We start from the raw sequence: 190336 nt of genomic DNA on the forward strand, positions 1-190336 counted from the left end.
GCTGGATCGATGACGGACGAGGTCGCGGCGTGGCTTGAGGAGCGGGGCGTGAGCCTTGACGCGCTCGGCGCGGTGGACACGGTGCAGGACCTCTTCAAGGCGCTCGTGGAGACGGAGGCGTTCCAGGCGCTCGTCACCGATCAGGCAGAGGCGGCGCGGCAGCAGATCGCCGACGCGCTGACCGACGAGGCGAGGTCGCCTGCGCCGCTCGTGATCGTCGTGGATGCCGACAGCCTCGTCGCGGAGCGCCTGGAGGGGGTCGCGGTCCTCGGCACGGTGTCGGATGCGGTCGACATCGCGCCTGTCGAGGTCGTAGTGATGGACGCCGACACCTTCGAGCAGGCCCGCGACGCGTATGGGCTGATGGAGCTGGCGGCGCAGTACGGGCTGTGGGCAGGCATCGGCCTGGTCGTCGTCGGGTTGCTCGTCTCGCCTCGGCGGGCCTGGTTCCTGCCCAAGCTGCTGCTCGCGGTGGGGGTGCTGGCGCTCCTTGCGTGGGGAGTCGTGCAGATGCTGGGCGTCGACGGTGTGCTCCTGGTCCTCCCGGGTGGTCCCGACGGTGCGCTCGGATCCGTGGTGGGCGGACTGCTGTCGGAGGAGTCGGGCGAGGCGCTCATGCAACGGACCCTGTGGGTCGGGCTGGGAGCGCTTGCCGGAGCCGCGGTCCTCGCCCTGATCGTGAGCGGGTTCAAGGCGCGACGCTGACGTGCGCGCACGCCCACGTCATGAATCGATGGCTGGCGCTCCAGTCCATATCGGAAGGTTCGGTGCGAGCCCCTCGCTCGACACGGCTGTGACCGCCTGAGCCGCGCCCGCATCCATGCACCGCTCGAGCTCCTCCGCCGTGAAGGGCCGGCCCGCGCATCCTTCGCGAAGCGCCTGCATGAGCATTCCCGCGGCGAAGGCGTCGCCGGCGCCGTTGGGATCCACGACCGTGGTCCGTGCGGCCGGGACGCGCACGGGCGTGCCGTCGCCGCTGATCCCGACCGCACCGTCGGCGCCGAGGGTGCAGACTGCGGCGTGCCGCCCTTCAAGGACCGACGCGCTGAGGAAGCCTTCGATGTCGCCGATCCTGTCGCCGTTCATCAGGATGACGTCCGCTGCTTCGAGGAACGGTTCGTGGAACGGATCCGCACCGTCGTAGTCGTGGATGTCGACCCAGACGGGCACCCCGCTCGCGGCGATCGCCGGAGCAAGCGAGAGCGACAGCGGCGCAAGGTCGAGGAACACGGCGTCGATGCCCGGAAGGGCGGTGCGCAGGTCATGGAGTCGCGCGGCGGTCAGCGTGGGGTCCGGATCGCCGGCGGGCTGCAGGTAGACCGACACCCTGGCGCCGTGGCGAGACATCAGGTTGAGGTGCCGCTCCACGGGTGCGCCCGTGGGGATCGCATGCACGGCGACGCCCCGCGACTCCACGACGCGGAGCGCTTCGGCGCCTGACTCGTCGTCGCCCTCCGTGGTGAAGAGGAGGGTCTCGGCGCCGAGGTCGCTCAGATGCAGCGCCTTGCCTGCCGACGTGCCGCCGATCTGGGTGCTCCAGCGGTCGGCCATGACGGTGTGCGGCACCGGCGCGGGGAGATGCTCCAGCGTGACGATCGTGTCGACCGAGACCGGTCCGATGACGGCGACCGTCGGTGCCGCGCCGGAGGTGCTGCCGGTCATGCCGTTCGCGGTGCCGCGGTCGAGCGGCGCGTGATCAGCTCGAACGGGAGCCTCGTCGCGGCCGGGGGGTGCTGCTCGTCAGGCTCGAGCTCGACGAGCAGCGCGCGGGCGCCGATCGCTCCTTGCTCTGCAGGGTGCTGATCGATCGTGGTGAGCCCGAGCAGGTCGCCCATGGGATGCCCGTCGACGCCGATCACCGAGAGGTCCTCGGGGACCCTCAGGTCGAGCTCGCGTGCGGCCATGAGGACGCCGTATGCCATCTCGTCGGAGGCGGCGAAGATCGCGGTGGGGCGGTGGTGGGGGTCTGCCAGCAGCTTCATCGCGGCGGAGTAGCCGCCCTGGCTGGTGAAGTCGCCCTCGGCCACACGGGTGGAGCGCACGGGCAGCCCAGCTTCGGCGAGCGCGGTGTCGTAGCCGGCGCGTCGCAGGACTGGCACCTGGAAGTCCAGGTCGTAGGGGAGCACACCGCCCGCGTAGGCGATGTCCCGATGCCCGAGCTCGAGCAGGTGCGTGACGGCGGTCTTCGCGACCGCGAGATTGTCCACGGCGAACGTCGGGATGTCAGGCTGGGGGCGGTCGATCGCGACCACGGGCTTGCCCAGCGCGTGCAGGCGGTCCCTCTCGGTCGTGGTGAGCGACAGCGTGACCAGCAGCAGCGCGTCGACCCTGTGCCGCAGGAGCGACTCCTGGAAGAGACGCTCGCGCCTGGGGTTGTGCACGCCCTGGGTGTCGTCGAGCCGGTTCGGCTCGCAGTGGTAGATCGTGAGGTCGTATCCGGCGTCGTTGAGCACGCGGTGGGCGCCTGACATGACGCTCGTGAAGAACCAGCGGTTGAGGAACGGCATCATGACGCCGACGGAGCGGGTGCGGCCGCTCGCGAGGCCCGAGGCGGTCGCGGAGACCACGTATCCGAGCTCCTTGGCCGCTTCCTCGACGCGGGCCCGTGTCGAGGCGGAGACGCTCGGCTTGCCTGCGAGCGCTCGGGAGACCGTGGCGGTGGAGACGCCGGCGAGCTCGGCGACCTTGCGGATCCCGACGTTGTTCATGCGCGCCTCCTGGGGCGGTCCCGGACCGTGTCAGGCATCACGTCGGAGCCACACGGTGGCGTCGGCGGGAAGCGCTCCATCCAGATCGGTGGAGGCGAGGATCACGTCGCTACCGAGGCTGTCGAGCGGGATCGGGCCGGCGTCGATGTTGGTGACGATCCGGATGTCCCCGTTGTCGAAGGCGAGCGTGCCCTCGCGGGCGTCGGCCCACGCGAAGGTGCCGGTGCCGAGCGCGTGCGTCGCGCGCAGCGTCAAGGCCGAGCGGTACAGCTCAAGCGTGGAACCCTCCATCCCTCGCTGCGCGTCGCGTGCGAAGGGCGCCCAGTCGGCCGGCTGCGGCAGCCAGCTCTCGCCGGTGGTGTTGAACCCGAAGGCGGGCGCGTCGGCCTCCCACGGGATCGGGACGCGGCATCCGTCGCGGCCGAACCGCTCACCCTGGGTGCGGAACCAGGTGGGGTCCTGGCGGAGGTCGTCGGCGATGTCGAGCACCTCGGGCAGGCCCAGCTCCTCTCCCTGGTAGAGGTAGGCGCCGCCGGGGAGCGCGAGCATGAGCAGCGTCGCGGCGCGCGCGCGGCGGATGCCGTGCTCGACGTCGGGCAGGCCAGGGGAGTGGGGGCCGAGCCCGTGACCCTGGGGGTTGAACACGGTGAGCGCAAGCCGGGTGGCGTGGCGCACCACGTCGTGGTTGGACAGCACCCACGTGCTGGGCGCTCCGACGGCGCCGAAGGAAGAGAGCGAGTCGTCGATGATCTCGCGCAGCTCGGCGACGTCCCATCCGGTCATGAGATACGCGAAGTTGAAGGCCTGATGCATCTCGTCGGGTCGGACCCACAGTGCCATGCGGGGCAGGGGCTGCACCCAGGCCTCGGCGACGAGGATCTTGTCGGGCCCGTGCGCGGTGACCACGTCGTGCCAGCGGCGCCAGATCTCGTGGACGCCGTCCTGCGCGAAGTAGGGGCTGGGCGTGGCCGGGTCCCCGAGCGCGGCGCCCTTCTTCTCCTCGGCGGTGTAGTCCGGGAGGCCGTCAGCCTTGACGAGGCCGTGGGCGACGTCGACGCGGAAGCCGTCGACCCCTCGGTCGAGCCAGAACCGGAGGATGTCGTCGAAGCTGGCACGCACGTCCTCCTGGGTCCAGTCCAGGTCCGGCTGCGTGACGTCGAACAGGTGGAGGTACCACTGGCCCGGCGTGCCGTCGGCTTCGGTGACCCGCGTCCAGGCGGGCCCGCCGAAGACCGACTGCCAGTCGTTCGGCGGCTCGGCGCCGTCGGGTCCCTTGCCCTCTCGGAAGATGTAGCGGGCGCGTTCGGGTGAGCCGGGCGCGGCGGCGAGCGCTGCCGAGAACCACTCGTGATCGGAGCTCGTGTGGTTGGGCACCACGTCCACGACCACGCGCATGCCGAGCTCGTGCGCGCGCGCGGCGAGCGCGTCGAAGTCCTCGAGGGTGCCGAAGAGCGGATCGACGTCGCAGAAGTCCGACACGTCGTACCCGGCGTCGTGCTGCGGCGATCGGTAGAAGGGGGAGAGCCAGATCGCGTCGACTCCGAGCTCTGCGAGAGCGTCGAGCCGTGAGGTGATTCCAGGGAGGTCGCCCACGCCATCGCCGTCGGCGTCGGCGAACGAGCGGGGGTAGACCTGGTAGATGACGGCCGACCGCCACCAGTCTGCCGGGCTGTCCTGGATCGTGCGGTACACCAAGGGTCGAGTCCTCTCGCGGGTCGCTGCTGCCGTGGGCGCAGACGCAGGACCCGTGGGGCCTGGGGCGTCGTTGCCTCCGCTACCTTTGTAAACGCTTGCAGTCTAGCCCGCAAATCGGGCACGCTCCGTCGCCTGAACCGGGAATGCCGGGCCGCGCGCGCACGTTGTGCTCCACACCTGCGCCACCGTGCGCCGTCTGAGGAGGACTGTCATGACAGTGTCGCTTCGCTGCCCCAGCTCGGGTGCCGAGCACCGCGTGGAGACGCGGGTGCGTCACGATGAGCCGTCGCCCGCGCCTGAGGCCGAGATCCGCGCCCAGGTGACGGTGCCGATGACGTTCGCTGACGGCTACTCGACGACGGCCTCGGTCATGACCTTCCATGGGCTTGCCGACGGCGCCGAGCATCTCCTTCTGGGCCTCGGCGACTGGCAGGGCGCCCTCGCCCGCGCGGCCGACGGCGGTGAGGCTCCGCTCGTGCGCCCCCACAGCGAGTGCCTGACGGGAGACGTGCTCGGTTCCGAGCGCTGCGACTGCGGCCCCCAGCTGCGCGAGGCTGCCGAGCGCATCACGGAGGCCGGAGGCTTCCTGCTGTACCTCCGTCAGGAGGGCCGCGGGATCGGCCTGTACGCCAAGCTCGACGCATACGCGCTTCAGGACTCGGGCCTCGACACCTACGAGGCGAATCTCGCGCTGGGACGCGGCGAGGACGAGCGTGACTACACGGCCGTGGCGCAGATGCTGTCCGCGGTCGGCGCGGACCGGATCCGTCTGCTGAGCAACAACCCTGACAAGGCGGCACAGCTCGAGGATCTGGGGATCGACGTCGAGGTCCAGGTGCCGACCGGCGTTCACCTGACCGAGGCGAACGCGCGGTACCTCGAGACCAAGGTGCAGCACACGGGCCACCTCCTCGCGCTTCCCGGCGTCGCCTGAGCTGATCTGAGCCCCGGGCTCACCGCATCTCCGGCGCGCACGCGGCAGCGCCCCCTGGCGGTGCCGTGGCTCCGGTTCCGAGGGGGCGCTGCTGTCCAGGTCTCGTCCCACGGAGCGAATCGGCGAAGGAGAGTCCTGGTCGGGTGCTGCTCACGGCCCTGGCCTGTGGCCGTCGGGTCCGTTGCCCTCCCCATCGATCCCGTTCACTCGGTGGCGAGCGCATGTGACGAAGACTGCACGCGGCTCGCGATCAGGGTGGTGAACCGACCGCAGCCCGTGTGCGCTGTGGGAGAGGCGCGTCTGTGATCGCCTCGAGCATCTCCCGCTCGTGATCCGACAGCGGTCTGGGCCGCTGAGTGTCGGGATCCAGATAGACCAGGACCGAGACCACGCGTGCGTAGACGGTGTCCTGTCCTCCGTGCTCCGTTCGCATGACGTGGCAGATGTCGATGCTGGAGCCTCCGATGCGTGACACCCAGAGGTCCACGAGCACGGGGTGCGGCGACCAGGGCATCTGCTGGACGTAGTCGATCTCGTGACGCGCGACCACCACGGGCGGGCGACCTGCGCTGCGAAGCGCTCCCCTCTCGTCCGCGAGGGTGCCGAGGATGGGGTGAAGCCCACGGATCCGCACGTCCTCGAGGATCGTGAGGTAGGCGACGTTGTTGACGTGACCGTTCGGGTCGAGGTCCGCCCAGCGGAGATGGACCGGGAAGGTCAGGCGCGGCATGCGGCGCCCCCTCTCCAGGTCCGCATGCCGCGCCGCCCCCTCCCGGTGGTCGTCATGAGGCGATCGGGTAGGCGACCTTGTCCGAGGTGCGCAGCGCCACCTTGTCCACCTTGCCGGCCGCGTTGCGCGGCAGCGCCTCGGCGAACGCGATGTCCTTGGGCTGCTTGTAGTGGGCGAGCCGGGTCTCCAGCCACGTGCGCAGGCCCGCGAGGTCCACGGACTCTCCGGGACGCGTCACGAGCGTGGCGACGGGCACCTCGCCCCATCGCGGGTCCGGGCGTCCGTAGACGGCTGCGTCGAGGATCGCGGGGTGATCCATGAGCGCGTTCTCCACCTCGGCGCAGTACACGTTCTCGCCTCCGCTGATGATCATGTCCTTGAGGCGGTCCACGACCCACACGAAGCCGTCCTCGTCACGCCTCACCAGGTCGCCGGAGTGGAACCAGTCTCCCTCGAAGGCCGACGCGGTCTCCTCCTCCTTGCGCCAGTAGCCCTTCATCATGCTGGGGCCTCGGTAGACGATCTCGCCCACCTCGCCGGTGCTGACGTCTCGCATGTCGGCGTCGACGATCCTGCACTGGACGGTGGGCACCGGCATGCCGACGGAGCCGAGCTTCGCGAGGGCGTCCTCGCCGCGCAGCACGCACGTGATGGGCGACATCTCCGTCTGGCCGAACACCGTGACCATGAGGGCGGAGGGGAAGGTCTCGTGCATGGTGCGCAGCAGGCTGTCGGATGCGGGCGCCGCGCCCCAGCTGATCACCCGGAGCGGCAGGTCGCGGTCCTTCACTCCGGGAACCGCGCAGATGGCCTGCCACTGCTGGGGCACGTTGAAGACGATGGTCGCGCCCTCCGCCTCCCAGGCATCGAGGATCTCGACAGGGTCGAATGCGCCGAGCGGGTGCAGGACCGTGGGGATCCCGAGGATGAAGTTCGCGCCGATCGAGCCGAGTCCTGCGATGTGGAACAGCGGCGCGGTGAGGAAGGAGACGTCGGACTCGTCGACGATGTTGTTGACGCGGATGACCGTCATCGCCTGTGCGGCCATGTTCCCGTGATCGAGCATGGCGCCCTTCGGGCGGCCCGTGGTGCCCGACGTGTACATGATCAGGCACGTCGTGTCCTCCGGCACGTCAGGAGCCTCGAAGTCGCCCATGGGTTCGGCGAGGAGGTCGGAGAGCGACTCCTGGCCCTCCCCGGCCTCGCCGATCACGATCGTCCGCGTGAGACGCGAGGTGACCTGGCCTGCCGCCGCCACGAGAGGCGCGAGGGGCTGGTCGACGATGATGACGTCAGCGTCGGCGTCGTCGATGATGTAGGCCGCTTCGGCGGGGGAGAGCCTGATGTTGATGGGCACCGCGATAGCGCCGAGCCTGTTGATCGCGAAGACCGTCTCCACGACCTGCGTGTGGTTGAGCGTCAGCATCAGCACGCGGTCGCCGAAGCTGACGCCACGGCGCTGCAGGGCGGCCGCAAGGATGTCCATGTGCTCGGCGACCTCGCTCCAGGTGGTCACGACGCCGCGGTGCTTGAACGCTGTCGCGTCGGGCCTGACCTGCGCGTGGCCGAGCACCTGGTTCATCCAGTGGTTCCGGCGGAGGGAAGCGGGGATCACGTTCGGGGACTTGCTCATCGCGTGCACCTCTTCGTACATCGAGCCGTGACGACGCGGGGCGCCTTTGCCTCGCTCTGCCACCGGGTGACAGTCGTCAGTGGGGACCGGCTACTCGCATGTTACTCACGGTTCACATGTTTTCGCCACTGGTTGGCCAGGCACGGCGTGCCGCGTTACTGTGAGCCTGTGAGCGAGACGACGGCATCGGCGCCGGTACGAAGGCGCCCGCGCGATCGGCGGCAGGCGATCGAGGCGGCCGCCGCGGCCGCATTCGCGGAGCACGGTTACCACCGGGTCTCCATGCAGGACGTCGCCGACGTGGTCGGGATCTCCGCGGCGGCGCTCTACCGGCACTTCGAGAACAAGTACGACCTGTTCCGCGAGGTCGCGCTCGGACTCGCCGCGAGCCTCGCCTCCGCCGTCGAGGGCATCGACGAGGGGCCATGTGCGACCGCTGACGAGGCGAGCGCACGCCTCGACGAGCTGCTCGACGCCATCGCGGGCGCCACCATCGCATTGCGCGGCTCCGGGGGCATCTACCGCTGGGAGAGCCGCTACCTCGAGCCGGAGGATCGCCACGCGCTCGCGTCCGAGTTCTCCGCGCTGAGGCGCCGTATCGCGGTACCGCTCGCGACGCTGCGCCCCGAGCTCGACGACCAGGCGCGCCGCCGCGCAGCGATCGCGGCGCTGAGCGCGATCGCGAGCGTCACCACGCACCGCACCGCGATGCCCGCGTCCGCGCAGCGCGCGCTGCTGCACGAGGCGGCCATGCGCGTGCTGTCCAGCCCGATCCCGCCTGCGGAGCTCGAGGCGGTCGAGGACCAGGAGCCCACGGTGAAGCCCCGTCGGCGCCGCGAGCAGCTTGCGCAGGCCGGCATCATGCTGTTCTCCGAGAGGGGCTACCACGAGGTGACGATCGAGGACATCGCGCATGCGGTGGGGCTCACCCCGTCAGGCGTGTACCGCCACTTCAGCGGCAAGTCCGAGATCCTGCGCACCGCATGCGTGCGCGCGGCTGAGACACTCGACGAGGCTGCGGACGTCGCCCTCGCGCACGAGGATGCGAGCGAGGCGCTCAGGATCCTCTCGGCGGCGTACATCGACTTCGCGGTCGACGACCGAGACCTCATGGGCGTCTACGTCGCCGACGTCGGCGCGCTCGACCTTGAGGATCAGAAGGGGCTGCGGCGCCTGCAACGTGCGCACGTGGAGGACTGGGTCGAGCTCCTGGGGCGCGTGCGTCCCGAGCTCGATCAGAAGCAGCGCCGTTTCCTCGTGCAGGCGGGCTTCAACGTGGTCGCGGATCTGAGCGTCGATCTGCGGCACGGGCCGGCTTCCGAGGCGAAGGCGCTGATCGCGCCGCTGCTCGAGGCGGTGCTCGGAGTCTGAGGCGCGCCGCCTCTCGATGAGGGGCAGCGGCCGTGTCGCCCCGCACGCGGCGGGGCGACACCGCGGCGCTAGTGCTTCGCTCCCTTGGCTCGCCCGTGGAGCATCGGGATCATCTTCGAGACGGTGTGCATGTCCTTGTCGGTGCGGTCCAACGTCAGCAGGTTCAGTGCTGCCTTGCGCGTCTGGATGGCGATCGACTTGGCGGCGCTGAACTCGCGCAGGCCGTCCGCGCCGTGGATCCTTCCGAAGCCGGACTCCTTGACTCCGCCGAAGGGCAGTGCGGCGACGCCGGCGAAGCCGAGGACCGAGTTGATCGTGACGACACCGGTCTCGAGTCGAGCGGCGGCCGCCTTCCCGGCGCGCCGGTTGCTCGTGAAGACGGCGGCGCCGAGCCCGTAGGGCGTGCCGTTCGCGCGGTCGACCGCCTCGTCGAGGTTCGCGACAGGGTTGATGACGACGAGCGGGCCGAATGTCTCTGCCTGCACCGCCTCTGAGCTCTCGTCCACGTCGGTGATGACGATCGGGTCGATGCGCCTGCCTTTGATGCTGTCGGGCCCGCCGAGCGCTGCGCTGCCCGTGCGCAGCGCGTCGTTCACGTGCTGCGCGACCACGTCGGTCTGGGAGGGAAGCGTCATCGGGCCGTAGTGGGCGTCCTGCCCGTCGGTGCGCAGACGCTCGGCGCGTGCGACGACCTTCGCCACGAGCGAGTCCTTGACCGACTCCGCGACGTAGACGCGCTCCACGCCCACGCAGGTCTGGCCCGAGTTGCCCATGCCGCCGAAGACGATGAAGTCAGCCGCGGCCTCAAGGTCGGCGTCGGCGGCCACGAGGACGGCGTCCTTGCCTCCGCACTCGGCGACGATCGGGGTGAGCCGCTGCGCGGCGGAGGCCATGACCTTCTTGGCGGTGGCCGTGGAGCCGGTGAAGGCGATCTTGTCCACGGCGGAGGTGGCGAGTGCCGTACCGGTGCCTCCGTCGCCGGTGAGGGCGAGCAGCACGTCGTGGCCGACCGCCTCCGCCCACCGCTCGGCGATCCATACCGCGGGACCCGGTGTGAGCTCGCTCGGCTTGAACACGACGGCGTTGCCTGCGGCGAGCGCGTAGGAGATGGACCCCATCGGTGTGTAGAGCGGGTAGTTCCACGGGCCGATCACGCCGACGACGCCGTACGGCTCGTAGCCGACCGTCGCGTGCTGGTTGTAGTTGATGAGGCCGGCCTTGACCTTGCGGCGCTTGAGCACGCGCTCGGCGTTCTTCGCCGCCCAGTCGAGGTGGCCGAGCGTGAGCATGATCTCCAGGAGGGCGTCGCCGTGAGGCTTGCCCGTCTCGGCAGAGATCAGGTCGGCGAGCTCCTCGGCGCCGTTCGCGATCGCTGACTTCCAGCGCAGGAGGTGGGCGCGTCGGTCGCGATAGCCCTGGTCCCGCCACCAGGCGGCTCCTGCTCGGGCGCGGTCCACGTGCGCGGCCACGGCGGCATGGTCGGCGATGGGGTAGGTGGCGACGACGGTGCCGTCCACGGGGTTGCGGGTGGTCACCTGGGCGGTCGCGGGTGTGTCTTCCATGAGGGTCATTGCTGGATCTCCTACTCCCCATTGAGCGGATAAGTTAATGACGCGTCACATCGTATGCCGAGGTGCGATGTCCCGCAACATCAAATCTAATCTAGGTTAGAATGGCAGGGATGAACACGACAGCGACCGAGTCGACGAGCCCGACGCCCAAGTCGGCCCACACCAGGCAGCGCATCCTCGACGCTGCCGCCGAGGTCCTGTCCCGCAAGGGTTACGCGGGCACACGTCTCGCGGACGTCGCCGCCGTCGCCCGCGTCCAGGCGCCCGCGATCTACTACTACTTCTCCTCGCGCGACGAGCTGGTCGAGGAGGTCATGTGGGTCGGCGCCAATCGCGTGAGGCTCCACCTCGAGGAGGTGCTCGCCGCGCTGCCGGCGCACACCTCGCAGATGGACCGGCTCATGGTGGCGGTCGACGCCCACCTGCGCTTCGAGCTGCAGCTGTCCCACTACGCGACCGCCTCGATCCGCAACGCCGGCCACGTGCCGGAGCAGATCCGCATCAGGCCCGCGGCCGAGGAGGCGCTCTACAGCCGACTGTGGCGTGACCTGTTCGTCGCCGCCCAGCAGGCGGGGGAGGTGCGCCCCGACCTCGACATCAACGTGTTCAGGCTGCTGCTGCTCGGCGCGCTCAACTGGGTGGTCGAATGGTGGAACCCGCGCACACGCTCGCTCGACGAGCTCGTCGCGACCGCGCAGTCGATGGTGCGCAACGGCGCGGGGGTCCGGTAGGCGCCTGCGACGCGGCCAGGTCCAGGACTTCAACCGCGTCGGCCGGGAAGCCGATCCACGACCTTGCCGAGCGCGCCGCGGGCGAGTCCCACGAGCCCGAACGGCAGGAAGAACGCGAACACGATGAGCACCACGCCGTAGGCGGCGCCCGTCGCAGCGGGGCTCACGCTCGAGGTGAACGTCGGCACGTACTGCACGAACAGCGCGCCCAGCACCGCCCCAGGCACGGTTGCGAGCCCGCCGACGACGATGAGGGTCACGAACGAGATGGACAGCGCCAGGTTGAAGTTCTCCGGTCCCACGAACTCGAGCAGCATCGCGTACAGTCCGCCGGCGACGCCCGCGTAGGCCGCCGACGTCGCGAACAGCCTGGTCTTCGTCTGCCAGACGTTCACGCCGAGGGTCTCTGCCACGAGCTCGGCGTCCCTCACCGCTACGAAGGAGCGGCCCAGCCGGCCGCGCGCCAGACGCCGAGTCGCGAGATAGGCGACCACCGCCGCCGCGAGCGCGAGGTAGTAGATCCACTGGTCATGCGCGAGGGGCACCCATGAGGGCGGGTCTGCGTCGATCGCGATCCCCCTGCTGCCGTGGGTGAGCGGTTCGAAGGCGCGTATCGCGGCCGGAGTCGCCATCGCGAGCGCGAGCGTGACCAGGCCGAGCTGCAGCCCATGGAGCCGCAGCGCAGGCAGCCCGATCACGTAGCCGACGGCGAACGGCAGCATGCCGGCGACGAGCAGCGTCGCGGGGTGCGGGATGCCCAGCTCTCCTCCGACAGCGACGGCGTACGCACCGATCGCGAAGAACGCCGAGTGGCCGAGCGACACCTGGCCGCCGAAGCCGACGAGCAGGTTCAGGCCCAGCCCCACCACCGTCCAGATCATCACGAGCGTGACGGTGAGGTTGATGTAGCTGGGATTCACGAGCGGGATGCCCAGCAGGGCGATGCCCCCGAGCGCGGTCGCGAGGATCGCGAGCCAGCGGGGCGGCGCCAACGGCGGGCGGGGCCGGCGCAGCCACTCGGCGACCGACGCGCGAGCACCGTCGGCGGCTCGGTCGGCTCTCCGTGCAGCCTGGGGCGGGGTGACGACGCTCATACGCGCACCACCTCGCGTCGGCCCAGCATCCCTTGTGGTCGCACGAGCAGGACGATCACGATGATGAGCAGCGCCACCACCTGCTTGAAGTCCGATCCATGCGGCAGGTAGCTGCCGGCAAGGTTCTCGACGACGCCGACTGCGACACCGCCGAGCAGTGCGCCGACGGGGGAGTCGAGGCCCCCGAGCGTCGCTGCGGCGAAGGCGTAGATCAGCACCGGCGCCATCATCCCCGGGTGCAGGAACAGCTCGGGCGCGATCAGCGTGCCCGCGAGCGCGCCGACGGCGCCCGCGATCGCCCATCCGATCGTCATGGTGCGGCCCGTCGAGATGCCTGACAGCTCGGCCGACTCGGGCGCCGACACCGCCGCGCGCATCCTGAGCCCCATCCGGGTGAACTCGAACAGGACTCCGAGCCCGAGCGCGACCGCGAGGACCGTGACCGCGATGCCGATGTCCTGGCGGGACACGGCGATCTCGCCCAGGTCCAGCGCGCCGCCTCCGAACAGCGCCGGTACCTCCTTGGTCTGATAGGTCCACGCCCAGCCGATCACAGCGTTGAGCGCGATCATCATGCCGAGCGTCACGATGATCAGCGGCAACGCCTGATGGCGCTTCACGAGCGGCCTCACGAGCGTGCGCTCCATCGCGGCCGAGAGCGCCGCGAGGATCGCCATGGAGAGCACGAGCGCCGCCCACAGCGGCAGGCCCCACACCGTGAGCTGCCACGACACGTACGCGCCGAGCAGTGCGAGCTCGCCCTGCGCGAAGTTGAGGGTCCGCGATGCGCGGTAGACGAGCACGATCGCGAGCGCGAGCGCGCCGTAGATCGCGCCGGTCGCGATCCCGTCGGCCACTTGTTGGAGGAGCATCGGTGGTCCCTTCTAGACGCCCAGGTAGGCCCTGCGCACGTCGTCGTTGTCCCTGAGATCTGCGGCCGGACCCCGCACGGTGATGCGGCCGCTCTCGATGACCAGGGCGTCCTCGGCGATGCCGAGCGCGACCTGCGCGTTCTGCTCGACGAGGAGCATCGCGGTGTCCGACTCGCGGCCGAGCTCGTCGAGCGTGGCGAAGAGGTCGGTGGTGATCTTCGGCGCGAGCCCAAGCGAGGGCTCGTCGAGCAGCAGCAGGCGAGGCGCGGCCATGAGGGCGCGCGCGATCGCGAGGAGCTGCTGTTCGCCGCCGCTGAGTCCTGAGGCGGGTCGTGAGCTCCGCTCGCCCAGGCGGGGGAAGCGCTCCATCCAGGCGTCCGCCTCGGCAAGCACGGTGCGCCACGGCCGACGGTTGCCGCCGATCAGCAGGTTCTCCTTCACCGTGAGGTCGCCGAAGGTGCCGCGACCTTGCGGCACGTGGGAGACGCCGGCGGCGGCGATCCTGTGCGGGGTCAGGCCCACGAGCTCGACACCGTCGAGCGTGATGGAGCCCTGTGCCTGAGTAAGGCCGGAGATCGTCCGGAGCACGGTGGTCTTGCCTGCTCCGTTCGCGCCGAGGGCGACGAGCCTTCCGCTCGTCTTCACCTCGAAGGCGATGTCGTGGAGCACGGTGACGGGCCCGTAGCCGGCGGAGGCGATGTCGACGTGGAGGAGACTCATGCGGCGCTCCCGAGGTAGGCGGCGACCACCTGCGGGTCGCGCGCGACCTCGTGGGGGTCGCCCTGCGCGATGAGGCGTCCGAAGTCGAGCACCGCAACGCGGTCGCAGACGGAGGTGACGAGCCCCATGTGATGCTCCACCAGGAGGATTGCGGCGCCACGTTCGGCGGCGAGCCTCCGCAGCGTGGTGCCAAGCTCGAGCACCTCCGAGTGGACGAGCCCGTTCGCAGGCTCGTCCACGAGCAGGAGGCGCGGCTCCCCCAGGAGTGCGCGGGCCAGCTCGATCCTCTTGAGGGTGCCGAAGGGGAGGGTGCCGACCATGCGGCCTGCCACGTCCGACAGCTCGAGCTCCGCGAGCAGCGCGATCGCCCGTGCACTGAGCTCGGTCTCCGACCGGCCGATGCGCCGCAGTCCGAGCGTGGTCGCCCACCAGCCGCCGGTCGTGGAGTGATAGCCGCCCGCGAGGACGTTCTCGAGCACCGTCCGGCTCGGCAGCAGGCCGATGTTCTGAAAGGTGCGTCCGACCCCGAGGCTCGCGATCCGGTGGCGGGGTAGGCCCGTGACCTCGCGGCCCGCGACCTTGATGCTCCCCGACTGCGGGCGGTACAGGCCACCGATGCAGTTGAAGAGGCTCGTCTTGCCTGCGCCGTTCGGTCCGATGAGGCCGACGACCTCGCCGTCGGCCACGTCGAGGCTGGGTCCGTCGAGCGCCTGGAGCCCGCCGAAGGACAGGCGGACGTCGCGCACCTCGAGCAGGGCGGTCATGTGCAGCTCCTCGTTCGTATGCTCATCGCCTGGGGAGGCGTGGGCCCGACGCGTGGTCGGGCCCACGCGGCCCTCAGTTGGCGGTGTAGGTGTCCTCGGCGACGTCCCAGTTGTCGCCGTTGAAGACCTGCACCTTCACCTCGCTGAACACGTACGGGTAGTCGGGCGAGGTGGAGATCGCGACCGGCGCGAGGTCGAGCTCGAGCCCATCGAACGACGTCGCGGCGTCGAGCAGGGCCTCGCGCGTGCAGCCCTCCATCTCCTGCAGCGCAGCCTCGAGCAGCTGGGCCGTCTGGTAGCCCGCGGCGGCCGGTGCCGAGAGCGCGTTGACCTCGTCGGGGTGCGCCGCCGCGAAGGTGGTCCACGCGTCGTAGCCCGCGTCGCCTGCGAGCGACGGGTCGGTGATGTCCTTCGTGTAGGCGATCGACACGACGCCGTCCGCCGCCCCTTCGCCTGCAGGCTTCAGGAAGAACGTCGCGTCTGCTGCCGGTGCGTTGATGACCGTGGTCGCGTCCCAGCCGAGCTCGAGCTTCTTCTTCAGCGACTGCGTGGCGAACGCTCCCACCGCCCAGTCGAGGAAGACGTCTGCGTCCGACGCCGCGAGAGCCGTGACCTGGCTGTCCACCGACGCGCTCGCGAGCTCGTAGGGCTCCGCGGCGATGATCTCGATGCCGGTGCCTTCGAACGCCGCCTCGAACCCTGCGTGGATGCTCTCGCCGAAGTCGTCGTTCTGATAGAGGATCGCCGCAGTCGAGTCGGGGTGGTTGTCGATCAGGTAGGCAGCCAGTGCCTGCACCTCGAAGCCGTACTGCGGCATGAAGCCCGTGGTCCATGGAGTCGTCTCGTGGAGCGCGAGGATCGCGTCGGAGCCGGTGCCGACGAACAGGTTGGGCACGCCGGCCTCCTCGACGTACGGTGCGACGCCGATCGCGGCGCCGGTGCCGAGCACGCCTGCGAGCGCGAACACCTCGTCCTGCTCCACGAGCTGCCGGACGTTCGCCGCCGTCTTCGCGGGGTCGTAGCCGTCGTCGATCACGGAGATCGTGACGTCGCGGGTGACACCGTCGGCGAACTCGAGCCCGCCCGCCGCGTTGAGGTCGTCGAAGTAGGCCTTGAGCGTCTGCCCGATCGCCCCGTACGCGGCCGCGGGGCCGGACAGGGGGATGCTGGTGCCGATCCTGACCTCGGTGTCGGTGAAGCCGGGGCTGCACTCCTCCGCGATGCCCATGGTGCTGCTGGTGGGGCTCGCCTCTCCGGCGTCGGCGGGGGTCTCGCGTCCCGCGCATCCGGTGAGCGCAAGCGCGGTGACTGCGACCCCTGCGGTGGCCGCGGGCAGGATGCGGGGGCGGTGGGTGGTGCGTGCGTGGGACATGTCTCCTCCTCAAGTTCCTGCGTGCGGGGCCCGCAGGGTGCGCAGAGGTGCGGGCCGGGGTCCCGGAGCGCACCAGAGTTCTCGTCCCGGCTCGGTCGCGCGGCGGCAGGGTGCGGCGTCGTTGCCGCGTTCCGCCGCGGGGCCGTGGTTGAGGCCGGGCGAGGGGCGGACGTCGCCGCGCCGAGGCGGTGGTCCGTCGTGGGTCATCGTCGTTCGCCTACTCTCCGTTGAGCAGATAAGTTAATGACGCATCACATGCTAGGCGGAATCACGGTCATGCGCAACCAGTCGGACCTTGGGGTGTCAGGTCGGCTGGGCAGCAGGGGTGCTCCTGCGTCAGGACAGCGAGTATCCAGGTAAAAAGGCATGCAGAAGGGGCGCTGCGCGGGCCGAGCTCGCGTGAAGCGGGAGAGGCCGCAGCGAAGCAGGCGCTCTTGCGTCAATTCGTATTCACGTCGATGAAGTTCACGTGAACGAGCGGTCGCTCGAACGTCGAGCTCCCGTGGGGCCGGCTATCCCACGGCCGCGGGATCCCCGAACAGGCTCAGGCGCGAGCGAAGGATCTCCTCCGCGTCAGCGACGATCCTCTGCACCACCTCGCCTGCAGGCGGGATGTCGCGGATCAAGCCCTGCACCATGCCCACGGTCCAGATCCCCGCGTCGAGGTCGCCCTCCTCGAAGACCTTCCGGCCGCGTGCGCCGGCGACGAGCGGGCGCACGTCCTCGAACTGGCCGCCGTCATTGAGGATCTGCACCACCTCGTCGCTCACCGCGTTCTTGGCGACCCGCGCCGTGTTGCGCAGCGTGCGGAAGATCAGGTTCGTGTCCAGCTCCGAGGCCTCGACGATCCTGCGCTTCACGGCCTCGGAGATCGGCGACTCCTGGGTGCACATGAACCGCGAGCCCATGTTGATCCCGTCCGCGCCCAGCGCGAGCGCGGCGGCGAGTCCGCGCCCGTCCGCGAAGCCTCCCGACGCGATGAAGGGGATCGTCAGCTGGTCGGCCGCGGCGGGGATGAGGATCAGCCCCGGCACGTCGTCCTCGCCAGGGTGTCCTGCGCACTCGAAGCCGTCGATCGACACCGCTGTCACGCCCACCGCCTGCGCCTTGAGTGCGTGACGCACGCTCGTGCACTTGTGGATCACACGCACGCCGTGCTCGCGGAACATGTCCATGTGAGGTTCCGGATTGGAGCCCGCGGTCTCCACGATCGTGACCCCGGAGTCCACGATCGCCCGTCGGTACTCGTCGTACGGCGGCGGGTTGATCGACGGCAGGATCGTGAGGTTCACGCCGAACGGCTTGTCCGTCAACGTGCGTGCCCGCTCGATCTCCTTGACCAGGTCTGCCGGCGTGGGCTGCGTGAGCGCGGTGATGATGCCCAGGCCTCCGGCCTCGGACACCGCTGCCGCGAGCTCGGCGCGGCCGACCCACATCATCCCGCCCTGGACGATCGGGTGCTCGATGCCCAGTGTCTCGGTGAAACGCGTCGTCAGCATGACGGTCGCCTCCTACTCGTAGATCTCGCCGGATGCGGCCCTGGCCACAAGCGATGCGGGCGGTCGGAACCGCTCGCCGTACTGCTCAGCGAGCTGCTCGGCGCGTGCGACGAACCCCGGCAGGCCGCCGTCGTACTGGTTGACGTACTGAAGCACGCCGCCTGTCCATGCGGGGAAGCCGATCCCGTAGATCGATCCGATGTTGGCGTCGGCCACGCTCGTGAGCACGTGGTTGTCCAGGCAGTCGATGGTGTCGAGCGCCTCGGCGAACAGCATCCGCTCCTGGAGGTCCACGAGCGGCACCTCGGTGTGGCCCGACCCGTAGCGGTCGCGGACGCCCTGCCAGATCCCGGTGCGGCGGCCGTTCTCGTCGTAGTCGTAGAAGCCCTTGCCCGCCTTGCGCCCCGGCCGGCCCTGCTCGTCGACCATCCAGTCGACGACCGCCTCAGCCGGGTGTGCGATCCACGGGGTGCCCTCCGCCTCCTGTGCTGCCCTCGTCTCGTCGCGGATCTTCTGGGTGAGCGACAGCGCGAGCTCGTCCAGCAGCTGGAGCGGCCCAGCGGGGTATCCGGCCTGCAGTGCCGCCTGCTCGACCGTGGCGGGCTCCACGCCCTCGCGCACCGCCGCGACCGCCTCGTCGATGAACTTGCCGATCACGCGCGAGGTGAAGAAGCCTCGCGCATCGTTGACCACGATCGGCGTCTTGCGGATCTGGAGCACGAAGTCGAAGACCTTGGCGAGCACGGCGTCGCTCGTCTGCCTGCCGCGGACGATCTCGACGAGCGGCATCTTGTCCACGGGGGAGAAGAAGTGGATGCCGATGAAGTCCTCGGACCTGTCCACGCCTTCGGCGAGCACGCTGATCGGCAGCGTCGACGTGTTGGAGCCGAGCACGGCGTCGGGCTCCACGACGTCCTGGATGCCACGGAAGGCCTCCTGCTTGACTGGGACGGACTCGAAGACGGCCTCGATCACGAAGTCGACGCCCGCGAAGTCCTCGGGGCTGTCGGTCGTCGTGATCCTGCCGAGCAGCGCCGCGCTCCGCTCGTCTGTGGTGAGGCCGCGCTTCAGCGCCTTGTCCTCGAGCGTTCTCGAGTAGTCCTTGCCCTTCTCCGCCGACTCCTTCGACACGTCCTTGAGGACCACGTCGATGCCTGCCTTCGCGGCGACGTAGGCGATCGCGGCGCCCATCATTCCCGCACCGATCACGCCCAGCTTGCGCGCCTGGTACGGCGGATAGCCGATGGGACGGTTGGCGCCCTGGTTGATCGTCTGGAGATCGAAGAAGAACGCCTTGATCATGTTCTTCGCCACCTGGGTGTGCGTGAGCTGCACCAGGTATCGCGTCTCGATGAGCGACGCGGTGTCGAAATCGACGTACGCGCCCTCGACCGCGGCGGCCATCGCCGCGCGCGGCGCGGGCAGGGGCGAGCCCTTGAGCTGCTTGCGCAGCATCGCGGGCATGGCGGCGAGCACGGGGGCGAGCGAGGGCGACTGCGGTGAGCCGCCGGGCAGGCGGAAGCCCTTCACGTCCCATGGCTTCACCGGCTCGGGATTCGCGGCGATCCACGCCTTCGCGCGGTCGACGATCTCGTCGCGCGGAGCGAGCTCGTCCACGAGCCCTGCGTCGAGCGCGCCCTCGGCCGTGAACTTCTTCGCCGGGAGGATCACGTCCGCGAGCGCCTTCTGGAGCCCGAGCATGCGTACCGTGCGCGTCACCCCGCCTCCGCCCGGCAGCAGCCCGAGCGACACCTCGGGGAGGCCGAACCTGAGGCTCGGCGCGTCCGATGCGGCGATCCGGTGGTGAGTGGCGAGCGCGACCTCCAGGCCGCCTCCCAGCGCGGTGCCGTCGAGCGTGGCGACCACGGGCCTGCCGAGCTGCTCGAGGCGCCTGAGGAGGGCCTTCACGTGGTCGATGTGCGCGGTCTCCTCGGCGGCCTTCGAGGGGTCTGCCGCCCGGAGCAGGTTGAGGTCGCCGCCGGCGAACCAGCTCTTCTTCGCCGAGGCGAGGATGACGCCTGCGATCTTCTCCTTCTCCGCCTCGAGCCTGTCCACGGTCGCTTCGAGAGAGGAGACGAAGTGGGAGTTCATGGTGTTCGCCCCGCTGTCGGGGTCGTCCATGGTGATGGTGACGACGCCGTCGTCGTCCTGGGTCCAGTCGTAGTGGTGCACCATGTCGGTCCTGTCCTCGGTGAGGCTCATGTCAGGCTCCTTCCTCGACACGCTCGATGACGGTGGCGACGCCCATGCCGGCGCCCACGCACAGGGTTGCGAGGCCTCGGGTGAGATCGCGGCGCTCGAGCTCGTCGAGCAGGGTTCCGAGGATCATCGCGCCGGTCGCTCCGAGCGGGTGGCCCATCGCGATGGCGCCGCCATTGACGTTGACCTTGTCGTGAGAGATGCCCATCTCCCGCTCCCAACGCATCACGACCGAGGCGAACGCCTCGTTGAGCTCGAACAGGTCGATGTCGTCCACGGACAGGCCGGCCTTCGCGAGCGCCTTGCGCGTGGCGGGGGCGGGGCCTGTGAGCATGATCGTCGGCTCCGACCCGGTGACGGCGGCGGAGACGATGCGTGCGCGCGGCGTGAGGCCCAGCCTCTCGCCGATCTCCTTGCTGCCGATGATCATCAGCGCGGCGCCGTCCACGATCCCGGAGGAGTTCGCGGCGGTGTGCACGTGGTCGATCCGTTCGAGCGAGTGGTACTTCTGCATCGCGACGGCGTCGTAGCCGGCCTCCGCGCCCAACGTGGCGAAGGCGGGCTTGAGCGCGCCGAGCGACTCCACGGTGGACCCAGGGCGTCGGTGCTCGTCGGTGTCGAGCACGGTGACCCCGTTGATGTCCTTGACCGGCACGATCGAGCGCGCGAAGCGGCCCTCGTTCCAGGCGTCGTCCGCGCGCTTCTGGGACTCGACCGCGAACGCATCGATCTCCTCGCGCGTGAAGCCCTCGATCGTGGCGATCAGGTCGGCGCTCACGCCCTGCGGCACGAAGTGAAGGTCGTAGTTGGTCGTCGGGTCCTGGACGTAGGCGCCGCCGTCGGAGCCGATCGGCACGCGCGACATGGACTCGACGCCGCCTGCGAGCACCAGGCTCTCGAAGCCGCTGCCCACCTTCTGGGCGGCGGTGTTGACCGCCTCGAGCCCGGAGGCGCAGAACCTGTTGAGCTGGACGCCCGCGACGCTCTCGGGCAGTCCCGCGACCAGCGCCGCGGTCCGGGCGATATCGCCGCCCTGCTCGCCGATGGGGGAGACGACGCCGAGCACGATGTCGTCGATGAGCTCGGGGTCCAGGCCCGGGTTGCGCTCCTGGAGCGCGTGGATCAGGCCGACCACCAGGTCGACGGGCTTGATGCCGTGCAGCGCCCCGCCGCGGTTCTTGCCGCGCGGGGTGCGGACGGCGTCGTAGATGTATGCCTCGGTCATGATGTCCTCCCAGTGCTGCGCTGTCTCACAGGCCCAGGCCTCGACCGACGATCTCCTTCATGATCTCGGTCGTGCCGCCGTAGATGGTGGTGATGCGGGCGTCCTCGTAGTCGCGGGCGATCCTGTACTCGCGCATGTAGCCGTAGCCGCCGTAGAGCTGGAGGCAACGGTTGACCACCTCCACGTACTGCTCGGTGGTGTGGAACTTCGCGGCGGCGGCGTCCTCGGGTGAGAGCCGTCGCTCGTTCTGCCGCTTCAGGCATGCGTCGATGTAGGCGCGGCTCGCCTGCACCGCGGTGACCATCTGGGCGAGCTCGAAGCGGGTGTTCTGGAAGCTGCCGATGGGCTTGCCGAACGCGTGGCGCTGCTTCACGTACTCGAGGGTGCGCTCGAGCACGCCCTCGCTCGAGGCGACGGCGGCCGCGGCGATCGAGATGCGCTCCTGAGGGAGGTTCCCCATGAGGCCTGCGAAGCCCGCGCCTTCGGGTCCCAGCAGGTTGGCGGCGGGCACGCGCACGCCCTGGAAGGCGAGCTCGCTCGTGTCCTGCGCGTGCAGGCCGATCTTCTCGAGCTTGCGGCCGCGCGAGAAGCCGGGGGTGTCGGCAGGGATCACGAGCAGGCTGAGGCCCCGGTGCGGGTCGTCGCCGGTGCGCACGGCCGTGACGATCAGGTCGGCGTTCTGCCCGTTGGAGATGAAGATCTTGGAGCCGTCGACGATGTAGTCGTCGCCGTCGCGCACGGCCGAGGTGCGGATGCCTGCGAGGTCGCTTCCGGTGCCGGGTTCCGACATGGCGACGGCGACGATCAGCTCGCCCGCGGCGATCCCAGGAAGCCACCGCTGCTTCTGCTCGTCGTTCGTGAGGTCGGTGAAGTAGGGGATCACGATGTCGTTGGACAGGGCGATGCCGGCCATGCCGGAGGAGACGGGGTGGTGCGCGAGCTCCTCGCCCATCACGGCGTTGAAGCGGAAGTCGTCGGATCCGCCGCCTCCGTACTGCTCGGGGATGCCGAAGCCCAGGATCCCGGCCTCTGCGGCCTTGGTGAAGAGGTCGCGGTCCACGCGACCTTCCCGGTCCCAGCGCTCGGCGTGGGGTCTGGCATGGAGCTCGACGAAGTCCCGCACCATCTCGCGGAACTGCTCATGTTCCTCGTCGTACAGATCGCGTGGTCCGACGACGCCGCTCATGCTCGGGGACTTCGAGCCTGTGCTCAACACAGCGGTCATGGGTGATCCTCCTTGATCTCCGCCTGAGAGTTTTTATAACACATTAGAAACGAGAGTGCGCGGGCAAGGCTCTTGGGCGTGGCGCTTGCGGAAATCCGCAGATGCTGTTTAATCGGCATTAAGCAATCGCGCAAAGGAGCGTGACATGCAGGAGCAGTTGTCCCCAGTGCTCGTGCCCGCCGGAAGGCACGCAGGCAAGGTCGCCGTCGTCACCGGCGCCAGCCGAGGAATCGGCTACGCCATCGCGCAGCGCCTCGTGGCTGAAGGCGCGTCCGTCGTCATGACGGCGCGCTCGCGCGACGGCCTGCAGGAGGCGGCCCTCGCGCTGCCGAGCGACCGCGTGCGGCTGGTCGACGGACGCGCTCAGGACCCCGAGCACCGCGCCGGCGCGATCAGGACCGCCGTCGAGGAGCTCGGCGGCCTCGACATCCTCGTGGCCAATGCCGGCATCAACCCCGTCTACGGGCCGCTGCTCGAGCTCGACCCCGACGCTGCACGGAAGGTGCTCGAGGTCAACGTGCTGGGCACGCTCGGCTGGGTGCAGGAGGCGTGCGCTGCCGGGCTCGGCAGCCGCCCAGGAGCCTCGATCCTCACGATGTCCTCCGTGACCGGCGCCGTGCCGTCGCCCGGCATCGGCTGGTACGGCGTGAGCAAGGCCGCCGTCTCCCACCTCACCGTCACGCTCGCTACCGAGCTCGCACCGCACATCCGCGTGAACGCCCTCGCGCCCGCGGTGGTCAAGACCGGTTTCGCTCGCGCCCTGTACGAAGGCAAGGAGGGCGAGGTCGCCTCCCGCTACCCGATGCACAGGCTCGGCACGCCGGATGACGTGGCGGCCGCCGCCGCATTCGTGTGCTCGGATGACGCCTCGTGGATCACCGGTCAGGTGCTGACGCTCGACGGAGGTCTGCTCGCCGGCGGGGGAGTCGCGTGACGGCCGCCGAGCTCGCCCAGGCGACGCGGCGCTTCGTGCGGGACGTCGTGCTGCCTGCCGAGCCCCCAGCGGGCACCGAGCTGCCGCCCGACGGCCGCGACGCACTCCAGCGCCGGGCCCGTGAGGCCGGAGTCTTCGCCCCCCAGGTGCCCGCACGCTTCGGCGGGTTGGGCCTTCCGCTGGACGACTGGTCCCCGGTGTTCCAGGAGGCCGGCTACTCGCTCCTGGGGCCCGCTGCCCTCAACTGCATGGCCCCGGACGAGGGCAACATGTACCTGCTGGAGAAGGTTGCGACCCCTGAGCAGCAGGAGCGCTACCTGCGGCCGCTCGCGGCAGGGCAGACGCGGTCGTGCTTCGCGATGACGGAGCCTCACCCCGGCGCCGGCTCGGACCCGGCAGCTCTCGCCACCACGGCGAGGCGGGTCGACGGCGGCTGGGAGATCGACGGCGAGAAGCGGTTCATCTCAGGCGCCGACGAGGCAGGTGTCGCGATCGTGATGGCCCGCACCCCGGAGCTCGGGGACGCGGCGGCCACGATGCTCCTCGTTCCCATGGACACCGACGGTGTCGAGGTCGGGCACCCCATCCGCACGATGGAGACAGCGATCACGGGAGGACACCCGCACGTCCACTTCCGGGGTGTGCGGGTGGACGACGACGCGGTGCTCGGCGAGGCGGGCGAGGGGTTCGCCTACGCTCAGGTGAGGTTGGGCCCCGCCCGGCTCACCCACTGCATGCGATGGCTTGGGCTCGCGCGCCGCGCCCAGGACACGGCGCTCGATCGCGTGCGATCCCGAGAGATGTTCGGCGCCCACCTGTCGGACCTGGGGATCGCCCAGGGCATGCTCGCCGACTCCGAGATCGACCTCGCGTCGAGCGAGGCCGTCATCGACCGCGCCGCACGCCTCCTCGTCGAGGATCCGCGTGCGGGAGCCACGGCGTCCTCGATCGCGAAGGTCCACGTGTCAGAGGCCGTGGGGCGCGTCATCGACCGCGCCGTCCAGCTGTGCGGAGGCGACGGCGTGACGCTCGAGCTGCCGCTGCTCGCGTTCCTCAACGAGGTGCGACCCTTCCGGGTCTACGACGGCTCGAGCGAGACGCACCGATGGGCGATCGCCAGGCGAGCCGTCTCACGTCGCCGACGCGAGGTCGAAGGCGGCGAAGGCGTGCTCGACACCGCGGAGGCCCTCCGATGAGCGCCCTCCTCACCCTTCCCGACGACGTGGACGTCGTGCGCACGCCACTCGTGGCTGCCGCGGCACACCGACCGCCGCTCCTCATCCTCGACACGCTCGGTGCCTACCTCGACACCGTCGGCGTCCCGGCAGGCGAGCTGTCATGGCGCCGCATCGGGGACGGCCAGGCCAACATCACCTACGAGCTCAGGCGCGGGGGAGCGCGGCTCGTCCTGCGCAGAGGGCCGCGTCCCCCGTACCCACCCTCGGCGCACGACATGCAGCGCGAGGCGCGCGTGATCTCCGCAGTGTCCGCGGCAGGCGTGCCGGCGCCCGCCGTGATCGCCGTGTGCGCGGACCAGAGCGTGATCGGCGCGCCCTTCTACCTCATGGAGATGCTGGACGGTGAGGTCGTCACCGACACCCTCCCGCAGGGCTTCGACAGCCCCGCAGCCGGCACCGCGATGGTGCACGCCGCGGTGGACGCGCTCGCGGACCTCCACGCCGTGCCGCTGACCGGAGCGGTCGCCGCGCTAGGAAGGCCCGAGGGCTACCTTGCGCGACAGGTGCGCCGCTTCGCCGAGCTCTGGCCGCTCAACACCCGCCGCGAGATCCCCGTCATCGACGGGCTCGCCGCACGGCTCGCCGCCTCAGTGCCTGAGAGCGCACGCGCGAGCGTCGTGCACGGGGACTACCGGCTCGGCAACCTCATGTATGCAGCCCCCGACCGGCTCATCGCGATCCTCGACTGGGAGATGGCGACGCTGGGCGACCCCCTCGCCGACCTCGGATACCTCGTCGCCACCTACAGCGAGCCTGGTCGCGAGCCGACGCCGATGGACCTCACCCCCGTCACCGCGAAGCCGGGCCTGCCTCGCAGACACGACCTCGCCGCGCGCTACGCCGAACGCACCGGAGCGGACGTCTCCGCGCTGGCCTGGTACGAGGCGCTCGCGCTGTGGAAGTCCGCGATCTTCTGCGAGGCGATCCATACCCGGTGGATCGACGGACAGAGGCCCGGAGACGACTTCGCACCGACCCTGACCGACGGCGTGCCACGCCTCGCCGACGCAGCCGACCGCGCGCTCACGCGCTTCGAGGAGGGAGGACGATGAAGATCCTCGTGCTCATGAAGGTGGTGCCCGACACCTACGGCGACAGGACCCTGTCGCTCGAGACGGGCCTCGCCCAGCGGGACTCCGACGACTCCGTGATCGACGAGATCGACGAGCGGGCGCTCGAAGCCGCGCTCGCGTACGCCGACACCGACCCCGAGGCGGAGGTCGTGCTCCTGTCGATGGCACCCGAGCCCGCCCAGGCGAGCCTGCGGAAGGCGCTCGCGATGGGCGCCTCTGAGGCCGTTCAGGTGGTCGACGCACGGCTCGCCGGCGCGGACATCGTCACCACCGCGGAGGTGCTCGCCGCGGCCGCCCGCCGCATCGGTTTCGACCTCATCGTCGCAGGCAACGCCTCCACGGACGGTTCGGGGGGTGCGGTGCCCGCGGCGATGGCTGAGATGCTCGAGATCGCGTGCGCGACCTCGCTGAGCCAGGTGGCGATCTCAGGTGACAAGGTGACCGGCACCCGCGCCACCGAGACCGCGCTCATCGCGCTTGAGACGACGCTTCCCGCGATCGTCTCGGTCACCGAGGCGCTTCCCGACGCGCGCCTCGCGAACTTCAAGGGCATCATGGCCGCCAAGAAGAAGACCATCGAGACGCTCAGCGTGGAGGACCTTCAGATCGATCCCGAGCACACCGAGGCGGCGCGGTCCATCATGATCGCCATCCGCGAGAGGCCACCCCGCGAGGCCGGCGTGAAGATCGTCGACTCGGGGGATGCGGGCATGCAGCTCGCCGACTTCCTCGTCGACAACCGGCTGGCGTGAGGGAGGGGACCATGGAGCTCCACACCATCCTCGTGCTCGCGGATCGTCTTCCCGACGGGGCCCTCGCGCCGTCTACCGCGGGACTGCTGGGCGCCGCCGCCGCTCTCGGCGATCCGGTCCTGCTGGTCGTCGGACCTGACGCGGGCGCACAGGCCGACGCCGCTGCATCGTTCGGCGCCGCGCGCGTGGTCCTCGCTCCCACGGACGAGGTTCCCGACTCACTGACGCTCGCCGACGCTCTCGCCGCCGGAGTCGAGTCCGTCCACCCCGAGGCGGTTCTCGCGTCGCACTCGGTCGACGCGCGGGAGGCGGCGGCACGCTACGCCGCTCGCACCCGAGCGGCGCTCGCCGTGGACGCCGTCGGTGTCTCCCGGGACGAGGAGGGGATCGTCGCGCATCACTCCGTCTACGGCGGCGCCTACCTCGTCGACTCCGCGGCGACGTTCGGTGTGCCGGTGGTGACGGTGCGCGCCGGTGCGGTCGACGACCGGGCCGACCCGGTAGAGGATCCGCAGACCGAGACCGTCACCGTGGAACCGAGCGGTCTGCCCGCACCGACCGTGACCGCCGTCGACCCGATCGAGGTGACCTCTGAACGTCCCGATCTGAGGGGGGCCGCGACGGTCGTCTCAGGCGGCCGTGGCCTGGGCTCGGTCGAGCAGTTCGCCCTCGTCGAGCAGCTGGCCGACGCGCTCGGTGGCGCCGTGGGCGCGTCCAGGGCAGCGGTGGACGCAGGCTATGTCCCCGCGTCCTGCCAGGTGGGTCAGACGGGCGTGTCGGTGTCGCCGCAGCTGTACATCGCGCTGGGAATCTCGGGAGCGATCCAGCATCGTGCCGGGATGCAGACCGCCAAGACGATCGTCGTGGTCAACAAGGACGCCGACGCGCCGCTCTTCTCGATCGCCGACTTCGGCGTCGTGGGCGACGTCTTCGACGTGGTCCCGCAGCTGCTGACCGCCCTCGACGAGAGGCGTAGCAGATGACTGCGACCATCCGCCAAGGCCTTCCCCGCACGCCAGGCGGCCCTGCGTGGCCGCCTGCCGAGGGCGCCACGTCGGGGTCGATGGAGTCGTCGCGCGCCCCCGCGCCTCCCGAGCCGACGGCGGGGGAGCCTGCTCGGCGCGCGGGGCTTCCCCGTCGGCAGGCGGGCCGGGACGATGCCGTGCGCTCACAGGTGCAGGCTCCGTCCTCCGCGTACACCGCGGTCGCGCTGCGCCGAGGGCTTCCCCGTGAGGCAGGGGGCGAGCCGTGGCCGCCCCCCGGTGAGGCGCTCGTACGCGCGTCGGTGTCGCCGAAGGCCCATGACGCGCGCGTGGACGCCCTCGGGGTTCCCTCCGCCTCCACGGAGCAGTCCGACCAGCGTCGTCCCGTGCCCGCGTCCCCGCAGGCATCGGTGTCCGACGTCGCTGAGCCCCAGCCACGGAGCCCCGAGGCCGTGGCCGCGAGCCGCCGTCGGCGACGCGTTGTGCTCGCGCTCCTCGGCACGCTCGCGGTCGGGGCGCTCGCCGTGGTCGGAGCACGTCAGCTCATGCAGACGCCAGGGATGCAGGACCTGGTGACCCGGTACCCGGGCTCCTACCTCCCGCCCGAAGGTACGCCCGTCGGCATCCCCGCATGGCTGTCGTGGCAGCACTTCTTCAACATGTTCCTCATCGCCCTGATCCTGCGCACGGGACTGCAGGTGCGGCGCCAGGAGCGGCCCGAGGCCTACTGGGCGCGCCGCGCCGAGCCGCGGACCCGCATCAGCCTCGTCGCCTGGACGCATCAGGCGCTCGACGCGCTGTGGGTGGTCAACGGGCTGGCGTACGTGGTGCTCCTGTTCGTGACAGGGCAGTGGATGCGGATCGTGCCGACCAGCTGGGACGTCGTCCCGAACGCGTTCACGACCGCCATCCAGTACCTGTCGCTCGACTGGCCGGTCGAGAACGGCTGGGCCTACTACAACAGCCTGCAGCAGCTCTCCTACTTCACCACGGTGTTCGTCGCCGCGCCCCTCGCGATCGCGAGCGGCATCCGCATGAGCGTCTACTGGCGCAGCGGGACCCGGCTGGACCGTCTCTACCCGATCGCCGTCGCGCGTCGGATCCACGTCCCTGTGATGCTGTACTTCGTGGCCTTCATCGCGTCGCACGTCGCGCTCGTCCTCGCCACCGGCGCGCGCCGCAACCTCAACCACATGTTCGCGGGCCAGGAGGACGCCGGCTGGCTCGGGTCCGTCCTCCTGCTGGTCGCGCTCGCCGTCATCGCGGTCGCGCTGATCGCGGTGCGGCCTCTGCTCGTCGCGCCGGTCGCACAGCGATTCGGGACGGTGAGCGGACGATGACCCTGACCCCACCACCGACCCTCCATCTCGCACCCCACACCCGAGCCGAAGGAGCCTCGCACGTGAAGACCCACACCGTCCGCGCCCACAGATCCGCAGAAGCGCTGCCGAAGCAGGAGCAGCTCGCCTGGCGGATCGCCCAGGTGGCGGCCGACCCCGTGCCCGTGACCGACGACGTGGCCGACATGGTGATCAACCGCGTCATCGACAACGCCGCGGTGGCCGCGGCGTCGTACTCGAGGGGCGCACCCTCCTCTGCACGGGCGCAGGCGCTGTCGCATCCTCCGTCGCAGCACGGCGCGGGCGCCACGGTCTTCGGCGAGCTGCTCACCACCCGCGTGAGCGCCGAATGGGCTGCCTGGGCCAACGGGGTCGCCGTGCGGGAGCTGGACTATCACGACACGTTCCTGGCGGCCGAGTACTCCCATCCGGGCGACAACATCCCGCCGATCGTCGCGGTCGCGCAGCACGCCGCTGAGCGAGGGCTCACCGGAGCAGACCTCTTGCGCGGGATCGTCGCCGGCTACGAGATCCAGATCGACCTGGTGAAGGCGATCAGCCTGCACGAGCACAAGATCGACCATGTCGCGCATCTGGGGCCGAGCGCGGCCGCAGGGATCGGCGCGCTCCTGTCGCTCGACACCGACACCATCTACCAGGCGGTCGGCCAAGCGCTGCACACCACCACCGCCACGCGGCAGTCGCGCAAGGGCGAGATCTCGTCATGGAAGGCGCATGCGCCGGCCCTCGCGGGAAAGCTCGCGGTCGAGGCGGTCGACCGTGCGATGCGCGGCCAGACGTCGCCCACACCTATCTACGAGGGGGAGGACGGCGTCATCGCGTGGCTCCTGGGCGGCTTCGATGCCCGCTACGAGGTGCCCCTGCCGGAGCCGGGTGAGGCGAAGAGGGCGATTCTCGACTCGTACACCAAGGAGCACTCCGCCGAGTATCAGTCGCAGGCCTGGATCGACCTGGCACGCAGGCTCCACCGTGAGCACCCTGAGATCGCCGACCCGAGCAAGGTCGAGCGCATCGTGCTCGCCACGTCTCACCACACGCACTTCGTGATCGGATCGGGCTCCGCCGACCCCGAGAAGTACGACCCTGCCGCGTCCCGTGAGACTCTCGACCACTCGCTGCCGTACATCTTCACGGTCGCCCTCCAGGACGGCGGCTTCGACCACGAACGCTCGTACCTGCCTGAGCGGGCCGCCCGCCCCGACACGGTCGCCCTCTGGCAGCGCATCACGACCACTGAGGACCCCGAGTGGACCCGGCGCTACCACTCGACCGATCCTGCCGAGAAGGCCTTCGGCGGCTCGATCGAGGTCACGTTCCGCGACGGCTCGGTGCACCGCGAGCAGATCGCCGTCGCGGACGCTCACCCGCTCGGAGCAAGGCCGTTCGCGCGCGCCGACTACGTGGTGAAGTTCCGCAGGCTCGCCCACGGCGTCGTGCCCGACGGTGAGATCGAGCGGTTCCTCGACGTCGCGCAGCGGCTCCCCGAGCTCGCGCCGCACGAGCTCGCCGAGCTGTCGTTCATCGTCGACCCCGCCATCCGCTCCGCCGCTCCCGCCCCCGCAGGCCTCCTCTAGGAAAGGACCACGATGCTGTACGCCGCCACGACGCCGGAGGGCAAGCGCCGCGCGTTCCGTGACCGACTCGCCTCGGGCGAGCTGCTCCGCATGCCCGGGGCCTTCAACCCGCTGTCAGCGCGCCTGATCGAGCGCAAGGGCTTCGACGGCGTCTACATCTCGGGCGCCGTGCTCTCCGCCGACCTCGGCCTGCCGGACATCGGGCTCACGACGCTCACGGAGGTTGCCGGAAGGGCGCGACAGATCGCGCGCACCACTGAGCTGCCCGCTCTCGTCGACGCCGACACGGGCTTCGGGGAGCCGATGAACGTCGCCCGCACCGTCCAGGAGATGGAGGACGCGGGAGTCGCGGGCCTGCACCTCGAGGACCAGGTCAACCCGAAGCGCTGCGGTCACCTCGACGGCAAGGAGGTCGTCGATGAGGGCACAGCGCTGCGTCGGATCCGCGCGGCCGTCGACGCCAGAAGGGACCCGAACCTGCTGATCATGGCCCGCACCGACATCCGCGGCGTGGAAGGCCTCGAGCCCGCGATCAGCCGCGCGAAGGCGCTCGCCGACGCGGGCGCCGACGCCCTCTTCCCTGAGGCGATGGCCACCCTCCGAGAGTTCGAGGCCGTCCGATCCGCCGTCGACGTGCCGATCCTCGCGAACATGACGGAGTTCGGGAAGTCCGAGCTCTTCAGCGTCGACCCGCTCCGAGACGTCGGCGTCAACATCGTCATCTGGCCCGTGTCGCTCCTGCGGCTCGCCATGGGAGCCGCCGAGCGCGGACTCGACACCCTCAACGCCGAGGGCAGCCTCACGTCCGAGCTCGGCTCCATGCAGCACAGGGCCGATCTGTACGACCTGCTCGACTACCGCGGCTACGACCGCTTCGACAGCGACGTCTTCAACTTCGAGGTCCGCAAGGACTGACCCACCCACCCACGCACCGACGAGTGCCGCAATCCCCGCCATCACAAAGGAGTGACCATGGGCGACACCATCGAGATCAAGAAGGGCCTGGCAGGAGTGACCGCGGACCGTACCGCGGTCTCCAAGGTCAACGTCGAGACGAACAGCCTGCTGTACCGCGGGTACCCCGTGCAGGAGCTCGCCTCCACCCAGCCGTTCGAATCCGTCGTGTACCTGCTGTGGCACGGCGACCTGCCGTCGAAGGTCCAGCTGAAGGACTTCATGCGACGGGAACGCGTCCAGCGCGCGCTCGACCCTGCCGTCGTCGCCGTCATCGACGGCCTGTCCGAGGCCGCACACCCCATGGACGTGGTGCGTACCGCGGTGAGCGTGCTCGGCGCCGACGACGCCGACGCGTGGAACAACGAGCCGGAGGCCGTGAGCGCCAAGGCGCTCGCCCTGTTCGCGAAGCTGCCCACCGTCGTCGCCCACATCCAGCGCAGGCATCGGGGGCTCGAGCCCATCGCGCCCCGGAACGACCTCGGCTACTCGGCCAACTTCCTGTGGATGACCTTCGGCGAGGAGCCCGACGAGGTGGCACGCAAGGCCTTCGACGTCTCCATGACCCTGTATGCAGAGCACTCCTTCAACGCGTCGACGTTCACGGCGCGGGTCGTGACCTCCACGCTCTCCGACTACTACAGCGCCGTGGTCGCGGCGATCGGCGCGCTCAAGGGTCCGTTGCATGGCGGGGCCAATGAGGCCGTCATGCGCACGTTCGACGAGATCGGCGCGCCCGCGAACGTCGTGCCCTGGCTCGAGGACGCGCTCGAGCACAAGCGGAAGATCATGGGCTTCGGCCATCGCGTCTACAAGCGCGGCGACTCGCGCGTGCCCACCATGAAGGCGGCGTTGGACACCTTGGTGGATCACTACGGCCGCGCCGACATCGCAGAGATGTACGCGGCGCTCGAATCCGAGTTCGTGTCCCGCAAGGGGATCTACCCGAACCTCGACTTCCCGTCAGGGCCCGCCTACCACCTCCTGGACTTCGACACCGACGTGTTCACGCCGATCTTCGTGGCGTCCCGTGTGGCCGGGTGGACGGCCCACATCCAGGAGCAGCTCGCCGACAACTCGCTCATCCGGCCGTTGAGCGCGTACGACGGGGTCGCAGAGCGCCACATCGACGGCTATGTGGCCGACAAGGCTGCGAGGGAGGCGATGACGCGTCGCGAGGAGCTGGCCGGCTAGGGCGATCAGTCGTCCTCGGGGTCGTCATCGTCGTCCGCGTCAGCCTCGTCCACGTCCTTGGCGCTGATGCCCAAGGCGTCGATGTCGACCCCCGCAGGCGGGGCGTCGTCGGCGAAGTAGGCGCCCGTCAGCGTCGTCGACGTGAGGTCAGCGCCCGTGAGATCCGTGCCCGTGAGGTCCGCGTCGGAGAGGTCCGCCTCGGCGAGGCTCGCACCGGCGAGCACGGCATGGGAGAGATCAGCGCCGGTGAGGTCGGCTTCGTCGAGCGTGGCGCCCGTGAGGTCTGTCCGCTTCAGCTCGGCTCCGACCAGGACCGCATCGGAGAAGTCAGCGCCAGCGAGGGCGAGGCCGCTCAGCTGCGCCGAGTCGAGATAGAGCGACGAGAACGGGAGGAGCTCGCGCTCGCTCATGACCGCCTGACGGACGAACAGCGAGTTGCTGAGCGACTCGTCGCGCGCCGCTCGTTGCACGTCGCGGTTGTAGTCGATCCACGAGATCGCGAGCGACACGAGCGCGGCGAGCAGGAGGCCACCGATCGCCTGCATGATCAGCTCGTCCCTGTTGCGGCTCCAGAAGCTCGGCGGACGGTCGGGGCTCGGGGACATGGGGGCTCCTTGAGGGCGAGTGGGGCATCTCCGTCTTCTCTGCCAGGGACGACGCTATCAAGTCTGGTGGTGATCGGGGAGCGTCGCGCCGTGGCGCAGCCCAGGGGGCATCCGGTGCCACGCGGGGAGGCCTCCGCGCGCCTATCATCGACCGCATCGGGGGTAGTGCATCGGGGGGTCGGCCGGCGGGGAGCGGCGGTGCACGAGGATCGGGCTCGGCGTGGGGCCCCGGGAGATGCTCGTCTGCGACAGAGGCGGACCACATGAGCGATTCAGAGGTACCTGCAGCGCGAGTGAGGCGTGCCCGCGTCAGCCTGGTCGTGCTCTTCTCGGGCGTGGGCATCCTCGCCGGATCGCTCGTCTCGCGCACGCCGAGCATCCGCGACGACCTCCAGGTCTCACCCGCCGAGTTCGGCACAGTGCTCCTCACCGGCGCGCTCGGCGGCATCGTCGCATTCGCGTTCACCGGGGGACTGGTCGCGCGCTTCGGCGCCCTGAGGGTGGTCCGCTCCTGCACCGTCGGATCCATCACCGGACTGCTCACGATGGCTCTCGCGACGGCGCTCTCGCAGCCGATCCTGTACGCCGCCGGACTCTTCGCCGCGCTCGGGATCTTCGAGATCTTCATGGCGATCCTCAGCGCCGAGGCTGCGACTCTCGAGCGTGTCGTCGATCGCCCGATCCTGTCACAGTTCCATGCGGCCTTCTCCCTGTCGATGCTCGCGGGGCTGGGCCTCGGCGCCGGCTACTCCTTCGCCGGAGTCCCGGTCGCCTGGCACTTCACGCTGAACGGGATCGTGGTCGGCACAGCCTTCCTCGCGGTGTCGCGCGGCGCCTTCCTCGACGGAATGCCCGACGCGTCTGCCCAGGGCGGTGAGCCGCGAGACTTCTTCGGCGGGATCAAGAACGCGGTGCGGGAGCGCCGCACGCTCGCTCTCGGCCTCATCCTCCTCTGCGCGTTCACGACGGAAGCCGCCGCAGGCAACTGGATCCCGCTCGCCATCGTCGACGACTACTCACGCACCGAAGCCGTCGCGGGACTGACGTACGCCGGCGTGATCCTGGCCCAGAGCATCACGCGCGTGATCGGGGTGCCCGGACTGGCGCGGCTCGGCAGGGTGACCACGCTGCGCGTGTCGGCGCTGCTGATCGCGCTCGGCGCGCTCGGCTTCGCATTCTCCCCGGCGTGGTGGCTCGTCATCGTCGCCCTGCTGGTGTGGGGCGTGGGCACCGCGTTCTCGTTCCCCGTCGCGCTCTCGGCCGCAGCCGACGAGCGCACGGACGCCACGTCCAGGGTCGCCGCCGTCAACGTGTTCGCCACGGCCGGAGGCCTGATCACGCCCCTCCTCATCGGTCTCCTGGCCGAGGCCATGCAGATCCGGCAGGCGCTCCTTCTGGTGGTCGTCGCGGCCCTGGTCATCTTCGTCCTCTCACCGGTCGCACGGGTGCCGGCTCAGCTCGCGGCCTCGGCCCCGAAGGCCTCCCCGGGGCAGTCCTGAGGAGCACCCGGTGATGCGTCCCCGTGCTGGCGGAGAGACGAGAATCACATTTGGATATCGACGACTTGCGTCCCTCGTCGCCGGGCCGATTGAGGAGTATGTTGTGCCCGGATCCTCTATGTTTCGCGAACAAGTGCGAGGAGGAGCCGCCTGGCCTTTGGGGGCTTCCGGGCCAGGTTCATCATCACGAGGGGACCAGGTGACTCGAGTGCACGCTCGCAGCGCATCACAGAAGAAGAGCTGGCGCGTAGCTGCGCGCCTCGGAGCGGCAGTGCTTGCCATGGTGGGCGTGATGTTCACCGGCACCGCAGCGACTGCGGTAGCGCCGTCCGGCGGGTTCAGCGACGTGCCCGCGAGCAACACCTTCTACCGCCACATCATGTGGCTCGCGAACAACGACATCGCCAGCGGCTACGCGAACGGCACCTTCGGGCCGAGCGACGCGATCACCCGCGGACAGATGGCGGTGTTCCTCTACAAGCTCGCAGGCTCGCCCTCCTACACGCCTCCGTCGAAGTCGCCGTTCACGGATGTCTCGACGAGCAACACGTTCTACAAGCACATCACGTGGCTCGCCTCCACCGGCATCACGTCGGGTGTGGGCGACGGCTCGCGGTTCGCGCCCGAGGCGAAGGTGACCCGTGGGCAGATGGCGGTCTTCCTCTACAAGTACATGTCGCCGTCGGGCTACGTGACGCCGTCGTCTGCGACCTTCGGAGACGTTCCCAAGTCTCACGCCTACTTCCGACACATCTCGTGGCTCGCTGACTCGGGCGTGACCTACGGCTACGCCAACGGCGACTACGGAGCCACCGACTCGGTCACCCGCGGCCAGATGTCCGCGTTCCTGTTCAAGCTGTACCACTCGTACGCGCCGTGGGCTGAGATCAAGATGCTCGCCCCCGACAGCGAGGGCTACTGCCCGGTCTATGTCACCTTCCACAACGTGGGCGACGAGGCGATGCGCGTCCGCATGGAGTGGAACGACCTGTACGAAGGCGAGCTCTACTACGCCGAGTGGATCGACGACACGAGGCCGTGGAACGGCACCGCGCTCGTCGAGGACCTCGCGCCCGCGTGGCCGGGAGACGAGATCACCCTGGCCCAGGCCAGCGTCGACTACGGCGACGAGGACTGGTGGTACATCGACACCCTGCTCGGCAGCAACGTCACCTGCCCGTAAGGATGAGCATGCTTCCTCAGGCCCTCTCACACCAGCCTGAAGGCGTGCGGACTGCTCGCTCGGTCCCGGTCTGGCGGCGCTCGATCGCCGCACTCGTGACCGCGCTCGTCGCGGCGGCGGGGGTCACCCTCGCCGCCGCGCCGGCATCCGCAGCCTTCTCCGACGTGCCGTCGAACCACCCATACCACACGCACATCACCTGGCTCCAGCAGAAGGGGATCGTCTCCGGTGTCGGAGATGGCTCCAGGTTCGCGCCGAACTCCACGGTGACGCGCGGTCAGATGGCTGTGATGCTCATGGGGCTCTCCCAGCTCGGATCCAACCGGCTCCTGATGCCGTCTGGTCCTGTGCTCGATCCCGGCGTCAACAGCAGCGCAGGACCCTTCCTCGATGTCCCGTGGAGCGCCTTCTACGGCTCTCACGTGGCGTGGCTCAGCAACGAGGGCGTGACTTCGGGCACCAAGGGGGGTCGCTACTTCTCGCCAGGGGAGTCGGTGTCACGCGGCCAGATGGCGGTGTTCCTCTACAAGCTCTACGGTTCGCCGAGTTACAGCCCGCCGGCGAAGTCGCCCTTCTCGGATGTCCCGACGAGCCACCCCTACTACAAGCACATCATGTGGCTCTCGCAGTCGGGCATCACCTCGGGGGTGGGCGACGGCTCTCGGTTCGCGCCCACTGCGAGCATCACGCGGGGCCAGATGGCTGTCTTCCTCTACAAGTACGCGACGGAGCTCGAAGCCTGGGCTCGCGTGCAGTTCGGGGAGCCTCAGGATGGCCAGTGCACCTTCGCGCTGAAGGTCTACCACTGGAACCCGGCGTGGAACAGCTTTGCGCTGACGACGGAGGTCCGATCAGACGCGCACGTGTTCCTCCAGGACTCAGATGGAGTCTGGTCTCCCTCGACCCTCGTCGTCGACGAGTGGCTCGGGTACGAGTGGGAAGAGTGGGACGGGGACCACGGAGACCTGCTTGACGCGAGTCTGCTGATCGGAACAGTCTCGGTGAAGCGCGAGATCGAGGTCGCTCTCGGCAGCAACCGCACGTGCAGCGCCTAGCGGCTCCATGGACGCCTGAAGGCCCGCCTCCCCAGGGAGGCGGGCCTTCACGCATCTCCGAGCGTCCTGACGGTCGGCGTCGACGCGTGCGGGGCAGGACCTGCCAGTGGCACGGCGAAGGGGCCGCCCTCGACCGGAGTGATCCGGCCGGGACGGCCCCTTCGCTAGGCGTCTACGCGACGATCACACGTCGTAGTAGAGCTCGAACTCGTGCGGGTGCGGACGGAAGCGCAGCTGGTCGATCTCAGCGGAACGCTTGTAGTCGATCCACTCGGCGATCAGGTCCGGGGTGAACACGCCGCCCTCGGTGAGGAACGCGTGGTCCGCCTCGAGGGTGTCGAGCACCTTGTCCAGCGAGTCCGGCACCTGCGGGATGAGAGCGTGCTCCTCCGGGGGCAGCTCGTACAGGTCCTTGTCGACCGGGGCCGGCGGCTCGATCTTGTTGCGGATGCCGTCGATGCCCGCCATGAGCAGCGCCGCGAACGCGAGGTACGGGTTACCCGACGAGTCGGGGGCGCGGAACTCGATGCGCTTGGCCTTCGGGTTCGAACCGGTGATCGGGATGCGGACCGCAGCCGAACGGTTACGGGCCGAGTACACCAGGTTGACCGGTGCCTCGTAGCCCGGCACGAGGCGGTGGTACGAGTTGACGGTCGGGTTGGTGAAGGCGAGCAGCGACGGAGCGTGCTTGAGGATTCCACCGATGTACCAGCGGGCGATGTCCGAGAGACCGCCGTAGCCGTTCTCGTCGTAGAACAGCGGCTCGCCGTCCTTCCACACCGACTGGTGCACGTGCATGCCGGAACCGTTGTCCCCGAAGAGAGGCTTGGGCATGAAGGTGACCGTCTTGCCGTGCTTCCAGGCGACGTTCTTGATGACGTACTTGAACTTCATCAGGTCGTCACCAGCGTGGAGCATGGTGTTGAAGCGGTAGTTGATCTCCTGCTGGCCGGCGGTGCCCACCTCGTGGTGCGCACGCTCGACGGACAGGCCGACCTCCTCGAGGACCTTGACCATCTCGTCGCGGAGGTCCGCCATCTGGTCGCCGGGGGAGACGGGGAAGTAGCCGCCCTTGTAGCGGGTCTTGTAGCCCAGGTTGGGCGAGCCGTCAGCGTTGGTCTCGGCGCCGGTGTTCCACCAGGCCTCGGAGGACTCGATGTGGTAGTAGCCCTCGTGCTGGTTGGTGTCGTAGCGCACCGAGTCGAAGATGAAGAACTCGGCCTCGGGGGCGAAGAACGCGGTGTCGCCGATGCCGGTCGACTTCAGGTACTCGATGGCCTTGGTCGCGACGTTGCGCGGGTCACGCGAGTAGGGCTCGTTCGTGAACGGGTCCACGATCGAGAAGTTGATGACGAGCGTCTTGGCGGCGCGGAAAGGGTCGACGAACGCGGTCGCGACATCCGGAAGCAGCTTCATGTCGGACTCGTTGATGGCCTGGAAGCCACGGATCGACGAACCGTCGAACATGGCGCCATCAGTGAAGACGTCCTCAGTGAACTGCGATGCAGGAATGTTGAAATGCTGCATCTGGCCGGGCAGGTCGCAGAAGCGGATGTCGACGAACTCGACGCCCTCCTCCTTGACGAACGCAATCGCCTCTTCGGCGGTACTGAACATCCGATTGCTCCTTAGGAGAGACAGGTTGCTAGGACTAGCACCTCACACCCTAGAGCCACGCTGTTGCCCCTGCGTTCAACTTTTGTTACATGCGTGTTACGTCGGTGTGAAATCGACGTATGCGGAGGGGACCTGGCGCCCCTCCGCATCGCCTAACCTTGTGCTCATGCCTACCGCAGAGCGCCCGTCCGAGGCAATGGAGTCCCCCTCGATCCTGCGGCGAGCGGGGGGCCTCGCGATCGACTGGACGCTCTCGCTTCTCGTGACCTCCGCCTTCCTGAGGGCGCCAGGCCTCGATGTGGACAGCCTCTCCGCGGTGGAGCGCGTGCTGTTCGCGGGAAACCAGTGGGGGACCGTGGCGGTGTGGGCCGGTCAGCACCTGATCCTCGTCGCTACTCTCGGCACCACGATCGGTCATCGGGTGCTCGGCATGAAGGTCGTGCGCGAGGACGGTGCTCCCACCGTCGGATTCGCGCGCGCTGCCGTCCGAACGGCGCTCACGGCTCTGGTGCTCCCCGCGATCCTCACGGATCCCACGGGGCGCGGGTATCACGACGCTGTGGCGCGGACTCAGCTCGTCTCGGTCCGCGGCTGACCTCGCGACGGTCAGCACGAGCCCATTCCGCGGCGAACAGCCGTCGAGAAGCGACGAAGCCCGCCACCCAGCAGGGTGACGGGCCTCATGCAGCGGGGAGCCGGCTCAACGGCCGCGCGACCCCTTGAAGTCCTTGCCGGCGCGCAGCGGGTCCACGCCCTTCGGCATGGGGAGCTGGGCACCGCCCATGGCGCGCAGCCGTGCGCGGACCGCCTGCTGCTCATCCTTGTTGAGGCCCTTGGTGAGTCCGCGGCCGTACGCCTCCGACTTCACCTTGCGAATCGCCTTCGGCAGCTGCTTCACGGGCACCTGTCCGTCCGCGGTGCCGACGTAGATGGGAGTGACCTTCACGCCGGACGCGACCTTGGCGAGGCGCGCCTTCACCTTGTCGACATGCTTGCGTACGCCCGAGCCCTCAGCGAGGAGCACGATGCCGCCGTTGCCGACGCCGTAGAAGACGATCGCGGTGCCTCGCTGGTCGACGGCGATCGGGTTCTCCTCGAACTGCCATCCGCGTCGGATCGACTGCGCGACGTACAGCGAGCCACCCATCTGGCCCTCCATGCGCTCGAAGGCGACCTTCTCGAACCTGCGCGTGAGCAGGAACATGTCGCCCAGGACCGCGAGCAGCACACCGAGGATGAGCGCATAGACGAGAGCGACCGTGCTGCCGAACAGCAGGCCTGCGACGGCCGACGCGCCGAGGATGATGACCGGGATCAGGATCAGCAGCGGCACGAGCGCGCTGTCGTGAGGCTTGGTGAACCTGTACGCCTGGGCGATCAGGTGGTACCAGCGCTGCTTCTTCTGGGGTGCTTCGTTCTTCGCCATGATGCGGCCAAGTCTAGTAGGTCGAGAGGCCCTCGCCTCCCGCAGCCCTCAGCGGGTCCGGGACAGCAGCGAGGCCGCCTCCTGGCGTGCCTCCATCGGCTCGCCGAGGTGGCTCAACGCGGCCGGGATCGGGCGGCCCTTGCGGGTCATCGCCTGGCCCCACAGACGTCCGGCCCTGTAGGACGAACGCACCAGCGGGCCCGACATGACTCCCAGGAACCCCATCTCCTCAGCGGCCTCAGAGAGGTCGACGAACTCCTCAGGGCGAACCCACCTCTCCACGGGGTGGTGCCGCGGGCTCGGGCGGAGGTACTGCGTGATGGTGATGAGGTCGCACCCGGCGTCGTGCAGATCCTGAAGCGCCTGCATGACCTCGTCCATGGTCTCGCCCATGCCCAGGATGAGGTTGGACTTGGTGACGAAGCCGTCCGCCTGCGCCCGCGTCAGCACCTCGAGCGAGCGCTCGTAGCGGAACGCGGGGCGGATCCGCTTGAAGATGCGGGGCACGGTCTCGACGTTGTGGGCGAGCACCTCGGGGCGCGACGAGAACACCTCGGCGAGCTGGTCCGGCTCGGCGTTGAAGTCGGGGATCAGCAGCTCGACGCCTGTGCCGGGATTGAGCGCGTGGATCTGGCGGACGGTCTCCGCGTACAGCCATGCGCCCCCGTCCTCCAGGTCGTCGCGGGCGACTCCCGTGACCGTGGAGTACTTGAGGCCCATCTCCTGCACCGACTTCGCGACCTTGAGCGGCTCCATGCGGTCGAGCGCGGACGGCTTGCCGGTGTCGATCTGGCAGAAGTCACAGCGTCGGGTGCACTGCGCGCCGCCGATGAGGAACGTCGCCTCGCGGTCCTCCCAGCATTCGAAGATGTTGGGGCAGCCGGCCTCCTCGCACACGGTGTGAAGTCCGCCGCCCTTCACGAGCGACTTCAGCTCGTTGTACTCCGGGCCCATGGTGGCCTTGGTGCGGATCCACTCCGGCTTGCGCTCGATAGGGGTCTCGGCGTTGCGGGCCTCGATGCGCAGCATCTTGCGGCCCTCAGGTGCGGGGGTCACACGGTCTCCTTGCGTCGGGGGACGGACTCGTCGTCGCCGGGGGCGGCTGACTCCGTGTCGGCAGGCGTCCATCGTACGTCGGCGAGAGCGGAGTCGAGGGCGCCGAGCACGTGCGGCACCGCCTCGGCGATGGGGACGTCTCTTCCCAGCTCGGCGCTCAGGGAGGTCACGTCGGCATCCGAGATGCCGCACGGCACGATCCTGTCGAACTCGGCGAGGTCGGGGTCGCAGTTGAGCGCGAAGCCGTGCATGGTGACGCCTTTGGCTACCCGCACGCCGATCGCGCAGATCTTGCGCTCGCGTCGGCCATCGGTGGCGGGCAGCCACACTCCCGAGCGCCCTTCGACGCGCATGGTGTGGATGCCGAAGGAGGCGCAGGCGTCGATGATGGCCTGCTCGAGGCATCTGACGTACTTGACCACGTCGACAGGCTCGGCGAGCCTCATGATCGGGTAGCCGACCAGCTGGCCGGGTCCGTGCCAGGTGATCTTGCCTCCGCGATCCACGTCGACGACGGGTGTGCCGTCCAGAGGTCGGTCCCACGTGGCCGTGCGCTTGCCTGCGGTGTACACGCTCTCGTGCTCGACGAGCACCAGCGTGTCGCCGCGTGTGCCGGCCACGATCTCGCCGTGGATCTCGCGTTGGCGATCCCAGATGCGGCGGTACTCGAGAGGGCCCTCGGGGAGCAGGTCCAGTGTGTCCACGGCTCAAGGCTAACCCGATCTGAGCCGCCACCCGGTGCCATGTCAAATAGCGGGAATGAGAACGTGAAACGCCACGTTCTCCTGCCATCAAGACCTAGTCAAGTGTTCACTCCAGAGCCTTAAGGAAGAGACCCGCTGTGAAGCACACCTGGATCAGACCTGTCCTCGTTCTGCTCGCCATCGTCGCATGGCTGGGCGTGGGAGGAGCGGGAGGACAGACCTTCGGCCAGCTGTCGGACGTGCAGGAGAACGACTCCGCAGCGTTCCTGCCCGCGACCGCTGAGTCGACCGAGGCCGCCGAGGCTCACGCCGAGTTCGTCCAGTCCGAGTCCGTACCCGCGCTGATGGTCGTCGAGGGTGGCTCCGCGGAGGACGTCGCCACGGTGCAGGGCTTCGTCGACGAGGTCCTCGCGGAGCCGCTCGAGGGCGACCCCGAGGGGCGCACGATCGGTGACGTCATCCTCACCGGCCCCGGCGGCATGGGCCCGCAGGCCGTCGCCTCGCAGGACGGCGAGGCGACCCTCGTCACCTTCGCCGTGGACGCCGACGTGTTCGCTGAGCAGGTGGGCGAGGAGTCCTTCGGCACCGTGCTGGTCAACACCCTGCGCGACGCGTGGGAGGCGGCAGACCTCGGCATGGAGGCCTACGTCACCGGCCCCGCCGGCCTTGTCGCAGACCTCACGGAGGCCTTCGCCGGCATCGACGGCATCCTGCTGCTCGTGGCGCTCGCCGTCGTGCTCGTCATCCTGCTGATCGTGTACCGCAGCCCGGTGCTGCCGTTCCTGGTCCTCGCGACCTCCATGATCGCCCTCACCGGCGCCATCATCCTCGTCTACGCCCTCGCCTCGAACGACGTGATCACGCTCAACGGACAGAGCCAGGGCATCATGTTCATCCTGGTGGTCGGTGCGACGACGGACTACTCGCTTCTCATGGTCGCCCGCTACCGCGAGGAGCTGCTCCGCACCCGATCGCCGTACTCCGCGCTCGCCACCGCGTGGAAGCGCTCGCTCGAGCCGATCGCCGCCTCGGCCGGCACCGTCGTCCTTGGACTGCTCGTGCTTCTGCTCAGCGACCTCAAGTCGAACTCGTCGCTCGGCCCCGCGGGCGCGATCGGCATCGTGGCGTCGTTCGCCGCGGCGCTCACCCTGCTGCCTGCGCTCCTGCTGATCGGCGGCAAGCACGCCCGAGGCGTGTTCTGGCCCGCGATGCCGCGCTACAGGGGTGACGACGCGCCCGCCGACCCGGTGCACGCCGATCTCAGCCCCGCGGAGCGCGAGAAGGTGACCACCGAGCTCGAGACCAAGGCAGGCGTGTGGGGCAAGGTGTCCCGCGCCGTGGACCGTCGTCCGCGCGTCATCTGGGCCTCGGCTGCGCTGGGGCTCGCCGTCCTCGCGGCTCTCCTGCCCACGTTCCAGTCGGGCGGCCTCGGCGAGCGTGACGTCTTCCTGGGCGAGGTGGAGTCCATCGAGGGCTTCGACCTGCTTGAGGAGCACTTCGACGCAGGGGCCACCTCCCCGATCCGCGTGATCGCCCCGGAGGAGAGCGCCGACGAGATGCTCGCGACCGTCTCCGCCGTCGAGGGCGTGGACCAGGCCTACCTGCTCACCCCGTCGGTCGCCGAGGGTGCGCCGGTCGGCGTCGTCCCGGGCGAGGAGCCGCTCGTGGTCGACGGCCGCGTCGAGGTGGTCGCCATCACCCAGGTCGCGGCGTCCTCCGTGGAGGCGACCGAGATCGTGCAGGACATGCGCGACCAGGTGCACGCCGTCGATGCCGACGCGCTGGTCGGAGGCCAGGCTGCCGAGACCCTCGACACGCGTCTCACCTCGGAGCGAGACCTGCGGGTGATCCTCCCGACCATCCTGCTCGTGATCCTTGTGGTGCTCATGCTGCTGCTGCGCGCCGTGCTCGCTCCCGTGCTGATCATGCTGGCGAACGTCCTCAGCTTCGCGGCGACGATGGGACTGTCGGCGGTGGTGTTCAACCACGTGTTCGGCTTCCCGGGCACCGATCCGGCGGTCCCGCTGCTCGGCTTCGTGTTCCTCGTGGCGCTGGGCGTCGACTACTCGATCTTCCTGATGTCGCGTGCCCGGGAGGAGACGCTCGTGCACGGCAACCGCGAGGGGATGCGCCGGGCGCTGGCCGTCACCGGCGGGGTCATCACCTCGGCGGGCATCGTGCTCGCAGCCACGTTCGCTGCGCTCGGCGTCATCCCGCTGATCTTCCTGGCGCAGATCGCGTTCATCGTGTCCGTCGGTGTGCTGATCGACACCTTCGTGGTGCGGTCGCTCCTGGTGCCGGGGCTGGTCGCCGACATCGGACGCCTGTCCTGGTGGCCTCTCCACAAGCGCATCGAGGACTGACCCGTACGACGCCGGCCTGTGGATTTCCTCCGCGGGTCGGCTTCGTGCTGCTTTTCTGAGGTCCATGGTTGCTGAAGGCGAGATCGCGCAGATCCGACGGGTCATCGGGGTGGGCGAGGCTGTCTACGTCGCCGCGGGCGCTCGTGCCGAGGTGGTGCGCGCGCTTGGGGCCGAGGAGTTGCGCGCCCCCGATCGGGTGATCATGCAGGGCGATGCCGTCATCGCCCTGATGCCCGTGAGCCACGGGGTCACGCTTGCCGAGGTGATCCGCGCGAGTGGGCCCCTCAGCGCCGGTGAGTGCGTGTGGGTCGGCACGCGGGTCGCGCGCGCTCTCGCACGGCTTCACCGCGCCGGGATGGCACACGGCGTCGTGGACGCCGAGAGCATCCTGATCGATTCGGGATCCGCCGTGCTGCTCGACACGGGCGCCGGAGTGGCGAGTGCGACTCAGCCCGACGACGTCGCGGCCTTGGGGCGCCTGTTGCGGGCATCAGCGCGGACCTCGGACGCGGATGTCATGACGGCGTGGACGGATCCGATGTCCGCCGACGATCCGTCCGGCCGCCCTACGGCGGCCATGGTCGCGCGCGCTCTGCCTGGAGCGGCCGAGGAGCGGCCGGTCGCGCTGCCTGGGCCTTCTGTCGCATCCCGGATGCGCGAGAGCCTCGCCTCGTCGGAGCCTGCTTCCGAGGGCGCGCGACGTGGGAAGGGGAAGCCCGCGTCCACCGGTCCCCGAAGACCACCGGTCGGGCGGCAGGAGCGGCCGTCCGACCGGTGGTCTGCGCTCGCCTCGCGCCTGTCCACGACTCCGCGCAGGCTCGCGATGCTGAGCGGGGGAGCGGCCGCGGCTCTGGTGGCGCTCACTGTCACGGCGGCGTTCCTCGCTTCGGCGGAGGCCTCTGCTGCCCCCACCGGCGACGCTGCGGCGCTCGCGCGTGGCCTCGCTCAGTCGGGTGCGGCGATCGGCCCAGGCGACCCTGCGCAGGCGGCCGCGCGCCTCACCGAGCGGCGCTTCGACGCGCTCGACGCGGGTGACGCGACCGCGCTGCTCGCGACCACGGCGGAGGGGACGCCTGCGAGGGCACGTGCGGAGCAGCAATCGGCCTCTGTGACGGCAGGAGCCCTCGTGTACGACGGGCTTGAGGTGAGCGTCGACGCCACTCAGGTGCAGGAGGAGGGTGGGGACAGCGCGGTGGTCGCGATCGAGTACACGATGTCCGGCTACGACGTCACCGTCTCGGGTGAGACGACGCATGCGGAGCCGGCCACGGAGTCAGTCGTGCTGGAGCTCGTGCTCGACCACGGACGATGGCGCGTCAGCGAGGTCAGCGCGAACTGACGACCCAGCGCGCGGCGTCCTCGATCTGAGGGTGCGTCCACGTGAAGCCCAGACGGGTCAGCACGCCGGGGATCGCCTGCTGCGAGGAGAGCAGGTCCTCGGCTGCGGGGCCTACGACCGTCCGCAGCACCCAGTCCGGCACGGCAAGGCCCGGAGTGCTGCCGGCGGCGTGGGACAGCGCGGCGATCAGGTCCCTGTCGCGCACTGCGAGAGGCGCGACGATGTTCGACGGGCCATGGTGATCCGACTCAAGGTGGAAGGTGAGCGCGCGCACCACGTCCTTGAGCGAGATCCACGAATGCCACGCGGATCCTGACCCCAGAGCCGACAGGAGGCCACGGCGGACGAGCGGGAGCAGCCTCTCGGCGAACCCGCCCTCGGGAGCGAGGACCAGGCCGGTACGCAGGTACACGACCCGCGCGCCCGCGTCCTCCGCGGGGGCGGCCGAGGCCTCCCACGTCTTGCAGATGTCGGCGAGGAACGTGTCTCCGGCTGCCGAGCGCTCGGACAGCGCCTCCTCGCCGCGGGAGCCGTAGTAGCCCATCGCGGATCCCTGGAGCAGGACTGCGTCCGGGTTCGCGTCGGCGATCGCCTTGGCGAGCGTGGTCGTGGAGTCGACCCGCGACTGCCTGACCACCTGCTGGTACGAGCTGGTGAGCCTGCGCGCGCCGATCGAGGCGCCTGCCAGGTTGACGACAGCGTCGGCGGACGCGATCACGTCGTGGTCGACGAGACCCGCGGCGGGGCTCCATGATGACTCGTGCTCACCGCTGGCCTGACGCCGCACGAGGGCGACCACAGAGTGGCCGCCCTCGCGCAGCGAAGCGGAAAGCGCGGTGCCGATGAGCCCGGAGGCTCCTGAGATGACGACGCGCATCAGGACCTAGAGGTCGAGCTCGTCCTCGAACGCGCCGCCTTCGATGCGGGCCTTCACGGTCTGCAGGAAGCGGGCGGCGTCGGCACCGTCGACGATGCGGTGGTCGTAGCTCAGCGGCAGGTAGGCCATGGGGCGGACCGAGATGACGTCCTCGCCATCCGGGCCCTTGACGACCACCGGCTTCTTGACGATCGCGCAGGTCGCGAGGATGCCGACCTGCGGGGACGGGACGATCGGCGTGTCGAACAGCGTGCCGCCGGAGCCCGTGTTGGTCACCGAGAACGTGCCGCCCGAGATCTCGTCTGCGGCCAGACCGCCATCGCGGGCCTTGGTGGCGAGGTCGACGATGCCCTTGGCGTGGTCGACGATCGTCTTGGAGTCGGCGTCACGGAGCGTCGGCAGCATGAGGCCCTTCGGCGTGTCCACCGCGAGCGAGAGGTTCACCGTCGGGTGGTAGACGATCGAGCCGTCATCGACCGACGCGTTGAGGAACGCGTGCTCGGTCAGCGCCTCAGCCACGGCGCGGGTGAAGAACGGCAGGAACGTGAGGTTAACGCCGTGCTTCTCCGCGAACGCGGTCTTCGACTTCGCGCGCAGCGCCCAGATCTTGGTGCAGTCGACCTCGACCACGGAGGTGAGCTGCGCCATGCCGTGCAGCGACTCCATCATCTTGTCGGCGGTGATCTTGCGGATGCGGGTCATCTTGACCGTCTGGCCGCGCAGCTCCGACACCTTCGCCTCAGGCGCTGCCGGTGCCGCGGGCGTTGCGGGAGCAGCCGTAGCCGCGGGAGCGGCCGGAGCCGGCGCGGGAGCCTCCGCGGCTGCGATGACGTCCTCCTTGCGGATGCGTCCGCCGACACCGGTGCCGGAGACGCCCGAGAGGTCCACGCCGCGCTCGGCGGCGAGCTTGCGGACGATCGGCGTGACATAGCCCGAGCCGCCGACCTGGCCCGCAGGAGCGGGTGCGGAGGCCTGCGCGGGTGCCGCAGCCGGAGCCGAGGCAGGTGCCGGGGCGGACTGAGGCGCAGGAGCCGAGGCGGGCGCCGGCGCAGGTGCCGGAGCGCTCTCGGCGGCAGGTGCGGGAGCCGAGGCAGGTGCCGGCGCAGGTGCGCTCTCAGCCGCGGGGGCGGGAGCAGGAGCCGCGGAGCCGTCGCCGATGCGTGCGAGCACCGCGCCGACCTCGACCGTGTCATCCTCGGCCACGAGGATCTCGGTCACGGTGCCGGCGAACGGCGACGGGACCTCGGTGTCGACCTTGTCCGTCGAGACCTCGAGCAGGGGCTCGTCCGCCTCGACGGTGTCGCCGACGTTCTTGAGCCAGCGGGTGACGGTGCCCTCGGTGACCGACTCGCCCAGTGCGGGGAGCGTCACGTCGCGACCGCCCGCAGCGGGTGCTGCGGCGGGAGCGGGTGCCGACTCGGGTGCCGGGGCAGGAGCAGAGGCAGGTGCCGGTGCCGGAGCGCTCTCGGCTGCAGGGGCAGGCGCAGGTGCGCTCTCGGCCGCGGGGGCCGGGGCCGCAGGGGCCGAGCCCGCCTCGGAGGCCTCGCCGATGCGTGCGAGCACGGCACCGACCTCGACCTCCTCATCCTCGGCGACGAGGATCTCGGTGACGGTGCCTGCGAAGGGCGAGGGGATCTCGGTGTCGACCTTGTCGGTCGAGACCTCGAGCAGGGGCTCATCGACCTCGACGGTGTCGCCGACGTTCTTGAGCCAGCGGGTGACGGTGCCCTCGGTGACGGATTCGCCGAGGGCCGGAAGAGTGACGTCGTTGCTCATGTGCTGGGAACTCCCTTGGTCGAATCAGTCGTGCGCGTGCAGCGGCTTGCCGGCAAGCGCAAGGTGAGCCTCACCGAGCGCCTCGTTCTGGGTCGGGTGGGCGTGGACCAGCGGTGCCACGTCCTCCGGGTGCGCGTCCCAGCTGACGATGAGCTGGGCCTCGCCGATCTGCTCGCCGACGCGGGCGCCGATCATGTGGACGCCGACGACGGGGCCGTCCACCACGCGGATGAGCTTGATGAAGCCCTGCGTGTTGAGGATCTGGCTCTTGCCGTTGCCGCCCAGGTTGTACTCGATGGCCTTGATGTTCTCGGCGCCGTACTGCTCCTTGGCCTTGGCCTCGGTGAGGCCGACCGAGGCGAGCTCGGGCTCGCAGTAGGTGACGCGCGGGATGTTCGACTCGATGATCGGCTGCGGGTTGAGGCCCGCGATCTGCTCGGCGACGAAGATGCCCTGCTGGAAGCCGCGGTGCGCGAGCTGGAGGCCGGGAACGATGTCGCCGACCGCGTAGATGCTGCCGACGCCGGTGTGAAGTCGCTCGTCGGTGAGGACGAAGCCACGGTCCATGTTGAGGCCCTGCTGCTCGTAGCCGAGCGACGCGGTGCGGGGTCCGCGGCCCACGGCGACCAGCAGGATGTCGGCCTGCTGTGTGGTGCCGTCCTCGAGCGTGACGGTGACGCCGTTCGCGTCCTGGGTCACCGACTGGAAGCGCTTGCCGAGCGTGAAGCCGATCTTGCGCTTGCGGAACGCGCGCTCGAGGGCCTTGCTGAGGGACTCGTCCTCGTTGGGGGCGAGGTGGGGGAGCGCCTCGATGATGTGCACCTCGGAGCCGAAGGACTTCCACACGGAGGCGAACTCGGCACCGATGACGCCGCCGCCGAGCACGATCGCGGAGCGGGGCACGTAGTCGAGCGTGAGCGCCTGGTCCGACGTCATGACGCGGCCGCCGATCTCAAGGCCGGGCAGCGAGCGGGCGTAGGAGCCGGTGGCGAGGACGATGTTCTTGCCGGTGTAGCGCTCGCCGCGCACCTCGATCGCGTCAGGGCCGACGAGCGTGCCGTGGCCCTCGATCATGGTGACCTTGCGCGACTTGATCAGGCCCTGGAGGCCCTTGTAGAGGCGGTCGATGACGCCCTGCTTGTAGGCGTTCACGCCGTTCATGTCGACGCCGTCGAACGTCGTGGAGACTCCGATGGAGGGGCCGTGCGCGGCGGTCTCGGCGACCTCGGCCGCGTGCAGCAGCGCCTTGGTGGGGATGCACCCGTTGTGAAGGCAGGTGCCTCCGACCTTGGCCTCTTCGACGAGACCGACGGTCAGGCCGAGCTGTGCAGAGCGCAGCGCCGCGGCGTAGCCGCCGGAGCCGCCTCCCAGGATGAGGACATCAAACGAGCGCGGGGTGGACTCGGACACTATTCGTTCTCCTTGTAAGGAAGTCGGTACCGCCCATCTTGCCACCTGGCGCGGTTGACGCGAACCGCAACGCCCGTGGCATAGCCTGGGCGTATGTCGTTCCTGTCGAAGCTGTTCGGCTCCAAGAAGCCCTCGAGCCCCGAGTCCGGCTCCACGTCTCGTAGCGCTCAGGCGCAGACCGTCGCGCATTTCAAGGAGTTCGCGGCGTCGCGTCCGGGGTGTGAGGCGTTCATCGAGCCGGCGACGCGCGTGACGCAGACGACCATGGTGCTCGTCGCGGGCACGGGGGAGTGGACGCGCCGCAAGGTGCCGGACGAGGTGGCGGCGCGCAAGCTCGCGACGCAGCTCGGGGTTCCGGCGTTCGACGTGAACCTCTCGGGCTATCCGTCGCGCATGCGCGAGTGGAACGAGACGCATCGCAAGCCGTTGTGACCGACGTCGAGTGGGAGGAGCGCACGCGCCTTGCCTCCTACGGTGTGGCGGCGAGCGGAGACGCCGTGCTGCTGGCGCGCTCGTCCGCGATCTCGGATTTCGCAGGACAGTGGAGCCTGCCCGGCGGAGGCGTGGACTTCGGCGAGCATCCTGCCGACGCGCTCGCGAGGGAGGTCGCGGAGGAGACCGGGCTGCTGGCCACCATCGTCGGCAAGCCGCTGATCCTCTCGGACGTGATGGAGATCCCCGCGCGCTCGCTGAGGCTCCATCATGTGCGGCTGTGCTATCCGGTTCACGTGAAGGGCGAGCTGCGGCACGAGCAGCACGGGACGACCGACGTCGCTGCGTGGGTGCCCAGGCGCGAGCTTCGGGACATGCAGGTCCTCGAGTTCACGCGCAAGGCGCTGATCAAGTTCATGGGTCCCGAGCCGGCCTGATCCGGCACGCGCCCGCAGCGTGGCTGGAACGGACGAGCATGCACGAAGGCCCGCGACCCCGGAGGGTCGCGGGCCTTCTGTGTGGCTGGGTTATGCCTGTGCGCGCTGCTCGAAGAGCTCGACCAGGGTGCGGACCGAGTGACCGGTGGCGCCCTTCACGGTCCAGCCCCAGGGCGCACCCTCGTTGAACGCGGGTCGGGCGATGTCCAGGTGACCCCACGGGGTGTCGCCGACGAACTCCTTGAGGAACAGGCCCGCCGAGAGCATTCCGCCCATCGGGTCGCCGATGTTCTTGAGATCGGCGACGGTCGACTCGAGGCCTTCGCGGAGGTGGCCGGGCAGCGGCATCGGCCAGAAGTCCTCGCCTGCACGCTCGGCGGCGTCGGCCACCTCGGTACGGATCGCGTCGTCGCCCATCACCGCGGAGGTGCGTGAGCCGAGCGCGACGCCCTGGGCGCCGGTGAGCGTGGCGACGTCGAGCACCACGTCGGGGTTGTCCTCGATGGCGCGGGCGAGGCCGTCGGCCATGACGAGGCGGCCCTCGGCGTCGGTGTTCATGACCTCGACGGTCTTGCCGCCATAGATCTTGATGACGTCGGAGGGGCGCTGCGCGGTGCCGGAGGGCATGTTCTCGGCGAGGCAGAGCCAGGCGGTGACCTTGACGGGCAGCTTGGCGCGCGCGGCGGCGAGGGTCGCGTGCAGTACGACGGCGGAGCCCGACATGTCGGACTTCATGGTCTCCATGCCCTTCGGCGGCTTGAGCGAGATGCCGCCGGTGTCGAACGTGATGCCCTTGCCGACGAGCGCGACGTGCGCCTTGGCGTCCTCGGGGGCCCACTCGACGCGGACCAGGCGGGGCAGCCGTGCGGAACCCATGCCGACTCCGAGGATGCCTCCGTAGCCCTCCTTGGCGAGCTGCTCGGGCTCCCAGATGGTGACCTCGGCACCGGTCTGCGCTCCGAGCTCCTGCGCGATCGCGGCGACGGCGCCGGGGAACATGTCGCGCGGGGGCGTGTTCACCAGGTCGCGCACGCCTGCGATGGCGGCGATGAGGATCGAGGCGCGCTCGATCGCGGCCTCGGACGCGCCGGCGACGCTCCACGCGGTTCCGGCCCACGGCTCCTCGCCCTCGGCGGGCTCCGCGTCGGTCTTGTAGTCGCGGAACGAGTAGGCGCCGAGCACGGCGCCCTCGGCGATCGCGGTGTAGCCGGCGTCGTCCGCGGCGGGGATGGCGACGACCACGGAGTCGGGGTCCTTCCCGCACGAGCGGGCCGCGGTGCCTGCGGCCTCGCGGAGCTCGCGTGCGCTGCCCTCGCCGATGCCGACGAGCACGACGCGACGCGCGCCGGTGCCGGTGCCCGGCAGGACGGTGACGGCGCAGCACTTGCCCTTGACGTCGAGCAGGGAGGCGGCCTCCTGGAGCGGGACGAGGGCCTCGGCGGGCACCTGCGGGTGCGCGAGGATCGTGCCTTCTGCGTCGACCCCGAGGATGAGGGCGTCGGCCGCGATGGACGTGACGATGTCGCTTGTGGCGTTCAGTGATGTCATGGCTCGAGCCTATCGCCGACTACCGTGGAGCCATGTACGACCTCGTGCTCAGGAACGTGATCTATCGGATGGATCCGGAGTTCGCTCACCGCTTCGCGGTGGCGGGCTTCAGGTACGGCGGGCGCGTGCTGCGCATGCTCGGTGGCAGGTGGGTCTTCCCTTCGCCGCCGGCGTCCGCGCGGGTGCACGCGCTGGGGCTCGACTTCGATGCTCCGCTCGGCCTTGCGGCGGGCATGGACAAGAACGCGGAGGCTGTCCCCGGGCTCGCTGCGGTCGGCTTCTCCCACATCGAGATCGGCACGGTCACGGCGCGGGCGCAGCCGGGGAACGAGAAGCCGCGGTCGTGGCGTGAGAAGGATGTGCGGGGCCTGCGCAACCGCATGGGCTTCAACAACGACGGGGCCGACGCGGTGGCACGCCGCCTTGCACGGTTGCGCAGCCACAGGGCGGGCAAGCGCGTCATCCTGGGCGTGAACATCGGCAAGACCAAGGTGACGCCGGCAGAGGAGGCGCCGACGGACTACGGCTACTCGGCTCGGCTGCTCTCGCCGTATGCGGATTACCTGGTGGTGAACGTCTCCTCGCCGAACACGCCGGGCCTGCGGGACCTGCAGTCGACCGAGGCGCTCCGTCCGATCCTGGAGCACGTGCGCGCCGCTGCGGACGACGCAGTGGGCGACAGGCATGTGCCGCTGCTGGTCAAGATCGCGCCCGACCTCGCGGACGAGGACGTGGACGCCGTTGCGGACCTCGCTGTCGAGCTCGGCCTGGACGGCATCGTCGCGACCAACACCACGATCGGGCACGACCGCGGCCCTGGCGGGCTGTCGGGGCCGCCGGTGCTGCCTCGCGCGCTCGAGGTGATGGCGCGCCTGCGCGCGCGTGTGGGTGAGCAGATGTGCCTGATCGGCGTCGGTGGGATCACCACGGTCGCGGACGCTCAGGCGATGCTCGACGCGGGAGCGACCCTTCTCCAGGGCTACACCGCTTTCGTATACGAGGGACCAGCCTGGCCCGCGCGGATCAACGCAGGGGTCACGCCGCGGCGGTGATGGGCTCCGGCTCCGCGCCCGCGTCGGCCGTCTCGGGGTCTGCCGTGAGGCGTCGTCCTCTCACGTAGTGGCGGTAGGTGCCGGTCGCAGCGATGAACCAGCCAGCCATCAGCAGAGCGTAGAGGCCGAGCGAGAGCCCGGTCATCGCCGCCGAACCCGTGTGTCGCGCGAGCTGGCTCGCGCCTGTCACACACGTGCCGACTGGGAAGGTGAAGGCCCACCACGCGAGAGTGAACGGCAATCCCGTGCGTCGCGTCCGCACCGTGATCGCCAGCGCGATGGCGAGCCACATGAGCGCGAAGCCCATCACCGGGATGCCGTACAGCATCGAGAACACGAGCAGCGATCGGCTGGAGATCCCGAGTGGGCTTGAGGCGTGGTCGGCGAGGATGCCGACGGCCGTGACCGACTGCCCGAGCGGGCCGAGGACGATCCACAGCGTCGGCACCGCGGCGGCCGCCCCGATCTGCCGGTGCGCGAGCCGGTTCCACAGCGAGGCGATGACCATGATCGCGGCGAGCGCGCTGAGCCCGAACATCGCGTAGCAGGCGACCGCGAGCGTGCGGGCGAGCTCGCCGTCCACGTAGGGCAGCAGCATCGCCCCCGTCGCCGCGGAGACCATCGGGGGGACCACGGGCATGAGCCAGGCGCCCGACGCGGCGTCGTCGGCGACCTGGTGGCGGGTGAACGCGATGACCGGCACCCCGATCGCGGTCGCGAGCCCGAGGAGCGTGCCCAGCACCCAGAGCACGGCATCGATCCCCACCGCCCACTGCTCGCCCAGGAGCGGTGACGCGACCACGAGCGTGGCGGCGCCGTAGGCGAGCAGACCCATGGCTTGCGCACCGAAGAAGTGCGCCATGCTCGGGTCGTCGAGGTAGCGGCGGACAGCCCCACGGTCGTCGAGGTAGTGGGCGGCCGTGGTGAGGACGGCAGCAGCGAACGCGAGCGTGGCGAGCGCCCACGCGACCCAGGCGAGAACGTCGAGGGCGGGGCCGGAGACAGGGAGCGTCGCGGCGGCGGTGCCAAGGATCGAGGTGCCCATGACGACGGCGAACCAGTTGGGGGTCACGGCGGGTCGGGCTGCGCGGAGGCTCATGCGTCAAGCGTTCCAAGGCGGCGGGCGTCCCGGTAGGGTGACTTCCGTGGGTATCCACAAGTGTGGGTTGTGTCTTGGCGCGACCGAAGGTGAGGATGAGCGGTGACGGGGACGACGCTCGACGAGCTGCGGATGATCGTCGCGATCGAGCAGCACGGCAGCCTCACGGGCGCCGCGGAGGCGCTCGGCGTCACCCAACAGGCGGTGTCGCAGCGGATGCGTGCGCTCGAGCGTCGCTGGGGCCTCGCCCTCTTCGCACGAAGCGCCCGCGGGACGCGGCTCACGGACCAGGGAACGCTCGTCGCCGAGTGGGCCGCGACGCTCGTGGGGCAGGCCGACGCCTTCGACTCGGCCGTCGGCTCGCTCCGCAGCGATCGGGCCGCGCACGTGCGTGTCGGCGCGAGCCTCACGATCGCCGAGCACCTCGTGCCCGGTTGGCTCGTCACCTACGCAGCCGACCCGTCGGCCGCGCACGTGGAGCTCACCGCCGTGAACTCGGTGACGGTCGCTGCACGGGTGCGCGCGGGGAAGGATGACCTGGGCTTCGTCGAGTCGCCCGACCTGCCCGAAGGGCTCGCCAGCTACGTGTTCATGAAGGACGAGGTCGTCCTCGTGGTCGCACCCGACCATCCATGGGCGAAGCGGACCTCGGTGAGCCCCGCCGAGGTGGCGAGGACGCCGCTGGTCAGCCGCGAGGAGGGCTCGGGCACGCGGCTCGCGATGGAACGTGCGCTCGAGATCGTCGTGGGGGCCGGCGCTGTCGTCGCGCCGGCCGCGGAGCTCTCCACGACCGCGGCCGTGCGAGGGACCATCCTCGCTGGAGGGGGCGTGGGTGCGCTGAGCGCCCGAGCCGTGCGAGACGACCTCGACGCGGGACGATTGCGCCGCGTGCAGATCGACGGTCCTGCCGCCGTCCGCCCGTTCGCGGCGGTCTGGAATCCGCAGCGACGTCTCGCGCCAGGCGCGGCCCGCATCCTTGAGATCGCCTCTGCGTCCGCCTAGACGCTCGGCCCGTCGCCCCGCAGCGCCTCGCGGAGAAGAGCGATGTGCGCCAGATCCTTGGGGCGACCCAGCACGAGCTTGAAGGCGAGCACCTCCTCCAACGACCCGACGAGGATCCCGTCCACGCGCGTCGCGGTCGAGAAGACCTCGTCCGCTGGGCGGCCGAACCATCCCGAGAAGACCTCAACGGACGAGTGAAGATGCACCACCTCGTCGCCGTGCTCTCCAGGCTCCGCAGTGCCCAACCGCGCGGCTCTTTCCCAGGCGACGCCTCGCGCGACCAGGTCGATGTCGTGGATCCCGTCGACCAGGCCGTGGGCGAGCATCGGCCCCGACCCCATCAGGACCGCGTCGTCCGCCCCCAGACCCAGCGCGCCGATACGGGTCCTGACCTCGTTCCACGTCAGCATGGATCACCTCTGAGCAAACTCTGCGGAACTCTGGGAACGCATTCCGGGTATGGGGCGTTGGACTCTATGTACGCACCTGCCAGGCGTACACAGTGCATTGTTTTCTCCTTTGAACATGCGAAAGCCCCCGGGTCTGGGACATACCCCGGGGGCTTTCGCATGTCTGGCCTCAGCGGCTAGCGCTCGATGCGCGTCGCCGGGCTCGCCTCAGCGGTGAGCGCCGGATCGCGCACGATCTTGTCGCCCAGCACCTCATCGATGCGGGCCATGAGCTCCGCAGGGATCTCCACACCGGAGGCCTTCGCGTTGTCCACGACCTGCTCGGGACGCGACGCACCGATGATGGCGGCGGCCACGTTCTTGTTCTGCAGCACCCACGCGATGGCGAGCTGAGCCATCGTGAGGTCGAGCTCGTCGGCGATCGGCTTGAGGCCCTGCACGCGCTCCAGCAGGTCCTGGTCGTCCAGGAAGCGGGAGATCATGCGCTTGCCGCCCTTCTCGTCGTCACCGCGCGAGCCCGCAGGCGCCGGTGCGCCGGGCAGATACTTGCCGGTGAGCACACCCTGGGCCACGGGAGACCACACGATCTGCGAGAGTCCGTTCTCCTCGGACGCGGGGACCACCTCGTCCTCGATGACGCGCCACAGCATCGAGTACTGCGGCTGATTCGAGATGAAGGGGATGCGCAGCTCCTTGGCGAGCTCCGCGCCCTGACGGATCTGGTCGGCGGTCCACTCCGAGACTCCGATGTAGAGGGCCTTGCCCTGACGGACGATGTCCGCGAACGCGAGCATCGTCTCCTCAAGCGGCGTCTCGTGGTCCCAGCGGTGAGCCTGGTAGAGGTCCACGTAGTCGGTCTGCAGGCGGCTGAGCGAGCCGTCGATGGACTCCATGATGTGCTTGCGGGACAGGCCGGTGTCGTTCGCACCGCCCGGGCCGGTGGGCCAGTAGACCTTCGTGAAGATCTCGAGGCTCTCGCGACGCTCACCCTTGAGCGCCTCGCCGAGCACGGTCTCCGCGGCGGTGTTCGCGTAGACATCGGCCGTGTCGAACGACGTGATGCCCACGTCGAGGGCGGCACGCACGCACGCGGCAGCCTGCTCGTTCTCCACCTGGGATCCGTGGGTGAGCCAGTTCCCGTAGGTGAGCTCAGTGATCTTCAGTCCTGAATTTCCGAGATAGCGATAGTTGATCATCCATTCATCCTAGGACGGTCGGCGCGGCGCCCGCGCGGCCACCAGGGACGACGAAGGGCCCCGCGGCGACTGCCGCAGGGCCCTCGATCGAAACGTTCGGATCAGGCGTCCGGGTACTCGCCTCGCTTGACCTGAGGCTTGGGCACACGCATGCGGCGCATGTTCATGGCGCGCGTGATCGTGTAGAGCCTCCACCCGCGGGGGAGCTTGCCCTCGCCGAAGCGTGCCTCGAAGCGCTTCTTGAGCGAGCGGGAGATCAGCCACACCTCGATGCCCATGCCGATCAGGACGATGTAGAACGCCATGATCATGAAGGTGCCGAGGACCGAGTTCCCGACGAACAGCGTCAGCACCACGAAGGCCAGCATCACGGGCATCGCCCACTCGGCCGCAGAGGAGCGGGCGTCGATGAAGTCGCGCATCCAACGGCGCTCGGGGCCACGGTGCTCGGGCGGCATGTTGCGCTCGTCGCCGCTCATCAGCGCGGCGTTCTCCTTGGCGCGCTTCTCACGCATGGCCCGCTTGCGCGCCTCCTTGTCCTCCTTGGTGGCCTGACCGCCCACGAGGGGACGGTGGTTCGCGGCCTCCTGCGCCTTGCGCTTGGGAGTGGGGCGGCCCTTGCCGACGGGGACGGTGCTGTCCTCGTCCGGAAGGTCGATCGTGCTGTCGTTCTTGCTCATCATTCTCCGTGGGTGTGCCGCAACGGTGCGGTCTGTCAGTCCTTCGCGGGCGCCGCGGCCGGAAGCGCGAGCATCCGGTCCAGCGCCACCTTGGCCTCTGCCTGGGTCTGCGGGTCCACGACGATGGTGTTGGGCACCTCGCCCGCCACGAGCGACTCGAGCGCCCACACCAGGTGCGGCACGTCGATCCGGTTCATGGTGGAGCAGAAGCAGACGGTGTCCTCGAGGAAGTGGATCTCCTTGTCCGGGTGTGCGTTGGCGAGCCGACGCACCAGGTTGAGCTCCGTGCCGATCGCCCACTTCGTGCCGGGCTCGGCAGCCTCGATGGCCTTGATGATGTACTCGGTCGAGCCGACCATGTCGGCCGCGGCCACGACCTCGTGCGCGCACTCGGGGTGCACGATCACGGTGAGGTCCGGCACCTCGGCGCGCAGCTTGTCGATGTTCTCCTTGCGGAAGCGGGCGTGCACCGAGCAGTGGCCCTTCCACAGGATCATCCGCGCGGCGGCGAGCGCCTCAGGGGTGTTGCCGCCCAGCGGCTTGCGAGGATCCCAGACGACGCAGTCGTCCAGGTCCATCGCGAGCTTCAGCACCGCGGTGTTGCGGCCCAGGTGCTGGTCGGGGAAGAAGAAGACCTTGCCGTCGCCCTCGACTCCGCCCACCTGGTCGAACGCCCAGCGCAGCGCGACCTCAGCGTTCGACGATGTGCAAACCGCACCGTTGTTGCGGCCACAGAACGCCTTCAGCGCGGCGGTCGAGTTCATGTAGGTGATCGGGATGGTGCGCTCGGTCACGCCCACCTCGGCGAGTTGCGCCCACGCGTCCTCGACCTGGTTGATGTCCGCCATGTCGGCCATCGAGCAGCCCGCAGCCATGTCCGGCAGCACGACCTGCTGGTCGTCCGAGGTGAGGATGTCCGCCGACTCGGCCATGAAGTGCACACCGCAGAACACGATGAACTCGGCCTCGGGCCGGTTCTGCGCGTCGCGGGCAAGCTTGAACGAGTCGCCCGTCACGTCTGCGAACTGGATGACCTCGTCACGTTGGTAGTGGTGGCCCAGGATGAACACCCGGTCGCCCAGGGCCTCCTTCGCCTTCAGCGCACGCTCCACCAGGTCGGGATCCGACGGGGAGGGCAGGGCTCCGGGGCAGTCGACGCCTCGCTCCGACAGCAGGTCACGACGCTGACCCAGCAGGAGGAGAGCGGGCGACTCGGCAGGTTCCGTGAAGGTCGCGCTCATTCGAGCATTGTCTCACGGGCCGCACGCACGGAATCCCGCCGTTCGGGTGTGCCGCCGGCACCGGGCACACTTGTCTCCATGCGAGTGGCGATGCTGGTGGAGGGATGGCCGGGTGTGTCCGGCGCGATCGACGCGGCCGACAGGGCGGCGCTGACGTGGAGCACCTCGACACCCGGCGTGCACGTCACCGCCATCGCCGTGGGTGATGGCGGTCCGCGCAGCGCCGACGCCGCGGACGGAACCGCCTATTCGGTGCCAGGCGTCGACGCCATCCGGACATCCGAGGGGCTGCTCCTCGCGCCCGCCGACGGCGCGCTTCGCTGGGATCCGATCGCGCTCGGCGCAGCCCTGCGCGCGATCGCCGCGGATGCCGATGCCGCGCGCACGGTGATCGTCCCGGTCGGCGACGTTCCGCCAGCTGGCGACGCAGCCGACGTGTGGGGCGCCTCGCTGCAGGACTCGCGGGAAACGCTCGCGGACCTCGACCTCGTGGCTCTCGTGAGCTCCGACCGACCCCTGCTGGGCTTCCACGGGATGAGCGCCGCCGTGCGCGAAGGGCGCGAGGCCGACGCAGCGTTGGCCGTCGCCGCGCAGGAGCAGGAGGAGCGGTGGCGCCAGCGCGCACAGGAGGCGGACGAGATCGCGTCGACGGGCACCGTGCTGCTCGGCCCGCGTCGTCTGTCCGACCAGCCGCGCACGGGTGCGGCCGGAGGAATGGCGTACAGCCTCGCGGCGCTCGGCGCTCGCCTTGAGGCAGGGTCGCACTCGCTCGCGCGGTGGTCCGGGCTTGGCAAGGCCGTTGAGCACGCCGACGTCGTGGTCGCTGTGGTCGACACGCTGTCGCACGCGGCTCTCGATCACGGCGCTGCCGCGCCAGCAGGAGGACTCGCGGCGGCCAGGGGAGTGCCGGCGGTCGTCGTCACCTCCGACTCCCACGTGGGCAAGCGCGACCTGATGGCCGCAGGAATCCACGGCTCGCACGTCGGCGCTCCTGGTCCAGATGGCCTGGCAGATGCCATCGCTCGTGCCGCACGCACCTGGACGCCCGTGCGCTGACACCGGATGTCAGAAAAATCACACGAAAACCGGGCACAACGGACATCTTCGAGGCGTTCATACGTCAGGGCCCGGCGGCAGGACCCCTCAGCTGCCGTCGGGTCCGCCCCCTTTCCGCGCCGTTCAGGCGGGGGTCTTCGGGAATGCCCGCACACGTCGTACTCTTGTAGAGGTATCAACGAAAGGAAGTGGCCATGACCGACACCGCCACCGAGACCCAGGCCCACGGAGTCGTCATCACCGACGCCGCCGCCGCCAAGGTCAAGAGCCTGCTCGAGCAGGAAGGCCGCGACGACCTGCGCCTGCGTCTGGCCGTGCAGCCGGGCGGATGCTCCGGCCTCATCTACCAGCTCTACTTCGACGAGCGCACGCTCGACGGCGACGCCATCCGTGACTTCGCCGGCGTCGGCGTCGTCGTGGACAAGATGTCCGTGCCGTACCTCGACGGTGCGACCATCGACTTCGCGGACACGATCGAGAAGCAGGGCTTCACGATCGACAACCCGAACGCCTCGAGCTCCTGCGCCTGCGGAGACTCGTTCAGCTGATCGGCGCCACGCGCCACAGAGAAGAAGGACGGTGAGGGCTTCGGCCCCACCGTCCTTCTTCGTTTCCGAGCAGGGTAATCACTGACCGGCGTCGTCCCTGCCCAGCAACGCAGCAGCCCAGTAACACTGCAGCCCAGCGGTCTGCGTGCGGGCAGACGCGAGAAGGTCAGGACTCGACGCGGCCCCAGACCGGCTGCTGGTCGGACGTCGGCATCCCTGCGTCGGACCTGACGTCCGCGATGGCGCGCGGCAGGAGTGCGAGGAAGCGGCCGATCGTCGGCTCGTCGATCCCCGGGTGCAGCCCCAGGCGGATGTTGCCGGTCGAGGGGGAGCCGATGGCGCCCAGCACGCGGCTGGGCTCGAAGCCGTCGTGCTCGCACGCCGAGCCCGACCCGACCGCGATGCCGTCCTTGTCCAGGCGCGAGAGGATCGCCTCGCCGTCGGCGCCCTCGCACACGAGAGTGACGAGGTGCGGCGCACGCTCCACGGGATCGCCGACGACGCGGACCCCCTCCATGCGCGCGGCCTCGCCGCGGATGCGGTCCACGAGCGAGCGCAGGTGCGCCTCATCCTTCTCACGGTTCTCCATGCGCTCCTGGAGCGCCACCGCCGCCGCAAGGATGAGCGGCACGGCAGCGCCGCCCGCCTCGAAACCGGAGCGCTCGGGCCACGCTGGCAGCCAACGGGTGCGCGAGCGCACCGCCACCACGCCGACGCCGGAGGGGCCGCCCCAGTCGGCGGGACTCGCCACGAGCGCATCCCACGCCACAGGCGACTCCATGTGTCCGATCGACGCCGTCGCGTCGACCACGAGGGGCACCTGGTGCGAGGCGGCCACCTCGTGGATGGCGTCGAGCCGTTGCGCGGTGCCGAGCTCGTGGTTGACGTGCTGCACGGCGGCGAGGGTCACGTCGGGGTAGTCGAGCGCCTGAGCGAAGGCCTCCAGGTCGAGGTGGCCCTCCGCATCGACCTGGACCGTCTCCACGCGGCCGCTCGAGTAGTAGTGAGCGGCGTGCAGCGTGGCATCACGCTCGATCGCTGACGCCACGACACGCTCACGCCCACGTCGGGCCGTATGCACGGCTCCCACGACACGCTCGAGGGCGATCAGCGGGCTGGGGGAGAAGGCCACCTCGTGCGCAGGGCATCCGAGCACCTCGGCGATCGCCTCCCGTGAGCCCTCGACGAGCGCCTGGGCGCGTCGGGACTCGGCGTGGAGGCGGCGAGAGTCGGCCCATCCGTCGGCAAAACCTGCGCGAACGGCCTCGAGAGCCCTCGGAGTCATCGGTGCGCTGCCGCCTGCGTCAAGAAACGTGCGGGTGAGGGCCATGACAGAACGGTACCGCGCGCTATGCTGTGGACGTGTCCCCGAATACCACTCCCCGTATGCTCAGGCGCACCCTGACTGCGGTCGCTCTCGCCGGCGCGGCAACGCTGCTCGCCGGCTGCTCGACCGGCATCGAGAATGGCGCGCTTCCATCCACCCCTGAGATCACGAACCACACCGGCACGATCATCGAGCTGTGGAACGGCTCCTGGATCGCCGCGCTGGCAGTCGGCGTCGTCACCTGGGGTCTGATCCTGTGGGCCGTCGCCGTCTACCGCAAGCGCAAGGACGACGACAAGCTGCCCAAGCAGACCCGTGCGAACGTGCCGCTCGAGCTCATGTACACGATCGTCCCGATCGTCATGATCGGCGTGCTGTTCACATGGACCGTCCGCGGTGTGTGGGAGATCAAGGACACGTCGGCCGAGCCCGACGTGGAGATCCAGGTCATCGGCAAGCAGTGGGCGTGGGACTTCAACTACCTGACCGACGACGTGCACAGCATCGGCGTCCAGGCGCAGCTCACCGGTGAGGAGGGCGTCGAGGAGACGCTCCCGACCCTGTACCTGCCGGTGGGTGAGGTGGTCGAGTTCCACCTCGACTCGCGCGACGTCATCCACTCCTTCTGGATCCCCGCGTTCCTCTACAAGGAGGACACGATCCCCGGAAAGACCAACGTCTTCCAGGTGATCCCCCAGCAGGAGGGCACCTACCAGGGCAAGTGCGCCGAGCTCTGCGGCGAGTACCACGCGTCCATGCTGTTCAACGTCGAGGTCGTCGACCGCGCCGAGTACGACGCCTACATCGAGTCCCTGCGCGCAGCGGGTCAGACCGGGGCGATCGGCCTCGAGTACTCGCGCGACCAGGCAGTCCGCATCGGCATCGAGGAGGGCGAGGAGTAATGGCCACCGTCCAGTACGAGGAGCCAGGCGCCCTCGAGACCGCCCCCGCGATCCCCGCGGCGCCGAGCCGCTCCGGCTCGCAGGTCATCAAGTGGATCACGTCCACCGACCACAAGACGATCGGGTACATGTACCTGGTCACGTCGTTCTTCTTCTTCGTGATCGGCGGCCTGCTGGCGCTGCTCATCCGTGCCGAGCTGTTCGCCCCTGGCATCCAGGTGGTGCAGACCGCGGAGCAGTACAACCAGCTGTTCACCATGCACGGCACGATCATGCTGCTGCTGTTCGCGACCCCGCTGTTCGCGGGCTTCGCGAACGTCATCACGCCGCTGCAGATCGGCGCCCCTGACGTCGCGTTCCCGCGACTGAACATGTTCGCCTACTGGCTGTACCTGTTCGGTGGCCTGATCGCCGTCGCCGGCTTCTTCACGCCGCAGGGCGCGGCGTCGTTCGGATGGTTCGCGTACGCGCCGCTGTCCAACGCCGTGTACTCGCCCGGCGTCGGCGGTGACCTGTGGGTCTTCGGCCTCGCGCTCGGTGGTTTCGGAACCATCCTCGGTGCCGTCAACTTCATCACGACCATCGTCACCATGCGTGCCCCCGGCATGACGATGTTCCGCATGCCGATCTTCACCTGGAACACCCTGGTGACGTCCATGCTGGTCATCATCGCGTTCCCGCCGCTCGCGTCCGCGCTGTTCGCGCTCGGCGCCGACCGCGTGCTCGGTGCCCAGGTGTTCAACCCCGACAACGGTGGAGCCATCCTGTGGCAGCACCTGTTCTGGTTCTTCGGGCACCCCGAGGTCTACATCATCGCGCTGCCGTTCTTCGGCATCGTCTCCGAGATCTTCCCGGTGTTCAGCCGGAAGCCGCTGTTCGGCTACCACGGGCTCGTGTACGCGACCATCGCGATCGCCGCGCTGTCGGTGTCCGTCTGGGCGCACCACATGTACGTGACCGGCGCGGTCCTGCTGCCGTTCTTCTCGTTCATGACGATGCTCATCGCGGTGCCGACAGGTGTGAAGTTCTACAACTGGATCGGCACGATGTGGCGAGGCAAGATCGTCATGGCCACACCCATGCTCTGGTCCGTCGGCTTCCTCGTCACGTTCCTCTTCGGTGGCCTGACCGGCATCATCCTGTCGTCGCCGACGCTCGACTTCCACGTGTCCGACTCCTACTTCGTGGTGGCGCACTTCCACTACGTGGTCTTCGGCACCGTCGTCTTCGCGATGTTCGCGGGCTTCTACTTCTGGTGGCCCAAGTTCACCGGCAAGATGCTCCACGAGGGCTGGGGCAAGGTCCACTTCTGGACGCTGTTCTTCGGCTTCCACATGACGTTCCTCGTCCAGCACTGGCTGGGCGCGGAGGGCATGGCCCGACGCTACGTCGACTACCTGCCTGAGGACGGCTTCACCTGGATGAACCAGCTGTCGACCGCGGGTGCATTCCTCACCGCGATCTCGACCCTGCCGTTCTTCTGGAACATCTACATCACGCACAAGCGTGCGCCCAAGGTGAAGGTCGACGACCCGTGGGGCTTCGGCCGCTCGCTCGAGTGGGCCACCTCGTGCCCGCCGCCTCGCCACAACTTCGTGTCGATCCCGCGCATCCGCTCCGAGAGCCCTGCGTTCGACCGCCACCACCCTGAGGCGGCCGCGATCGACCACGCCGACGCAGTCAACCAGCCGCACACCGACCACGCGCCGGTCCGGTAGGAGGTACCCATGAAGATCGAATCCAACATCTTCCTGCTCCCCGGAGCCTTCTTCCTGCTGGTCGCGTTCATCTACGGATGGCTCACCGACTTCTCGGAGATGGTCGGGTTTCCCGCGATCCTTCTGACCGCTGGCCTGGCGCTGATGGTCGGCATCTACTTCAAGATGCTCGAGCGTCGTCACGGCGCTCGCCCTGAGGACCGGCATGACGCCGAGATCGAGGAGCTGTCGGGCGACCAGGGCTTCTACGCGCCGTGGAGCTGGTGGCCTCTCGTGCTCGCGGCCGGCGCGGCGCTGTCATTCGTGTCGCTTGCCGTCGGCTGGTGGCTGATGGTTCCCGCCGCGATCGTCGGTCTCGTCGGTCTCGTCGGCTGGGTCATGGAGTTCTCCACGGGACGTTTCGCGCACTGATCTCCGGTAGTAGAAGGGCCCGGCTCCGTACGGAGCCGGGCCCTTCTTCATCTCTTCAGGTGCTGTGCGTTCGGGTCACTCACCGCCGCTTTCAGCGGCGTGTCGCTCCCACGGGGTCACTGACCGCCGCGGCGGCCCGTCGCGCCACTCACGAAGGTCTCAGACTCCCCGTGTGCTCGGCGTGGCGTCTGCGCATCGCGGGCAGTCTGTCGGGACCGGACGCTCCTCCATGACGCACAGCGATGTATCGACTGCGAGCCACTCTTCGCTGGTCATGCGGAGGGACACGATTGCCGGTCGTGGTTCCGAGAGCTCGAGCTCCTTGGGACGGTCGAGCAGCCGTTGGGCCATCTCCTCGTCGAGTCGGGCGACGATCTCCCGTGCCTCGGCAGCCTCGTACTCCTCGGAGGAATCGTGCCCGCACGACCGGTAGAGGACAGCGACCATCGGTGAGCCGAAAGAGAGGAGGAGGGTCGATGACTCCTGGAGCGTCTCCCGCCGATACAGCCGGCCCATGGCGGCCATCGATGGCTCCGTGCGGTCATGCCAGTCGGCCATGCTCTCCGGCTCGTGCAGGGGAGGGAAGTGGGTGGACATGGGTGTCTCCTTGTCTGACGCCGAGCCCGTGCGGCTCGGCCCAAATGGAGAGGGAGTCATGTCCCGTGTGATGAGCACACGCTACCGCGGCCCTGCCGACGGGTCCACGTCCCGACGCGGTGTCAGCCGTACACGAGCTCGTAGACGCAGAAGCGACGCTGAGCGACCCGAAGCCGAACGGGGTCGGCCAGAGACGGCGCTGAGTGACCCCGTTGCGCCTCATGGCGACGGAGAGCGGCGCTGAGTGACCCGCAACATGCCGAAAGCACCCAGAAGCGACGCTGAGTGACCCGCGAGCTTTGGGAGGTTGGCGAGGCTACTCGCGGCGCTGCCAGCGGGGCAGGAGCAGGCCTCAGACGCGAAAAGGGCGGGTCTCCCGAAGGAGACCCGCCCCGAGCCAGTGGCGGCGCCCCAGCGCGCTCATGAGGCGCAGGTGCCGCCCGGCTCTGCCACACCCGAGGGTGCAGTGACGGTCAGAAGACCAGCAGACCGTCCGTCGACGTGGCCTTGGTGAAGCGGGCCTGGACGTTCGCCCAGTCCACGACGTTCCACCACGCCTTGACGTAGTCCGCCTTCACGTTCTTGTACTGAAGGTAGAACGCGTGCTCCCACATGTCGAGCATGAGAAGCGGGATGAGGCCCACGGGGACATTGCCCTGCTGGTCGTAGAGCTGCACGATGACGAGCTTCTTGCCGATGGTGTCCCAGGCGAGGATCGACCAGCCCGAGCCCATGATCGTCATGGCGTTGTTCGTGAAGTGCGCCTGGAACTTCTCGAAGGAACCGAAGTTGTCATCGATCGCCGAGGCGAGCTCGCCGACCGGCTTGTCACCGCCGTCGGGCGACATGTTGGTCCAGAAGATCGAGTGGTTGGTGTGACCGCCCAGGTTGAAGGCGAGAGCCTTCTCGAGGCCGGCGATCGCGCCGAAGTTGTCCGTGTCGCGAGCCTCCGCCATCTTCTCGAGCGCGGTGTTGGCACCGGCGACGTAGGCGGCGTGGTGCTTGCTGTGGTGCAGCTCCATGATCTGGCCCGCGATGTGCGGGTCAAGGGCGCCGTAGTCGTAGGTGAGATCCGGCAGGCTGTACTCGGCCATTCTTCCTCCTTGTCAGGCCCCGAGGCTCGGGGCGATGGATCCTGCTAGGCCGACGCTAGTCCGCGTCGTCCCTTCCTGCTGTGCAACCGACGAAGACGCCGAGTTGTTCCTGGTTCGCGGCGCGAAACCTGGAACGGTGCGGAGTCCGTCGAAAAGTGCGAGAGCCCGGGGGAGCAGCGCTTTCGCGGTGCAGCCCCGGGCTCTCGTCAGATGGTTCGTGACCGTCAGTCCTTCTTCAGCTGAGCGAATCCCTCGTCGAGGGCCTTGTCAGCGTCGGCGTTCTCCTCAGCCTCGGCGAGGCCTTCGTCCGAGGCAGCGTATGAGGCGTGGTGGTGCTGCGCCTCCGCGTACTCGGCAGGAGTCACGGGCTCCACACGGTCCTCGAAGTAGAAGCGGGACAGGCGGGCCTTGAAGCGCTTCCAGCGCATGCCGCCACGACGCACGCCGTTCTCGTTGAACTCCTCCGGAGCCTCGAATGGCGTGATGTTGTCGTAGTTGACCCGCAGCCACAGCTCCTGCTCGTCGAGCGGCTCGTGGACCTCGATGTACTCGCCGTGCTCGTGACGCACGATGCGGCCGGTCTCGTGACCGTGCAGCACGAGCTCCCGGTCCTTGCGCTGGAGGCCGAGCGCGATGCGCTTGGTGATCCAGAACAGCAGCGGCGGCACCACGAAGATCGCGATGCGGAACGTCCACGTGAGGTCGTTCAGCGACAGGTGGAACAGGTTCGCGATGATGTCGTTCGAGCCCTCGAGGGCGAGGATCATGTAGAACGAGATCAGCGCGACGCCGATGCCGGTGCGGGTGGGAGCGTTGCGCGGACGGTCGAGCACGTGCTTCTCGCCGCGGTCGCCGGTGGCCCACGCCTCGATCCACGGGTACAGGGCCAGGATCCCGAAGAAGATGCCCGGCACGATGACCGCGGGAACGAGGATGTTCCAGGACAGCGTGTAGCCGGCGATCTCCCACTCGAGCGGGAAGCCTCCCAGCCAGCCTGGCATGAGGCGCAGCGCGCCGTCCACGAACAGGATGTACCAGTCGGGCTGCGTACCAGCGGAGACCGGCGACGGGTCGTAGGGGCCGTAGTTCCAGACCGGGTTGATCGTGAACAGCGCCGCGAGGATCGCGATGATTCCGAAGACCACGAAGAAGAAGCCGCCGGCCTTGGCCGTGTACACGGGGAACAGGGGCAGGCCCACGACATTCTTGTGGGTGCGGCCGCCGCCCGGGTACTGGGTGTGCTTGTGCAGGAACACCAGGAACAGGTGCAGTGCGACGAGCGCCAGGATCAGGCCTGGCACCAGCAGGATGTGCGCGGTGAACAGGCGTGGGATCAGGATCTCGCCGGGGAACTCGCCGCCGAACAGCCAGTACGAGATGTACGAGCCGAGGATCGGGATCGACTTCACCACGCCGTCGATGATGCGAAGGCCGTTGCCGGAGAGCACGTCGTCGGGGAGCGAGTAGCCGGTGAAGCCCGCCGCGAGCGACAGGATCATCAACGTGAAGCCCACGAGCCAGTTGATCTCACGCGGCTTGCGGAAGGCGCCGGTGAAGAAGACGCGGGCCATGTGGATCACGATCGCCGCCGTGAACATGAGCGCAGCCCAGTGGTGGATCTGCCTCATGAGCAGACCGCCGGGGACCTCGAACGACATGTGCAGCGTCGACTCGAACGCCTTGGACATCTCGACGCCCTGCATGGTCTCGAGCGGGCCGTCGTAGGTGACGAACGTCATCGAGGGCTCGAAGTAGGCCGTGATGAACACGCCCGAGAGCAGCAGCACGACGAACGAGTAGAGCGCCACCTCGCCGAGCATGAACGACCAGTGGTCGGGGAACAGCTTGCGGGAGAGGAACTTGACCAGCGCGCCGACGCCGGTGCGCTCGTCGACGTAGTTGGCGGTGCCTGCGGCGGCCTTGTTGATCTTGGCGCCCATCAGTGCTCGACCTCCTCGTCGGTGGCGCTGGAGTCATCGCCCTTGAGGCGGTCCCAGTAGCTCGGTCCCACAGGCTCGTGGAAGTCGCTCTGCGCCACGATGTAGCCCTCGTCGTCGACCTCGATCGGCAGCTGCGGGAGCGGCCGCTTCGCCGGGCCGAAGACGACCTTCGCGCCGTCGGAGACGTCGAACGTCGACTGGTGGCACGGGCACAGCAGGTGGTGCGTCTGCTGCTCGTACAGGGCCACAGGGCATCCGACGTGGGTGCAGATCTTCGAGTAGGCGACGATGCCGTCGAAGGACCAGTCCTCGCGGCCCTCCTGGATCTTCAGGTCCTCGGGGTTGAGACGGACCAGGAGGACGACGGCCTTGGCCTTCTCCTCGATCTTGTGGTGCTCGAGGTCCACGAGGCCCTCGGGGATCACGTGAAAGGCCGAGCCGATGGTGACGTCCGCCGCCTTGATCAGCGAGCCGTCGGGGTCACGCGCCAGGCGCACTCCCTTGTCCCACATGGTGTGACGGAAGCGCGAGACGTTCCAGTCGGCGCCCATGGAGCCGATCTGGGGCACCAGGAGCGACAGGGGAGCGATGGCCAGCGCCGTGATGAGCGAGCCCTTCAGCAGGCTGCGACGCTTGGGGCCCCCGAGGCCGGAGTCGACGACGCCGTCCTTGAGGTCCTGGATGGCGCCTTCGCGGGCCTCATCCGACGAGCGCAGCTCGTGGCGCTCCTCGACCATCTCGTGGTCGCGCATGAGCGTCTTCGCCCAGTGGATCGCGCCGATGCCGATGCCGAGCATCGCCAGGGCGATTCCGAGGCCGAGGACTGCGGTGAAGCTGCGGATCGAGCCGACGGTGTCGCCCATGTCCATGCCGAAGTAGCCGACGAGGGCGACGATCGTGCCCAGGATCGACAGACCGAACATGAAGGCCGTCTGGCGCTCGGCCTTGTCCGCCGCCTTCGGGTCGACGTCCGCCTTGCGTGGGCGGTGATGAGGAACGCCCGGGTCCTCGAACTTCTCGTCAGAGGTGGGCTCGGTGTGGTTCTCGAGGCTCATGAGGAGCGCGCTCCGATCCAGATGGTGCTGCCGATGAGGAGTCCGATGCCGACGATCCAGGCCCAGAAGCCCTCGGCGACGGGACCGATCGCGCCGAGCGAGAGGCCGCCGGGGGAGCCGTCACGCTGCGCGACCAGGTACGCGATGATGTCGCGCTTGCCTTCCTCGTCGATGTTGGCGTTGTTGAAGACCGGCATGGACTGCGGGCCGGTCAGCATCGCCTCGTAGATGTGGGTGGGCGTCGTCTCCATGAGCGAGGGCGCGAACTTGCCCTGCGTCAGGGCGCCGCCGCCTCCGATCGAGCCGTGGCACATGGCGCAGTTGGTGCGGAACAGCTCCATGCCCTCGGCTGCGTTGCCGAGCTCCGGGTCGACCTGCTCGGCCGTCGGGATGGCGGGACCTGCGCCGAGCGAGGCGACGTAGGCCGCGAGCTGTGAGATCTCCTCCTGCGTGAACTGGACCGGCTTCGCGGGGGCCTGCGGGCCCGATGCCTGCATCGGCATGCGGCCGGTGCCCACCTGGAAGTCGACCGATGCGGCGCCGACGCCGACGAGCGACGGAGCGACGCCGTCCTGGCCCTGGGCGTCGATGCCGTGGCAGGTGGCGCAGTTGGAGGCGAAGAGCTTCTGGCCGTCCTCGATGTCGGAGGCGGAGACCGTGGTGGCCTCCGCCGACTGCGAGGTGGCGACGGCGCCGAGGCCTGTGAGGAGCGCGAGGAGCGCCAGCACCAGGAGCAGCGGCGCGGCCTTGTGATAGCGCTTGTTGGCGAGTGCGTGCATTGTCGTGATGACCCTTACTGAACTACTGGACGAGGTAGACGACGGCGAACAGAGCGATCCAGACCACGTCCACGAAGTGCCAGTAGTAGGACACGACGATGGTCGTGGTGGCCTCGTGCGCGGTGAACTTCTTGGCGGCGAAGGATCGCGCCAGGACGAACAGCATCGCGATGAGACCGCCGATCACGTGGAGTCCGTGGAAGCCGGTGGCCAGGTAGAAGACCGAGCCGTACGGGCTGGACGAGATCGTCACGCCCTCCGACACCAGCGTCGCGTACTCGAAGACCTGGCCTGCGATGAAGACCGAGCCCATCAGGTACGTGAGGACGAACCACTCATGCATGCCCCAGCTCTTGACCTGCCAGATCGAGCCGGTGCGGCGGCGCTGGTAGCGCTCGGCCGCGAACACGCCTGCCTGTGCCGTGAAGGAGCTGAGCACCAGGATCACGGTGAAGACGAGAGCGACGGGGATCTTGAGGAGCTGGGTGTTCTCCTCCCATACGTCGGGCACCTGGGCCCGGAGCGTGAAGTACATCGCGAAGAGGCCGGCGAAGAACATCAGCTCGGAGCTCAGCCACACGATGGTTCCAACAGCCACCTGGTTCGGCCTGGTGGCGTGTATGGGCGACGGCACAGTCGAGGCGTGGGACATAGGTCCTATTAAAGCCTAAGGAGCGTTGACGCGACACCATCGGCTCGCGTACACGCCGATACCTCAGGGGGCGTGCCAGAATGGACCGCATGAGCGACCTGCAGACCAGGGACGAGAACGCCCTCGACACGGCCACCGCCCGGATCCTCCTCTACTCGGACGACCGCAACGTTCGCGAGAAGGTGCGCTTCGCGGTGGGCTCCACCATCGAGGGCCGCGAAGTCGAGTGGTTCGAGACCGCGACGCATGCCGCCACGATCGACGCGCTCGATGCGGGCTCGTTCGACCTGGTCATCCTCGATGGTGAGGCCGCGAAGGTCGGCGGTATGGGAATCGCGCGACAGATGAAGCACGAGCTCTTCACCGTGCCCCCGATCCTGCTGCTCGTCGGGCGTCCCGGCGATGCGTGGCTCGCCACGTGGTCGGAGGCGGACGGCGCGGTCGCGCACCCGCTCGACCCGTTCGCGGTCCGTGAGGCCGTCTCCGAGCTGCTCACTAAGTAGGGGCAGCGCATGGCGACGCTCCAGGACCTGCTTGCACGCCTCGTCGAGCACGAGGACCTCACCGCCTCCGAGACCGCGAGCGTGATGGACCAGATCCTCACCGACAACGCATCCCCGGTGACGATGGCCGCGTTCCTCGCGGCGCTCCGCGTCAAGCGCGAGACCGCCGAGGAGGTCGCGGGCCTCGCGGCTGCCATGCTCGAGCATGCCGTGCGGTTCACCGTCCCGACCCGCGCGGTGGACATCGTGGGCACCGGCGGCGATGGCGCCCACACCGTCAACATCTCGACGATGGCCTCGCTCGTCATCGCGGGCTCCGGGCTGACGGTCGTGAAGCACGGCAACCGTGCCGCGACGTCCAAGTCGGGCTCGGCCGACGTGCTTGCCGAGCTGCGTGTGCGGCTCGACCTGCCCGTCGAGCGGGTCAAGGAGCTGGCGACCGAGGTGGGCATCACCTTCTGCTTCGCCCAGGTGTTCCACCCGTCCATGCGCTTCGCGATGCCGATCCGCAAGGAGATCGGCGTGCCGACCACGTTCAACATCCTGGGACCGCTGACCAACCCTGCGCAGCCTGAGGCGACCGCGATCGGTTCGTCGTCGATGCGCGTCTCGCCGGTGCTCGCGGGCGTCATCGCATCGCAGGGTCGCGAGGCTCTCGTGTTCCATGGAGACGACGGGCTGGACGAGCTTGCAGGCACCGGCGGCGCGACGGTGTGGGAGGTGCGGGCTGGAGAGGTGTCCGAGCTGAGGCTGGACCCCGTGCGCGACCTCGGTCTGCCCCGCATCACGGTGGAGGATCTTCGCGGCGGCGAGCCTTCGGAGAACGCGGACATCGCTCGTGCGGTGCTCGCGGGCGACCAGGGTCCCGTGCGCGACACGGTGATCCTCAACGCCGCCGCGGGGATGGTGGCCGACGCCACGCTTCCGGGCACCTCCAGCGGCTCTCTCGTCGAGCGGTTCGCCGCGGGCATGGACCACGCGGCGGCGGCCATCGATGAGGGTCGCGCGAGCGATGTTCTCGATCGCTGGGTCGCGGCTTCGCAGGCCTGACTCCGCAGCCTCGCTGCGCCCGCTCCAGACCCGATCCTGCGCCACAGCGCTTCAGTAGCCGCTGGTAGCTCCACGAGTGTTGACCACGCTCGCATGGTCGTCCCGGCGTGCCTGCACCCATGAGGCGTGCCTGCCGGCGCCTGCGATCGGTTGCGACCAGTCGCCGTCGATGTGAAGGAGACGTGTGCCAGGCCTCTCGAGCCACCGGGCGAGCATCTCCTGCTCCTCGATGAGGGGCTCGGCGACGTCGAGCGTCGACCACCGGTTCCGTAGCCTGTCGGCGGCCTCCCAGACCCCTTCGGTGACGTGCTCCGAACCCGCGAGCAGTCCGTCCGTCACGGAGACGAGATCCCAGCCGTCCCCCTGGGCGCGAGCGGCGACAAGGCTGACCCGTCGGAGCGAGGCCAGCCTCTGGGAGCGCATGGAGGCTTCTATGAGCGCGCTGACGCCGTCACGCAGCTCGGCGGCACGCTCGAAGTCGAGGCGTTCGGCATGCGCGGCGATCTCGGCTGACAGGGCGTCGACGACGGGGGAGGGGTCGCCGTTCATCGCAGCCACCGCGGAGTCGACCGCCGACGAGTAGTCCGCCTCCTCGCCACGGACGCACGGTGCCGAGCACTGGCCGAGGTCCTTGAGGAGGCACGCCCGCGCGTGCGGGCGGGGAACGATCGGCAGCCTGGTGGTGCAGGTCCGGAGCGACAGCGCGGTCTGGAGGACCTCGATGGCCGCGCGCGCATCACCCGCGCCACGCATCGGACCGAGCGCCGCGTCCGCCCCCGCGATCGAACGCGATACTGCGAGCCTGGGATAGGGCTCCACGGTGAGCTTGACCCAAGGGGTGCGCTCTGGCCGTGCGGAGCGCCGGTTGTAGCGAGGCCGATGCTCCTCGATCAGGCGAACCTCTCGGACGTTCGCCTCGATCTCGGTGGCGCACACGAGGGTGTCGACATCCACGGCGAGCTCGAGCATCTCGCGGATCTGACGCCTCTGCTCGCCACGCGTGAAGTAGCTCTTCACCCGCGAGCGAAGATTCTTGGACGTGCCGACGTACAGTCGCTCGCCTCGGGGACCCCTGAACACGTAGACACCGGGCTTGGACGGCACCTTGTCCGCGAGCGTCGCCTTCTTCCGCAGGCTCTCGGGCATGGGGTTGCGTAGCGAGTCGAGGTCCTCGCGGTGGGTGATGCCGAAACGGGCCAGCCGCTCGAGCATGCCGTGCAGCACCTCTGAGGTGGCGCGTGCGTCCTCGAGCGCGCGGTGATTGGGCGTGACCTGGGTGCCGAAGACTCGAGCGAGAGTCCCGAGCTTCTTGTTCGGGGCCTCCTCCTTGGTCGTGGCGCGGCGCGCGAGCACGAGCGTGTCGACCGCCTCGTTGCCGGGCCACGCGTACTGGTGCGCGCGGCACGCCGCCTTGAGGAAGCCGACATCGAACCGGGCGTTGTGCGCCACGAGCACCGCGTCGCCGAGGAACTCGAGGAACGCGGGCAGCACCTGCTCGATCCGCGGAGCGGCCATGACCATCGCGTCGGTGATGCCCGTGAGCGCGATGATCATGGGCGGGATCGGGCCCCCAGGATCGACCAGCGTCTGGAACTCGCCGACGACCTCGCCGCCGCACGTCTTCACCGCACCGATCTCCGTGATCGCCGACGTCTCGGGTGAGCCGCCTGTCGTCTCGAGGTCGACCACGACGAACGTGGTGGCGGACAGCGGCTCACCGATCTCGTCCAGGCTGCGCTGGGTGCCAGCGAGCAACGGGGCGAGATCGGGCGTGGTCATGGGAGGACGGTACGTCACGGGGCTGACACGGGGCGTCCCGGCATCGTCCACGGTGCCGCTGCGGCACGCTCGTGATCCCCGGGAGCGACGCGATGCACGTCCGGATGTCAGACCCTGTCCGTAGCGTGGCAGTCATGTTGATCGATTGCGATACGTGCGAGGTGCGCGGCCGCGCATGCGGCGACTGCGTGGTCAGCTTTCTGACCATTCCCGTGAGGCCCGGTGCTGCACCGGTGCCCGACGTCCCCTCGGGGGCCCAGAACACGTCCGAACCGGTGGAGATGGACGCGGACCAGCTCAAGGCGGTGGCGAACCTCGCCGCAGGCGGGCTCGTCGCGCCGCTGCGCCTCGTCGAGCGGAGGCGAGCGGGCTGACCGCGCTCAGGCCTTGCGGGAGGTGTAGAGGTCCTCGATCCGCTGTGCGTAGTCGCTGAGAACCTGCGCGCGCTTCACCTTGAGCGACGGCGTGAGGTAGCCGTTGTCCACGGAGAACTCGTCAAGCAGGATCTCGTACTTGCGGATCGACTCTGCACGCGACACCGCCTTGTTGGCGCGCTCGATGGCCCGGTCCAGGTGCTCGCGCACCACGGGGTGCTCGGCCGCCTCGGCGATCGTCATCTCGGGCAGCTCCTTGCCCTTCAACCATCCGGGCAGCGCCTCAGCATCGAGCGTGACGAGCGCCGCGATGAACGGCTTGCCGTCGCCGACGACGACGCACTGGTCCACGAGCGGGTACGCGCGGAGCCTGTCCTCGAGCACGGCCGGAGCGACATTCTTGCCGCCGGCGGTCACGATGATCTCCTTCTTGCGTCCCGTGATCGTCAGGAAGCCCTCGTCGTCGATCGTGCCGATGTCGCCCGTCGCGAACCAGCCGTCGACCATGGCCGCCTTCGTGGCCTCGGGGTTGCGGTGATAGCCACGGAAGAGCATGTCTCCACGCATGAGGATCTCGCCGTCCTCCGCCTCCTTGGCCTCCATGCCGGGCAGCACCTTGCCCACCGTGCCGATCTTGGTGACATCGGGGCGGTTCACGTGGGAGGCCGCGTTCACCTCGGTGAGGCCGTAGCCCTCCATCACGTGCAGGCCGAGGCCACCGTAGAAGTGACCGAGGCGATCGCCGAGCGGCGCGGAGCCCGAGATCGCCCACCGTGCGTTGCCGCCGAGGACCTCCACGATCTTGGAGAGCACGAGCTTGTAGGCGATGCCGTGCGTGACCTTCAGCATCGCCGACGGGCCGCGCGGGGTGCCCTTCGCCTTCGAGTACTCGATGGCCTGCTTGGCCGCCCACCGGAAGATCTTGACCTTGCCACCTGCGGCAGCCTTCTGCTCAGCCGAGTTGTAGACCTTCTCGAACACGCGGGGGACGGCGAGCAGCAGAGTCGGCTTGAACGTGCCGAGCAGAGGCACGAGCTTCTTGGAGTCCGGGCAGTAGCCGATCACGGTGCCGGAGGCGAGCAGGACCACCTCCACAAGTCGGGCGAGCGAGTGCGCGAGCGTCATGAACAGGACCGTCGATGCGCCCTCGCTCAGAAGCACGGGAGCGAGCTCCTGCTGGATCCCGACCGTGTGCCTCACATAGTTGAAGTGAGTCAGCTCGACGCCCTTGGGGCGTCCCGTCGTGCCTGACGTGTAGATGATCGTCGCCAGGTCGTCGTGCCCGGCGAGCGCGGCCCGCCTGTGGAGCTCGGCGTCGGCGATGCCCTTGCCTGCAGCGACCAGATCGTCGATCGCGCCCTCGTCCATCACAAGGATGTGCTCGAGCGGGCTCTCAGGGTCTGCGGCCACGGTGCGCGCGAGCTCCGCGTGATACGGCGTCTCCACCACGATCATCGCCACCTCGGCATCGGACGTGATCCAGTCGATCTGCGAGGCGGACGAGGTGTCGTAGATGGGCACAGGCAGTGCGCCTGCAGTCCAGAGCGCCACATCGACGATCGACCACTCGTATCGGGTGCGAGCCATGATCGAGACGGTCTGGCCCGGCTCCACGCCCTTCGCGATGAAGCCCTTCGCGACCGCGTTGACCAGCGCCTGCGCCTCGGCTCCGGTCAGGTCGTGCCACCTGTCCTCGTCGTCGGTGTATCGCAGGACCGTGCGATCGGCGAACCGCTCCCACGCGTCTCGGATCATCAGCGGGATGTTGGGCGCATACTCCTGCGCGACGGACTGCATCGGTGGCTCCCTCGTCGGAACTGGCGGTGTCCACACGATACCCTTTGAAGTCGGGGAGACGACTAGAGGAGAGCGAGGGTCATGCACGCCATCGGAGTCGACATCGGCGGCACCAAGATTGCAGTGGGGGTCGTGGACCCTGACGGGACGATCGTCACCAAGCTGCGACGGGACACCAAGCCGCAGGATCCGGCCTCGATCGACGCGGCGATCGCCGACGCGGTCAAGGAGCTCGCGAAGGACTTCGAGTTCCAGTCCGTGGGCCTCGCGGCCGCCGGTTTCGCCAGCTCGGACCGCAACAACATGACCTTCGCCCCGAACATCGCGTGGCGCGAGTACCCGCTCGGCGACCGTGTGCGTGAGCTGATCGGGCGCGACGACCTCGCCGTGGTCGTCGAGAACGACGGCAACGCCGCAGGCTGGGCCGAGTACGTCTACGGCGCGGGACGGCACACCCAGAACATGACGATGCTGACCATCGGCACCGGGATCGGCGCCGCGCTCATCGTCAACGGCGAGCTGGTCCGCGGCGCGTACGGCTTCGCCGCCGAGCTCGGCCACATGCGCGTGGTCCCGGACGGTCACCCCTGCGGGTGCGGTCTCCGTGGCTGCTGGGAGCAGTACGGGTCCGGGTCGGCGCTGACCCGGGAGGCCCGTCGTGCAGGAGTGGAGCGTGAGGTGCGGGCCGCGGCCCTGCTGGAGCGCGCCGGCGGCATCGCGGCGAACATCTCCGGGCCCGACGTGACGGCCGCGGCGATGGACGGCGACGAGCTCAGCATCGAGCTGCTGCACGACCTCGGCACCTGGATCGGCATCGGCTGCGCGTCGATGGCCGCGGTGCTTGACCCCGAGGTGTTCGTGGTCGGTGGTGGCGTGGTCGCCGCCGGTGACCTGCTGCTCGAACCCGCGCGCCAGGCCTACAAGGAGCACGTGCCCGCACAGGCGCTGCGTCCCATGACGCCCATCCTCGCCGCAGAGATGGGCAACGACGCAGGCATCGTCGGCGCCGCCGCGCTCGCGCGCGAGGCCGTCGTCGCCGGCTAGGAGGAGCCAGATGTACTACGGACTGTTCAAGCACGTCCTCATCGGACCGCCGGTCAAGGCGTACTACAAGCCGTGGGCCGAGGGCGTCGAGAACATCCCCGAGTCCGGGGGCGCGATCCTCGCGTCGAACCACCTCTCGTTCTCCGACTCGATCTTCCTGCCGCTCGTGCTGAAGCGGAAGGTCGTGTTCCTCGGCAAGTCGGAGTACTTCACCGGCAAGGGCGTGAAGGGGTATGCGACGCGTGCGTTCATGTCGGGCGTGGGCACCATCCCAGTTCACCGTGGTGGCGGACGCGCGTCCGAGGCGGCCCTGCGCACAGGTCTCCAGGTGGTGCAGGGCGGCGAGCTGCTCGGCATCTACCCCGAGGGCACCCGCAGCCCGGACGGCCGCCTCTATCGAGGCAAGACCGGGGTCGCACGCCTCGCGATCGAGGCAGGAGTGCCGATCATCCCTGTCGCGATGATCGGCACCGACATCGCGCAGCCGATCGGCCAGAAGGTGCCCTCGCGCACCGACATCGGCGTGCGCATCGGTGCCCCGATCGACCCTGCCGACTACATCGCCAAGCAGGATGACAGGGACGCGCTGAGGGAGCTCACCGACACGGTGATGGCGGCGATCGCCGCGCTCTCGGGCCAGGAGCTCGCTGACCGCGACGCCGCCCAGTACAAGCGTGAGCTCGACAAGGCAGCCAAGGACGCCTCCAAGGACGGCGGGGACACCCCCTCCTCCTAGGCCCTTAGGGCCGTCTGCATGGGGGAGTGCCCACCCCTAGAATGGGCCAGGAATTCTCGACCGAAATCGAAAGGAATCGCCATGTCGGTTCGCCGCGTCGCACTTCTCACCGCCGGAGGCTTCGCCCCCTGCCTCTCGTCCGCAGTCGGCGGACTGATCGAGCGCTACACCGAGATCGACTCGGACATCGAGATCATCGCCTATCAGCACGGCTACTGGGGACTTCTGCGCGGCGAGTACGTGACGATCACCCCCGAGGTGCGCGCTAAGGCGGGCATCCTCCACGACTTCGGCGGCTCGCCCATCGGCAACTCGCGCGTCAAGCTGACGAACGCCGCCGACTGCGTGAAGCGCGGTCTGGTCAAGGAGGGCGAGAACCCCCTCGAGGTCGCTGCCGAGCAGCTCAAGACCGACAACGTGGACGTCCTTCACACCATCGGTGGTGACGACACGAACACGACGGCCGCGGACCTCGCCGCCTACCTCCACGAGAACGACTACGAGCTCACCGTCGTCGGTCTGCCCAAGACCATCGACAACGACGTGGTGCCGATCCGCCAGTCCCTCGGGGCATGGTCCGCCGCGGAGCAGGCGTCGGAGTTCGCGCAGAACATCATCGGAGAGCACCGCTCGGGACCCCGCATGCTGATCGTGCACGAGGTCATGGGCCGTGCCTGCGGCTGGCTGACGGCTGCGGCGGGCATGAAGTACCGCAAGTGGCTCGACACCCAGGAGTGGGTGCCGGAGATCGGTCTGTCCAAGGAGCGCTGGGACATCCACGCCCTCTACGTGCCCGAGCAGTCGATCGACCTGGACGCCGAGGCTGAGCGCCTGCGCAAGGTGATGGACGAGAACGGCAACGTCAACATCTTCCTGTCCGAGGGCGCCGGCGTGCCCGAGATCATCCGGGAGATCGAAGAGGCCGGCGGCACCGTCGAGCGCGACCCGTTCGGTCACGTCAAGCTGGACACCATCAACCCCGGCCAGTGGTTCGCGAAGCAGTTCGCCGAGCGTCTGGGCGCCGAGAAGGTCATGGTGCAGAAGTCCGGCTACTTCTCGCGCGCTGCCAAGGCGAACGCGGAGGACCTGCGCCTCATCAAGTCGATGACCGACTACGCGGTCGAGTGCGCCCTGCGCGGCGAGCCCGGCGTGATCGGACACGATGAGGAGGACGGCGACCGTCTCAAGGCGATCTCGTTCCCGCGCATCGCCGGCCACAAGCCCTTCGACGTGACCACCCCGTGGTACACCGAGATGATGGCGGAGATCGGTCAGGCCGGGTAGTCCATGACCGAGGCAGCCCTCCAGGCGGCCGGCGTCGACTCGTACCTTGCGTGCGAGGCGAAGCAGCAGCCCGCCTGGCCAGACCAGACTGCCCTCGACAGCGCCACCGCGCGACTGAGGGAGGTCCCCCCGCTGGTCTTCGCCGGTGAGGCCGACGTGCTGCGAGGTCACCTCGCAGCCGCCGGTCGTGGTGAGGCATTCGTCCTGCAAGGCGGCGACTGCGCCGAGATCTTCGCAGAGGCGACCGCGGACAGGATCCGCAACAAGATCAAGACGATCCTTCAGATGGCCGTGGTCCTCACGTACGGCGCCTCCACGCCGGTCGTGAAGATCGGCCGTATGGCGGGTCAGTACGCGAAGCCGCGTTCGTCGGACTCGGAGACGCGTGACGGCGTCACGCTCCCCGCGTACCGCGGTGACATCGTGAACTCGTTCGCGTTCACGGAGGAGGCCCGTGTGCCGAATCCGGAGCGGCTGCTCGACGCGTATCACGTGTCTGCGTCGACTCTGAACCTGATCCGTGCGTTCACCACCGGTGGCTTCGCCGACCTGCGGCGCGTCCACCAGTGGAACAAGGGCTTCGCGGCGAACCCGGCGTACGCGCGTTACGACCAGATGGCGGGCGAGATCGATCGCGCCGTCCGCTTCATGGAGGCCGCAGGCGGGGAGTTCGACGCGCTGCGCACCGTGGAGATGTTCTCGAGCCACGAGGCGCTGCTGCTGGACTACGAGCGGGCGCTGACCCGCATCGACTCGCGTTCGGGTCTCCCGTACGACTGCTCGGGTCACCTGCTGTGGATCGGCGAGCGGACGCGCGACCTGGACGGCGCGCACGTGGAGTTCATGTCGAAGATCCACAACCCGATCGCGGTGAAGCTCGGCCCCACGTCGTCGGCAGCGGATGCCCTGGCGCTGGCGGAGAAGCTCAACCCGAACGGGATCGAGGGCCGTCTGACCTTCGTCGTGCGCATGGGCGCGGACAAGGTGCGTGATGTGCTGCCGTCGATCGTGGAGGGCGTGCGCGACGCGGGTGTGCCCGTGACCTGGCTCACGGATCCGATGCACGGCAACACGTTCACGTCGGAGTCGGGCTTCAAGACTCGTCGGTTCGACACGATCCTCGATGAGGTCACCGGATTCTTCGAGGTGCACCGTGCCCTCGGGACGGTTCCCGGTGGACTGCACGTGGAGCTCACGGGCGACGACGTCACCGAGGTGCTGGGCGGCACTGAGGAGATCGACGACGAGGGCCTCGCCTTCCGCTACGAGACGAAGGTGGACCCGCGTCTCAACCACCAGCAGTCGCTCGAGATGGCGTTCCTCGTCGCGGAGCTCTTGAGCGCGCGCGGCTGATCTGATCGCAGACGACTGAGCCCCGGCATCCTCTGGATGCCGGGGCTCAGCCGCGTCGGGCCCGCGCAGGGCCGTCCTACGTCAGTTGTCGTAGATCAGGTAGATGGTGCTTCCCTGCTCGATCTCCGTGTTCGGTGCGACGTTCTGATCCACCACCTCGGAGTTGTTCTTCAGGTCGCCCGTGATGAACGAGAAGAAGCGGGGGCTGAACTGCACGAGCAGCCCGATGTCGTCTGCGGTTCGCTGGGCGTCTCGAGCGCTCATGCCGATGAACTCGGGCACCGTGACGAGCGGCAGGCCCTCGGAGACGGTGATCGTGATGCCCGCCGTGCGGACGCTGTCCGACCCGGCCGCAAGGCTCTGCAGGTAGACCTCCCCGGTGTCGACGTCGGCCGTACGGCCGTACTCGACCGTCACGTTCATGGCGTGGACTGCGAGGGCATCGAGCGCGTCGGACTCGGTCATGCCGTAGACGTTGGGCACCTCGATGGGCGCGGGCCCCTGCGAGACGGTCATGGTGAGTGGCGCATCGTGGCGGAGCTCTTCGCCGACGGCGGGGTCGATGGAGATGACGGTGCCCTCGGTGACGGTGTCCGAGTGCTCCCGCTCGACGGTGACGTTCTCGGTGGTGAAGCCTGCATCGCCCAGCAGTCCCATGGCGTCGGACTCGACCTCGCCGACGATCTCGGGCACGGTGGCCATGCGTGGGCCCGCGGACACCGTGAGTGAGATCTCGGAGCCGTTGAGCACGCGCGCGGAGGCCTCTGGGTCGGTGCTGAGCACGAGTCCCTCCTCCACGGTGTCGGAGAACTCGGTCGTGGGATCGAGGACGAGGAATCCCGCCTCCTCGAGGGTCGCGGTCGCTGCCGCGGCGGTGTCGCCGGTGACGTCGGGTACGGCGGAGTACGCGCCCGGTCCGATCGCCATGTACCACCACACGCCGAGCAGGGCGAGCACGAGCACGGCCGCGGTGATCGCACCGATCCACACGGCCGGTCGGCTCCTGGACGCGTCCTGGTCCGCGGCCTCTGACGGAGGCATGATCTCGGCCTCCACGACCTCGGGCTGTGGCTCGGCCGCCGACTCGAGGGTCGCAAGGCCCACAGGCAGCGCCACGGTGGTGCCGGCCGGCGAGGAGTCGAAGACCGTGGTCGCATCCGGGTCCGACGCCTGCTCGACCGGGACAGCACCGGACGGCGGGTCGGCTCGTCGGTCGAGCGTCGGGTCGTCGAGCACAGCGAGGACGGCACGGATGTCCGTGAGCGCGGCGGCCGCGTCCGCTGGCCGCTGCTGGGGGTCGCGTGCGGTCATGCGCTGCACGAGCTCGTCGATCTCGGCAGGAAGCCACGGCACGTAGGCCGAGGGGGCCGGCACGTCGTGGTGGACGTGCTGAGTGGCGACCTCGAGCGGGCTCTCGCCCGTGAAGGGCTGGCGGCCCGTGAGCATCTCGAACAGAAGGATGCCGACTGCATAGACATCGGTGCTGGTATCTGCGGTGCCGTGGGAGACCAGCTCAGGGCTCAGGTATGCGGCAGTGCCCATGATGATGCCACTGGAGTGGGTGCTCGCGGTGGCGTCCTCGATGGCTCGCGAGAGTCCGAAGTCTGCGAGCCTGGGCCGTCCGTCGGTGTCCAGGAGCACGTTCTCCGGCTTGATGTCCCGATGGACAAGTCCGAGCCGATGTGCGGCGGCGAGCGCGTCCAGCACCTGCTCGGAGATCGCGAGCGCCTCGCCGACGGTGAGGGTGCGCTCATGCGAGATGCGCGACCTCAGGTTCTCGCCCTCGACGTACTCCATCGTGAGGTAGGAGATCTCGCCGTCCACGCCCTGGTCGTAGACGCGCACCATGCCGGGGTGGGTGAGCCTGGCAGCGGCGCGTGCCTCGCGGCGGAAGCGGGAGGCGAACTTGACGGAGTCGTCCTGCTCGCCGAGGTGGGGAGACATCACCTTGATGGCGACCTCGCGCTCGAGGCGCCGGTCGAATGCGACATAGACGGTGGCCATCCCTCCCGCGGCGACGCGCGAGCGCACCTCGTAGCGGCCGTCGATCAGACGGCCGAGCAGCGGGTCGGTGAGGGTCTCTGACACAGGCACATTCTAAAGGGGGGACGGGAGAGGTTCGTGGAGCCGTCGGCAGCGCGGCGGCCGACGGATGCTCAACGACCGTGTCAGTCGAATCGCTCCATGAGGATCAGGACGTTCGCGACGTACCGCTGCGTGTCAGCGAACATCCCGTACTTCCTGACCGACGCGGCACCTTGGTAGTACCCGGCGATCGCGGTCTCGAGCGAGCTGCTGCTGCGCGTGAGCTGGCGCAGGATCGCCACCCCTGCGACCACGTTGTCCTCGGGTACCAGCAGGTTGAGGTCCCGGCCCACCATGTCGGAGGCCCACTCGCCGGAGGTGGGGATCACCTGCATGGTCCCGATCGCGTTGGCGGGGGAGACCGCCCGCATGTTGAACCCCGACTCTTGGTAGGCGATGGCCTGCGCGAGCGCGGGGTCGACGCCCATCTGCTGCGCGGTGCGGATCACGAGCGATTGCATGGCGTCGCGCGAGGGCACGTCGGTCGCGAGCAGCGTCGCCTTGTTCTGGTTGGCGGAGGCCACGATGCCGCTCGAGTAGGTGCGGCCCGCGAAGGTGTCGCCGACCAGCCCGGTGGGCACGGATCCGGGGATGGTGAGCCTCTGACCGATGCGGATGAGCGACGGGTTCTTGATGCCGTTGGCTGAGGCGATGGTCGCGACGGTCACGCCGTGCTTCTGAGCGATCGACGACAGCGTCTCGCCGCTGGCCACAGTGTGGCTGGCGGTGCTCGTCCCGAAGGAGGAGATGTTGCTCGGGGTCGCGAGCGTGGCGCCGGCGGTGCCGTTCGCCACGGCGGTGCCTGCGTCGGTGGCGCCCGGTATGGAGAGCGTCTGTCCGACGGTGATGATCGCCGAAGCCCCGAGCGAGTTCGCCTTGGTGATAGCGGCGACCGAGGTGCCGTAGGTGCGGGCGAGGGCCCAGACGGTGTCTCCGGCGACCACGGTGTGGCTGGCAGTCGTGGTCGGGGCGGAGGATGCGCTGCCCGTGCTGGCGGGGGAGGAGGCGCTCGCCAGCGAGCCGGGGATGGTGAGGGTCTGGCCGGTGCGGATCGTGGCCGACGAGTTGAGCCCGTTGGCGGCGATGACTGCGGCGACGGTGGTGCCGTGCTGGCGCGCGAGGTCCCACACGGTGTCCCCAGGGACGACGGTGTGGGTGGCATCGGATCTGGCGGAGGAGGAGGTCGCCTTGGCGCTGCCAGGGATGGACAGCGTCTGCCCGATGTAGATGGTGGCGCGGGAGTCGAGGTCGTTCGCCTCGACGATGCGGGCGACCGTGGTGCCGTAGGCGACGGCGAGCCCGCTCACCGTCTCGCCCGACGAGACACGGTGCTTCTCGTCTGCGGCGGCGGGCAGCGCACCAAGGGTCGAGATCGCGAGGGCGGCGAGTGCGCCGATCGCGGTGCGCCTGGCTCCACGCGATCGGGTCGCGCGCTGATGACGGATCGGGTCCACGGGGTCCTCCAGTGTGACATCTGGTGTTGATGTGACAGATGTGACTCAAGTGACTGTATGTCACGCGATGACGTCCGGCAAGAGGGATGCGTCGACGTTCTATACGCTGGGCGCGTGAGCAACGACGTCGAATGGCTTTCCATCCCCGAGTTCGCAGAGCGGATCTCCGTGCGCGACTCCCGAGTCCGCGATCTGCTGCGCGAGCGCGCCATCATCGCTGTGAGGCGAGGCGAGAACAACGCCCTTGCCCTCCCCGCCGACTTCATCGTGCCCGGCGACCACGCGCCGCACCTGCTTCCGACGCTCAAGGGCACCCTGACGGTGCTGCTTGACGCAGGCTTCACCGACGACGAGGCGATGGAGTGGCTGTTCGAGTTCTCGGACGAGCTCGACGCGACGCCGATGGAGGCGCTGCGGAGCGGCCGCAGGGCACACGTACGTCGAGTGGCTCAGACGCTCCTCTGAGTGGAGTGTCCGCGCGCCGGAGCTAGGCGGACCGTGAGGTGAGCCTCACTGCAAGGTCGCGGAGCACCGCCGCGCCTTCGGGCGCGAGATCCAGCGTGTCGAGCTCGACGAGCGCTGGCTCGACGAGCAACGCGATCTCCTCCTCCGCGGCATCGACACCGCCGGCGTCGATGACGGCCTCGACCGCTGCATCGATCTGGGACTGAGGAGCCTGCCGGTCGCCGAGTGCGGCGCCGATGGCCGCACGGTGCGCGTGGGACCCGTGCGTCCACGCGTGCCACAGCAGGATCGTCCGCTTGCCCTCGCGGATGTCGTCACCCGCCGGCTTGCCCGTGGTCTCCGGAGAACCCACGAGACCCAGCACGTCGTCCCTCAGCTGGAATGCGACTCCGAGCGGCACGCCGATGTGGCGCATCGACTCGATACGGGAGGAGTCGGCGCCGGCGACTGCAGCGCCGAGGGCGAGCGGCCCTTCGGCGGAGTACGAGGCGGTCTTGGAGCGCATCGTCGCCATGATGTCGTCCCGTTGTCCCTCGAGCGCGCTCAGGGGAGCGGAGGCGATCCTCATGTCCAGGTATTGGCCCGCCGTGACCAGCTCCGCCATGGAGGCGAACAGTGACGCGACCTCTCGGCGTGCAGGAAGATCAGCGATCGCTGAGTCCAAGGCTCGATGCGAGATCATCAGCGCGACGTCGCCGGCGAGGATGCCTGCCGCACGCCCGAGCTCCTCGGCGCTGTGCTCGGCCCCGACGTCGGAGTACAGCGACTCGAACCGCCGATGCGCGGCAGGCTCACCGCGGCGGAGGTCCGACCCGTCCAGCACGTCGTCGTGGATCAGCGCCGCAGTCTGGAACCACTCGAGCGCCGCGGCCACGGTCACTGCCTCGTCCTCGTAGCGACCCCCGTTGGCCGCATGCGAGCCGACGGTGAGAAGAGCGCGCAGCCGCTTGCCGCCCCGGGCCGAGGCGCGAAGCACCTCGACCATCTCGGTACCCGCGATGCCCGCGGGCGAGATCGCCTGCGCAGTCTCGTCGAGCGTGGTCAGGATCCGCGCGTCGATACGCGCGCGCATCCCAGTGGTCAAGGTGTCGGCGGTGTCATGCACGCCACCAGCCTAGGGTGCCTCGCGTGGCGAGCGTCCCCAGGTCCGTCGCGAGACCCAGGCGTCCACGGGCAGGGTGACGCACGCTCCACGCGTGGGTCGGGTGCGATGGGGTCTACCCATGGTCGAGATCATCCGCATTCACGAACCTGGAGAGCTGATCGCGCTCGTGCCCCGGATCCTGGGCTTCGAGCCCCGCGAGTCGGTGGTGGTGCTCGGCATGAACCCGCAGGGGCGTGTCGTCATGTCCGCTCGTCTCGACAGAGTCGACTGCAGGTTCCAGGACGTCGCAGCAGCATTGGCCGAGGCGACGGGGACCGAGGCGCTGCGCACGGGCTGCGTCGGAGTCGTCGTGCTCGAGTACACGGAGGAGCCGGTGCCGTGGGGAACGGAGGCGGCAGAGGCTCTGGTCAGGCACTGGGACGGCTGGGTCGACGTGAGAGACGTCTGGATCGTCCAAGGCGGCACGTACTGGTCGCCCGGCTGCGACGATCCGAGCTGCTGTCCGCCGGGCGGCAGACCCGTCCCGGGGCTGATCCCGGCCTGCTCCTCACACGCATCAGGCGTACGCGGACGTGCCGACGGCTCTCCCTACGCGCCGGCGAACGCGGACGACCGGAGGCGCGCTCGCCGAGCCAGGGCGAGGTTCGTCGCACGTCGTTCCCGCGACGAGCCGGCGTGGCGGAGGGAGGCGCTGGGGGAGTGGAGGGGCGTGCTCAACGCAACCGAGGTGCCCGTGCCATGTCTGGGGAGGCTCGGCGCGGCCCTGGCGGTACCCGAGGTCAGGGACGCCGTGATCCTCGCCGCCATCTCGGCGCCCGAGAACGAGATCGACTCGGTGCTCGAGGGTCGGCCCGCCTCGAGCCTCACCGGACTCGAGGGCCTGATGCACGGGGACACCAGGCCCGAGGCACGGGTGGTGGACCAGTTCTGCGCCCGACTCCTCGCGGTGGCGGCGGTGTCCAGGGCGCCCGAACGTGCGGCGGCGCTCGCGGTGCTCTCGCTGGTGCTGTGGTGGAAGGGGGACTCGCGCGACGCCGCCCGGACAGCCGAGGAATCGTTGCGCTCCGAGCCGGAGCACCGTCTTGCGTCCTTGATGCACCAGACCGCGACGCGCGGTATCCTGCCTGGTTGGTTGCGTGATTCGTGAAGACTGTCCGATTGGCGAGGCGCACAGGAATTCACAGGCGGACTGGGAGCGTTCCGCTTGCATGGGGCGTTATACTTTAATGGATTTGCGCGAGGCGGTCACCGGCCTCATCGCACACTCCCCTGTCACGCGAGAGCTAGTCGGTGTCGCCTTGGTCGGCGACGTCCTGTGACGCCGGAGTAGGCGATCGACGGGGACCGACGAGCAGTGACCGTGCCACGTAGCAGCAGGACTGTAGCCCGGGTCAGACCCGGGAGACATGACGAAGGAGAACGCCACGACCACCGCAGCCAAGAAGCCCACCGCGAGGAAGACGGCGTCGAAGACCGCGACCACCCGGAAGAAGGCCGCGCCCTCGGCCGCCAGTGCCAAGGACGCGGACGTCGACGAGCCTCAGGGCGACCTCGCGGACGAGAAGGGTCCTGACGAGGTCAAGGAGGACGAGGAGGAGGGCGACCGCGGGTTCGTCCTCGGAGCCGCCGACGACGACGCGCCCGTCCAGCAGGTCACGACCGCTGGTGCGACCGCCGACCCTGTCAAGGACTACCTCAAGCAGATCGGAAAGGTCGCGCTCCTCAACGCCGAGCAGGAGGTCGACCTCGCCAAGCGCATCGAGGCGGGCCTGTTCGCCGAGGAGAAGCTCGCCTCGGGCGAGAAGATCGCCCCGAAGCTCCGTCGCGAGCTCGAGTGGATCGCGAACGACGGTCGGCACGCCAAGAACCACCTTCTCGAGGCGAACCTTCGACTCGTCGTCTCGCTCGCGAAGCGCTACACGGGGCGCGGCATGCTGTTCCTGGACCTGATCCAGGAAGGCAACCTCGGCCTCATCCGTGCCGTCGAGAAGTTCGACTACACCAAGGGCTACAAGTTCTCGACCTACGCCACCTGGTGGATCCGTCAGGCGATCACCCGCGCCATGGCCGACCAGGCGCGCACGATTCGTATCCCGGTCCACATGGTCGAGGTCATCAACAAGCTCGCCCGCGTGCAGCGTCAGATGCTTCAGGACCTGGGACGCGAGCCCACCCCCGAGGAGCTGGCCAAGGAGCTCGACATGACGCCTGAGAAGGTCGTCGAGGTCCAGAAGTACGGCCGTGAGCCCATCTCGCTCCACACCCCGCTCGGTGAGGACGGCGACTCGGAGTTCGGTGACCTCATCGAGGACTCCGAGGCGGTCGTGCCCGCCGACGCGGTCGGCTTCACGCTGCTCCAGGAGGAGCTCTCCAAGGTGATGGACACCCTTTCGGAGCGTGAGGCCGGCGTGGTCGGCATGCGCTTCGGTCTCACCGACGGTCAACCCAAGACCCTCGACGAGATCGGCCGTGTCTTCGGCGTCACCCGCGAGCGCATCCGTCAGATCGAGTCCAAGACCATGTCCAAGCTGCGACACCCGTCGCGGTCTCAGGTCCTTCGCGACTACCTGGACTGATCGCACCAGATCTCAGATGGGGCCGCCCGCCGGAATCGTCCGGCAGGCGGCCCCTTCTTCGTACTCCAGCGGCGCGGTCCACGGGAGCGCAGCGAAGCGCGCTGGCTCAGGCTGCCGATCGAGGTGGCGTCCCGCGGCGGCGAAGCACGCCTGCGATCGGCGCGACCAGCGCCACGGCACTCACCGCGAGCGCGAGCACGCCCAGGGCTGCATTCGCCGGGTCGCCGCTGATACGGCCCACACCGATCCAGGCGAGACCCCATGCGAGTGCCCCGCCCGTCGCGACGGCCAGTGTCGCTGACGCGCGCAGGCCGAATGCAAGCGCGAGGGCCAGAACGGCTGCAGCGATGAGCGCCACAGCGCCCGCCCACGCGCCGTCACCGGCAGTGAAGCCCTCGATTCCTGCAGCGCCCGCAGCCGCCACGTTCGCGATCGCCGCGACGCACACCCATCCCAGATACAGTCCGACCGGGAGATCGACCACGACCCTCTCGTACCAGGGGGCCTGACCGCTTGACCTCAACCGCGCCGCGATCACCCCGAGCACCCCGGCGAGCACCGCGATCACGGCCACGCTCAGCCAGAGCCACCCTGCCTGCACCACAGCGATCCAGAGTGCATTGAGGATCATCGAGGCGAGCACCCACGGCGCTACCGCCGCGGTGCGTACCGAGGCGCGCGGGAGGGACTGCGCTACTGCGAAGGCGACCAGTCCCGCATAGATCAGGCTCCAGATCCCGAACGCAGGCGTCGCGGGGGCGACGACCGTCGCGTCGGCCGCGAGCGCACCGTCGGCCGCCTCCTGGATCGGGGTGCCGCCGAAGGCGCCCGAACCCCACGCGGCACCGACGACCGCGACGAGAGAGCCGCCGAGTACGACCAGGCGCGCGAGGACGCTCCGAGGCGTTGAGCTGGAACCGACAGGGACACCTGAGGTGGGGGAAGAGGTCATGACCCCACCATGTCAGCGAAAGCGATCGTGCGCGAAGCCGGGGGTGCGGACGGCCGGTGTCAGGGCACCTCGGGCGGGACTGCGAGCGCGAACGCGTCGTCGGGGTCCGGCTCCTTGGCACGTTCCCTTGCTGTCTGGGCGACCACGATGCCGAGGAAGACGACGGCGGCGCCTGCGATCTGCAGCGGTGCGAGCGTCTCACCGAGCCACAGCCACGCGACGATGAACGCGAACAGCACCTCGGAGGAGGCGAGGATGCCGGACGCCGTGGCGCTGATGTGCCGCAACGACATGAAGATGAGGGTGAACGGGGCGAATGCGCCGAGCGCGACCATGGCGACGAGCGGCACCCACATGGGCGTGACGACGCTGTCGAGCGCGCCCCCGAAGGACACGTCCGCAGTGAAGGTGCCTGCGGGAAGCTCCCACCACTGGGAGAAGAGGAGCCAGAAGACCGTGGCGAACGTGGACGCCCAGAAGGCGACGGCCATCGGAGGGCGCCCGGCGACGGACCGCTCTCCGGCAAGGAAGTAGAACGCGTACGCGCACGCGGCGCCGAGTCCTGCGAGGACGCCGATGCCAGACAGCGACGAGTCCCACACCTGTGCGACGACCGCGAGCCCCGCGAGGACGGCTCCGATCGCCCACCAGAGCCGAGGATGCACCCGCTCCTTGAACACCACGCGCGCGACGACAGCGACGATGATGACCGCCATGTACTCGAAGAGCAGCGCGACGCCCACGGGGAGGTGCGCGATCGCGACGGCGTAGAGCCACTGCACCATCGCGAGCCCGCCGACTCCGAGCGCAGCGAACCGTCCGATGTCGGCGAGCGGGAGCCGGAACTGCGCACGGTCGGTCAGTGCGAGCACGGTCCCGGCGATGAGCGCGGTGCCCAGGACCCGCATGAGGGTGAGCTGCTCGGGCGAGATGCCCGCCTGCATCACGACCTTCGTCATGGAACCGTTGAACCCGAACAGGAACGCGCCCGTGATGACGTAGAGGCCGCCGAGGGCGGGGGAGCGTCGTGCGACGCTGGATTCGGTCACGGGCCCAGCGTAGGGCCTCGTTCAGGTGCCGCTTGAGGAGTGCATGGACGCAGCCTCAGTGCGGTTCGCGGCTCCGGTCTTGGCCAGGATCGAGGACACGTGGACGCTGACCGTCTTGGGGGAGATGAACAGCTCCGAGGCGATCTCTCCGTTGGTGCGTCCTTGCGCGACGAGCCCGAGGACCTCCTTCTCGCGCGCGGTGAGGTCGACCGGGCTGCCGGCTTCACCTCGTCTGCGGAGGGTGCGCGCCCATGAGGCGACCAGCGACACGCCATCGGCGGGCGCCTGCTGGGTGACCTGGGTGAGCAGCCGGTGCGGCTCGTCAGAGTCGCCGCCTGCGCGGAGGAGCGCCTCTGCAAGCCTGAAGCGAGATTCATGCAAGGCCCGTTTCGGCACGCAACCGCGTTCTGCGACCTCGACCGCGCGCCTCCAGGCCTGGACCTCGTCGTCCCCCTCCTCGGCGGTCGCGAGCAGCGCTACCACCATCGCCATGAGCGGAGCCCCGCGGTCGGGGTGGGGCATATGTGTCACCAGTTCGGCGATCGCGGCGGCCGTCTCCGGCCGTGGGTCGCCCCCCGCAAGCCTGATCTCCGCCAGAAGTCGCGCACCGGAGACGAGCAGGACGTCCACCTCGCCAGGCTGATCCCGTACGGACTCGTCCTCGAGCACCATGACCAGCGGCATCATCGCCGTGAGGGCCCGGAGGCGCGGTGCTGCCTGCTCGCGTCGCGCCTTCGCCACTGCCAGGTCGATGAGCAGCATGTTCCACACGCCGACCCATTGGAGATCGAGCGCCGCGCTTGAGGCGCTCTCACCCTCGGTCGCGAGCAGCAGGTCGCACTCGTCGAGCCTGTCGTCCCACACGAGGCCGATGCCCTGGATCTGAATCGCATTGAGAACCACCTGGACCGAGTCGCCCCTGGTCAGTTCGATGGAGCGCCGTGCCGCCTCAAGGCCCTCGTCGAGGCGTCCTGTGGCGATGATCGCCTCGGCGGTGTTGCTGAGCACATGTGCTCCCGCGCGCTCCCTCCCGGCGTCGGACGCCCGCGCGAATGCGCCCAGCCCCACCTGGATCGCGCCGTCGAGGTCACCGACCTGCAGCCGGTAGCAGACGGATTCGTTCGCCGCCGCGAGCGAGTCGTCGCTTGAGCCGGCGGCCAGGGGCATCCCTTCGTCGAGGTCCTGCAGCGCTCGCAGCAGGTCGCCGCGGGCGGACCATGCGCGTGCGCTGATCGTCAGTGCGAACGCACGGATGCTCGGGTCTCCGACGGCCGTCGCCGCCTCGACAGCGCGGCGTGCGGCGCCGAGCTTGTCCGTACCCGTCGCGAAGACGGCCGCCCATGACAGGGCCGCAGCCCTCCATCGTTCAGCCTCCGGCGTGTGGCGGTCCTCCAGAAGCCTCAGGATCTCGTCAACGTTGCCGGCGATCTCGGCGCGCCGCTCGGTCTCCCGCGCCGCCTCGAGCTCGGTGAGCAGCAGGGGGACGCGCGCGATGTCATCCGGGCCCGCCTCGGAGAGCGCGTCGGTGACGACGCGCAGGCAGTCCCGTACGTGATGCGCGCTGCGGTAGTCGTGCGCGATGCGCGCCGAGAGCGCGAGTCGATCGGTGCCTGCCCGTGCCGACGCATCGGGAACGGCCGGCCAGAGCTCGAGCAGCCTTTCACCGATGCGTGCCGCCGTGCCGGGTGCGAGTCGATCGGAAGCGTGACGCAGAGCGATCACCGAGGCGTCGAAGGCGGCTCCGGCCTCCTTCGCTGCAAGCCAATGCTCCGCCTCTGGTGCGGCGCAGGTGTCATCGCCGTGCTCGACTCGTCGCCTGAGCTCGGCGGCGTACGCGCGGTGCAGGTCCATACGTTCCCGTGGGAGGAGCACGTCGTACACCGCCTCGCGGAAGAGCGCATGCCTGAACTGATAGCCGTCGGCCGTCGTGACCAGCAGGTTGGTGGCGACCGCCTGCCGGATGCCTGCGTCCAGCTCCTCATCCGACGCCGGCCACACGGCGGCCAGCAGGTCGTGCTCCACCTCGCTTCCACCGACGGCGACGGCGCCGGCCACCCGCTGGGCTACCGGGGGCAGACGCTCGTAGCGTGCGAGCACGACGTCCCGGAGCGTCGGCGGCAGCTCGGACTCAGGGATGCCGAGAAGCTCCTCGACGAAGAACGGCACCCCGTCGCTCCGTGCCATGAGCGTCTCGAGCTCGCCCACGGACGGGTCTCGACCCAGGATCTCCATGGCGAGCGAGTTGACCTCTGTCCGGTCGAGCCGTCCGACAGCGACGATCTCGATGCGGCGGGAGCGTTCGAACTCCGCGACCGCCTCCCGCAGGCGATGGCCTGTGGTGACGTCCTCCGTCCGGTACGTCATGACGAGCAGCAGGTGCTCGGCGCGCAGCGTCATCGAGAGCGTGCGCAGGAGGGCGAGCGTTGACGCGTCGACCCAATGCAGATCCTCGATCACCAGCACCAGGCGGCGCCGACGGGACAGCTGCTCGAGCACGCGCTCGATCGACTCGGCCACGTACCTGTCCTGCCGTGACTCGGAGCCGGCGCCATCGGACGCCAGCTCCGGCACCAGGGTGCTCAGCGTGTCGAGCACGCCCGTGCTCCCCACCGCCTCGGCGAACTCCTCCGGGCCGACGATGCGGTGGATGTCCTGCAGCAGGCGACGCACCGGTGCGAACGGGACGCCGATGGGGCCCAGATCGACGCATTGGCTGAGCGCCACCACCGGCGGAGGCTCTCCTTCACGCGAGCGCGCCGCGTCCACCAGCTCGCGGATGAGGCGCGTCTTGCCTATGCCGGCCTCGCCTCGGAGCAGCAGTGCGCGGGGCTCGCCGCGATCGCATGCGGACAGGGCAGACAGAAGACGCGAGACCTCGCGCTCGCGCCCCACCAAGGGCCCCTCCGGGCGCGGCCCTGTCATAGGACCAGTGTGCGCCCGGCGCGCGTCAGATGTCGTGTCAACTTCCCACGCGCGCTGGTTGAGGGTGCTCAGTGCGTCGGCCTGGCGACGTGGCCGCGGTGGAGATGCAGCGCCGTCGCAGCCGAATCAAGCGCATGCGTGACGGAGCCGAGCAGCCGCGACATCGCAGAAGGCGGTGGCACGTGACCGCGCTCGCGGTCACGCCTGCGGGCCTCGATGTCGCGTACGAGCTCCCGTTCGCGCTGGTGATGCATGGCGAAGGCCGCACTGGTCTGGTAATCCATGATCCCTCCCGTGCCGACGACCTCCGGGGCGTCGCCGACACGCCCACACTTCCCCATGAGGGCAGCCGGCCACATCGGGAGAACTCCCTATCTATGAGCGCCTGGTACCTCAGACTCCGTGAAGCTGAGCCGAAAGGCGTCCCAGACCAGGGGTGAGGCCACGTCGCGACAGGGATCTCATGGACAGGCGCGCTAGCATCGTGCGAGACGCCGACTGCCGATCTCGGTGCCGACACGAGGAGCCCCATCCATGACCGTCCTGCGCATCATCCTGCTGATCCTGCACTTCCTGGGCCTGGCCGCGCTGCTCGGAGGATTCCTCTACACGATGTCGGACAAGGTGAAGACCTTCTCCGCCGGGATGATGCACGGTGCACTCACGCAGCTCGTCACAGGCGTCGCCCTCGTCGGCGTCGCGTACGGCAGTGGGAACGGCGACCACGTGGACAACGGGAAGATCACCGTGAAGCTCCTCGTGGCGCTCGTGATCGCCGCGCTCGTGATCCTCAATCGCAAGAAGGACTCCGTCCCGGTCCCCGTGTGGGGAATCGTCGGAGGGCTCACGATCCTGAATGTCATCATCGCAGTCGCGTGGCGCTGAGCCGCGCGTGAGGCAGGCCGTCGCGGCCGACGCGGCGGAGATCGTCCATCTGGGCGCCCTCATGTACAAGGCCGTCGGTGCCAAGCCCGGCCCCCAGTGGGCTGCGGAGTCGACCCGCACCGTCCGCGCCAGGCTCGGCAAGGATCTGATCGGCATGGTCATCGATGCTCCCGAGGGTGGGCTGGCGTGTTGCGGCCTCGTCAACGTCGGACCGCGCCTGCCGAGGCCCGGCGCGAAGTCTCACGAGGTGGGCTACGTCCAATGGGTGTCGACAGCACCTCAGCATCAGCGCAAGGGGTACGCTCACGCCGTCATGAAGGCGCTCCTCGAGGAGACGGATGCCCGCGGCATCGAGGTCGTCGAGCTCCACGCCACCCCGGTGGGACGAGAGATCTACGAGGAGCTCGGGTTCTTCGTCAAGAGCGACAACATCGCCATGACGCACGTCAGGCATCGGCCCCAGAGCTGAGCGCCGCGGACGACGGCGGCGCGCCCCGACAGAGGGTGTCCGTCGGGTCCGTAGAATCACCCCGTGAGTTCTGACTACTCGGCACGTCATCTGTCCGTCCTCGAGGGCCTCGAGGCGGTGCGCAAGCGCCCCGGAATGTACATCGGCACGACCGATTCCCGCGGCCTCATGCACTGTCTCTGGGAGATCATCGACAACTCTGTCGACGAGGCGCTGGGCGGGTTCGGCGACCGCATCGAAGTGATCCTGTACCCGGACGACTCCGTGGAGGTCCGCGACAACGGCCGCGGCATCCCCGTGGACGTCGAGCCGAAGACCGGCCTCACCGGCGTCGAGGTCGTGATGACCAAGCTCCACGCCGGCGGCAAGTTCGGCGGCGGCTCCTACGCCGCGTCGGGTGGTCTCCACGGCGTCGGCGCCTCCGTCGTGAACGCGCTGTCCGAGAGGCTCGACGTGTGGGTGGACCGGGGCGGGAAGACGCACCACATGGCGTTCCGCCGCGGCGAGCCCGGATACTTCGGCGACCCCGCGTCGGGCGCGACCCCCGAGGCCGAGTTCTCGCCGTTCGTCACCGGCTCCGAGCTGAAGGTCACGGGCAAGGTCGCGAAGGCCCGCACCGGCACCCGGATCCGCTACTGGTCGGACCGTCAGATCTTCAACAAGTCGGCCTCGTTCTCCTATGAGGACCTGCTGACCCGCGCGCGCCAGACCGCATTCCTCGTACCAGGCCTCGAGCTCGTGGTCAGGGACGAGCGGAACCCGCTCGAGCCCACCGAGGAGTCCTTCCGCTTCGAGGGCGGTGCCAAGGACTTCGTGGACTTCGTCGCGCCCGACGCCGCAGTCACCTCCACCTGGGAGCTCAAGGGAGAGGCCTCCTATACCGAGACCGTCCCGGTCCTGAAGCCCAACGGCCACCTCGTCAGCGAAGAGGTCGAGCGCAGCTGCGTCGTCGACATCGCGCTGCGATGGGGCAAGGGCTACGACTCGGAGATCCGCAGCTTCGTCAACATCATCTCCACGCCCAAGGGAGGCACCCACCAGTCCGGCTTCGAGCAGGGGCTGGTCAAGGCGATGCGCAAGGTCATCGAGGCGAACGCCCGGCGGCTCAAGCTCACCGGCAAGGACGGCGCCGAGCGGATCGAGAAGGACGACATCATGGCCGGCCTGACCGCCGTGGTCACGGTGCGCATCCCCGAGCCGCAGTTCGAGGGCCAGACCAAGGAGGTGCTCGGCACCACGCCCGTGCGAGGCATCGTCTCCAAGGTCGTCGAGAAGGAGCTCGGCGCGATCATGTCCTCCACCAAGCGTGACGACAAGACGCAGGCCACGATCGTGATGGAGAAGATCGTCGCCGAGATGCGTGCCCGCGTCGCCGCGCGCAAGCAGAAGGAGATCTCCCGCCGCAAGAATGCGCTCGAGACCTCGTCGCTCCCTGCGAAGCTCGCCGACTGCCGCAGCAACGACGTCGAGGCGTCCGAGCTGTTCATCGTCGAGGGTGACAGCGCCCTCGGTACCGCAAAGCTCGCCCGCCGGTCCGACTTCCAGGCGCTGCTGCCGATCCGAGGCAAGATCCTCAACGTGCAGAAGGCGTCCGTCACGGACATGCTCCACAACGCCGAGTGCGCGAGCATCATCCAGGTGATCGGCGCCGGTTCCGGACGTACCTTCGAGCTGGACCAGGCACGCTACGGCAAGATCATCCTGATGACCGACGCCGACGTGGACGGCGCGCACATCCGCACGCTGCTGCTGACGCTGTTCTTCCGCTACATGCGTCCCATGGTCGACGCCGGACGCGTCTACGCTGCCGTCCCGCCGCTGCACCGCGTCGAGGTCATGGGCTCGGCTCGTCGTGAGCGTGAGTACATCTACACCTACTCCGAGAAGGAGCTGAACGACACGCTCCGCGACCTCAAGCGCGCCGGTCGCAAGTTCAAGGAGGACATCCAGCGCTACAAGGGTCTCGGAGAGATGGACGCCGACCAGCTCGCCGAGACGACCATGGACCCTGAGCACCGGATGCTGCGCCGCATCACAGCCGCTGATGCGCAGGCTGCAGAGCGCGTGTTCGAGCTGCTCATGGGCAACGACGTCGGGCCGCGCCGCGAGTTCATCGTGGCAGGTGCCGCAGAGCTTGACCACTCGAGGATCGACGCATGACAGATACCGCCGCGCCCCTGTGCCCCTCCCACCCGTACGGTTACCACCGTGCCGCCAGGGTGAACCCTGCTGGAGCGCGCCACGTGCTGCGCCATCACTCGCTCATCGGACTCCCGAAGCGCTGCATGGTCCTCGAGGAGGAGCTGCTTGAGGCCGATCGCGAGCTCGACTTCCAGGAGGAGCTCACGATCCTCGAGCGCACGCCGGCCCCGGTGTGGGGCGTGCTCGTGCCTTTCGCGGTCGCCGTCGCCTTCGCGCTCCTGATGACGGTCGAGTCGGCGGCGATCGCCGTGCCTATCGCTGCGATCGTCGCGCTGGCGATCGAGCGGATCGGCGCGGCCGTCCAGCGCGAGCGGCTGCGCCGGGTCGTGGACTGGCGACGCCGCGTCGGGCGCTGACGATTCCCCAGGCAGGACCTTGGTAGGCCCGCTACCGGGACCGGTGTGGGGAACAATGGACGGCGTGACAGACGTACCTGCCCAGGAGCAGCAGATCGACTCCGTGGAGCTCGGCCGACGGTCCGGCGCGATCATGCGCACGGGTCTCCTCATGCTTGAGTCGGGCACTGCGAGCTACCGGGTGAAGCAGGCCATGCAGGCCGTCGGGCGATCGCTCGGCGTCGAGCAGGTGCATGAACAGGTCACGCTGACCGAGATCACGCTCACGGCACGCGTGGGGCATCGCTTCCGCACCGAGGTGGCCGAGCTGCGCAAGGCCGGAGTGAATGCGGACAGGATCGCGGCGCTCGACAGGTTCAGGCGGACCCTTCCGGAGACCACGACGCCCGGCGACATCCATCGCGCGCTCGATGCGATCGAGCGGAAGCCGGCACCGTACAAGCCACTGTTCAACGCCGCTGCGGCAGGCGCGGCATGCGCGGGCTTCGCAGCGCTCAACCACGCGCACGTGATCGAGATCGCGACCGTGTTCGTCGCTGCGGGGGCTGGTCAGTACCTGCGCCGTCACCTCGCGCACAAGGGTTTCAACGCCCTGGGCACCACCATGATCGCGGCCTTCCTCGCGACAGGACTGTATCTGGGCGTGCTCGGCTTGATCGGCCTCGTCGGTCCCGGACTCGAGGTGCACGCCTCCGGGTACATCTCCTCAGTGCTGTTCCTCCTGCCCGGGTTCGCGCTCATCACCGGCACGCTCGACATGGCGAAGCTCGACTTCTCTGCGGGCCTGTCCCGCGTCGCCTTCGGGCTCATGATCGTGATGGGTGCCGGTGTGGCCGTCTGGGCGCTGTCGCTCATGAGCAGCCTCGACACCTCGCAGCGCGAGGTCACGCTCGACCTCTGGGTCCAGGTGCTCATCTGGGCCGTCGGGAGCTTCGTCGGCGTCGCCGGGTTCGCGCTCATGTTCAGCTCCCCGTGGCGCATGGCCCTCACCGCGGCATGGATCGGCATGATCGCCTACGTGGCGCGCAACCTGCTGCAGCACTTCTTCGACCTCCCGATCCAGATGGCCACCGCGATCGCGTGCATCATCATCGGCATCCTCGCCGCAACCATGGCCCGGGGTGGGCGATGGCCGGTCATCACCTTGCAGGTGCCCGCAGCCCTCGTGCAGATCCCTGGTGTGCCCGCGCACGAGGCGATCGTGTCGCTCAACGAGGCCAACTACATCGAGGCGACGTCGGGGCTCCTTCAGGTGTTCCTCGCGGGCATCGCGATCCTCGTGGGACTCGTCATCGGCAAGCTGATCACCGACCGCGAGTGGTCCTTCGAGCGCTGACCCCTCCTGGCCGACTCGTCGGTACTACTCGCGTAGCACGCGCGGATGCCTTCATCTGTGCGATGTGCGGATGCCCCTCACTGGGAACCCTGGAGTGGATCACCCACTCAAGGAGACCCAGATGGATATGTGTACGCCTTCACCTCAGCCCTCCACCCTCGTCGTCTTCGAGGGCGCTCGCCTCACCGACGATGCGCTCGCACGACTGGTCCGCACCGGCATGCGGGTCGTGTCCGTCGGCCCGCGAGAGGACCATGACTACCTCGCGTATCGATGGCGCGCCGTCGGGGGAGCACCCGATCTCGTCTACGGGGGCTGCGCCGCTCACCTCGGTGAGGCGGTCGAGGCCGCAGCGAGCCATGAGTCGGTGCTCGTCGCCGCACCGGTGCCTCGTCATCCGATCAAGACGCTCCACACGGTGTTCGCCGCGCTGAGCAGGATGGCAGGTAGTCCGTTGCCGGCCGTCGCGGTCCAGTTCATGCGTCCCCACGCGGCGCCAGGGCCCGCAGCGGTCATCGCGGACGGAGAGGTTGCTCACGGCTTCGCCGGGCATCTAGCCGAGGCCGTCGCCGCGATCCCCGGTCAGCCAGTCGATCGGCTCGTCGACGTACGACGCTCGGGGCGCCATGCCCGTGCGTCCGCGACTCCGTTCGTCGCGGCAGATCCGGTGGCACACGTCGCCAAGGGCGGGTATGCGCTTGCCGTGCAGTGCATCCACGACGGCCGCGGGACCGAAGGGTTCCTCTGGCCGCGCCACCTCGAGACCGGACGTGATTCTCTCGCTGATCTGGCATCGGTGCTGCGGTTGCTACGAGACGCGCGCAGCGCCGACGTCGTCGCAGTGGTGGAAAGCTCGTCGTCAGACACGGTCGCTGACGCCAGCTCGCGCGTCGCCGTACTACCGGTGTAGCAGCCGCAAGTGTCTACGGCTGTGCGATGTGCAGAGGCGCCGAGATGGGGAACCTGGAGTCATCACGACACAAGGAGATGACATGACACACCAGGGCCTTTCCACCGAGAACCAGATCGTCGCCACCGGCGAGCGCGGAAGCTGCAGCGGTCGCCGACCGCTGCAGCGCGTCGCCGCCGCTGCTGCCGCCTTCAGCCTCATGATGGGCGTCGGAGTCTTCGCCGCCAGCGCCGCGTCCGCGGCGGAGGCGACCAGCGCGGCTCCTTCCGCTTCCGTGGCCGCCGAGCAGGCGGTGCTGACCATCGCAGTGACCGGGCCGGCCACGCTCAAGGTGACCAACCCCACCGACAAGACGGTCCAGGTGGTGGTGCACCTCGAAGGTCAGCACGGCCACGGCGGCACTACGTACGACGCGGGGACGCGGGAGCTGCCCGCAGTGGCGGCGCACGCCGATGGCGAGGTCATCCGCTTCGCCGACTTCTCGCACGACTGGGGTCACAACCTTTACGGCGTGAAGTACGACTTCCTGGTGGACGGTCAGCTGGTGGCCGAGGTGCGCACTCCCGGAGGCGTCGCCCCGACTGGCACGACTGTCGCCCAGCCCGTCCCCGGCGTCGTCATCCCCCCGGTCGAGTCCTCGGTCACCCCGGAGACTTCCGCTGCTCCCGAGCAGCAGAAGCCGACGCCTCACCCGGTGCCGAAGCTGGCGCCGCAGAAGACGGTGAAGGCTCCTGAGGCGACGCCGCAGGCCACGCCGATGCTGGTGCCGTCGAAGTCGACCGACTCGAGCGAGGCGACCACGGCGACGCCGTACCCCGTGCCGAAGCTGGCTCCCACGAAGAAGCTGGTCGCTCCGTACGCGGTGCCCCAGGCCACCCCCGACCTGGTGCCGGGCAAGACCCCGCAGGCCCACGGCGACAAGACCCCCGGCCTCGTCCCGTCGATTCCCTCCGGGCAGCTGGTACCCGAGCAGCAGTCGATGTCGGTGCCGACGCCGTCGGGCGACAAGACGCCTAGCCTGGCTCCTCGCAGCGAGGCGACCACCGCGTCGCACGTGGCGACGACCACTCCGCGCACTGTGGCGTCAAACAACGTCACCGACGGAACGGGCGAGGCAGGCTCCACGCCGGTCCAGACGTCGGCGGGTGCACCGCCTGCCGGCCACCTCGCGTCGACCGGCGCTGAGAGCGCGGGTCTCCTCGCGGGTGCGGCTGCAGCGCTGCTCGGTGCTGGCGCAGCGCTGACGCTCGGCTCACGTCGTCGACGCGCAGGATCCGTGCGCTGACGTTCGCCTCGGGCCGCACGTCTCGGGCCCTGGCCCGCACCCTGGTGGGTGCGGGCCAGGGCCCTTTCGGATGCGCTGCGGACGAATCGCGGAACCGCGGAAGTGTCGGTACGTTGAGATTGCCCACGACGAAGTGCGAGCAAGGAGCGCAGGCTATGACCGCTTTTGCCCCGAGTCCCGACCATGTCCGGATCGTCGTCTTCGACTCCGATGCGCTGAACGACTCGGCGCTCGCCAGGCTCGCGCCGGGAGTGCACGAGGTGGTGGTGGCGGGACCCGAAGGCTCGGGACGCGATTTCGCTGCGCGATGGCGTGCCGCAGGCGGCCGCGGCGACCCGATCGCCTCCGCGGTCGCCTCTGATCTCCGCAGGGCCGTCCTCGTCGCGGCAGAGCACGAGGCGGTCGTCGTCGCGGCTCCCATGCCGGAGCGTCCGCTCGCGGCGCTCTCGGCCGCGATCCAGGGAGCGGCGCAGTCAGTCTCCAAGGGACTGCCAGCGGTCGGCATTCACTTCATGCGTCCCGAGGTCCGACGCGGTGCGGTTGCGGTGATCTCCCAGACGGGTGCTGCGTCAGGCTATTCGGCGCTCTTCGGCGCGGCATTCGCGAGCGTCCACGGTCTCCCGCTGGATCGTGTGCTCACCGAGTTGGGTGTGGAGAACCGCCGCCACGCGGATGCGCTAGACCAGGCGATCGAGATCCTCGGCGGCACAGAGGGTCTTCCGACGGTCGTCACCGATGACCCGATCGGACACGTCTCGCAAGGCAGCTATGCACTCGCGGTGCACGCGATTCTCGATGTCGCTGACAAGCACCGTCTCCTTCGTCCCGAGGAGTTGAGGATCGCGCCGGAGAGTCACCCGAATGTCTCCGCCGTCATGCGAATGATGGATGAGTTCCCGGGCGACATCGTCGCGGTGCTCGACGCGGTGCGGCTGCTCCACGGCGAGAACAAGGCACTGCATACAGTGGCTGCGGTGGCGGCGGGCGTGTCTGTGATGATCGGTGTGGGGGCGATGGCTGCGGAGCCCGCGGCCGCCGCGACGCTCGCTCCGAGTGTGCCCGTCGAGGCGCCAGCCGCCTCGGCGACGCTCACCGTCGAGGTGACCGGGCCGTCGACTCTGCGGGTCACCAACCCGACGGACGAGGACGTTCAGGTGGTCGTTCACCTTGCCGGGCAGCATGGGCACGGCGGCTCGACGTACGACGCCGGTACCCGCACACTGCCCTCAGTCGGGGCCCACGTCTCGGGGCAGACGCTACAACTGAAGGACTTCTCGCACGACTGGGGCCACAACCTGTATGCCGTCCAGTACGACTTCCTGGTCGATGGGCACGTGGTCCTCGTGGTGGAGACTCCCGGCGGAGTCGCTCCCACTGGCACGACGGTCGCCGAGCCGGTACCGGGCGTCGTGATCCCGACGGCGGAGCCAACCGAGCAACCGACTGCGGTGGTCACGCCCGAGCCCACCCCGGTGAACACGCCGGGCATGGCTCCTGACGTGCCTGTAGCAACGCCCACGCCGCATGGAGATCAGGTGCCCACGGCGACCGCCACGGATCCCACGCCGGACCTGGCACCGCACCAGGTGCCGCCCAAGACCCCGCCGACGGTGGGCGACCAGACACCGACCCTGCACCCCACGGATCCCACGCCGGACCTGGCACCGCACCAGGTGCCGCCCAAGACCCCGCCGACGGTGGGCGACCAGACGCCGACGCTGAACCCCACGGATCCCACGCCGGACCTGGCACCGCATCAGGTGCCGCCCAAGACCCCGCCGACGGTGGGCGACCAGACACCGACCCTGCAGCCGAGCCTGCCGACAGACCAGGAGGTGCCAAGCCTCCAGCAGACAGCGGTACCGACGCCCACGGGAGGAGAGGTCCCGCAGCTGGTGCCGGGGCAACCGGTCGACCAGGCGGTGCCGGATCTGCAGCAGACAGCAGTACCGACACCGACCGGCGATCAGGTGCCTGCCCACACGCCGACGCACGCGCCGACGACCGGACAGACATCGACCGATGGGACAGGCCAGACGCCCGCACCGACGGGTCAGACTGGTGGGTCCACAGACGGCGCCACGCCTGGCTCAGCGACGGGCCAGCCTCCGGCAGGGCGCCTTGCATCGACCGGTGCCGACGGTGCCACCTTGATGGCGGGACTCGCTGCGGCCATGCTTGCCGCCGGAGCGGGCCTCACCGTCGCCGCGCGACGTCGAGAGGACGGCGAGGAGGAGGTCGAGGCCTGACGCCTAGCCGATCCCGAGCACGGGTGCGGCGAGCGGGGTGCCGGAGCCGTCGCGTCGGCCGTGCTCCTCAGGCAGGTCCACGGCCTGGCCGGCACCGGACGTCGCACGGGCAGGGGAGGGGCCTACGTAGGCGAGGAGCAGCGCGTCCTCGCCCTTGAGGAACCTGTGCGCGCGGACGCCACCGGTGGCTCGTCCCTTGCCCGGGTACTCGGTGAACGGGGTGACCTTCGCTGAACCTGGCGTGGTGCCGGGAAGCGCCGACGAGGGGCCGGAGATCGTCACGACCATCGGCTCCGGCGCGTCGGGTGCGAGCACCCCGAAGAACAGGACCGAGGCGCCGTCGCCCAGGTTGATGCCTGCGATGCCGCCTCCGGCGCGTCCCTGAGGGCGCACCCCGGCGGCAGAGAAGTGGAGCAGCTGCGCGGTGGTCGAGACGAAGACCATCTCGGACTCGTCGGACGCGATGCCTGCTCCGACGACAGTGTCGCCGTCCTTGAGGCCGATGACCTCCCAGACCTCCTTGCTCGGCTCGTCGCCCGGCGTGACGCGCTTGACCACGCCGTGGGCGGTTCCGAGCGCGAGCGGCGACTCGGATCCGAGCGGCACGATCGTGACGACGTCCTCGCCCTTGTCGAGCGTGAGCAGCTCAGAGATCGGCACCCCGCCCCCGAGCGACGGGGGCTCCGCGGACGGCGCGAGGGTCGGGACGTCGAGAAGCGACAGACGGTGAAGTCGACCCGTCGAGGTGATCACGCCGATGTCGGCGCGGGCCGAGGCAGGGATGAGCGCACGCAGCACGTCGTGCGCGCTGCGTCGGCCTTCGCGGGCGATGTCCGAGTCGTCGGACGTGCGAGCGATGAGCCCGGTCGCGGACAGGAGCGCGAAGCACGGCGTGTCCTCGATCTCCATCGAGAGCGCCGGGGTCTTGCTGGACGGTGCGGATCCGACGGCCGCCGAGACTGCCGGCGCGCCCGCGTCGGCGAGGAGGATCGTGCGGCGGGGTGTGCCGTGCTCGGAGGCCGCAACGTCCATCTCGCGTCCCACGACGTCCCGCAGCACGCGGTCGGATGCGAGGATCTCCTCGAGCTCGGCGATCTCGGCGAGCAGCTGGGCCTTCTCGTTCTCGAGCTCGAGGCGGGAGAACTTGGTGAGACGGCGCAGCCGCAGCTCGAGGATGTACTCGGACTGGATCTCCGACAGATCGAACGCCGTCATCAGGCGCTGCTTGGCGGAGGCGGCGTCGTCCGAGGTGCGGATGATCTGGATGACGTCGTCGATGTCCAGGATCGCGATGAGGAGTCCGTCGACCAGGTGCAGCCGGTCCTTGCGGGCGGCGAGCCTGAACGACGAGCGGCGGCGCACCACGTCGAGGCGGTGGTCGACCCAGACCTTCAGCAGCTCCTTGAGCCCCAGAGTGCGGGGCTGGCCGTCGACGAGGGCGACGTTGTTCATCGAGAACGACTCCTCGAGCGGCGTCACCTTGTACAGGCGCTCGAGCACGGCCTCCGGGTTGAAGCCGTTCTTGATCTCGATGACCAGGCGCGTGCCGTGATGACGGTCGGTGAGGTCGGTGACCGCGGAGATGCCCTCGAGCTTGCGCGCGGACACCCCGTCCTTGATCTTCTCGATGACCTTCTCGGGGCCGACGAGGTAGGGCAGCTCCGTCACGACGATGCCCTGGCGGCGCGGGGTGACCTTCTCGATCTTGGTGGTGGCGCGCGTCTTGAACGCGCCGCGGCCCGTCTCGTACGCCTGCTTGATGCCGTCCAGGCCGACGATCTTTCCGCCGCCGGGCAGGTCGGGGCCGGGGACGAAGCGCATCAGCTCGTCGAGCGTCGCCTGCGGGTGGTGCAGCAGGTGCTTGGCCGCTGAGATGACCTCGATGAGGTTGTGCGGCGCCATGTTCGTGGCCATGCCGACCGCGATGCCGGAGGCCCCGTTGACCAGCAGCGCCGGTACCGCGGCGGGCAGCACGGAAGGCTGCTGAAGCTTGTTGTCGTAGTTGGGGACGAACTCGACGACGTCCTCACCGAGGTCGGCGATCATCGCCATCGCACCCGGAGCGAGCCTCGCCTCGGTGTATCGCGACGCCGCGGGACCGTCGTCCAACGAGCCGAAGTTGCCATGGCCGTCGACCAGCGGAAGCCGAAGGGAGAACGACTGGGCCATACGCACCAGAGCGTCGTAGATCGCGCTGTCACCGTGCGGGTGGTACTTGCCCATGACCTCGCCGACCACGCGCGACGACTTCACGTGGGCGCGGTCGGGACGCAGTCCCATGTCGCCCATCGTGTAGACGATGCGACGCTGCACGGGCTTGAGGCCGTCGCGGGCGTCCGGAAGCGCGCGAGAGTAGATGACCGAGTACGCGTACTCGAGGAACGAGCTCTCCATCTCGGCGCTGACGTCGATGTCGACGATCTGTGCGTCCGGCTCGGTTGCCATCTCTCTCCTGTCACATGCGGGTCACGGGGCTGCAGAGCATTGTCCCCCCGCGAGCGACCGCGGTGGACGAGCCACGCGGCGGAGGTCGCCATGCGGGGCACGGAAGTGGAACAATAGCCCGCATGCCGCACACCCTCGAGGAATCTGTCGCCGTCGCGGGATACTACCCGGCCTTGGCCACCACGGTGCTCCGCTCGGCGATCGCAGGAGAGCAGGTCCGAGCGCACTTCGTCCAGACGGAGACGACGTTCGACACGTCCGAGGTCCGCCGTCACATGACGGTGCTCGTGCTCACCGACACACGCCTGATGCGCGTCCACATGGACGACGGACTGGGGCCTTCCGGAGAGTCGACGCATGAGGCCCAGGCGACGGTGGAGACGTCCTTCGTCAGCAACATCCGGACCATGGCTCTCACGCATGTGGTCCACCACCCCGAGACCTTCCGCGATGGAGACCTTCCCAGCGAGCTCGTGCTCGCGGTCGGGAACGGGATCCACACGCGGCTCGAGCTCGAGCCTGCGACCTGCGGTGACGAGAACTGCGAGGCCGACCACGGGTACACGGGTGGGATCACCGGCGACGACACCCTGGTGAGGGTGTCTGCGATCGCGGACGGCGAGGACGCTGTCCGCGCGCTTCAGGACTTCGCCGCCGTCCTCCAGCGTCGGTTGGGCGAGAACGCGTGACGTTCCAGGCGAGGCTGACCGCGGTCGGCCTCGAACGGCCCGACTATGGGGGCCGAGAGCTCGGCGCCGTGTTGCCGGCGGCGCTGGCGGCGGTAGGCGCGGGGCATGCGGTCCAGTCTCGAAGCGCCGACTCCGACAGGACGAGGCTGGGCGTCCCCCGAGGCCGCCACGTCATCGTCGTCGTGCTGGACGGTCTGGGCCATCAGCAGCTCGACGCGCGTCGAGGGCACGCGCCGTTCCTGCGCTCCATGGTGTCCGAGCGCATCACGGCGGGATTCCCCACCACCACGGCCACCTCTCTGTCGTTGTTCGGCACAGGCTTCCCCTCGGGCCGCACGGGCATGGCGGGTTACACCGTGCGCAACCCGCGCTCGGGCGAGCTCGCGAACCTGGTCAACTGGGAGGGCGCCTACCGCGCGGAGGAGTGGCAGCCTCGACCCTCCCTTCTCGAGGAGGCTGCGCGTGAAGGCCTGTCGGTGACGACGCTGGGAAAGGCCCGCTTCGCAGGCTCCGGCCTCACCCACGCGGCGCTGCGCGGCGGCGACTTCATCGGAGCGGAGCGCCTCGAGGATCGCGTGGACATCGCGGCGGGCGTCGCCCGTAAACCCGGCATCTCCTACCTCTACTGGGGCGAGATCGACTCGGCAGGCCACCACCACGGCTGGGGCTCCTCCGAGTGGGTCGCCGCGCTCGAGGATGCGGACCGTGAGCTCAAGCGGCTCGCCCGATCGCTCCCGAGGGACGCCGTCATGGTGGTCACGGCCGACCACGGCATGGTCGACATCACCGGCGCGCCGCGGTGGGACGTCGCCGAGGTGCCGGGGTTGCGCGAGGGCATCCAGCTCGTGGCGGGGGAGCCGCGTGCGACCCACCTTCACCTGGAGCCCGGTGTGGATCCCGATGCGGTGGTCGCTCGCTGGCAGGACATCCTGGGCGTGCACGCGGCGGTCGGTACCCGGCAGGACATCGTCGACGCTGGGCTCGTGGGTAAGATGGATCCCGCGGTCGCGGACCGTTTCGGCGACGTGGTGGTCGCCATGGCCGGCCGTGCGACGGTCGTGGACTCGCGCACGCAGACGCCCAAGTCGATGGAGCTGATCGGTGTGCATGGCTCGCTCACGCCTGAGGAGCTCTATGTGCCACTGCTGACGGTGGCGGCCGACTGATCGCTTGCCTGCGGTCAGGCATTCCTCAGGCCACCCTTGCGGCCGGTCAGATCAGTCGTGCTTGGCGCCGAAGACGATCTCGTCCCAGCTCGGCACGGAGGCCCGACTCCGGCGGGGTCGTCGCTCGCCGTTCGCGGGGGTGCGCGGAGAGGCTGAGGAGGGCGCGGAAGCCGACGGGCGCGCGTTCGCCTGCGGCTTCGGCGCCGCGGGCGCCTTGCCGGTGGCAGGGGTCTTGGCCGAGGGGGCCGCCTGCTTCGACGCGCCGAAGCCTGTCTCGGCCTGGCGCGCCTTCGCCGCAGGCCCGAAGCCCTCGAAGCCGCCGTCCTCGTCGTGGTCGTCCATCTCGTCGAGCGGCACGGACTCGCGCGTGCCTCGACGCTCTGCGAGGTCCTCGAGGAGCAGCTCGGTCGCGCTCGGTGCCTCTGACTCATCCTCCGCCTCAGCCGCGGTGGGCTGCGCAGGGCGCGAAGGGTGAAGCGGAACCGCAGCGTCCGTCTCTGCGCGCACAGCCGCGAGGTGGCGCTTGGGAATGGGTACGTCCAGAAGCTCGGTCTCGGTGAGCCAGCGAGACTCGTCATCCTGTGCGGCGAGCGAACGGGCCTGGTGGTCGAACACCCACAGGGCCCGGACGATGCGTCCCTCCGTGCGGAAGTCGACGCAGACCTTCCATGGCTCGTCGACGTCACGCCACGCGTCCCAGACGAGCGAGTCGAGGTCCACCTCGCGCTGCGCGAGACGGTCCGCGACGAGGTCGCCGAGGATCGGAGCGCCGGCATCGCTGCCGATGCGCGTGTCACGCGCGAGCGCCACGATGTACTCGCGCTCGGCGATCACGGGCGCCTCGAACTTGGCGAGCGCCTCGAACGGCTCTCCCGTGAGCTCTGCGAGCTCAGCGGCGGACAGGCCTGCGCGGATGCGCTGCTGGATCTCCTTGGGAGACATGGTCGCCGACGCAGGCTGCGGCGACGGAGCCGTCTCACGCGCGCGTGCCGCTGCGTGACGAACGGCTTGGCGCAGCTCGTCGGTGACGGCAAGGCGGAACTCGCGACCGTCGGCGTCAGCAAGGATCAACTGCTGCTCGTCGTCGGCCGGTCCCACAAGATGGAGCTCGGTCATGCCCTCAGGGTGCCATGGGGTGCCGCGCCTGCGTCGCACGCCACGCGGTGCGGCAGGATGGACGCATGACCGATCCTCGTGCCCTTCTCGACGTTGCCGCCCGTCTCGCGCAGGAGGCGGGTGACCTGGTCGTGGCCGGCCGCGCAGGCGCCCGGATCGCGGGCACCAAGTCCTCGTCAGCGGACATCGTCACGGAGATGGATCTCGCTGCGGAGCGTCTTCTTCGTGCGCGGCTTGCCGAGCTGCGGCCCGAGGACGGGATCCTCGGTGAGGAGGGCGACGACGTCCCCTCCAGCTCCGGCATCACCTGGGTGCTCGACCCGATCGACGGCACTGTCAACTATGCGTACGGCCTGCCTTACTACGGGGTGTCGGTCGCCGCCGTGTCCGGGCCTCCCAGGACCCACGAGTGGACGCAGGTCGCGGGCGCGCTCCAGACCGGCTCAGGGGAGCTCTGGACGGCGGCCAGGGGAGAGGGCGCATGGAGGGACGGGGAACGGCTGACGCGGGTGTCGGCGCCCCCGCTGGCGACGACGCTGCTCGCGACGGGCTTCCAGTACGTGCCGGAGCTCCGCGCCCAGCAGGGGGAGGTGGTCGCACGCATGCTGCCCGTCGTGAGGGACATCCGCCGCCTCGGCGCTGCGGCGCTCGACCTGTGCCATGCAGCCGCAGGCGTGGTCGACGCGTATTACGAGCACAGCATCAACGCGTGGGACATGGCGGCGGGCGGGTTGATCGCCTCTGAGGCGGGGCTCAAGGTCGCGGGGATCGACGGTGGCCCGGCGGACGAGAGGCTTGTGATCGCGGCGCATCCGGACGTGTGGGACGATCTGGCGGGCGCGCTGATCGCGGCGGGCGCCGAGCGCGTCGGACGATAGGCGACACGCGAATCGTCGCACCGGGTGGCGCGCGCCGTCCTTTTGGTGCAGAATGCCTGCGCCCGAGGGAATGAAACTCGCCCTCCGGGCATTGATGAGGCACTGACAGTGCAGCGAAGGGACCGATGCCAGCATGGCGACCGATTACGACGCCCCCCGGAAGACCGACGATGAGATCTCGGCAGACTCCATCGAGGAGCTGAAGGCGCGCCGCGCCGACAAGACCTCGGGTGTGGTCGACGAGGACGAGGCGGAGGCTGCCGAGGGATTCGAGCTGCCTGGTGCCGACCTCTCGGGTGAGGAGCTCTCGGTGCGGGTCCTCCCGCCCCAGCAGGACGAGTTCACCTGCATGAGCTGCTTCCTCGTGCACCACCGCAGCCAGCTCGCGGAGTTCCGCGGCGATGACCCGATCTGCTCGGAGTGCGCGGCCTGACGGCTCGTAGACGTGCAGATGACTGACGTCGACGTACTCCTGAGCACGACCTCCCCGGAGGTTCCGACCCCCGCCTACTCCCACCCGGGAGATGCGGGGGCGGACCTCACGACGCGCGTGGCGCTCACGCTCGAGCCGGGCGAGCGCGCGACGGTGCCGACGGGCGTGAAGATCGCCCTGCCCGACGGCTATGTCGCCCTGGTGCACCCCCGCTCGGGCCTCGCGTCCAAGAAGGGCATCACCGTCGTGAATGCGCCCGGGACCGTGGACGCCGGCTACCGCGGCGAGATCGCGGTGACGCTGCTCAACACCGATGCTTCACAGGCGGTGTCCTTCGAGGTCGGCGACCGGATCGCGCAGCTGGTGATCCAGCGCGTCGAGCGGGCACGCTTCATCGAGGTCGAGCATCTGCCGGGCTCCCACCGAGGCGACGGGGGCTTCGGCTCCACCGGAGTGGACACCCCAGGATCGCCTGCATGACGGGTGCGATGCTGAAGGAGCACGCCACGCCGGTTCGAGATCTCGAACCGAGGAAGGTCGCGCGCGTCACCGGACGCATCATCGCCGTCCAGGTCGAGCCCGCCGATGCGGCGCCCACGGTCATCGTGCGGATCGGAGACGGCACAGGGTTCGTGCACGCGGTGTTCATGGGCCGCAGGCAGATCCCGGGCGTCGAGCCGGGCCGCGTCCTCGACATCGAGGGACGGGTGTGCGAGACGACGGCAGAGCCGCGCATCTACAACCCGCGATACGAGCTCCTGTGAGCATGCCGGAGAACGAGCGCGCGGGGAAGCTCGGAGAGATCCTCAACTCCGAGGAGTTCTCGCTCCATACCGCGATCGGCGGATGGCGAGGTTTCGTCGAGTCGGTGCTGCCGGGCCTGGTCTTCGTGGTGGCCTTCCTGATCTGGGGCGGCTTCCAGATTCCGGTGATCGCCTCCGTCGCCACCGTCGTGGTGCTCGTGGTCGCGCGGCTCATTGCACGCACCCCGATCACCCAGGCGCTCTCGGGAGTCATCGGCGTGGCGCTCGGAGCCATCTGGGCGTGGCGCGCTGGCGACGCAGGCGAGTTCTTCGCGCCCGGGCTGTGGATCAATGCGGGCTACCTCGCCGCGGTGCTTCTGACCATGGTGATCCGGTGGCCGCTCGTCGGGGTCGTGATGCATCTGCTGCGCCCGCACGAGGGGGACTGGCGCAAGAGCCCCGCACTGATGCGTCGCTACCAGTGGGCGACCGCCGTGCTCGCCAGCATGTTCGTGCTGCGCCTGTTGGTGCAGGTGCCGCTCTACATGGCCGGCGAGGTCGCGGTTCTCGGCACCATGAAGCTGGCGATGGGCATCCCGCTCACTGCGCTGACGCTCTGGGCTATCTGGTTCCTGGTGCGGAACGCAGCACCTCCTGCAGAGCCTGAGGCTCCGCTTCCGCCGACACGATGAACAGCAGCTCGTCGCCCGCCTCGAGGGTGTCCTCGGGCGTGGGCGCGATGGTGCGGTCGCCTCGGACGATGCACGACAGCACCGTGTCCTGAGGCCACGGGATCTCTCGCATCAGCGCACCGACCACCGGCGAGCCCTTGGGCAGCGTCACCTCGATGATCGACGCACCGGACTGGTGGAAGGTGAACACCTTCACGAGGTCGCCCACGGCGACGGCCTCCTCGACCATCGCCGTCATGATGCGGGGCGTCGACACCGCGACATCCACGCCCCACTGCGTGTCGTACATCCACTCGTTGCGCGGGTTGTTGACGCGAGCCACCGTGCGGGGCACGGCGAACTCGGTCTTCGCGAGGAACGAGACGACGAGGTTGACCTTGTCATCGCCGGTGGCCGCGACGACCACGTCCATCTCCTCGACGGCGGCCTCCCTCAGCGCGACGAGCTCGCACGCGTCCGCGAGCATCCACTCCGCCTGAGGCACCTGCGCCACGCGCATCGCCGTCGGCTGGTTGTCCATGAGCAGGACCTCGTGGCCGTGGGCGATCAGGTCGGACGCGATCGAGCGTCCCACCGAGCCTGCACCGCAGATCAGCACCTTCATCGGTCGCCTCCCGGGCGTCGGGCGGCGACGCGCTGCGCGACGGACGCCACGGCGTCGGGAACGGCGAAGTAGGCCTCGTCGCCCGACTGGATCAACGTGGTCGGTTCGGGCAGCACGCACTCGCCGAAGCGCACGACGTAGGCGAGGCGGGTGCCCATCGCCTTCTCGAGCGAGACGTAGGTGTCGCCGATCCACTCGGCGTGCACGGCGATGCGGCGCACCGCGACGCCGACGGCCGGATCGTGGAACACCTCGTCCACGCCGCCGGGAAGCATGCGGTCCACCATCTGCGCCGCGGTCCACGGCACGGGTGCGACCGTCGGGATGCCGAGTCGGCGGTAGACCTCCGCTCGGCCGGGATCGGCGATCCTGGCGACGACGTTGTCGACCCCGTAGGTCTCGCGGACCACGCGCGCGGCGAGGATGTTGGAGTTGTCACCGCTGGACACGGCCGCGAACGCGTAGGCGTCCTCGACTCCTGCGGAGGCGAGGGTCTCGCGGTCGAAGCCGATCCCGGTGATCTTCTGGCCCTGGAAATCTGCGGGGAGCCGGCGGAACGCATCTGCGGCCTGATCGATGATCGCCACCGAGTGTCCGCGCGACTCGAACTCCGTCGCCAGGGAAGCACCGGTGCGCCCGCACCCGAGGATCACGATATGCACAAGGTCACACGCTATACCCGTCAGCCCTAGGATGGTGCGACGTGCGAGGGTTTCTGGCGAGTGTGAAGGGCCTCGTGTTCGGCCGTCCGGTGGCGACGGACCACGCGACGCCGGTGATGCTGCGCACCCGATTGGCTCTGCCCGTGTTCGGCGCGGGGCTCCTCTCGGCGGTGGCGTACGCACCTGACGCGATCATCGACTCGCTGCGCCAGGGCGGTCAGCAGGCCGCGACGATGGGCGTCGGGATCGGCGTGGTCGTGATCCTCATGCTCCTCGCGCTGGCGTACCGCTCGAACGTGCGCAGCCGCCCTGACGAGCGCGCGGACTACGGACTCGTGCGCGACGTCCTCGGGTCGGGTCCGGGCGTCGTCACGGGCGCCGCGCTGCTGATCGACTACCTCTTCACCGTCGCGGTGTCGGTGTCCGCCATCACAGGGATCGTGGTCTACACGATCCCGACCGCCCACGGGTGGGAGCGCGCGATCGGGGTGACGGTCATCGCGGTGATGACGATCGTCAGTCTGCGGGGGATCCGCGATCGCACCCGCGTGCTGCTGACCGTGTGGTTCGGCTTCCTGATCGTGATCGGCATCCTGGTCGTGGTGGGTGTCCTGTTCCCCGCGACCGAGATCACCGCGCCCGACTCGATACCCGACACCACCCGTTCCGTGCTCGTCGCCTTCGCGGGCGCGATCTCCTCGGGTGCGGTCATGGTCACGGGCATCGAGCACCTCGCCTCGTCCGGCCCCTACCACGCGCCTCCGCGCGGAGCCCGCGCGGGCCGCACCGTGCTCGTCGCCGCTGCCGCCGCGAGCGTCGCGTTCCTCGCCGTGATCTGGCTCGCGTGGCGATTCCGGGTGACCGGCTGGGTGCAGGGGCCCGTGCTGCTTCAGGTGACCGACAAGGTGACGGACCAGGCGTGGTCGGTGTGGATCGTGGGCCTCTCCGCCGCGGCCATCCTCTATGCCGCGGCCACCGCGGTGTTCCGGCGCTTCTCCAACCTTGCCTCCCTGCTCGCGCACGACGCCTACCTGCCGCGCCAGCTCTCGATGGCGAACGACCGGCTCGTCTACCGCGGGGGAGTCCTCCTCGTCGCGGGCGCGTCGGCGCTCGTGGTGATCGCCGCCAACGCCGACCTGCTCGTGCTTGTGCACATGTACGTGATCGGCGTCTTCTCGTCGATCGTGCTGAGCCAGCTCGCGATGGTGCGCCACTTCGGCGAGGCGCTCACCCGTGAGGCATCCCGAGCGAAGCGTCGACGCCTGCAGGCTCGGCGCGCGCTCCACGCGACGGCCGTCGTCGTCGCCTCGGCGGTGTGGATCGTCGTCGCCGTCTTCAACTTCGTCTCGGGTGCGTGGATCGCGATCGCCGCCCTCGTGGGTCTCGTCGTCCTGATGCGGTCGATCAGCAAGCACTACGCGAGGATGCGCGAGGACGTACGCCTGACGCCGGACGACCGGTCCGACGCGCTGCCGAGCGCGACCCATGGCGTGGTACTCATCGCGCAGCTCCACCGTCCCGCGATGCGCGCCCTCGCGGTGGCGAAGGCGGCGCGGCACGCCCGGCTCGAGGCCGTCGCCGTCGCGATCGACAAGAAGAACGCGGCCCAGCTCCAGCGCGAATGGGGCAGGCGCAACATGGGGATGCCTCTGATCGTCCTGGACTCGCCCTTCCGCGACCTGGTCGGTCCGGTCCTCACGCACGTGCGGCACCTGCACAGGGAGAGCCCGCGAGACGTCGTCGTGGTGTACGTGCCGGAGTACGTGGTCGGCCGATGGTGGGAGAGGTTCCTGCACAACAAGGCCACGCAACGGCTGCGCGATCAGCTCCTCAACGTGCCGAACGTGGTCGTGTCCGCGGTCCCGTGGCAGCTCGAGTCGGCGCGCGAGCGCGCCGCCCAGGTGCAGGCCGCCGACGCGAATGAAGGGCTGTGAGGGCGATGACCACGCGCATCCAGGTGGAGGTCGGCAAGCCGGCGCATGGCGGGCACTGCGTCGCGCGCCACGAGGGCCGCGCGGTGTTCGTGAGGGACGCCCTCCCGGGTGAGGTCGTCGTCGCCGAGGTGGTACAGGACGATGCCGACGCGCGCTTCTGGCGTGCGGAGACGGTCGAGGTCCTCGAGGCCTCGCCGGACCGTGTCGCGCACCCCTGGTCCGACGCGGGAGCAGGCGGCGTGGGCGGCGCGGAGCTCGGGCACGTCGCCCTTCCCGCGCAGCGCCGCTGGAAGCAGGCGGTGCTCGAGGAGTCGTTCGAGCGGTTCGCGGGCATCCCCTTCGAGGGGACGGTGCACGCCGCCCCGGGAGACGACGCGCGCGAGGGCCTCGCGTACCGGACGCGCGTGAGCGCGGTCGCGGGCGGCGACGGACGGCCGACCATGACAGTGCCGGGCACGGGGGAGAGGCGCACGCTGACCTCGATGCCGCTTGCCACGCCGGAGGCCGAGGCAGCGCTCATGGGGGCCACGGCAGATCCCGGCACGCGTATCGACGTGACGGCCACGTCCACGGGCGAGGTGGTCGTCACCACCACGGGCCGCGAGGCGCGCAGGCTCTGGCTCAACGAGCGGGTGGAGCACTCGGCGGGCGAGCTCGGCTACAGGGTGCGGGCCGCAGACTTCTGGCAGGTCCACCGCGAGGCGCCGCGCGTCCTCGTCGACGCCGTCATGTCCCGCGTGCTTGAGGACGGCCCCGTCCTCGACCTCTACTCGGGCGCGGGACTGCTGGCGCTGCCGCTGGCGGCGCAGGGCCGTCCCGTCGTCGCGGTCGAGGCCGCCGACGGAGGCAAGGCTCCCGCGGCGCTCGCCGCGAACCTCCGGTCGCGGCCAGGGGCGGAGGCCGTCGGGGACGACGTGCGCAGGTTCCTTGTCTCGGCCGCGCCCGAGCGCGACTGGACGCAGGCGAGCGTCGTCCTCGATCCGCCGCGCTCAGGCGCCAAGGCGCGCAACATCGCTGCGCTGGCGGCACTCGGTGCGCCTCGGATCGTCTACGTGGCGTGCGACCCTGTCGCGTTGGCGCGGGACACCGCGCTGCTTCGCGAGAGCGGCTACGACCTGCTGGAGGCGGACGCCTTCGACCTGTTCCCGATGACCCACCACATCGAGACGGTCGCCTCGTTCGCATTGAGATGACATGTCACCAAGGCCGGGTCGCCGACCCCGCCTGAGCCCCGTCCCATGGCTAGGATGGGGCCGATCAACGATGAGCACAGGAGGAGCCGCATGAGCGTGAACACCTTGGGGTCCAAGGCGACATTGGCCGTCGGAGAGCGCAGCTACGAGATCTACAGGCTCGGCGCGGTACCGGGGCTTGAGAAGCTGCCGTACTCCTTGAAGGTGCTCGCAGAGGCGCTCCTGCGCACGGAGGACGGCGCGAACATCACCGCCGACCACGTGAAGGCCCTCGCTGCATGGGACCCCAGCGCGGACCCCGACACCGAGATCCAGTTCACGCCTGCGCGCGTCGTCATGCAGGACTTCACGGGCGTTCCCTGCGTGGTGGACCTCGCCACCATGCGCGAGGCCGTCGCCGACCTCGGCGGAGACCCCACGGTCATCAACCCGCTCGCGCCCGCCGAGATGGTCATCGACCACTCCGTCGTCATCGACATCTTCGGCCGCAAGGACGCGCTCGAGCTCAACACCGCGCTCGAGTACGAGCGCAACCGCGAGCGCTACCAGTTCCTCCGCTGGGGCCAGACCGCGTTCGACAACTTCAAGGTCGTGCCCCCGGGCACCGGCATCGTCCACCAGGTCAACCTCGAGTACCTGGCGCGCGGCGTCATGACGAAGGAGATTGACGGCGTCACGCAGGCCTACCCGGACTCGTGCGTCGGCACCGACTCCCACACCACGATGATCAACGGCCTGGGCGTGCTCGGCTGGGGCGTCGGCGGCATCGAGGCCGAGGCCGCGATGCTGGGCCAGCCCGTGTCGATGCTCATCCCGCGCGTCGTCGGCTTCAAGCTCACCGGCGCGATCCCGGCCGGCGCGACCGCGACCGACGTGGTGCTCACCATCACCGAGATGCTTCGCCAGCACGGTGTCGTCGGCAAGTTCGTCGAGTTCTACGGCGAGGGCGTGGGCGCTGTGCCGCTCGCCAACCGCGCGACCATCGGTAACATGAGCCCCGAGTTCGGCTCGACCGCAGCGATCTTCCCGATCGACGGCGTGACGCTCGACTACCTGCGCCTCACCGGCCGCTCCGAGGAGCAGGTCGCGCTCGTGGAGGCGTACACCAAGGAGCAGGGGATGTGGCACGACCCGTCCTCGCCCGACTACGTCGAGCCCAAGTTCTCCGAGTACCTCGAGCTCGACCTGTCGACCGTCGTCCCCTCGATCGCGGGACCCAAGCGTCCCCAGGACCGCGTGTCGCTGTCCGAGTCGAAGCCGCAGTTCGAGAAGGCCATCTCGCAGGTGCGCGCGGGCGACGCGAAGGACGCGACCTACGTCAACGAGGCAGGGGAGACCGTCCCACTCAAGGACGGCGACGTCGTGATCGCCTCGATCACCTCCTGCACCAACACGTCCAACCCCTCGGTCATGCTCGCGGCCGCGCTGCTCGCCCGGAACGCCAATGCGAAGGGCCTCACGTCCAAGCCGTGGGTCAAGACCTCCATGGCTCCCGGCTCGCAGGTGGTCACCGACTACTACGAGAAGGCCGGTCTGTGGCCCGACCTGGAGTCGCTCGGATTCCACCTTGTCGGCTACGGCTGCACCACCTGCATCGGAAACTCGGGCCCGCTGCCCGAGCCCGTGTCCGGCGCCGTCAACGAGCACGACCTCACCGTCGTCTCTGTGCTGTCCGGCAACCGCAACTTCGAGGGCCGCATCAACCCCGACGTCAAGATGAACTACCTGGCCTCCCCGCCGCTGGTCATCGCGTACGCGCTCGCCGGCACGATGGACTTCGACTTCGAGACCCAGCCCCTCGGCCAGGACGCCGACGGCAACGACGTCCTCCTCAAGGACATCTGGCCCGATGCGGCTGAGGTCGAGGCGATCGTCGGATCCTCCATCACGCAGGAGATGTTCGAGAAGGACTACGCGGACGTGTTCGCGGGCGACGCCCGCTGGCAGGGTCTGCCGACTCCCGACGGCAAGACCTTCGAATGGCAGGACGACTCCACCTACGTGCGCAAGCCCCCGTACTTCGAGGGCATGGGCCTTGAGCCGGAGCCCGTCGAGGACATCGCAGGCGCCCGGGTGCTCGCGCTGCTCGGCGACTCCGTCACGACGGACCACATCTCGCCCGCAGGCTCGATCAAGGCCGACAGCCCGGCCGGCCGCTACCTCGCCGAGCACGGTGTCGAGCGCCGCGACTTCAACTCGTACGGCTCGCGCCGCGGCAACCACGAGATCATGATCCGCGGCACGTTCGCGAACATCCGCCTCAAGAACCTTCTGCTCGCGGACGAGGAGGGAAACGTCGTCGAGGGCGGCTACACGAAGAACCTCCTCACCGGTGAGCAGGAGGCGATCTACGACGCCGCCCAGGCCTATGCCGACGCCGGCATCCCGCTCGTCGTGCTCGCCGGCAAGGAGTACGGCACCGGGTCCTCGCGCGACTGGGCCGCGAAGGGCACGCGCCTGCTGGGCGTCCGCGCCGTGATCGCCGAGAGCTTCGAGCGCATCCACCGGTCGAACCTGATCGGCATGGGAGTGCTCCCGCTGCAGTTCCCGGCCGGCGAGACGGCGGCCTCGGTCGGTCTCGACGGCACCGAGACCTTCGAGATCGCCGGAGTCAGCGCCTTCAGCGCAGGCGAGCACCCGCGCACCCTCCCGGTCAGGGCCACCAAGGCCGACGGCACCGTGGTGGAGTTCGACGCCGTCGTGCGCATCGACACCCCCGGCGAGGCGGACTACTTCCGCAACGGCGGCATCCTGCAGTACGTGCTGCGTTCGCTCGTCTCAGCCTGACGGCAGGCGAGCGGCGCCGACTGGTCCGGCGACGGGGTCGCGCCGCGTAGAGTGGTGTGACCCCGGAGCCCGGAAGAAGGAGAGAGCGTGCTGGAGCGCATCGAGTCACCGCAGGACCTGCGGGGACTCAGTCATGAGGAGCTTCATGACCTTGCCGAGGAGATCAGGGACGTCCTGGTCGAGTCGGTGTCGCGCACCGGCGGGCACCTTGGACCGAACCTCGGAGTCGTCGAGCTGACGCTCGCGCTGCACCGGGTCTTCGACTCGCCGCGGGATCGTCTCGTGTTCGACACCGGGCACCAGTCCTACGTCCACAAGCTCGTCACCGGGCGGCGGGACTTCTCGGGGCTGCGTCAGCGCGGTGGGCTCTCGGGCTACCCGTCGCGTGCCGAGAGCGAGCACGACGTCGTCGAGAACTCACACGCCTCCACGGCGATCTCGTGGGCGGCAGGCATCGCCCGCGGCCACGCGCTGCGCGGCGAGGACGACAGGACGACGGTCGCGGTGATCGGCGACGGCGCTCTCACGGGCGGCATGGCCTGGGAGGCGCTCAACTCGCTCGCGGACAGCGAGGACCGCGTCGTCATCGTCATGAACGACAACGGACGCTCGTACGCGCCGACCATCGGCGGACTTGCACGCAAGCTCGACGGTATCCGTGTGGACCCGCGCTACGAGCAGTTCCTCGGCTGGGGCAAGCGGACGTTCGAGAACCGTGGACGGCTGCGCACCTTCCTCTACCACACCGTCATGCACGGCAAGCGGGCGCTGAAGGGACTGATGACCGACCAGGGCCTCTTCGAGGACCTCGGCCTGAAGTACATCGGCCCGATCGACGGGCACTCCCAGAACGACCTCGAGACCGCCCTGCGGCAGGCCCGCGACTACGGCGCGCCCGTGCTGGTGCACGTGCTCACTCAGAAGGGCCGCGGCTACGAGCCCGCAGAGCAGGACGATGCCGACCGCTTCCACGCGGTCGGGCGGATCCACCCCGAGACCGGTCTGCCGATCGAGCAGTCACGCTTCGGATGGACCAAGGTCTTCGCCGACGAGATGCTCAAGGCCGGACGCGAACGCGAGGACATCGTCGCGCTGACGGCTGCGATGCTCGCACCCGTCGGCCTCCAGCCCTTCGCGGAGGAGTTCCCCGAGCGCGTGATCGACGTCGGCATCGCGGAGCAGCACGCCGTCACGAGCGCAGCCGGACTGGCCTTCGCAGGCATGCATCCCGTGGTCGCCGTCTACGCAACGTTCCTCAACAGGGCCTTCGACCAGGTCCTGATGGATGTCGCGCTGCACAAGGCGGGCGTCACCTTCATGCTCGACCGGGCAGGCATCACGGGCGACGACGGTGCGAGCCACAACGGCATGTGGGACATGGCGCTGCTGCGGCACGTGCCGGGTCTCCGGCTTGCGGCTCCCCGCGACGAGGCGACGCTCCGGACCGCCTTCCGAGAGGCGCTCGACGTGGATGACGCCCCGACGGTCGTGCGCTATCCCAAGGGCGCGATCGGCGACGACATCCCCGCGCTGCGCCAGGTCGGAGACCTGGACGTGCTCGCCGAGCTGGGTGAGGGGCCAGCAGAGGTGGTGGTCCTCGGCGTCGGCGCGATGGCGCCCACGGCGATCGAGGTCGCAGGCAAGCTCGCAGCAGAGGGCCGATCGGTCATGGCCGCCACGGCCACCTGGGTGAGGCCGGTGCCTGAGGGCCTCCTTGAGACCCTCGGCGACGCCGAGCTCGTCGTGACCGTCGAGGACGGGCTCACGGACGCCGGAGTGGGCCAGGAATGGGCCGAGTTCGCGCGGCTCGCAGGACGAACCGCGCGCTGGTCGCACCACGGCATCCCCCGCGAGTTCCTCGACCACGCCAGCAGGGCCCAGATCGTCGAGCGGGTCGGGCTCGACGCTTCCGCCATCGCCGAGAAGGCCGAGGCGCTGCTGTCCTAGGCTTCGCGGGATCCGCCCGGGCTACGAGGCAGTCGCCGCGTCCGCTGGAGGTGCTTCCGCCGCCTCCACGAAGGCCTTGGCAAGCACGGGCGCGACAAGGTCCATCTGCCATCGGCGTGCACCGCGTGAGGCGAGCAGCTCGCGGATCTCCGGCTCTCCACCGCCCTGATGCTCCCAGCACGCCCGCCGCACGGCGTCGGGCTGCATGAGGTTCTCCGCCGGCATCCCGTGGTCCTCGACGAGCCCCTGGATCGCCTCCTTCGAGGCGGCCAGACGCGCAGCGGCCTCGGGCCGCTTGTCCTTCCATGCGCGCGGCGGGGGAGGACCGTCGCCCTTCGGGCCACGGCGATTCGGGAGCTCCTTGTCCGGCAAGGCGAGCGCCTTCTCGATCGTCGGCCACCAGCGCGCTGCCGCCCGCTTGGTGCCGCGCGAGCGCCACTCGGGGATCGCCACCAGCTCGTCGTAGGTCGACGGGCGCGCCTGCGCTGCCGCGACGATCGCCGCGTCGCGGAGCACGCGCCCGGGGGACATGTCCCGACGCTGTGCCTCGCGGTCGCGGCTGAGCCACAGCTCCCGCACGATCGCGAGCCCGCGCGGATCGCGGATCTGATGGGTGCCGGAGGTTCGGCGCCACGGATCGACGCGAGGCTCCGGTGGGCCAGCGAGCCTCACCGCCTCGAACTCCTCGAGCGCCCACTCGAGCTTGCCGGCCGACTCGAGCTCCGCCCACAGGTGGTCCCTGACCTCGACCAGCACCTCGACGTCGAGTGCGGCATACACGAGCCAGTCGTGGGGCAGCGGGCGGGTGGACCAATCCTGCGAGGAGTGCTCCTTCGCGAGGGCGAGCCCCAGGACCCTCTCGACGACTGCCGCAAGGCCGACCTTCGGCCAGCCGAGCAGGCGCGCGGCGAGCTCGGTGTCGAACACCTTCGCAGGGAGGAGCCCCAGCTCGCGCATCCCGGGGAGGTCCTGGCTCGCGGCGTGGAAGACGAACTCGGCGTCGCCCACAGCCTCCTGAAGCGCGGAGAGGTCGGGCAGCGCGGCGGTGTCCACGAGAGCGATCCCCGCGCCCTCGCGCTTGAACTGGGCGAGGTAGGTCGCCTGACCGTAGCGGAAGCCCGAGGCGCGCTCGGCATCGGCCGCCACAGGGCCGGTTCCGGCGGCGAAGGCATCGATCGCCTCCGCGAGCGCCTCAGGAGTGTCGATCACCGGAGGGACGCCGCCAGCCGGCTCAGTCAAGGGCACGGGAGCCTGGACCGCGTCGTCCTGCTCTGTCGTCGAGGCGTCGGACATCACATACCGCCCCTCAGCATCGTCACGCCGTCGGGGACGGGCGGCAGCCCTGCGCAGGATGCCAGCAGCTCGGTCCACGCGACCACGTGCGTGCCGATCTCGGTGGTCTCGGGCGTCCACGACGCGCGCAGCTCGATGCGCACCTCGTCGGGCCGCTCGTCCAGGTCGCCGTACGACCTCGACACGACCTTCGTCACAGTTCCTCCTTCATGCCGATGAGGGACGCCTCCGAGCGCCTCCACGAGTCGCGACCACGCGACATCGGCCCACAAGTCATCCGACCCGACCTCCGCGTCGGCGAGCGCCTTCACGAGCGCCACCACACGCAGCGTCCCGTCCCACGCCTCGTTCCCGTCCGGATCGTGCAGAAGGACGAACCGGCCGGTCGCCTCGACGCCGTCCGCGGTCACCTCGCCATCGATGGCGGCGGCGAACGGAGCGATGCGAGAGGGCGCGGGAACCTCGTTCACGCGCACGTCCCGCCGCACCTGCGCGGCCGCGATCGACCGCAGCGCCTCCTGGAAGGCGGGCGGCGCCGATTCGAGGTCGGGAGCCATGGTTCGAGACTAGGGCGGGCGCGCCCGGTGGGATCGTACGCCACGCTGTTCAGCACCCTCTAGGCTGGTCCACAGAGCGATCCCCCGACGTAAGGAAGTGTCATGTCCCTCGCACAGATCGGTGTCACCGGCCTCGCGGTCATGGGCCGCAACCTCGCGCGCAACTTCGCGCGGAACGGTTTCACCGTCGCCGTCCACAACCGCTCGCCCCAGAAGATGACGTCTCTCATCGAGGAGCACGGCGACGAGGGCGACTTCATCGGCTGCGAGTCCCTCGAGGACTTCGTCGCCGCGCTCGAGCGCCCGCGCAAGGTCGTCATCATGGTCCAGGCGGGCAAGGCGACCGACGCGGTCATCGACTCGCTCGTGCCGCTGCTCGACCAGGGCGACATCATCGTGGACGCGGGCAACGCTCACTTCCCGGACACCCGCAGGCGCGAGGCCGCGCTGAAGGAGAAGGGGCTGCACTTCGTCGGCTCCGGCGTGTCCGGTGGCGAGGAGGGTGCACTGCTCGGCCCGTCGATCATGCCCGGCGGGCCCGCCGAGTCGTACGAGACGCTCGGCCCCATCCTCGAGAAGATCTCCGCCAAGGTCGACGGCGTTCCGTGCTGCACGCACGTGGGTCCCGACGGCGCCGGACACTTCGTGAAGATGGTGCACAACGGCATCGAGTACGCGGACATGCAGCTCATCGGCGAGGCATACCAGCTGCTGCGCGACGGCCTGGACCTCTCGCCGTCCGAGATCGGCGACATCTTCGCCGACTGGAACAAGGGTGACCTGGAGTCGTTCCTCATCGAGATCACCGCCGAGGTGCTCAAGCAGGTCGACTCCCGCACCGGCAAGCCGCTCGTCGACGTGATCGTCGACCAGGCAGGCCAGAAGGGCACAGGCCGCTGGACCGTGCAGAGCGCGCTCGACCTCGGGGTCCCGGTGACGGGCATCGCCGAGGCCACCTTCGCCCGCGCGATCTCGAGCCAGCTCGCGCAGCGTGAGGCGGCGCGGGACGTGCTGTCCGCCTCGACCTCCGAGTGGCACATCCACAACCGCGAGGGCTTCATCGAGGACGTCCGTCTGGCGCTCTACGCGTCGAAGGTCGTCGCGTACGCGCAGGGCTTCGACCAGATCCAGGCCGCGTCCGAGGAGTACGGGTGGAACGTGGATCGCGGCGCCATGGCCCGCATCTGGCGCGGTGGCTGCATCATCCGCGCCCGCTTCCTCAACCGCATCACGGAGGCGTACGAGCGTGACGGCGAGCTCGCGTCGCTGCTGGTGGACCCGTACTTCGCGAACGAGGTGTCCGCAGGGGTCGGAGCGTGGCGCAGGGTGGTCTCCATGGCGGCCCTGACGGGTGTGCCCACGCCGGCCTTCTCGTCGTCGCTCGCGTACTACGACGCGCTGCGTTCCGACCGTCTGCCCGCGGCGCTGATCCAGGGTCAGCGGGACTTCTTCGGCGCTCACACCTACAAGCGCGTCGATGCCGAGGGCACCTTCCACACGCTCTGGTCCGGCGACCGCAGCGAAGTCGAGGCCTGATCGCGCGTGCAGGCTCCCACACCCGTCCTCGTCGGCGGTGACATCGGCGCGTATGCGCTGATGCGCGCCTTCCACGAGGCGTACGGAGTGCGGGGCGTGATCGTCTCGCGGATCAGCACGCGTGCCTTCGCGCACACGAGGCTCGCGGACCAGGTCATCGCGAACGTCGACGATGCAGAGGAGCTCGTCTCCGCGCTGCTGACGCTCGCGGCGGACAGGCCGGGGGAGAGGCTCGTCCTGCTGACGAATGCGGACTGGTACGTGGAGACGCTCGCGGCGGCTCGTGACAGGCTCGAGGCGCATTACGAGATGCCCATGTGCACGCTCGAGCAGTTCGCGCGCGTCTCTGACAAGGCGCTGTTCCAGGCGGACTGCCAGGCGCTCGGGATCCCCGTGCCGCGCACTGTCGCGGTGTCCTTCAAGGACGGGACCCCTGCACCCGACACTGACCTCGACTCGCTCACCTTCCCTGTGATCGGGAAACCGGCATCCTCAGCCGAGTTCTACTACGTGGACTATCCGGGCAAGCTGAAGGTCCACGACCTGGCCGACCGGCCGCAGGTGGACGACCTTCTTGCGCGGCTCGCCGCGTCGGGCTTCACGGGCACGTATCTGCTGCAGGACTTCATCCCTGGCGATGAGACGCAGATGCGGTCCCTCACCGCCTACCGGGACTCCCGGGGCAAGGTGACGATGCTGGTGACAGGGCGTGTGCTCCTCGAGGAGCACACGCCGGGCACGCTCGGCGTCCCCGCAGCGATCCTCACGGAGCCGTACGGCGACGCGATGGAGGCGATGACCCGCTACCTGGACCGCGTCGACTACCGCGGGTTCGCGAACGCGGACTACAAGCGCGATGCGCGCACCGGCAGGCACGTGTTCTTCGAGGTCAACCCCAGGATCGGCCGCAACAACTGGTACACCACGGCGTCCGGGGTCAATCCCGCCAAGCACGTCATGGCAGATCTCGACGGCGCGGACATCGTGCCGGCTCGTGGCGACCACACGATCCTCTACTCGGTGGTCCCGCTGTCCCTGCTGAGGCGCTACCTCCCCGAGCGGGCGCTGCGCAAGCGGGTCCTCGAGGTCGCGAAGCGCGGCATCGCCCGCCCGCTCCACAATCCCGAGGATCGCTCCGTCCGCAGGGACGCAGTGATCGCCGCCCTCACGTGGAACTACTGGCGCAAGTACCTGAAGCACTATCCGCGGCCCACGGCCAGCGGTCACTGAGCGGCCACGTGAGAGGCTCGACGACATGACCCCGGATCTCGTCGGACGGCGGCCCGCGCTCGAGGCGTCGGCACTGGTGGATCAGCTCGTCCCGCCACCGCACTTCGCGGATGCTGCCTTCGAGAACTACCTGCCCGACCCTGACTTCCCGAGCCAGGCGCAGGCTCGCGAGGCGATGCGTACGTTCGGGGTGGGTGCCACGCGGCGTGCGATCCCTGGTCTGAGGCCGGGCTCGGGCGGCAAGGGCCTCTATCTTGACGGAGGCTTCGGCGTCGGCAAGACCCATCTTCTCGCCGCGGCGGCTCACGCCGCCGGGACGCGCGCCGCGTTCGGCACGTTCGTCGAGTACACCTACCTGGTGGGGGCGCTCGGCTTCGCGGCGGCGCGTGACGCGCTGGCGACGTTCGCGCTCGTGTGCATCGACGAGTTCGAGCTCGACGATCCGGGAGACACGCTGCTCATGGCCCGGCTCATGCGCGAGCTGACCGATGCCGGCGTCGCGATCGCGGCGACCTCGAACACGCTTCCGGACTCGCTGGGTGAGGGGCGCTTCGCCGCGGAGGACTTCCGGCGTGAGATCCAGTCGGTCGCGCGACTGTTCAGCGTGGTCACGATCGACGGCCCGGACTACAGGCATCGGGGGGACATCACGGCGCCCGCACCGGCGAGCGAGGACGACGTGGAGGAGGCCGGGTCGGCCGCGGGGGCGACCTCCGCGGACTGGCACGAGCTCGTCGGCGATCTGTGGCATGTGCACCCGAGCAGGTATGGCGCCTACGTCAAGGGCATCGAGGTGCTCGGACTACGCGGCGTCGCGCCGCTCGAGGATCAGGCGCAAGCGCTTCGCGTGGTCGCCCTCGTCGATCGCCTGTACGACCGGGACGTCCGGATCGTCGCGTCGGGAGTGCCCCTCGACCAGATCTTCCCCGAGGACATGCTCAGGGGCGGCTACCGAAAGAAGTACTTCCGCGCGCTCTCGCGCCTCACCTCGATGGCCGCGCCCCGCTGAACCACGTACCTCGAACGGCCTAGGCGAGCGGCGCCACGAGCGCGACAGCGTCAGGTCCGAGCGTGAGGGTCGTCTCTGCCTCGGTCACGCGTCCGAATGCTGCGAGGAGCTCACCGCGGGGGAGCTCAGCGGGGGAGTCTGACAGGTTCGCGTGGACCATGACGGGTCCGTGCAACGTGAGCACGCGAGGGCGGCTCTCGGTGACCGCTGCGGGGAACCTCGCCCACGCCTCGTCCTCGAGGGTGCGCGGACGGGCGGTGATCACCTCGGCCATCCACTCCTCGATGCGACGCTGAGCGTCGGTCGTGGCCGCGAGCCCCGCGCCGAGCTTGGAGCGCAGGAACGTCTGCCGGTCCTGCGGGTCCGGCACGTTGACCTCGCCGCCGTAGAGCTCCTCCCAGCCGTGTCCCGCGAACTCGCTCATGCGGCCCTCGGACACTGCGGAGCCGAGCGGCTCGTCGTGGTCGGTGAAGAACATGAAGGGCCTGGTCTCGCCGTACTCCTCGCCCATGAACAGCATCGGCGTGAAGGGGCTCAGCAGGATGAGCGCGAGCGAGGCCGCCTGCGCGCCCTCGCTGAGCCGGGATGCAGGGCGATCGCCGATCGCGCGGTTGCCCACCTGATCGTGATTGGAGGCGAAGACGACGAACTTGCGCCTATCCATGTCCGGCGGGACCGGGGCGCCCCAGTCCTTGCCTCGGAACGTCGAGAAGGACCCGTCGTGCACGAAGACCTGCCTGTAGGCCTTGTCGAGCGTCTCGACGCTGCCGAAGTCGCCGTAGTACCCGTGGGTCTCCTGGGTGAGGTACGCGTGGAGCGCATGGTGCACGTCGTCCGCCCACTGCGCAGTCATGCCCAGTCCGCCCTCTCCGGTGGGAGTCACCATGGAGGGCTGGTTGAGGTCGGACTCGGCGACGAGCGAGAGCGGACGGCCCACCTCAGCCGACAGTGCGGCGACGGTGTCCGAGAGCTCCGCGAGGATGTGCCGCGGCGAGTCGTCCTGGAGCGCGTGCACGGCGTCGAGCCGCAGGCAGTCGAGATGGAAGTCGCGCAGCCACCTGGTCGCGTTGTCGACGATGAAGGCGCGCATCCCGTGCGCATCGGGCTGATCCAGGTTGACCGCCCAGCCCCAGGGCGTCTCGTGGGCGTCCGTGAAGTAGGGGCCGAACTGCGCCAGGTAGTTCCCGTCGGGGCCCAGGTGGTTGTAGACCACGTCCAGGCAGACTCCGAGCCCGGCCTGGTGGGCGCGGTCCACGAAGCGCTGCAGGGCCTCCGGACCTCCATAGGCGTCGTGGACGGCGTACAGCGAGACGCCGTCGTAACCCCAGCCGCGCTCTCCCGGGAACGCGGCCACGGGCATCAGCTCGAGCATCTGGATCCCGCGTCCCGCGAGGTCCTCGAGCTGGCGTGAGTCGATCGCGTCGAGCGTACCGCCGGGCGTAAAGGTGCCGATGTGCAGCTCGTAGGTCACAGCACCGCGCGCGTCGACGCCGGACCAGCCGTCGTCAGCCCAGCGGTGCCGCGACGCGTCGAACGCGCGCGAGAACCCGTGCACGCCGTGGGGCTGCCACGCGCTCCTCGGGTCGGGGAACGGCCCGTTCCCGTCGACCGTGTAGGCGTAGTCCCAGCCGGCGACGAGCGTGGGGCCCTCCCACCAGCCGTCCTCCGCGCGCTCCATGGGGGTGACTGATGCGTCGACGGTGTCGGGCCTCAGGTGGATATCGACCGATGCGGCGCCCGGCGCCCACACGCGGGCCCTCACTTCGCACGCTCCAGCAGCGCGACGGGATGGTGTCTCAGCAGGGCCGAGAGCGGCACCGTTCCTCCTTCGAAGGAAGCCTTCCCGAGCACGTCCGTCCAGGTGCCTTCGGGAAGCTGCACGGTCGCGTCGGCCCACCCGCCGAGCCGTTCGAGCTCGAGGGCGACGCGGGTCGCGACGGTCACCACCTCGGGTCGGTCGCCCACCGTCCGGGCGAACACCACCGCGTGCCCCGACGACGACGCGAGGGCCTGGTAGCCGGCCGAGTCGCCGATGAACGCGTCGCGGTGGTCCCTGCGGATACGAAGGGCACGCGCCGTCACCATCAGCTTCTCCTCGCTGAGGTTGCGCGGCTTGCCTCCCTTGAGGAGGCGTGCCAGCGCCGCCTCCCGTCGGTCGTAGTCCACCGGGCGCCTGTTGTCCGGGTCGACGAGGGAGGGCGAGAGGCACTCGTTTCCCTGGTAGACGTCCGGCACGCCCGGCATGGTCAGCTGGACCAGCTTGAGCCCGAGCACGGCGGCGCGGACGCCCTCCGAGGTGTCGTGGTGCCATGCGGTGACGAGCGCACGCACCTCCTCGTCGGCGTGAGCCTGCCGTGCGAAGTCCTGGACCGCTGTCTCGTACTCCTCGTCGATCGACGTCCAGGTGGTGTGCGTCTTGGACTCGCGCATCGCCTTGGTGAGGTAGCCCGAGAGGCGGTCCCACTCAAGCATGCCCTCCTCGTCGGAGGTGCCGACGAGCGTCTGCCACCAGAGGTTCTCGGTGCGTCCGTCGAGCTGGGCGGGCACGCGGTCGGAGACGGCCGCGTGCAGCTGGCCCATGAGGGTGTCCCACTCGTCGGGCATCTCGCTCAGGACGCCGAGCCTCGCCCTGACGTCCTCGGAGCGCTTGGTGTCGTGCGTGGTCAGCGTCGTCATCGCGTGGGGGTACGTGTGCTGTTGCTCCCATGCCCATGCGTGGAAGCTGGCGGGGGGAAGCGCGAACTTCGACGCCGGCGAGCCGACCTCGCACAACGGCAGCAGGTGGGTCCAGCGGTAGTAGGCGGTGTCCTCGACGCCCTTGGCCATGACCGCGCCGCACGCCTGCTGGAAGCGGGTGATGAGCTCGGCACGGGTGGCGTCCTGCGTCTGGCCGGCCGAGCCGACCTCCTGCCCCTTGAGCAGGTCCACGACCACGTCGAGCGTCTCGTAGCGCTCGGGGTCGAGCAGTTCGCGTGCCTTCGCGGCGGCCACGTCGATCGCCTCGAGCGACATCGGCTTCGGCGGCACTCCGGGCACCACGTACGCGCGGTAGCGGTTGAAGGCGACGAGCATGCGCCGGATGCAGTCGTAGAGCGCGCGCCACGTGTGGTCGCGTAGGCGGACGTCGGCCACGCAGATCTGGTGCGCGAGGTTGGCAAGCCTGTGCACCTCACTCGAGAGGGACTCCTTCACGATCTCGCGCTTGGCGTCCTGGATGAGCTCGGGGAGCGACCCGAGCGCGTCGCCTGTGAGCCGATAGAGGGTGCCGGCGAGAGGAGCAGCGCCGGCGGGGTCGCGCAGGAGCGCGCCGACGCGCCACGCCGCGTCGTAGCCCGTGGTGCCTGCGGTCTTCCATGAGGTGGGAAGGTGCTCGTCGTCCTCGAGGATCTTCTCCACGACGATCCACGCGCCGTCGGTGGCCTCGGAGAGTCGCTCGATGTATCCGGCGGGGTCCGCGAGGCCGTCGGGGTGGTCGATCCTGAGTCCGTCGAGGGTGCCGTCACGGACCAGGTCGACGATCACCCGGTGCGTCTGGTCGAACACGTCGGCGTCCTCGACGCGGACCGCCACGAGCGAGCCGACGTCGAAGAAGCGGCGGTAGTTGAGCTCCTCGTTGCCGACTCGCCAGTAGGCGAGACGGTAGTTCTGCTCGTCGACGAGGGTGGCCATCGGGAGGTTCTCGGTGCCCTCCTTCACGGGGAACACGTGGTCGTAGTACCGGAGCACCGGCACCTCGCCCGCGTCCTCGAAGCCAGGGACCACCATCCGGTCGAGCTGGAGCTCCTCGGACGACAGGATCGAGCCGAGCCGCTGCCCGAGCACCGGCATCAGGACCGGCTCGCCGCTCGACCAGTCCACGTCGAACCAGTGGGCGTAGGGCGAGTCCACTCCTTCGGCGAGCACCGACCAGAGCGCCCGGTTGTGATAGACGGGCGTGGGGACCGCCATGTGGTTCGGCACGAGGTCCGCGATCAGGCCGATCCCGCGCTCACCGGCCTTCCAGGAGAGCTCGCGAAGCCCCTCCTCGCCGCCGAGCACCTGGGCGATCCTGGTGTGGTCGACCACGTCGTAGAAGTGCGTGGAGCCGGGTGCGGCGGTGAGGATGGGGGAGAGGTACAGGTGGGAGACGCCGAGGTCCGCGAAGTAGTCCAGCCGTGCCGCAGCGTCGGCGAACGTGAAGTCCTCCGTCAGCTGAAGGCGGTAGGTGGAGACGGGGACAGGCGCATCGACCCTGTGTCCCAGCCTCTTCGCGCGTTCGTGCGGTCCGTCTGCCATGGAGGTGACTCCCCTCGTCGGTGTCCAGTTCTCATCTTGTCAGACACCGGTCACGGGAGTGTTAATTCCCGGGCAAGACCAGGCAAAAGGAGGATCTGCTCCGGTGGGGTCCGGAAGTGACCGGTCTCGTCCCCACCGGAGCGCCGTCGTGGGGCTTGCTCAGGCGTCCACGGATTCGCGCGCCGTCACCTCGACGGTCACGTCGATGTTGCCGCGCACCGCGTTCGAGTACGGGCACATGAGGTCGGCCTTCGCGGCGATCTGCTCTGCGGTCTCCTGGTCGATGCCGAAGGCCTCCACCTGCAGTGTGACTGCGAGGGCGAACTCGTGCATCGAGACCGGGCCGATGCCGACGCGCGCGGTGACGTGCGATCCGGCGAGCTTGATCTTCATCGACTTCGCGGCGCTCTGGAATGCGGAGTTGTAGCAGGCCGAGTATCCCGACGCGAAGAGAAGCTCGGGGTTGGCCTTCTTGGGGGTGGTGATGGGGTTCGGGATGACGAGGTCGAGGTCGATCAGCCCGTCCTTGGAGGAGACGTGGCCGCTGCGCCCGTCTCCGGTGGCGGTGGCGACGGCGGTGTAGAAGACCTTCGGCTTGGCGGTCATGGGCGCTCCTTCAGTGTTCGTGCAGGTGGGGTCCGGATGCCCCCGGGTGGCCTGCGTGCGTCGTCCACCAATGTAGACGAACTAGTACGTCTACAATGACACGAGGCAGAATGTTCCCCACGTCCCGAGCGGTTGAGTCAGGAAGGAGCGCCGATGGCAGTCCCTGAGCAGGCGACTAGGCGTCTCGGCGCGCGCGAGCGGATCCTCGCCGCGGCCACCGCACTGTTCACCGAGCACGGGATCCGCGCCGTCAGCGCTGACCGCATCCTCGCGGAGGCGGGCGTCGCCAAGGTGACCTTCTACCGGCACTTCCCGACGAAGGACGATCTCGTCGTCGCGTACCTCCAGGCGGAGCTCGCTGCGGCCAAGGAGATCGTCGCGCGGACCACCGAGCTGCCGCGCGTGTGGCGCTCACAGGCGTTCGCGCTCGCCATCGGCGAGCAGATGTGCGCGCCGGGGTTCCGCGGCTGCCCGTTCATCAACGCCGCCGCGGAGTACCCGGACCCGGCGCATCCCGTCCGTGCCGTCGTGACCCGATTCAGGGCGTGGCTCACTGGGGAGATCGCCGTGGAGCTGTCGATGCTCGGTGTCGAGGATGCCGGAGCTCGCGCGGCGGAGATCATGATGGTGCGCGACGGCGCGATGGTCGCCGGCTACCTCAGCGGGGATCCCGACGGCGTGACGGCCGCGCTCCAGCGAGCCATCGCCGCGATCGTGGGTCGCGAGGGCTGACGGTCCACGGAGGTCCTCTCGGGACCTTCTGCCCACGCGCCGCCCTGCCGCTGGCGCGATCCTCCTCATGGGTGGGAACGTCGCGCCGCGCGTCGCGGGACCAGGGTCCCGGAGGCGTGGGCTACACGTTTGAAACGATTCACTCAGCGGGCGACGCCCGTCCAAACCGTGGGCCGCAAGGCCCCTGACTGGAGGTGCAACGTGGCACAGCGCATGATCTGGAACCAGACGGCCTACTTCGGCGCCGGGTCGATCTCGGTGATCCCCGAAGAGATCGCGGGGCGAGGCTTCACCAAGGCCTTCGTGGTCTCCGACAAGGTCCTCATCGACACCGGAGTCACGGGGAAGGTGACCGCGCTGCTCGACGAGGCAGGCATCGCCTACGAGATCTACAGCAACGTCCTTCCCAACCCGCCGATCGAGAACGTCCAGGCCGGCGTCGAGGCGTTCAAGGCTGCGGGCGCCGACGTGCTGATCGGCATCGGCGGCGGCTCGCCCCAGGACACGTGCAAGGCGATCGGCATCATCGTCGCGAACCCCGAGTTCGCCGACGTGCGGTCGCTCGAGGGCGTCGCACCCACCAAGAACCCGTCAGTCCCGATCATCGCTGTCCCGACCACCGCCGGCACCGCGTCGGAGACGACGATCAACTACGTCATCACCGACGTCGAGAACCGCCGCAAGTTCGTCTGCGTGGACCCCCACGACATCCCCGTGCTGGCCGTGGTGGACTCCGAGATGATGGCCACCGCGCCCCGCAGCCTCAAGGTCGCCACCGGTCTCGACGCGCTCACCCACGCCATCGAGGGCTACATCACCGCGGGCGCATGGGAGCTGTCCGACCTGTTCCACCTCAAGGCGATCCAGGTGATCGCGGGAGCGCTCAAGGACGCCGCCGACGGCGACGAGAAGGCCATGGAGCGCATGGCGCTCGCCCAGTACATCGCGGGCATGGGCTACTCGAACGTCGGCCTGGGACTTGTCCACGCGATGGCGCACCCGCTCGGTGCGTTCTTCGAGGCACCCCACGGAGTCGCCAACGGCATCCTCCTCGCACCCGTCATGGCGTTCAACGCGCCCGCCTCCGGTGAGAAGTACCGTGACATCGCCGAGGCCTTCGGTGTCGAGGGAGCGCAGACCATGCCGCTCGAGGACGCGCGCAAGGCCGCCGTCGACGCCGTGGCGAAGCTGACCACGGACCTGGGCAACCCGACCAGCATCACGGCCGTGGGGGCCGCGGCGACGGACGTCCAGCCCCTCGCCGAGGCTGCCTTCGCCGACGTGTGCGCCGGGGGCAACCCGCGCGCCGCGAGCGTCGAGGAGATCGCCGAGCTGTACGCAGCGCTCCTCGACTGAGCCTGTGCGGTCGGGCGGCCCTCCTTCCTCCTCGGGAGGGCCGCCCGACCCGGCCGCTGGGGTCCGGGAATGCCCGCGGCGTGGGAGTGGTTGCGCGCAGCATGGATGCCTGGGATGTCCGCGACTGGCGACGCCGCACCTTCCAGCTGTACCGGCAGGTGCGCGAGGCGGAGGAGCCTGCCGAGGCCCACGCGCGCTGGGTCGAAGGCAGGAACGCGCTCCTGTCGAGCCATCCTGCGTCCCCGGTCCCTGAGGAGCGGCGACGAGGCTACGAGGCTCGGGTCGCGCCCTATGACGAGGCTTTCAGGTTCGCCGTGCCTGTAGCGCCGACCGAGCCCGAGCGCTGGGAGGTGCAGACGGCCTCCGACGGCGTCGTTCCGTTCACCAGGGTCGGGCGCGTGGATCTCGCCCACCTGGGATCGCTCGACGTGTGGTGGCTCGACAGCTACGGAGGCGGCCTCTTCCTGCCTCTGCGCGATGCGTCGCCTCAGACCTACGGTGGCGGCCGCTACGTGCTCGACACCGTCAAAGGTGCGGACCTCGGTGGGGACCCTGGTCACCTCGTGATCGACCTCAACTTCGCCTACCAGCCGTCATGCGCGTACTCGAGCGACTGGGTCTGCCCGCTTCCAGGGCCGGGCAACCGGCTCGCCGAGGACGTGCCGGTCGGGGAGCTCGTCCCCGGCTGACGGCACTGCCAGGCAAGCCGCCGCGCCAGGTGGTTGGAGAGGACCTGGCGCGGCGACAGGATCAGAGCCCGAGCGCGTCTCGCACGTCGGCATTCACGAGAGCGAGCGCTGCCTCGCGCGCAGCCCCGGCCTCGTCCTGCGACAGGGCCGCGAGCGCGATCGCCTCGCATTGCGCGACCGTGTGCTGGCGCACTGCGAATCGGACCGCGGGGAGCGCACCGGGCGACATGGACAGCGAGGTGATGCCGAGGCCGACGAGCACGAGCGCCATGAGCGGGTCCGACGCCGACTCGCCGCACACGCCGACGGGCTTGTCGAGCCGTCGGCCTGCCTGTGCCGTGCTGCGGACGAGCTCGAGCACCGCGGGCTGCCACAGGTCCAGAAGGTCGGCGAGCTCGCCACGGAGGCGGTCGGTCGCCATCGTGTACTGGGCGAGGTCGTTGGTGCCGAGCGAGACGAAGTCGACCTCGCGAAGGATCGCCTCCGCGCGGAGTGCGGCCGCCGGAACCTCCACCATCACGCCGACGGTGCCGATGCCCGCCTCGCGAGCGCGGGACGCGAAGTCCCGAGCCTCCGCAGGCGTCGCGATCATGGGGGCCATCGCCCACACGGACTCGTCGGCGACCGTGCCGAGCGCGTCGAGCTGAGTCTGCACCAGCTCGGGCAGGATGCGAGTGAGGCGGAAGCCGCGCACGCCGAGCGCGGGGTTCTCCTCGTCAGGCTGGGTGGCGAACGCCAGAGGCTTGTCCGCTCCGGCGTCGAGGGTGCGAACCACGAGCTTGCGTCCGCCGAGCGCCTCGACTGCATCCCGGTAGGCGGCTGACTGTGCCTCCTCGGAGGGCGCCTCGGTGGCGTCCAGGAAGAGCACCTCGGTGCGGAAGAGTCCCACGCCCTCCGCGTGAGCGGCGACGGCGCGCACCGCATCCGCAGGGGTGCCGATATTGGCGAGCAGCTGCACGGCGCGCCCGTCGCGGGTCGCGCCAGGCTCGGTGTCACCGGCCAGGGCGGCCTCCCGCTCCGCTCTGCGGGCGAACTCCTCCTTGAGGTCCGCCGGAGGCGCGGTGATCACACGACCCGCCGCGGCGTCGACGGCGACCTCGGTGCCTGCAGGCACGTCCGAGAGGCCTGCGACCCGTACCAGGCAGGGGATCCCCAGCTGGCCCGCGATGATCGCCGTGTGACCCGTGGGTCCACCGAGCTCGGTCACGATGCCCGCCACCAGGTCGAGATCGAGCGCGGCGGTGTCGGCGGGGGACAGGTCGAGGGCCGCCACGATCGAGCGCTCGGTCAACGCGAGGCCGGGCTCCTCGGCGCCCAGGAGCCGGGCGACGACCCGGTCGCGGACGGAGTTCAGGTCGGTCACGCGCTCGGCAAGATAGCCACCCGCCGCCTCGAACATCGCGGCGAATGCCGCGACGGCCGCGGTGACGGCCGTGGCGGGGCCAGCACCCTCGCGGATGCGCTTCTCGACGTCGGCGTGCAGGGACGCGTCGCCGGCCATCAGGGCCGTCGCCTGCAGCACCTCGGCGAGGTTGCCCTCGGCGGAGTCGGCACGAGCCTGCAGAGAGGCTGATACCTGGGAGAACGCTTCCTGGGTCGCGGCGACGGCGGCGTCAGGGTCGGCCGGCGACGGCTCGTCGGCGGGGGCCTCAGGAGCGAGCCGCACGAAGGCGACGGGCGCCACTGCGCACCCGCGGCCGACGCCCACGCCGTCCAGGATGAGGGACTCCGTGAGGGCGCTCATGCGGGCACCGAGTCCAGGTCGCTCTCGAGCATCTCGACAAGCTCGTCGAGGATCTGGTCCGAGCCGTCGTCGCCGACAAGCGTGACGTCGTCACCGTGCGAGAGCCCAAGGCCCATGATCATGAGGATGCTGGAGGCGTCGATCGGGGCCTCGCCTGCACGGGCGATCGTGATGGCATGTCCGGACGCGGCGGCCTTCTTGGCGAAGAGTGCCGCGGGGCGGGCGTGGAGGCCCGTCAGGTTCGCGATGGTGGTCTGGCGCTGCGGCATTTCTTGCCCTTTCTCGAGCTCCGTTGCTGGGGGCGGAACAGGCCGGAGAAAACAAAAAAGACCTGGCGCGGCAGGTCTGCCGCTGTCCAGGTCTTGCCCGATGCTCCGGTCACAATCCGTCAGTGCCGGGAACCGTACCTCGCCCGGGCCGGGACGCGCAAGTCCTCGTGAGGTGAGGGTGGCTCCCTCGCGCGCGCGAGAAGAGACGAACCGGTTTGCAGGCCATGTGCCAGGTGCGACACATTCCGGTTGCACGCGGTGCCGAGGAGTGTTAGGTTCCTGCCAATCGCGGAATGACCCGCGATCGAACACACGGGATTGTTACTTTCCAAGGCAAGACCCGGGTCTCGAAGGACGCGCAGCCCATGGCTGCGACGATGCGTCGCTTCTCGAGCCCCGGGTCTTTTTGCGTCTTGGGGCAGGTGGCGGCCCTGCGAGCTGATTCAAGGAGGAATCATGGCAGCTCCGACGAAGTACGACTCGACCGCATCGGCGGTCATCTCCGCGATCGGAGGTGCTGAGAACGTCAAGTCCGTGACCCACTGCGCGACACGGCTCCGTTTCCAGCTCAACGACCGCGACAAGGCCGACAAGGCGAAGGTGGAGTCCACCAAGGGCGTCATCACCGTCGTCGAGTCCGGTGGACAGTTCCAGGTCGTGATAGGCAACGACGTCGCGAAGGTCTACGAGAGCATCGTGGAGCGCGAGAACGTCACGGCATCCGAGGGTGGCGGCGGCGGAGGCGGCATCATGGCCCGTCTGATCGACCTGGTCACCAGCATCTTCACGCCGTTCCTGTGGATCCTCGCCGGCACCGGACTCCTCAAGGCGCTGCTCGCCACGGCCGTGGCGATCTGGCCCTCGTTCGCCGCCACGTCCACCTACGCGATCTGGTTCGCAGCCGGTGACGCGGCATTCCAGTTCCTTCCCGCCTTCCTGGCGATCACCGCCGCGAAGAAGTTCAAGGCGAACCAGTGGGTGGCGCTCGCCATCGCCGGGGCGCTCATCTACTCGCAGACCGTCGCGGTCATCGAGGGTCAGACGCTGTACGCGTTCGCCGGCGGCGGCGGCTCGCTCGACTTCCTCGGGATCCCCGTGACGATGCCTGCCTACCTGTCGGCCGTCATCCCGGTCATCCTCGCGGTGTACGTGCAGGCCAAGCTCGAGGTGCTCCTCGACAAGGTGCTGCCCTCCGCGATCCGCAACTTCGTGAGCCCCCTCGTCGTCATCGCGCTGATCGTGCCCGCGACCTTCATCGTCATCGGCCCGGTCTCCGACTGGCTCGGCACCGGCCTGTCCAACGGCGTGAACTGGTTCTGGGGACTCAGCCCCGCCATCGGTGGCGCCATCATGGGTGGTCTCTGGCAGGTCTTCGTGATCTTCGGTCTGCACTGGGGATTCGTGCCCGTCATCGTCCAGGACCTCTCGACGCAGGGCTACTCGCTCCTCACCGGACCGCTGTTCGCCGCGGTGCTCGCCCAGGGCGCCGCCACGGCCGCGGTGCTCATCAAGACCCGCAACAAGGACCTCAAGGGCGTCGCCGGTCCTGCGGCGATCTCCGGCATCCTCGCAGGCATCACCGAGCCCGCGATCTACGGTGTCACCCTGCGTCTGAAGAAGCCGTTCATCTACGGCGTCATCGGTGGTGCCATCGGTGGTGCGATCGCAGCAGCCGGCGGCTCGGCCGCGGAGGGCTTCGTCCTTCCCGGACTCATCACGCTGACCGCGACCGTGAACATCGGCTCGTTCGCCATGCAGCTCATCGGCACCGGTCTCGCGATGGTGATCGCCTTCACCCTGACGCTCGTGCTCGGCTTCAAGGACATCCCGTCGGATGTCGAGGCCGTGGGTGAGGTCGTGGACGCGGGAGACGTCGAGGTCGGGGCCCCCGTCGCCGGCACCGTCATCCCGCTGGCCGAGGTCAACGACAAGGTCTTCTCGTCGGGCGCTCTCGGCCATGGCGCAGGAGTGCTCCCCACGTCCGGCACCGTCGTGTCGCCGGTCGCGGGCGAGGTCGTCTCGGCGATGCCTCACGCCTACGGGATCCGCACCCCGGGTGGGCTGGAGGTGCTGGTCCACATCGGCATCGACACCGTGAAGCTCGACGGCAAGCACTTCGAGCCGAAGGCGATCCAGGGCTCCACCGTCGCACGCGGCGATGCGCTCGCCGAGGTCGACTTCGAGGCGCTCAAGGCCGACGGGTTCGACACGACGACGCTGGTGATCATCACCAACGCCGGCGAGGGAGACCACGTGACGATGTCCACAGACGCCGTGGTCGACGGCGCCGCGGACCTGATCACCGTCGTCCGCTGAGCCTCCGGTCCGGGTCCGTGCCAGACGCGCGGACCCGGACCGGGTGCTTTCCTCAGATGACGCAGATTGCGTATCGTCAGGACCAGGTGCAACGCCGCACCGATGAAGGGAAGAGGTCGATGAAGGTCGCCAAGGTCTTCAACAACTCGGTCGTGCTCGGCACGGACGAGCAGGGAGGCGAGGTCGTGCTGTTCGGGCGCGGCGTCGGCTTTCAGGCGAAGCGCGGCGACGTCGTCGACGAGTCCCTCATCGAGAGGCGCTTCGTACCGGGTGCGAACGCCTCGGCGGAGCGGATCGCGGCACTCGTCGACGAGCTCCCCGGCGAGGACATCGACCTCACCGAGAAGATCGTCGCGGAGGGCCGCGTGGCGCTCGGCGACCATGTCACCGATCATGTGCTCGTCCCGCTCGCTGACCACATCAGCTTCGCCCTGCGGCGGGCCCGCGAAGGCGCGCCCGTCATCGAGTACCCGCTCCGGTACGAGGTGGAGTCCCTCTACCCGGAGGAGCTCGCCTTCGCACGCCACGCTCTTCACCTGATCGAGGAGGCGAGCGGCGTGCCGCTGCCGGACGTCGAGGCGGTTCCTCTGGCCCTGCACTTCGTGAACGCGCAGTTCGGGGCGCGGGACATCTCCACGACGATGAACATGACGACCGAGCTGGCGCACCTGCTCGACATCATCCGCCAGGAGTACTCGGCCGACATCGACGAGGACTCGACCGCGGTGGCACGATTCGTCACGCACCTGCGCTACCTGTACGTCAGGGGCCGCAGTGGCATCCGCCGCGATCTCGAGACGCCCCCGCTCGCGCAGGCGATCAAGGCGACCCAGCCGAGAGAGCATGCGACCGCGCAGCGGATGGCCGAGTACCTCGCAAGCCGCTACGGGTGGGACGTCGGCGAGGGAGAGGTCCTGTACCTCTCGATCCACGTCATGCGGCTCACCGCCGGCCTCGGCGTCTCCACAGGACCCGGCGATGGCAGTTGAGTCCACCGCGCTCGCGTCGTCGATCATCGCCCTCGCGGGTGGGGTCGACAACATCTCGGGCGTCGAGAGGTGCATGGTGAGGCTCCGGCTGATCCTCGCCGATCCGGACGTCGCAGATGTGCCCGCGATCGCCTCTCTGCCCGGCGTCGCTCTCGCGATGCACCTGATGGGTCAGCTGCAGATCGCCCCGACCGCGCACCTCGACGACCTGCATGCGACTGTCGTGGACGCTGTGGCAGCCGCTCGTCCCTGACCGTCACCCCCACCCGACATCCACTCACGGGCGCGCGCTGTGCCGTGCCCGCCGCAGACCACCAACGGAAGAAGGAACTCTCATGACCGACACCGCACCGCGCTTCCCGGAGGGCTTCCTCTGGGGCGGCGCCACCGCCGCGAACCAGATCGAGGGCGCGTATGCCGAGGGCGGCAAGGGGCTGTCCATCCAGGACGTGACGCCGCAGGGGATCATGTTCCCGCGCGTCGACGGTCCCACCGAGGACAACCTCAAGCTCGAGGCGATCGACTTCTATCACCGCTATGCGGAGGACATCGCGCTGTTCGCGGAGATGGGCTTCAAGGTGTTCCGCTTCTCGATCGCATGGTCGCGGATCTTCCCGCTCGGCGACGAGGAGACTCCCAACGAGGATGGGCTGGCGTTCTACGACCGGGTGCTGGACGAGCTGGAGAAGCATGGCATCGAGCCGCTGATCACGCTGTCGCACTACGAGACGCCGCTGCATCTGGCGGAGAAGTACGACGGCTGGGTCAACCGCGACCTGATCGGCTTCTACGAGCGCTACGCCCGCACCTGCTTCGAGCGCTACGGCGACCGCGTGAAGTACTGGCTGACGTTCAACGAGATCAACTCCGTGCTGCACATCCCGTTCGGCTCCGGCGGCATCAACACGCCCAAGGAGCAGCTGTCCGAGCAGGACCTCTATCAGGCCATCCACCACGAGCTCGTCGCGTCGGCACGGGCCACCCGCGTGGCCAAGGAGATCAACCCGGAGATGCAGATCGGCTGCATGGTGCTCTCGATGCCGATCTACCCGCTCACGCCGAACCCGGACGACGCGGTGGCGGTGATGAACGCCGACCACGCGAACCTCATGTTCTCGGACGTGCACGTGCGGGGCTACTACCCCGGCTACGCGAAGCGGTTCTTCCGTGAGAACGGTATCGAGCTGAACATCACCGATCAGGACGCCGAAGACCTCACGAACACCGTCGACTTCGTGTCCTTCAGCTACTACATGTCGATCTGCGAGTCGGGAGACCCGACGGTCAAGGCCGACGGGCCGGGCAACATCATGGGCGGCGTGCCGAACCCGACGCTCGAGGCGTCCGAGTGGGGCTGGCAGATCGACCCGCAGGGCCTCAGGATCGTGCTCAACCAGTTCTGGGACCGGTGGCAGAAGCCGCTGTTCATCGTGGAGAACGGTCTGGGCGCCAAGGACCAGCTCGTAGAGGTCGACGGTGTGAAGACCGTCGAGGACGACTACCGGATCGCCTACCTGAACGACCACCTGGTCCAGGTGGGAGAGGCCATCGCCGACGGCGTGAACCTCCTGGGCTACACCACCTGGGGCCCGATCGACCTGATCTCGGCGTCGACCGCGCAGGTGTCCAAGCGCTACGGATTCATCTACGTGGATCGCAACGACGACGGCACCGGCTCGCTCGACCGCTACAAGAAGAAGTCCTTCGACTGGTACGCCGAGGTGATCCGCACCAACGGCGGCTCGCTCCAAGCGTGACGCAGGGTCGAGCGGAGGGCGCTTCCCGGGCGGGCGAGCCCTCCGCTCGACACAAGGCAGGATGAGGCTATGAGACTTGCGCTACTCGGCTCAGGGATGATCGTGCAGGAGCTGCTGTCCGTCGCAGGCGATGTGCCTGGCCTGACACTGGCCGCGATCCAGGGAAGGCCGGCGTCGAAGGATCGGCTCGACGCATTGGCCGCCGAGCACGGCATCGCGACGGTGTACACAGACCTGGAGGAATGCCTGGCCGACCCCGACGTCGACACCGTATACATCGGGCTGCCCAACGATCTGCATCACGCGGCAGCCAAGGCCTCGCTGCTGGCCGGCAAGCACGTGGTCTGCGAGAAGCCCTTCACCAGCACTGTCGAGGAGCTCGACGAGCTGATCGCCCTGGCGAAGGAACGCGAGCTGATGCTGGTCGAGGCGATCAGCACGGTGCACCATGCCTCGTACAGGGAGATCGTGCGACGGCTGCCGACCCTCGGACGCCTCAGGCTCGTCGAGTGCGTCTACTCCCAGCGGTCGTCACGGTACGACGCGTTCCGCGCGGGAGACATCCATCCGGCCTTCGATCCCGCGCGAGGCGGGGGAGCGCTACGGGACCTCGGCATCTACGGCATCCACTTCGTCGTGGGACTGCTCGGCGAGCCGACGAACGTCTCCTACCACCCCACCCTCGAGCGTGGGGTCGACACGAACGGCGTGCTGGTGCTCTCCTACCCGGAGTCCCAGGCCGTCGTCGTCTGCGCGAAGGACTCCCAGGCGTCGTCCCATGCGACGGTCCAGGGCGACGAGGCGACCATCGAGATGCACGGCGCACCCAACACGTGCGGACCCCTCACGGTCTCCGGACGCGAGAGCAGGGAGTACCTTGACCCCGCCACGCACCCGCATCGCATGGTGGACGAGTTCCTCGAGTTCGTCCGGATCCTTGAGGACGGCGACATGGTCGCGCGCGACAGGCTGCTGGAGCACAGCCGCACCGTTCTGAGGACCCTCGAGCGCGCGTCCGCCTGACGGGCCGCGGCTACCGGCTAGCGTGGCCTCGTGGACATCCTCGTGGTCGCCTCGACCCTGCCGGCTGATGCGGACGACCAGGTCCCCAGGTTCGTGCTGGACCAGGCGCTCTCGCTCGCAGCCGCCGACCCGGACGTGACGGTGCGGCTGCTCGCGCCCCACACTCCGCGATCGCGTGCCCGGAGCTGGCCGCAGGTCGAGGGCGCTGACGGCCGGGTGACACAGGACCGCTTCGGCTACGCGCCCCGGAGCCTGGAGACGCTGACCGCGCGCGGGATCATGCCGGCGATCGCGGAGCGGCGTGCCCTTGTGGGCGTCGTGCCTCTGATGTTCGCAGGCGAGCATCGTGCGCTGAGGCGCGCGGTCAAGGCGCGTCGTCCCGACGTGATCTACGCGCATTGGTTCACCCCGCAGGCCATCGTCGCCTCGTCCGTCGCGCGACGGATGAGGGTGCCCTTCGGGTTCACCACGCACGCCTCGGACGTCGTCGTCCTTCGGCGGCTCGGGCCCGTGGGCAACCGCATCGTCAGGACGGTGGTCTCGCGCGCCGCCTTCGCCACGGCGGTCAGCGGTCAGACCGCGACCAAGCTGCTCGACTTCTTCACGGGGGAGCGCAGGGCAGAGGTGGAGGCGGAGCTCGCGGTCGCTCCGATGGGGGCGCCAGCCGTGAACAAGGGGGTTCCGGCAGGGGACCCGCACACCGTGTGCGTGATCGCGCGTCTCGTGGAGAAGAAGGGCATTCACGTGCTCCTGGACGCCTGGCCTTCGGTCCGCGCGAACGTTCCCGACGCGCGACTCCTCATCGGGGGAGACGGGCCGTGGCGCTCCAGGCTTGAGGCGCAGGCGAGGGGCGTGGACGGTGTCGAGTTCGTCGGCTATGTCACCGGCGACGCCAAGGCCTCGCTCGAGCAGCGCGCTGGCATCGTGGCGGTGCCCTCGATCGTGGGACGCGACGGCGACTCGGAGGGGCTTCCCGTGGCCGCCCTCGAAGCGTTGGCCCGAGGCGCCGCGCTCGTTGTCAGCGACGCCTCTGGCGCCCAGGAGCTGCTGTACGACAGCGACGCCGGCGCCGTCGTCGGGGCGGGTGATCCCGAGGCCTTGGCAGACGCGCTGGTCGCGCTCATGGGTCGTGACGACGGCGCGCGCGAGCGAGCCCGTGAGGCGGCCCTCCATGTCGCAGAGAGTCACAGCTGGGAGGCGCTCGCCCCGGACATGCTGCGCCGACTCGACGCTGCGGCAGGATGGTCCGCGTGAAGATCCTCCTCATGAACTCGGACCTCGCCGCCAACCGCGGCGACCGGGCGATCGCCGCCGGCCTCATCGCGCTCGCACGCGACACCTTCCCCGACGCCCAGATCACCCTGGTGTCCCAGGAGGCGGAGCGCGATGGGGAGTGGTTCGGTGCGTCGGTGCTGCCGCAGAACATCCACTCGCTCAACCCGCTCGACTGGTGGAGGCTCCTGCGCGCTGCACGTCGGGCGGACCTGGTGCTGTGGGGTGGGGGAGAGCTGCTCAAGGACTACACGAACCGGCTCGGCGTCTGGTACTGGTCGCTCAAGATGCATCTGGTGTCCGTGGCGAACGCCCAGCTGGTCGGCGTCTTCCAGGGGATCGGCCCCACGAGCGCGCCGTCCAGCCGCTGGCTGATAGTCCGAACCGTCTCCCGCACGAAGGCCTTCCTGACCAGGGATGAGCAGTCGAAGGAACGGCTCGAGGCGTGGGGCGTGCGGCCGGGGCTCGTGACGTCGAGCTTCGACTCCGCGGTGTACGCGTCCGACGTGGATCCCGACGTGAAGAGCCCCGCCTCGAGATTCGCGATCGTGGCCCCGCGTCGATGGTTCCATTACACGAAGGGCGGCTGGCTTCCTCACCGCTGGCGTCGCGGGCAGGGGCCCTCGCCGCGCTCCGAGCTCCTCGAGCAGCGCGTGGTCCAGCTGATCGATCTCCTTGTCGCGCAGCACGGCGACGTGGTCCTGCTCCCGATGCACATGGGTGAGGACCCGGACTATGCACGCGCGCTCCGTGACAGGGCCGCTCACCCGCACAGGGTGCACGTGCTCGCGGACGACGACCTCGGCCCACGCGCGCTCCGCTCGCTCGTGTCGCGGGCCGACGTGATGATCGCGCTGCGACTCCACGCCGGCATCGTCGCGACGTCGGTCGGGGTGCCGACCGTCACCTACTTCTATGTGGACAAGGGGCGGCTCTTCGCCCATCAGGTGGACGCCGACGCGTACACGCGCCCCATGGAGCGCCTCCTCGAGGACGACGCTCTTGAGGACTTCTCGGCGATGTCCGCGGCAGTCGTCGACGACGATTCCCAGCGTGCCGCCGGCGAGGCCCGGATCGCTGAGATGCGTGCGCGGCTCCGCGAGGACTTCCGTGAGGCCGTGAGCCGATGACCCCCCAGGCGCCCGGGCCGCACCGGAGCGATGAGAGCGAGCCTGTCTCGTCCGGCGTCGGAGAGTCCGTGCGGGCGCGGGGCGGGTGGGTCACCTTCGCGCGGTGGGCCTTCTACGCTGCGATCGCCGCCGCCTTCATGTTCTTCCTCTGGCGCGTGGACTGGGCTGAGCTCCAGGATCTCGACGCCAACTGGGCGCTCGTCGCCATCGCGACCGGCCTGGGCGTCGCGTTCCGCTACCTGGGCGTGTTCGTGTGGCGGGTCGTGCTCACACGGCTCGGAGCCGAGGATCTTCCGCGCTTCAGGACGCTGTCCTCGGTCTATGCCAAGGCATGGCTCGCCAGGTACATCCCCGGCACGGTCCCGTGGCTCGCCGGGAAGGTCCTTCTCGCGTCCCGGCATGGCATCTCGCGGTCGCGGCTCGCGGTATCCACGCTGGTGGAGGCCGCCGCGCAGATCGTCGCGGTCGGCGCGGTGTCGCTGCTCCTGCTTGCCGTCGACCCGCGAGTCGGGGAGGTGTCCCCGTCCCTGCGCCTCCTTGTCGCGGCGGGTGCGGTCGTGGGCTTCGCGGCGATGGCGCCGCCAGTGTTCAACCGGGTCATGGCGCTCGGGTTCCGACTGATGAAGCGTGGGAGGCCCGCCCAGGTCGGCTGGCCCGTCGTGCGCGACTCGCTCGCGCTGTATGGCGGGGGAGCGCTGCTGTCGGGGCTCGCGTACGCGGTGCTGATTCTCGCGCTCGTCGAGGACGTGAGCGCGGGCGACATCGTGTACCTGGTCGGCGCGTTCGGGTTCGCTGGCGTGGTGGGCATGCTGACACCGCTGGTGCCCGCGGGAGTGGGCACGAGGGACGTGACGCAGTACGCGCTGCTCGCGATCGTCCTGACGCCCGCCACGGCCGCGCTGATCGTCCTGGTGAGCCGCGTGTGGTCGGCGCTCGTGGATCTGCTGTTCTGGGCCATCGCGGTGGCGATCGGGCGGGGAGAGGGAGAACGATGACAGTCGTTTGCGTCTGAAAGCGAGTGCGTCGTGTGGTCGCTTGATCGAGAACCGTGATCAGGGCCATCCGTCCGGAGTCACGTGAGTTCCATGCGGAACAGCAGCTCCACCGGTTCTCCTGGCAGTTGCAGCTCTCCGCAGTCGACGAAGCCGAGCCGACGGTAGAAGTGCTGAGCACTCTCGGTAGAGAGTGTCGACGTCATGACTCGCACGTGTTGCGAGGCACGGGCCGAGTCGAGCCAGGCCTCGATCAATGAGGTCCCGATCCCGTTTCCCCGAAGATCCGCCCGAACCATGAGCATGTTCATGAATGGATGCTCGTCCCAGAAGAGAGACCATCGGAGCCAGCCGACGATCTCGGAGTCCTGTTCGGCGAGCAGCGCACGGCCGAGAGAAACTACGCGCTCGAGCTCCGCCGCGCGCACATGTGTGTCGAGCGTGGTGAGATGAACGAGGTCGGCTTGGTCGGCGGTGCGGATGCTTGCCTGGTGCACCGACTCAGTTTGCCAGTCCCTCGGCGAGGCTCGCGGAACATTCCGGGATGAAGAAAGCCCCTGGCGTCTGCCAGGGGCTTCACTCTGTGGTGGGCGATACTGGGATCGAACCAGTGACCTCTTCCGTGTCAGGGAAGCGCGCTACCGCTGCGCCAATCGCCCATGCGAGGTGGGTACGGGATTCGAACCCGTGTATACGGCTTTGCAGGCCGCTGCCTCGCCTCTCGGCCAACCCACCGTGGTTACCAACTAGGTTGGCATCGAACCTCGAGCGGACGACGGGACTCGAACCCGCGACCCTCACCTTGGCAAGGTGATGCTCTACCAACTGAGCCACGTCCGCGTGTCTGGGGCTTGTTTCTGCTTGCCCTGACAGGAAAGAGACTCTAGCCGAAACATTCGGGCAACACCAAATCGCGCGCATGGGCGTGTCGCAAACCTGGCTCTTCCGTGCTCAGCGGACCCCGCTAGCGTTGTCCCCATGGAGTGGGACGACGACCCGAGGAGGCTCGGCAGCGCCGAGTTCAGGGGTCTGTCCGCGTCCCACCCGGTGGAGCACATCGACGTGGCTCAGGAGCCGCATCGTCTCGCTGAGGGCGGACTCTGGGTGGTCGTGGGGAGCTTCGAGGGGCGTGTCGACGCGTGGCGCTTCGCGCGTGCTGAGCATCGCGTGCCTGCCTCGCGTCCTGCGGACCCGAGCCGACGCTGGCGCGGGCCCGACGCGAGCGCCTGGCGTTCGTCATTGGACCGCGCGGGATACGAGCGCGGAGTCGACTCGATTCGTCGGGACATTCGAGACGGCGATGTCTACCAGGTGAATCTCTGTCGTGTGCTGTCCGCGCCCTTGCCCAGCCAGTCGCCGGGTCCGGACGCCGTGGCCCTCTCCGAGCGTCTGGCGCGCGGCAATCCCGCGCGCTACGCGGCCAGGATCGTGATTCCCGAGACCGAGGAGATGCCGGGCGCGTGGGTCGTATCGGCCTCTCCTGAGTCGTACCTGTCCGTCAGCGGTCGGACCCTGACGTCCGCGCCCATCAAGGGGACCGCCGCGCCCGGCGTGCCGATGCTCGACAAGGACATCGCCGAGAACGTGATGATCACCGATCTTGTGCGCAACGATCTGGCCCACGTCTCCGAGCCCGGCTCGATCTCGGTGCCCGAGCTCCTGGGCGAGCACGCGCATCCCGGGCTGGTCCACCTCCAGTCGACGGTGAGCGCGAGGCTCGACGACGCGCACGCCTGGACGCCCCGCATGTGGGGCGATCTGCTCGACGGGACCTTCCCACCCGGATCCGTCTCCGGCGCTCCGAAGTCGTCGGCGCTGCGGATCATCGCGCGTGAGGAGACTGCCCCGAGGGGGCCCTACTGCGGAGCGATCGGGTGGGTCGACGCCGACGCGAGACGCGCCGAGCTGGCGGTCGGCATCCGCACCTTCTGGTGGGAGCCGTCGGGCGGTGGCGTGCTCCGTTTCGGCACGGGGGCGGGCATCACGTGGGGATCGGATCCTGCCGGCGAATGGGAGGAGACGGAGCTGAAGGCGCGTCGCTTGATAGGGCTCGCCTCAACCGACAGAATGTCCCCATGATTCCCGTGGCCTGGATCGACGGCGTCCTGCAGGATCCGGACACCCCTGCTATCTCGCCTCTCGACCACGGTTTCACGGTCGGCGACGGCGTGTTCGAGACGCTTGAGGTGCGCGGTGGAGCGGCCTTCGCCCTCACCCGACACCTGCGCAGGCTCGAGTACTCGGCCGACAGGATGGCGCTCGGGCCGATCGACGCCTCCCTCGTCCAGCGCGGCGTTGAGGAGGCGCTCGAGGAGGCAGGGGAGAGCGCCACCCGGATCCGGATCACGCTGTCCTCAGGTCCCGGACCCATGAGCTCCGCCCGCGGGGGTGGGCCCCACCGCATCGCCGTCATCGTGAGCGACGGACCAGCGCCGGCGCGATGCCGTGCAGTCCGGTCTCCGTGGCGCAGGAACGAGCGCTCCGCCATCGCGGGCGTGAAGTCGACCTCCTACGCCGAGAACGCCGTGATGGTCGCCTACGCGGCCTCCAAGGGCGCCGACGAGGCGATCATGGCCAACACCCACGGCCACCTGTGCGAGGGCACGGGCACGAACGTGTTCATCGAGAAGGACGGCGAGATCATCACGCCGCCGCTCGCCTCGGGCTGCCTTGCGGGCATCACGCGCGGGCTCGCGCTCGAGTGGGGGGCGCGGTCGGGGATCCCCGTGCGCGTGACGGCTCCCGGCGAGCTCGACATGAGCGTGCTCGACGAGGTCCTCCGTGGAGAGGCCCACGCCGCCGTCACCTCGTCCACGAGGGGCGTCCAGCATGTGGAGATGCTTGACGGCGTGGAGCTCGCGCCGGGGCGTCTGATGGAGCGCCTTCGCGGCGTGTATGACGCCGCCGCCGACGCGGATCTGGACCCTGTCCCGCCGAGGTCCAAATAGCCGCTATAGTGGTATCCGCTCCACGGGCGATTGGCGCAGGGGTAGCGCGCTTCCTTCACACGGAAGAGGTCACTGGTTCGATCCCAGTATCGCCCACCACGCACGAAGGCCCCCGGCAGATGCCGGGGGCCTTCGTCATGTCCGGGACCGTCAGCCGACGGAGGCGGCGAGCCTTCGCTTGGCGACGGCCGCCACCTCGGGGTTGCTGTAGTCGGCGAAGACCTCGACGAGCCTGTCCGGCAGATGCGGGTTCACCAGGAGCGCCGCGAGCACGGTCGGGTGGCGCTCGGCGGACACCACCTCGATCAGGGTGTCGACGGGGGTGCTGGGGTTCTGCGCGACCCACCAGCGGATGTCCGCATCGGGATCGAACGCGAGCTCGTGGAGCACCTCGATCGGGGTGTCGATGTTCGAGGCCTGGAGCAGGCGGTTGACGCCCTCGGTGCCCTTCGCGATGTCCCCCGCGACGTTGTCGAGCGCCTCGGCGACCTCGCTCTGAGACGACCGGTACTGCTCGGACACGTCGCGCACGTAGCTCGCCAGCTCGCGCGCCTCCTCGGCGCGCGCCAGCACCTCGAGCGTGGTGGGCGAGTCGGGGTCGCGGATCTCCAGCCGGATGGTGAGCGCCAGGTGGCGAAGGGTCTCCGCCATGAGGAACGCAGGGTGGTGGGAGTCGCCGTCGGCCTCGGTGCGCAGCTCTCCTTCCGCACGCCCGATCACGGCAAGCGCCTGCGCGACGGCCTCCATGCGGCCGTCCTGGTGCGCCTGCTCGATCTGTGCAGCGACCGCGCCTGTCTCCTCACGCACGCTGAGGGCGGCGTCGAGCGCGAGGACGTCCTGCGCCAGCATGGCGAGGTCACAGGGCACGCCGATGCGGCACGAGTCGCAATAGTGGTTCTGCAGCGCGACAGACGCCTCGGCGGCCATCTGGGCGCGGTCCTTCTGGCGGGCCGCCGTCTCTTCCTTGGAGGCGGAGCGGTTGGCGGAGTCGCGGTTGAACACGTGGTGCACCCTTCTGCTGCATGCGTCGTGCGGTGGCGCCCCGTCGGGGTCGTCAGACATCACCATCGGCAGCCGCGCGGTGTTGGTGAGGGGAACCCGGGCGCGTATTCCGGACTCCTTCCCTGGCCGCCCGGTAGCGTGTTCGCATGACGGCGGACAAGCGCGCGCAGCTCACGGGAGACGGCGCAGGAGCGATGCTCAGGGAAGCGCTTGGCGCGGCCGGTCGATCCCTCGAGGCGTGGTCGGTCGACGCCGTCCATGACCGGCCCGGCGCGGAGACCTCCGTGTCCTACGACGTGGTGGTCGACGGGAGCCATCGGTACCTGGTCGCCTCGACGGTGCGCCTGCGCGGCGACGCGCCTCCAGGCGTCGTGACCGTGGGCCGGGGCGAGCATGAGGTGCATGTCTGGGAGCACCCCGCGGACCCCTTCCTGCCGGGACTGGCGGAGGCATGCGATCCGAGCGCGCTCGGCGCAGCCATCTCCGCCGCGGTGGGGGCGGACGTGGACGTGCGGGGAGTCTCAGTCATCGTGCTCCGTCCGCTGCGTCGGGCCGTGCTGCGGGTCGAGACCTGTCCCGCCGGCGCGGAGCCCGACACTCCGGGATCGATCAGCTACGTCAAGGTCGTCGAGCCGACCCATGCAGGCGACATCGCCGAGCGCTATCGCCTGAGCCCGCACGCTCCACGGGTGTGGGAGCTGGGAGACGGGCTCGTGCTGATCCAGGCGGCACGCGGGATGCCGCTCACCGAGCATCTCTACGACCCGCTGCGCCGGAACCCGCACCCGCCTGTCATCCCCGCTCACGCGGTGCTCGGGGTGCTCACGGCGCTGTCGCCACGTGCGCTCGACCTCCCGCATCGCCCGTCATGGACGGATCGGCTCCCGCAGTACGCCGCTCAGGCGCGCGAGCGTGGACTCCCGTGGGCGAACGAGATCGAGCCGCTCGTCGCTGACAGGCTGCGGAGGGGCGACCCTGGGCCCGTGGTCCCGGTGCATGGAGACCTGCATGCCGCGAACCTGTTCCTCGACCGCACCCCGTCGGGCCTGGAAGCCTCCGGGCTGATCGATCTGGACACCGTGGGCCCCGGCCATCTCGTGGACGACGCTGCATGCCTGCTCGCACACATGCTCACCCTGCGCACCTTCAGCCCCGACGGGTACCGCCACGTGCCCGACGTGCACTTCTCCCTGGCCTCTGGTCTGCTGGAGCACGTCGACTCCGATCAGCTCGCGGGCCGCACCGCTGCGGTGCTCGTGTCCCTCGCGGCCGGCACCGAGGATCGGGCGCACGCCGACGCCTGGATGGAGCAGGCGGCGAGGGCGACCGCCTCATGAGCGCACAGATCGACGGCGCGGATCCCCGCACCGCACGCAAGGTCGCCGAGCCGCTCGACGAGACGCAGATGCTCGAGCGCGGCCCCGAGTTCCGCGTCGACCTGGAGCGGATCCGGTTCTCCCCGTACTTCTCCCGCATGTCCGCGGTGACTCAGGTCATCTCCCAGTCGGGGGCCGGGCTCGCGGTCCACAACCGGCTGACCCACACCGTCAAGGTCACCGCCGTCGCCCGGGCGATCGCGGTCTCACTCGCCGCGGACCAGGGCGAGCGCGGCCGCATCGTGTCGCGCCTCGGCGGATGCGACCCGGTGGTCGTCCAGGCCGCCGCCAGCGCGCACGACCTCGGGCACCCGCCCTTCGGACACCTCGGCGAGCAGGCGCTCGACAGGCTCGCACGAGAGAGGTTCGGCCTCGCCGAGGGCTTCGAGGGGAACGCACAGTCGTTCAGGACCCTCACCCGGCTCGACGAGTACGACAGGGCAGGAGCGGGTCTCAATCTCACAGCAGCGGTGCGCGCCGCGGTCCTGAAGTACCCGTGGGAGCGGGCCGAGGGCGACGAATGGACCGGTGCCCTCGACAGGCCCCGCGGACTCACCCCGCGCACGCCGGGAGAAGGCGCGGCGAAGTTCTCCACCTACTCCCTCGACGCGGACGACTTCCAGGAGGCGCGCGACGCCTATCCGGCCATCGCGCGACACCAGCAGACGATCGAATGCTCAGTGATGGACATCGCGGACGACATCGCCTACTCGCTCCACGATCTGGACGACTTCTACCGGGCCTCCCTCCTGGGTCACGCGGCGGTGTCGGCCGAGTTCCGCACCTGGCGCGCGGACAGGGCAGCGCTCGCGACCATGCCGGCCGACGCGCTGCTCGCCCGTCCACGGACCCCGGGCCACGCCCTCGAGACCCTGCGTAGGCGGCTCCGCGCCAAGGACGCGTGGATCGCGGACGACGACGCGTTCGGCGAGTCGGTGGCGCGCGTCCAGTCCGACGTGGTCGACGGACTGCTCGCAGTGCCGTTCGACGGGTCGCTCGAGGCCGACCGCGCGCTCGCTGTCTTCATGAGCGGATGGGTGTCCCGCCTGCAGCGCTCGATCGTCGTCATGGCCGACCCGCCCGTGCGGTCCGGACACATCAGCCTGGACACGGCTGCGTGGCACGACGTCGCAGTGCTCAAGTTCCTGCAGGAGCGCTTCGTGCTTCACCGTCCTGATCTCGCCGTCTATCAGCGAGGGCAGGCGAACGTCATGGAGACCCTCGTCGGAGCGCTCGCCGAGTGGCTCGACGACCCGCATGACGTGAGGCGCGCGCCGCGCCGGCTGCTCGACCTGGTGGAGCTCGCCGCCGAGGACTACAGGGATGCCGCGCTTCGCGATCCGGACGGCGACGGGGGCTTCGAGCGTCGGGAGCTGCGCCGCCTTGCGACGGGACGAGGGATCGTCGACTACGTGGCCTCCCTGACCGATGTCCAGGCCATGTCTCTCGCGGGTCTCGTCTCCGGCGCGTCCGAGCGCCTGTGGGACGCAGGGCAGGGGCTGTAGGGCCTCCGGCACGTGTGCGCTCGGAATGCAGACGGGGTCATGTGCGTTGTCCGAATTGTCCGGCAACGAAGGGAGCAACCATGAGCTCGGATGAGATCAAGGCCAAGGCGCAGGAGGCGCTTCCCGACGACGAGCAGGCGAAGAAGCTCGGCGACAAGGTTCGCGAGAACACGCCTGACGGGGTGGACGTGCCGGCCGCGAAGGCCGAGCAGTGGGTGAAGGACCACAACAAGGACTGACCCACCCTTCCTCGTGCGATGCGGCGCCGGCCTCGAGTCGGCGCCGCATCGTCATGTCTGGGCTGGTGCGTCTCACAGAGGCACGCGCGAGGAACGCGGAGCAGCCGCACGCCGGTGCGTGGCGACCCGTGCGGGTCGGTAGCATCGTCTCGGAACCTTTGACCCGCGCAATCCGAAGGAGCACGAACGTGTCCAGCCTCATCGCGACCATCGACGGCATCGAGCGAGAGCTCGCCGCCGGCACGACGGGGTCGGACCTCTTCTCCGAGCGTCGGGACGTGGTCGTCATGCGCGTCGACGGCGCGCTCTGGGACCTCGCTCGCGAGATCCCCGAAGGCGCTTCGGTCGACGCCGTCACCGTGGAGGAGCCCGACGGCCTCATGGTGCTCCGCCACTCGACCGCGCACGTGCTCGCGCAGGCCGTGCAGCAGATCAACCCGGACGCGAAGCTGGGCGTGGGTCCTCCTATCGAGAACGGCTTCTACTACGACTTCGACGTGGAGACTCCTTTCACTCCCGAGGACCTCAAGAAGCTCGAGAAGGCGATGCAGCGCATCGTCAAGGAGGGACAGTCCTTCGAGCGCCGCGAGGTCAGCCGCGAGGAGGCGCTCGCCGAGCTGTCGCACGAGCCGTACAAGTGCGAGCTGCTGAACCAGGAGGCCGCGGGCGCCGAGGGCGCGTCCGTCGAGATCGGCGACGGTGACATCACCATCTACGACAACGTGCGCCGCAACGGAGAGCGTGCGTGGGGCGACCTGTGCCGCGGCCCTCACGTGCCGTCCACCAAGGTGCTCGCCAACGGCTGGTCTCTCATGCGGTCGGCGGCTGCGTACTGGAAGGGGTCGGAGAAGAACCCCCAGCTCCAGCGCGTCTACGGCACCGCATGGCCCACCAAGGAGGAGCTGGTCGCCTACAAGGACCGTCTCGCCGAGGCCGAGCGTCGCGACCACCGCAAGCTCGGAGCCGAGCTCGACCTCTACTCCTTCCCGGAGGAGATCGGCTCGGGCATGGTCGTGTTCCACCCCAAGGGCGGCGTGATCAAGCGCGAGATGGAGGACTACGTCCGTCAGCGTCACATCGAGGAGGGCTTCGAGTACGTCTCGACCCCGCACATCTCCAAGGACGCGCTCTTCTACACCTCCGGCCACCTGCCCTACTACAAGGGCACCATGTTCCCGCCCATGCACGTGGACGAGGAGGTCGACGACCAGGGCAACGTCACCAGGCAGGGCCAGGAGTACTTCCTCAAGGCGATGAACTGCCCGATGCACAACCTGATCTTCCGTTCGCGGGGCCGCTCCTACCGTGAGCTTCCGCTGCGCTTCTTCGAGTTCGGATCGGTCTACCGGTACGAGAAGTCCGGCGTGGTGCACGGACTGACCCGTGTGCGCGCGATGACGCAGGACGACTCGCACTCGTACGTGACCCCCGAGCAGGCGGGCGCGGAGATCGAGCACCTGCTGCGTTTCGTGACGGGGCTGCTCGAGGACTTCGGCCTCACCGACTACTACTTCGAGCTCTCCACCCGCGACACCGAGGGCGACAAGAAGGACAAGTTCATCGGCTCGGACGAGCAGTGGGAGTCCGCGACCGAGGTGCTGCGCAGCACGGCGGCGAGCTTCGGGCTCGAGCCCGTGCTCGACCCGGGCGGCGCGGCGTTCTACGGCCCCAAGATCTCGGTGCAGGCGAAGGACGCGATCGGCCGCACCTGGCAGATGTCGACCATCCAGTACGACTTCAACCAGCCGGAGCGCTTCGGCCTGGAGTACACCGCGGCCGACGGCTCGCGCCAGCAGCCGGTGATGATCCACTCGGCGAAGTTCGGCTCGATCGAGCGGTTCCTCGGTGTCCTCGTGGAGCACTACGCCGGCGCGTTCCCCGTGTGGCTCGCGCCCGTGCAGGTGCGCTGCGTCCCGGTCGCTGAGCCCTTCAACGACTATCTCCACGAGGTCGCCACGAAGCTCCGCGCAGCGGGCGTGCGTGTCGAGGTAGACGACTCCGACGAGCGCTTCCCCAAGAAGATCCGCACCGCCTCCAAGGAGAAGGTGCCCTTCGTCCTCATCGCTGGAGGCGAGGACGCGGAGGCGGGAGCGGTCTCATTCCGCTTCCGCGATGGAAGCCAGGACAACCAGGTGCCCGTGGACGAGGCGGTGGAGCGCATCCTGAAGGCGATCGGCGACAAGGCGCAGGTCTGACCGTGGACGACGTCGTCGACTCGGACATGATGGGCGGGGTGCCCGACGGGTTCGAACGCCTGTGGACGCCTCACCGGATGGCCTACATCACCCACTCGTCGGCGCGCCCGCGCATCGAGGGGGAGCGTGACTGCCCCCTGTGCAAGAAGGTCGAGGACGACGACCGTGCCCACCTCGTGGTGCACCGCGGCGAGACCTGCTACGTGGTGCTCAACCTGTTCCCGTACAACCCCGGTCACCTGATGGTGTGCCCCTACCGCCACGTCGGCTGGTACACCGAGGCGACCGCGCAGGAGCGTGCGGAGATGGCTGAGCTGACGGCCGAGGCGATGGAGATCCTGCGGGACCTCAGCGGCACGCAGGGGTTCAACGTCGGCATGAACCAGGGGGTGCCCGGTGGCGCCGGCATCTCCGAGCACCTGCATCAGCATGTCGTTCCCCGCTGGACGGGCGACGCCAACTTCCTTCCCATCATCGGCCGCACCAAGGCGGTGCCAGAGCTGCTCGACGACACGTGGCAGCGGGTCAGCGACGCCTGGGCTTCGCGCCGCTGACACAGAACGACAGAGACGAGAGACGACGATGCTATCCAGCCTGCGGCCGCTCATGGCCAAGATCTGGCAGGCCCCGGCGAAGGCGCTGCTCAAGGCGGGCGTCCACCCCAACGCCGTCACCATCGCGGGAACGATCGGTGTGGTGTTCGGGGCGGTGTTCTTCTTCCCCAAGGGCGGCATGTGGCTGTTCTGGGGCACGCTGTTCATCACCTTCTTCGTCGTGACGGACATGCTCGACGGGACGATGGCGCGACTGTCAGGCAAGACGTCGCGACTCGGCGCCTACCTCGACTCGACGCTCGACCGCGTCGCCGACGCCGCGATCTTCGGCGCGCTGGTGTGGACCTTCCGCGACGACACTGCGACGGCGCTCGGCGCGCTGCTGTGCCTCACCATCGGCGCGGTCGTGCCCTACGCCCGCGCCAAGGCGGAGAGCCTCGGAATCGACGCAGCGGTCGGTATCGCGGAGAGGTCTGACCGGCTCGTGATCGGCCTGACCGCCACCGCGCTGGTGGGGCTCGGCCTGCCGCAGGTGGTCCTCACCGTCGTGCTGTGGCTGCTTGCGGCCGCCGCCGCCATCACCGTCGGCCAGCGCACCTGGCGCGTCATGGTGGCGAACCAGGCGGACCTGGACGCCGCGGCCGACCACCACCGCGACTCGGAGGACTACTCCCATCACCCGGGTGACGCCCCGGGCCGCCCGCACTCCGAGGGCGACGAGGCGTAGCCCGACCGATGAACTCCTTCCTCTTCGCGTGGCGCGCCTCGCGACGGCTGCCTGTGGCCGTCGTCCGCGGCGCTGCATGGACGCTCGCCATGGCGGCTTGGGCGACCCACGCGAAGGCGAGCACGCGGCTCGAGGACAATCTCGCGCGCGTCACGGGCGCCTCGGGTCGTGAGCTCAGGGTCCTCTCGCGGCGCGGACTTGCCTCCGTCGCGAGGTACTACGCCGAGGTCCTCGAGATGAGCCGCCTCACGGGCGACGTGATCGATGCGCGCGTACGCGTCGAGGGGCTCGCGGAGACGGGAGGGGCGCTCTCAGGCGCCAACCCGGCCGTCGCGGTGCTGGGGCACTGCGGAAACTGGGACCTCATCGGCGCATGGGCCTGCCGCAACCTCATGCCCGTCACCGCCGTCGCGGAGAAGCTGAAGCCGCAGGAGGTGTTCGACGAGTTCGTCGCCCTCCGGTCCGCGCACGGACTCAGGATCCTGGGACACGAGGGCGGCAGCACGTTCCGCGCCCTGCTGCGGATCGCTCGCGAGGAGCCGGTGCTCGTGTGCCTGGTGGCGGACCGCGACCTGTCAGGGTCCGGCATCCCCGTCGAGATGTGGGGACACCGGGTGAAGGTCGCTCCAGGCCCCGCCGCGCTGTCCTTGTCCTCAGGCGCGCCCCTGGTGCCGGTGCACCTTCGGTACGAGCGCCTGCGCGGCGCGCGCCGCCGGAAGGCCCGCTCGGCGTGGGGTACGGTGCTCTCGTTCGGGCCGGTGCTGGAGCCGGCCGATTTCACGGGGGAGCAGCGCGTGGAGGAGATGACCCAGGCCTGGGCCGCCTCCTTCGCGGACGCCGTCGCCGCCGATCCCCAGGACTGGCACATGCTCCAACGTTTCGGATGGCTCGAGGACGCCTGACATGAGGATCGGGATCGTCTGCCCCTATTCGCTGGACCGCCCAGGCGGTGTGCAGCTCCACGTGATGGACCTGGCCCAGGCGTTGCTCGCGCGCGGACACTTCGTCTCAGTGCTCGCACCTGCAGCGCCCAACACCCCGGTGCCCGGCTACGTGATGAGCACAGGACGCTCGATCCCGATCCCTTACAACGGATCCACGGCGCGACTCTCCTTCGGACTGCTCACCGCGTCCCGTGTGCGGAAGTGGCTCCGCGAGGGCGATTTCGACGTGGTGCACCTGCACGAGCCAGGCGCGCCGTCCATCTCCGTGATCGCGATGTGGGCGCGCCTGGGGCCCACGGTGGCCACCTTCCACACGTCGAACGACGACTCGGCGCTGATGCGCATCGGCAAGCCGTTCATCAAGCCCGGCTACGAGGAGCTCGACGCGCGCATCGCGGTGTCGCCCTCCGCGGCGCGGACGGTGTTCGAGCATCTGCGGGTGGAGGCGACTCACATCATCCCCAACGGCGTGGACACCAGCACCTACGTGGCTGCCGTCGCACGTGAGCAGTGGCGTGGCACTCCCGAGGCGCCGACCGTCGGCATCCTTGGCCGCATGGATGAGCCCCGCAAGGGTCTCGACGACTTCCTCGCCGCGATCCCGGGTGTACGCGACAAGGTGCCGGGAACGCGTTTCCTCGTCGCCGGCAGGTACTCCGATCGCACCGCGGAACGGATCAGGAAGGCAGGCGCCGTTTCCATCGGTCCGCTCGACGAGAAGGACAAGGAACGGTTCATGTCCTCGCTCGACGTGTACGTCGCGCCCAACACCGGGGGAGAGAGCTTCGGCATCGTCCTCGTCGAGGCGATGGCCGCCGGCGCAGCCGTGGTGGCGAGCGACCTGACGGCCTTCAGGGACGTCGGCACCGCGGCCGACGGAAACCTCGCAGTCCGCCTCTTCCCCGTGGGCGAGAGCGACGGCCTTGCGAAGGAGCTGACGCGACTCCTCGAGGATCCGGCCCTGCGCAGACGGCTGTCCCGGCGCGGCCAGGAGCTCGCTGGCACCTTCGACTGGCTCCAGGTGGTGCCCAGGGTCGAGGAGACGTACCTCGACGCCATTAGACTTGACGCCGAACTGAGCCCCCAGCCCGTGAAGGAAGAAGAGAGCGCATGAGCGATTCCACGAACGCCCCCCAGGTCGGAACCGACCTCGTCAAGCGAGGCATGGCCGACATGCTCAAGGGCGGCGTGATCATGGACGTCGTCACCCCCGAGCAGGCGAAGATCGCCGAGGACGCCGGCGCTGTCGCCGTCATGGCCCTTGAGCGCGTCCCGGCCGACATCCGCGCGCAGGGCGGCGTGTCCCGCATGAGCGACCCGGACATGATCCAGGGCATCATCGACACCGTCTCCATCCCGGTGATGGCGAAGGCCCGCATCGGCCACTTCGTCGAGGCGCAGGTGCTCGAGAGCCTGGGCGTCGACTACATCGACGAGTCCGAGGTGCTCACCCCCGCGGACTACACCCACCACATCGACAAGTGGAACTACACCGTGCCGTTCGTGTGCGGCGCCACCAACCTCGGCGAGGCGCTGCGCCGCATCTCCGAGGGCGCCGCCATGATCCGCTCGAAGGGCGAGGCCGGCACCGGCGACGTGTCCAACGCGACCACGCACATGCGCAAGATCCGTGCCGAGATCAAGGCGCTCACCGCGATGCCCGAGGACGAGCTCTACGTGGCCGCCAAGGAGCTTCAGGCGCCGCTTCCGCTCGTCCAGGAGATCGCGAAGACGGGCAAGCTGCCCGTCGTGCTGTTCACCGCGGGCGGCATCGCCACCCCGGCCGACGCCGCGATGATGATGCAGCTCGGCGCCGAGGGCGTGTTCGTCGGCTCCGGCATCTTCAAGTCCGGCGACCCCGCCGCCCGTGCCAAGGCGATCGTGAAGGCGACCACGTTCTACGACGACCCGAAGGTCATCGCGGACGTCTCACGCGGTCTGGGCGAGGCGATGGTCGGGATCAACGTCGAGGAGGAGCCTGAGCCGCACCGCCTCGCCGAGCGTGGCTGGTAGCGGCCGCCGACCGCTTGACGGCCACGCGCTCGCCGCGGACGGCCGTTATCACCGGCTGGGCGCGCGCGTGCTGCTGGTCGATGACTCCGGGTCGGTCCCGCGCGTCCTGATGATGCGTGGGCACGACCCGGACCAGCCTGAGCGCAGCTTCTGGTTCACGCCGGGAGGCGGTCTCGAGTCGGGCGAGACGACGCGTGCCGCCGCGGTGCGCGAGCTCGAGGAGGAGACCGGACTCGTGCTCGAGGAGCACGAGCTCGAGGGGCCGGTGTGGATACGCACCGCGATCTTCGACTTCGCGTCGTTGCCCTACTCGCAGCTCGAGGAGATCTTCGTCGCGAGGCTGGCCGACGCGGAGCGCCGCGAGCAGCGCGAGTCCGCGTGGACGGAGCAGGAGACGGACACCATCGACGACGTCGTGTGGCTGACCCTCGCGCAGCTGGCGGCGTCCGAGATCGAGGTGTTCCCCGTGCGGTTGAGGGAGTCGTGGGACGACTTCCTCCCGTGGGACGGGGAGACGAGGAACATGGGAGAGGTGGACGAGTGACGACGATCGGCATCCTGGCGCTCCAGGGCGATGTCCGGGAGCACGCGCATGCGATCGAGCGCCTTGGCGCGTCGGCGGTCGGCGTGCGCAGGCTCTCCGAGCTCGACGCGGTGGACGGGCTGATCATCCCGGGCGGGGAGTCGACGACGATCGACAAGCTGCTGCGGATCTTCGAGCTGTTCGACCCGCTGAAGCAGCGCCTGGACGAGGGTCTCCCGGTGCTGGGGACGTGTGCCGGGATGATCATGCTTGCCAGCGACATCATCGGCGCGATCGAGGGGCAGAGGTCGCTCGGGGTGATCCCGATGACGGTGCGCCGCAACGCGTTCGGCCGTCAGGTCGATTCGAGCGAGGTCGAGCTGACGTGGCGCCCCGACGGATCCACGATGCATGCGACCTTCATCAGGGCTCCGTGGGTGGAGAGCTCGGCCGATGCGGTCGAGGTGCTCGCCGTCGACGAGGCGCATGGAGGTCAGACCGTCGCGGTACGGCACCGCAATGCGATCGCGACGAGCTTCCACCCCGAGATCGTGGCGCCAGGGGCGACTCCTGACGACCGCGTTCACCAGGTCCTGCTGGACCTCGTCGCCTCTCGCCGCTGATTCACCGGCCGGCGACGAGCCCGCCCTGAAGCACGGGAGCAAGCGTCTGCGCCGCCTGGGCGAGCGCATCGGCGTCGAGTGAGCTGGCGCCGACCGCGCGCGCGAGGAGGCCCGGCATCATCACGGGAGCGAGCCCGTACACGGTGAGCACTGGGGCGAGCGCGTCCACATCGAGATCGGCGCGCATCGCGCCCGCACGCTGCTGGTCCGCGAGCGTGCGTCGTGTGCCGTCCACGAGCGCGTCGAAGAGTGCGTCGGCGCGGGCGGAGCCGTGCTCGAGCATTCGTCGGGCGTACGCGGCGTAGGGGAGCGGGCCGTCCTCTGCGGGGGCGAAGTGGGCGGCGATCGACTGGACGTCCAGCTCTCCCGCGGCCTTGAGCTCGAGCAGGTGGCGCACCACCTGCTCGTCGCATCGATCCTGGAGCCCTGCCTTGCCCCCGAAATGATGGTTCACGAGTCCTGGCGCGACGCCGGCGCGCGACGCGATCGCACGCACTCCCACGCTGAAGCCCTGGGCGGCGAACTCGCGAATCGCGGCGTCGCGTATTCGTGCCGGAGTGCTCAAATCCTCGGTTGAACGCATGTTTCACAGGTTATACGATCGTTCAACCATGTGTGGAGCGGAACCTCCGTCCACCGAGGCCTGAAGGGATCCGCATGACGACCGTCGCCATCACAGGGGCCAGCTCGGGAATCGGGCTCAGGGCTGCGAGGCGGCTCGCCGAGGAGGGGCACCATGTGCTCGCGCTGTGCCGGAACGTGGAGCGATCCCGCGCCGCGCTGGGCGACCAGGTCGAGATCGTCGAGACACACATGGAGGACCTCGACTCCGTGCGGGGCGCCGCCGAGAGAGCCAAGCAGGCCGGAGTCGAGGTCCTGATCAACAATGCCGCGATCTTCGACATGGGTTTGAAGCGGCGCACGCTCTCGCCACAGGGCCACGAGCTCGTGTGGGCGACCAACCACCTGGGGCCCTCAGCCCTCGCGGCGGAGCTGATCGACACCCTGGCCGCGGCTCCGGACGGCCGCGTCGTGTTCATCGCGTCGAAGGGGCTCGTCGCGATGCCCAGGATCCGCATCCGTTGGGACCGCCTTGACGGTGAGGGCTGGTACACGCCGACGCGGGCGTATTACCACGCCAAGCTGGCCCAGGTGATGACCGCCGAGACGCTGCACGAGCGTCACGGCGACGCGGTGACGGTCAGCTGTCTGCGGGTGCCGGCCGTGCGGCTCGACCCCGCCAAGCTCGCAGCCCAGCCGCGCCTCCAGCGCGCGCTGTATGCGCCGAAGAACCGGGCCGCCGCAGCGCCCGCGCAGGTGGCCGACGCGTATGTGCGGCTCGCCGTCGGCCCCGAGCCGGACGCGGTCTACGTCGACGAGCGCGGCGCGGCGTGCCCGGTGCCGCGCTTCGCCCGTGATCGGGCCAACCGTGAGCGGCTCGCCGCTGCGACGCGTGCGGCGATCGCGCCGGAGACAGGCGCGGTCGGCTGACCGCACGCGCCACGACGTCGGCGAACCTGAGCGAGCGCCCCGCCTGCGTAGAATGGTCGGCAGTCCTAGAACATGCGCGACGAGGAGCACACGTGTCCGGTCACTCCAAATGGGCCACCACCAAGCACAAGAAGGCGGTCATCGACGCCAAGCGCGGCAAGCTCTTTGCCAAGCTGATCAAGAACATCGAGGTGGCGGCGCGCACCGGTGGCGGTGACCCCGCGGGCAACCCGACGCTGTTCGACGCCATCCAGAAGGCGAAGAAGTCGTCGGTCCCCAACGACAACATCGATCGCGCGGTCAAGCGCGGCTCCGGCGACGAGGCCGGTGGCGCGCAGTACGAGACGATCATGTACGAGGGCTACGGGCCCAACGGCGTCGCGATGCTGATCGAGTGCCTCACCGACAACCGCAACCGTGCCGCCATGGAGGTGCGCACGGCGCTCACCCGCAACAACGGCACGCTCGCCGACCCTGGCTCCGTCGCATACCTGTTCTCCCGCAAGGGCCAGGTCATCGTCCCGGCCGACGGCACGGACGAGGACGCGCTCATGGAGGCGACCCTCGAGGTCGGCGCCGAGGAGATCGAGAACGCGGGGGAGGTCTTCGAGATCACCTCGGAGGCCACGGACGTGGTCGCGGTCCGCACCGCGCTCCAGGAGGCGGGTATCGACTACGACTCCGCCGAGGCCGTCTGGACCCCCTCCATGAAGGTCGAGCTCGATGTGGACGGCGCCCGCAAGATGCTGCGCCTCATCGACGCCCTTGAGGACTGCGACGATGTCCAGAACGTCTACGCCAACATGGACGCCTCGGACGAGGTGCTCGAGGCCGCCGCCGCAGAGTAGGCCACCTGCCATGCGCGTCCTGGGGGTCGACCCTGGCCTCACGCGATGCGGCCTGGGAGTCGTCGACGCCCAGGCCGCGAGACGCATCACGCTCGTGGACGTCGGCGTCGCACGCTCGCACCCCGAGGACGCCGTGCCTCGGCGGCTCGCCGCCATCGCGGACGTGCTCGAGCGCATGCTCGACGAGCATGAGCCTGAGGCCGTCGCGTTGGAGCGAGTGTTCGCACAGCACAACGTGAGCACCGTGATGGGCACCGCCCAGATCTCAGGGGTCGTCATGCTCGCCGCGGAGCGCCGCGGTCTTCCCGTGCACCTCTACACCCCGTCCGAGGTCAAGGCGGCGGTGACCGGCTCCGGCACCGCCGGCAAGCAGCAGGTCGGTGCCATGGTGACGCGCCTGCTCGGGCTCGCGGAGATGCCCAAGCCTGCCGACGCGGCGGACGCGCTGGCGATCGCGATCGCCCATGCGTGGCGAGGCGGCGCCGCGCCCGCGGCCTCGAAGGCGAGCACGGATGCGCAGCGTCGATGGGCCGAGGCTGAGCGCGCGGCGCGTCGGCGAGGCTAGGCCTCGGTGATCCCGTAGCCTCATTCGTACACACGTTCGAAAGGAGCGCCGGTGATCGCGCAGCTCACGGGGACGGTCGCGCATGTGGGCGCGTCCGCGCTCATCATCGACGTCGGCGGCGTCGGGTACCGCGTCCTGTCCACGCCTGCGGCGCTCTCCGAGCTCCGCACGGGGATGCACGCCGTGCTGCACACGCACCTCGTGGTACGCGAGGACTCCTTGACGATCTTCGGATTCGCGACCGCTTCTGAACGCGACACCTTCGAGGCGCTCCAGGCGGTGCAGGGCGTCGGGCCCAAGATGGCGCTCGCCATGCTCGCGGTGCACTCCCCGGAGTCGCTCGTCGCCTCCGTGCAGGCGGGGGACCAGAAGGCGCTCACCAAGGTCCCAGGCATCGGGCCCAAGGTGGCCGCCAGGCTTCTGCTCGAGCTCGGTGGCAGGCTCGTCATGCCTGAGGATGGCGCTCCCGCGGCCAGCGCGGACGCGAGCGGACAGGTCGTGGAGGCGCTCGTCGGCCTGGGCTACAACCTGAAGGCGGCCGAGAGGGCCGTCGAGGCGGTCTCGGACGGTCCCGTCGTGGAGACCGCGGTTGCCGACACCCTGCGCGCGGCGCTGAAGACCCTGGGAGGCTCGCGTGGCTGACGAGCTCGACGATCTCGCGCGCGTGGTCAGCGCAGAGGCGGACGCGATCGAGCGGTCTTCCGAGGCGGCGTTGCGCCCCCGGAACCTCGACGAGTTCGTGGGCCAGCGGGTCGTGCGCGAGCAGCTGTCGCTCGTGCTGCGGGCAGCGACCGGACGTGGAGGCACGTCCGACCACGTGCTGCTGTCCGGCCCTCCAGGGCTCGGCAAGACGACCCTGGCGATGATCATCGCGCAGGAGATGGGCTCGACGCTCCGCGTGACCTCGGGGCCGGCGATCGCCCACGCGGGAGACCTCGCCGCGATCCTCAGCTCGCTCGATGAGGGCGATGTCCTCTTCATCGATGAGATCCATCGTCTTGCGCGCCCTGCAGAGGAGATGCTCTACCTGGCGATGGAGGACTTCCGGGTCGACGTCGTGGTGGGCAAGGGTCCCGGCGCCACGTCGATCCCGCTCACGCTCCCGCCGTTCACCGCGGTGGGCGCCACCACGCGAGCGGGGCTCCTGCCCGCGCCGCTACGCGACAGGTTCGGCTTCACCGGTCACCTCGACTTCTACGAGCCTGACGAGCTGAAGGCGATCCTGGTCCGCTCGGCGGGCATGCTCGACCTCTCGATCTCCCACGACGCGGCAGCCGAGATCGCGTCGCGCTCGCGCGGCACGCCGCGCATCGCGAACCGCCTGCTGCGTCGTGTGCGCGACTGGGCGCAGGTGCACGGGGACGGTCGGGGCACCCTCGCCGCAGCCCAGGCGGCGCTCGAGGTGTACGAGGTGGACGAGAAGGGGCTCGACCGGCTCGACCGCGCCGTGCTCGGTGCGCTGTGCACGCGGTTCGGCGGCGGTCCTGTGGGCCTGACGACGCTCGCGGTCGCCGTGGGCGAGGAGCCTGAGACCGTGGAGACGGTCGCCGAGCCGTTCCTCGTGAGGGAGGGGCTCATGAGCCGGAGCCCCCGCGGTCGGGTCGCGACGGCGCTTGCCTGGGAGCATCTGGGGATCGCCCCGCCCGACCGTCCGACCGAGGCCTCGGGCGGTTCGCGACTCTTCGACTGAGCGAGGGTTTTCGACTCTGAGCATTCTCAGGGCTAGACTTCCCTGGGCCCAGAGATGGGCGGAACAATCGTGAGGAATCCTGTGTCAACTGCAGTGAAGGCCGCGCGTCGCGCGCTCATCTGGCTGGGCATCATCCTTGTGGCGGGCTATGGCGCCCTTGCCGCGGGTGTGCTCACCAATCAGACGACCCTTGCCCCAGGGCTCGCCCTCGACCTCGCGGGAGGCGTCCAGCTGACGCTCCAGGCGACGACGACGGACGGCTCCGAGGTCACCGAGGACGACCTCGAGCAGGCGGTGGAGATCATCCGCAAGCGCGTGGACGCCTCGGGTGTCGCGGAGGCGGAGATCTCCACGCAGGGCTCGAGCGTCATCGTCGTCTCGCTCCCTGGCGACCCGTCCGACGAGACGATCGACCTGGTGCGTCAGAGCGCCCAGCTGCAGTTCCGCCCGGTCCTCGAGATCAACAACCCCGGCCCGATCGCGACGACGGACACCACCACCGACCCGACCGCCGAGCCCTCGGCGAGCGCCGACCCCGGTGTCAGCGCGTCCGCCAGCCCTTCCGCCTCCGCCGATGCTGCGGCAGAGGACGCAAGCGCGGCCGAGTCCGCGAACGCCGCGAGCCCGTCGGCCAGCGCCTCGGCATCTGCGTCGGCCGAGCCCGACACGACGACCGACCCCGCCACGAGCGACGACCCGGCGGCGGGCACTGCCTCGGACCTGTCGTGGATCACAGACGACCTGCGCGCGCAGGCAGACGCTCTCAACTGCGTCGACCCCGCCAACTACCTGGGCGGCGTCGCCCTGGGCGACCCCGACACGGGCCACGCCGCGTGCGCCTTCGACGGCACCCTGAAGTTCCTGCTCGGTCCTGTGGAGCTCACCGGCTCCGAGGTCGACAGCGCCACCTCCGGCCCTGAGTTCAACTCGACCGGCGGCCTCACCGGTCGCTACGAGGTCGTCATCAACTTCACGTCCACGGGCGCGGACGTGTTCGACGAGATCTCGCAGCGCCTGATCCAGCTGCCGAGCCCGCAGAACCAGTTCGCGATCATGCTCGACGGCGTGGTCATCTCCTATCCGGTGATGCAGAGCCGCATCTCCGACGGCACCGCCTCGATCACCGGCGACTTCACGCAGGCCGAGGCCCAGCAGCTCGCGAACCAGCTCCAGTTCGGAGCGCTGCCGCTGCAGCTCGAGCTCCAGTCGCAGGACGTGGTCCCTGCCACGCTCGGCCAGGACCAGCTTCAGGCCGGTCTCATCGCGGGTCTCATCGGTCTGATCCTGGTGGTCATCTACTCCGTGTTCCAGTACCGCGTGCTGGGGCTCGTGACCGTCGGCTCGCTGTTCCTCGCGGGCATCATGACGTTCCTCGCGATCGACCTGCTCTACTGGATGATCGGCTACCGCCTGTCCCTGGCAGGTGTGGCGGGACTGATCGTCGCGATCGGTGTGACAGCGGACTCGTTCATCGTGTACTTCGAGCGTGTCCGAGATGAGCTGCGCGAGGGCAAGTCGTTGCAGGCGGCCATCGACCGCGGTTGGAAGCGCGCCAAGCGCACCATCCTCGCCTCAGACGCGATCAACATCCTCGCCGCCGTGGTGCTCTACCTGCTCGCGGTCGGCTCGGTCCGAGGCTTCGCCTTCACGCTCGGCCTCACCACGGTGATCGACATCATCATCGTCTTCCTGTTCACGCACCCGATCCTCGTGCTGCTGTCCCGCACGAAGTTCTTCGGCGAGGGGCACCCGTGGTCGGGACTCGACCCGCGTCAGCTCGGCCGTGACACCCTGTACAAGGGCCGTGGCCGCGTGGCCACCCCCAAGACCCAGACGCTCGCGGAACGCAAGGCAGCTGCGGCGAAGGGGGAGGAGAACTGATGGCCGGCAACCTGGCACAGTGGGGCAACGCCCTCCACTCCGGCGAGAAGATCTACCCGATCGTCCGCCAGCGCAAGCGTTGGTTCGCGATCTCGGGCGGGCTCATGGCCCTGTCGATCGCGTCGCTGCTGATCTTCGGCTTCAACCTGGGCATCGACTTCACGGGCGGCAGCAAGTTCCTCGTGACGACCGACTCCGAGGACGTGTCGATCGCGCAGGAGATCGGTGACGAGTTCGCGGGCGACTCCGAGGCTCTGGCCACCACGCTCGGCACGGACCGAATCCAGCTGCAGATGGGCGCTGTCGAGATCGAGACCGCGCGCGAGATCACGACCGCGCTGGCCGATGGCTACGGCGTCGCCGAGGCGGACGTGGCCTCGACGCAGATCGGCCCCACGTGGGGTGCCGAGGTGGGTCGCGCCGCGCTGCAGGGACTCATCGTCTTCATGGTGCTCGTGTCGATCGTGATGACGCTGTACTTCCGGGCGTGGCGCATGGCCGCGGCAGGACTGGTCGCGCTTCTCCACGACCTGGTGTTCACCGTCGGCATCTACGCGCTGATCGGCTTCGAGGTCACCCCGGGCTCCGTGATCGGCTTCCTGACCATCCTCGGCTACTCGCTGTACGACACGGTCGTGGTCTTCGACAAGGTGCGCGAGAACACGAAGGACGTGTTCACGCAGAACCGCTTCACCTATGGCGAGCTCGCGAACCTCGCGCTGAACCAGACCCTCGTGCGATCGATCAACACCTCGGTGGTGGCGCTCCTTCCTGTGGCGTCGATCCTCTTCATCGGGTCGTACGTGCTCGGAGCGGGAACGCTGCGGGACATCTCGCTCGCACTCTTCATCGGTATGGCGGTCGGTACCTACTCGTCGATCTTCGTGGCGACGCCCCTCGAGGTGCAGCTGCGCAAGAACGAGGAGAAGATCGCGGCTCACACCGAGAAGGTGCTCGCGCTGCGCGAGTCGGGCGAGGCCGATGTCCTCGTCGGCGAGGATGGCGAGATCCGCGTCGGAGCGCTTCAGCCCGGCGAGCACCTCGGCACGTCGGCGCAGCCCAAGCGCAAGCGGCGCAAGTAGACTGAGGGTCTGCCAGGGAAGGAGGGCTGCGTGACTGAGGCACGTTCCTCCACCGCGTCCGTCGGACCCCTGGGCTTCCTGCGCCGCGGTCAGCGCGAGCCGACCGCGATCGACGGGGTGCTCGACACCTTCAGGTCGCACTACCCGCGCGAGCGCGTCGCCGTCATCGAGCGCGCCTACTCGGTCGCCGAGGAGGCTCACCGGGGCCAGAAGCGCAAGAGCGGCGAGCCGTACATCACGCACCCGATCGCCGTCGCGCAGATCGTGGCCGACCTCGGGCTGCCGGCCTCGGTCATCGCCGCGGCGCTGCTGCACGATGTGGTCGAGGACACCGACTATCCGCTCGAGCGGATGGAGCAGGAGTTCGGCGCCGAGATCTCCATGATCGTGGACGGCGTCACCAAGCTGGACAAGGTCAAGTACGGCGACGCCGCGCAGGCGGAGACCGTCCGCAAGATGGTCGTCGCGATGGCGAAGGACATCCGCGTCCTGCTGCTCAAGCTGTGCGACCGCCTGCACAACGCGCGCACGTGGGAGTTCGTGAGCCCCGAGTCGGCGCGCAAGAAGGCGCAGGAGACGCTCGAGATCTACGCGCCCCTCGCGCACCGCATGGGCCTCAACGCCATCAAGTGGGAGCTCGAGGACCTGTCCTTCCGGACGCTCTATCCGAAGATCTATCAGGAGATCGTCGAGGTCGTGGCGGAGCGCGCACCGGAGCGCGAGAAGTACCTGGCGCAGGTGCGCGAGGAGATCGCGGCGGACCTGCGGGAGATGCGCATCAAGGCGACCATCACGGGACGCCCCAAGCACTACTACTCCGTCTACCAGAAGATGATCGTCCGAGGCCGCGACCTCAACGACATCTACGACCTGGTGGGCGTGAGGATCCTCGTCGAGACCGTGCGCGACTGCTACGCCGTGCTCGGCGCGATGCACGCCCGCTATCAGCCGGTGCCGGGCCGCTTCAAGGACTACATCGCGACGCCCAAGTTCAACCTGTACCAGTCGTTGCACACCACCGTGATCGGGCCGTCGGGAAAGCCCGTGGAGCTGCAGATCCGCACTCAGGACATGCACCGCCGTGCAGAGTACGGTCTTGCAGCGCACTGGCGATACAAGGAGAACGGGCGCACCGGGCAGGAGTCCACGGGTTCCACGGGGGACATGGGCTGGCTTCGCCAGATCGCCGACTGGCAGCAGGAGACGGCCGATCCGAGCGAGTTCCTGGATTCGCTGCGCGGGGAGATCTCACGTGCCGAGGTGTACGTGTTCACGCCGCGCGGCCGCCTGCTGTCGCTCCCTCAGGGGGCGACGCCCGTGGACTTCGCCTATGCGGTGCACACCGAGGTGGGGCACAAGACGATCGGCGCCAAGGTCAACGGACGCCTGGTGCCGTTGGACTCGACGCTCGACAACGGCGACACCGTCGAGGTGCTGACGACCTCCGACGAGAACGCCCACCCGCGCCGCGACTGGCTCGACTTCGTCCAGTCGACCCGCGCGCGCAACAAGATCCGTCAGTGGTTCACGCGCGAGCGGCGCGAGGAGTCGGTCGAGACGGGCCGTGACATGCTCGCGCGAGCGATCCGCCGCCAGCACCTCCCGATGCAGAGGCTGATGTCCCGCTCGACCCTCCTGGCGCTCGCCAAGGAGATGCACTACGACGACGTCGACGCGCTCTACGCGGCGATCGGCGAGCACAAGGAGCAGCCCGCAGACGTCGTCGCGCGCATGGTCGAGGCCGTGGGCGGCGAGGAGGGGGCCGACGAGGACCTCACCGAGATCACGCGTCCCGGCACCAAGCAGAAGACGCGCAGGGGAGACCCCGGTGTCTCGGTGCATGGGCTCGCGGACGTGGTGGTCAAGCTCGCGAAGTGCTGCACCCCGGTGCCTGGAGACGCGATCCAGGGCTTCGTCACCAGGGGACAGGGCGTGAGCGTGCACCGCGCGGACTGCGACAACTTCTCGGGTCTCAGGGAGCAGCAGCCCGAACGTCTGATCGACGTGCAGTGGACGGGCCAGCACGAGGCCACATACATGGTGCAGATCGAGGTGGAGGCGCTCGACCGCAATCGGCTCCTCTCCGACGTGGTCCAGGTCCTGTCCGACCATCACGTCAACATCCTGGGTGCGCACGTGTCGACGTCCAAGGACCGTGTCGCGCTCAACACCTTCACGTTCGAGATGGCGGACCCTTCGCACCTCGGCGCCGTGCTTGGCGCGGTGCGCCGCATCGAGGGCGTGTACGACGCCCGCCGCATCACGGGCGCACGGCGCCACTGACCGCGGGCGGTCGCGGCTAGGCCGCGCGAGGGACGGCCTCAGCGCTGGGAGCCCGCCAGCACTTCTCGATCGCGTTCCACGCAGACTGCGCTCGACGGCGGCTGCGATCAGGGGGCGTCTCAGCAAGCGCGATGCTCACGTCGCTGGGATCGATCGCTCCGCTGCGCATCCCTGTCCACACTGCCGAGATCGCCTTCTCGAGGGGCCCCCACCGCAGCGCGTCGACGGCGCAACGGCTCGCGTGGGCGCACCGCACGTGGCTGATGTCCCGCACCGGTCGAGGTCCCGGATCGCCGGCGTGGATGCGGATCCTGGAGCGCACCTGCATCCGTCGGGGCGCGCGGTGGGTGCCGGTGCGCCGAAGCACGTCCAGGGTGCTCGGGTACCCCGCCAGCCCATCCAGCCACAGACCGGCGAGGCCGGTGACCACCGCTCCTTGCGGGACGAGCGGGGACAGCGCCAAGGCGCGAAGGCCCTGCGTGGCCGGTACATCGAGCGGCGCGGCCACGACCGGGGTGAGCGGCACGAGCACGCCCTCGCGGACCGCGCGTGAGTAGCCGGGGGTGCCAATGTCGTCGGGGCTCACGAGGATCATGCTGCGAGGATGCCAGCGGCGCGCGCGAGCGTGGGCGCGAAGCGTGCCTTCTGGGGACAGAGAAGCCGGCGCCCCCGGATGAGGACGCCGGCTTCCCGGTGCGGTGCGTCGCTTCTCTAGCGCTGCACCTGCTCGATCTGCTTGAGCCAGGCCTTGCGGGCGGCGAGCGCCTCCTCGGCCTGCTTGATGGTGCGCTTGTCGCCGGCGGCCTTCGCCTTCTCGAGGTCGGCCTCGAGGTCGGCGATCGCGGCGTGGAGCTGTGCGGCAGCGCCGGAGACACGCGCCTCGAGCTCGGGGTTCGAGGAGTTCCACTCGGCGTCCTCGGCATCGCGGACCGCCTTCTCGACGGCGCCGATGCGCTTGGCGAGCCTGGCGGCGTCGCCTCGCGGCACCCGTCCCGCGGCCTCGAAGCGGTCCTGGAGGGAACGCAGCGCGCGCTTGGCCGAGCGGAGGTCGGTGATCGGCAGCAGAGCCTCCGCCTCGACCACGATGGCCTCCTTCGCCTCGACGTTGCCCGACAGGGCCTCGTCCTCAGCGTCCGCGGCGGCCCGGCGCGCCTCGAAGAACGCGTCCTGCGCGGTCTGGAAGCGACGCCACAGCGCGTCGTCGACGCTTCGGCGTCCGCGCCCGGCCTGACGCCAGTCGTTCATGAGATCGCGGAAGGCGCGTGCGGTGTAGTCCCAGTCCGTGGAGGTCTGCAGGGTCTCCGCGCGGGCGACGAGCTCCTCCTTGCGCTCCGCGACGGCAGCGTTGTCGCGGTCGAGCTGCGCGAAGTGGTGCTTGCGCGCCTTCTCGAACGAGGAGCGGGCGTGGGTGAAGCGGCGCCACAGCGCACGCTCGGCCTCCTTGGGGACGCGTGCGCCGGAGCGCTGCGCCTCCTTCCAGCTGTCGAGGAGTGCGCGGAGCGTCTCCGTGTCGTTCTTCCAGTGGACCTGGTTCTCGGGCTTGGCGGCCAGCGCCTCCGCCTGGAGCACGATCTCCTCGCGGGCGGCGAGCGCAGCCTCACGGGCGACGCGGCGCTCCTCCTGGATGCGTGCGCGAGCCTCGGTCGCCTCGGCCTCGACCTCGGCCCACCGCGTGCGCAGGGCGGCGACGTCTCCGACCACCGCGGGGGTCGCGAGCGACTCCTTGTTCGAGGCGAGCGCGTCGTCGATGTCCTTGACCGAGAGCTCGGCGGAGCTCAGCCGAGCGTGGAAGCGCTCGATCGAGGCCTTGAGCTCGTAGTAGGCCTCGGCGTAGGGCTTCAGGGGGTCGTCGCCAGCGGCGGGGCCGACCGTGAGCTTCTCGTCGCCGATCGCGACGGTCACCTGGTCGCCGTCGACCGCGCCGAAGGCCTCGGCCTCGGCGAGCATCTCGGGGGTCACCTCGTCGACCACCGGCACCTTGACCGGGTGCGTCGTGTGCGCCGCCACGACCGCGGGGGTCGCGGGAGCGAACGAGCCAGGCTTGGGAGCACGGGGCTTCGGCGCCTTCGGCTTGGACGCGCGCGGCTTGGGCTGCGCAGCGGGCGTTGGCGCGGCAGCCTCCTCCTCTCCAGGGGCGTCCTCGACGGGCGCGGCCGCGTCAGCGGCTGCGCTCTCCTCCGTAGCGGCGGCGGGCTCAGCCTCGGTGGGCTGAGCCGTCTCCTCTGCGGGCGGGAGCGGCTGCTCGGCCTCGCCGGTGGTGGGTGTGGCGTCGATGTCGGTGGGGCGATCGGCGGAAGTCATGAAACGGATACCTCGTTCACGATGACGGACAGTGCCGGTCGACCATCGGCTTCCCCGGTGATCGTGCCGGCTTCGGCAACGGAGTCCACAATACCCAGGCCTTCGACCACTCGGCCGAACACGCTGTATCCGCCGGCCTCATCGGAGGGGATCTGAGAGTCCTCGTAGACGATGAAGAACTGGCTGCCCATGGAGTTCGCCGCTGCCTCAGCGACCACCGCGCTGGCGGACACCCGCGCCATCGCGAGCGTTCCTGCGGGGTACTGATCGTCGCTGGGGGCGTTCTCGATCGGCCCGAAGCGATACGACGGACCGCCTTGACCGGTGCCGAGCGGGTCGCCGCACTGCAGCACGTAGATGCCGGACGTGGTGAGCCGGTGGCATTCGCTGCTGTCGAAGTAGTCGTCGCCTGCGAGCGCCAGGAACGAGGACACAGCCTGCGGCGCGGCTTCGCCATCCAGCTCGAGGACGATGTCGCCCTGGTTCGTCTCCAGCGTCACCGTCCACATGCGGTTCTCCGCGAGGCTGCTCGGAGGTGGGGTGGACGACGCCCCCCACCCCTCCTCGGTGACGATCGGGTCGTTGGTGGACGTCGCGACCGGATCGGGCGTGGCGGTGGTCTGCACGGTCGGCGAGGCGTCGGAGGATGCCGTCAGCGCGGGGTCGGGCGACTCCTGTCCTGCCCAGAGCCAGACGCCGTAGCCGACGAGGGCGACGAGGGCGACGCCTGCCGCTCCGGCGGTCAGCTGCCAGCGGCGTCGGCTGCGCTGCTGCGCCTCCTGCTCCTGGCGGATCTGCTCCTCGCGCGCCTTGCGCTCCTTGGACGCGTTCCTGTGCCTGCTGCTCACCTGTGCTCCTCCTGGCTTGGGGCGTCGTCAGTGTAGGCCCGGCTCCGATGGAACAATGGGCGCCATGGCTCGTGTGCGACCCCTCTCCGGCTTCCCTGAACTGACCCCTCGTGACCGTGTGGTCGAGGCGCATGTGCTCTCGACGCTGCGTGAGGTGTTCGCGTTGCACGGGTATGGGGAGATCGAGACGCGTGCGGTCGAGCCGATCGACAGGCTTGCGGGCGATTCCGAGGCGTCCAAGGAGATCTACGTGCTCCAGCGCCTGAACGCCGAGGGCGACGCGGAGGCGAAGCTGGGTCTTCACTTCGACCTGACCGTGCCCTTCGCGCGGTACGTCGAGGAGAACCAGGGCGCCCTGCAGTTCCCGTTCCGCCGGTGGCAGATCCAGAAGGTGTGGCGCGGCGAGCGGCCGCAGGAGGGTCGCTTCCGCGAGTTCTACCAGGCGGACATCGACATCGTGGCCCGCGAGACGCTTCCGGAGCACCTCGAGTCCGAGGTGGCGATCGTGATGGCGCGTGCCCTCGGCAGGCTGCCGATCCCGTCGGTGACGATGCACGTGAACAACCGGGCGCTCGTCGAGGGCTTCTACCGCGGCGTCGGCATCGACGACGTGGCGGGCGCGCTGCGCAGCGTGGACAAGCTGGACAAGATCGGCCCCGACGGGGTGCGCGCGGAGCTGGCGGAGCAGGGAGTCTCCGAGACCGCGGCCGACGCGGCGCTCGAGCTGGCTCGGATCTCCTCGCCTGACGCGTCGTTCGCGGCTGCGGTCGAGGATCTGTGGGAGACCACGACGAAGGTGGAGGACCCCTCGGACGCGCAGGAGCAGCTCGCGCGAGGCATCGCCTCGCTGACGGCGCTCGTCGAGTCGGTGAACGCGGCGGTGCCCGGCACCGCGGTCGCGGATCTCAGGATCGCGCGCGGACTCGACTATTACACGGGCTCGGTCTACGAGACGTTCATGGACGGCCACGAGGGCTTCGGCTCGATCTGCTCGGGCGGTCGGTACGACTCGCTCGTGGCAGGCGGCGGTTTCCCCGGCGTGGGCATGTCGATCGGCGTGAGCCGTCTCGTGGCGCTGCTGCTGTCGGCCGGGCTCGTGTCGGCCACCCGAGGCGTGCCGTCGGCCGTCCTTGTCGCCGTCACCGACGAGGAGACCCGTGCTGCGTCCCAGGGGATCGCGGACAGGCTCCGCGACCGCGGCATCCCGTGCGAGGTGGCTCCGTCGGCCGCGAAGTTCGGGAAGCAGATCCAGCACGCGGACAAGCGAGGGATCCCCTTCGTGTGGTTCCCCGCGCCGGACGGCGACGGTCAGGTGAAGGACATCCGCACCGGAGACCAGGTGGACGCTGACGCCGACACCTGGGAGCCCCCGGCCGCTGACAGGTGGCCCGGCGTGTCCGCAGCCGACCCCGCGTAGGGCGGGCCGAGAGGCCCGTCGGCGCACACCGTCACGCCGCTAGACTGATATCCGCTCGACAGAGCACCGCTCGACAATGAGCGCCCTGACCGGGCGCGAACGAAAGGCAGACCTTGCTCCGTACGCATCTCGCAGGAAACCTCCGTGCCGCCGACGCTGGCACGACCGTCACCCTCGCCGGCTGGGTGGGGCGTCGTCGTGATCACGGCGGCGTGGCGTTCATCGACCTGCGTGATGCCTCGGGCTTCGCCCAGGTGGTCATCCACGAGGAGATCGCCCACGCGCTCCGCACCGAGTACGTGGTGCAGGTGACCGGCGAGGTGCGCATGCGCCCCGAGGGCTCGGCGAACCCGAACCTGCCGTCGGGCGAGATCGAGGTGGCGGTCTCCGAGGTCGTCATCCTGAACGAGTCGGCTCCCACGCCCTTCCCGATCGACGAGCACGTGAACGTCGGCGAGGAGGCGCGCCTCAAGCACCGCTACCTGGACCTGCGCCGTCCGCAGCAGCGCGCCAACATCGTGCTGCGCTCCAAGGTGAACCAGGCGGCGCGCCGCGTGCTCGAGCGTCACGACTTCCTTGAGATCGAGACCCCGACCCTGACGCGGTCGACGCCTGAGGGCGCCCGCGACTTCCTGGTGCCCGCGCGGCTCGCGCCCGGCTCCTGGTACGCGCTCCCGCAGTCGCCGCAGCTCTTCAAGCAGCTGCTGATGGTCTCCGGCATGGAGCGCTACTACCAGATCGCGCGCTGCTACCGCGATGAGGACTTCCGTGCGGACCGGCAGCCCGAGTTCACGCAGCTCGACATCGAGATGAGCTTCGTGGACCAGGACGACGTGATCGCGCTGGGCGAGGAGCTCGTCAAGGAGCTGTGGGCGCTCATCGGCTACGAGGTGTCGACGCCGATCCCGCGTCTCACCTACGCCGACGCGATGGCTCGCTTCGGTTCCGACAAGCCCGACCTGCGCTTCGGGCTCGAGCTCACCGAGCTCACCGAGTACTTCAAGGAGACGCCGTTCCGCGTGTTCCAGGCCGAGTACGTGGGCGCCGTCGTCATGCCGGGCGGTGCCTCGCAGCCCCGCAAGACTCTCGACGCGTGGCAGGACTGGGCCAAGCAGCGCGGCGCGAAGGGCCTCGCCTACGTGCTCGTGCAGGAGGACGGGTCGCTGACCGGTCCCGTGGCGAAGAACCTCTCCGAGGCCGAGCTCGCGGGGCTTGCGGAGGCCACCGGAGCCAACCCTGGCGACTGCGTCTTCTTCGCCGCAGGCAAGACCGAGGCGTCGCGTGCGCTGCTGGGCGCCGCGCGCAACGAGATCGCGTCGCGCGTCGGCCTGATCGACGAGGACCGCTTCGAGTTCTGCTGGGTCGTCGATGCTCCGCTGTTCAAGCCCGTCGACGGCGACGATGACGATGTGGCGCTCGGCTCGTCGTCCTGGACCGCCGTCCACCACGCGTTCACGAGCCCCAAGCCCGAGTTCATGGACACGTTCGACACCGACCCGGGCCCGGCCACGGCGTACGCGTACGACATCGTGTGCAACGGCAACGAGATCGGCGGCGGCTCGATCCGTATCCACCGTCAGGACGTGCAGCAGCGCGTCTTCAACGTGATGGGCATCGGCGAGGAGGAGGCGCAGGAGAAGTTCGGCTTCCTGCTCGACGCCTTCAAGTTCGGCGCTCCGCCCCACGGCGGCATCGCGCTCGGCTGGGACCGCGTGACCGCGCTGCTCGCCAAGGCGGACTCGATCCGCGACGTCATCGCGTTCCCCAAGTCAGGCGGCGGCTACGACCCGCTGACCGAGGCGCCTGCTCCCATCACGCCGGAGCAGCGCAAGGAGGCGGGCGTGGACGCCAAGCCCGAGGAGAAGAAGGACGACGCGAAGAACGAGGACGCGAAGGCCTAGCTCTCCGCTTCGGCCGTCACGAGGGCGGGCTCCCGGTCGGGGGTCCGCCCTCGTCGCACGTCTGAGGTGGGCGAGGCGCCAACGCGTGGCATGCGGCCTGCGCGTGAGGCCCACAGCACGCCGCCGATCACGAGCGCCCCGCCGAGGAGCTCTCCAGGACCCGGTCGCTCTCCGAGCGTGAGCCATGCGGTGAGGATGCCCACGACGGGCACGAGCATGGAGAAGGGCGCCACGGTGCCTGCCGGGTGGCGCGCCATGAGCCACACCCAGATGCCGGAGCCGAGCAGGGTGCCGAGCAGGACGGTGTACGCCAGGCCGGCCCAGGCGGGGAGCGCCTCGGTGGTGAACGAGGTCGCCAGCGCATCGGAGATCCGCGCGGGACCCTCGAACACCAGCGACATCGCGAGCATCGGCAGCGGCGGCACGATGCTCATCCACAGGACCAGGTGCAACGGTCGTTCGGCGCGCGCCTGGCGGCTCGCGAGGTTGCCGAAGGCCCAGCCCAGCGCGCCGAGCAGGACGAGCAGGAACGGGGCGACGGCCGCGTCGGCGCCGTAGGACAGGCCGACGAGTGCGAGGCCCGTGGCGGCGACCGCGACGCCGAGTCCGGCGTGCACGCCGATCCTCTCTCGCAACAGCACGGCCCCCAGGACGACCGTGAACGGCGCCGATGCCTGGAGCACGAGCGAGGAGAGGCCGGTGGGGAACCCGAGCGACATGCCGAGGTAGAGGAAGAGGAACTGGAGCGTGCCGAACCCGAGGCCATAGAGCAGGAGCCAGCGCCACGGGACCTGCGGTCGAGGCACGAGCAGCACGGTGGGGACCGCGATCACGGCGAATCGCAGTGCGACGAGCAGGAACGGCGGGAACTGCGCGAGCGAGGCGTGGATGGCGAGGAAGTTGACGCCCCACAGCACGGCGGTGAGGAGGGCGAGCGCGACATGGCGACGAGGCATGGCGTCAGTGTGGGTCGAGGTATCCGTGAAGCACCAGTTCATTGCAGTGAAGGTGATATGTAGGGTGCCTACATGGAAGTGCGTCACCTGGAACTCCTGCGCGAGCTGCGCGACCGCGGCACCCTGGGCGCCGTCGCCGCAGCGACGTTCCGCACGCCGTCGGCACTGTCCCAGCAGCTCCGCACCGCAGAGCGCGAGCTGGGAGTGCGGCTCGTGGAGCCTGCCTCCCGCGGGTTGAGGCTCACGTGGGCGGGCGAGCTGCTCGCCGAGGGCGCAGACGACGTCCTCACCACGCTCGCCGCCCTCCAAGCGCGCCTTGACGCAGGCAGGGGAGAGCCCGCCGGCGTCGTCCGTGTCGGCACGCTTCCCAGCGCGGGCGCCGCATTGCTTCCTGGCGTGATGGCGGCGCTGTCCGACACGCTGATCACGCTCGAGCTCCAGGACTTCGACCTCGCCGAGGCTGACTACGCGGCGCGCACCGCCGACGTCGACCTCGTGATCGGGCACAGCCTGATCGCTGACGTGCCGGTGGGTGCGGAGCGGCTCTTCACGAGAGTGGTCGCGCGGGAGCCGATCGATGTGGTGGTGCCTTCCGGGCACCCACTGGAAGCGCGGCAGTCCGTGACGCCGGGAGACGTTGCGCACGAGCCGTGGATCGTCGTCCCTCGCGGCTACCCCTTCGCGACCATCCATGAGGCGATCGAGGCCGCGACCGGCAGAGCCCTGACGCGTGTCGCCGAGGTGCGCGACAACCGGCTCGTCGAGTCGCTCGTGTTCCGAGGGCTCGGCATCGCGCTGCTCCCGCGCCACTCGACACCGGCCAGCGGGGCGTACACGCTGGTGCCTCTCGACGGCGTGCGAGCCGTGCGCAGCATCGTCGCGATCGCTCGTCCCGACCGCGTGGAGCGGCAGGCCGTCAGGGCGGTGCTCGACCGACTCGTGGAGGAGGGTGCGGCGCTGTCCTGACCGAGGCTGGTGACCGTCTCGGGCCGGTCCGGGGTGTCGGCCCGAGCGCCTAGGCTTGCGGCATGGATCTGTTCGACGCGATGCGCACCGAGGCCTCGGGTGTCCCGGCGCCGTCGGCGTCGTCCCCGCTCGCCGTCCGCATGAGGCCGCGCACGCTCGACGAGGTCGTGGGCCAGTCGCACCTGCTCGGCGACGGGTCGCCACTGCGCAGGCTGATCGGCGAGACCGCGCCGGCCACGTCCGTCATGCTGTGGGGACCGCCTGGGACGGGCAAGACGACGCTCGCCTATCTCGTGGCGGGCGGCCGACGGTTCGTCGAGCTCTCCGCAGTGTCCTCCGGCGTCAAGGATGTGCGCGCCGTCATCGACGACTCGAAGCGCAGGCTCGCGACGGGGGAGCGCGAGACCGTCGTCTTCATCGACGAGATCCACCGCTTCACGCGCAGTCAGCAGGACATCCTGCTGCCGGCGGTCGAGAACCGTTGGATCACGCTGATCGGCGCCACCACCGAGAATCCGTCGTTCTCCGTGGTCGGGCCGTTGCTGTCGCGCTCCCTCCTCCTCACGTTGAAGCCGCTTCAGGTGGACGACGTGGTCGCGCTCGTCGAGCGCGCGGTCGAGGACCCTCGGGGGCTCGGGGGAGAGGTGACGCTCCAGGAGGACGCACGGGACCAGCTCGTGCGCGTGGCGGGGGCCGACGCCCGCAAGGCGCTCACGCTGCTCGAAGCGGTCGCCGACACCGCGGCCGACGGCGACGGGATCATCACTGAGGCGATCGTCGAGGCCACCATGGACGCCGCGCTCGTCGCCTATGACAAGTCGGGCGACCAGCACTACGACGTCATCTCCGCCTTCATCAAGTCGGTGCGCGGCTCCGACGTCGACGCGGCCCTGCACTACCTCGCGCGCATGGTCGTAGCGGGGGAGGACCCTCGCTTCATCGCGCGACGCCTGGTGATCCTCGCGTCGGAGGACATCGGGCTGGCCGACCCCCAGGGGCTCGTGATCGCGCAGGCCGCCGCTGACGCCGTGAGCTTCATCGGCATGCCTGAGGGACGTATCCCGCTCGCCGAGGCCACCGCGTACCTGGCGATGGCACCCAAGTCGAACCGTGCCTACAACGCCATCAACCAGGCGATCGCCGACGTCAAGGCCGGCCGTGCCGGCGTCGTCCCTGAGCACCTCCGGGACGCGCACTACAGCGGCGCCGAGAAGCTGGGCCACGGCAAGGGATACGTGTACAGCCACGACGCTCTTCGTGGCGTCGCGCGGCAGGAGTACCTGCCCGAGACGCTCCGCGGCACCCGCTACTACCTGCCCACCGAGCACGGCGTCGAGCGCACGCTCAGCGAGCGGCTCGACACGATCAGGGAGATGCTCGGCCGCGGCTGACACACGGCCCGTCACCTGGTACTCTTGTTCAGCCCTCGCGGACGGTTGGCTGCTGTCGCCGCGAACATGCACACATTCGTACTTTCTCGTGGCGCTCCCGCGCGCTCGAGGACTGTGAAGGAAACCATGACCTCTGTTCAGAAGGCACGCCGCCAGGTGCGGCTGTCCCGTGCACTCGGCCTCGCGCTGACCCCGAAGGCTGTCAAGCACTTCGAGAAGCGCCCCTACCCGCCGGGTGAGCACGGCCGTACCGCTCGCCGCAAGGAGAGCGACTACGCCGTGCGTCTGCGCGAGAAGCAGCGTCTTCGCGCGCAGTACGGTCTCCGCGAGAAGCAGATGACCGCGATCTACGCCGAGGCGAAGAAGGACGCCGGTCTGACCGGTGAGGCCTTCGTCGAGCTTCTCGAGATGCGTCTCGACGCGCTCGTGCTCCGCGCCGGCTTCGCCCGCACGATCCTGCAGGCCCGCCAGGCCGTCCTGCACCGCCACATCCTCGTGGACGGCAAGATCGTCGACCGCCCCTCGTTCCGCGTGAAGCCCGGCCAGACCATCCAGGTCAAGCCCAAGGCCGTCACCATGGAGCCCTACATGGCCGCCGCCGCGGGCGCGCACCGCGACGTGCTGCCCCAGGTCCCCGAGTACCTCAACGTCACGCTGGAGAAGCTCACGGCTCAGCTCGTGCGTCGCCCCAAGCGTGCCGAGGTCCCCGTGACCTGCGAGGTCCAGCTGGTCGTCGAGTACTACGCTCGCTAAGCCTGACCGACGGTAGGCTCTGACTCAGAGCCCGACCAAGCAGACGCCGCGGTGCGCTGCTCCCGCAAGGGAGGGCGTGCCGCGGCTTTCTGCTTATCCCAGAAGACCTCTTTCGAGACAGACTCGCTCACAGACAAGGACTTGCATGCGCTCCGCAGAGATCGCCACGCGATGGAACGACTACTTCGCGAAGCAGGGTCACCACATCGCACCCAGCACGTCGCTGGTGTCGCCTGACCCGTCGCTGCTGTTCACGGTCGCGGGCATGGTCCCGTTCATCCCGTACATCATCGGGACGGAGCAGTCTCCTCACCCGCGCATCGCCTCGGTCCAGAAGTGCATCCGCACCAAGGACATCGAGGAGGTCGGCAAGACCACCCGTCACGGCACGTTCTTCCAGATGCTCGGCAACTTCTCGTTCGGCGACTACTTCAAGGAAGGCGCGATCAACTTCGCGTGGGAGCTTCTCACCAGCCCCGAGTCCGAGGGTGGCTACGGCTTCGAGCCCGAGCGCTTCTGGGTCACGATCTGGAACGAGGACGACGAGGCGCTGTCGTCGCTCGTCAACGCCGGCGTGAACCCCGACCAGATCGTCAAGCTCACGCGCGAGGAGATCTTCTGGGACACCGGCCAGCCCGGTCCCGCCGGACCCTGCGCGGAGTGGCACTACGACCGCGGCCCCGAGTACGGGCCCGACGCGGTGGGCGGCACTGTCGACCCGGGTGGCGACCGCTACCTCGAGATCTGGAACCTGGTCTTCGACCAGTACCTCCGCGGCCCCGGCGACGGGAAGAACTACGAGCTCATCCGCGAGCTCGACCAGAAGGCGATCGACACCGGTGCCGGGCTCGAGCGCATCGCGTTCCTCAAGCAGGGCGTCGAGAACTTCTACGAGACCGACGAGGTCTTCCCGGTCATCGGCGAGGTGCAGAGGCTCACGGGTCTCACCTACGGCGAGGATAAGGATGCCGACGTCCGGTTCCGCGTGATCGCGGACCACATCAGGTCCTCGCTCATGCTGATCGGCGACGGTGTGAAGCCCGGCAACGAGGGCCGCGGCTACGTGCTCCGTCGCCTGCTGCGCCGCACCGTGCGCAACATGCGACTCATGGGCGTGGACGACGCGGCGCTTCCGGCGCTGCTGCCCGTCTCCAAGGACGCGATGAAGCTCACCTACCCGGAGCTCGACGCCGACTTCTCGCGCATCAGCGAGGTCGCGTACAAGGAGGAGGACGTGTTCCGGCGCACCCTCGCCTCCGGGACGACGATCTTCGACACCGCGGTGGCGAAGGCGAAGGACGCGGGCGCGAAGGCGCTTCCCGGTGCCGATGCCTTCCAGCTCCACGACACCTACGGCTTCCCGATCGACATCACGCTGGAGATGGCCTCCGAGGCGGGTCTCCAGGTTGACGAGGCGAAGTTCCGCGAGCTCATGAACGAGCAGCGGGAGCGCGCCCGCGCCGACGCGAAGGCCAAGAAGGGCGGGCATGCGGACACGGCCGTGTACGCGGGGCTTCTCGAGCAGCGCTCCACCGAGTTCAAGGGCTACCACGAGCTCGTCACCGCGACCGAGGTGCAGGGCATCCTCAAGGAGGGCAAGCCCGTGCCGGTCGGGGTCGAGGGCGACGTCCTCGAGATGGTGCTTCCCCAGACGCCCTTCTACGCGGAGTCCGGTGGCCAGGAGGCCGACGCGGGAGTGATCCGCGCGGCCAACGCCACGCTCGAGGTCATGGACGTGCAGCGTCCCATCAAGGGCCTCGTGGTGCACACCGTGAAGGTGGTCGAGGGAGAGGTCGCCGTGGGTGACGCCGTCTCCGCCGAGGTGGACGCTGAGTGGCGGCTGGGCGCGCGTCAGGCGCACTCCGGCACGCACCTCATCCACGCCGCGCTGCGCGAGGTGCTCGGCCCTGAGGCGCTCCAGTCCGGCTCGTACAACAAGCCCGGCTACCTGCGCCTCGACTTCTCGTGGGGTCAGGCGCTCAGCGCCGAGACCCGTTCGGAGATCGAGGAGGTCACCAACCGCGCGATCCGCAACGACCTGCCCGTGTCATGGCAGTACATGACCCTCCCCGAGGCCAAGGAGTGGGGCGCCGTCGCGCTGTTCGGCGAGACGTACGACGAGACCGCGGTCCGTGTCGTGCAGATCGGCGGCCCGTGGTCGCGCGAGCTGTGCGGAGGAACGCACGTCGAGCACTCGAGCCAGGTGGGCATGGTGGCCGTGAGCTCCGAGTCCTCCGTCGGCTCGGGATCGCGTCGCATCGAGGCTTTCGTGGGCTACGAGGCCTTCGAGCAGCTGGCCGCGGAGCGCGCGCTGGTGAGCGAGCTGACCTCCACGCTCAAGGTGCAGCCGGGGGAGCTCAAGGGCCGCATCGAGAAGCTCGTCGAGCGCGTCGCCGAGGCGGAGAAGCAGCTCGCGGGCTACCGTGCGCAGGCCATGCGGGACGCTGCCGCATCCCTGGTGGACACCGCGAAGGACGTGTCCGGTGTCCGCCTCGTCGCCCACGAGTCCGACGTCGCCGGCGACTCCGACGACCTCCGCACGCTCGTGACCGATGTGCGTGCGCGACTCGGCGAGTCCGCTCCCGCGGTCGTCGCCGCCACCGCGGCGATCGGCGGGCGTCCCCAGATCGTGGTCGGCACGAACCAGGCGGCCCGCGACGCAGGCATCAGGGCCGGCGACCTCGTCAAGGTCGCCGCCGGCGTGCTCGGCGGCGGCGGAGGCGGCAAGCCCGACCTCGCACAGGGCGGTGGCCAGGATGCGACGCGCATCGGCGCGGCGCTCGAGGCGATCGAGGCGGCGATCGCGCATCGTGGATAGGCACGTGCGCGTGAGCGTCGACGTGGGGACCGTGCGCGTCGGGGTCGCAGCGAGCGACCCCGACGGCCTGATGGCGTTCCCCATCGCGACGGTCACGCGCTCACCCCGAGCGCCGCGCGAGGTCGCGGACCTCATCGCGGAGCGGGAGGCGACCGAGGTGTTCGTCGGCCTTCCGCGTACCCTGAAGGGGCGAGAGGGCACCTCCGCCCAGGATGCGCGTGGGTTCGCTGCCGAGCTGGCGGAACTGACCGATGCGACGATTCGTTTGATCGACGAGCGTTTCTCCACAGCCTCCGCCTCGCGGCAGATGTCCGCCGCGGGAAGATCGGCGAAGGCGCAGAGGCAGGTGATCGATCAGGCCGCGGCCGTCGTGATCCTGGAGAGCGCGCTGGAAGTACAGAAGAATGGCAACCTCGGTACAGTGACCACCGAGGTAACACCCACCAAGGGGAACGATGACTGACCTGTTCGAGCCGGAGACGACGTCCACCACGTCGCTCGACATGCGCCGTCTGCAGCGCCGCAAGAGGCGCGCGACGCGACGCAAGTGGACCCTGGTGGCCGTGGCCGTCGGCCTGATCATCGTCGCGCTCGGCGCGTCGGTGGCGCGCAGCTTCCTCCTGGAGTTCGTCCCCGAGGAGAACACGATCGCCGACTATGAGGGCACTGGGCAGGGCACCGTCCAGGTGGTCGTCGAGTCCGGCGACACCGGTGCGGACATCGCACAGACGCTGTACGACGCGGGCGTCATCGCGTCGACCGAGGCCTTCATTCAGGCGACCTACCAGAACCCTGAGGCCTCCTCGATCACTCCTGGCTACTACTTCATGCAGCGCGAGATGTCCGCGGAGAACGCGCTCCTGCAGCTGCTCGACCCGAACTATCGGGAGCTGCGGACCATCACCATCCCCGAGGGGAAGACGGTCGAGACCTACTATCAGAAGATCGCGGACCTCACCGACTTCAGCTACGAGGAGGTCGAGGCTGCGGCGCAGGACACCGAGTCGATCGGCCTGCCCGAGGAGGCCGGCGGCAACATCGAGGGCTGGCTGTTCCCCAGCACCTACGAGTTCAACCCGGGAGTCACCCCCACGGACGTGCTGAGCGCCATGGTCGCCCAGACGGTGAGGGTCCTCGAGAAGAACAACATCGCCGAGGAGGACTGGGAGGAGACGATGATCGTCGCCTCGCTGATCGAGCGTGAGGCGCGGCTCGACGAGGACCGTCCGCTCATCTCCAGCGTGATCTACAACCGCCTCGAGATCGACATGATGCTCCAGTTCGACTCGACGGTGAAGTACTTCTCGCGCACCGAGGGCGTCTTCACCGACGACGACGAGCGCGCGACCGAGAACCCGTACAACACGTACCTGTACACGGGGCTCCCCCCGGGTCCGATCGCCGCACCCGGAGAGGCGTCGATCCAGGCCGCCGCCGCGCCCGCGGATACCGACTACCTGTTCTTCGTCACGGTCAACCTGACCACCGGCGAGACCAAGTACGCGACGACGTACGCGGACCACCAGGTGAACGTCCGCGAGCTCCAGGACTGGTACGCCCAGAACACGAACGACGACTGATCGCATGACCGGTGCGGAGCGTCGAGCCGGAGTGCTCGGCCACCCGATCGCGCACTCGCTCTCGCCCGCGCTCCACCGCGCGGCGTACCGCGAGCTGGGCCTGTCATGGAAGTACGACGCGTACGACGTCACCGAGCCTGAGCTTCCCTCGTTCATCGAGGGGCTCGGCCCCGAGTGGGCAGGGCTGTCGCTCACGATGCCGCTCAAGGCGGCAGCGATGCCGCTCATGGACTTCATCGAGCCCATGGCGAAGCTCGTGGGCGCGCTGAACACGGTGGTCGTGCAGCACGTCGGTGACACCCGACAGCTCGTGGGGGCGAACACCGATGTCCACGGCATCGTCGCCGCGTTCCGCGAGGCGGGTCTCGAGCATGCGCGCACCGCAGTGGTGATCGGCGGGGGAGCGACAGCCACCTCGGCCGTCGCCGCGCTCGGCCAGCTCGGCTGCGTCGCGCCCGTCGTGGCGGTGAGGAATCGGGCCCGTGCAGGGGGACTCGTGCGTGCCGCATCCCGCATGGGCCTGTCGCCGGTGCTCATCCCGCTCGGCGACGTGGAAGCCGGTGCCGCAGCGGTCGCGAGGGCGGAGCAGGCCGATGCGGTGGTGTCGACCATCCCGGCCGCGGCCGGCAGCGAGCTCGCCTCGTCGGTCCAGGGCCCCTCAGGTGTGCTGCTCGACGTCGTCTACGACCCGCTCGTCACGCCGTTCGCCGAAGCATGGCGGGGTCACGGGGGAGCGACCATCGGTGGCCAGAGAATGCTTCTCCATCAGGCCGTGGAGCAGGTGCGTCTGATGACCGGACAAATACCTTCAATTCAGACATTGGAATCCGCATTGCCTTAAGTGTGATAATTCCGACTCTCGCGTTCCAAGCCCTTGTTGCCGATGTTAGGTTCACAGGGCAGTCGCGCCCGGACGCGGCCGTGGGGAAGTAGGGAGTCACTGTGAAGCAGCTGGGGTCGATCCTCCTTGAGGAGGGTCTTCTGACTGAGGACCAGCTCATGGACGCGATCGACGCGCAGCAGCAGCGAGGTCAGTCTTTGGGGCGCACCCTCGTCGAGCTCGGGATGATCACCGAGTCGCAGCTCGTCCGCGCGCTGGCGAGCCAGGTGGGGATGCAGTTCGTCGAGCTGGCGGACTATCCCGTGGATCGTGCCGCTGTGGCCACCGTGCCGGCGAACGTGTGTCGCCGCCATGCCGCGCTCCCGATCGGGTTCGAGGACGGCGTGCTCAAGGTCGCGATGTCCAACCCCGGCAACGTGGTCGCGGTCGACGACTTCCGCACGATCACCAAGATGCAGGTCATGCCGGTGGTTGCTGCCCACGACGACCTGGTCGCCGCGATCGATCGCTACTGCCGTTCCGACGCGGAGCTCGAGGACCTCCAGGAGGAGCTGTCCGAGTCCGAGGTCAACCTTGACGATGAGACGCTCGGCTCGGGTGTGTCGGAGGACGACGCGCCGATCGTGCGCTTCGTCAACCTCCTCATCACCCAGGCCGTTCAGGACCGCGCGTCCGACATCCACATCGAGCCCACCGAGACGGACCTGCGCGTCCGGTATCGCATCGACGGCGTGCTTCACGAGATGCAGCGGGCCTCGAAGGCGATCAGCAACGGTGTGACGTCGCGTCTGAAGATCATGTCGGACATCGACATCGCCGAGCGTCGCAAGCCGCAGGACGGCCGTCTTTCCGTCAACCACCAGGGACGAAAGATCGACCTCCGTGTCGCGACGCTCCCCACGGTGTGGGGCGAGAAGGTCGTCATGCGAATCCTCGACAACTCGACCGCGACGCTGGACCTCGCTGACCTCGGCATCCGTGAGCACAACTACGTGCAGTACTCGGCGACGTTCACGAAGCCGTACGGCATGATCCTGGTCACGGGCCCCACGGGTTCCGGCAAGTCGACCACGCTGTACGCCACGTTGAACCAGATCAGCCGCCCCGAGATCAACGTCATCACGGTTGAGGACCCGGTCGAGTACCGGATCGCCGGCATCAACCAGGTGCAGGTCAATCCCAAGGCGGGCCTGACATTCGCGTCGGCGCTGCGCTCGATCCTTCGTGCCGACCCCGACGTGGTGCTGCTCGGTGAGATCCGAGACCACGAGACGGCGCAGATCGCTATCGAGGCGGCCCTCACCGGTCACCTCGTGCTCTCCACGCTCCACACGAACGATGCGCCCTCGGCGCTCACGCGCCTCATCGAGATGGACATCGAACCGTTCCTCGTGGGCTCGGCTGTCGACTGCGTGGTCGCCCAGCGTCTCGCCAGGCGCCTGTGCGACCACTGTGCGGTCGAGTACAAGATCGAGGAGAAGGAGATCCCCGCGAACGTGGGGTGGGTGGAAGGCGACACCTTGCCGGTCGTGTACCGCCCGGTCGGATGCCAGCGCTGCTCGAACACCGGCTACCGCGGACGCGTGGCGCTCCACGAGGTCATGACGGTGGATGAGGAGCTCGAGCGGCTCGCCGTGGCGCACGCCTCCGCGGCCGAGATCGGTCGCAAGGCGCGCGAGAACGGCATGGAGACGCTGCTCATGGATGGATGGGCGAAAGTGCTCGAAGGAACGACTTCGGTGGAGGAGCTGCTTCGTGTCGTCAAATAACGCCGTGGCGTTTCGTACTTGCAATAGTGAGAATTGTGTTGCATGGTTTGCAGTGATTGAGCGGTACCGGTTTTCTGCCGATACCCGGAGGGACAATCGCATGCGGGTCCAGGCAGCCCGTGCTGAGGGGAAGTGCTGAATGACGTCGTTCATGCCCGAGAACATTCCGGGACAGGGGCAGCCGACCCCTGCCACGCCGCCTGCCCAGCAGTCGTCCGGCCAGCCGACCTTCGCGCCCCAGCAGCAGTCGTTCAACCCGAACCCGGCCGCGGCGCCGCAGCAGCCCGCGGCACCTGCCGCTCTGCAGCAGCCGTCCGCGCAGACCGCCCCGCCCGCGTTCGGAGCGCAGCAGTCCTTCGCACCCGCGCCGCCTGCGCCGGCTCCTCAGTCCGCGCCCACCGTGGCGCCGCCTGCAGCCCCGGCCGCACCGGCGGTCCAGCGTCAGCCGCTCATGTCGCAGGGGCAGCCGCCGGCCGCTCCGCAGCAGCCTTCGGCGGCGCAGCCGGCACAGCAGGCGGCCCCGCCGGCCCGCCCCGCCGCACCGGCTCCCGCGACCACGCACCGCGTGGGCATGAGCCAGGAGCGCCAGGAGGGCGACCTCGACATCTCACAGGCGCTGCGGGGGATGCTGGCGTCCAAGGCGTCTGACCTCCACCTCACGACCGGCGCGCCGCCCATGGTGCGCGTCGACGGCGGACTGCGTCCCCTCGAGGGCTTCGGGCCGCTCACCAAGGAGGGCCTGCAGCGCACGCTCTATCAGATCCTGACCCAGGCGCAGCGTGAACGCTTCGAGGAGGAGCTCGAGCTCGACTTCTCGTACGCGCTCGTCGGCGAGGCCCGCTTCCGCGTCAACATGTACCAGCAGCGCGAGTCCGTGGGCGCCGCCTTCCGAGTGATCCCCTACGAGATCAAGCCGCTCGAGGCGCTCGGCATCCCCGCCGCGGTGAAGTCGTTCGCAGACCTGCCGCGCGGCCTGGTGCTGGTCACGGGTCCCACGGGTTCGGGAAAGTCGACCACGCTCGCCTCGCTGCTCGACCTGGTGAACCGCTCACGCAGCGGCCACATCATGACGGTCGAGGACCCGATCGAGTTCCTGCACCGTCACAAGCGCTCGCTCGTGAACCAGCGCGAGGTCGGCACGGACACGCACTCGTTCCAGAAGGCGCTCAAGCATGTGCTGCGCCAGGACCCGGACGTGATCCTCATCGGTGAGATGCGAGACCTGGAGACCATCCAGGTCGCTCTCACCGCCGCAGAGACCGGCCACCTCGTGTTCGCGACGCTGCACACCCAGGACGCGGCCCAGACGATCGACCGTGTCATCGACGTGTTCCCGGCCGAGCAGCAGGGGCAGGTGCGTACGCAGCTCGCGACCGCGATCCAGGGCGTGCTGTGCCAGGCGCTGCTGCCTCGCGCCGACGGACCCGGGCGTGCCGTCGCGGTCGAGGTGATGCTGGCCACGCCGGCCATCCGCAACCTCATTCGTGAGGGCAAGACCCACCAGATCCATACGTCGCTCCAGGCGGGAGCGTCGATGGGGATGCAGACCATGGACCAGCACCTTGCGGAGCTCGTGAAGGAGGGCGCGATCCACTACGACTACGCGGTCGAGATCGCCCACTCCGTCGAGGAGTTCAACAGGCTCGCGGGCCGCGCGAACGCGCAGCGGTAGCGGAGGACGACGATGGCTACAGCAACCAAGCAGTTCGAGTTCGTCGCGCGCGACGCGGCGGGCAAGGAGCACAAGTCCACGATCGAGGCGCCGTCCTCGGCCGCGGTCGCTCAGCGACTGCGCGAGCGCGGACTGACGCCGCTCGCCGTCAGCGAGGCCGGCGGCAAGGGCCTCAACGCCGAGATCAACATCCCCGGGCTCGGCGAACGGATCGGGCTCAAGGACATCGCGATCATGTCGCGCCAGTTGGCGGTCATGATCGGCGCAGGCCTCTCGCTCCTTCGCGCCCTGGCGATCCTCGCGGATCAGACCGAGAACAAGGCCCTCAAGAAGGTCATCGGGGAGGTGCGCACCGACGTCGAGACCGGATCATCGTTCTCGAAGGCGCTCGGCAGGCACCCTGAGACGTTCCCCCCGATCATGATCAACATGGTCAAGGCCGGTGAGGTCGGAGGCTTCCTGGACGAGGTGCTCGTCTCGATCGCGGAGAACTTCGAGAACGAGGTCGCGCTGCGCGGCAAGATCAAGTCGGCGATGACGTACCCGGTGGTGGTCTTCATCATCGCGATCCTCGCGACCGCCGCGATGCTCATCTTCATCGTGCCCGTGTTCGCCAACATGTTCTCCGACCTCGGTGGCGAGCTGCCGCTTCCCACCCAGTTCCTGGTCTACATGTCGAACATCATGACCGTAGCGGCACCGATCCTTCTGGTCGGCCTCATCGTCTTCTCCTTCTGGTGGCGCAAGAACAAGCACAAGGAGAAGGTCCGCCGGGCCTACCAGCCGATGATGCTCAAGCTTCCGATCTTCGGCATGCTCATCCGCAAGATCGCCGTGGCGCGCTTCGCGCGCTCCTTCGGGTCGATGATCCGTTCGGGCGTCCCGATCCTCCAGGCGCTCGACATCGTCGGCCAGGCGTCAGGCAACATCGTGGTCGAGGACGCGACTCGTGCGGTGCAGCAATCGGTGAGGAAGGGCAACTCGCTCGCGAAGCCGCTCGCGGACAGCCCTGTGTTCCCTCCGATGGTGGTGCAGATGATCGCGGTGGGTGAGGACACGGGTGCGCTGGACGAGATGCTGGACAAGATCGCCGATTTCTATGACCAGGAAGTGGAATCCACCACAGAGCAGTTGACCTCCCTCATCGAGCCCATCATGATTGCCGTGCTGGGTGGATTGATCGGATCTATGGTGATTGCGCTCTACCTGCCCCTTTTCAACATCTTCGAGCTTATTGGCTGAGTTTCGGAGCACAGCAGAATTTCACAGATGTGGTCGCGTTTCCGGGTGTTCGCCGGATTTCCCGTCAGGGGCGCGGCTATGACCGGGGGAAAACCTTCCCGCGGTTTTCAAAGAGAAAATGAAAGGCAATGCACATGATTGCTCGCATTCGCAAGCACCTGGAGGAGCGTCAGAACGGTGAGGGGGGCTTCACCCTCGTCGAGCTCCTCGTCGTCATCATCATCATCGGCATCCTCGCCGCCATCGCCATCCCGATCTACCTGGACCAGCAGGCCAAGGCCAAGGACTCCGCGGCCAAGTCGGACCTCGCGAACTACCGCACCCAGGTCGCCGCGTGGATGGTCGACAACCCCAGCTCCAACCCGAGCACCGGCGCGGTGTCGTGGAACGGCAGCCCGGACATCACGCCGACCGTCGTGAACGCCAGCTACCAGGCCGGCACCTTCTGCATCGCGGTGACCTACACCGGTGGCACGATGACGCAGATCTCGTCCGACCAGGACGGTGTGCTCTACGAGAACAGCGCCACCTGCTAAGGACTGACCACCCGGTCGTGGGGGGGGGGGGGGGGGGGGCGGCCCCCCCCCCCGGGGGGGTGTGGTGGTTGGGTTTGGGG

Annotated in this window: 168 protein-coding genes and 4 tRNA genes (1 of these 172 only partly in view); 106 read left to right on the forward strand and 66 right to left on the reverse strand. The window is 69.2% G+C overall.

Features of this window, described 5'->3' with window-relative positions; genetic code table 11:
- Positions 1–705, forward strand: partial view of a hypothetical protein gene (locus tag QQX04_RS06415; RefSeq protein ID WP_301127344.1) — the 3' portion only. 168 nt of this gene lie to the left of the window's left edge; 705 of the gene's 873 nt are visible here — the last part of the coding sequence; its start codon lies beyond the left edge, outside the window; it ends in the stop codon at positions 703–705.
- Between the two features lie 18 nt (positions 706–723).
- Here QQX04_RS06415 and QQX04_RS06420 read toward each other — a convergent pair whose 3' ends face one another.
- The 3 genes from QQX04_RS06420 to QQX04_RS06430 are packed head-to-tail and all read right to left on the reverse strand — an operon-like array spanning position 724 to position 4400.
- Positions 724–1662: a carbohydrate kinase family protein gene (locus tag QQX04_RS06420; RefSeq protein WP_301127346.1), complete on the reverse strand. Its 939-nt coding sequence runs from the start codon at positions 1660–1662 to the stop codon at positions 724–726.
- Positions 1659–2708: a LacI family DNA-binding transcriptional regulator gene (locus tag QQX04_RS06425; protein WP_301127348.1), complete on the reverse strand. Its 1050-nt coding sequence runs from the start codon at positions 2706–2708 to the stop codon at positions 1659–1661. Before QQX04_RS06425 ends, QQX04_RS06420 begins: the two co-directional genes overlap by 4 nt.
- A 30-nt stretch (positions 2709–2738) precedes the next feature.
- A complete protein-coding gene (locus QQX04_RS06430) occupies positions 2739–4400 on the reverse strand; it encodes a glycoside hydrolase family 13 protein (protein ID WP_301127690.1) in 1662 nt (553 codons plus the stop codon).
- A gap of 214 nt (positions 4401–4614) precedes the next feature.
- Here QQX04_RS06430 and QQX04_RS06435 point away from each other — a divergent pair, with 214 nt between their 5' ends.
- The gene (locus tag QQX04_RS06435; RefSeq protein ID WP_436968463.1) at positions 4615–5337 is read left to right on the forward strand and encodes a GTP cyclohydrolase II; all 723 of its coding nucleotides are present in this window, start codon (positions 4615–4617) and stop codon (positions 5335–5337) included.
- 250 nt (positions 5338–5587) lie between these two features.
- On the opposite strand, the gene QQX04_RS06440 is transcribed toward QQX04_RS06435, so the two are convergent.
- Positions 5588–6067, reverse strand: a complete 480-nt coding sequence (locus QQX04_RS06440) for an acyl-CoA thioesterase (RefSeq protein WP_301127350.1) — start codon at positions 6065–6067, stop codon at positions 5588–5590.
- A gap of 52 nt (positions 6068–6119) precedes the next feature.
- Positions 6120–7700 (reverse strand): long-chain-fatty-acid--CoA ligase, encoded by a 1581-nt coding sequence (locus QQX04_RS06445; RefSeq protein WP_301127352.1) that lies wholly within the window; start codon positions 7698–7700, stop codon positions 6120–6122.
- Positions 7701–7868: 168 nt separating this feature from the next.
- Here QQX04_RS06445 and QQX04_RS06450 point away from each other — a divergent pair, with 168 nt between their 5' ends.
- Positions 7869–9071 carry a TetR/AcrR family transcriptional regulator gene (locus tag QQX04_RS06450; RefSeq protein WP_301127354.1) on the forward strand — a complete coding sequence of 401 codons (1203 nt, stop codon included), beginning with the start codon at positions 7869–7871 and terminating at the stop codon, positions 9069–9071.
- 68 nt (positions 9072–9139) lie between these two features.
- Here the strand turns inward: QQX04_RS06450 and QQX04_RS06455 are convergent, their stop codons facing one another.
- Complete coding sequence (locus tag QQX04_RS06455; protein ID WP_301127356.1) at positions 9140–10642, reverse strand: aldehyde dehydrogenase family protein; 1503 nt, start codon at positions 10640–10642, stop codon at positions 9140–9142.
- A gap of 110 nt (positions 10643–10752) precedes the next feature.
- Between QQX04_RS06455 and QQX04_RS06460 the strand changes: the two genes are divergently transcribed.
- Positions 10753–11373, forward strand: a complete 621-nt coding sequence (locus QQX04_RS06460; protein WP_301127357.1) for a TetR/AcrR family transcriptional regulator — start codon at positions 10753–10755, stop codon at positions 11371–11373.
- Between the two features lie 29 nt (positions 11374–11402).
- Here QQX04_RS06460 and QQX04_RS06465 read toward each other — a convergent pair whose 3' ends face one another.
- The 9 genes from QQX04_RS06465 to QQX04_RS06505 form a co-directional block, all read right to left on the reverse strand.
- Entirely contained in the window at positions 11403–12467 is a 1065-nt protein-coding gene (locus QQX04_RS06465; RefSeq protein ID WP_301127359.1) for a branched-chain amino acid ABC transporter permease, read from the reverse strand.
- Positions 12464–13339 carry a branched-chain amino acid ABC transporter permease gene (locus tag QQX04_RS06470; RefSeq protein WP_301127361.1) on the reverse strand — a complete coding sequence of 292 codons (876 nt, stop codon included), beginning with the start codon at positions 13337–13339 and terminating at the stop codon, positions 12464–12466. The genes QQX04_RS06465 and QQX04_RS06470 overlap by 4 nt, the downstream gene beginning before the upstream one ends.
- 12 nt (positions 13340–13351) lie before the next feature.
- The gene (locus QQX04_RS06475) at positions 13352–14059 is read right to left on the reverse strand and encodes an ABC transporter ATP-binding protein (RefSeq protein WP_301127362.1); all 708 of its coding nucleotides are present in this window, start codon (positions 14057–14059) and stop codon (positions 13352–13354) included.
- The gene (locus QQX04_RS06480; RefSeq protein ID WP_301127363.1) at positions 14056–14823 is read right to left on the reverse strand and encodes an ABC transporter ATP-binding protein; all 768 of its coding nucleotides are present in this window, start codon (positions 14821–14823) and stop codon (positions 14056–14058) included. Before QQX04_RS06480 ends, QQX04_RS06475 begins: the two co-directional genes overlap by 4 nt.
- 73 nt (positions 14824–14896) lie before the next feature.
- Positions 14897–16195 carry an ABC transporter substrate-binding protein gene (locus QQX04_RS06485; RefSeq protein ID WP_301127365.1) on the reverse strand — a complete coding sequence of 433 codons (1299 nt, stop codon included), beginning with the start codon at positions 16193–16195 and terminating at the stop codon, positions 14897–14899.
- A gap of 512 nt (positions 16196–16707) precedes the next feature.
- Positions 16708–17694, reverse strand: coding sequence for an NAD(P)H-dependent flavin oxidoreductase (locus QQX04_RS06490; protein WP_301127367.1), 987 nt, complete (start codon positions 17692–17694; stop codon positions 16708–16710).
- 12 nt (positions 17695–17706) lie between these two features.
- Positions 17707–19896: a 3-hydroxyacyl-CoA dehydrogenase NAD-binding domain-containing protein gene (locus QQX04_RS06495; protein WP_301127369.1), complete on the reverse strand. Its 2190-nt coding sequence runs from the start codon at positions 19894–19896 to the stop codon at positions 17707–17709.
- Between the two features lies 1 nt (position 19897).
- Positions 19898–21118, reverse strand: coding sequence for an acetyl-CoA C-acetyltransferase (locus tag QQX04_RS06500; protein WP_367312942.1), 1221 nt, complete (start codon positions 21116–21118; stop codon positions 19898–19900).
- Between the two features lie 25 nt (positions 21119–21143).
- On the reverse strand, positions 21144–22343 hold the full coding sequence (locus tag QQX04_RS06505) for an acyl-CoA dehydrogenase family protein (protein ID WP_301127370.1): 1200 nt from the start codon (positions 22341–22343) through the stop codon (positions 21144–21146).
- A gap of 145 nt (positions 22344–22488) precedes the next feature.
- Between QQX04_RS06505 and QQX04_RS06510 the strand changes: the two genes are divergently transcribed.
- From QQX04_RS06510 to QQX04_RS06550, 9 genes are all read left to right on the forward strand, one after another.
- Positions 22489–23277: an SDR family oxidoreductase gene (locus tag QQX04_RS06510; RefSeq protein WP_301127372.1), complete on the forward strand. Its 789-nt coding sequence runs from the start codon at positions 22489–22491 to the stop codon at positions 23275–23277.
- Entirely contained in the window at positions 23274–24473 is a 1200-nt protein-coding gene (locus QQX04_RS06515; RefSeq protein ID WP_301127374.1) for an acyl-CoA dehydrogenase family protein, read from the forward strand. The genes QQX04_RS06510 and QQX04_RS06515 overlap by 4 nt, the downstream gene beginning before the upstream one ends.
- Positions 24470–25567 (forward strand): phosphotransferase family protein, encoded by a 1098-nt coding sequence (locus QQX04_RS06520; RefSeq protein ID WP_301127377.1) that lies wholly within the window; start codon positions 24470–24472, stop codon positions 25565–25567. The genes QQX04_RS06515 and QQX04_RS06520 overlap by 4 nt, the downstream gene beginning before the upstream one ends.
- Positions 25564–26340, forward strand: a complete 777-nt coding sequence (locus QQX04_RS06525; RefSeq protein WP_301127379.1) for an electron transfer flavoprotein subunit beta/FixA family protein — start codon at positions 25564–25566, stop codon at positions 26338–26340. Before QQX04_RS06520 ends, QQX04_RS06525 begins: the two co-directional genes overlap by 4 nt.
- Before the next feature lie 11 nt (positions 26341–26351).
- Positions 26352–27323 carry an electron transfer flavoprotein subunit alpha/FixB family protein gene (locus tag QQX04_RS06530; protein ID WP_301127381.1) on the forward strand — a complete coding sequence of 324 codons (972 nt, stop codon included), beginning with the start codon at positions 26352–26354 and terminating at the stop codon, positions 27321–27323.
- Positions 27320–28663 carry a cytochrome b/b6 domain-containing protein gene (locus tag QQX04_RS06535; RefSeq protein ID WP_301127383.1) on the forward strand — a complete coding sequence of 448 codons (1344 nt, stop codon included), beginning with the start codon at positions 27320–27322 and terminating at the stop codon, positions 28661–28663. Before QQX04_RS06530 ends, QQX04_RS06535 begins: the two co-directional genes overlap by 4 nt.
- A 62-nt stretch (positions 28664–28725) precedes the next feature.
- Positions 28726–30258: an MmgE/PrpD family protein gene (locus QQX04_RS06540; protein ID WP_301127385.1), complete on the forward strand. Its 1533-nt coding sequence runs from the start codon at positions 28726–28728 to the stop codon at positions 30256–30258.
- Between the two features lie 12 nt (positions 30259–30270).
- Positions 30271–31173, forward strand: a complete 903-nt coding sequence (prpB, locus tag QQX04_RS06545) for a methylisocitrate lyase (RefSeq protein WP_301127387.1) — start codon at positions 30271–30273, stop codon at positions 31171–31173.
- A gap of 57 nt (positions 31174–31230) precedes the next feature.
- On the forward strand, positions 31231–32406 hold the full coding sequence (locus QQX04_RS06550; protein ID WP_301127389.1) for a bifunctional 2-methylcitrate synthase/citrate synthase: 1176 nt from the start codon (positions 31231–31233) through the stop codon (positions 32404–32406).
- Between the two features lie 5 nt (positions 32407–32411).
- On the opposite strand, the gene QQX04_RS06555 is transcribed toward QQX04_RS06550, so the two are convergent.
- Complete coding sequence (locus tag QQX04_RS06555) at positions 32412–33011, reverse strand: pentapeptide repeat-containing protein (protein ID WP_301127390.1); 600 nt, start codon at positions 33009–33011, stop codon at positions 32412–32414.
- Between the two features lie 263 nt (positions 33012–33274).
- On the opposite strand from QQX04_RS06555, the gene QQX04_RS06560 reads away from it, so the two are divergent.
- From QQX04_RS06560 to QQX04_RS06570, 3 genes are all read left to right on the forward strand, one after another.
- Positions 33275–34510, forward strand: coding sequence for an MFS transporter (locus QQX04_RS06560; RefSeq protein ID WP_301127392.1), 1236 nt, complete (start codon positions 33275–33277; stop codon positions 34508–34510).
- A 280-nt stretch (positions 34511–34790) separates the two neighbouring features.
- Complete coding sequence (locus tag QQX04_RS06565; RefSeq protein ID WP_301127696.1) at positions 34791–35693, forward strand: S-layer homology domain-containing protein; 903 nt, start codon at positions 34791–34793, stop codon at positions 35691–35693.
- Between the two features lie 8 nt (positions 35694–35701).
- Positions 35702–36748, forward strand: a complete 1047-nt coding sequence (locus tag QQX04_RS06570) for an S-layer homology domain-containing protein (protein WP_301127394.1) — start codon at positions 35702–35704, stop codon at positions 36746–36748.
- A 183-nt stretch (positions 36749–36931) separates the two neighbouring features.
- On the opposite strand, the gene glnA is transcribed toward QQX04_RS06570, so the two are convergent.
- Positions 36932–38365 carry a type I glutamate--ammonia ligase gene (gene glnA, locus QQX04_RS06575; protein ID WP_301127396.1) on the reverse strand — a complete coding sequence of 478 codons (1434 nt, stop codon included), beginning with the start codon at positions 38363–38365 and terminating at the stop codon, positions 36932–36934.
- Between the two features lie 166 nt (positions 38366–38531).
- Between glnA and QQX04_RS06580 the strand changes: the two genes are divergently transcribed.
- Positions 38532–38960, forward strand: a complete 429-nt coding sequence (locus QQX04_RS06580; protein ID WP_301127398.1) for an RDD family protein — start codon at positions 38532–38534, stop codon at positions 38958–38960.
- A gap of 105 nt (positions 38961–39065) precedes the next feature.
- Here the strand turns inward: QQX04_RS06580 and QQX04_RS06585 are convergent, their stop codons facing one another.
- The 3 genes from QQX04_RS06585 to lipB are packed head-to-tail and all read right to left on the reverse strand — an operon-like array spanning position 39066 to position 41551.
- On the reverse strand, positions 39066–39791 hold the full coding sequence (locus tag QQX04_RS06585) for a DUF4191 family protein (protein ID WP_301127400.1): 726 nt from the start codon (positions 39789–39791) through the stop codon (positions 39066–39068).
- A 48-nt stretch (positions 39792–39839) separates the two neighbouring features.
- On the reverse strand, positions 39840–40847 hold the full coding sequence (gene lipA / locus QQX04_RS06590; protein ID WP_301127405.1) for a lipoyl synthase: 1008 nt from the start codon (positions 40845–40847) through the stop codon (positions 39840–39842).
- Positions 40844–41551, reverse strand: coding sequence for a lipoyl(octanoyl) transferase LipB (gene lipB / locus QQX04_RS06595; RefSeq protein WP_301127406.1), 708 nt, complete (start codon positions 41549–41551; stop codon positions 40844–40846). The genes lipA and lipB overlap by 4 nt, the downstream gene beginning before the upstream one ends.
- Positions 41552–41688: 137 nt before the next feature.
- Between lipB and QQX04_RS06600 the strand changes: the two genes are divergently transcribed.
- Together QQX04_RS06600 and QQX04_RS06605 are read left to right on the forward strand one after the other, a co-directional pair.
- Entirely contained in the window at positions 41689–43914 is a 2226-nt protein-coding gene (locus QQX04_RS06600; protein WP_301127408.1) for an MMPL family transporter, read from the forward strand.
- Positions 43915–43978: 64 nt separating this feature from the next.
- Positions 43979–45253: a serine/threonine-protein kinase gene (locus QQX04_RS06605; RefSeq protein WP_301127410.1), complete on the forward strand. Its 1275-nt coding sequence runs from the start codon at positions 43979–43981 to the stop codon at positions 45251–45253.
- Here QQX04_RS06605 and QQX04_RS06610 read toward each other — a convergent pair.
- The 3 genes from QQX04_RS06610 to lpdA are packed head-to-tail and all read right to left on the reverse strand — an operon-like array spanning position 45240 to position 49316.
- A complete protein-coding gene (locus tag QQX04_RS06610; protein ID WP_301127412.1) occupies positions 45240–46130 on the reverse strand; it encodes a TIGR01777 family oxidoreductase in 891 nt (296 codons plus the stop codon). The two genes, QQX04_RS06605 and QQX04_RS06610, sit on opposite strands and share 14 nt — an antisense overlap.
- A gap of 6 nt (positions 46131–46136) precedes the next feature.
- On the reverse strand, positions 46137–47906 hold the full coding sequence (gene sucB / locus QQX04_RS06615; RefSeq protein WP_301127413.1) for a 2-oxoglutarate dehydrogenase, E2 component, dihydrolipoamide succinyltransferase: 1770 nt from the start codon (positions 47904–47906) through the stop codon (positions 46137–46139).
- A 24-nt stretch (positions 47907–47930) separates the two neighbouring features.
- A complete protein-coding gene (gene lpdA, locus QQX04_RS06620) occupies positions 47931–49316 on the reverse strand; it encodes a dihydrolipoyl dehydrogenase (protein ID WP_301127415.1) in 1386 nt (461 codons plus the stop codon).
- A gap of 93 nt (positions 49317–49409) precedes the next feature.
- Between lpdA and QQX04_RS06625 the strand changes: the two genes are divergently transcribed.
- Both QQX04_RS06625 and QQX04_RS06630 read left to right on the forward strand, forming a co-directional pair.
- Positions 49410–49748, forward strand: coding sequence for an oxidoreductase (locus QQX04_RS06625; RefSeq protein WP_301127417.1), 339 nt, complete (start codon positions 49410–49412; stop codon positions 49746–49748).
- Entirely contained in the window at positions 49745–50185 is a 441-nt protein-coding gene (locus QQX04_RS06630; RefSeq protein WP_301127419.1) for an NUDIX hydrolase, read from the forward strand. Before QQX04_RS06625 ends, QQX04_RS06630 begins: the two co-directional genes overlap by 4 nt.
- Before the next feature lie 90 nt (positions 50186–50275).
- Here the strand turns inward: QQX04_RS06630 and QQX04_RS06635 are convergent, their stop codons facing one another.
- Entirely contained in the window at positions 50276–51733 is a 1458-nt protein-coding gene (locus QQX04_RS06635) for a leucyl aminopeptidase (RefSeq protein ID WP_301127421.1), read from the reverse strand.
- Between QQX04_RS06635 and QQX04_RS06640 the strand changes: the two genes are divergently transcribed.
- Positions 51727–52785 (forward strand): quinone-dependent dihydroorotate dehydrogenase, encoded by a 1059-nt coding sequence (locus tag QQX04_RS06640; RefSeq protein WP_301127423.1) that lies wholly within the window; start codon positions 51727–51729, stop codon positions 52783–52785. The genes QQX04_RS06635 and QQX04_RS06640 overlap by 7 nt on opposite strands.
- Here QQX04_RS06640 and QQX04_RS06645 read toward each other — a convergent pair.
- Positions 52769–53884, reverse strand: coding sequence for a TDT family transporter (locus QQX04_RS06645; protein WP_301127425.1), 1116 nt, complete (start codon positions 53882–53884; stop codon positions 52769–52771). The genes QQX04_RS06640 and QQX04_RS06645 overlap by 17 nt on opposite strands.
- Before the next feature lie 102 nt (positions 53885–53986).
- Here QQX04_RS06645 and QQX04_RS06650 point away from each other — a divergent pair, with 102 nt between their 5' ends.
- Entirely contained in the window at positions 53987–54886 is a 900-nt protein-coding gene (locus QQX04_RS06650; RefSeq protein WP_301127427.1) for a LysR family transcriptional regulator, read from the forward strand.
- Here the strand turns inward: QQX04_RS06650 and QQX04_RS06655 are convergent.
- The 4 genes from QQX04_RS06655 to nadA form a co-directional block, all read right to left on the reverse strand.
- The gene (locus QQX04_RS06655; RefSeq protein ID WP_301127433.1) at positions 54883–55296 is read right to left on the reverse strand and encodes a hypothetical protein; all 414 of its coding nucleotides are present in this window, start codon (positions 55294–55296) and stop codon (positions 54883–54885) included. The two genes, QQX04_RS06650 and QQX04_RS06655, sit on opposite strands and share 4 nt — an antisense overlap.
- Positions 55297–55472: 176 nt before the next feature.
- Positions 55473–56492, reverse strand: coding sequence for an aldo/keto reductase family protein (locus QQX04_RS06660; protein WP_301127435.1), 1020 nt, complete (start codon positions 56490–56492; stop codon positions 55473–55475).
- A 101-nt stretch (positions 56493–56593) separates the two neighbouring features.
- Positions 56594–57172: a DUF3043 domain-containing protein gene (locus QQX04_RS06665; RefSeq protein WP_301127436.1), complete on the reverse strand. Its 579-nt coding sequence runs from the start codon at positions 57170–57172 to the stop codon at positions 56594–56596.
- 35 nt (positions 57173–57207) lie between these two features.
- Positions 57208–58413 carry a quinolinate synthase NadA gene (gene nadA / locus QQX04_RS06670; RefSeq protein ID WP_301127438.1) on the reverse strand — a complete coding sequence of 402 codons (1206 nt, stop codon included), beginning with the start codon at positions 58411–58413 and terminating at the stop codon, positions 57208–57210.
- Positions 58414–58491: 78 nt separating this feature from the next.
- Here nadA and QQX04_RS06675 point away from each other — a divergent pair, with 78 nt between their 5' ends.
- Together QQX04_RS06675 and erpA are read left to right on the forward strand one after the other, a co-directional pair.
- Complete coding sequence (locus tag QQX04_RS06675; RefSeq protein WP_301127440.1) at positions 58492–59469, forward strand: glycerate kinase; 978 nt, start codon at positions 58492–58494, stop codon at positions 59467–59469.
- 194 nt (positions 59470–59663) lie between these two features.
- A complete protein-coding gene (gene erpA, locus QQX04_RS06680) occupies positions 59664–60017 on the forward strand; it encodes an iron-sulfur cluster insertion protein ErpA (RefSeq protein ID WP_301127442.1) in 354 nt (117 codons plus the stop codon).
- A gap of 166 nt (positions 60018–60183) precedes the next feature.
- Here the strand turns inward: erpA and QQX04_RS06685 are convergent, their stop codons facing one another.
- Complete coding sequence (locus QQX04_RS06685) at positions 60184–61347, reverse strand: cysteine desulfurase family protein (protein WP_301127444.1); 1164 nt, start codon at positions 61345–61347, stop codon at positions 60184–60186.
- Between the two features lie 56 nt (positions 61348–61403).
- On the opposite strand from QQX04_RS06685, the gene ctaC reads away from it, so the two are divergent.
- From ctaC to QQX04_RS06700, 3 genes are read left to right on the forward strand one after another with little or no spacing between them, the layout of a single operon-like run.
- The gene (gene ctaC, locus QQX04_RS06690) at positions 61404–62246 is read left to right on the forward strand and encodes an aa3-type cytochrome oxidase subunit II (protein WP_301127446.1); all 843 of its coding nucleotides are present in this window, start codon (positions 61404–61406) and stop codon (positions 62244–62246) included.
- Positions 62246–63964, forward strand: coding sequence for an aa3-type cytochrome oxidase subunit I (ctaD, locus tag QQX04_RS06695; protein ID WP_301127448.1), 1719 nt, complete (start codon positions 62246–62248; stop codon positions 63962–63964). The genes ctaC and ctaD overlap by 1 nt, the downstream gene beginning before the upstream one ends.
- A 9-nt stretch (positions 63965–63973) precedes the next feature.
- A complete protein-coding gene (locus QQX04_RS06700; RefSeq protein WP_301127449.1) occupies positions 63974–64375 on the forward strand; it encodes a cytochrome c oxidase subunit 4 in 402 nt (133 codons plus the stop codon).
- A gap of 159 nt (positions 64376–64534) precedes the next feature.
- On the opposite strand, the gene QQX04_RS06705 is transcribed toward QQX04_RS06700, so the two are convergent.
- The 6 genes from QQX04_RS06705 to ctaE all read right to left on the reverse strand — a co-directional run bounded on the left by QQX04_RS06705 (position 64535) and on the right by ctaE (position 70492).
- Complete coding sequence (locus QQX04_RS06705) at positions 64535–64972, reverse strand: hypothetical protein (protein ID WP_301127451.1); 438 nt, start codon at positions 64970–64972, stop codon at positions 64535–64537.
- A 473-nt stretch (positions 64973–65445) separates the two neighbouring features.
- Positions 65446–66066 (reverse strand): superoxide dismutase, encoded by a 621-nt coding sequence (locus QQX04_RS06710; RefSeq protein WP_301127453.1) that lies wholly within the window; start codon positions 66064–66066, stop codon positions 65446–65448.
- A gap of 224 nt (positions 66067–66290) precedes the next feature.
- Positions 66291–68006, reverse strand: coding sequence for a cytochrome bc1 complex cytochrome b subunit (gene qcrB / locus QQX04_RS06715; protein WP_301127454.1), 1716 nt, complete (start codon positions 68004–68006; stop codon positions 66291–66293).
- Positions 68006–69061 carry a cytochrome bc1 complex Rieske iron-sulfur subunit gene (gene qcrA / locus QQX04_RS06720; RefSeq protein ID WP_301127456.1) on the reverse strand — a complete coding sequence of 352 codons (1056 nt, stop codon included), beginning with the start codon at positions 69059–69061 and terminating at the stop codon, positions 68006–68008. The genes qcrB and qcrA overlap by 1 nt, the downstream gene beginning before the upstream one ends.
- On the reverse strand, positions 69058–69840 hold the full coding sequence (qcrC, locus tag QQX04_RS06725) for a cytochrome bc1 complex diheme cytochrome c subunit (RefSeq protein ID WP_301127458.1): 783 nt from the start codon (positions 69838–69840) through the stop codon (positions 69058–69060). The genes qcrA and qcrC overlap by 4 nt, the downstream gene beginning before the upstream one ends.
- Positions 69841–69862: 22 nt before the next feature.
- Positions 69863–70492: an aa3-type cytochrome oxidase subunit III gene (gene ctaE, locus QQX04_RS06730; protein ID WP_301127459.1), complete on the reverse strand. Its 630-nt coding sequence runs from the start codon at positions 70490–70492 to the stop codon at positions 69863–69865.
- An 89-nt stretch (positions 70493–70581) separates the two neighbouring features.
- On the opposite strand from ctaE, the gene QQX04_RS06735 reads away from it, so the two are divergent.
- Together QQX04_RS06735 and trpD are read left to right on the forward strand one after the other, a co-directional pair.
- On the forward strand, positions 70582–70995 hold the full coding sequence (locus QQX04_RS06735; RefSeq protein ID WP_301127461.1) for a response regulator: 414 nt from the start codon (positions 70582–70584) through the stop codon (positions 70993–70995).
- 9 nt (positions 70996–71004) lie between these two features.
- Complete coding sequence (trpD, locus tag QQX04_RS06740; RefSeq protein WP_301127462.1) at positions 71005–72045, forward strand: anthranilate phosphoribosyltransferase; 1041 nt, start codon at positions 71005–71007, stop codon at positions 72043–72045.
- 51 nt (positions 72046–72096) lie between these two features.
- Here trpD and QQX04_RS06745 read toward each other — a convergent pair whose 3' ends face one another.
- Complete coding sequence (locus QQX04_RS06745) at positions 72097–73824, reverse strand: DEDD exonuclease domain-containing protein (RefSeq protein ID WP_301127464.1); 1728 nt, start codon at positions 73822–73824, stop codon at positions 72097–72099.
- Positions 73825–73958: 134 nt separating this feature from the next.
- On the opposite strand from QQX04_RS06745, the gene QQX04_RS06750 reads away from it, so the two are divergent.
- On the forward strand, positions 73959–74198 hold the full coding sequence (locus QQX04_RS06750; protein ID WP_301127465.1) for a hypothetical protein: 240 nt from the start codon (positions 73959–73961) through the stop codon (positions 74196–74198).
- A gap of 6 nt (positions 74199–74204) precedes the next feature.
- Here QQX04_RS06750 and QQX04_RS06755 read toward each other — a convergent pair whose 3' ends face one another.
- A complete protein-coding gene (locus QQX04_RS06755; protein WP_301127466.1) occupies positions 74205–75995 on the reverse strand; it encodes an AMP-dependent synthetase/ligase in 1791 nt (596 codons plus the stop codon).
- Between the two features lie 81 nt (positions 75996–76076).
- Between QQX04_RS06755 and QQX04_RS06760 the strand changes: the two genes are divergently transcribed.
- The 4 genes from QQX04_RS06760 to QQX04_RS06775 all read left to right on the forward strand — a co-directional run bounded on the left by QQX04_RS06760 (position 76077) and on the right by QQX04_RS06775 (position 80412).
- Positions 76077–77039: an ROK family glucokinase gene (locus tag QQX04_RS06760; RefSeq protein ID WP_301127468.1), complete on the forward strand. Its 963-nt coding sequence runs from the start codon at positions 76077–76079 to the stop codon at positions 77037–77039.
- A 10-nt stretch (positions 77040–77049) separates the two neighbouring features.
- Positions 77050–77775, forward strand: coding sequence for a lysophospholipid acyltransferase family protein (locus tag QQX04_RS06765; RefSeq protein WP_301127474.1), 726 nt, complete (start codon positions 77050–77052; stop codon positions 77773–77775).
- Positions 77776–77856: 81 nt separating this feature from the next.
- Positions 77857–79059, forward strand: a complete 1203-nt coding sequence (locus tag QQX04_RS06770; protein WP_301127476.1) for a pyrophosphate--fructose-6-phosphate 1-phosphotransferase — start codon at positions 77857–77859, stop codon at positions 79057–79059.
- Between the two features lie 3 nt (positions 79060–79062).
- Positions 79063–80412 carry a class II 3-deoxy-7-phosphoheptulonate synthase gene (locus QQX04_RS06775; protein WP_301127478.1) on the forward strand — a complete coding sequence of 450 codons (1350 nt, stop codon included), beginning with the start codon at positions 79063–79065 and terminating at the stop codon, positions 80410–80412.
- Positions 80413–80493: 81 nt separating this feature from the next.
- Here QQX04_RS06775 and pknB read toward each other — a convergent pair whose 3' ends face one another.
- Positions 80494–82500 (reverse strand): Stk1 family PASTA domain-containing Ser/Thr kinase, encoded by a 2007-nt coding sequence (gene pknB / locus QQX04_RS06780; RefSeq protein WP_301127479.1) that lies wholly within the window; start codon positions 82498–82500, stop codon positions 80494–80496.
- An 80-nt stretch (positions 82501–82580) separates the two neighbouring features.
- Positions 82581–83951: a lytic transglycosylase domain-containing protein gene (locus QQX04_RS06785; RefSeq protein WP_301127481.1), complete on the reverse strand. Its 1371-nt coding sequence runs from the start codon at positions 83949–83951 to the stop codon at positions 82581–82583.
- A 114-nt stretch (positions 83952–84065) separates the two neighbouring features.
- Here QQX04_RS06785 and QQX04_RS06790 point away from each other — a divergent pair, with 114 nt between their 5' ends.
- On the forward strand, positions 84066–84416 hold the full coding sequence (locus QQX04_RS06790) for an Rv2175c family DNA-binding protein (protein WP_301127483.1): 351 nt from the start codon (positions 84066–84068) through the stop codon (positions 84414–84416).
- A 22-nt stretch (positions 84417–84438) separates the two neighbouring features.
- On the opposite strand, the gene QQX04_RS06795 is transcribed toward QQX04_RS06790, so the two are convergent.
- Positions 84439–85521, reverse strand: coding sequence for a polyprenyl synthetase family protein (locus QQX04_RS06795; protein ID WP_301127485.1), 1083 nt, complete (start codon positions 85519–85521; stop codon positions 84439–84441).
- Positions 85522–85639: 118 nt separating this feature from the next.
- Between QQX04_RS06795 and QQX04_RS06800 the strand changes: the two genes are divergently transcribed.
- Both QQX04_RS06800 and QQX04_RS06805 read left to right on the forward strand, forming a co-directional pair.
- The gene (locus QQX04_RS06800; protein ID WP_301127487.1) at positions 85640–86668 is read left to right on the forward strand and encodes a DUF4192 domain-containing protein; all 1029 of its coding nucleotides are present in this window, start codon (positions 85640–85642) and stop codon (positions 86666–86668) included.
- Positions 86669–86927: 259 nt separating this feature from the next.
- The gene (locus QQX04_RS06805) at positions 86928–88097 is read left to right on the forward strand and encodes an RNA polymerase sigma factor (RefSeq protein ID WP_436968464.1); all 1170 of its coding nucleotides are present in this window, start codon (positions 86928–86930) and stop codon (positions 88095–88097) included.
- Between the two features lie 106 nt (positions 88098–88203).
- On the opposite strand, the gene QQX04_RS06810 is transcribed toward QQX04_RS06805, so the two are convergent.
- The 4 genes from QQX04_RS06810 to QQX04_RS06825 form a co-directional block, all read right to left on the reverse strand.
- Positions 88204–89049 (reverse strand): TspO-related membrane protein, encoded by an 846-nt coding sequence (locus QQX04_RS06810; protein ID WP_301127489.1) that lies wholly within the window; start codon positions 89047–89049, stop codon positions 88204–88206.
- A 59-nt stretch (positions 89050–89108) separates the two neighbouring features.
- Positions 89109–90098, reverse strand: a complete 990-nt coding sequence (locus tag QQX04_RS06815) for a DMT family transporter (protein ID WP_301127491.1) — start codon at positions 90096–90098, stop codon at positions 89109–89111.
- 21 nt (positions 90099–90119) lie between these two features.
- On the reverse strand, positions 90120–93020 hold the full coding sequence (locus QQX04_RS06820) for a helix-turn-helix transcriptional regulator (RefSeq protein ID WP_301127492.1): 2901 nt from the start codon (positions 93018–93020) through the stop codon (positions 90120–90122).
- Positions 93021–93088: 68 nt separating this feature from the next.
- Complete coding sequence (locus tag QQX04_RS06825) at positions 93089–93304, reverse strand: hypothetical protein (RefSeq protein WP_301127493.1); 216 nt, start codon at positions 93302–93304, stop codon at positions 93089–93091.
- Positions 93305–93554: 250 nt separating this feature from the next.
- Here QQX04_RS06825 and QQX04_RS06830 point away from each other — a divergent pair, with 250 nt between their 5' ends.
- The 8 genes from QQX04_RS06830 (at position 93555) to QQX04_RS06865 (ending at position 102712) form a co-directional block, all read left to right on the forward strand.
- Positions 93555–93905, forward strand: coding sequence for a hypothetical protein (locus QQX04_RS06830; protein ID WP_301127495.1), 351 nt, complete (start codon positions 93555–93557; stop codon positions 93903–93905).
- Positions 93877–94374, forward strand: coding sequence for a GNAT family N-acetyltransferase (locus tag QQX04_RS06835; protein ID WP_301127497.1), 498 nt, complete (start codon positions 93877–93879; stop codon positions 94372–94374). Before QQX04_RS06830 ends, QQX04_RS06835 begins: the two co-directional genes overlap by 29 nt.
- Positions 94375–94437: 63 nt before the next feature.
- Positions 94438–96534 (forward strand): DNA gyrase/topoisomerase IV subunit B, encoded by a 2097-nt coding sequence (locus QQX04_RS06840; protein ID WP_301127499.1) that lies wholly within the window; start codon positions 94438–94440, stop codon positions 96532–96534.
- A complete protein-coding gene (locus tag QQX04_RS06845; RefSeq protein WP_301127501.1) occupies positions 96531–96932 on the forward strand; it encodes a hypothetical protein in 402 nt (133 codons plus the stop codon). The genes QQX04_RS06840 and QQX04_RS06845 overlap by 4 nt, the downstream gene beginning before the upstream one ends.
- A gap of 64 nt (positions 96933–96996) precedes the next feature.
- Positions 96997–98268, forward strand: coding sequence for a threonine/serine exporter family protein (locus QQX04_RS06850; protein ID WP_301127503.1), 1272 nt, complete (start codon positions 96997–96999; stop codon positions 98266–98268).
- Positions 98269–98389: 121 nt separating this feature from the next.
- A complete protein-coding gene (locus tag QQX04_RS06855) occupies positions 98390–99178 on the forward strand; it encodes a hypothetical protein (RefSeq protein ID WP_301127505.1) in 789 nt (262 codons plus the stop codon).
- 82 nt (positions 99179–99260) lie between these two features.
- Positions 99261–100463 (forward strand): hypothetical protein, encoded by a 1203-nt coding sequence (locus tag QQX04_RS06860; protein ID WP_301127507.1) that lies wholly within the window; start codon positions 99261–99263, stop codon positions 100461–100463.
- A gap of 155 nt (positions 100464–100618) precedes the next feature.
- Entirely contained in the window at positions 100619–102712 is a 2094-nt protein-coding gene (locus tag QQX04_RS06865) for a hypothetical protein (protein WP_301127509.1), read from the forward strand.
- Between the two features lie 3 nt (positions 102713–102715).
- On the opposite strand, the gene QQX04_RS06870 is transcribed toward QQX04_RS06865, so the two are convergent.
- Complete coding sequence (locus QQX04_RS06870) at positions 102716–105157, reverse strand: DNA gyrase/topoisomerase IV subunit A (RefSeq protein ID WP_301127511.1); 2442 nt, start codon at positions 105155–105157, stop codon at positions 102716–102718.
- A gap of 122 nt (positions 105158–105279) precedes the next feature.
- Here QQX04_RS06870 and QQX04_RS06875 point away from each other — a divergent pair, with 122 nt between their 5' ends.
- Together QQX04_RS06875 and QQX04_RS06880 are read left to right on the forward strand one after the other, a co-directional pair.
- Entirely contained in the window at positions 105280–105846 is a 567-nt protein-coding gene (locus QQX04_RS06875; RefSeq protein ID WP_301127513.1) for a DUF5998 family protein, read from the forward strand.
- On the forward strand, positions 105843–107012 hold the full coding sequence (locus tag QQX04_RS06880) for an alkaline phosphatase family protein (RefSeq protein ID WP_301127515.1): 1170 nt from the start codon (positions 105843–105845) through the stop codon (positions 107010–107012). Before QQX04_RS06875 ends, QQX04_RS06880 begins: the two co-directional genes overlap by 4 nt.
- 51 nt (positions 107013–107063) lie before the next feature.
- Here the strand turns inward: QQX04_RS06880 and sepH are convergent, their stop codons facing one another.
- Positions 107064–108128, reverse strand: a complete 1065-nt coding sequence (sepH, locus tag QQX04_RS06885) for a septation protein SepH (protein WP_301127517.1) — start codon at positions 108126–108128, stop codon at positions 107064–107066.
- Positions 108129–108193: 65 nt separating this feature from the next.
- Between sepH and QQX04_RS06890 the strand changes: the two genes are divergently transcribed.
- From QQX04_RS06890 to QQX04_RS06910, 5 genes are all read left to right on the forward strand, one after another.
- Positions 108194–109006, forward strand: a complete 813-nt coding sequence (locus QQX04_RS06890; RefSeq protein ID WP_301127518.1) for an inositol monophosphatase family protein — start codon at positions 108194–108196, stop codon at positions 109004–109006.
- Positions 109007–109139: 133 nt separating this feature from the next.
- Entirely contained in the window at positions 109140–109439 is a 300-nt protein-coding gene (locus tag QQX04_RS06895) for a DUF4193 domain-containing protein (RefSeq protein WP_301127520.1), read from the forward strand.
- Between the two features lie 18 nt (positions 109440–109457).
- On the forward strand, positions 109458–109919 hold the full coding sequence (gene dut / locus QQX04_RS06900; RefSeq protein WP_301127522.1) for a dUTP diphosphatase: 462 nt from the start codon (positions 109458–109460) through the stop codon (positions 109917–109919).
- Positions 109916–110203 carry an OB-fold nucleic acid binding domain-containing protein gene (locus QQX04_RS06905; protein ID WP_301127524.1) on the forward strand — a complete coding sequence of 96 codons (288 nt, stop codon included), beginning with the start codon at positions 109916–109918 and terminating at the stop codon, positions 110201–110203. Before dut ends, QQX04_RS06905 begins: the two co-directional genes overlap by 4 nt.
- Before the next feature lie 2 nt (positions 110204–110205).
- Complete coding sequence (locus QQX04_RS06910) at positions 110206–110874, forward strand: DUF3159 domain-containing protein (protein ID WP_301127698.1); 669 nt, start codon at positions 110206–110208, stop codon at positions 110872–110874.
- Here the strand turns inward: QQX04_RS06910 and QQX04_RS06915 are convergent.
- Positions 110804–111478, reverse strand: a complete 675-nt coding sequence (locus QQX04_RS06915) for a potassium channel family protein (protein WP_301127530.1) — start codon at positions 111476–111478, stop codon at positions 110804–110806. The genes QQX04_RS06910 and QQX04_RS06915 overlap by 71 nt on opposite strands.
- Positions 111475–112140, reverse strand: a complete 666-nt coding sequence (locus QQX04_RS06920) for a potassium channel family protein (protein ID WP_301127532.1) — start codon at positions 112138–112140, stop codon at positions 111475–111477. Before QQX04_RS06920 ends, QQX04_RS06915 begins: the two co-directional genes overlap by 4 nt.
- A 41-nt stretch (positions 112141–112181) precedes the next feature.
- Here QQX04_RS06920 and QQX04_RS06925 point away from each other — a divergent pair, with 41 nt between their 5' ends.
- From QQX04_RS06925 to dxs, 4 genes are all read left to right on the forward strand, one after another.
- Positions 112182–114074, forward strand: coding sequence for an APC family permease (locus QQX04_RS06925; protein ID WP_301127533.1), 1893 nt, complete (start codon positions 112182–112184; stop codon positions 114072–114074).
- Between the two features lie 5 nt (positions 114075–114079).
- Positions 114080–115267, forward strand: a complete 1188-nt coding sequence (locus QQX04_RS06930; protein WP_301127538.1) for a class I SAM-dependent RNA methyltransferase — start codon at positions 114080–114082, stop codon at positions 115265–115267.
- Positions 115268–115357: 90 nt separating this feature from the next.
- Complete coding sequence (gene acnA / locus QQX04_RS06935) at positions 115358–118054, forward strand: aconitate hydratase AcnA (RefSeq protein ID WP_301127540.1); 2697 nt, start codon at positions 115358–115360, stop codon at positions 118052–118054.
- Positions 118055–118141: 87 nt separating this feature from the next.
- A complete protein-coding gene (gene dxs, locus QQX04_RS06940) occupies positions 118142–120001 on the forward strand; it encodes a 1-deoxy-D-xylulose-5-phosphate synthase (RefSeq protein WP_301127542.1) in 1860 nt (619 codons plus the stop codon).
- Positions 120002–120022: 21 nt separating this feature from the next.
- On the opposite strand, the gene QQX04_RS06945 is transcribed toward dxs, so the two are convergent.
- Both QQX04_RS06945 and QQX04_RS06950 read right to left on the reverse strand, forming a co-directional pair.
- The gene (locus QQX04_RS06945) at positions 120023–121294 is read right to left on the reverse strand and encodes an HRDC domain-containing protein (protein ID WP_301127544.1); all 1272 of its coding nucleotides are present in this window, start codon (positions 121292–121294) and stop codon (positions 120023–120025) included.
- Entirely contained in the window at positions 121294–121851 is a 558-nt protein-coding gene (locus QQX04_RS06950; protein ID WP_301127546.1) for a DUF3000 domain-containing protein, read from the reverse strand. Before QQX04_RS06950 ends, QQX04_RS06945 begins: the two co-directional genes overlap by 1 nt.
- Positions 121852–121953: 102 nt before the next feature.
- On the opposite strand from QQX04_RS06950, the gene gnd reads away from it, so the two are divergent.
- From gnd to zapE, 3 genes are read left to right on the forward strand one after another with little or no spacing between them, the layout of a single operon-like run.
- Positions 121954–123387 carry an NADP-dependent phosphogluconate dehydrogenase gene (gene gnd / locus QQX04_RS06955; RefSeq protein ID WP_301127548.1) on the forward strand — a complete coding sequence of 478 codons (1434 nt, stop codon included), beginning with the start codon at positions 121954–121956 and terminating at the stop codon, positions 123385–123387.
- A gap of 6 nt (positions 123388–123393) precedes the next feature.
- Positions 123394–124617: a carboxylate--amine ligase gene (locus QQX04_RS06960; RefSeq protein ID WP_301127550.1), complete on the forward strand. Its 1224-nt coding sequence runs from the start codon at positions 123394–123396 to the stop codon at positions 124615–124617.
- Between the two features lie 25 nt (positions 124618–124642).
- Positions 124643–125626 (forward strand): cell division protein ZapE, encoded by a 984-nt coding sequence (gene zapE / locus QQX04_RS06965; protein WP_301127552.1) that lies wholly within the window; start codon positions 124643–124645, stop codon positions 125624–125626.
- Between the two features lie 19 nt (positions 125627–125645).
- Here zapE and treZ read toward each other — a convergent pair whose 3' ends face one another.
- The 3 genes from treZ to QQX04_RS06980 all read right to left on the reverse strand — a co-directional run bounded on the left by treZ (position 125646) and on the right by QQX04_RS06980 (position 130507).
- Positions 125646–127388 (reverse strand): malto-oligosyltrehalose trehalohydrolase, encoded by a 1743-nt coding sequence (treZ, locus tag QQX04_RS06970; protein WP_301127554.1) that lies wholly within the window; start codon positions 127386–127388, stop codon positions 125646–125648.
- Positions 127385–129901 carry a malto-oligosyltrehalose synthase gene (gene treY, locus QQX04_RS06975; protein WP_301127556.1) on the reverse strand — a complete coding sequence of 839 codons (2517 nt, stop codon included), beginning with the start codon at positions 129899–129901 and terminating at the stop codon, positions 127385–127387. The genes treZ and treY overlap by 4 nt, the downstream gene beginning before the upstream one ends.
- Positions 129902–130060: 159 nt before the next feature.
- A complete protein-coding gene (locus QQX04_RS06980; protein ID WP_301127558.1) occupies positions 130061–130507 on the reverse strand; it encodes an Ohr family peroxiredoxin in 447 nt (148 codons plus the stop codon).
- A gap of 153 nt (positions 130508–130660) precedes the next feature.
- Here QQX04_RS06980 and QQX04_RS06985 point away from each other — a divergent pair, with 153 nt between their 5' ends.
- The 3 genes from QQX04_RS06985 to QQX04_RS06995 all read left to right on the forward strand — a co-directional run bounded on the left by QQX04_RS06985 (position 130661) and on the right by QQX04_RS06995 (position 133284).
- Entirely contained in the window at positions 130661–131239 is a 579-nt protein-coding gene (locus QQX04_RS06985) for a TetR/AcrR family transcriptional regulator (protein ID WP_301127560.1), read from the forward strand.
- Positions 131240–131440: 201 nt separating this feature from the next.
- Positions 131441–132595: a lactaldehyde reductase gene (fucO, locus tag QQX04_RS06990; RefSeq protein ID WP_301127562.1), complete on the forward strand. Its 1155-nt coding sequence runs from the start codon at positions 131441–131443 to the stop codon at positions 132593–132595.
- A 101-nt stretch (positions 132596–132696) separates the two neighbouring features.
- Positions 132697–133284 carry a DUF1684 domain-containing protein gene (locus tag QQX04_RS06995; RefSeq protein ID WP_301127563.1) on the forward strand — a complete coding sequence of 196 codons (588 nt, stop codon included), beginning with the start codon at positions 132697–132699 and terminating at the stop codon, positions 133282–133284.
- A 61-nt stretch (positions 133285–133345) separates the two neighbouring features.
- On the opposite strand, the gene ptsP is transcribed toward QQX04_RS06995, so the two are convergent.
- Together ptsP and QQX04_RS07005 are read right to left on the reverse strand one after the other, a co-directional pair.
- Positions 133346–135028 (reverse strand): phosphoenolpyruvate--protein phosphotransferase, encoded by a 1683-nt coding sequence (gene ptsP, locus QQX04_RS07000; RefSeq protein ID WP_301127565.1) that lies wholly within the window; start codon positions 135026–135028, stop codon positions 133346–133348.
- Positions 135025–135297: an HPr family phosphocarrier protein gene (locus QQX04_RS07005; protein ID WP_301127566.1), complete on the reverse strand. Its 273-nt coding sequence runs from the start codon at positions 135295–135297 to the stop codon at positions 135025–135027. The genes ptsP and QQX04_RS07005 overlap by 4 nt, the downstream gene beginning before the upstream one ends.
- A 456-nt stretch (positions 135298–135753) precedes the next feature.
- On the opposite strand from QQX04_RS07005, the gene QQX04_RS07010 reads away from it, so the two are divergent.
- The 8 genes from QQX04_RS07010 to QQX04_RS07045 all read left to right on the forward strand — a co-directional run bounded on the left by QQX04_RS07010 (position 135754) and on the right by QQX04_RS07045 (position 144779).
- Entirely contained in the window at positions 135754–137613 is a 1860-nt protein-coding gene (locus QQX04_RS07010; RefSeq protein ID WP_301127568.1) for a beta-glucoside-specific PTS transporter subunit IIABC, read from the forward strand.
- 119 nt (positions 137614–137732) lie between these two features.
- Positions 137733–138602, forward strand: a complete 870-nt coding sequence (locus tag QQX04_RS07015; protein ID WP_301127570.1) for a PRD domain-containing protein — start codon at positions 137733–137735, stop codon at positions 138600–138602.
- Positions 138592–138855 (forward strand): PTS sugar transporter subunit IIB, encoded by a 264-nt coding sequence (locus tag QQX04_RS07020; RefSeq protein ID WP_301127571.1) that lies wholly within the window; start codon positions 138592–138594, stop codon positions 138853–138855. The genes QQX04_RS07015 and QQX04_RS07020 overlap by 11 nt, the downstream gene beginning before the upstream one ends.
- Positions 138856–138937: 82 nt before the next feature.
- Positions 138938–140359, forward strand: a complete 1422-nt coding sequence (locus tag QQX04_RS07025) for a glycoside hydrolase family 1 protein (RefSeq protein ID WP_301127573.1) — start codon at positions 138938–138940, stop codon at positions 140357–140359.
- Positions 140360–140428: 69 nt separating this feature from the next.
- Positions 140429–141382, forward strand: coding sequence for a Gfo/Idh/MocA family protein (locus QQX04_RS07030; protein WP_301127592.1), 954 nt, complete (start codon positions 140429–140431; stop codon positions 141380–141382).
- 30 nt (positions 141383–141412) lie between these two features.
- Positions 141413–142636, forward strand: a complete 1224-nt coding sequence (locus QQX04_RS07035) for a glycosyltransferase family 4 protein (protein WP_301127594.1) — start codon at positions 141413–141415, stop codon at positions 142634–142636.
- Positions 142633–143784 carry a polysaccharide pyruvyl transferase family protein gene (locus tag QQX04_RS07040; protein WP_301127595.1) on the forward strand — a complete coding sequence of 384 codons (1152 nt, stop codon included), beginning with the start codon at positions 142633–142635 and terminating at the stop codon, positions 143782–143784. Before QQX04_RS07035 ends, QQX04_RS07040 begins: the two co-directional genes overlap by 4 nt.
- Entirely contained in the window at positions 143781–144779 is a 999-nt protein-coding gene (locus QQX04_RS07045; RefSeq protein WP_301127596.1) for a lysylphosphatidylglycerol synthase domain-containing protein, read from the forward strand. Before QQX04_RS07040 ends, QQX04_RS07045 begins: the two co-directional genes overlap by 4 nt.
- Positions 144780–144856: 77 nt before the next feature.
- On the opposite strand, the gene QQX04_RS07050 is transcribed toward QQX04_RS07045, so the two are convergent.
- The 4 genes from QQX04_RS07050 to QQX04_RS07065 all read right to left on the reverse strand — a co-directional run bounded on the left by QQX04_RS07050 (position 144857) and on the right by QQX04_RS07065 (position 145616).
- On the reverse strand, positions 144857–145273 hold the full coding sequence (locus tag QQX04_RS07050; RefSeq protein WP_301127598.1) for a GNAT family N-acetyltransferase: 417 nt from the start codon (positions 145271–145273) through the stop codon (positions 144857–144859).
- 87 nt (positions 145274–145360) lie between these two features.
- Positions 145361–145435, reverse strand: a tRNA-Val gene (locus QQX04_RS07055).
- Positions 145436–145440: 5 nt separating this feature from the next.
- Positions 145441–145511, reverse strand: a tRNA-Cys gene (locus tag QQX04_RS07060).
- Between the two features lie 32 nt (positions 145512–145543).
- Positions 145544–145616, reverse strand: a tRNA-Gly gene (locus QQX04_RS07065).
- Positions 145617–145754: 138 nt separating this feature from the next.
- Here QQX04_RS07065 and QQX04_RS07070 point away from each other — a divergent pair.
- The 3 genes from QQX04_RS07070 to QQX04_RS07080 all read left to right on the forward strand — a co-directional run bounded on the left by QQX04_RS07070 (position 145755) and on the right by QQX04_RS07080 (position 147823).
- Positions 145755–146855, forward strand: a complete 1101-nt coding sequence (locus QQX04_RS07070; RefSeq protein ID WP_301127600.1) for a chorismate-binding protein — start codon at positions 145755–145757, stop codon at positions 146853–146855.
- Positions 146852–147724 (forward strand): aminotransferase class IV, encoded by an 873-nt coding sequence (locus tag QQX04_RS07075; protein ID WP_301127601.1) that lies wholly within the window; start codon positions 146852–146854, stop codon positions 147722–147724. Before QQX04_RS07070 ends, QQX04_RS07075 begins: the two co-directional genes overlap by 4 nt.
- Positions 147725–147748: 24 nt before the next feature.
- Positions 147749–147823: transfer RNA gene (locus QQX04_RS07080), tRNA-Val, on the forward strand.
- A gap of 51 nt (positions 147824–147874) precedes the next feature.
- On the opposite strand, the gene QQX04_RS07085 is transcribed toward QQX04_RS07080, so the two are convergent.
- A complete protein-coding gene (locus tag QQX04_RS07085; RefSeq protein WP_301127603.1) occupies positions 147875–148726 on the reverse strand; it encodes a variant leucine-rich repeat-containing protein in 852 nt (283 codons plus the stop codon).
- A 146-nt stretch (positions 148727–148872) separates the two neighbouring features.
- Between QQX04_RS07085 and QQX04_RS07090 the strand changes: the two genes are divergently transcribed.
- The 11 genes from QQX04_RS07090 (at position 148873) to pdxT (ending at position 159425) form a co-directional block, all read left to right on the forward strand.
- Positions 148873–150063 (forward strand): aminoglycoside phosphotransferase family protein, encoded by a 1191-nt coding sequence (locus QQX04_RS07090; RefSeq protein WP_301127605.1) that lies wholly within the window; start codon positions 148873–148875, stop codon positions 150061–150063.
- Positions 150060–151607, forward strand: coding sequence for a deoxyguanosinetriphosphate triphosphohydrolase family protein (locus QQX04_RS07095; RefSeq protein ID WP_301127607.1), 1548 nt, complete (start codon positions 150060–150062; stop codon positions 151605–151607). The genes QQX04_RS07090 and QQX04_RS07095 overlap by 4 nt, the downstream gene beginning before the upstream one ends.
- A gap of 80 nt (positions 151608–151687) precedes the next feature.
- A complete protein-coding gene (locus QQX04_RS07100) occupies positions 151688–151846 on the forward strand; it encodes a hypothetical protein (RefSeq protein WP_301127609.1) in 159 nt (52 codons plus the stop codon).
- A gap of 188 nt (positions 151847–152034) precedes the next feature.
- Entirely contained in the window at positions 152035–154041 is a 2007-nt protein-coding gene (gene thrS, locus QQX04_RS07105; RefSeq protein WP_301127610.1) for a threonine--tRNA ligase, read from the forward strand.
- A gap of 26 nt (positions 154042–154067) precedes the next feature.
- A complete protein-coding gene (locus QQX04_RS07110; RefSeq protein WP_301127699.1) occupies positions 154068–154595 on the forward strand; it encodes an HIT family protein in 528 nt (175 codons plus the stop codon).
- Between the two features lie 52 nt (positions 154596–154647).
- Complete coding sequence (gene pgsA / locus QQX04_RS07115) at positions 154648–155322, forward strand: phosphatidylinositol phosphate synthase (protein WP_301127612.1); 675 nt, start codon at positions 154648–154650, stop codon at positions 155320–155322.
- Positions 155323–155330: 8 nt separating this feature from the next.
- The gene (locus tag QQX04_RS07120) at positions 155331–156224 is read left to right on the forward strand and encodes a phosphatidylinositol mannoside acyltransferase (protein ID WP_301127614.1); all 894 of its coding nucleotides are present in this window, start codon (positions 155331–155333) and stop codon (positions 156222–156224) included.
- 1 nt (position 156225) lies between these two features.
- Positions 156226–157380, forward strand: a complete 1155-nt coding sequence (locus QQX04_RS07125) for a glycosyltransferase family 4 protein (RefSeq protein WP_301127616.1) — start codon at positions 156226–156228, stop codon at positions 157378–157380.
- Complete coding sequence (gene pdxS / locus QQX04_RS07130) at positions 157377–158279, forward strand: pyridoxal 5'-phosphate synthase lyase subunit PdxS (RefSeq protein ID WP_301127618.1); 903 nt, start codon at positions 157377–157379, stop codon at positions 158277–158279. The genes QQX04_RS07125 and pdxS overlap by 4 nt, the downstream gene beginning before the upstream one ends.
- Complete coding sequence (locus QQX04_RS07135) at positions 158269–158823, forward strand: NUDIX hydrolase (protein WP_301127620.1); 555 nt, start codon at positions 158269–158271, stop codon at positions 158821–158823. Before pdxS ends, QQX04_RS07135 begins: the two co-directional genes overlap by 11 nt.
- Complete coding sequence (gene pdxT / locus QQX04_RS07140) at positions 158820–159425, forward strand: pyridoxal 5'-phosphate synthase glutaminase subunit PdxT (protein WP_301127622.1); 606 nt, start codon at positions 158820–158822, stop codon at positions 159423–159425. Before QQX04_RS07135 ends, pdxT begins: the two co-directional genes overlap by 4 nt.
- A 1-nt stretch (position 159426) precedes the next feature.
- Here the strand turns inward: pdxT and QQX04_RS07145 are convergent, their stop codons facing one another.
- Positions 159427–160008 (reverse strand): TetR/AcrR family transcriptional regulator, encoded by a 582-nt coding sequence (locus QQX04_RS07145; protein ID WP_301127624.1) that lies wholly within the window; start codon positions 160006–160008, stop codon positions 159427–159429.
- 74 nt (positions 160009–160082) lie between these two features.
- Between QQX04_RS07145 and QQX04_RS07150 the strand changes: the two genes are divergently transcribed.
- The 8 genes from QQX04_RS07150 to QQX04_RS07185 all read left to right on the forward strand — a co-directional run bounded on the left by QQX04_RS07150 (position 160083) and on the right by QQX04_RS07185 (position 169265).
- Entirely contained in the window at positions 160083–160916 is an 834-nt protein-coding gene (locus QQX04_RS07150) for an SDR family NAD(P)-dependent oxidoreductase (protein ID WP_301127626.1), read from the forward strand.
- Positions 160917–161008: 92 nt separating this feature from the next.
- A complete protein-coding gene (locus tag QQX04_RS07155) occupies positions 161009–161764 on the forward strand; it encodes a YebC/PmpR family DNA-binding transcriptional regulator (protein WP_301127628.1) in 756 nt (251 codons plus the stop codon).
- Between the two features lie 10 nt (positions 161765–161774).
- Positions 161775–162329 (forward strand): crossover junction endodeoxyribonuclease RuvC, encoded by a 555-nt coding sequence (ruvC, locus tag QQX04_RS07160; RefSeq protein WP_301127630.1) that lies wholly within the window; start codon positions 161775–161777, stop codon positions 162327–162329.
- Between the two features lie 51 nt (positions 162330–162380).
- Positions 162381–162971 (forward strand): Holliday junction branch migration protein RuvA, encoded by a 591-nt coding sequence (ruvA, locus tag QQX04_RS07165; RefSeq protein WP_301127631.1) that lies wholly within the window; start codon positions 162381–162383, stop codon positions 162969–162971.
- Entirely contained in the window at positions 162964–164019 is a 1056-nt protein-coding gene (gene ruvB, locus QQX04_RS07170; RefSeq protein WP_301127633.1) for a Holliday junction branch migration DNA helicase RuvB, read from the forward strand. The genes ruvA and ruvB overlap by 8 nt, the downstream gene beginning before the upstream one ends.
- An 81-nt stretch (positions 164020–164100) precedes the next feature.
- A complete protein-coding gene (secD, locus tag QQX04_RS07175; RefSeq protein ID WP_301127635.1) occupies positions 164101–165900 on the forward strand; it encodes a protein translocase subunit SecD in 1800 nt (599 codons plus the stop codon).
- Complete coding sequence (gene secF, locus QQX04_RS07180) at positions 165900–166982, forward strand: protein translocase subunit SecF (protein ID WP_301127637.1); 1083 nt, start codon at positions 165900–165902, stop codon at positions 166980–166982. Before secD ends, secF begins: the two co-directional genes overlap by 1 nt.
- Before the next feature lie 30 nt (positions 166983–167012).
- A complete protein-coding gene (locus QQX04_RS07185; protein WP_436968465.1) occupies positions 167013–169265 on the forward strand; it encodes a RelA/SpoT family protein in 2253 nt (750 codons plus the stop codon).
- 16 nt (positions 169266–169281) lie between these two features.
- On the opposite strand, the gene QQX04_RS07190 is transcribed toward QQX04_RS07185, so the two are convergent.
- The 3 genes from QQX04_RS07190 to QQX04_RS07200 all read right to left on the reverse strand — a co-directional run bounded on the left by QQX04_RS07190 (position 169282) and on the right by QQX04_RS07200 (position 172414).
- Entirely contained in the window at positions 169282–169860 is a 579-nt protein-coding gene (locus QQX04_RS07190; protein ID WP_301127639.1) for a hypothetical protein, read from the reverse strand.
- 116 nt (positions 169861–169976) lie between these two features.
- Complete coding sequence (locus QQX04_RS07195; protein ID WP_301127641.1) at positions 169977–171566, reverse strand: DUF349 domain-containing protein; 1590 nt, start codon at positions 171564–171566, stop codon at positions 169977–169979.
- On the reverse strand, positions 171563–172414 hold the full coding sequence (locus tag QQX04_RS07200; protein ID WP_301127643.1) for a peptidylprolyl isomerase: 852 nt from the start codon (positions 172412–172414) through the stop codon (positions 171563–171565). Before QQX04_RS07200 ends, QQX04_RS07195 begins: the two co-directional genes overlap by 4 nt.
- A 64-nt stretch (positions 172415–172478) precedes the next feature.
- Here QQX04_RS07200 and hisS point away from each other — a divergent pair, with 64 nt between their 5' ends.
- The gene (gene hisS, locus QQX04_RS07205; RefSeq protein WP_301127645.1) at positions 172479–173831 is read left to right on the forward strand and encodes a histidine--tRNA ligase; all 1353 of its coding nucleotides are present in this window, start codon (positions 172479–172481) and stop codon (positions 173829–173831) included.
- A gap of 113 nt (positions 173832–173944) precedes the next feature.
- A complete protein-coding gene (gene aspS / locus QQX04_RS07210; protein WP_301127647.1) occupies positions 173945–175732 on the forward strand; it encodes an aspartate--tRNA ligase in 1788 nt (595 codons plus the stop codon).
- On the opposite strand, the gene QQX04_RS07215 is transcribed toward aspS, so the two are convergent.
- Complete coding sequence (locus QQX04_RS07215) at positions 175729–176688, reverse strand: EamA family transporter (protein ID WP_301127649.1); 960 nt, start codon at positions 176686–176688, stop codon at positions 175729–175731. The two genes, aspS and QQX04_RS07215, sit on opposite strands and share 4 nt — an antisense overlap.
- Before the next feature lie 72 nt (positions 176689–176760).
- On the opposite strand from QQX04_RS07215, the gene QQX04_RS07220 reads away from it, so the two are divergent.
- The 11 genes from QQX04_RS07220 to QQX04_RS07270 all read left to right on the forward strand — a co-directional run bounded on the left by QQX04_RS07220 (position 176761) and on the right by QQX04_RS07270 (position 190256).
- The gene (locus QQX04_RS07220) at positions 176761–177654 is read left to right on the forward strand and encodes a LysR family transcriptional regulator (RefSeq protein ID WP_301127651.1); all 894 of its coding nucleotides are present in this window, start codon (positions 176761–176763) and stop codon (positions 177652–177654) included.
- Positions 177655–177716: 62 nt separating this feature from the next.
- Positions 177717–179045: a replication-associated recombination protein A gene (locus QQX04_RS07225; RefSeq protein WP_301127653.1), complete on the forward strand. Its 1329-nt coding sequence runs from the start codon at positions 177717–177719 to the stop codon at positions 179043–179045.
- A 126-nt stretch (positions 179046–179171) separates the two neighbouring features.
- Positions 179172–179798, forward strand: coding sequence for a 30S ribosomal protein S4 (rpsD, locus tag QQX04_RS07230; RefSeq protein ID WP_301127655.1), 627 nt, complete (start codon positions 179172–179174; stop codon positions 179796–179798).
- Between the two features lie 145 nt (positions 179799–179943).
- Positions 179944–182616 carry an alanine--tRNA ligase gene (alaS, locus tag QQX04_RS07235; protein ID WP_301127657.1) on the forward strand — a complete coding sequence of 891 codons (2673 nt, stop codon included), beginning with the start codon at positions 179944–179946 and terminating at the stop codon, positions 182614–182616.
- A gap of 10 nt (positions 182617–182626) precedes the next feature.
- The gene (gene ruvX / locus QQX04_RS07240) at positions 182627–183079 is read left to right on the forward strand and encodes a Holliday junction resolvase RuvX (RefSeq protein WP_301127659.1); all 453 of its coding nucleotides are present in this window, start codon (positions 182627–182629) and stop codon (positions 183077–183079) included.
- Positions 183072–184196, forward strand: a complete 1125-nt coding sequence (mltG, locus tag QQX04_RS07245; RefSeq protein ID WP_301127661.1) for an endolytic transglycosylase MltG — start codon at positions 183072–183074, stop codon at positions 184194–184196. Before ruvX ends, mltG begins: the two co-directional genes overlap by 8 nt.
- Before the next feature lie 4 nt (positions 184197–184200).
- Entirely contained in the window at positions 184201–185037 is an 837-nt protein-coding gene (locus QQX04_RS07250) for a shikimate dehydrogenase (protein WP_301127663.1), read from the forward strand.
- A gap of 101 nt (positions 185038–185138) precedes the next feature.
- Positions 185139–186806, forward strand: coding sequence for a GspE/PulE family protein (locus QQX04_RS07255; protein WP_301127665.1), 1668 nt, complete (start codon positions 185139–185141; stop codon positions 186804–186806).
- A gap of 151 nt (positions 186807–186957) precedes the next feature.
- Positions 186958–188478, forward strand: coding sequence for a type IV pilus twitching motility protein PilT (locus tag QQX04_RS07260; protein ID WP_301127667.1), 1521 nt, complete (start codon positions 186958–186960; stop codon positions 188476–188478).
- 12 nt (positions 188479–188490) lie between these two features.
- Entirely contained in the window at positions 188491–189720 is a 1230-nt protein-coding gene (locus QQX04_RS07265) for a type II secretion system F family protein (protein ID WP_301127668.1), read from the forward strand.
- Positions 189721–189854: 134 nt separating this feature from the next.
- Positions 189855–190256, forward strand: a complete 402-nt coding sequence (locus QQX04_RS07270; protein ID WP_301127669.1) for a prepilin-type N-terminal cleavage/methylation domain-containing protein — start codon at positions 189855–189857, stop codon at positions 190254–190256.
- Positions 190257–190336 lie beyond the last annotated feature (80 nt).

The organism is Demequina zhanjiangensis (assembly GCF_030418315.1).
In the GTDB taxonomy this organism is placed as follows: Bacteria; Actinomycetota; Actinomycetes; order Actinomycetales; family Demequinaceae; genus Demequina; species Demequina zhanjiangensis.

Coding starts and splice junctions, on each gene's coding strand:
- QQX04_RS06495 (WP_301127369.1), bottom strand. CDS start 19,896: ATGAGCCTCACCGAGGACAGGACCGACATGGTGCACCACTACGACTGG.
- QQX04_RS06870 (WP_301127511.1), bottom strand. CDS start 105,157: ATGGCAACCGAGCCGGACGCACAGATCGTCGACATCGACGTCAGCGCC.
- QQX04_RS06660 (WP_301127435.1), bottom strand. CDS start 56,492: ATGATCAACTATCGCTATCTCGGAAATTCAGGACTGAAGATCACTGAG.
- QQX04_RS06440 (WP_301127350.1), bottom strand. CDS start 6,067: ATGCCGCGCCTGACCTTCCCGGTCCATCTCCGCTGGGCGGACCTCGAC.
- QQX04_RS06830 (WP_301127495.1), top strand. CDS start 93,555: ATGACCGTCCTGCGCATCATCCTGCTGATCCTGCACTTCCTGGGCCTG.
- QQX04_RS06765 (WP_301127474.1), top strand. CDS start 77,050: ATGTACTACGGACTGTTCAAGCACGTCCTCATCGGACCGCCGGTCAAG.
- QQX04_RS07090 (WP_301127605.1), top strand. CDS start 148,873: ATGACGGCGGACAAGCGCGCGCAGCTCACGGGAGACGGCGCAGGAGCG.
- QQX04_RS06505 (WP_301127370.1), bottom strand. CDS start 22,343: ATGACCGCTGTGTTGAGCACAGGCTCGAAGTCCCCGAGCATGAGCGGC.
- QQX04_RS06530 (WP_301127381.1), top strand. CDS start 26,352: ATGGAGCTCCACACCATCCTCGTGCTCGCGGATCGTCTTCCCGACGGG.
- glnA (WP_301127396.1), bottom strand. CDS start 38,365: ATGTTCAGTACCGCCGAAGAGGCGATTGCGTTCGTCAAGGAGGAGGGC.
- QQX04_RS06580 (WP_301127398.1), top strand. CDS start 38,532: ATGCCTACCGCAGAGCGCCCGTCCGAGGCAATGGAGTCCCCCTCGATC.
- rpsD (WP_301127655.1), top strand. CDS start 179,172: ATGACCTCTGTTCAGAAGGCACGCCGCCAGGTGCGGCTGTCCCGTGCA.
- QQX04_RS07120 (WP_301127614.1), top strand. CDS start 155,331: ATGAACTCCTTCCTCTTCGCGTGGCGCGCCTCGCGACGGCTGCCTGTG.
- trpD (WP_301127462.1), top strand. CDS start 71,005: ATGGCGACGCTCCAGGACCTGCTTGCACGCCTCGTCGAGCACGAGGAC.
- QQX04_RS06915 (WP_301127530.1), bottom strand. CDS start 111,478: ATGAAGGTGCTGATCTGCGGTGCAGGCTCGGTGGGACGCTCGATCGCG.
- QQX04_RS06930 (WP_301127538.1), top strand. CDS start 114,080: ATGACCACGCGCATCCAGGTGGAGGTCGGCAAGCCGGCGCATGGCGGG.
- QQX04_RS06445 (WP_301127352.1), bottom strand. CDS start 7,700: ATGAGCAAGTCCCCGAACGTGATCCCCGCTTCCCTCCGCCGGAACCAC.
- QQX04_RS07045 (WP_301127596.1), top strand. CDS start 143,781: ATGACCCCCCAGGCGCCCGGGCCGCACCGGAGCGATGAGAGCGAGCCT.
- QQX04_RS06905 (WP_301127524.1), top strand. CDS start 109,916: ATGACGGGTGCGATGCTGAAGGAGCACGCCACGCCGGTTCGAGATCTC.
- acnA (WP_301127540.1), top strand. CDS start 115,358: ATGAGCGTGAACACCTTGGGGTCCAAGGCGACATTGGCCGTCGGAGAG.
- QQX04_RS06835 (WP_301127497.1), top strand. CDS start 93,877: ATGTCATCATCGCAGTCGCGTGGCGCTGAGCCGCGCGTGAGGCAGGCC.
- QQX04_RS06455 (WP_301127356.1), bottom strand. CDS start 10,642: ATGACCCTCATGGAAGACACACCCGCGACCGCCCAGGTGACCACCCGC.
- QQX04_RS07030 (WP_301127592.1), top strand. CDS start 140,429: ATGAGACTTGCGCTACTCGGCTCAGGGATGATCGTGCAGGAGCTGCTG.
- QQX04_RS06435 (WP_436968463.1), top strand. CDS start 4,615: ATGACAGTGTCGCTTCGCTGCCCCAGCTCGGGTGCCGAGCACCGCGTG.
- QQX04_RS06520 (WP_301127377.1), top strand. CDS start 24,470: ATGAGCGCCCTCCTCACCCTTCCCGACGACGTGGACGTCGTGCGCACG.
- QQX04_RS07215 (WP_301127649.1), bottom strand. CDS start 176,688: ATGCCTCGTCGCCATGTCGCGCTCGCCCTCCTCACCGCCGTGCTGTGG.
- QQX04_RS06980 (WP_301127558.1), bottom strand. CDS start 130,507: ATGACCGCCAAGCCGAAGGTCTTCTACACCGCCGTCGCCACCGCCACC.
- sepH (WP_301127517.1), bottom strand. CDS start 108,128: ATGACCGAGCTCCATCTTGTGGGACCGGCCGACGACGAGCAGCAGTTG.
- QQX04_RS06890 (WP_301127518.1), top strand. CDS start 108,194: ATGACCGATCCTCGTGCCCTTCTCGACGTTGCCGCCCGTCTCGCGCAG.
- QQX04_RS07095 (WP_301127607.1), top strand. CDS start 150,060: ATGAGCGCACAGATCGACGGCGCGGATCCCCGCACCGCACGCAAGGTC.
- QQX04_RS07005 (WP_301127566.1), bottom strand. CDS start 135,297: ATGCCGCAGCGCCAGACCACCATCGCGAACCTGACGGGCCTCCACGCC.
- QQX04_RS07270 (WP_301127669.1), top strand. CDS start 189,855: ATGATTGCTCGCATTCGCAAGCACCTGGAGGAGCGTCAGAACGGTGAG.
- QQX04_RS07190 (WP_301127639.1), bottom strand. CDS start 169,860: ATGATCCTCGTGAGCCCCGACGACATTGGCACCCCCGGCTACTCACGC.
- QQX04_RS06460 (WP_301127357.1), top strand. CDS start 10,753: ATGAACACGACAGCGACCGAGTCGACGAGCCCGACGCCCAAGTCGGCC.
- QQX04_RS06775 (WP_301127478.1), top strand. CDS start 79,063: ATGACCGAGGCAGCCCTCCAGGCGGCCGGCGTCGACTCGTACCTTGCG.
- ctaC (WP_301127446.1), top strand. CDS start 61,404: ATGCTCAGGCGCACCCTGACTGCGGTCGCTCTCGCCGGCGCGGCAACG.
- QQX04_RS06825 (WP_301127493.1), bottom strand. CDS start 93,304: ATGGATTACCAGACCAGTGCGGCCTTCGCCATGCATCACCAGCGCGAA.
- QQX04_RS06865 (WP_301127509.1), top strand. CDS start 100,619: ATGACCGCTTTTGCCCCGAGTCCCGACCATGTCCGGATCGTCGTCTTC.
- QQX04_RS06490 (WP_301127367.1), bottom strand. CDS start 17,694: ATGCTGACGACGCGTTTCACCGAGACACTGGGCATCGAGCACCCGATC.
- QQX04_RS06710 (WP_301127453.1), bottom strand. CDS start 66,066: ATGGCCGAGTACAGCCTGCCGGATCTCACCTACGACTACGGCGCCCTT.
- QQX04_RS06525 (WP_301127379.1), top strand. CDS start 25,564: ATGAAGATCCTCGTGCTCATGAAGGTGGTGCCCGACACCTACGGCGAC.
- QQX04_RS06420 (WP_301127346.1), bottom strand. CDS start 1,662: ATGACCGGCAGCACCTCCGGCGCGGCACCGACGGTCGCCGTCATCGGA.
- QQX04_RS06700 (WP_301127449.1), top strand. CDS start 63,974: ATGAAGATCGAATCCAACATCTTCCTGCTCCCCGGAGCCTTCTTCCTG.
- alaS (WP_301127657.1), top strand. CDS start 179,944: ATGCGCTCCGCAGAGATCGCCACGCGATGGAACGACTACTTCGCGAAG.
- QQX04_RS06640 (WP_301127423.1), top strand. CDS start 51,727: ATGTCATGGCTCGAGCCTATCGCCGACTACCGTGGAGCCATGTACGAC.
- nadA (WP_301127438.1), bottom strand. CDS start 58,413: ATGAGCGCGACCTTCACGGAACCTGCCGAGTCGCCCGCTCTCCTCCTG.
- QQX04_RS06535 (WP_301127383.1), top strand. CDS start 27,320: ATGACTGCGACCATCCGCCAAGGCCTTCCCCGCACGCCAGGCGGCCCT.
- QQX04_RS06550 (WP_301127389.1), top strand. CDS start 31,231: ATGGGCGACACCATCGAGATCAAGAAGGGCCTGGCAGGAGTGACCGCG.
- QQX04_RS06750 (WP_301127465.1), top strand. CDS start 73,959: ATGTTGATCGATTGCGATACGTGCGAGGTGCGCGGCCGCGCATGCGGC.
- mltG (WP_301127661.1), top strand. CDS start 183,072: ATGACTGACCTGTTCGAGCCGGAGACGACGTCCACCACGTCGCTCGAC.
- QQX04_RS07195 (WP_301127641.1), bottom strand. CDS start 171,566: ATGACTTCCGCCGATCGCCCCACCGACATCGACGCCACACCCACCACC.
- QQX04_RS06705 (WP_301127451.1), bottom strand. CDS start 64,972: ATGTCCACCCACTTCCCTCCCCTGCACGAGCCGGAGAGCATGGCCGAC.
- QQX04_RS06510 (WP_301127372.1), top strand. CDS start 22,489: ATGCAGGAGCAGTTGTCCCCAGTGCTCGTGCCCGCCGGAAGGCACGCA.
- QQX04_RS07110 (WP_301127699.1), top strand. CDS start 154,068: ATGATGGGCGGGGTGCCCGACGGGTTCGAACGCCTGTGGACGCCTCAC.
- QQX04_RS06465 (WP_301127359.1), bottom strand. CDS start 12,467: ATGAGCGTCGTCACCCCGCCCCAGGCTGCACGGAGAGCCGACCGAGCC.
- QQX04_RS06500 (WP_367312942.1), bottom strand. CDS start 21,118: ATGACCGAGGCATACATCTACGACGCCGTCCGCACCCCGCGCGGCAAG.
- QQX04_RS06875 (WP_301127513.1), top strand. CDS start 105,280: ATGCCGCACACCCTCGAGGAATCTGTCGCCGTCGCGGGATACTACCCG.
- QQX04_RS06655 (WP_301127433.1), bottom strand. CDS start 55,296: ATGCTGACGTGGAACGAGGTCAGGACCCGTATCGGCGCGCTGGGTCTG.
- hisS (WP_301127645.1), top strand. CDS start 172,479: ATGGCTCGTGTGCGACCCCTCTCCGGCTTCCCTGAACTGACCCCTCGT.
- zapE (WP_301127552.1), top strand. CDS start 124,643: ATGACCCCGGATCTCGTCGGACGGCGGCCCGCGCTCGAGGCGTCGGCA.
- QQX04_RS06845 (WP_301127501.1), top strand. CDS start 96,531: ATGACAGATACCGCCGCGCCCCTGTGCCCCTCCCACCCGTACGGTTAC.
- QQX04_RS06860 (WP_301127507.1), top strand. CDS start 99,261: ATGACACACCAGGGCCTTTCCACCGAGAACCAGATCGTCGCCACCGGC.
- QQX04_RS06485 (WP_301127365.1), bottom strand. CDS start 16,195: ATGTCCCACGCACGCACCACCCACCGCCCCCGCATCCTGCCCGCGGCC.
- QQX04_RS06950 (WP_301127546.1), bottom strand. CDS start 121,851: ATGGCTCCCGACCTCGAATCGGCGCCGCCCGCCTTCCAGGAGGCGCTG.
- QQX04_RS06770 (WP_301127476.1), top strand. CDS start 77,857: ATGTCGGTTCGCCGCGTCGCACTTCTCACCGCCGGAGGCTTCGCCCCC.
- QQX04_RS07125 (WP_301127616.1), top strand. CDS start 156,226: ATGAGGATCGGGATCGTCTGCCCCTATTCGCTGGACCGCCCAGGCGGT.
- QQX04_RS07020 (WP_301127571.1), top strand. CDS start 138,592: ATGGCAGTTGAGTCCACCGCGCTCGCGTCGTCGATCATCGCCCTCGCG.
- QQX04_RS07145 (WP_301127624.1), bottom strand. CDS start 160,008: ATGCGTTCAACCGAGGATTTGAGCACTCCGGCACGAATACGCGACGCC.
- QQX04_RS06745 (WP_301127464.1), bottom strand. CDS start 73,824: ATGACCACGCCCGATCTCGCCCCGTTGCTCGCTGGCACCCAGCGCAGC.
- QQX04_RS06570 (WP_301127394.1), top strand. CDS start 35,702: ATGCTTCCTCAGGCCCTCTCACACCAGCCTGAAGGCGTGCGGACTGCT.
- QQX04_RS07220 (WP_301127651.1), top strand. CDS start 176,761: ATGGAAGTGCGTCACCTGGAACTCCTGCGCGAGCTGCGCGACCGCGGC.
- QQX04_RS06480 (WP_301127363.1), bottom strand. CDS start 14,823: ATGACCGCCCTGCTCGAGGTGCGCGACGTCCGCCTGTCCTTCGGCGGG.
- QQX04_RS06820 (WP_301127492.1), bottom strand. CDS start 93,020: ATGACAGGGCCGCGCCCGGAGGGGCCCTTGGTGGGGCGCGAGCGCGAG.
- QQX04_RS06760 (WP_301127468.1), top strand. CDS start 76,077: ATGCACGCCATCGGAGTCGACATCGGCGGCACCAAGATTGCAGTGGGG.
- QQX04_RS07250 (WP_301127663.1), top strand. CDS start 184,201: ATGACCGGTGCGGAGCGTCGAGCCGGAGTGCTCGGCCACCCGATCGCG.
- QQX04_RS06805 (WP_436968464.1), top strand. CDS start 86,928: ATGACGAAGGAGAACGCCACGACCACCGCAGCCAAGAAGCCCACCGCG.
- treY (WP_301127556.1), bottom strand. CDS start 129,901: ATGGCAGACGGACCGCACGAACGCGCGAAGAGGCTGGGACACAGGGTC.
- erpA (WP_301127442.1), top strand. CDS start 59,664: ATGACCGACACCGCCACCGAGACCCAGGCCCACGGAGTCGTCATCACC.
- QQX04_RS07075 (WP_301127601.1), top strand. CDS start 146,852: ATGATTCCCGTGGCCTGGATCGACGGCGTCCTGCAGGATCCGGACACC.
- QQX04_RS06810 (WP_301127489.1), bottom strand. CDS start 89,049: ATGACCTCTTCCCCCACCTCAGGTGTCCCTGTCGGTTCCAGCTCAACG.
- ruvC (WP_301127630.1), top strand. CDS start 161,775: ATGCGCGTCCTGGGGGTCGACCCTGGCCTCACGCGATGCGGCCTGGGA.
- QQX04_RS06910 (WP_301127698.1), top strand. CDS start 110,206: ATGCCGGAGAACGAGCGCGCGGGGAAGCTCGGAGAGATCCTCAACTCC.
- gnd (WP_301127548.1), top strand. CDS start 121,954: ATGTCCCTCGCACAGATCGGTGTCACCGGCCTCGCGGTCATGGGCCGC.
- qcrC (WP_301127458.1), bottom strand. CDS start 69,840: ATGCACGCACTCGCCAACAAGCGCTATCACAAGGCCGCGCCGCTGCTC.
- QQX04_RS06560 (WP_301127392.1), top strand. CDS start 33,275: ATGAGCGATTCAGAGGTACCTGCAGCGCGAGTGAGGCGTGCCCGCGTC.
- QQX04_RS06855 (WP_301127505.1), top strand. CDS start 98,390: ATGGATATGTGTACGCCTTCACCTCAGCCCTCCACCCTCGTCGTCTTC.
- QQX04_RS06735 (WP_301127461.1), top strand. CDS start 70,582: ATGAGCGACCTGCAGACCAGGGACGAGAACGCCCTCGACACGGCCACC.
- QQX04_RS06610 (WP_301127412.1), bottom strand. CDS start 46,130: ATGCGCGTCGTCATCTCAGGAGCCTCCGGGCTCATCGGCACCGCGCTT.
- QQX04_RS06605 (WP_301127410.1), top strand. CDS start 43,979: ATGGTTGCTGAAGGCGAGATCGCGCAGATCCGACGGGTCATCGGGGTG.
- pdxS (WP_301127618.1), top strand. CDS start 157,377: ATGAGCGATTCCACGAACGCCCCCCAGGTCGGAACCGACCTCGTCAAG.
- QQX04_RS06475 (WP_301127362.1), bottom strand. CDS start 14,059: ATGAGTCTCCTCCACGTCGACATCGCCTCCGCCGGCTACGGGCCCGTC.
- dut (WP_301127522.1), top strand. CDS start 109,458: ATGACTGACGTCGACGTACTCCTGAGCACGACCTCCCCGGAGGTTCCG.
- secF (WP_301127637.1), top strand. CDS start 165,900: ATGGCCGGCAACCTGGCACAGTGGGGCAACGCCCTCCACTCCGGCGAG.
- QQX04_RS07265 (WP_301127668.1), top strand. CDS start 188,491: ATGGCTACAGCAACCAAGCAGTTCGAGTTCGTCGCGCGCGACGCGGCG.
- QQX04_RS06895 (WP_301127520.1), top strand. CDS start 109,140: ATGGCGACCGATTACGACGCCCCCCGGAAGACCGACGATGAGATCTCG.
- QQX04_RS07025 (WP_301127573.1), top strand. CDS start 138,938: ATGACCGACACCGCACCGCGCTTCCCGGAGGGCTTCCTCTGGGGCGGC.
- sucB (WP_301127413.1), bottom strand. CDS start 47,906: ATGAGCAACGACGTCACTCTTCCGGCCCTCGGCGAATCCGTCACCGAG.
- QQX04_RS06625 (WP_301127417.1), top strand. CDS start 49,410: ATGTCGTTCCTGTCGAAGCTGTTCGGCTCCAAGAAGCCCTCGAGCCCC.
- ctaE (WP_301127459.1), bottom strand. CDS start 70,492: ATGTCCCACGCCTCGACTGTGCCGTCGCCCATACACGCCACCAGGCCG.
- QQX04_RS07260 (WP_301127667.1), top strand. CDS start 186,958: ATGCCCGAGAACATTCCGGGACAGGGGCAGCCGACCCCTGCCACGCCG.
- QQX04_RS06800 (WP_301127487.1), top strand. CDS start 85,640: ATGGTCGAGATCATCCGCATTCACGAACCTGGAGAGCTGATCGCGCTC.
- qcrB (WP_301127454.1), bottom strand. CDS start 68,006: ATGGGCGCCAAGATCAACAAGGCCGCCGCAGGCACCGCCAACTACGTC.
- ptsP (WP_301127565.1), bottom strand. CDS start 135,028: ATGAGCGCCCTCACGGAGTCCCTCATCCTGGACGGCGTGGGCGTCGGC.
- QQX04_RS07150 (WP_301127626.1), top strand. CDS start 160,083: ATGACGACCGTCGCCATCACAGGGGCCAGCTCGGGAATCGGGCTCAGG.
- QQX04_RS06675 (WP_301127440.1), top strand. CDS start 58,492: ATGCGAGTGGCGATGCTGGTGGAGGGATGGCCGGGTGTGTCCGGCGCG.
- QQX04_RS07015 (WP_301127570.1), top strand. CDS start 137,733: ATGAAGGTCGCCAAGGTCTTCAACAACTCGGTCGTGCTCGGCACGGAC.
- QQX04_RS06665 (WP_301127436.1), bottom strand. CDS start 57,172: ATGAGCAAGAACGACAGCACGATCGACCTTCCGGACGAGGACAGCACC.
- QQX04_RS06645 (WP_301127425.1), bottom strand. CDS start 53,884: ATGAGCCTCCGCGCAGCCCGACCCGCCGTGACCCCCAACTGGTTCGCC.
- pgsA (WP_301127612.1), top strand. CDS start 154,648: ATGGCCAAGATCTGGCAGGCCCCGGCGAAGGCGCTGCTCAAGGCGGGC.
- QQX04_RS06995 (WP_301127563.1), top strand. CDS start 132,697: ATGGATGCCTGGGATGTCCGCGACTGGCGACGCCGCACCTTCCAGCTG.
- QQX04_RS06555 (WP_301127390.1), bottom strand. CDS start 33,011: ATGTCCCCGAGCCCCGACCGTCCGCCGAGCTTCTGGAGCCGCAACAGG.
- QQX04_RS06985 (WP_301127560.1), top strand. CDS start 130,661: ATGGCAGTCCCTGAGCAGGCGACTAGGCGTCTCGGCGCGCGCGAGCGG.
- prpB (WP_301127387.1), top strand. CDS start 30,271: ATGCTGTACGCCGCCACGACGCCGGAGGGCAAGCGCCGCGCGTTCCGT.
- QQX04_RS06755 (WP_301127466.1), bottom strand. CDS start 75,995: ATGCAGTCCGTCGCGCAGGAGTATGCGCCCAACATCCCGCTGATGATC.
- QQX04_RS06470 (WP_301127361.1), bottom strand. CDS start 13,339: ATGCTCCTCCAACAAGTGGCCGACGGGATCGCGACCGGCGCGATCTAC.
- QQX04_RS07225 (WP_301127653.1), top strand. CDS start 177,717: ATGGATCTGTTCGACGCGATGCGCACCGAGGCCTCGGGTGTCCCGGCG.
- QQX04_RS07010 (WP_301127568.1), top strand. CDS start 135,754: ATGGCAGCTCCGACGAAGTACGACTCGACCGCATCGGCGGTCATCTCC.
- QQX04_RS06565 (WP_301127696.1), top strand. CDS start 34,791: ATGGTGGGCGTGATGTTCACCGGCACCGCAGCGACTGCGGTAGCGCCG.
- QQX04_RS06425 (WP_301127348.1), bottom strand. CDS start 2,708: ATGAACAACGTCGGGATCCGCAAGGTCGCCGAGCTCGCCGGCGTCTCC.
- QQX04_RS06685 (WP_301127444.1), bottom strand. CDS start 61,347: ATGGCCCTCACCCGCACGTTTCTTGACGCAGGCGGCAGCGCACCGATG.
- QQX04_RS07100 (WP_301127609.1), top strand. CDS start 151,688: ATGAGCTCGGATGAGATCAAGGCCAAGGCGCAGGAGGCGCTTCCCGAC.
- QQX04_RS06635 (WP_301127421.1), bottom strand. CDS start 51,733: ATGACATCACTGAACGCCACAAGCGACATCGTCACGTCCATCGCGGCC.
- ctaD (WP_301127448.1), top strand. CDS start 62,246: ATGGCCACCGTCCAGTACGAGGAGCCAGGCGCCCTCGAGACCGCCCCC.
- qcrA (WP_301127456.1), bottom strand. CDS start 69,061: ATGAGCCTCGAGAACCACACCGAGCCCACCTCTGACGAGAAGTTCGAG.
- QQX04_RS06585 (WP_301127400.1), bottom strand. CDS start 39,791: ATGGCGAAGAACGAAGCACCCCAGAAGAAGCAGCGCTGGTACCACCTG.
- QQX04_RS06945 (WP_301127544.1), bottom strand. CDS start 121,294: ATGTCCGACGCCTCGACGACAGAGCAGGACGACGCGGTCCAGGCTCCC.
- QQX04_RS07070 (WP_301127600.1), top strand. CDS start 145,755: ATGGAGTGGGACGACGACCCGAGGAGGCTCGGCAGCGCCGAGTTCAGG.